The following is a 230,686-nucleotide window of genomic DNA, read 5'->3' as shown; positions in this document are numbered from 1 at the left end:
CAGCCGGGGCAGCATCATGTCAATTGCCAGTGGCCAGTTTATTGGCAACAATTATTTAATCGGCATGGATTTGCATGCTCGGATGATGTGCGGTGGCTGATCTGGACCCATGGAGATATTGAGCCTTGGTATCGGCAAAATATTTTTGTGGCTATTCGTGATGCTAATCTCGCCGGACACGAAAAAAGGATACCATCGGTCATTCATCCGGCTATGCTTCCCATGATCAAGTCGAACCAAAAACTAAAGGAGCACACCTTTGCTATCGAACATGGACGGATGCCGGTTGGGTGGTATGTAACGACGCCGTTGCAGGCGGCAGTTGCAAAACTTAAAAGGAAACTGATGTATGATCGTGTCCCCATATCTCATCAATAGTAAAAGGCTTGGGAGTGCCTAATAGTTTCCGATTTCCGAAATTCTCTGTATTTTCATTTTAGCTACCAGCTTCCGATCCATGGACCTCTCCGTTATTATCTGCACGCACAATCCCCACGAGGACTATCTTCGCCGTGTTCTGTCAGCGCTCGACAAACAGACCCTATCCAAAGACCGATGGGAATTGCTCCTTATCGACAACGTTTCCAAAGAAGCACTTGCAGGGAAATGGGATCTTTCCTGGCATCCCCACTCCCGTCATATCCGTGAAGACGAACTCGGCCTCACTCCCGCCCGCATACGCGGCATCAGTGAGTCAAAAGGAAACCTTCTTGTGTTTGTGGATGATGACAACGCGCTGAGGTTTGATTACCTTGATAAGGCGCTAAGCTTAACCAAGAGTCATCCTAATCTTGGCATATTCGGAGGAAGCTGCAAAGGCATTTATGAATCACCTCCCCCAAGCTGGTTTGAACGCCACAAAGGCTGGGTTGGCGTGCGTGACATAATGGAACTCAGGTGGTCTAATGATCCATTGCATGCTGCAAGTACACCCATTGGCGCCGGAATGGCCATTCTAAGATCCGTCGCCGTCTTGTGGGTTGAGGAAGTGACAAAAAACCAAGAAAGATCGGGGCTTGGTCGGAAGGGAAATAGCTTAATGAGTGGCGAGGATATCGATATGGCATATTCAGCTTGCCGGAACGGCTATGGGAAAGGTGTTTTCCCGGAGCTGGAGCTTGATCATATGATTCCTCAACAGCGCTATACAATTCCCTACATGGAGAAACTTATTGAAATGGCAGCATATTCGAAAGCGATCCACCATAAAGTGATCGGATTACCCTCCCCAGAGCCGCAAAAAGGGAAATTCCGGGTAGCTTTGCGTAAAACAAGAGCGTTCCTTACTGGAGATGTGGATCGTCGCCTTTGGGAGGCGTGGCAACTTGGATTGTGCAAAGCCCACAAAAAGTTTAAGTCTTCCCGGCCTTATGCATAACCCGCATGAATCATGTCTCCATGTCAGGGTAAACGGCGCCGATTCCCGGAACAATCAATTGGTTGTTTTCTCACTTCTCCAAGCCGGATAACTTCCGATATAGATGGAAATAATGATGTGGTTCGTGTGCGTATGACGACATTGGATGATTTCTGTGCATCAAAATTCAGTTTGAAAATTGTTGATCTGGTTAAGATTGATACTGAGGGATATGAGGTTGATGTTCTGAATAGCGGGAAAATGTTTTGAGTGAATTTAAACCTACGATTTGGGTGGAAATATCGGATGATAATTATCGGCAATGTAATGATATACTTAAGGGCTTGGGATATGGGCAAATTGGTGATCCGAAAGGAGGAAGCGATAATTACATGTTTCTGTTAAGCCTCCGAGGCTCTTTTCTGATTTGAGGTCAAGGATTTACCGTAGTCTTGATTGAAGACGTTTTTCTGAAATGTGGAATTTCGTATCAAAATAATTTCCATGCACATTTGCTTAGTCCCGGGAAACTTTCCCACCCGTTCCGCAACCTTCATCCGCGAACACGCGCTGGGGTTAATCCGGCGCGGGCACCGAGTTACAGTGCTGAGTTCCGGACCAGGAGAGGGGATTTCGGCGGCGGAACTGGAAGAGCTGAGCATCCAAGGGATTGCGATGCCGGTATGTAAAGGGCTTTCCGGCAACAAACTTCGCAAACTCGGCCAGTTGGTCGGATTACTGTGCCGAAAACCGTCGACAATCCGTTGGCTGAGGCTATCCCCACCTTGGCACGATCCAGGGGCTGTTTCCGCAATTTTCCAGAGCGAAGCATTAGCGAAGCTAGCACCAGATATCATCCATATTCATTTTGGAACTTTAGCCCGACAACTACACCGGATCGGTTTCCAGAGACCGGTGGTCGTAACTTGGCACGGCTACGATGCGAACATGGCGCCCCGTTTTTGCGGAGAGGGCATGTTTCGTGATCTGTTCCAGGCGGGGTGGCGGCATACAGTGGGGTCTGATTTCATGCGGCGGCGCTTGATCAATCTGGGGGCGGAAGAGGCGTACCTCTCACAGATTCCCATGGGAATCGATCTGGCCGCTTTTCCATATTGGGAAAAAAATAGGGAAGCAGGGACGCCCCTGCGAATGCTTTCGGTGGGAAGGCTGGATGAAATGAAGGGGCATTGCCATCTTATCCAAGCGGTGACAGAATTACGTGAGGAGGGGTTGGATATTATTCTCAGGATCGTGGGTGAAGGATATTTACGTGGAGATTTGATGGCCCAAATCATACAGAGTGAATCGAATGACCATATTCAACTGCTTGGTGCGCTGACCTCCGTTGAAGTTTCAAAGGAAATGGAGAGCGCACATCTGTTCGCTTTGACCGGAGTGGTCGCTTCCACTGGCAGGGTGGAAACGCAAGGGGTGGTTTTTGCAGAAGCCCAAGCAAGTGGCTTGCCGGTGATAGGATCCTCTATTGGAGGAGTGTCCGAGAGCTTGATTGACGGAGAAACAGGCCGCTTGTGTCCACCTGGTGATGTAGCGGCGATCAAGGAAGCGATCCGATTTTTCGAGAGAAATCGTGAACTGATTCCCGAATTCGGCCGGCGTGGAAGATCATTTGTAGAAAAATATTTTTCGATTGATGGAATGCTGGATGCTTTCGAATATTTATATCAAAAGCAGATAACGTCATGCTGACTTGGCCACTCTCACCGTGGCGGCCGACCTTCGTTTTCAACTGGCGGCTTTTCCGCATGCTTTGTCGCTTCGGCGGATTTCTCTTCTCTAAATTGGCGAAGATCGTACACCTGCCCGATCTGGAAGAAACAGGGAAATTTGCGACCATTTTTAGGAATGCCGGAGCATGAAGATTATAGCTCGCATCACTGCCGCCTCCAAAGACCTCAAAAGAAAAACTACGGCAATGTGGCAGGAAGTGAAGGAGTTCAGGCAGGCAATATAGAATACCAAGCTCATACTGCTATTTCGTCTCACAGGGTAGAATTAGGGAACCAGAATGAACAAAGAATACTCCAATTCAAAACTCTCAGCACACAACTTCCTGCCTCTTGGCTTATAATTTATCACTCATGCCTCAGTCTCTTTTCCGTATTATAATCCTTTGCTATAATACGGAAAAGTATGTGATCGAGACGATCTAGAGTGTCTTGGATCAGGCCTATTCGAACAGTGAAGTCATCATGATTAATAATGGCGCCTAATTTCCAACCAATCGAAACTTTCATGAATATTACCATCATAGGGCTCGGCTATGTGGGTTTACCGCTTTCACTGACTTTTGCTGAAGCAGGCGTTGCCGTCACCGGACTCGATATCGATCCGGAAAAGACAGATAAGCTGAATCAGGGGGAAACCTACTTCAAGCACATTCCGTCTCCCCGTATCCGTGCGGCGGTGGATTCCGGACATTTCCGCGCATCTACGGATTTTTCCGAAGTGGCCAAGGCGGACGCGGCCATCATCTGTGTACCGACTCCTCTCAACAAATACCGCGAACCAGATATCTCCTATGTATTGAATACCGGACGCGCGATTGCGCCGCATCTGCAGCGGGGAAGCCTTGTTGTGCTCGAATCAACGACCTATCCGGGCACCACGGAAGATGAACTGCGCCGCGTTCTCGAAGAGGGGAGCGGGTTGAAAGCTGGAACAGATTTCCACCTAGCCTACAGTCCCGAGAGGGAGGACCCTGGCAACCCCGACAGCCAAGTCAAAATCATCCCCAAGGTGGTCGGCGGCTACACATCTGCCTGCCTTGAAAAGGCGAAGGCACTCTACTCCCGTGCCGTGGATCAGGTGGTTCCGGTGTCATCCTGCCGGACGGCCGAGGCCACCAAGCTGACTGAAAACATCTTCCGCTCCGTCAACATCGCCTTGGTGAATGAATTGAAGGTGGTCTATGCCAAGATGGGAATCGATATCTGGGAGGTCATCCATGCCGCCAAGACCAAGCCCTTCGGGTTCATGCCCTTTTATCCCGGACCAGGCCTTGGCGGACACTGCATCCCGATCGACCCATTTTACCTGACCTGGAAGGCGAGGGAATATGGTCAGAATACGAAATTCATTGAATTGGCGGGGGAAATCAACACCGCCATGCCTGGCTATGTTGTGCAGCGTGTTACGGAAGCACTCAACCACGAAGGCAAGGCCCTGAAGGGTACCCGTATTCTGCTGCTAGGGTTGGCCTACAAGCCGGATGTCGAGGATGACCGTGAGTCACCCAGCTATAAACTGATCCAATTGCTGGAGGAGCAGGGGGGGGTCGTCAGTTATCACGATCCCTACATTCCGGTGATTCCGTTGACACGTGAACACCCGGAATACGCTGGTCGCCGTACAGTCGTTTTTGAGCCAGGTTATGATCTTTATTTGATCGCTACCGCCCACCATGAATTCAGGGATTACGATTTTCGTGGCCTCAACGCACCGGTTGTCGATACCCGCGGATTTCTGCAAAATTCTCCTGAACGCTACTACCGGGCATGAACAGTGCTAACATGGACCGTTAGTGATTTCCATTTTTCCATTTAATGAAAATGCTCATCGATATCATTGCTGGTGCCCGCCCAAATTTTATGAAAATAGCGCCTATTATCTCAGCGCTTGATGTCCACATAGCCAACGGGAACAAGCTCAACTATGGGCTCATCCACACCGGTCAGTATTATGAATAAATCCACAAACATGAAAATCGGCTATACTAATCGCGGTTATGCTCAAACTCGAAATATTGCGTACGCCGCCGCACATGATGTGAGACATGTCCGTGACTTGTTTTCGATCTTACGGAAACTTAGGCGCCATTACTCGATGGCACTGCAAAGCTTCGCACTGCCAGTGGGGGGGGGAGTGCAAGTTGTTCATACCTTCAACTCAGTGGTGCTTGGCGGAAGAAGCTGGGCTGTGACATATGAGACAACATTGCCTCGTTCCAATCGCCTGCCAAAATTTCTCATAAAATTGGCTTGGGGACGTTTATCAAAACCCCAATGTCTCGGTATTTTAGCCTTATCGGAGTGCGCCCGCCAAAGACTCATCACTGATTTGGACACGAATATCGCCAAAATGGACGCATGCACGCGGGCGGCGATACGCGCCAAGATAAGAGTGCTCCACCCACCACAGGATATTTTGATAACGGCTGATAAAAAAGAGTTCGCAGGGCCACTGCGGCTGGCGTTGGTGGGACATGATTTTTACAGAAAGGGTGGACTAGAGGTGCTTCTGGCGTTGGACAGGCTGGCGACTGAAGGCGCGGATATTCATCTTTCGATCGCCGGAAAAATGACAGCTGGAGATTACGCTAGCCGGGCCGGGACCGCTGAAGAGGCACATGCCCGTGAATTAATTCACAAAAATCAAGATCGAGTGAATGTGATGGGACCACTGCCGTGGGGAGCCGTGATGAATCTGCTGCAGCGCAGTCACTTGCTCTGTCTACCTACATGGGGCGACACCTACGGCTATTCCGTACTGGAGGGCCAAGCCGCGGGATGCCCTGCCATCACTATTAATCTGCGGGCACTGCCCGAAATCAATAATGAAGAGTGTGGCTGGGTAATCCCAGTACCGAAGCTTCCCAATGGCGATGGCGATCACGATACAAAAGAAAAGCGAAATCAGTTTCGCGCACTTTTAGTTGAAGGACTGATTCGGGCTTTGCGGCAAGCGTACACGGAGCGTCCCCTGCTCCGGCAAAAAAGTATTCGTTCTCTGGAACGAATCCAAAGAGAACATAATCCAGCACGCCATGCCGAAATTCTACAGTCCATGTATCGTTTGGCCATCATTGGGATGAATTCATCGCGACCTGCATGATAAGAATTTGCCTCTCCTAAGCCTGCTCAAGAAACCCTGTGAAGACCTCACATGCAGCCAATTAACCACTTGGCTTCCATGGCCAAGAGCTTGTGATTACAGTATGCTGCCCCGGCGCTTCATTGCATGAGTTGCTCAGAGTATTACCGTCCCATGATTTCAATAGTAATACCAAATTATAACAAGGGGAAGTTCATATCCGAAACCTTGGACTCCCTGATATGTCAAGATTATAATGACTGGGAGGCGATCGTGGTGGATGACTGCTCTACGGATAACTCTCACTCTTTGATCGCCCACTATTGCTTAACTGACTGCAGAATCAGGAACTTTTCGACAATTAATGGTCCCCGAGGTGGCTGCGCGGCTCGCAACATAGGGATAGAGAATGCCAAAGGCACCTATATCATGTTTCTGGATTCCGATGACTTATTGACGTCCATCTGCCTGGAAAGACGAGTTGGGAATATCGAGAAAAGCCAGGATGACTTTCAGGTTTATCCCGCCGGAACTTTTTATAAAACAATTGGAGACAGCGAGTCGGTATGGGCCCCCAAGAAGGGAGATGATCACCTCCGAATGTTTCTCAGACATAATTTACCTTGGACCATCACATCCGGCATATTCCGATCTGATCTCATCAAAAGAACCGGGAGATATGACGAAGAGCTCAAGCGCCTTCAAGATGTAGAATTTCACTCAAGGATATTATTCGGAAGTCCTTGTTACACTGTTCATGAACACTGCGAGTTGGATTTTTATTATCGAATATCCTCCGATAAAGCCACTTTCACAAGTTACGAAATGAGCAAAATGTATGTGGATTCATGTGTACTTTATCTGGATAAAATGTATAAAAAGATAGTGGAACTCAATGCCGATGACAAGCGAGGAAAGCAATTGGCGAAAGCCCTGTCCGGGACTTTGATATCAATTGTCTCCAGATTGAATATCGATCGCCAAAGGGGAGGAATCACGAAGGATGAGCTGAAGTATCTGAGAGATCTATTATTATCCAGCAATGCCGTCCTCCGGCTAAAGAGACCTATATTGGTCTATATCGAAAAAATTCTGTCTAATTACGGAATGGCACATGCCAGAGGCATCCCCAGGGTATTGAAATATTTATTCTCATGAATGTCTGCATGCTGTGGTTGCCCCGGCTATATCAATGAAAATTGCTCTGATAACTGACGGGGTTATGCCCTATGTTTTAGGGGGAATGCAACGTTACTCCACAATGCTTGCGCAGGAGTTTGTGAAGCAAGGCGTGGAACTCCACTTGTTTCATACGGTACGGAACCGAAATCTTGAAGCTGATGCTGGGAAATTGAAGGGGATGGAAGAGTGGTTAAAAAACTCTGTCCATGCTCATTTTATTCCATTTCCTGAAGAGAGTAAATTGCCTGGGCATTATATACGGGAACTGCATGTCTATTCCCAAAAGGCATTAGCCCGCTTCCGGGAAGTTTGCGCAGATTGCGATTTTATTTATGCCCAAGGATTGACCGGCCTCGCATTTGCCGAAGCCCGAAAGAATGGGAGTCTACGGATTCCGGTCGGTGTCAATGTACATGGTTACGAAATGTTTCAATATGCAGCAAATACAAGGGAACGAATTGCGCATTACATGCTCCGCCCCTCCTTCTCACGGTTGAATAGGAACGCGGATTATGTTTTTTCTTTTCCAGGGAAGATTCGGGCTATTGTTGAAAACAAGCTGAACGTCCCTCCCTCTCGTATATTGGAAATTCCCAATGCGGTAGGTGATGATTGGCTGCTCACAGATGCCAGAGTGGCATCTGGAAAATGCCGGTTTCTTTTTGTTGGTCGCTATGAACGTCGCAAAGGAATCGAAGAACTGGCAGGAGCGATTCGTTCGTTTCGTGATCCTCATGTCGAATTTCATTTTGTCGGGCCGATTGAGAAAGAAAAGCAATTGCCGGATGTACGCTGTATTTATCATGGAAAGGTGACGGAGACTCATGCCCTGAAAGCTTTGTATGATCGCTGCGATGTTTTGCTTTGTCCCAGTTATGCTGAGGGAATGCCTACTGTTATCCTTGAAGCAATGTCTCGCGGTCTTGCCATCATCGCAACGGACGTTGGCGCGACTGCTGAGGTGGTGAGTGAAAAAAATGGTATCTTATTGGATTCTCCTTCGATTGATAGAATTGCAGATGCCATTCAAGAGATAAGCCGGGTTACACCGGAGGCCATGCTAGCGATGAAACGTTGTTCATTGAACAAAATACGTGCTTATACATGGGATATGATTTCCAGGAGAATTATTGACAGTATTAAGTTGATAATTGATAGTCAATAAGATAATAGCAAGCAGAGTGGTGGTAATGCGATTACATCATGGGTTTTAGGTGTTTTATTGATTCTAGGATTTAATTGTTTTAATTTATGTATTTAAGGAATACCCTGTTTAGATTGCATCCGTGTGCGCCCTGTTATATGTGTAGTGGCGATGGCCTTGAGATGTTCGAATCGGCACCTAGGCGCGCACCTTGCGTTGTTTATTTTCATCCTCCGTGGTATGTCGGATGGAGATATGCCCTGAGGATCATGCGGAAGGTTAGGAATTTGAAGAGAAAGGGGGTTCGTGTTGTTATCTGCTGTAATGAGAGAGGTGAATGTTTTCATCTGAGTATGCTTAATGTGGAGAATGAATTTCTTAATCAGAACATGCATCTGCCGGAGTCAGTTTTTCGCCCGATTGAGGTAGATTTAAGATATGAAGCTGTTTATGCAGCACGCGCAAGTAAGTTTAAAAGGGTTCATCTTGCATCTATGGTTTCCAAGTTGTTTATTATTACTTATGCTTGCCCTAACAAGGATACAAATGGGCGCAATGATTTACATGGTTATGAGCCCAGGGTTAGTCATTGCGAATTTAATCGAAACTTCATAGATAGTCACGATGATCTGTGCAGGATATACAGCAGTTCGTCATGTGGGTTGGCATTGTCTGCTAAAGAAGGAGCCATGTGGGCATCAATGGAATATCTGATGTGTGGGCTTCCTGTGGTAACGACAAGAAACATTGGAGGCAGGGATTTCTATCTTCACGAGGACTATGCAAAGTGGGTTGATCCAGATCCTAATTCGATTTATCAGGCGGTCTGTGAGTTTGTAAACTGTCCTATAGACAGGAGGAAAATAAGAAATTCTGTATTGAAATTAGTTAAGGGAGAGAGGGTGCGATTTCTTCAGAGGTGCAATAATGATTTGATACAAGGTGGACACTCGTTGACGAGTTATGACTACATATGGGGAGGGATTTCAGGGATATATGACAATAGAGAGGAGATAAAGGCGGGCTCTATCTCGTAATTTTGTTAAGTGGCAGGATTTATTGCTGTTTTGGTCTGAATGGTAAATGTGTGTTTGCGTAAATATTGAAATTTAGTTTATAGTGACTTGTAAGTGAGATTGATTCTGAATGATAATGTACGAATTAAAGGTTGGAGGAAATAGTGAAAGTTGATTTTCTGTATCGTGTTAACGATTGGGCGAACCACCTTTCTCGTGCCGCTGCTGTCCGTGTTGTTGTCAAGTGGGCAAAGCGTGCCCTGTATTCACGAATGGAATCCAAATTATGGAATTATTTTCCGGATGATCGAGTGATCAATGGACCCTTCGAAGGGATGCGATTTCCTCATAGATCAGGAAATTGCAGTGTTTTTTTCCCGAAGCTAGTTGGTTGTTATGAGGCGGAGCTTCACGGGATATTCGACAAATTAAAAGTAAATCATTATGAGGAGATATGGGATATTGGAGCTGCTGATGGTTATTATGCCGCCGGTCTTGCCCTTTTGTTTCCCGACGCGAGGGTGACTGCTTGGGAAAGAAATCCCTCCGCAGTGAATAATTGTCGGATTACATGTGAGAGGAATGAGGTGGCCGAGCGCGTGAATATCAAAGGTCTATGTAACCGAGAAAATCTGATGAACTTGGAATGTTCATGCAGAGCATTGATTGTATGTGATATCGAGGGAGGGGAAGGCGATCTTTTCGACGATGATATCGTATCTCGGCTGCGTCGGACGGATTTCATCGTTGAGTTGCATGAGGCATTTCGTCCTGGCGTCACCAACGATTTATTGAATATTTTCAAGAAAACACATACGATCATATTGATTGATGCCATCTCCGATGAGGAAAAGGTCAGTGCATATCGATATCCTCCGCTCCATCGGATGAGTGAGGTTCTCTGCCGCTATGCGACGGCCGAGAGGCGTTATTCAAAGATGCAGTGGTTAGTGGCTTTGGCCGGCTGATGCCGGGTATGTTTTATGAAACTGGTCTTGCTCCACAGTCGTTTATCCGGTTACCTGGCAGCTTGCCTACGTGCCTTTAAGCGCCTGGTTGATGCCGAATTGCTGGTCTATGCCTGGCCGAATCAGCCGAATGCACCCTTCGATGCCTCGGTTTTTCAGGATTTGGGGTCTGTGTTGAACCGTCATGAGCATGCAGATGCTGCAATCCTCAGGGCAGTCCGTGCATTTTCCCCGGATGCGGTTCTGGTCAGTGGTTGGGCGGACAAAGGATACGCGAGAATATGCCGGCGACTAAAGGCGAATGATATCCCCGTAATCGCCGGTTGCGATACGCAGTGGACGGGCTCCTTGCGCCAGTATGGCGCATCCTGGGTGTCCCCTTGGCATCTCCATCGCTTCATTGACGTGTTATGGGTTACCGGGGAGCGTCAGCGCTACTTGGCCAATAAGCTGGGCTACAGTGGTGCTCGTTGCTGGGAGGGCTACTATGCCTGTGATTGGGAGGTTTTTGCCGATAGGGCGCACCGGTCCAGCGGAATAGTGACTGACGAGAGGGCACAGAAGCCCTTTTTTCTTTATGTCGGGCGCTACGCACCGGAAAAAGGGCTGGATACCTTGGCGGATGCGTATCGGCAATATCGGGCGGAAGTGCCCAATCCCTGGCCGCTGATCTGTGCGGGCAGGGGAGAGTGCCGGGAACTGCTGCTTCAGGCAGGAGCGGAAGACCGGGGCTTTGTCCAACCGGGGGAACTGCCGGCTTTGATGCGGGAAGCCTCGGCCTTTATCCTGCCTAGTCGCTTTGAACCCTGGGGGGTGGTGCTGCAGGAGGCCGCCGCTGCCGGCTTGCCTCTGATAGCCTCAGAAGCCTGCGGGGCGGCGGTGCATCTGCTGCGGCACTTGTACAATGGATACTGCTTTCCCACGGGAGATGCCGGGGCCTTGACGGAGGCCTTGCTGGCCATGCACCGCTTGTCCAAAGCGGACCGGGAAGTTTTTTCGCAAGCCAGCCTTGAGCTTTCGAAGCAATACAGGCCGGAGCGCTGGGCAGCGACGTTGGCGGAGGGATTGGCGACGATCCGCAAAAGGAAGGATGATAGGTGAATTGGCTCTGGAAGCATTTCCCGTTTCTGTATGTGACACCCTTCTTGCTGGCGACATCGCGTTTCGAGCAGGTAGCAGGACTGAGCGAGATTCTCCGCTGGCTAGCATTGGCGATGGGATGCGCTTTCGCTTTCAATATGGGGTTCTATCGGGCGGGTCGGCGACCGGGGCATCTGGTGGCCGCGGATAGGTGGATGCTGGCTTTTCTAGGCCTGTTTCTAGTGTCGGGCATGTGGTCGATCGCGCCGGTCTACACGGTGCTGCGAGCGGTAAGTTTAGTGCTATTGTATGGGTGCTCGATGTGGACATTGTGGAGCTACGCGGATTTTTTTTCTGAAGAACGTCTGGTTTCACAGGTGCTGAAAGTGCTGGCTATCGTCTTGGCGATCAATCTGGTGGTTGGAGGGCTCATGTTTTCGGAGGAACTGGCGGGCCAACGCTTTCAAGGATTTTTTCATAATCCGAACAATATTGGAATCCTCGTGGGCGTTGCACTGCCGGTTGCAGTTGGGCGGTGGCTGCGTTCGCGAGCCAGGTGGGATATGGTGGTGGCCGCGGTGCTGGGGGCGAATCTGGTGGCCTGTGGCACGCGATCAGCCTTGCTGGGGGTAGTGGTTGCGTGTGTGGTGTTTTTCGTACCTTTGGCGGCCCGTCGAACTACATGGGCCTGGATACTCGCGGTGGCGGCAGTGACGGGGGGAGGTGCGGCGAGTCAGACGGATTTTTTCAAGGAGCGGGTTCTCCGGGTGGAGAGTTTGGGGAGCGGCTCAACGCGGACAGAATTCTGGGAAATGGGCCGAAACTATACCGACAAACGACCTTGGCTGGGGCATGGGTTTGCCACGGATAGGGTGATCCATGAACACTATGGAGTTTCACTTTTTGATCTGAGATTGCGCGGTTACGGAGTGATGAGCGCTTACTATGGGCTGACCGTCCAACTGGGCCGGCCACTGGCGTATCTGTTTTTTGGGCTGTTGTGGGGATTTACCGGATGGTGTCTGATCGTGTGGTGGTACAGGGATTTCAATCTGGTCATCTATGCCGGCACTCTGATCAGTGGCTTGGTCGTGTGCATATTTGAATCGTCTATCTATTCGGCGGGGAACTGTTTCGCGTTTCTTTTCTGGATGATCTTCATGCTGGCGGTACGAAGAGTCCACTACCGCAGGGAGCGGATACCGATGAATTCCGGGGGTGGGTTGGCATCATGGGGTGGTAGTCGCGTGAAGGAGTGATGAAAAGGGTTTGAGAACGGTCCACGCGGTCCGAGGCGAGCCACTCTGTCCATTTTTGGCAAAATGTTTTGAATCGATGCGCGTTCTCCATGTCAGCGCTCCTTTGTCCCCGGTTTCCGGAGGGCCGTTTGAGTCGATTCGCCATCTTACAAAGAGTTTGGCGGAGTATGGGCTTGGCGTCTCGGTAGCAATGCCGTTTCAGGGCGAGGCCAAGGCGCATCTCGACAAGTGGAGTGCCCCGGTGAGATGTACAGGGCGGGTATTGGTTTCGTCGTTGGGTTGGTCGCCAAGCTTTGGTCAATCGATACTGCAAGACGGAGCGGAACTGCTGCATACTCATGGGTTGTGGTTGCATCCATCCTGGGTGGCTTTGGCTTGGAAGCGTCGTTGGCGCAGGCCGCATGTCGTTTCCGTCCGGGGTATGTTGGAGCCTTGGGCCTGGCGGCACCACGCATGGAAAAAGCGTCCGGTGTGGTGGCTGTTGGAACGGCGCAATCTCGAGTCCGCTGCGCTGTTGCATGCCACGTCCGCCCAGGAAGCGCGAAGTTTGCGTGAGCGCGGGCTGGGCGCTCCCATTGCCATCATTCCCAATGGAGTGGAATTGCCTCGACTGGCGATAACCCAGGCGAATGGACGACTGAAAGGAGAACGGAAAAACGCCCTGTTTTTGAGCCGGATACATCCCAAAAAAGGATTGCCGCTCTTGCTGGAAGCATGGGCTCGGGTGAGGCCGGCGGGGTGGGACTTGCTCATTGCCGGACCGGATGAGGGTGGCCATCGGGCCGACCTGGAGCGGCAGGCCGGCCTTTTGGGGCTGGCGGATGTCGTGCGTTTTTCCGGGCCGTTGACGGGAAGGGCAAAAGCACAGGCGTTTCAGGATTCGGATTTGTTTGTTCTGCCAACCCACAGCGAAAATTTCGGCATCGCAGTGGCAGAGGCGATGGCGCACGGGTTGCCGGTGATCACAACGCATGGCGCTCCTTGGCAAGTGCTGGAACAGGAGCAGTGCGGCTGGTGGGTGCCAGTGAGTGTAGAGAACATCGCTGCGGCACTGGACAATGCGACACGACAGTCTCCTGAAAAACTGGCGGATATGGGAAGGCGCGGGCGAAGGATCGCGGAAGAACGGTTTTCGTGGGACCGGATCGCCCTGGATTTTATTGCTTGTTATAAATGGGTGCTTGGGGATGAGCCCAAACCGGGATGTGTGGTGTAACCCTCCGGTTGGAGCATCGTTTGTCCGAAGATCCGGATTTTTTCCGGATCGTGAAGTTTTGACCATGATCGATTTTACCCGTTTTCGGAACCCGGAATTCCACCGGGGAGCGCCTCGCTGGAAAGAGGTTCTGTGGTGGATCGTGCGCAGCCTCCTGTTCGCTCCGTGGTTCCCGTTGCCCTCCTCCCTGAAGGTGGCGGCGCTGCGCGCCTTCGGCGCGAAAGTGGGACGGAAGGTGGTGATTCGCAGCCGGGTGAATATCACTTTCCCCTGGCGGCTGGAAATCGGCGACCATGTCTGGATCGGCGACGACGTTTTCATTCTCAGTCTCGACCGGGTGAAAATCGGTTCGCATGTGTGCATTTCCCAGGGAGTTTTTTTCTGCACAGGATCGCATGACCATCGGAAAGACACCTTCGATCTCATCACCGCTCCCATAATCGTGCTCGACCGGAGCTGGATCGCTGCGAGGGCGTTCATCGGCCCCGGAGTAACGGCGGGACCGGATGCGGTGATCGGAGCGGGCGCGCTGGTGGTCAAGGATGTCCCCGAAGGCATGGCCGCCTACGGAAACCCGGCGCGGATCCGCCCGGCCCGACCGATCGAGGAAATATTCGCGCCTCAACCGGCGCCACACCCTGCATTCACGAACTCCGCCGCCCGCGGAAAAAACTGACCACCGGGACCAATCCGGGAGAAATGCATAATACCCGCGTCCGCCAGGCTCTGGACGTGGTGTCATGAATCTCACGGAGAGGCTCATAAAATTGTCATGATCGTTTTCCTCAACCGGTTCTACCACCCGTCCACGACGGCCACCGGACAGCTTCTCACCGACCTCGCCGAAGGGCTGGCCGCGCGCGGACACGCCGTCCGCGTCGTCACCTCGCGTCACGATGCCTCGCTGCCGGAGGACGAAACGCACAACGGTGTCCGTATCCACCGCATCGGTACACCCGCCCGCTGGCGCGGCTTCGCCCGGATCACGGAGTTTCGCGCCTTTCACGTCGCCGCGCGCCGCCGGCTTCCCTCCCTGCTGGCGCCCGCCGACACCGTCGTCGCGCTCACCGATCCGCCGCTGGTGGGAGTGACCGCCGCACAGGCCTGCCGCGCGAGCGGAGCCCGGCTCGTCCACTGGGTGCAGGACATCTATCCCGAACTCCTCGCCGCCGCCGGCGCCGGCTGGCCCGCATTGCCGCTCGTCGCCCTGCTTCGCCTGCGCCGCGACCGCGCATGGCGCGAGGCCACCCGCTGCGTGACACTGGGAGGGGACATGGCGGCGTTGCTCCGCGCCCGCGGCGTGCCGTCCGACCGTCTCGCCATCATCCCCAACTGGGCTCCCGCCGGGCTCGCGCCACCGCCTCCGGAGACCGTCGCCGCCATGCGCGCCCGATGGGGGCTCGGCGACCGTTTTATCGTCGCCTACTCCGGCAATCTCGGCCGCGTGCACGATCTCGATGTCTGCCTGCGCGTGGCGGAGGCGCTGCGCAGCGATTCGCGTTTCGCGTTCGTCTTCATCGGCGAAGGCGCGCGCAAATCCCGGCTGCAGCGCGCGGTCGCGGCCCGTGGTCTGGAGAACGTCGTCTTTCGTCCGCACGAATCGCGCCGGCACCTCGCCGCTTCCCTGGCTGCCGCTGATGCGCATTGGGTGACGCTGCGTGACAGCTGCGGGAGCCTCGTCTTTCCCAGCAAACTCTACGGCATCGCCGCCGTTGGCCGTCCGGTGCTTTTTGCCGGTCCTCCCGGCGGCGAACTCGCCCGCCAGGTCACCGCCCACCGGCTCGGCATCGCGGCCGCGCCAGACGACACCGCCCGCTTTGTCCGGACCCTGCATCACTGGATCGAAACTCCCGCCGCCTGCGAGGACGCTGCCCGCGCCTCCCTCGCCTTTGCCCGCACCCGCGACCTTCCGTCCGCGCTCGACGCCTGGGAGGAGGTGCTGCGTCTGCCCGACGAAATGCAGACCCGGGCCACGCCTCCCGGTTGTCGGCAACCGAACACCCACACCGATCTTTTGCTGCCAGCTATAACATCATCCGACCAGCCATGAACCACGACCATAAAGATAATCACCCGAACATCATCGAGGTGACAATCGCTCTTTCGCTGATTGTCATCTGTGTAATCCTTGTCCTGGCTGCGTGACGGGCATCGTCCGGGCCACATACTGAAAATATCCAGTGCTCATGAGTATCGATCCGGATGCAAAAGAGACGTGGTTGCTTGTCGCCGGCCTGGCGATCATCGGGGCGTCATGCCTCATCGTTTTTATCATGTATATAGCAGGCTGAACTGCAGGCGCCTCCAGTGATCATATGGAAATGAAATTCTCACTCATAATAACAATCTACCTTTCCATGTGCGCCATCCAGTCGGCCATGGCGGGTTATCTCGGCCTGCATCCCGCTATTGACGAGCAGTGGCGTCCGGTTCTGGTGATCGCCTGTCTGCTGGGGGCATTCTGCAGTGGCGTAGCTCTGCTCGCGGCGGTCTCCGGCCGGAAGGACGAACAGGGGAAGTGAACCGGTGATACCAAAGCCCCAAAGCCTTCAGATTTTTACACCAAGGCCGCAAAGAGCGCAAAGGATTGCCAGTTACCTTCTTCGCGTCCTTTGCGGCCTTTGTGTAAAATCAAAAACATTCGGGACGCTGGTATGAGGAATACACGGTATCCGCGACTGGTATTTGTAGAGCCAGTGTGCCTTTTCCCTTTGCCGGCCTTTTTACCAATCCGACAAACCAACCGCGAATAGACGCGAATAGACGCGAATTCAGAAAAAAGACGAAACACACCATAATTTGATAATGAGTTTATCGTATTTTTATTCGCGTCTATTCGCGTTCATTCGCGGTTGAAACCTGTATATTGGGACGTTCCCATCATCGACATTATTTGGGTTTTTTCAGGCCGGGGTCCTTCCGGCGCGGAACGTTCTGTCATCCCCGACCCCCTCTCCGTCTGTTTTTATGAGATATACAAGACCCCTCACGCCTGCGCTGGTCCTCGGCGACTGCATTGCGGTGTTCTTTTGCATCAATCTCGCAGCCATCCTGCGTGGCATCGTCCAGTGGCATTCGCCCTTGTTCTGGCCCCTGCTGATTCCGCTCCTGCTGCTGTTCGTCGCGCTGCATCTCATCGACGGATACAATCCTCGCACGGATTTTCTCTCTGCCGACTACTTCAGCCTGCACTTCCTCGCCTGTTTCGTCGCGGCTATTGCACTGCTTTTCGTCACCTTTGTCTTCCCGCCTTACAGCTATCCGTTGCAGCAAAGCCGCGCCGTCGCCGGGCTTTCCTTTCTCGCCATCGCCCCGGCCACACTGCTTCTCCGCCGGTTCCTCCATTCCAGGCTTCGGCACCATCGCACCAGCCGTCTCGTCATCTATGCCGGCGGCGACGCCGCGGCGTTTTCCGAGGAAGCTGCCCGCCTGCAACTCGGCCGGGAAATCCGCTACGCCCGCCTCCGTCCCGACGATGGTTCCGACGACGGACGTCCGCTCCTCGACGATCTTATCACCGAGATCTCCTCCGGACACCTCGATGTCGAGGCCGTTGTCCTGCACGAAAACGGATGCTCGCTCCCGCCCGACGTGTTGCGGCGCCTGAAGGAACTTTATTTCGAAGGCGTGCCGATCTACTCACTGGAGCTGTTTCACCAGCTTTACTGGCGCAAGATTCCCCTCTACCGGCTCAACGCCATCTGGCTTTTTCAGGAAGGGTTCAAAATGGCGCGCGTTCCGATAACCAACCACTTCAAGCGCCTCACCGACATCACCCTCTCGCTGTCCATTCTTGTCCTCAGCGCACCCCTCATCGCCATCGCCGCCATCGCGATCAAGCGGGAGGACGGCGGACCTGTATTTTTCAGGCAACAGCGCATCGGTCGCAACCGCGTGCCCTTCACGCTCTACAAACTGCGCACCATGCGCCCCGGCCCGAAGGGCGGAAGCTCGCCGGGAGGCGGCGGCAACTACACGGCAAAAAACGACAGTCGCGTCACCCGCATCGGCCGCTTCCTGCGTTGCAGCCGTCTCGACGAACTGCCCCAGTTGTGGAACGTGCTGAAGGGCGATATGAGCATGATCGGTCCCCGTGCCGAATGGGATGTGCTCGTGGCCGACTACGAGCACAGTATCAGGTGCTACCACTTCCGTCATCTCGTCCGGCCCGGCATCACCGGCTGGGCGCAAATCAATTATCCCTACGGCGGCAACTTCGACGACACGCTGCGCAAGCTCGAATACGACCTCTACTATATCCGCCATTTTTCGTTCCTGCTCGACGCCACCATCGTAATCCGGACGGTGCATGTCATGCTCACCGGCAAGGGCGGACAGTGACGCGCGCATCCACGCTCTCCGGCGTGGCACGGGCATCCTTGCCCGTGGAGGGCGCTCCGCGCTGCAAACGCCTCCCCCGGCAATCATGGGCATGGATGCCCATGCCACACCAAACCCACGGGCCGGAAGCCCGTGCCACGCCGCCCTTCGCGTAACATCAGTCAGTAAATATGAACCAGAACCGGAAAGGCCGGAATGGACGGCCCGCCGCCATTGTGGTGGCCGTTGCTATCGTGTTGATCGTGATTTCGTTGATCATCGCTTTCAGCGAATGACTGGCTGCTCATGAAAACCGGATTCTCTGCAACCGGCATGTCGCGCAGCCGAGGGGAAAGAATATTATATGCCGAGGATAACGATGTGTTCATCGAAATGCTCAGGATATTTCTTGCCGGCTCGGTCGATTATCTGGATTTCGCATCAGATGGCCGGGAGGCATTGGCCAGAATCAGGGAGGCTCCGCATCTTTACCGACTCCTGATCACCGATCACGCCATGCCGGAAATGGACGGACTTGCCTTGGTAAGAGCGGTCCGGGGGTGTCATTTCAAAGGGCGGGTCATCGTGTTTTCCGGGGAGATAAGCGACAGCGTGGTTGAAGAATATCGAACCATGTCCGTACACACGATTTTGCGGAAAAGTCAGGATCTCGATCTCCTGCTATCCATCATAAGGTCAGCAGACACAAATGGGTAGTTTTCAGGGGTGCGCGGTTTGGCTCGCCACGCATCATGCGCCTGACTGCAAACCCGCTCTTTTCCCTCGGAGGCGCAGCGGCAGGAATGCCGCCGCTCCGGTTCAGTTTTCCACCTTGAGCACGTAGATAATGCCTTTTGCGGTGCCGATGGCCAGGTGGCTGTCGTCGGGGGACCACACGAGGCACGTGGCGGCGGCGGGCAGCCGGATGTTGGCGCGCAGCGGTTGCGGACGTTCCGGACTCCAGAGCGAAACGCCGCCATCCTGCGCGGCGGTGGCGAGGAGGTTGTGGGCATTCTGGAAGGCGACGGCGCAGACGCGGGCGTCGTGCGGGAACATCAGCGGTTCGCGTCCCTCGGGGCCGGCGCCGGAGCAATCCCAGAGGCAGGCATCCTGGCCGCCGCCGGTGGCGAGCCAGCGTCCGGTGCGGTCGAAGGAGAGCTCCTTCACCTTGCTCTCGTAGCCGCTCATGTGGAATTCCTGGTTCTCGTCGGGGAGCCAGAGGTGGACGCTGCGGTCCTGGTTGCCCGAGACGAGCCAGCGTCCGTCGGGCGGCGACCAGACAAGGGCGTGGACGCCGTTGGCGTAGGGCAATTCCTGGCGGAGCGTGAAATCCCCGTCGGGCGCAAGCAGCCGTACGCCGCCGAAGTGGGCGGCGGCGAGCGTGTGTCCGCGCGGATGCCAGCCGAGCGCGCAGAGCGTGCGCGGGGCGGGCTCGAAGGTGTGGCGGGCGGAGCCGTCGGCGTTGAGGAGAGCGAGCGTGCGCCCGGAAGCGGCGGCGAGCGCGGGGGCGACGGGCGCCGCCTCCGCGCCCGGTTTGAAGTTCGGAGTGTCGGGTTTGGAGTTATCGACCGGGGGGGCGTTGTTGGCAGGCGCAGCGTTGCCGGAACCCGGAACCCTGAACTCTGAACCCTGAACTGCCGCCGGCGCCACGGCGGCGGCAGCGACCGGTTGCCAGGCGAGATGCTCCACCCAGCCGGAGCCGAGGCGGGCGGTGGTGATGTGCTGGTCGGTGGACGCATCCCAGAATTTTACGGATCCGTCCTGCCCGCCGGAGGCGAGAATCGGAAAGACGGGATGCCACGCGAGGCAGTTGGCCCCGTCGTCATGGCCGGGAAGATCGGAGCGCGCGCCATCGCCGGTGTCGAACAGCGCGAGAGGACCGGCGGCGGACGCGGCGGCGAGTTGTTCGCCGTCGGGCGACCAGGCGAGGTCGATCACATAATCGTCGAGTTGGGCGGCCCAGTGTTTGGTGAGATTCATCGGAGAAAGAAATGACAGGGTGGTTCTGAAAATACGTTTTTTGAACAGAAGAAAACGAAGGGAACGAAGATGAAACAAAGAAAATTTTGAATTAAAACTTATTTCCCATAAACATCTTGTGTGGAAAACAATGATAAACCCCCTTGGTTGTTCTTCGTTCTCTTTGTTGCCTTCTGTTCAATTTTCAGAGGTTCCCGACAGTGTGAAAACACCGGCCGTCACCGGTCACTTCCAAAACCACAGGCGACCCCATGAAAATTGGGCGTCAGCGGAGGGCCTGGCTGCGGATATCCGGCCATCTCCACGACCGGGCGCCGATCACTTGCGCCTTGCCGGGGACGGGGCGGGGCTGCGAGCGTTGCGGGGATGAAGATCGTCCACGTTGCCAGCGAGCTGTTTCCCTACGTCAAAACCGGAGGACTGGCGGATGCTGTCGGGGCGCTGACCTCGGCTCTGGCCGACCGCGGGCATGAGGTGGCCGTCTTCCTGCCCGGCTACCGCGCCATCATCGAGCACCCGGATGCCGCCGGGGCCGAACATCTCACCAAGCTCCGTATCGAGATGGGCGACGAGTTCATGTCCGGCGACCTGTGGTGCATCCGCCCCCGGCACAACCTCACCGTCTACCTGGTGTGCCGCGAGGAATTTTTCGACCGCCGTGGGCCCTACGGCAACGGCACGCGCGACTACGAGGACAACGACCAGCGGTTTTTCTTTTTCTGCAAGGGCGTCGTCGAGACGCTCCGCCTGCTCGAATACCAGGCCGACATCGTGCATTGCCACGACTGGCAGACGGGCATCCTGCCGCTCCTGCTCCGCCATGCCGAGGAGCGTTACCATGTGACGCTCGCGCTGCGCACCGTGTTCACCATCCACAACATCGCCTTCCAGGGCGTGTTTCCGATGAAGAGCTTCAGCCGCACCAACCTGCCGCCGGAGTTGCAGGGGATCGACGGCATCGAGTTCTACGGGCAGATCAGCCTGATGAAGGCGGGCATCCTGTTTTCCGACCGCGTGACAACGGTGAGTCCGCGTTACGCGCAGGAAATCCAGACGCCGGAATTCGGCGCGGGGCTCGACGGTGTCATCAAGACGCGGGCCGACGATCTCGTCGGCATCGTCAACGGCATCGACACCTCGATCTGGAACCCGGCGGCCGATTCGTCATTGCCGGCCAACTACACGGCCGCCGACCTGTCGGGCAAGGCGCTCTGCCGCCGCGAACTGCTCGTGCGCCACGGCATGGACCCCGATTATGCCGGGCCGGTCATCGGCATGGTGTGCCGGCTGACGCCGCAAAAGGGCGTCGACCTGGTGCTCGACAATCACCTGTTTTTCCAGCGCGCCGACTGCCGGCTGATCGTGCTCGGCACGGGTGACAAACAACTCGAAAAAGGCCTGCGCGAACTCGTCACGCTGGCCCCGCGCAAGGTGGCGCTCAGCACCGTGCACGACGAAGGGATGAGCCACCTGATCGAGGCGGGCGCGGATTTTTTCCTGATGCCGTCGCGCTTCGAACCGTGCGGGCTCAACCAGATGTACTCGCAGGCCTACGGCACCCTGCCGATCGTCTCCGGCGTGGGCGGACTGGTGAACACCGTGAGCGACGTGGACGGCCATCCGCGCGAAGGCACGGGCATCGTGGTCCCGCCGACCGCCAACGGCCTGCACCACGGCCTCGAACGCGCGCTCAGGCTGTTTGCCGACGGGCCGCGCTACCGGAAAGCGCAGCAACGCGCGATGGCCCGCGATTTTTCCTGGGAAAAACCGGTGGCCGAGTACGAGCGCATCTACGAGGAGATGTGCTGAGGAGGGTGGCCCACGAAACACACGTCAGGAAAACCGGAAATCAAAACCGGTCTTTTCCGGATTTTTTTCGTGTCTTTTCGTGTGTTTCGTGGGCTCCCTTCTCCCGGTAAGCCATGCCAGTCATCAAGCCCACCTGTCTTCGCGACCTGAAGCTCCGGATCAACATCGTCGATGTGGTCGGGCGCGTCGTCACGCTGCGCAAGGCCGGTTCGCAGTTCAAGGGGCTCAGCCCGTTCACCCAGGAAAAGACGCCCTCGTTCTACGTCTCGCCGGACAAGGGGTTTTACAAGTGTTTCTCCACGGGCAAGGCGGGCGACATCATCACCTTCGTCCGCGAGACGGAGCAGCTCACCTTCACCGAAGCCGTCGAGACGCTCGGCAAGCGTTTCGGCGTGCCCATCGAATACGAGGAAGGCAGCGGCGGCCCGTCGCGCGAGGAACGTTCGCTGCGCCAGGAATTGTTCGATCTGCACGATCTCGCCGCCGAGCACCTCCACCAGGTCTTTCGGGAAAAAGGCCCCGCCGGCGACTACATGCGCGAGTACTGGACGGAGCGCCGCCGCTTCTCGATGGAGCTGGCCGACGAATTTCGCATCGGCGCGACCGACGCCCAGGGCAGCGGCCTCGCGGCGGCGGTGCTCAAAAAAGGGTTTTCGGAAGACGCCATCCGCCAGAGCAGCCTGTTCTACGTGCGCGACGGCGCGCTGCCCACGCTCGGCACGATGCGTCCGCGTTTTCGCGGACGGCTCATGATTCCGATCCGCGATCACCAGGGGCGCGTGGTCGCGTTCACCGCCCGCCAGACCGACCTCACGCCGAAGGACGATCCGTCACACGAAGCCAAATACGTCAACTCCAGCGAGACGCCGATCTTCACCAAGGGCCACCTGCTCTTCAACCTCGACCGCGCCCGCCAGCACGCGAAGGACGGACATCCGTTTGTCATGGTCGAGGGCCAGCTCGACGCGCTCCGCTCGTGGTCCGTCGGCATCAAGACCGCCATCGCGCCGCAAGGCACGGCCATCACCGAACAGCAACTGCATCTCCTGCGCCGCTACCATTCGCAGGTGGAGTGTTTTTTCGATGGCGACAAGGCCGGTCGCGCCGCCGCGCTGCGTTTTTTGCCGATGGCGCTCAAGGCCGGACTCGAAGTCCGTTTCCTCGCCGCTGCCGGCGATGCGAAGATCGACCCCGACGTGCTGTTTCTCGAACGCGGCCTCGCCGCTTACGAGGACCTGCGCGGCAGCGCGCTCGGCCCGATGGCGTTCGCCTGCCGGGCGATCTTGCCGGATGCGGTCCATGCCTCCGCCGAACAAAAAGCCCGCGCCGCCCAGGAGGTCCGCGGCATCGTCAATCACGCCGAGTCGCACGTGGTGCGCGCCGCTTTCCTCAAGGAGGCCGCCGTGTTCCTGCGGGTGGACGAGGCGGCGCTCCTGCACGATGCGGCGGCGCACACCGGCGAACGTTTCCGCCCCGTCGCGGCCGCGACTGCCGCCAGCCGGGCAGGGGAGGGCGGCGTCTCCGGTTCTTCCGGCGGCGGGTCCGGCGCGGCGATCGCGGCGGCTCCGTCGTTCGGCGGCATGCAGGCTTTCGGCCACAATCCCGAGCATCATCTGCTCTGGCTTTGCCTGCATTTCGAACAATTCGGGCCCTCGATCAGCATCAGTCTGCCGCACGAATGGATCGATTCCACTCACACGGCGGGCATTCTGCTCAACCGGTTCCTGGCCGAATTCGAGCACGGCGAATGGCCCGGACGCGACCACCTCGAAGGTCTCCTCGAAACCGACGAGGAACGCGCGATGGTGGCCTCGCTTCTTTTTGATAGCATGGAAGTCGATGATCCATCGAAAGTTGCTATTGAGGCGATCCAGAAATTGCGCGCCCGCTCCATCGAGCCGCGTCTGCGCCAGATCGACGTTGCGCTGGCTGCCGGGGGGGGCGGGGAGGGGGCCGCCGACCCCATCGCGCTCATCCGGGAACGGACCGACCTCCAGCGCCAGTTGCGGGCCCCGATCATACTTGTCGGACATCAGTGATTCTTTTTTTGCCTTTTTCGCAGGATTCACTGTCCTTGTCCGTTTCTCCATTTCCGAACGTCTCCCTGCTCCCTGTCCTATTCTCACATAATCCATGTCGCGCAAAGCCAAGTCCGCCGCCACAGACACACACTCCGATGCCGTAGAGGCTGCCATCGAGCAGACGCAGGATGGTTCCGACCTGCCTGTCGGCGGCATTAACGAAAAGATCCGCAATCTCATCCGTCTTTCCAAGGAGCAGGGTTACCTGACCTTCGACGACATCAACGAGGCCCTGCCCGAATCCGTAGAAAACCAGGAGGAAATCGACAACGTCCTCTCCATCCTGCAAAACCTCGAAATCGAGATCCTCGAACCCGACCAGGTCGAGGACTACAAGCAGCGCCAGGAAGAGCAGGAGGAGGAGGAGTCGCGCACCACCAACAACGACATCCTCGACGACCCCGTCCGGATGTACCTCAAGCAGATGGGCCAGGTGCCGCTGCTCACGCGCGAGCAGGAAGTGGAAATTTCCAAGCGCATCGAGACGGCCGAGCTCAAGGCGCAGACGGAACTCTTCGAAGCCTCGATCATCGGCCGCTACATCGGCACGCTCGGCCAGAAACTGCTCGACCGCGAGGAACGTTTCGACCGCGTCGTCATCGACAAGAAAATCGAAAGCCGCGACGCCTATTTCAAGGCGCTGCCCAAGCTCGTCGAGACCACGCAGAAAAACGAAAAATCCGTCACCGACTCGTGGGAGGAATTCCAGAAGACCCGCAACGACGCCGACCGGAAAAAAGTCCTCTCCAAGCACAAGAAGCGCGAGACGGTCCTGCGTTCCAATTTTTCGAAATTCTTTTTCAAGCTGAAGGTTTACGAGGAGTGGCTGGAAACGGTCCGCCCCGTCCTCAGCGAGATCGAGCAGCTCCAGGCCCAGCTCGCCCGCGCCAAAACGCCGAAGACGAAGAAGGACGCGGCGATCGACACCAAGGCGATCAACGTCCGTCTCCAGCAGATCGAGGCCGAGCACCGGATCGAGCCTGGCGAATTTCTCGAAGTCGTCCGCAAGACCAACGTCCACATCCGCGAGGCCCACCAGGCCAAGACCGAGATGGTCGAGGCCAACCTGCGCCTCGTGATCTCCATCGCGAAAAAATACACCAATCGCGGCCTCTCGTTCCTCGACCTCATCCAGGAAGGCAACATGGGCCTGATGAAGGCGGTGGAAAAATTCGAATACCGCCGCGGCTACAAGTTCTCGACCTACGCCACGTGGTGGATTCGCCAGGCCATCACCCGTTCCATCGCCGACCAGGCCCGCACCATCCGCATCCCGGTCCACATGATCGAGACGCTCAACAAGGTGATGCAGGTCCAGAAACAGCTCCTCCAGGAATTCGGCCACGAGCCCACGCCCGAGGAAGTCGCCGACGAGATGAACCTGCCTGTCGAGCGCGTGCAGCAGATCATGAAGATGGCGCAGCAGCCCATCTCGCTGCAAAGCCCCGTCGGCGACGGCGACGACACCAGCTTCGGCGATTTCATCGAGGACAAGTCCGCGGAAAACCCGTACGACATGACGGCCTACTCGCTGCTCCGCGAAAAGATCATCGACGTGCTCGACTCGCTCACCGAGCGCGAGCGCAAGGTGCTCTCGCTGCGTTTCGGCCTGGTGGACGGCTACAGCCGCACGCTCGAGGAAGTCGGCAAGCAGTTCAAGGTGACGCGCGAGCGCATCCGCCAGATCGAGGCGAAGGCGTTGAGAAAGATGCGCCACCCGACGCGCATCCGCCAGCTCCACGGCTTCTTCGACGCCGAGCAGGTGGACAACGCGCAAAACTTCATCAAGCAGATCCAGTCCAACAAGCCCATCATCCCGCCACCCCCGCCCGGCAAGTGAGGGCGGGAAAGGCCGTGGCATGGGCATCCTGCCCATGATTCCGACGTGGCACGGGCTTCCAGCCCGTGTGTTCCCGGGAGCGGGACCGGAGGAGGGGGGCGGGGGCGGCGCTACGCGCCGTCCACGGGCAGGGATGCCCGTGCCACTTTTTCTGCCAATCCGGCATTCCCCCCTTCCGATTGCACCTCGTCACGCACGGCGACGGATTTTTTTCTTTTCCCCGTCGGGCGGATCGCGCTTTCTGCGCCAAATGACTCTGCTTGCGGATTTCACCGAACGTCTCGCCGCACAACACTCCCTCACCGACAAGGAAGTGGACGCCGCTGCCACCGCCCTCACCGGCTCCGGGACCGCTGACGAGGAAAAGGCCGCGTTTCTCTCGGCGCTCGCCGAAAAAGGGGAAACCGCCGGCGAGGTCGCCGCCTTCGCCCGCGCCTTTCGCGAGCGCGCCATCAATCCCGGCGTCGAAAAATGGGCGGATCGGGCCATCGACGTGGTCGGCACCGGCGGTGATCACGCCGGAGCGTTCAATATTTCCAGCATGGTCGTCTTCACGCTCGCCTGCGCGGGCGTGCCGGTGATGAAGCACGGCAACCGCGGCATCACCTCCAAATGCGGGAGCGCCGATCTGCTCACCGGCCTCGGCGTCGACATCGAGGCTCCGCCCGAAAAGCTCCGCGATTCGCTCGAGCAGCTCGGCTTCGCGTTTTTCTACGCTCCCGCCTATCACCCGGCCTTCCGCCACATCGCCCCGGCGCGCAAGCTCCTCGCGGCCCGGGGCCGGCGCTCGATCTTCAACATCCTCGGTCCGCTGATCAATCCGGGCCGCCCCGCGCACATCCTGCTCGGCGTATTTTCCCAAAAATGGGTGCCGCTCCTGGCGGAAGTCCACACGCTGCTCGGCACGCGCGCCGGCCTCTCCGCCCACTCGATTCTCGAGCCCGCCGCCGACGGCGCCGCGCGCGGTATCGACGAACTCACGACCACCGGCCCCAACCGCGTGCGCGGCATCGGCCGGCTCGCCGACGTGGACGGCATCTGGCGCGCCACCGACCACGGCCTGCGCGAATCGCCGCTCGCCGATCTGCTCGGCGGCGATCTCGAGCACAACCTCGCGATCGTCGAGGCGCTCCTCGCCGGCCGGGCTCCGGCCGGCCTGGCCGAGACGATCGTGTTCAACGCGGCAACGGCGCTCTGGATCACCGGCAAGGTGGATGCGGTGGCCGATGGCGCGGGACTCGCCCGGGAGCTTCTCCTCGGCGGCGCGGTGAAGGCCCGCATTGCGGCGACGCGCGAATTTTACCATACATGAAGCGCCAGTATTTTGGCACCGACGGAGTCCGCGGGCCCTACGGCGGCTCCGTCATCAACGAAACATTCGCCGCCCGCCTGGGCTTCGCCGCCGCCACGCGGGCACGGAAAGCGGGGCAGGGGGACGGCCGCGTTCTCATCGGCCGCGACACCCGCGGCTCCGGCCAGCGTCTGCTCCATGCGCTGGCGGCGGGGATCGCCGCCGCCGGGCTGCGACCCGTGTCGCTCGGCATCCTGCCCACGCCGGCCGTGGCCCGCGCCGTCCTGACCGGCGGCGCCTCGCTCGGCGTCGTCATCACCGCCTCGCACAACCCGGCGGCCGACAACGGCATCAAGTTTTTTTCCGCCGGCGGCTCCAAGCTCGTTGACGAGGACGAGTGCGAGATCGAGGCGCTGCTGCCCGACGATACCTCCGCATTCCTCGCGGGCATGCCCGCCTCCGGCCCCGCCACGCTCGTCGCCGGGGAGGACGGGATCATGGACTATTGCGCCGCGCTCTCGCGCCTGCTGCCCGCCCGCTCGCTTGCCGGCTGGAAAATCGTGCTCGATACGGCCAACGGCGCCACTTGCCTGACCAGCGCCGCCGTCCTGCGCGGGCTCGGCGCGGAAGTGGTCCCGCTCGGCGACCGGCCCGACGGCGCCAACATCAATGCCGGCGTCGGCAGCGAACATCCCGAAGCGATGGCCGCCGCCGTGCGCGCCACCGGCGCCCGGCTCGGCGTGGCCCACGATGGCGACGGCGACCGCTGTGTGCTGTGCGACGAAACCGGCGCGGTGCTCGATGGCGACGAACTGCTCACCATCCTCGCCACCCACGCGCTCGCCCGGGGCCGGCTCGCGCAAAACACCCTCGTCATCACGGTCCAGAGCAATCTCGGCGTGGACCGGGCCGTGCAGGCTGCCGGCGGCCGCATCCTGCGCACACCGGTCGGCGATCGTTACGTGCTCGAGCAGATGCGCCGCACCGGCGCCAACCTCGGCGGTGAATCCAGCGGCCACATCGTCTGCTCCGATGTCTCTCCCACCGGCGACGGCCTGGTCGCCGCCCTCAGCATCCTCGGCGTGATGCGCGAGACGGGCCGCCCGCTTTCCGGACTGCGCCGGATCCTGCAAAAATTCCCCCAAGGCACCCGCAATCTTCGCGTTCGCGAGCGTCGCCCGCTGGAAGAGTTGCCCGGCCTCGCCGCTGCGATCGGCTCCATCGAAAAACGCCTCGCCGGCCGCGGCCGCGTGCTGGTGCGTTTTTCCGGCACCGAAGCCAGATTGCGCCTGCTCGTCGAAGCTCCCGACGAAGCGGAAACCCTGCGTGGCCTCGAGGAACTCGAAGCCGCCGCCCGCCAGGAGCTGGCGGTGCTGTGACGGCAAAGGTACATTCCGGGGTCTGCCGGCCCGTCGGTAAACTCCGGTTGGCCGGACATGAAATCGCCTGTTAGCGGGTCAACATTTCACGAACGGGATTGACCCCGTGCAGTGATGCGGATTTCTTACCCCATTCCCCCTATGCAAGAGATCCCGGTTTCCTCACTTGACCAACGCCTGCAGAAGCAGGTTGAAAATGCGCAGATCGCTCTCCAGCGCGGCAACTTCGACTACGTCGTCGAGCTCGCTTCCCAGGTTCTGAAAGCCGAGCCGGGATGCCTGCAGGTCCGGCGTCTCCAGCGCGTTGCGCTGATGAAGCGGCTCGAATCCAAAAACAAGGTTCTCGCCAAGGCGCTCGGCTCGGTGACCTCGGTCGGCTTCCTCTTCGGCAGCAAGAAAGACCCCGCCAAGGTGCTTGAAAACACCGAGCGGATGCTGATCGCCGACCCGACCAATATTTCTGCCCTCAAGCAGATGTCCGACGCGGCTGCCTCCCTCGGCCTCATCGAAACGGCCGCTTTTGCCTGGGAATGCATTCGCGATCTGCAACCTGCCGATCACAAGACGCTTGTTACCTACGCAGAAAAACTGCTGGATGCCAAAAAACCGCGCGAGGCGCTTCAGGTTGCCGACGAGCTTCTCCGGCACAAGCCGCAGGATGGCGAGGCGCTCGCGCTCATGCGCCGGGCATCTGTCGCCCAGACGATGAACAAGGGCAACTGGGAGTCCAAGGCCTCCTTCCGCGAGAAACTGCGCGACGAGAAACAGGCCGTGTCGCTCGAGCAGGCGGCCAAGGTCGTCACCTCGGCCGAGATGACCGAACGCCTCATCGAGGAGGCCAAGCAGCGCCACGCCGAGCAGCCGGAAAATCTCAATCATCTGCGCAGCATCATCGAGGGTTACCGCCGCCTCGAAGACGCGACCTCCGCGCTCGAATGGGTGCGCAAGGCCCGCCAGTTGCCGAGCGCCGCTTCGGATTCCGCCTTCGAGAAGCTCGAAGCCGAGCTTCGGATCGAGCTCCTTGAGGAAGAAGTTGCTGCTGCGGAAAAAACGGTCGCCGCCAATCCCGACGACGCTTCCGCCGCCGAAGCCCTTGAAAAGGTGAAAGCCGAGCTTTCCCGCTTCCGCCTCGCCGACGCCAAGGATTATTGCGAGCGCTACCCGAACGACTACGGAGCCCGTTTCACCCTCGCCAATCTTTACTACGACGCCGGCGAGTACGAAAACGCCATCGCCAACTACCAGCAGGCGCAGAAGAACCCGAAAGTGCGCATCCACGCGCTGGCGGGCATGGGCAAGAGCTTCAAGGCCCGTCGCATGTACGATCTTGCCATCGCCCAGTTCCAGACTGCCAAGAGCGAGCTCGGCGTCATGGACGATCTCAAGAAGGACGTGATCTATCAGCTTGCCGAATGTTACGAGTCGATGGGTCGCACCGATGACGCGATCAACGAGTTCAAGCTGATCTACAGCGAAGACATCGGCTTCCGCGACGTGGCCGACAAGATCAACGCCTACTACGCCAGCCGCTGAAAAGCGCGGCGATCCGGCTGGAGAACGGGCCAGAGGAAAGTGGCACGGGCATCTTGCCCGTGGACGGCGCGAAGCGCCGCCCTCCGGCCACACGGGCAAGATGCCCGTGCCACTTTGCACCTTGGTGATCCTGTTCGCGGCCACCGCTTCCCCTGCACAGGAAAACCGGCAACGGGGCCGGGTTGTTTATACCGAAGCCTCAAATCCTTTCGGATTTTTACACCAAGGCCGCAAAGAGCGCGAAGAATTGCCAGTTACCTTCTTCGCGTCCTTTGCGGCCTTTGTGTAAAATCAGAAACATCCGGGACACCGGTATCAATTCCGGAGAAGCCGGCGGTGCTTGCCGGGCGAGTGCCCGAAGCGCGCGCGAAACGCCTGGCTGAATTGGCCCAGGCTCGAATAGCCGACGGACATCGCGGCTTCGGTGACGTTGCAATCGCCGCTCTGGATCAATTGCGCCGCGTGCTCGATGCGGGTGCGGCGCAGGTAGCTGGTGAGCGTTTCCCCGAGTTCGGTGGAAAACAGGTGGCTGAGGTGGGTGGGGCTGACGCCGGCCGCCCTAGCGATCTCGGCGAGCGTGAGCGGACTTGCGAACGCATCCTGGATGAATCCGACCGCCTTCTGCACTGCGGGATGCAGGCGGGGATGAGCTGAGGAAGTGCCGTCGTTGCGCGGGTCCGGCAGTCGGCTGGCGGAAGGGGGCGCCAGCAGGGCGATGAGCTCCAGCAGCTTGGCGCCATACCAGAGCGTCTGCATCGGACCGGCGGGCGGCGTGCGCAGGGACAAGGCGAGCGAGCGCAGCGCGGCCGACATCGGCAGCGGACCGACAATCGGCCATGATTGCCCTGCAAGCCCCGGCGTGCCCGGATGGGCCGGCGGTTGCGGAGGACCGCTGCCCAGCACCGAACGGATGGCGCGCATGGCATCCATGCGAAAACGCCAGACGAGAAAATGCCCGGTCGGTCCGCCGGCCCGGCTGACCTGCAAGTCAGGCCCGGCAGGAAAGGCCGCGAACTGGTGACGATCCAGAATGCACCCGGCCGCGGATTCGCCGCTGGCGGCGGAGGGGGAGGGCGGTTCATTCCCGGGCCGAGGATGGCGGTACCAGCGGCTTGCCCCGCCGATGCCCAGGGCAATCAGAAATACATTGGTCCAGCCGGCCGGTTGCGACTCGGCGGCCGCGACCGGCGCGAGCACGGGATGAAAACGGTCAAGCCGGCATTCTTCAAGCAGATGGGCGCCATCATCCGCTTTGGCGAGTATATGGCGGTTGTTCTCGGTGGTAGACACAGAATCGGATGGAATTTTATGATACTGAGTCTCATTATTGAAAAATGCAAGATCCCGGGATTAATTTTTGGGCTTCGGAGTTCTTTGGCATCGAAAAGGAGATGCCTCGTTCCTGATCAGCCACGTGGGGCAGGCGGAAGCCGCGCCGCGCCCGGCCGGAGCCGCGGCAGGAAAGGCGCGCGGGAATCAGGATTGCCGGGCGGGGCCTGCCGGTTGCCCGTAATAGGCGCTCGGCCCGTGTTTGCGGTGGAAGTGTTTTTCGAGAAGCGCCGGCTCGATGGTGGCGAGCGCGGGTTCGAGTTGCAGGCTCATGCGGGCCATCTGCGCGATGCACTCGACGGCCACGGCGACCTCGACGGCCTTCGCCACTGTCGGGCTCCAGGTAAACGGCGCGTGGCGGTTGACGAGCACGGCGGGAAAATCGAGCGGCGACAGCGGACCGGGCACGGCGGGCGGCGGGTTGCCGACGGCGAAACGCTCGACGATGACGTTACCCGTTTCCCATTCGTAGGCGCCGCCGCCGATTTCGGCCGCGGTCATCTTGCGCGTCACCGGGATATTGCCGAAAAAATAGTCGGCGTGCGTGGTGCCGAAAATCGGGATCTCGCGGCCGGCCTGGGCGAAGGCGGTGGCGTGCGTGGAGTGCGTGTGGACGACCCCGCCGATTTCCGGGAAGGCCAGAAACAGCCGCCGGTGCGTCGGCGTATCGGAGGAGGGACGGAGCCGGTTGTCGGGTTCGACCGCATGGCCGTCGAGGTCGATCAGCACCATGTCTTCGGGCCTGAGCTCCGCGTAATCCACGCCGCTCGGCTTGATCGCAAAGACGCCGCGGGCGCGGTCGATGGCGCTGGCATTGCCGAAGGTGAGGTTGATGAGGCCGTGTTTCGGCAACGCGAGATTGGCCTCGTAAGCCTCGCGTTTGAGTTCGGTGTACATGGGCGGGAGTGGAAGGTTGTCGCCCTTCCGTCAGTTTCGCAGACCTTGGGCGATCGTATACCAGAGGTCGTTCTGTCGTAGTTGATTTCTGAATTCGCGCAGGCGGGTGTCGCGGTCGATGACCACCAGCTCGATGCCGGCGATCGCGGCGAGGTCTTCGAGGTGTTCGGTTTTGACGGCGTAGCTGAAACCGGTGTGGTGCGCGCCGCCGGCATGAATCCACGCGGCGCAGGCGGTCCGGAAATCGGGCAGGCATTTCCAGACGGCGCGGGCGACCGGGAGCTTCGGCAGCGGTTTCGGCGGGCGGATCGCGGTGACTTCGTTGACGATGAGCCGGAAGTGGTTGCCGAGGTCGATCAGCGAGGCGTTGAGCGCATCGCCGGCGGGGGCGGTGAACACGAGCCGCACCGGGTCCTCCTTGCCGCCGATGCCGAGCGGGTGGACTTCGACGGAGGGTTTTACTGACGATCCTGACGAACCGGCGATGCTCGGGCAGACTTCGAGCATGTGCGAGCCGAGCACGAGCGGGTTTCCCGGGTCGAGGTGGTAAGTGTAGTCCTCCATGAAGGACGTGCCGCCCTTGAGGCCGTGGCCGATGACCTTCATGGCGCGGACGAGCGCGGCGGTCTTCCAGTCGCCTTCGCCGGCGAAACCGTAGCCGTCGGCCATCAGGCGTTGCACGGCGAGGCCGGGAAGCTGTTTGAGGCCGTGGAGAACTTCGAAGGTGGTCGTAAAACCTTTGGACCCGGTCTCGTCGAGGAAGGCGCGCAGGCCGAGTTCGATGCGGGCGCCGTCCCGGAGCGAGGCATGGCGGGCGCCGCCCTTGCGCAGGGCAGGGGCCAGAGTGAAGGTGGCCGCGTACTCGGCGACGAGCGTGTCGACAGCTTTTTCGGACACGGCATCGACGTGCGCGACGAGGTCGCCGATGCCGTAGCTGTTGACCGAAAATCCGAAGCGGATTTCGGCGCCGACCTTGTCGCCGTCGGTGACGGCCACCTGGCGCATGTTGTCGTCGAGGCGGACGAAGCGGGCGCCCTGCCAGTCGTGCCAGGCGCGGGCAGCGCGAGCCCAGGCGTCGATGCGATCCTGCACCTCGGGCTCGCTCCAGTGGCCGACGACGACCTTCCGTTCGAGGCGGAGGCGTGTGTGGATGAACCCGGCTTCGCGGTCGCCGTGGGCGGCCTGGTTGAGGTTCATGAAATCCATGTCGATTGTGGACCACGGCAGGTCGCGGTTGAACTGCGTGTGCAGGTGGAGAAAGGGTTTTTTCAGCGCGGTGAGCCCGCGTATCCACATTTTGGAGGGGGAAAACGTGTGCATCCAGAAGATGAGGCCGGCGCAGGCTTGCACTGCGTTGGCCTCGAGCATGAGGGCGGTGATTTCGTCCGGCGTGGTGACCAGCGCCTTGTAGACGATGCGGGCGCCGCCGATCCGCTTCGAGGCGCCGAGCGCGGTGGCGATTTCACGCGCGTTGGCCGCGACCTGCCGGAGCGGACCGGGGCCGTAAAGGTGCTGCGAACCGCAGACAAACCAGATTTCGGGAGAGGCGAGGTGTTTCATGGGAGAGTGTCAGGCGTTTCGGATCAGGTCGCTTCCTTGATCGCGAGGAGGTCTTTCATGACGGCGAAGAGGTCGGAGGATTTTTCGATACCGCCGAAGCTGTCGTGGAGCTGGCGATACAGGGAGTAGAGCCGGTTGTAGGTCTTGTGCGCGGCGGGGCGGGGGCGGCAGACGGTTTTTTTCAGGCGCGTCATTTTTTTCTGGGCCGTGGCGAAATCCTTGTGCGCGCCGGCGAGGACGGCGGCGCTGACGGCTCCGCCGAGCGCGCACGCCTGGGCGGAACCGGCGATGTACATGGGCAGGCCGGTGACGTCGGCGTAGATCTGCGTGAGCAGCGGATTTTTCTCGGCGATGCCGCCGGCGCAGATGCAGCGGGTGATCGGCACGCCGTACTCGCGGATGCGTTCGATGATGGCGCGGGCGCCGAAGGCGGTGGCCTCGATGAGCGCCCGGTAGATTTCGGCGGGGGTCGTGTAGAGCGTCTGGCCGAGGAGCAGGCCGGTGAGGCGCTGGTCGACGAGGATGGTGCGGTTGCCGTTGTTCCAGTCGAGGGCGAGCAGGCCGCTTTTGCCGGGCTTCAGTTTCGCCGCCTCGGCGGTGAGCAGGGTGTGGAGGGAAGCGCCGCCGAGCACGCGTTCGACGAACCATTTGAAAATGTCGCCGACAGCGGACTGGCCGGCCTCGATGCCGTAGTAGCCGGGGAGGATGGCGCCCTTGACGATGCCGCAGATGCCGGGAATGTCGGCGACTTTTTTGGCCGCGGAGACGACGGCGCAATCGCAGGTGGAGGTGCCGATGACCTTGACGAGCGCGCCTTCGGTGATGCCGCTGCCGATGGAGCCGTAGTGGACATCCATTTCGCCGATGGCGACGGGAATGCCGGCGGGCAGGCCGAGCTTGCGCGCCCACTCGGGGCAGAGGACGCCGGCGGCGGTGGTGGCGTCGTGGGCGGTGGTGTAGAGGCGGTCGCGGAGGTCGGCGAGCTTCGGATCGAGCATCGCGAGAAACTCCTTGTCGGGGAGGCCGCCCCAGTCTTCGGCGTAGAGGGATTTGTGTCCGGCGCAGCAGATGCCGCGTTTGATTTCGCGCGGGTCGCGCACGCCGGCGAGGACGGAGGGAATCCAGTCGGTGAGTTCCACCCACGAATACGCATCGGCAAAGACCTTCGGTGCGGTGTTGAGGCAGCGCCAGATCTTTGACCAGAACCATTCGGAGGAATAGGTGTTGCCGCATTTGGCGATAAAATGCGGGCGGTGCTGCGCGGCGGTGGCGGTGATGCGGGCGGCTTCGCGGTGACTGGTGTGGTCCTTCCAGAGCCAGCATTGCGCGTGCGGGTTGTCGCGCCATTTGGAGAGCGTGCCGAGGGCGGCGTTGTGGCGATCCACCGGCAGCGGACTGGAGCCGGTGGCGTCCACACCGATGCCGATGACCTTGCGGGCATCGAAATCCGCGTGCGCCTTGCGGGCGGCGGCGAGGGCGGCGCGGACGGATTTTTCGAGCCCGAGCAGGTAATCGCCCGGATGCTGGCGAGCGAGGAGATGATCGCGGGGATCGAGAATCACGCCCTGTTCGCCGGAGGGGTAGTTGTAGACGGCGGTGCCGAGTTCCGCGCCGTCGGCGCAGCGCACGACGAGAGCGCGGACGGAGTTGGTGCCGTAATCGATGCCGATGGTAAACATGACACTTCGCTTCAGTTTCGGGTTCAGGGTCTGACGTTCGGAGTTTTCAGCGAAGAAGGTGCCGGCAAGCCGGGGCGGGGTAAATGGAGAGGTTACTTGACAGTCAAGTCATGATAGCAAAAATCAAACCCATCTCTTGAAAAACACCAAAACCGGCCAATCTATTGAACAGAAGGTAAGAAGATAACGAAGATGTTTCCGGTTTCTGTCACTCCTCTTGTATCCGGAGTTTTATAACAGAACCGTAACCCGCACCTGATCTTCCACCAGCCACCAGCGGGCCTTCGTTCTCTTCTGTTCAAATTATTCAGGGGCTCTCTTGGTTGACAGATACCCGGCCTGGTCCCCATGCGGGAACATGTGCACTCGATGGCGGCGGAGTCGTCAATCAGGGGTTGCCCGATTCCATCGTCACATGTTCGCTGCTCACGATCAGGTCGCGGTCGTCGATCAGATTGAAGAAATAAACCGCCGCGTCGGCCGGGAGCGTGGCGGAGACGCGTGAGGCCGTGATATCAATCATTGCGGGCAGGGTTTCCCACACGCGGTCCTGCCAGCGGCCGGTGGCGGTGCGGGTGAAGTTGAGTCGGGCTTGCCGCAGCGGCGTGGCGGATTGCCACGTGACCCATGCGTCCGGACCTTCGCGGCCTTGGCCGGTGATGCGGACGAGCGGACGGCCGCCGTTGACGATGCTGTCGGCAAAGGCGCGGATTTCTTCCGGGTTCTCGCCGGGTGCGCCGTGGGCATGCGTCATGCGCACACGCAGGCATATCGCCTGCGTGCCGGGCGCGGCGCGATACGAGCGCTGCCAGGCACTCAGGGCGAAGGCAAAGTCGTTGGTGCCGTTGAGCCAGAGCATCGGGACGCGTGCCTGGGGCAGACGGTTTTTCGGATCCCAGAGTGCGCGCCAGATGGTGACGCGATTGCCGGATTTTTCCCACGGCGCTTTCGAGTCGATGAAGCGAGAGCCGTCATCCTCGTTTTCGGAGATATAGCCGCAGCCGTAAACCGGCACGGCAAACTTCAGGCGTGTGTCGATGCCGGCAACATTGGACAAGATCACTGCGCCGTAAGAGATGCCCGTGCTGCCGATCCGCTCCGCGTCCACTTCGGGAAAAGACGCGAGCAGCGAATGGGCAAGGATCGTGTCTGCGACGGCGTGATACATCCACTGGTCGACGGGAGGCTGGCCGATGTCGCCGATGCCGACGCGCCGGGGGCCGGGATATTCGGGATTGCGCTGCCAGTGGCTGTATTTGCCGACGGGAATGCCGCCGTCGTGATCAAAGGCGATGGCGGCGTAGCCACGATCGTTCCATAACTTTACCCACTTGGCGAAAGCGGTGCCACCCGCGCCGTGAACGAGCACGATGCCGGGCACCGGTTGGGCAGGCGTGGCTCCGGCAGGCGCGCCGTAAAATGCAAACACGCGCGTCGGGTTGCCCTTCCATGAAAGTCCTTCGAAGGCGAAGGCGCGGACACCTTCCGGCAGCGGGGCGGTGGCAGGTTGGGATTCGGAAGCGGCGGCAGTCGCCGCGTTGGCGGCTTCGAGAGCCTGCCGGTAAGCGGCGGGCGCGTCATGAACGCGAGGCGGTGTCTGCAGCGAGGCGAAATCCCAGGTGGTGGCGGCGGCCAGGACGGAGAGCGTGGGAAACAGAAGTGCCAGGACGAGAACAAGGAGGGCGCGGGTCGGAGAGACGATCATGAGAGCGGGAGGGTGTTCGCAGCAAACATTAACGGGATGTCACCGCCAGGCGAGGTTCGATTCCGGCCAGGCCGGCGGCGACGAGACGGGCGACTTCGCGGGCACCGGTTTCGGTAAAGTGTGTGCGGTCACCTTTGCCGGGGCGGTCGGCGTTGTCGGGTTTGTTGACGGTGAAGGCCTCGCTCCCGTCTTCGCCAAGACGATCGAACAGCTCGCCGCTGGTGGCGTGCAGGTCGATGAGAGGTACACCCAGCTCGGTGGTGACGGCTTTCATGGCGTCGGCATAGCGGGCGAGTTCGGTGGTTGGGTGGCCGTTTTTGTAGAGTCGTCGGCGGACGGGAGTGACGAGAATTGGCCTGATGCCGACATCGCGAGCCTCGCGTACGTAGCGCCGGAGGTTGTCGCGGTAGTCGGTGGCGGCGTCGGTGGATTCCGGTTTGTCCTTGGCGTGAGAATCGTTGTGACCGAACTGGATCAGCACGTAGTCGGGTCTGGAGGCGAGGACGCGTTGCCAGCGGTCGGGCGGAAACGTCTTCGTGCTCGCCCCGCCGCGGGCGAGGTTGGTGATTTGCGTACCCTTCGGCAAAAATTCGGGCAGAAGCTGTCCCCAGCCACGTTTGGCAGAGGTGGAATTGTAGTCGCAAACTGTGGAGTCACCGATGAGGGCAAGCCTGACTGGAGCGGATGACCGGACTCCGGCAGGATCTGCCGCGCCTGCGATCGGCAGGAAACAGTTTGGGATCGTGACGACCCATGCTGTCAGTATCCCGAACGGTATCTGTTTCATAGTATGTTTTTTTGGATACAGGTTGTCCACCTGTTGATCGGGGAGAACGGGCGAGCCAGGGCGCTGGTCTTCAAGCCAGCGCCTCGGGGATGCCGGCCTCGCTTGCCCCGGCGGTCCGGAGCGTCCCTGTATCACCGAAAGCAGCGTCGGGCCAGCCGTTGTCGTCGAGATGGCGAAGCATCCGCACCAGCAAGTCTTCCTTGCGCGTGCCATGACAAACGAGGGTGATTTCGGGGATGTCCCCCGGATCGGCTCCAAGCGCGGCAAGGTTCTGAAAAAAAGTCTCCACGGATTTCAGGGAACGCGCCACGCTGTGCTGCGCGTCGGCGCGGAGGTGCGAAGGATCGGCGGGCCAGATGCGGCGCACGCTGAAAAGCTGGATCGCCTCGAAGGCCGGATGATCGAAGGGCAGATCATCATACCAGAAGACCGGTAGCCCCTGCCGGATGAGTTCCCGCTGATAGTCAAACAGCGCCCGTCCGGTCAGGGGAAACCCGGAGGCACCTGACCGGGAAAGGCAAAACGCGGCCAGTTCGCCCGCGGCCTCGCCGATGGCCCATTCGATGTTGTGGAGCCGATAAGCGCCATTGGTGATTTGCGTCGTGCCGATGCATTTCCCGGCCACGGCAAAATTTTCCAGTCCGGGACTCACCAACGCAGAGAGCGGTATCTGGTAAGGATTGGTCGTCACGCCCCCGGAAAAGACGGACCGGGCGAGGCAACGTTTGTGCACATCGATGATGAATCCCCCAAGCCCGACCGAGTCGTCGTAGTGGCGCGCGCGGGCGCCGGTTTGATTGGCCCGGGCGATGTCCTGTTCGAGAATGGTGGTGCAGGCGCAGAGGCGGCGCCCTTCACGGATATAGGGAGCCATCGCCATGCCATCGGGCGTGCCGGTGATTTCCGGGCAGAGGTGCAATTCCGGGTAGCCAGCGCCTTTGCCGTCATCGCGCGGAGCATGGTTTTGCAGCCAGTAAAAGTAGGCGGTCGAAAGCGCCTTGGCCCGTTCGTAAACAAGATGGGTGGGGCGTCCGCCAACCATGGGTTCCAGGGCGAAATCATTGCAAGCGCAGTTGATGATGGCGCGGCTGAAAGGACGCTTCGGATCGTCGAAATTGCGCCGGTCGATGACGCAGCGGTAGTAGAACGCAGGGGGCACCATCCGGCCATTGCGACCGAGTTTTCGGCGAAACATCAATGACGGCTCTTCGCGGGAGGCTCCGGGGGCGTCGAGACGGAAGGGACCGCAGGCGTGTTCCCACTCGTCATAATCAGCCGGCCTGGGAATGCGGAAATCGCCGCCGGGCACGTATTCGACGGCGAAGCACACGGTGCTGCTCTGGATACCCTGTGGATTGGCTTCCGGTTCCGCGTGAGGTTCGTCGAATGCCTCGCGGCCATCCGCGCCGAGGCGGAACGGAACGGGGATGAGCGGGTAAAGGTCGCCTGCCTCCGTGCCATCGAGAAAGAAACGCGCGCGTGCCTCCACGGTTTCCGACGGTTTTTGAAGATTGCGGCAGGTGACTGAAAGCAGGCGATGTCCGTCGCGCCGGACCGACGCGGCAACCCACCCGCAGAAAAGTCGTAATTGCCCGCTTTCCTCGTAAGGGGCGAATTTTTCACGCAGCACCTGGTGGGCGACATGCGGTTCGGCTACCATGAAGGAATTCATGGCGTTGCCGGGATTGAAGTAAAGCTGGGCTGCCCCGCCTTTCGAGAGCCGGAAATTTTTCCGGTAGAAATCGCGCAGGGATTCGCGGAAGGCGTGATAACGCCGGCTGTATCCGATTTTTTCGGATACGGGATCATGGAACTCGTCCAGGACGCACAGCGCCTGGCTGCTCACCTGTCCGCCGATCCAGGCGTATTCCTCGAAGGCGGCCACGCGAAGTCCCTTTTCGAGCAGGGCCTGCAAGGCGGCCACCCCACCGATGCCGACGCCGATCAGGGCGACGTCCACGTCAATGAACCGGTCGTTCCGGACAGCGGTATTGTTGGATGTGATCATGGGATTTGTTGCCCGAACCGCCAGACACGGGTCCAGGTGACTTGTTCGCCGGGAGCAAGATTCCGGGTGGCGAAAACGTTTCGAATGCTTCTGGCTGAACGAATCACCAGGCGACTCACTTGGCCGGTGCAGTCAGCCTGGCGTCGATTTCGACCAGACCGGCAGCGACGAGACGGGCGATTTCGCGGGCGCCGGTTTCCGTGAAGTGCGTGCGGTCACCTTTGCCGGGGCGGTCGGCGTTGTCGGGTTTGTTGACGGTGAAGGCCTCGCTCCCGTCTTCGCCAAGACGATCGAACAGCTCGCCGCTGGTGGCGTGCAGGTCGATGAGAGGTACACCCAGCCCGGTGGTGACGGCTTTCATGGCGTCGGCATAGCGGGCGAGTTCGGTGGTTGGGTGGCCGTTTTTGTAGAGTCGTCGGCGGACGGGAGTGACGAGAATTGGCCTGATGCCGACATCGCGAGCCTCGCGCACGTAGCGCCGGAGGTTGTCGCGGTAGTCGGTGGCGGCGTCGGTGGATTCCGGTTTGTCCTTGGCGTGAGAATCGTTGTGACCGAACTGGATCAGAACGTAGTCGGGTTTCGATGACAACACGCGTTGCCAGCGGTCAGCAGGGAACGTTTTGGTGCTCGCTCCGCCTCGCGCGACATTGATGACCTGCGTCCCCCTGGGCAGAAACTCCGGCAGGAGTTGCCCCCAGCCGCGTTTGGCCTGCGAAAGCGGATAATCGCAAACCGTGGAATCGCCAATAATGGCAAGCTTGAGCGGCGCGGCCGCAGCGGGCACAGCATGGACCGACGCCAACAAAAAAGCGACGGACAGAAACAGACAAACATGCGCCAGACAGGAATTATATTTTGCAGTATTCATTCTTTGAGCTCTATTTAACTCTTCATCTGGCAAAATTTGCCGGAGCGTAGAGGAAATCCTCCGGCTCTTTGCCCAACGCAACAGCATCCATTTCGAACGGTTGTTTTTCGGCAGGCGCGAGGACAAATTCGTTGCGTCCGGCAAGCAACACGAAGGGCGCGTTGGTTGCGCCTTGCGGAAGGCCGATGTTGCCCCAACAGGGCACGTTCGGAATCTCGCGACCCAATTGCTGCTCTCCGCTTCGAATCCACATCATTTTATCATTCAATAAAATACGACTGACGCGATTCTTGAAACGTCCGAAAAGGTAATACTTGCCCGCCTGGTCGGGGGTGAGATCGAAAACGAGTTTGCAGGAGGCGGACTTGCCGGGGGTTTTATTGTTTGGGCCTTGGCGTTCATCTTCGCCTGGCGGTTCGATTTTGCCGTAAATAACGTTGGCGCGGCGGGTTTTGACTTTGGCATCGTCGGCGCGATTATCGAAATAAACGGTGACCGGACGCGAGAAGCCGTTGGTCATCCGAATCAGAAACGCCCCGCTGTGCAATCGCGCGTCCTTGACGTCTTTGTAAGTACTTTTTGTGTCAATTGTAAGGGTGACCGGTTTTCCTGCTTCCAGGACGCCGTGCGAGGGTGTGACGGCAAAATAATTCGTCGCAACGGGTTGAACGATTGAAAATTCGATGCGCGTGTTTTCGCGCCTGGCGGGCGGCTCGATTTTCGGAGTGAGCGTGAGTTGCGCGTTTGTTGTTTGCAGGTCGAGGCGAACTTCGGCGGCGGAGATCTCGAAATCGAGCGGACGCTCCGGCATGGCCAAAGCGGTGCCAAGTTTTCCGTCAGGCGAAAAGTTGGGGATTTTTTCACCGCGCAATTTTTCACGCACTTCGGGCTGCAAGCGGAAATCACCGTTTGGGGCGTCGCGAAACGGGGCGGTCTGTCGGTAACCGTGCGTTTCCTGCTTTTCCTGGTCCAGGCGGGCAAAAACATCCACGTCTGTGCGCGGGCGAACCAGGCTGAGAAGGTCGTAATCCACCGAGGTTTTTTCGCGGAACACGCCGCCTGCAAAGATGTTGGCAGCCTGAATAATGTTGTTGCGGCTGACGAATTTGAGGTTGCCGGAAACGCGGTCGGGGTCGCCTTTTCCAAAGCCCGAAACCGCATCGACATCGGTCACAATGGTGTTGTTGAAGAGGAGAATTTTGCCATCGCCGCGCTTGCTGTAATTGTTCTTGAGCGCGGTGTTAGCCGTGCCGAGTTCGTCGCGCAGATTGACGATCAGATTTTCAAAGATGAACGACGGGCCGCGCAGGCAGGGAGCGGTGCTGATGCCGCAAAGTGTTCCCTCAAATTTATTTCGGAAAACGCGGCAATTGATTTGACCGCCGTCGAGTTCGATACCGTCGTCGTTGCCAAAGCCGAAATAGTTGCCGTAGATTTCGGCGTCTTTCCAGGGGCCGCCGCGAATGTCACCGTTGATGTTGCTTTCGACGGCATCATTCCAGCGGTGCAAATCACTGCCGACAAAATCATTGTAGCGCAAGACGACGCCGCGCGCGCCGCCGAGAAACACGGCGTTGGGTCCGGCGGGATGGGAGTAAAACCAGGAATTGGCGCGACTTTTCGGATCGTGGATGTAGTTGCGTTCGAGGACGATGTCGCTTCCGCCGCGAATCATGATTCCGGCCTGGTTGTTGATGTTGCGTCCGTTGTCGCGATAAACGCTGTGCCTGCCGCTGGTGTCGAAGGGCAACACGCGTTCGGTGCCGTAGTTGGAAATGTCGCAGTTGCGGATGCGGATGTGTTCGCAATCAATGATGCTGATGGCGTTGTAGTTGCCTCCTTCGAGCGTCAGGTTTTCCAGAATGATGTAATTGGCTTTGATCAAGAGGATTGCCTGAGTTTTCTGAATGGAGCCAATCAGGGTGACGCCGGGTGGGGCGGTGTAACGGAGATAGCCGTCGGCGGTGCCGGATTCGCTTATGGTAAAACCGTTTGCGAGGTCGGCGGGGGTGAGGGTAATGGTTTTGGCAACGGGAACGTCGTCCGAAAGTGTTCTGAATGTCGCGATGGCGGTGCCGGCGCGTCCGGAGTCCGTGTAGGTTACGGATACCTCGTAGGTTGTGGCAGAAGCGAGGTTGGCGAGGATGCCGCGGGCTTGATGGTCGGCGGGATGGTAAGTGAGCTCGTAAGCGTCTTGCCACGCGGCGGCAGCAAGTTCCTCCCTCCCCCCCCTGGTCCGGTCGCTGTTGCCGATTTTGCGGAAGCGGACATTGGCGGAGAAATGCTCGGGCGTCCCGGCGGTGAGGTCGTTGAGGTAAATGCCTGCGCTGACGAAAGTGGGGTATATTTCGAGGCGGGGTTGCCCGGTTGCGGCGAGCGCGGAGCCGGGCAGAGGCAGGAACGCAAGGAGGATGAAGAAAAGACGGTATTGGCAGCATAAGTGCCGCCCGCTGAAGTTGTTCATTATGCCGAAGGCTTGTTTTTTCTGGCGGACAGGGTGGCGGCGGCAATCGCGGCGGTGATGACACCGAGAACGACGGCGCTTGTGGCGGGTTCGGGAACGGACGCGGGGATTTCGTGTGTGACGAGAATGTTGTCCACAAAATAGCCGACACTGGTGTTGCCGCCACCGGAGGCGGTCGTGAAACGGACGGCGGCGGCGCCAGCCTGATCGGTGGTCGAGACGAAGGAACTGACGAGCGAGCCACTGACGTTGCGCTCAACAATCGTGCCGTCGAGTTTCATTGAAAAGGTGTCGTTGGCGGCGTCCCATGTGATGGCAAAGGTGTGTTTGGTGTCGAAGGAGACGGTGGCGGTGGTGGCGCGAGCCTGAGTGCCGCTGGTCTCGCCGTTTGTGTAAATGTAAACGGTGCCGTAGCCGTCGGTGGTGCTGCCCTGGACCTGGAAGGAGACGAGCGAGGTGGCGCGGGTGGCGTCGGAGCTGCTGGTGTCGGGCATGATGTTGACTTCCATGATGCCGGTGCCGTCCACCGGCGTCGGCATGTAAAAGTCGAAGCTCAGGGTGCCCGTGGTGAGCGGCGCGACGGCGGTGTAATCGGGTAGGGTGAACTGCAAGGTCGGCATCTTGGAGTTGGAGGTTTGTTTGTGATACCAGAGGTAGCCGGAGCGGTTGCCGGAGCCGCCGAAGGGGTCGGCGGGCGTTACGGGTGTCGTGGCGGACGAGGCGGTGTCTCCGGCAGTCGAGACGAGCGTGGTATTGTCGTTACCCACAACGCCGCCGTCGGGGCGCGTGGCGTATTTGACGAGGACGCCGGTCGTGCCGCCGTTGGGCGGCGGGGTTCCGACGGTGGCGTTCTGGAAATCGTAGGAGAAAACGGTTTCGGTGATGGTCGCGGCGGCGTGGGCGGTTTTCGGCGCGGCGGCGGTGATGACGAGAGCGAGCGTCGCGACGGCAAACACGGTGGCGAGGCGGCTGGCGGGTTTAGCGAAGGTTTCGGGTTTGGTCTTCATGTGTGGTTTGGGTTGTTTCTGGTGAAAAACAGGGGGGGGAGGCGGGCAGTCTATTGGCCTGTCCAGATGGTGGCGGTGTAGTCATTCAGTTTTTCGAGCGGGAGTTGCTCGACGTGTCCGTCAACGAAAGCGACGTTTTCATGGTTTTTGTGAGGGTATTTGAGGTTGTCGAAATACTGGTGGAACGCGTTGCTGCCCTGAAAGGGCGAGATGGCGTTGTCGAAGTATTGCCCCGATGCGTTCCACGAGCCGTCGAGGATGAAGAGGGTGCGCGAGGGCTGCGTAACAGCGTCAATTTTACAGAGGATTTGCGCACGGCTTTGCGGTGATTTGACGAGGTTGTTCTCGTATTCGGGGACGACCCCCGCGTTGACGCCGTAGGTGTGCTCGCCCTCGCTCGTGACGACATTTTCCTTGATCGGGAATTGCCGCGCGAGGGTCGGGCAGGTGAAGACTTTCGACTGCTTTGCGCCGATGTAATCGCGCACGCCCGGCTCGCTGTGGGCGGAGGTGTTGTAAAGGCGTTTACTGGGGAAATACCCACGGTTGTCCTGCGCGTAGAGGAGCGCGGCGGAGGTGAGTTGGCGGAGGTTGGATTTGCACGTCGCCGCGTTTGCCGATTCGCGGACTTTGCCGACAACGGGAATCATGATGCCCGCCAGAATCCCGATGATGGCGATGACCGTGAGCAATTCGATCAGCGTGAAGGCCGAAGAAGGGGAACTAACAGGACGGAGTCCTGTGAGAACCTGAGCCTGCTCAGGCTCGCGTCGCGACAGCGGTTTGATGAGGGTAAGGGCATGTTCGGGGTTCATTGGATTGACTGGTGTGCCGGTATTGATCGGTCATTACCGGCAACTTGTCAATCCATATTTCCGGGAAATATAAAAGTTTATAATATATTGATGGTAATTATGTTAATATAGAAAATTGAAGTAACTCCCTGTCTGGAAGCGATAATATCAGCAATCTTCTAGAATTTGATTGAAGCTTACATTTTTTCGATTACCGGTAATCGACATGCAAGTCAGTCAACGACAGATCGCCGATGCCCTGAATATCTCCGTCATCACGGTTTCCCGGGCATTGCGCGACCACCCGGACCTCGCCGAAAACACCAAAAAACGCATTCTCCAGAAAGCTCAGGAACTCGGCTATGTGAAACCCCCGCCCCGCCTCAGCGCCGCTCATCTGGCCATCGCGGACAACAACCCTTCCATGCACTCCAGTGGCATGCCACGCCGCGTGGGCATCCTGCTTTACGGAAGCCCGCACACCGACCTGCTCAGGTCGGACGTGATGCGGAGCATTTTTCTCGGCCTGCAACGCGAATGCCAGCTCCACGAAGTCGAAACCGTAGTTGAGACTCCACTACCCGGCGATGCTCCCCTGATCGTTAAAAATCAAACCGTGGGCGGCGTGTTTTTGTTCGGACGCTACACGCCGGAGGCCATCCGCACGCTCGGCGACATGCCAGCGCTGGCGGTCAGCAGTTTTATCGAGTGCGACGGTTTGCCACGCATCGTCGCCGACAACGCACGCGGCATGAGGGAGGCCACCGAACACCTCATCCAGCTCGGCCACAAAAAAATCCTCTTCGTGAGCAAACGCGAGATGCACACACAGATCTTCCGTGAGCGTGCCGACGGCTACGTGGTCGCCATGCACCGTGCCGGACTCGCACCAGCGGTGCGTTTTCTGGTCGCCAACGAAAAATTGTCCGACGAAGAAATCCGCCGCCACACCGCGCTCGTCTGTGCAAGCGACGCACAGGCCTACGACATCCAGGAGCCCCTGCGTGCGCGCGGCTGGAATCTGCCCTCCGAGTGCAGCATGGTCGCCTTCGACAACATTGATGCCGCGGACCACACGCTCAAAGTCACCAGCTACGCGCCCGACTGGAACATGATGGGCAAGCTGGCGGCGGAACTGCTGCTTTCACGTCCGCTCGACATCAAGGGCAAAAACCTCGTTATCACCGTCCCCGGAAAACTCGTCGTGCGCCACTCCACCTCGCCGATCACCACGCCGTAGTTCAGGCGTGGAGACATGGTAGCATTATTGATTCCACGGTACCTCATACCAATTGGTTGGGAGGGCCAGATTCTTTGTATCCCCCAATCCATGCGGATAGGAACCCCCACGATAAGCCAGGGGTAACTCGCCGCGCACCGTGCGGGCGGCATCAATGTATTGCAGCAGCATGAGCGCACGGGCGTGCCCCGGAATGAAAGCCGCGCCAATGGAATCGATGGAACCGGCGATTTTCGGGAACACCCACATGCCCGCCTCGTTTTGCGTGTCCGCCGCCAACTTCCCACGCGCCTGCGTCAGTTGCAACATCGCCGCCGCGCCCGCTTCGTCGAGTGGTTTTTCGACGACCGGGTAAACCGCCGTCCTCAAAATACCACCGATGTCGGGGACCTGCCAATCGGAGCGGGCGGGCACACCGCGGAAAAACGCAGCATACGCCTTCGCCTCTGCCTCGTCGTCCAGATGGTAAATCCTGTCCTGATGCGCGATGATGGGGCGCCCCGTCTCCACCTCGTAGTAATCAAACATTTTGCTGCCTTTGATGTTTTTGGCGAACCAGTCGCGGCACAGGGTGATGGCGTCGCGGTAGCGTTTATCGTCAGATATTCGATACAGCCCGGCGAGCGCCTCGCAAGCGTCGGCGGTGGCGGTGCGCGACATCGCGGGCGGCTCGAATTCACGCGCCCAGACAGGCCGGATTTGGTTGTCGTATTGCTGCGCCCAGCAGCCGTTGACCGCACCGTGCAGTTGCGCCTTCAACAGCCAGTCGCCGGCACGTTTCATCGCGTCGATATAACGCCGGTCTTTCGTGAGATGCCACATCAGCGTCATCACGTCGATGGCGTCGTTCATCGCGAGGTCGTTGATCTCGCCGCCGTTGGGCAGGCCACGCGCGGTGCGTCCGCACTTCGCCTTGATGTCGTAGTGGTGCGACCAACTGCCGTCCGGATTTTGCGCGCTCAAATAAAATTCCCCCGCGCGCATCGCCGCCTCGAGATACTTTTTCTCGCCGGTCAGCCGGTAAATGTAGCATAGTAGATAAAGCGGGTGGCTCTGCACGCTGTCCTGAAATTTGTATTCCGCCTTTTCGCGCGGTTCGACTCGATTGACGCCGACGTTGTAGATGTAGAGCCACGCGCCTTCGGGGATTTGGACGGCGACGTAAAAATCGGCGGTCTTGCGGGCAAGGTCGAGGTAGTGGTGATCGTTGAAAATTTCGTAACCGTAGAGCAAGTGGGCGGCGATGAGCGCGGTGCCGCGCGATTTGTCATTGCTGATGACGTTGTCATACGAAATCAGTTCGCGGCCCTGCGCGTCACTGCCGAGCAACGTGGGCCATGAATACATGTTCTGCCAGCCGCCAAAACGCTGTATTTTTTCCAGCGTCGCAAAATAAGTGCGCGCGCCCTGCTCGGCTTTCACCAGCAAGGGGGGGGGAGGGGGGAGTTTTTCAAAGGCCAGCAAGCGGTCGAGCGGCTGGTTGCAGATCTGCAATTCATCAAACGCCGTTCCTTGGAGGCTGTTCGCATCCATGGCATACGCATGCGCGCCCACCTTGGCAGCGGAGCCAAGGAATATCACGAGCGTGCCGCGTTTGTCGTTAGGAAATGTCAACGCCCCGCGTTCGCCCGCGCCGTCGAGCGCGATCAGGCCGGTGCCCGCCTTCGCGTCCCACGAGGCGACAACAGAATGCCATGCCTGCGTATCCAGATTTTCAGGCAAGGGGAGAGTGACTTCCGAAATCGTGCTCCAATACGTGCCAAGCTTTTTCTCCCGCGAATTGGGGGTTTGGAATTTGCGGACAATCAGCGCAAGCGCGTCCGCTTTCTTGACGATCTCGATGCTGAACGTTTCGCGGCGCGCGGAAAACAGCGTCATCAACTGTCCGCGTTCCCAAAATTGTCCTTTCGCCGCGAACCGCACCGTCGCCGCGTCCGGATTCAGGTTGCTGCCACCGGTGAAATGCAGATGCCCGCCGGGCTCGGTCACAATGATTCCCTGCTGGTTCACACCGTCTTTTAACGGCGCGATTCCGTATCCGCCGGCCAGCGAATTGCCCGATGCAAAATCCGCGCTGAAACGGGCATTGTTGAGCAAATCGTTAATGCCATTGCTGTTGCGACTTCGCTCTTCACTGGTGAAATCGCGCACGGCATCCCAGCTTGCCGCGAGCGTGACGAAGCGGCCCGTTTGCGCAGGCACCCGCCAAAAATTTTCGGGGACAGAAACCGGCTCGGCCATGACCGGCATCGCGGCCGCAATGAATATGACAATAGGAGATATTTTCATGATAGAATAATGGAAATGGAAAAATGGGAAACCTACCTTCAACCGCATTCGATTCCGGTCAGATCCACTCGGGAGAAAGCGAACCTCACTCCGGCCACACTTTGAACGCCTTGTTCACGACGCTGGAATGCGCGTTTTTCTGGCGAGAGTGGACATTTTCAAAATACTCGCGGTCTTTGGCGGCGACATGTCCGTCGGCAAAAACCGCATGAGCACGGTTGCCGTGGCGCAGCCCGACGCGCCACTGGTCGTCACCCTGGCCGATGCAATAGCCCTGCACCGGCTCCAAGCCTGCATGGTTGCGATACGAATCGGCCACGAGAAAAAAATCTGCCGGTGACTCAATCGCCGACAAGGGCAACAGCCCATCGCCGTCCTTGGCTTTGTTGTAGGTATCGTTGTCACCCTCCGGACCCCACATCCGCATCCCGTAGCGACCATTCAATACATCGGTATCCGACACCGCCAGATCACTCAAGGACCTTGGCGCGATGGATGGACAAAGAAAAATATCCGAGTCGCCATGTTGATTGCCCTTGCTAACGTAGCCCTCTCGACCAAGCCGTCGATACCAGTGCGTATAGGTCGCACTGACGCCGTCGCTTTTGAACTCGGCTTTGTATTGGCGTCCCATGATTTGATTTTTGTGGTCGCTGGCGAACGCTTGCAGCGCAACGCCGATTTGACGCAGGTTGGAAATGCATTTCGCCTTTTTCGCCGTTTCGCGCACATGGCTGATTGTCGGCAAAGCGATTGCCGCCAAAATGCCAATAATAGCGATGACCGTCAGTAACTCGATGAGGGTAAATGCGCGGTGCTTGTGATTGTTCATACTGGGGAATCGGGGGAATACAGGGGATAAAATCGACGAGAGGGCCATCACGGACATCTCGTCAACCAAACATCAGGAAGAGCGACGGCGGAAGCGGCAGGCCACGATTCCGACCAGCGCGGCAACTCCCAAAAGTGCCGCGTTGGTCGCAGGCTCGGGTATATTGGAAGTGGCACTTTGAAGGATGAAAAGACTTTCTCTGGTGGTCGCTGCCTCCACCGTGGTATCATATTGGGTCACTACGCCACTGCTTCTCGCCCAAGTCGTTCGGAAATTTCGGGCCGAGCTGGCCGTGCCTGCAGAACGAATGTTAATGCTATTTCCTGCGGTGCTGTCGAGCCAGTGGAACACAATCCCATACGTCGTCCCCGCCGCCAGTGAAACTGAATTTGAGAAAGTGAACGTGAGGAACTGCTCCGCCACCAGGCTGGAAGGCATGGTCACTGTTTCCGAATACACGGTCGAATAAAGCGTGGGAGCCGCCGGAGGGGTGGTCCAGGATGCTCCGGGCTCCCCAATCGTGTGCGATCCTTCATCTGAAATCTCGCTGTTGAAGGCCACAATGGAAACCGAGAACGCCGCCGTCGTCTCAGGATTGGGATTCTTTGCGGTATCATAACCGTACGAATGCACATAAACCGTCACCGCCCCCAGATCGGCCGCACCCGCCAGACTGAAGAGGAACCCGCCAAACCGGTCACTATTGGCGCTGCGGTTGTACTGCACATTAGCCGACGCATGCGGGGTCGTGGAGCCGCTGCTTGCGATCACATTTGTATCGGGAGCCGTCGCTGACTGACTGATGGAGAGGGCATTGATGGCGGGAAGGGCCACCGCCACCAAAAAGGCGGTCAAGGCGGTCGCGGCGAGCCGTGAAGGGACTGGATGGGAATTTTGGAGATATGGTTTCATGAGATTTTGATGCTTTCTCTGTAGGGTTGGGTTTGCCTTGTTGGATTGTCGGTAAAAAATGACGCAAAATGCCGGTAATTAGTCAAGTTTTTCTGCCGGTATTTTTTATAAATTTTACTGGATTTTTTCTTATTCATTTACAATAAGTTACGATGTGACGATGGCTTGTGGATCCGATTTTTATGATCTGGTTTCAATTTCCATGTTGCTTTGGATGCGAAAATTTTTACCGGTAATTTTCATGAAAGTGAACCAACAGCAGATCGCCAAGGCGCTAAATCTTTCCGTCATCACGGTTTCGCGAGCGTTGCGCGATCACCCGGACTTGGCTGCCGACACCAAGAGCCGCATCCTCCAGAAAGCCCGCGAACTCGGTTACACCAAATTTCAGGCGCGCACCCAAATGATGGGAGGCACCGGAATTTTTCGTGAGACGTCCGGCGGCAATGGCAACGGGCACCCGACACGGGTCGGCATCCTGCTCTACGAAAGCGATGAGGCGCATCAGGCCGACCTGCTCAGGTCCGATGTGCGACGGAGTATTTTTCTTGCCCTGCAAAAGGAGTGCCAGCGTCGCGAGGTGGAAACCATGATCGAAACACCTGCGGCAGGCGACATCCCCCTGCTCGTCAAAAACCGGACGGTGAACGGCGTGTTTTTATTTGGCCGCTACACGGAGGCGGCGGCGCGGTTGCTGGGTGACACGCCGGCGCTGGCGGTGAGCAGTTTCATCAGTTGCGGCGGCCTGCCGCGCATCGTGGCCGACAACGCCGGCGGAATGCGCGAAGCAACGGAATATCTGATCGGGATGGGCCACAAAAAAATCCTGTTCGTGGGCAGCGCGGATTCACGCACGCAGATTTTCCGCGAGCGTGCCGATGGCTATGTCGTGGCCATGCATCGGGCAGGACTGGCATCCGAGGTGTATTTCACGCCGGAGACCAAGGAGGTGCCGAATGATCTGCTACGCCGCTTCACCGCCATCGCCTGCTCCAGTGACAGCATGGCTTACACGCTCCAGAACCAGATGTTCGCGCGCGGGTGGAAGCTGCCAGAGGAGTGCAGCATGGTGGCGTTCGACAATCTGGTGGCTCAGGATCGTTCGCTCAAGGTGACGAGCTACGGGCCCGACTGGGACTTGATGGGACGCCTCGCCGCCGGGTTGCTGCTCGCGCGTCCGCTCGACTTGCAGGGCAACAACGTCGTCGTAACGGTGCCGGGAAAACTCGTCGTGCGCAGCTCGGCGGTGGCCGTGGCGTGAGGATCTGTCAGGCCCGCAACGGGGGTGGCAGGTAATGCGCAGAGGTTACATTTTCTGAACTTCGCGAATCAAAAGCCGCGCCTGCAACATGTCGGGATCGCGCAACGTGGAAAGGATGCCTCCCAACAACCACATGGTCTCAAGCTCCCGATAAAAAACGGAGTAGCTCGTGTGCTGGCGGATAATCATCTGCCGCCAGCCATGTTTGCGGGGACGACAAATGTAAGGACTCCTTGTGACCATTGCGATGGCTTCCTCGTAACAGGACAGGAAGCGTTCGGCGGCGAGTCTGCTGTAGCTCCGATACTAGTCGTAAGCCTCCTGCAAATCCGTCGCGTAGCCTTCCGCTTTCCTGAATTTTTTCATCGCTTGAGGCTGCGAACGGCATCACCAAGCGGACGTGTTGATCCGGGATTTTTGAGAGCCTGTTTCGCTCGCGCACCAAGACGGACGAGTTGGGCAGGCGTGGCATCCACCCTCGCCGCCTCGGCTTGTCGCCACAAATGGTCGGCCAGAGCGGCCTTCTCGCGTGCGGTCAAACGATCGAGCTCCCGGGAAAGTGTCGTGGAAACAGGCATTGAGCCACATTATGCGTCCAGCGTCCTCCGTCAATTTTTTGGTGGAACGATCAAGGCGTCAGACGTAGCGCATCGGCTCGGCGGGGGAATACGCGTCTCGACCAAGGAGCGGGGAGAGAAGGGAGACAGGAGTCTGGCGTTCCCGGGAATTTCCGGATAACGACACCGCAACATGGCAACGAAGCGTGTGACGATGGCGGCGGTGGCGGCGGCGGCGGGGGTTTCCAAGAACGCCGTGTCGCTGGCGTTGCGCGGCGACCGGCAGATCCCGGCCGCCACGCGCGGGCAGATCGAGGCCGTGGCGGCGCGGCTCGGGTATGTGCGCAATCCCGTCGTGGCGGAGCTGATGGGAGAACTGCGCAAGGAGCACGCACCGGCCTTTCGCCGGACGCTGGCGCTGGTCAATGCCAACGAGGACCCGCATGCCTTCGAGCGTCATCCGACGATCCCGGTGTATGTGGCCGGGTGTCACGAACGCGCGGCATTTCACGGTTACAAGTTCGACGAATTCTGGCTGCACAATCCCGAAGCGAACGGCGACCGGCTGCACCGGATTTTCCGGGCGCGCGGGATTCGCGGGATCGTCGTGACCGGGCTCATGCACGGCAATGTGTTGCCGGCGCGATTTGCGAGCCTGTGGCCGCATTATCCGTGCGTGGTCACGGGTGTGCGCACGCAAGGGCCGACGTTGTCGTTTTGCTGTGTGGACCACCATGCGCTGGTCATGGAGGCGATGGCGCGGACGCTGCGTCTCGGCTACCGCAGGCCGGCGCTGGTCGTGGATGAGCACATCGATCTGCTGGTGGACCGGCGGTTCAGCGCGGGCATGTGGGTGGGGCAGCAGGCGTTGCCGGCGGCGCGGCGGTTGCCGGGGTTTTTTCAGGTGCGGGAGGCGCGCGAGAACCCGGCGGTGTTTGCGAAGTGGTTCAGGCGTGTGCGGCCGGATGCGATCCTGACGCTCTACCGGCGCGTGCGCGACTGGCTCGCCGACCTCGGGGTGGAGGCGCCGCGCGACATCGGCCTGGTGCAACTGGAACGCCGCCGCGGCACGATGGACTGGGCGGGCATGGACCAGCACAACGACCTGACCGGCGCGGCCGCCGTGGACATGCTGGTGAGCATGATGCACGGCCGCGAGGAGGGTGTACCGGAGTTTCCGCGCGCGACACTGATCGGCGCGTCTTGGCGCGATGGCGCGACGGCGCAGGGGAGGGCGAACGGGTGAGGGAGGCGAGGCGATGGCGACCGACGATCCGGCCTTGTTCCAATGCTGCCTGATCAGTGGTTATTTAGCCGCGAATGAACACGGAGCGGCAGAGCGGCAACCGAAGAGAGGGAGGCCGCTAAAGGTCGCTAACGGTCGCTAAAAACCGGACAATCGGGAAAACCGGTTTAGCGTCCGTTAGCGTCCTTTAGCGGTTTAATTCAAAATGATCCTGTCCCATAGGGAAATCATACACTTCCGCGCACGGTTTTCCTCGGTGTGGATGCAGTCCGGATTCAAACCGGGATGGCCACAAAAAACAAAATTTCCGTCTGCCCGACGTGAATCTCCCGCGCGCTTATAAGCGCGATGGAGGATTTCATGCGCGGTGTGTTTTTTCGTGTTTTTCGTGGCCATTCTTTCTGCCCCTTCGGTTGCGGCACAGCCGCCCCCGGTTCATTCGCGGTTGGTCTTGATCAAGCAATCCGCGTCAGGAACGGGAGAGGATCTTTTCGGTGAGACCGCGGGCGAGCGCCACGAAGCCTTCCGGTGTCCAGGCGGCGCGGCCGACAAAGAGGCCGTCCACGTCGGCGAGCCGGGCGTAGTCGAGGTAATTGTCCGTGTTGACACTGCCTCCGTAAAGAAGCGGCACGCGCGCGGCCGCAGCGTCGCCGAAACGCGCGGCGAGCAGGGCGCGCAAAAGGGCGTGGCGGCTGGCAGCATAGTCGGGCGTGGCGGGTTCGCCCTGTTCCCCGATCGCCCACACCGGTTCGTAGGCGACGAGAAGGCGGGAGAGGTGCTCCGGGGTCACACCGCGGAGGGCGGCGTCGAGCTGGCGGGCAAGCAGGGCGCGTCCGGAATCACGCCGTTTTTCGGCACCCGTTTCGCCGATGCAGACGAGCGCGGTGAGACCGGCGGCGAGGGTGGCGAGCGTCTTGCGATTCACGTCCTCGTCCGTCTCGCCGAACTTGTGGCGACGTTCGGAATGACCGATCTCCACGAGATCGACCGGAATATCCTGCAACATCGGGATCGAGACCTCGCCGGTGAATTCTCCCTCGGGCGCCCAGTGGACGTTTTGCGCGCCGATCTGCAATGGCAGGCGGTGATGCGAGACGAGCGCGCGCACCGGCACGAGCGAGGGGAACGACGGAATGGCAAACAACAACAACCCGGGCGGCGGAGAGAAGCCGGTGAACAGCCGCGCCACTCCGGTCACCCAGGCGGCGGCCTGCGTATTGGTTTTGAACATCTTCCAGTTGGTGCCGAGGAGGAATCGGGTTTTCATGAGGGGAAAGGAGTCGGTGGACGTGACCGGTGAGTGGCGTGGCAGGGCGGCAGGCGCGACGGGCGGTATCTGTTGATCAATTACGCCGGAAGACCGGTTGCACGACGCAGGGCACAGCGCGACGCGGTGACGGGTTGCACACCGCATTCGGGGCGAGGCGCATCCGCGCCTCGTCGCAGCGGCAGGAATGCCGCCGCTCCGCCGCAAGCGTTTTCAGCCGGTTTCAGCCGCCTTCCTTTTTGAGAAAATTGCGGGAGATCGAGTCGAAGGAGATGGCGAGCACGACAATCGCGCCGCTGACGATGGTCTGCCAGTAGGGCGACACGCCGAAGAGGACGATGATGTTTTCGATCACGCCGATGATGGCCGCGCCGATGAGCGCGCCGATCGGGTTGCCGATGCCGCCGGTCGTGGCGATGCCGCCGATGACGGGCGCGGCGATGGAGGCCATCACCCAGACGTTGCCGATGGAGGGTTGCGCGGAGCCGAGGCGGGCCACCATCAGCATGCCGGCCAGCGCGGCGAGACCGCCGGCGATCATGAAACACGACACCCGCACGAAATTGACCCGGATGCCGAGCATGCGGGCGGCCTCGCGGTTGTTGCCGATGGCGTAGATGTAGCGGCCGAACGGCGTGCAGAGCGCGAGCACGGTGACGATGACCCCCACGACGAGCAGGATGATGAAGGGCATCGGGATGCCGCCGATGTCGCCCTGACCGAGGAAGTGGATGACCTTGGGAATGCCGACGATGGCCTTGCCCTCGGTGATGACGAGGTTGGTGCCGGAGTAGATGCCGGTCATGCCGATCGTCACGACGAGGGCGTTGAGCCGGAGCGTGGTGACGATGATGCCGTTGATCATGCCGCAGAGCATGCCGAGCATGATACACAGGCCGAAGGCGAGGTAGGGGTTGATCTGCGCGTCGACCATGAGCTTGCCGCCGATGACGGCGCACAGGCCGGCGATGGCGCCGATGGAGAGATCGAGCTCGCCGAGCAGGAGCAGCAGGCACTGGCCGAGAGCGACGAGTCCGGCGAAGGCGAACGTGCGCATCATGATGCCGGCGTTGTAGCTCGTGGAAAAATGCGGCGAGAGAAAATGCGAGACCACGACGATGACGACGAGGACGCCGAAAACGCCGATGATCTGGCTGCCGAACAACGCGCGCCAGAAGGAGCCGTTGCCGTTGAGAGTTCTGCCGATGGAGGGATGGTTGCTCATGATGTGTGCGCGGGTTCCTTGACTCCGATGATGGCGCCGAGGATCTGCTCGCCGGTGGCGGTGGCAGTGTCGAATTCGCCGGTTTTGGAGCCGTGGTAAATGGTGACGATGCGGCTGGAGCACTTGAGCAGCTCCTTCATCTCGGAAGACACGAGGATGATGCCGACGCGCTGCTCTTCGGCGAGGCGGCGCATGATGCGGTAGATGTCGGCCTTGGCCTTCACGTCGATGCCCTTGGTGGGCTCGTCGAAGATGAGGACTTTCGGCACGGTGCGCATGGCGCGGCCGATGATGACTTTTTGCTGGTTGCCGCCGCTGAGGAAGACGATCTTCTTGTCGTCACCGGCGGTCTTCACCTCGTAGGTGCCGATGACTTCGCGGGAGACCTCGGCTTCCTTGCGAAGCGAGATGAAGCCGCGGGGCGCGGTTTCGCGGAGGACGGAGATGCCGATGTTCTGGCGCACGCTGAGGTGCGGGAGGATGCCGTGGAGTTTGCGTTCCTCGGGCAGGTAGAGCAGGCCGCGGCGCAGGGCCTGCGTGGGATTGCGGAATTTCCAGGGGCGGTCGTCGCCGTTGATGTGGACCTCGCCGCCGGATTGCGGGAGGTAGCCGTAGAGCGTCTGCATGATCTCGGAGCGGCCGGCGCCGACGAGGCCGGCGAACCCGAGAATCTCGCCTTCGCGGAGCGTGAACGAGATGTCGCGGAAACGGGGGCCGCCGAGTCCCTTGACCTCGAGCACGACGTCGCCGGGCGGGCGGGCGGGGCGGAAGATTTCGTCGAGGTCGATGTCCTTGCCCGACATGAGGCTGATGAGCTGGCGCTGGCTCATTGCGGAGGCGGGCGCGTGGCCGACCTGCTCGCCGTTGCGCAGCACGGTGATGTCGTCGCCGATGGCATAGATTTCGTCGAGCTTGTGGGAGATGAAGATGATGGAGCGGCCCTCGCTCTTGAGCTGGCGGACGATCCGGAAAAGCCGCTCGGCCTCGCGGTCGGTGAGCGAGGTGGTGGGCTCGTCGAGGATGAGCGCCTCGGCGTGGCGGTTGGTGAGGGCGCGGGCGATCTGGAGTAGTTGCTGTTCCGATACGGTGAGGTTTCGCACGAACGCGGAAGGGCGCACGTCGAGGTGAAATTTTTCGAGCCAGGGGAGGGCGGCCTTGTTGAGGCGGGAGCCGGTGATCAGGCAGCCGTCGATGCCGGAGCGGGAGAATGGCATGAAGAGGTTTTCCGCCACGGTCATGTGCGGGAAGAGGCTCAGCTCCTGGGGCACGTAGGCGATTTTTTCGAACAGGTGCGGGTGATGGAGAGCGTCGTTGCCGTCGATGATGACCTCGCCTTCGTCGGGCGTGTAGACGCCGGTGAGGATTTTGACGAAGGTGCTCTTGCCCGCGCCGTTTTCACCGATGATGCAGTGGACGGTGGCGGGCTGGATGGCGAGGTTGAGGCCGCGCAGGGCGACGACACCGGGGAACCGCTTGAGGATGCCGCGTGCTTCGATGATGGCCATGGGGGGGGGGCGCGCGTCCCTGCGGGCGCTAATGAAGAATCAAGAATGAATAATCAAGAATCAAGGATGAGGGGCCGGGTCAGGCGTAGCGCTGCGAACGTGCGGACAGGCGTCCGGCGTTCGCAGCTACGGTCGCGTGGTTGCCGGTCAGAGGTCCTTGTAGTTTTCTGTCATGTCGCGGGTGATGAAGCTCACGCCGGTGTCGAGTTTTTCGGGCGTGGTGATGCCCTGCGTCTGCAGCCAGAGGCAGATCACCGACCAGTAGCCCTGCATGTGGGGCTTGCTGGAGGAGGAGGATTCGACGACGCCCTCCTTGATGAGCTGGATGAGCTGGGCGAGGTCGTCGAGGCCGACGGAGAGGATCCTGCCCGTCTTGCCGGCTTCCTTGACGGCGAGGCCGACGCCGATGGGGCCGGCAGCGTCGCACGACACCCAGCCGCGAAGGTTGGGATGGGCGGAGATGATGCGGGCGGCTTCCTTCTGGGCGGTCTCGATGTCATCGTTGTCGATGCCTTCGGCGACGACTTTCATCTTCGGATATTTGGCAAAAACCTCCCGGTGAACTTCGGCCCGGCGGCGGTGGTTGGGCGCGGTCGGCACGCCCTGCATGATGGCGACCTCGCCTTCGTAGTTGAGGAGCTTGGCGAGGCGCTCGGCCGCGAGTTCGGCTTGCACGGCGTAGTCGCTGCCGACGTTGGAGAGCTGCATGCCCGGAGGCGCCTCGGAGTCGAAGAGGATGACGGGAATCTTGCGGTTGAGCGCCTCCTGGAGAACGGCGCGGTTGCCTTCGCCGTCGAGCAGGTCGAAGGCGATGCCGTCGGGTCTGGTGGCGATGGAGCGTTCGAGGATTTCGTTTTGCACGACCACGTCGGCCGTCTGCGGGGCGCGATAGTCGATCTCGAATTTGTGGCCGGTCTGTTCGGAGAGCATGGCGGCGGCGGCCCGGGCTCCGGTGTTGACCTTGTCGAACCACGGGTGGACGACCTTCGGGATGACAACGAAGCGATAGGTGCGTTTTTCTCCGGACGACGCTCCGGGCGCGGTCGCGGAGCCGGACTGTTTCGAGCAGCCGGCGGCGAGGAGGGCGGAAAGAACGGAGAGGGCGGAGGCGAGGAGAAATAATCTCCGGATGGATTTCCCGGGGGGAGCTATTTTGGCGTTCATAATTTTCGGTGTGGTGTGGCCAGGGTAAAATGAGAGGAACGGCAGTCGTCGGGCCGCCGGGCGAGGAACGGATTCTGAAAACGGGTGAGACCGCGCGCGCGCATTGCCGGCCGTGGCGAGGCGTGCGGCTTCGGGGGGGGGCGGTTACGTCAGGGAGGCGGCTTTCTGCGCGAGGGTTTCGAAAAGGATGGCGATGGAGGTGGAGCCGGGGTCGCGCGGAGCGCGGGCGCGTTCGCCGAGCGTGGCGGCGCGACCGAGGCGCGGGAGCATGCCGGAGGTGGAGTCGGAGCCGGCCCGGGCGGCGGTGGCGGCGGCCTGGAGCGCGTCGGCGAGCGGCTGCCCGGCGGCGCCGCGGAGAGCGGCGGCCGCGGGGATGAGCGCGTCCATCATGGTCTTGTCACCGACACGGGCGGGCGTCTTGCGTTCCAGTTCGCCGACGCCTTTTTCGATGAAGCCGGCCAGCGTGGCGGCATCGAGCGTCTGCGCAGGCGCGCAGAGGCCGGCGGCGCGAAGGAAGACGCCGAAGAGGACGCCGGAGGCGCCGCCCATGCTGGTCATCATGGCGGTGCCGGCGGCGGTGAACGCCTCGTTGACCGAGGCCGGCGCGGACTTGGCGGTGAGGGCGGCGATGGCGGCTTCGCCGCCGCGGGCGATGGTGCTGCCGTGATCACCGTCGCCGAGCTGTGAGTCGAGTTCGTTGAGGTAGTCCTTTTTCGATACAAGCTCCGTGAAGGCGGCGATCAGCAGGTCGCGTGTCCCGGTGGCGGTGGCGGGTCGGGTCGTGGCGGAGGTCATGGCGGGAGTGGAGGGGATCGGTTATCAGGCGGGATTGCTGTAACAGAAGGAGGAGCACGGCGCGTCGAGGAGCGGTTCGAGTTCGCTGTCGAGCGCCATGAGCGTGATGGAGAAGCCGGCCATATCGAGCGAGGTGGCAAACTGGCCGGTGCGCAGGAAGGAGACGGCCACGCCCTGCGTGTCGAGCGCCTCGCGCAGGCGGGCGGAGACGGCGAGAAGCTCCAGAATGGTGGTGCTGCCGAGGCCGTTGACCATCGCGGCGACGCGGGCGGGGCGGCTGCCGGTGGCGGCATAGTCGGCGAGGATCATTTCGAGCATGTGCGGCACGAGCGTGGCGGCGGGCTCGAAGGCGGAGCGTTTCACACCCATCTCGCCGTGAAGCCCCATGCCGATCTCGATCTGGCCGGCGGGGAGGTCGAACATGGGTTTGCCGGTGTCGATCGAGGAGGCCGCGCCGAGAGCGACGCCGAGCGAGCGCGTGGCCAGACACGCCTTGCGGGCGATCCGCAGCACGTCGTCGAAAGGCAGTCCGCGATCGGCGGCGGCGCAGGTGGTCTTGATCACAAAAATGTCGCCGGCGATGCCGCGCCGTTTTTCCAGCTCGGCGGGCGGCCGGGAGGCGATGTCGTCGTGGACCCGCACTTCATCGATCCGTCCGCCGGCCTGCCGGATTTCGTCGGCGGCAAAACCGAAATTGAGCACGTCGCCCGAGTAGTTGCCGTAGATGAGGAGCGAGCCCTCGGGCGCGACGGAACTGCGGGGCGAGGGCGCGGTGCACGCTTCGATGGCGGCCTGCACGGACATCGGGTTGGGCGCGGCAAAGACCTGGCCGGCGATGGCGGCATCGGCCATGCCGGGCCCGACCGCGCCGAGAAAGAGCGGCTCGTGTCCGCTGCCGCCGCCGACGAGGATGCGGACGCGGCGCGACGGGTTGCCGCGATGGAGCAGCGCGAGGTGGCCGGGCACCTGCTCGAGGGGGTGGCGACTGGAGGCGATGATGCCGCCAAGGACGGCTTCCACCGCGTCGGGGGATTTTGTCAGGAACGGTCTCATAGGAAAAGGGCAGGCGGGAAGCGGAGGGCGGGAAGGACGAAGGATCGTACCGGGGAGCTATTTTGGCTAACAGAAAAAGCGCTGCGGAGGGCAGGGCAGGGAGAACGGGTCAGGGAGGGTGTGACCGGATGGATGTTGAAAACAACGCCAAAAACTACAACGTTCTAGGAGCAGTCAAGCTAGAACGTTCTAAATTTTGTGGATTTTTTTCCGGCAGCCGCCACATTGGCTGCCCGTCAGCCGTCTCCTCCTCTCCGGTTTCCAACGCTTTTCCCAAAAACTTCGTCTCCCTGAAAATGGCCGCCATCCGTCTGAAAGACATCGCCACCCGGCTCGGTTTGTCTGTCTCCACCGTGAGCGCCGCGCTCCAGAACCGCGAGGACATCAGCCAGGCCACGCGCGACCGCGTGGGGGCGGCGGTGCGCGAACTGGGTTACCATCCCAATTCGCTGGCGCGCAGCCTCGTCACGCGCCGGTCCCAGGTGCTCGGGGTGATCGTGCCCGATCTTTCGCGTTCGTTTTTTTCCGGTGTGCTCAAGGGCATGGACGAGGTGACAAACCCGGCCGGCTACAACCTGCTCGTGTGCAACACGGAGGAGGACGCGGTGCGGGAGGAACAGGCGCTGAGGATGCTGCTGGCCCGTCAGGTGGACGGCATCCTGCTGGCGACGGCGCACGACCGCAACGACACGGCCTGGCGGCAGACTTTGCGGCAGGTGCGGGTGCCGGTGGTGCTGGTGGACCGGCGGATGCCGGGGCACCATTTCGTGGGCGGCAACGACGAGACGATCGGCGCCGAGGCGACGGAGCATCTGGCGCAGCAGGGTTACCGGCGGATCGCGCACATCTGCGGGCCACAGTCGGTGGTGACTGCGGCGGGACGCCTGAAGGGGTACCGCCGGGCATTGGAAAAACTGTCGTTGCCCCTGGCTCCCGAGCGGGTGATCGAGAGCAATTACCACGCGGAGTCGGGCGGCTATGAGGCGATGCAGAAATTGCTCGCGCTCGGAGCGGACCAGCGGCCGGACGCGGTGTTTGCGGCCAGCGATCCGATCGCGATCGGAGCGTTGCAGGCCGCGCTCGATGCGGGGCTGGATATCCCGCGCGATCTCGGGCTGATCGGCGTGGGCAATCACCAGTACAGCCAGTACTTGCGCGTGCCGTTGAGCACGGTGGACCAGCAGCGTGCGCGGATCGGCCGCGAGGCGGCGCAGTTGTTGCTGAAGCTGATCGCGGAAGAGGCAGGCAAGACGAAGCGCGCGGCCGGCGGCGAAAAGAACAGGGCGACGAGCATCCTGATCAAACCGCAACTGGTGGCGAGGGCGTGGTCGCTGGGCCCGGGCAGAGGCGCGGTGTCCGGATGCACCACCAATCCAGCCCTTCTCCGTATTAGTGTCCATTAGTGGTTAAAAAAGACCTGCCTCCCGGTTTTCGTGTCATTTCGTGTGTTTCGTGGGCAATCCTTTCGGTTTTGGCGCAGCCAACCTGTGCGCTGTCGCGCTCCGTGGCACGCATCCGGCGGCGAGGACGCCACCGCTCCGGTTGCCCCCCGGGGGGGTTACTTTTCGCTGGCGGCGAGGGCGGGGCGCTCGATCACGAAGCGAAAACCGATGTGGCGGGCCCGGTCGTTGCGCGACTGTTTGGCGATGGGCAGCTCGGTCAGCCGGTCGGCCTGGTCGAGGTAGCTGCCGCCGATGACACGGGTGTCGCGGGTGTCGTCCACGTCCTGGAGCCACTCGGCGACGTTGCCGAGGAGATCATGGATGCCGAATTGATTGGGATCGAGAACACCGGCTTCGCGGGTGTGCGCGGAACCGTTGTCCGCCGACTGGACGCCGCCGGCGCCGCCCTTGAAGGCCGCGCGGTACTCGGCCTCGGTGGGCAGGCGGACGGGAGCGCCGAGCAGCCAGCCGAGACGGTTGCAGAATTCGCCGGCCTCGTTCCAGGTGACGGAGTCGACCGGAAGCGTGCGGCCGGGATTGCGGCTCGGGTTGGTGTTCATGATGCGCTGGTAAAGGGCCTGGGTCACTTCGATGGCGCTCATCTGGATTTCGGGGAGATCGGGAATGAGGGCGATGCGCGAATAAATCTCGTCCTGCAGCGGCCCGATGTCGGCCTTTTTGAGATTGAGGTAGGAGAGGCGGATCTTGCGGACGCCGCTGTTGAGCCGGCTGCGGGGAAAGTCGGTTTCGATTTTCTCGACCAGGGCGATGGCGGCGGGGAGATCGAGCTCGGCGGCCACGACATGACGGCGGGAGAGGGAGAGGCTGATCTGCTTGTCCAGCGCTTCGAGCTTGTGCCCGAGCATGCGGGAGAGGGTGGTCTGGCGCCGGATTTCGAGTTCGTCCACCTGGGCGGAGGAGACGAAGCGGCTGCGGGGAAAGGTGGCGTTGATCTCGCGCTGGATGCCGGCGGCCAGGGTGTAGAGGCGGGCGGCTTCGTCGTAATCGGCGGTGAGGTCGGCGCGCTCGGCGGCAGCGATGTGTTTTTCGATCTCGTCGGCCGCGTCGGAGGCATTGAGGGTCTCGATTTCGGCGTCGATCTTGTCCACTCCCTGCACGTCGACGAAGCGGGTGCGCGGGTATTCGCTGTTGATCCTGATCTGGAGATCGCGGGCGGTGGTGAAGGCGGCAATGGCGTCGCGCCAGCGTTTTTCGGAGAGAGCCTTGCGGGCGGCGGAGAGGGCGGCCTCTTTCTGGTGGTTGAGCGGAGCGGCATCGACCGAGGCAAGCGACTGCGACAGAGTCGCTTCGCGCATGTAGTTCTTGAATTCGGCGCTGGCGCTGGTGACGTTGATTTCGCGCTGGAGGCGAAGGGCTTCCTCGTAGTCGGCCTTGGCCTGGGCAATGTCGCCGCGAGCGGCGGCGTCGCCACCTTCTTTCTCGAGCTGGTCAATACGGCCAACGACATCGCGGGCACGGGCCGAATCGAGCCGGCTTTCGAGGTCGCGCAGGCGGTTGGCCTGTTCGTAGCTGGAGAGCGGGAGGCGGCGGACGATGTCGCGCTGGATGGCGACGGCCTTTTCCAGGGCTTGGAGGGCATCGGAGGTGAACACACCGGCATCGGCAACCTGGCGGTACTGCTTTTCAAGGTCATCCACCTGCCTGATCAGGGCGACCACCGCGGGGTCGTCGATCAGTTGCGAAGCGGCCGGATCGTCCAGCTTGCCGGGACCAAGGTTGGCGAGAACATAATAGAGAACGGCCAGCACGGCGAGGCCCAAGGCAACGAGGAGCACCTTGTATAATTTTTGCCAGATGGTGGCGAGGCGGCGGCGGAGACGGAACCTTGGCATAGAGGGGAAGCTTGCCAGCCAAGGGGAAGTCGCGGGCAAATGCAACGGATTCCCTCACGGGTTTTTTCGGAGCGGACGGGACGGTGTGTTTTGCGCGGAAGGGGCGGTTGCGGTCTCGACATCGGGGGCGGGTTGGCCGTTTCTCGGCGGTGTGAGCATCGAACACCTCGTTATCCTCGCCCCCGGGTTGCTGGGGGGTTCCGTGGCCAGGGCGGCGCGCGCCCGCGGGCTGGCCGGGCGAATCACGATCTGGGCGCGGCGGGCGGAGACGCGGGAGGCGCTGCGCGGGCAGCCGTGGTGCGATGCGGTGGCGGAGTCGCCGGAGGCTGCGGTGCGCGACGCGTCGCTGGTGGTGCTGGCGGCGCCGGTGACGTCGATCATCGAACTGGCCCGGCAGGTCGGTCCGCAGGTGGCGGCAGGCGCGGTGGTGACGGATGTGGGCAGCGTGAAGACGCGGCTGTGCCACGAGGCGCGCACGGCGATGCGGGCGGGGGTGGTTTTTGTCGGTTCGCACCCGATGGCGGGGAGCGAGAAGACGGGCTGGGAAAACGGTTCGGAGACGCTGTTCGAGAAACGGACGTGTTTCGTGACGCCGCATCCGGACACGCCCGGGGCGGCGGTGCGGAGGGTGGCGGATTTCTGGCGGGATCTGGGCTCGATGGTGGCCACGCTCACGCCGGAGCAGCACGACGAGGTCGTGGCGCATATCAGCCACCTGCCGCAGGCGGTGGCCACGGTGCTGGCGGATACGCTGGCGGGGCGACCGGGCGAGTGGCGGCACCTGGCGGGCGGGGGGCTGCGCGACACCACGCGGATCGCGGCGAGCGACGCCACGATGTGGGTGGAGATTTTCCAGCAAAACCGCGACCACGTGCTGCGCGCGCTGGAGCGGTTTTCGGGGCAATTGCAGGATTTCCAGGCGGCGCTGGCGAACCATGACTGGCCGGCGGTCCGGCGGCAGCTCGAACAGGGCAAGGTCTGGCGCGACGGGTTCCGGCCGTAGTAGAGTTCAGGGTTCAGAGTTTGGAGTTCAGGGTTCTGGCAACGTCACGCCAGCGGAAACTCCAAACTCTGAACCCTAAACCCTAAACGCTAAACCGCGTAGGCGGTGCGCAGGCCTTCGGCGACATCGGGCGGCACGAAGTGGCTGACGTCGCCGCCGTAGCGAGCCACCTGCTTGACGAGCGACGAACTGGTAAAGCTGTACGCGCCGCGCGGCATCACGAAAAAGGTTTCCACACCCGGTTCGAGGTGACGGTTCATCAGCGCCATGTTGAACTCGAACTCGAAATCCGAAAGCGCCCGCAGTCCGCGGATGATCGCGCAGGCTTTCTGCTCGCGGGCGAAATCCACCAGCAGGCCGTGAAAGATCGCCGTGGTGACGCTGGGGAACTGCGTGGTGTTGGCCTTCAGGAAGTTCAGCCGCTGCTCCGCGGTGAACAGCGGGGCCTTGGCCGAGTTGTCCGCAATGGCGATCGTGACCCGGTCAAAAATCCGCGTGGCGCGGGAGAGGACGTCGAGATGACCGTAGGTGACCGGATCGAATGTTCCGGGGTAAATGCAGTGTCGCATGATGGTGGAAGGCGGGAATTGAGCCGGGAGCATGCCCACGAAACCCGTGAAAAGGCACGACGAAACTAATGACGAATGACGAACGACGGATGGACTGCCGCTGCCGGAGGGATCGGGTAATTCGTCATTCGTCATGTGTAATTCGTCATTGGATTACGGGCGATTCGTCCTTCAGCTTCTTTGCTGTGAAACACGCATCCGTCCTTGCTCCGTCGATTCTCGCAGGCGACCACGCCCGGCTCGCCGACAGCGCGCAACTCGTGAAAGGCCTCGGCATCCCGTGGCTGCACCTCGATATCATGGACGGGCATTTCGTGCCCAATCTGACGTTCGGCCCGCAAACGGTCGCCGCCCTGCGCGCCGCTGTGCCGGACGGGCTGTTTTTCGACACGCACCTGATGCTCGACGAGCCGCACCGCTACATCGAGCCCTTCATCAAGGCCGGCGCCGATCTCGTCAGCATCCACATCGAGCCGGCGTACGATCACGCCGGCACCCTCCGCCGCATCCGCGAACTGGGTTGCCTCAACGGCATCGTCCTCAATCCCGGCACGCCCGCCGAAGCCATCGAACCGTTGCTCGGCGAGGTGGATCTCGTGCTGGCGATGACCGTGCAACCGGGTTTCGGCGGGCAGGCCTTCCGCCGCGACGTGCTGCCGAAACTCGCGCAGATCGACCGCTGGCGCACCGAACGCGGGCTGACGTTCCGGCTGGAGGTCGATGGCGGCATCGATCTCGCCACCGGTCCCGAATGCCGTGCTGCCGGCGCGGATACGTTTGTGGCCGGCACCGCGTTTTTCAAGGCGGCGGACCGGGCCGGATTTGCCGCGAGCGTCGCCGGGTGGCAGAGTCCGGCCCTGGCCTGATCCTGTCCCGCCCCTTGTCCTGCCACTCCGTCCTTCCTTTCGACCTGCCTGTGTTTCCATGAGCGCGTCTCCTTCCCACATTTTTTCTGCCAATCCTGTCAATCCTGCCGATTCCGCCGGCGTCCCTGCCGGCGTCGGTGCCCGGCACCGCAAGCCGTCGGTGGCGGGCCATCGCCGCACGGTGGACATGCAGATCATCGCCGGCTGGGTGGAGCCGCGTTCGCGCGTGCTCGACCTCGGTTGCGGGCGCGGCGTGCTGCTCGATTACCTGCAACATACGAAGGATGTCTTCGCGGTGGGCGTGGACATGGATTTCGACAAGATTTCGGCCTGCGTGCGGCGCGGCGTCACCGCGCACCAGGCGGACATGCTCGGATTCATGCAGCGGTTCCCCGACGGGCATTTCGACCGGGTGATCTTTTCCCGCACGCTGGAGGAACTGCCTGCGCCGGGCGCGGCGATTGTCGAGGGGTTGCGCGTGGCGCGCAACGTCACCGTCGGTTTCGTCAATCACGCCTACTGGAAAAACCGGTTCGACGGCGCGCTGCGCGGACGCAAGCCGCGCAACGCCGTTTACACGACGGCGTGGTTCGAGAGCCGCCCGACGAATCCGGTAACAATCCACGATTTCGAGCAGTTTTGCGCGGAAAAGCGCATCCGCATCGTCCGTCGCGCCCATTTGCGCGGCGACTGGAAAACGGCCTGCTCCTTCGCACCCAACCTGCTGGCCGGCTACGCGCTCTACGACCTGGCGCGGGCGTGAGAGGGGGGGCGGAGCCGGAGCGGCGGCGTCCCTGTGGCACGGCCATCCTGGCCGTGGACGGCGCGCAGCGCCGCCTCTGTCCGGTGCGAAATACGGGCTGGCCGTGTCACGCGGAGAGGCAACGCTCATGGGCAGGATGCCCCATGCCACTTCCGCGCCGTCCCTCTTCATCTTCGCGCATCCTCACCCCGGGCTTGCACCGGAGGCGACGACCGGACTTGTTTTCACCCTTTAACACCCATGTCTCAAACCATCGCCGTCCTCGACTTCGGTTCCCAGTACACGCAGGTTATCGCCCGCCGCATCCGCGAGTGTCAGGTTTACTCCAAAATCTACCATTACGCCACTCCTGCGGAAACGCTTCGGGCGGATGGGGTTATCGGCGTGGTTCTCTCCGGCGGACCCAGTTCCGTATTTGCCAAGGATGCGCCTATGCCCGACCGGGGAGTCTTCGAACTCGGTGTGCCGGTCCTCGGCATCTGTTACGGCGTGCAGCTCATGGGCAAGCTCCTCGGCGGCTCCGTCGCCCGGAGCAAGGAGCGCGAATTCGGCCTCGGCACCCTCACGATCAGGAAAGCCGGCAGCCTTTTCAGCGGCCTGACGCAGAAAAAATTCACGGTCTGGAACTCGCACGGTGATCGCCTTATCGATCTGCCGCCCGGTTTCAGGACCGTCGCCACGACCGACAACGCCCCGCACGCCGCCATCGAGGACAGCAAGCGCCGTTTCTACGGCATCCAGTTTCATCCCGAAGTCTCGCACACCGAAAACGGCCTCCACATCCTCAAAAACTTCCTCGTCGCCGTCTGCGGCGCGAAGCAGGACTGGACGACAGCCGATTTTATCAAACACGCTGTCGCCGACATCCGGGCCCAGGTCGGCAAGGGCCGCGTGCTGCTCGCCCTTTCCGGCGGCGTCGATTCTTCCGTCTGCGCGGCGCTCATCCACAAGGCCATCGGCAAGCAGCTCACCTGCGTGTACGTGGACACCGGCCTCATGCGCAAGGACGAGACGAAACACATCGAGGAACTCTACGCGAAGCACTTCAGGATCGACCTCCGCATCGTTGATGCCTCGAAGACCTTCCTCAAGCGCCTGAAGGGCGTCACCGATCCCGAGCGCAAGCGCAAGATCATCGGCCACACCTTCATCGAGGTGTTCGACAAGGCCGTGAAGACCATCGGCAAGCTCGAGTACCTCGGTCAGGGCACCATCTATCCCGACGTGATCGAGAGCATGGCGATCGGCAACAATCCGGCCGCCATGATCAAGAGCCATCACAACGTCGGCGGCCTGCCGGCGCGTATGAAACTCCGGCTCGTCGAGCCGCTCCGCCAGCTTTTCAAGGACGAGGTCCGCGCCGTCGGCACGAAGCTCGGCCTGCCGCGCGAGGTCGTCTGGCGCCAGCCGTTTCCCGGCCCCGGCCTGGCGGTGCGCGTGATCGGCGACATCACGAAGGAACGACTCGACGTCCTGCGCGAGGCCGACGCCATCCTGCACGAGGAAATGATGAAAGCCGGTCTCTACTACAAGATCTGGCAGAGCTTCTGCGTGTACCTCCCGGTCAAGTCCGTGGGCGTGATCGGCGACGAGCGCAACTACGCCGACGTCATCGCCCTGCGTCTCGTGGAGAGCATCGACGCCATGACCGCCGACTGGGCCAAGCTCCCCACCCCCCTCCTGCAACGCATCTCCAACCGCATCACCAACGAAGTCCGCGGCGTGTCCCGCGTGGTTCTCGACATCAGTTCCAAACCACCCGCGACCATTGAATGGGAGTGAACGGGATAAAAGGCTGAAAGTCCGAAGGCTGAAGGCTGAAAACAGATCACGAATACCGCATCACGATGACCAGACCGCACCCGACCCGCCGAAGTTTCCGGTTGCAGCCTTCGGCTTTCAGGCTTTCGGCCTTTTGAACAAACCGGCGAACAAGGTGCTGCTATTACTGTCTCTCCCGGTTATCCACGTATCCACTTTATGAAAAAATCCACCTCCCTGCTGGCCTCGTTTGCCTGTGTGTTCCTGTTTGCCGCCGCTTCCGGTTCGCAGCCGCTCCTGGCGAACGAGGACGTCATTGCGAAGGCCCGGTCGTTTGTCGGCCCCGAAAACGAGCTGGCGGCACTCAGGTCGGTGCATTTCAAGGGCACGCTCACGGTGATGGACAAGGATGCCGAGGGCAAGGACGTGCCGGTCAACGTGGGGCTGGAGATCATTTTCCAGAAACCCTACCAGCAGCGCATCGTGGCGACATCGCCGGAGAAGGTGGAGGTGACGGCGCTCAACGGTTACGATGCCTGGCAGCGCATCGTCGACCCGAAGGACACCACGGCATGGCAACTCACGATCCTCGGCGCCGACCAGATCAAGCGGCTCCGCGCCAACACGTGGGAAAACCTTTCGTTCTATCGCGGCATCGGGGATGTGGGTGGCGCGATCGAGGATCTCGGCGCGGCACAGGTGGACGGCAAGAACTGCCGCAAGCTGGCCTTCCGGCATGCGGACAACATTGTTTTTAACCGGTACTTTGACGAGGCGACCGGGCGGCTGGTCCTGACCGAGACGGAATCCGGCAGCACGATCCGGGAGGAGGGCGACCTGCGCGCCGGCAAGCTGCGTTTCCCGAAAAAGATCGTCACCGCCAACAAGCTGGCCGACGGCACCATGCGCGAGCTGACCGTGGTGTTCGACTCGGTGAAGGTGAACGAGACGTTTGCCGGCGATCTTTTCGAGGTGCCGTCGTTCGCGCCGTCGGCCGCGCAGTGAGGCCATTGCTCACTCAAAAATACAAAAACCTGATGAGTCAGGGTGTCGGGTACCTGTTTGGCGGAGCGGCGGGGACGTCGCCTCTCCTGCATCAGCGTTTTTTCCAGGAGGGCTGCGGGAGTTCGAGGGGTTTTGTCTCGATCTGCACGCCGGCGACGGCGGGGTGGCTGCGGAGTTCGTGGAACCGGGTGATGTCGAGCCGCCAGCCGAGAGCGGCGCTGGTTTCGGTGACGGCGGCGATGCGGTTTTCGAAAAGGAACCCGAAACCCATGCGGAGCCCGCCGGGGCGGGATTCCATCTCGGCGCGCGCCTGTTGCAGGAACTCCGGGACGCCGGCATGCTCGGGGCGCAGAAGCCAGAGGATGGACTTGACGTTGGCGGCGACGTAGGCCTCCAGCGGGTGGCAGGATTTCACGTTCAGGCGCGGACCTTCCTCGTTCACCATCACGGAGCCGCAGATCATGACCTGCGCGCCGTCGGCGAGGTTGTGTCCGGTCTCGGCCCAGGCGCCGGCGAACATGTTGAGTTGCAGCGTGGCTTCCTTGGTGGCGAGCGAGAAGGCGGCCCAGGGACGGTTGTCCTTTTTGGACAGTTTCTTGGCGATGGTGCCGGCGATGCCGCCGAGGCGGAAGGGCGTGCGGTCGGGCTGTTCGAGCAGTTCGCGGACGAAGTGCGAGTCGATGGCGTCGAGGAGACCGTCGTAGGCGTTGAGCGGGTGGCCGGAAACGTAGAAGCCGAGAAGTTCTTTTTCGAACTGGAGCCGTTCGGCCTGGGTGAAGTCGTTGTCCGCGGGCGCGGATTTGCGTTTCCCGGCTGACGGACGGGAACCGGAGGCGGGGGCAGGGCCGGCGTCGGCGAGGAGGTCGAAGAAGCCCACCTGGCCGGCGGCACGGTCGCGGGCGAGCGAGGCGGCGGCGGAGATGGCGGCGTCGACACGGTCGAAAATGACCTTGCGGGGCTCGCCGGAGAAATCGAAGGCGCCGGTCTTGGCGAGGTGTTCGAGCACGCGCTTGTTGGTGGCCTTGGTGTCGACGCGGTTGACGAGGTCGTCGAAGTCCTTGAAGGGCCCATTGGCCTCGCGTTCCTCGATGATTGTCCGGGCGGCGATTTCACCGACGCCCTTGATGCCGGCGAGGCCGAAGCGGACCTTGTCGCCGACGGGGGTGAAGGCGCCGCGGGATTCGTTGACGTCGGGGCCGAGCACGGTGATGCCCATGGCTTCGGTCTCGGCGATGAAGTGCGCGACTTTTTCCGAATTGCCGAGTTCGGCGGTGAGCACGGCCGCCATGAACTGCACCGGGTAGTTGGCTTTCAGATACGCAGTCTGGTAGGCGACGACGGCGTAGGCGGCGGAGTGGGATTTGTTGAAGCCGTACTGGGCGAACTTGTTGAGGAGGTCGAAGATCTCGTCGGCTTTTTTGGCGTCGATGTTGTTGTGCTCCTTGGCGCCGGAGACGAACTTGGTGCGTTCCTGCGCCATGGCTTCGGCGTCTTTTTTGCCCATGGCGCGGCGGAGCATGTCGGCGCCGCCGAGGGTGTAGCCGGCGATGACGCGGGCGCACTCCATGACCTGTTCCTGGTAGACGATGATGCCGAAGGTTTCCTTGAGGACGGGTTCGAGGAGCTTGTGCGGGTAGGTGATGGAGGCGGGGTCTTTCTTGCCGCGGGCGTAGTCGGGGATGAACTGCATGGGGCCGGGGCGGTAGAGGGCGGAGATGGCGTTGATGTCATCGACGGTGGAGATGCCGACCTGGCGGGCGGCGTTCTGCATGCCGGCAGATTCGAGCTGGAAGACACCGACGGTTTTGCCGGCGTTGAGCAGTTCGTAGGTTTTGGGGTCTTCGAGGGAGATGGCGTCGATGTCGAATTTCTCCTGGCCGGGGACGGTGCGGCGGACGTTCTCGACGGCGTCGGCGATGACGGTGAGGGTCTTGAGGCCGAGGAAGTCCATCTTGAGCAGGCCGAGCTTGGTGACGGCGCCCATGTCGAACTGGACGGTGACGTCGCCTTCCTGCGAGGTGAGGGGGACAAAGTCGTCGAGGGGCTGGTCGGTGATGATGATGCCGGCGGCGTGCTTGCCGGTGTTGCGTACCAGACCTTCAACGACGAGGGCGGTGTCGATGATGCGTTTGGAAACGGGATTGCGGGAGATTTCGCCGCGGAGTTCGTCGGATTTTTTTATGGAGTCTTCGAGGGAGATGCCGAGTTCGTCGGGGATGAGCTTGGCGAGGCGGTCGGCGTCGGCGTAGGGGAGGTCGTGGACGCGGGCGATGTCGCGGATGGCCATCTTGGCGCCGAGGGTGCCGTAGGTGATGATGTTGGCCACGCAGTCGTTGCCGTATTTCTGGCGCACGTAGTTGATGACCTCTTCGCGGCGGCGCATGCAGAAATCGATGTCGAAGTCGGGGGGCGAGACGCGTTCCGGGTTGAGGAAACGTTCGAAGAGGAGGCCGAAGCGGATGGGGTCGATGTTGGTGATACCGAGGAGATAGGCGACGAGGCAGCCGGCGCCGGAGCCGCGGCCGGGGCCGACGGGGATTTCGTGTTGTTTGGCCCAGTTGATAAAGTCCCAGACGACGAGGAAGTAGTCGACGAAGCCGGTGACGTTGATGATGGCCTGTTCGTAGCCCATGCGCAGGACGAGGACCTCGTCGGGCGCGAGGCCGGAGTAGTCGGGGGGGGCGGGTTTCTGGCCGGGGGGGAGATTTTTGAGCTTGGCGAGGCGCTCGGCGACGACGGGGCGGGCGGCGACGGGGTCGTGGTCGTGGCCGTAGCGGCGCTTGAGGCCTTCGGCGCAGAGCTGGTGGAGGTAGTCGGAGGGGGTCTGGCGGGCTTTCACTTCGGGCGGAAGCGGGTAGCGCGGGTAGCGTTCGGAGCCTTTGGGGAAGGGGATGGAGAGGTCGCACATCTCGGCGACGGCGAGGGTGTTGGTGAGGGATTCGGGGAGTTCGCGGAAGACCTTGGCCATCTCGTCGCGCGACTTGAGGAAAAATTCCTGGGTGTCGAACTTCATGCGGTTTTCCTCGGCGAGCTTGGCGCCGGTCTGGATGCAGAGGAGAGCGTCGTGGGGGTTGGCGTCTTCGGCGCGGATGTAGTGGACGTCGTTGGTGGCGACGACCTTGAGATGGAATTCTTCGGCGAGGCGGAGGAGGTCGGGGATGATCTTGCGTTGTTCGGGGATGCCGTGGTCCTGGAGCTCCACGAAGTAGTTTTCGCGGCCGAAGATATCGACGTAGCGGGCGCAGGCGGCGCGGGCTTCCTCGAAGCGGTCGTGCATGAGGTGCTGGCAGACCTCGGAGGCGAGGCAGCCGGTGAAGCCGATGAGGCCGTCGGCGTGACGGGCGATGGTTTCAAGATCGGCGCGGGGCTTGTAGTAAAAACCCTTCAGGTGGGCGTCGGAGACGAGCTTGAGGAGATTCTGGTAGCCGGTGATGTTCCGGGCGAGGAGACCGAGGTGGTAGTAGTTCTTGCCGTCTTCGGATTTGCCGGCTTTTTCGAGTCGGGAGCCGGGGGCGACGTAGAGTTCGCAGCCGACGAGAGGTTTGATGCCGGCTTTCTTCGCTTCGTTGTAGAACGAGATGGTGGCAAACATGTTGCCATGGTCGGTGAGGGCAATGGCGGACTGGCCGAGTTCTTTGGCGCGCGCCATCAGACGGTCCACGCGGCAGGAACCGTCGAGCAGGCTGTAGTCGGTGTGAACGTGGAGATGGACGAAGTCGGAAGACGAAGACACGCCAGGAGCGAAAGACGGGGAAAGGTCCGGGTGAAGCGAAAAGCGTATGCACTCAAATTTAGGGACAGGTTAAAATAAGCTTGCGATTGCGATATTAGAGAAGGAGGAAGGGAAGAATGAGGACAGCACGAGTGAAGGAGGCATCGGAGAAGAGGGAGGCGGTGTATCACTGCATGAGCCGGACGGTGAACGGGGAGCGGCTGTTCGGGGAGGCGGCGCGGGAGGTATTCCGCAAGCAGATGTGGCAGGTGGCCGACTTCTGTGGAGTGGAGATCATCACCTGGACAATCTTGTCCAACCACTTCCATGTACTGGTCCGGGTGCCGCGAAAAACGGCAGTCGACGACAACGAACTGCTCCGGCGCTACCGGGTGCTTTATCCGAAACCGACGCCGTATCAGACCGCTCGCCTGGAGGTGGTCCGGCAATGGCTGACGGAGAGGGAAAATCTCGCAATCATGCAGGAGGCCGAGGCATGGCGGGCCCGGCAGGTCGCACTGATGGGCGACGTGTCGCAGTTCATGAAACTGCTCAAGCAGCGCTTTTCGATCTGGTTCAATCGTACACACAACCGTTTCGGCACGCTCTGGTGCGAACGCTTCAAAAGCGTGCTGGTCGAGCCCAAGGGACGCGTTCTGGAAACGATGGCGGCCTACATCGACCTGAACTGCATCCGGGCCGGACTGGCTACCGACCCGGCGGAGTACCGGTTCTGCGGATACGCCGAGGCCGTCGCCGGCCACGAGCGGGCGCGCGCCGGACTGGTGTCGGTGGTGGAGGGCAACGGCTGGCGGGCCGTCCAGGCGGGTTACCGGCAGATGCTCTTCGGCAAGGGGGCCGGCCCGCAGGAAGGCAAGGGGGAGATATCCGAAGCGGACTTGGAGAGGGTCATGGAAGAAAAGGGCCAACTCCCGCTGACCGTCGTCCTGCGCCACCGGATACGCTATTTCAGTGAGGGAGTGGTGCTCGGCTCGAAAGTGTTCGTGGCCGGCTACGTCGCCCGTCACGAACGCCGCCGCAAGGCCCGGGGTCTCCTGCGCCGCCGGAAACACCGGCACGACCCGGTCCCCCTCCCGCCGCTCACCGACTGGGGCGCACAGGATCTGGCGACATTGCGGAAACTCCGGCGTACAACAATCTGACCAGGCTCCGGCGGTCTTCTTCCTTGCGTCCGGTGCTCGAGCCCGTCTGCCTGATTTCTGTTCCCGGACCGCAGACGGCTGCCCGGGGCGTTCCGCTTCAGCAGGGCTCAACCGTTCTCCATGAAACGATCCGCATCACTCCTGGCGCCATTCCTGTTCCTGTCCGGCTTCATCACCATGACTGGTGCGACGCTCGCTTTACCGCCCGCGGCTCGCGCCGCGCTTCTGTTCGAGCGCACAACGACAAAGCTGGAGGCGGCCGAGACGGATACGGAAGCGGTGGCGGTTTTCCCGTTCAAAAATGCAGGCAAGGCAACCGTCACCATCACCGCCATCGAGAGCGGATGCGGCTGCACGGTCGGAGAGGTCTCCCGGCGCACCTGGAAACCCGGTGAAAGCGGCGACGTCCGCGTGACATTCACCTTTGGAGTGCGCGTGGGCAAACAAAGCAGCCTCCTCACCGTCAAAACCGATGACGGAGCCCCGGCGACCGAGCTTTCCGTTGAAGTGGACATTCCCGAGCTTCTCGTCGCCGAACCGGCCTCCCTGGCCTTCGTGCGCACCGCCAAATCAGGGCAACCGCTCACGGCAACCGTGATGCCCGTCGGCAGCCTCGCACTCGAGTCGCTCACGGCCAGCTCCGGCGAGGGGAGTATCCGCCCCTCCGTTACCCGCGCGGCAAATGTGAAAGACGCCGCCGCCCCGTGGACGCTCACCGTTACGCGTCCGGAAAAAACCGGCACCTGGCCTGTCGCTCTCTCCGCGACATTTGCCGGCGGCACCACCCGACGGATCACCGTCTGGGTAACCCTGCCGGAATGACCAGCGAGCGGCACTCACCCCGTGCCGCATCTTTCTTGTCCCCGCCGCGTTCTCGCCGCAGTCCCCTCCCCGAAACCCTCCCGCCTCGACCTCGCTTCCCCCCCCCGACATGCTTGTGGCGGTCGTTCCCGCCTGACGAAAACTTTACATCAAAAACCTCCCAGGAAACCCCGGTTTCGGGTGTCTTCATGGACGTGATCACCTCTTCCCGTTCCACCCACACCATTGCCTGATCGTCCCGGTCCCGCGCCCTCTCTTCCTCACGCATGGCCGACGACGCTCTCCAGCCTCAGCCCGACGATCCTGCCGCCGTCTCATCGCCGCCGCCGGACGCCTCTTCCCTGAAAGACCTCTTTCTCGCCGAAGAGTCGCGCCTGCTGCATTTCGCCACCGGTCTCACCGGCGGTGATTTCGCCCTCGCGCAGGACCTCGTCCAGGACGCGTTTCTTCGCCTGCACCGGGCAACCCTCTCCACCGCCGATATTCCTGCCGCTCCCGCCATCACGCAGCCCCGTGCCTGGCTCTTCCGCACCATCCGCAACCTCGCCCACAATCACCGCCGCAAGCACGCTCGCGTTTCCCTCATCGACACCACCGCTCACGAAAACATCGCCGATCCCGCGACCGCCGCTCCGCCCGCCGCCGGTCTGGAACGCGCCGAATCGCTCCTCCTCATGCGCCTCTGCCTCGACGGCCTTCCTCCCGCCGACCGCGAACTCATCCGGCAAAAATTCGAAAACGAACTGTCCTACGACGAAATCGCCCGTCGCACCGGCTTCACCGTCAGCAACGTCGGTTACCGGCTCCACCACGCGATCCGCCGCCTCGCGGCCACCTTTCGCCACGCCGGCGACAATCCTGCGCCGGCCGTTCCCCGATCCACTCTTCCCGCAGCCGCCGCCCCTGCCGGCGCGCCCGCCACCGAAACGCCATGAACAACGACAACCACACTGCCGACGACGCCACCCGCGACACCGCCGGGGCCGACGAACGCGAAGCCCGCGTGCTGGCCGTCGTTCTGGGCGAGGCTCCGCCCGCCGAGATCGAAGCCGTCGAGCAACTCCTCGCCTCCGATCCTGCTTTGCGCGCCTGGCGCGACGAACTCGTTTCAGCCACTCTTCCGCTCCTCCGCGACGCCGTGCGACCGGACGCCATTCTCGCCGGCCCGGGCACCGCCGCTCTGCACCTCGACGCCGCCCGCCGCACGAAGCTGCTGGAAACCCTGGCGGCTGCCGGAAGTGGCGCCACCGCCCAGCCTGCATCCGCCAACAGCATTCCATGGCCAGCCCTGATTCGTAAAAACATTCCCGCTTTCGCCGCCTGCGCAGCATTGCTGCTGGGGCTGCTTGCGACCGGAGTTTTTTCCGCGCTGAACCGCTCCCGTGTCACGGCCTCCGCAGTCTCCACGGTCAGGTATGCCGCGCCCGAAGCTCCCGAGGTGATCGTTGCTGATCCCGCGAGCATTCTCCCTGACACGTCGGCCGCCGCCAACGCGCCGGCGGTTTCCGGGCGACTTGCTCTCCCGGAGATCGCTTTTCCGGCGGCAGGCACCTTGGAACTCCGCGGCCCGGACGCATCTGGCCCGGCATCCATCCGTAATGCCATCCGGGAAAACAACTCTGCCGGAGCCACCGTCGCGGTCGGCAGCATGGTCGCGAATAGCGCGGTCGGGTCATCACCCGGGGTCGGATTCGACACGTTCAACGCCTTGCGGGTTGCCGATGAGCGGCGAGCCCCGGCGTCACCAGCCAAAGTTTTCCTCCACCCAGCTCCGGTGTCCGCACCCCTTCCGATTCCTGCGCAGGCTCCGACCACCCCCGTGCCTGTATCAGAAGCTCGTTCTGTCTTCGGGGTACGTACCCGAATGTCTGGCGACAGCCTGGCTCGCGTTGCGATCCCGATGAACGACGGGTCCAGTCTGCAACCCGCGGATGCTTACCGTGGCGGAACAACGGAGAGGATAGCTGCTGCCGCCACCCCTGCCGCCCCGCGCGTACAGATGGACTACTACGACTACAAGGGCGCAGAACAGAAAACCCCGCCCCTGTCGGAAAACGTTCTTTCCGGACTTATGTCCACGTCTTCAACCGGTTTCGCGGCATCCGCCGAAGCCTCGCTCAAATCGAAACCGGATGCATTCGCGCCGAGTGCCGGGTCTTCACTCGCGAAAAACGAGTCGGTTGCGGGTATCAGGACGGATGCAGACGCATTCGGCGTCCCGGTGTATTCGGACAAACCGGCGAAGATGCGAATGCGGGAGGAAACCCTTGCCGCTGAAACCCCCTTCAGCACTTTCTCGCTCAATGTCAGCGACGCCTCCTTCCGGCTCGCGGCGGAGGCGTTGCGGCGCGGACAGTGGCCCGACTCCACGCGCATCCGCCCCGAGGAGTTCGTCAACGCGCTCGCCTTCAACGACCCGCCGCCCGCCGACGGCCAGGCCGTCGCGCTCACGCAGGAACAGGCGCGCCACCCTTTCGCGCACAACCGCAATCTCCTCCGTCTCAGCGTGCAGACGGCCAGCGCCGGACGTTCCTCGCGCCAGCCGCTCAACCTCACGCTGCTTCTCGATACCTCGGGCTCGATGGAGCGCGTCGATCGTCAGGAAACCGTGGCCGTCGCCCTCAACGCCCTCGCCGACGCCCTCCGCCCCGGCGACACCGTGAGCCTCCTCGGTTTCGCGCTCCGCCCCACTCTCTACATCGACGCCGCCAGCGGCCCTGCCGCCGCCGAAATGTTGCGCCGCATCGCCCGCGACGGCATCCCGCCCGAAGGCGGCACCAACCTCGAACGCGCGCTTGCCGAGGCTTGCTCGAAAAACGCAGCCACGCGCGCCGCCGGCTCGCTCAACCGTGTCGTCCTCCTCACCGACGGCGCCGCCAATCTCGGCGACGCCAATCCGGAGACCCTTGCCGCTATCGTCGAAAAATACAAAAAGACCGGCATCGGCATCGATTGCTACGGCATCGGTTTCGATGGCTACAACGACGCCATGCTCGAAACCCTCGCCCGCGCCGGATACGGACGCTACGCATGGCTCAACAATCCTGCCGACGCCCGGGACGATTTTGCCGGAAAACTCGCCGGCGCGCTCCAGGTGGCCGCGCAAAACGTGAAAGTGCAGATCGAATTCAACCCCGCCCGCGTCGGTGTGTATCGATTGCTCGGTTACGAAAAACATCTGCTTCGGAAAGAGGAATTTCGTGACAACACCGTGGCCGCCGCCGAACTCGGCGCGGCGGAGAGCGGCACCGCCGTCTACACGGTTGAAGCCAGATCCGATGCCGACGGCGGCATGGGCGAACTCGGCGTGGCGCGGGTGCGTTATCAGGATCCGGCCACCGGAGAATACCACGAGAGCGAGTGGAGCATCCCGTACGATCCCGCTGCGCCCGCTTTCGATCAGGCGGCTCCGGGCGTGCGTCTGGCCGCGACGGCGGCGCTTTTTGCCGAAACGCTCGCGGGCGACCCCAACGCGCAGGCGGTATCGCTGCCCGCGCTTGCGACCGGCCTGCGCCAGGTGCTGGCGGCGCACGGTGCGTTTCCGGCGAACAGGCAGTTGCTCACCCTGCTGGAGGAGGCGGCGAGACTGGAGCGATGAAGATCCTCGACGAAAACGCCCGTGGCGCAGGAAGGAGCGGCGGCATTTTTCTGCCAATCCCGCTGCGACGACGCGTAGCGTCGCCCATCCGGGGAACGCCCTCAAAGGGGGAGCCCCCCTTCCCGCCATCCACGGGAGAGGAAACCCGCACTGTTTTCCTGGACGTTGCGGCCCCGTCGCCCCTCGACACGCCCGGAGCCCTGAGTCGGCCGACCGGGCAGCGGCCGGAATGCCGCCGCTCCTCTATTTTTACCATGAAACACCTCACCCTCCTCCTCGCATTGTCCGTGATGCCGCCGGCTGTCGCGGCGTCCGTCAATTCCCGATCCGCAGCGTCCACCGACGCGGCGCAGATCTCGCTGCACGCCACGATTCCGGGCGATGCCGCAAAAGCGCCGGCGATCGTTTCCATCCGGGTCGAACAAAAGGCGGAAATCGAACCCTCGCGCCTCTCCTCGTACGCTTCGATCAAGGCGACGGTCCTGAGTGGCGAAGCGGATACGCTGTCATTGCGTATTTCGCAAAAACTTGCGGATACGTTTGAGCACGTCCGGGTCGAAGGCGGAAACGTCCGCGACTGGGCGCTGCGGCAGGCAAACAAGGGGGCGGTGACATTTCTCGACGTGCGCCTGAACACGCCTCTGAAAAAAGGTGAGAAAACGGAGATGGGGGTCTTCTTTTCCCGATGGATGCGCACGCCGCAGAATTCCGGAATTTGGGGGACTTCGGTGCCCGTGCTTTCGGCGTCCGGCGAATCCGGTGCATTCGAAGGCACGTTGCGGATTTCCTGGGACGGACTTCTGTCGGTGAAGCCATCATCCGTTCACGGACTCGCGCGCGTCGATACGAAGAATGTGGCAGGCGGGGCGGCGCCGGAGAACGAGATGCGTTTCCTGATCGAGCGGGACGCCTCGTGTTTGCTGTCCATTACACGTTCCGGGGACACCGCCATATGGGAAAAATTGTCCGTAACCGGCGATTTCACGGAAAAAGAGAGACGTTTCGGTTTCGTGCTCGAAGGCGAGGTGCACGCCCGGTTCGACGGAGCAACATTGCCGTTGCTCGGCGGCGGCGCGGCGCTGCGCACGGCGGTCGAATCGGCAAACTTTTTCGTTCGTGTCCACGGTAACACCCGCACCGGAAAAAATGTCGGCTACGAACTCGTTTTCCCGAAAGCCGGCACGTTTCCGGTGCGGCTGGAATTCGACGCCCGCGTGGATGATTCGGGCGACTGGCGGAGTGTCCGGTTCGCGCTGCCGGCGGCGCGCATCGCGAGATTGTCGGTCGGGGGATTCCCCGGCGGAACAAAATTCGCAACCGGCGAAATGCCGCCCTTCGAACCCGAGGCCGGCGGACGGTTTACGGGGCGTCTCGCCGCCGATGGCGGCGTGGCGTTCTCGTGGCTGACGACGCGCGAGGAGGCCGACGGACGCCTGTTTTATTCGACGTCGGAAGTGTCGGAAATCGTCGTGGGGCCGGGGCTGTTGCGACAATCGGGCGTCTACACCTGGAAGGTGTTGCAGGGAAAACTGGATACGTTGCGGCTGGCGTTGGCGGGCGAAGGGGAAATCCTGCGGGTGACGGGGTCCAATGTGCTTTCATGGGAGGTGACGGACGCGGAGATGGCGGCGGATTTTCAGAGGCCGGGACCGGAAGCCCCTGCCACACCGCGCGTGCTCGTCGTCCGCCTCGCGCAGGCGCAGGGCGGGGGAGACTACACGGTGACGATCGACTCGCAGACTCCGCTCGGGGATTTCCCGGCCAACGTGTCACCGCTGGCGCTGGCGCCGCTTGGCGGTGTGCGGCACAGCGGGTACGTCCGCGTGACGAATGCAGGCGCAGTTCGGCTGGAGACGTCGCCGCGGGCGGGGCTGACGCAGGTGGCTCCGGCGGTGTTTCCGAAAAAGGCGGCCGGCGACGACGCGGGCGCGCAGCAATTCGTTTACCGGATTTCCGATGCGGGGACGTCGATGGACATCCGGGCCGACAACATCCTGCCGGAGACGGGCGTGTCGGCGGTGGTGATTTACGACGTGGGCGACAGCGACCTGACGATCGGGGCCGACATCGAGCTGGATGTGCGCGAGGCGCCGCTGCGCGAATTTTTGATCGGTATCCCCGCGGGTTATACGGTGAGCAGCCTTCGCGGCGATGGCGGCGAGGGCGCCGGCGGGAGCGGTATCGAATGGAGTGTCGGCGAACCGCATGACGGGCGGCGCGAGTTGAAGGTGGTGTTTGCCCAACCGGTGTCCGGACGCAGTCTCTTGCGCTGCCGGCTGGAGCGCGACCGGGCGGCGGATTTTTCGGCGTGGTCGCTGGAGCCGCTGACGTTTCCGGACGCGAAATCGATGCGAGGTTTCGTCGGTGTGACGGCGGCGGCGGGGCTGCGCGTGACACCTTCGGGCGAGACGACGGGCATCGTCGAGATCGCCACCGCCTTTTTCCCGAAAAAGACGGCCGGGCTTCAGCAGGCCTTCCGGCTGCGGGAGGCGGCATGGAGCGCGTCGATGACAATCGAGCGGCTCGACATGGCGGTGAACTGCGAGGCGCTGCATCTGTTCGCCGTGCGCGAGGGCATGGTGAGCGCGAGCACGATGATCAACTACGCGATTGTCGGAGCGCCGCTGGGGGCGTTCCGGTTCGAGGTGCCGGCGGAGTGGCGCAACCTGGAGTTTTCCGGGCGCGACATCCGCTCCTGGAAACGCGAGGGCGACATTGTGGAAGTGAGCCTGCACAAGCCGGTGAGCGGCGCGTTCACGCTGCTGGGCACCGGTGACTTTTTGTACGATCCGCGCGGCGGCGTGCTCGGGTTCGCGGGGTTGCATCCGCCCGGGGTGCAGTCGGAACAGGGATATGTCCTCGTGACGAGCGATCTGCCATTCAGCGTGACGCGTGAAACCGTGCCGGCCGGCCTTGTGGCGGTGGAGCCGCGCGAGATCCCGGCGGAGTACCGGATGATGTATGACGCCTCGCTGCTGGCGGCGTTCCAGTATGCGGAGCGTCCCCGGGAATTGCGCCTGGGGCTGACGCCGCGGCCGCGCGGCGCGACGGTCAGTCAGGTGGTGGATTTCGCGTCGCTCGACACGCGCGTGGCCCGCGACGGCCAGCTTGTGACCGAGGCGCGTTATGTGGTGAAGAGCCACGGGCATCCGCACCTGCGGGTGAGCGTGCCGGAAGGGTTGCGCCTGTGGACCGCGCGGGTGGACGACGCCGAGGTGCTGCCGGTGGTGGACGGCTCGGCAACGCTCGTGCCGTTGCCATCGCGTCCGGACGCCAATGCCATCGTGACGGTGGACCTGCGGTTTGCGGGGTCGGCGGAGGATGCCGTGCGCGTGCGGCTGGACGCGCCGCGAATCGGCGCGCCGGTCATCCGTACGCGCTGGCAGGTGACGCCCGACGACGGCCGCCGGCTCGTGTTTGCCGGCGGAAATCTGGCTCCGGAAACCGTTGCGGCTCCCGCTTCCCGCCCCATCGGGCTGCGCACGATCCTGCGCGGCGCGCTGACGGGGAGCACGGTGATCGTGGCGCTGGGCGGCGCGCTCGGGCTGGCGGCGGCAGGGGCGTGTGTATTCGCCCTTTCGTTACGAATCCGGGCGGGCGGGCGCCGGCTGGCCGCGGGCATCGGCGGCGGACTGGCGTTGCTGGTTTCGGCCGCGGCCCTGGCCGGGCTGGGGGCGGTGTTTCTCAAGGCGCTCGGCATGGGCGTCCGCGGCGGAAGTCACGAAGGAAGCCGGGTGCTGGAGTTCACCGCGCCGATTCATGCGGGCGGCGGTGCGGGGCTTTTTCTCGAATTGCGCAATCTGGCGGCGCCGGCGGGCGGGGCCGCTGCGTCCGCGGGCGGTCCGGGCTGGGCAGTCTGGCTGCTGGCGGCGGCGGGCTTGGCGTGTTTTGTGCGGGCGCTGGCGCGGCGGCGTCACGCGGGTGTGGCGCGAGCGGCGGGCTGGGCATCGTTCGGCCTGGCAGCGTTGCTGGCGACCCACGGGCTGACGTGGTTCCCGGTCGTGGCGGCGGCGTTTGTCGCGGTGGAAATCGTGAGGCCGGGTGTGCGATGCTTTCGCGCGCCGGCGGCTGCGGCGCTGGCGGTGTTGCTGGCCGCCGGGCTGGCGGGGCCGGCGGCATCTCCGGCGCATGCGGAAAGCCCGGCTCCTGCCACGGGCGAAAAGCGGACGTCGCCGGAGGGCGAAGCCGCCGCGGGGGCGGGTATGGCGGCGGATTCGGTGGAGCAAACGATCCGGATCGGCGAAAACCGGGTGACGGGCGAAGGGGTGATGCGCGTGCGTGGCGAGGCCGGAGACCGGTTCGACCTGCTGGCCGCGCCCGCGGTGCTCACACGCTGCGACATCGCGGGCGGGGCGCGCGTGGTGCGCGATCCGGAACGACGCGGCGGTCCGGTGACGCAGATCGAGCTGACCGCGGCGGGCGCGGCTGCGGTGACGTTTGTCTGGGAATTGCCGGCGATGGCGGAGGGAACGGCATCGTTTGTATTGCCGACCGGCAAGGCGGCGGCGGATACGGCGGAAATCCTGGGGGTGCGGACGGAGGCGGAGATGCAGTTCGCCTCGAAGGCAGCGGTATCCGTCGGGACGGTGAAGGCGGGGGAGGGGACGACGGCGGCCTCGGGGGCGCGGCTGGTGTTTGCGCCGGTGGCGGCGCGCGAGGTCGCCTGGTCGCCAAAGGCGCGGGACCGGCGTTCGGAAAAAACGGTTTTTTACGCGGAGACGGCGGATCTGTTCGTGCCTGCTCCGGGTGTGCTGGAGGGGAGGCATCGGGTGCTGGCGCGTGCGGCGCAGGGGCTTCTGGATGAACTGGTGTTCGGAATCCCGGCAGGATTTACGGTGACGGGTGTGCAGGGGAAAAATGCCGGACTCTGGCGTTTCGATCCCGAGGCGCGTCGGCTGACGGTGCGGATCGCTCCGGCGAGCGCGCCGGAGGCGGAGTTGCTCATCGAAACGCAGGTGAGCGTGAGTTCGCTGCCCCGGGAGCTTTTGTTGCATCCGGTGACGGTCGAGGCGGCGGCGGGCCAGATCGGTCTGATCGCGGTGGCGGCGGGCGACGAAATCCAGGTGACGGAGGCGAAGCCGGTGTTCGCCGAAAAACTCCCGGCGGTGAGCGTGGACGATTTTCCGGCGGCTCTGCTCGACAGCGCGGCGGCGGCGGGTGACGCGGGGGAGGGCGGAGGGCGTCCGGTGGTGCGGCGCAGTTACCGTTATGGCCGGGCGGCGGATGGCGGATTGACGCTGCGGATCGCGGCGGTGGAGCCCGAGGTGCGCGTGACGGGCTCGCAGACGGTGTCGCTCGGCGAAGACCGCGTGGTGCTGGCGGCGGCGCTGTCCGTGGATATTACGCGGGCGGGGATTTTCCGGCTGACGTTTGCGTTGCCGGCCGGGCTGGAGGTCGAGTCGATCGGCGGACCGTCGCTCAGCCACTGGACGGAGACGGCGGCCGCCGCGGACGGCGGCGCGGGCTCAGGGCGGGTTGTTGTCCTGCACCTGCGCGGACGCACGCTCGGGCGGCAGTCGTTCAACCTGAGTTTTGCGGGTCCGGGCATCGCGGGGGTGACGAGGTGGGAGGCGCCGCGCGTGACGATCCGCGAGGCGTCGCGCCAGGCGGGAGAATTGCTGCTCACGCCGGAGGAAGGTGTGAGGCTGCATGTGACGCGGCGCGAGAACGCCACGCAGTTCGATCCGGGACGCGCGGCGGGGGTGCCGCGCGGGGCGCTGGCCTTCCGGTTGCTGCAACGCGAGTGGCGGCTGGCGTTCGATATCGAGAGCCTCGCGCCGTGGATCCAGTGTTCGTATTTGCAGGACATGACGGTGCGCGACGGGCAGGTGCGCGGTGCCGTGCAGTTCGACTACCTCATCGAAAACGCGGCGACGAAGGCGCTGCGTGTGCAGTTGCCGGCGGACGCGGGCAGCGTGCGGTTCAGCGGTGCGCTGGTGGCGGATGCCGTGCCGGTGGCGGGATCACCGGGCCTGTGGGAAGTGCGTTTGCAGCGGCGCGCGCTCGGCAAGGTCGTCTTTATGGCGACGTTCCGGCGGGCGGTCGCCGGAGCGGGTGGCGGCGGGACGGCGACGGAAGAGAGGATCGCCTCCGTGCGGGCAGCGGATGCGGGACTGCAACACGGCTGGCTGGCGTTGCGCACTTCGGGCCGCCTGGAACTGAAGCCGGGCGTGCTGCCGGCGGCGTTGCAGGTCACGGACTGGCAGGCGGTGCCGGCGGCATTGCGACAGGGAGCGCCGGAGCCGGCGGTGGTGCTGCGCATGGTGGAAAGCACGTTCACGTTGCCGGTCACGGTGGCGGTGCACGATCCGGCAAAACTGTTGCCGGTGCGGGTGGAAAAGGCCGATCTGCAAACGATGCTCTCCGACGAAGGCGTGATGCTCACGCGGGTGAGCCTCGCCGTGCGCCTGGCGGAAAAGCGTGTGTTGCGGCTGACGCTGCCGGCGGGCGCGGAGTGGTGGCACGGGTTCGTCAACGACGAGCCGGTGCGCGTGGCGGCGGACGGCGACGCGTTGTTGTTGCCGGTGACTCCGAATCCGGTCGAGGGTCAGCCGTCGGCTGTGGAGTTTTATTACTCGGCGCGGACCATGGATACGCCGGCCCGAGGGAGCTCCGGTCATCGTCTGGCCGGGCCGCGGTTTGACGTGCCGCTGGAGAACATCACCTGGCGCGTGCATTTGCCGGACGGACGCGAACTGGCCCGGCAGAGCAGCGACCTGCAGTTTGCGGGCAAAAGCGGAGGAACGGCGGCGGGCGAGGCATCGTTCCTGAGCGTTTCCGACTACAAGAGTTTCAACACGGCGGTGCTGCGGAAGAAAGGCGAGGAGGCGGACAAGCTGATCCGGCTCGGCAACCGGCTGCGCGGCGAGGGTGACCAGGAAAAGGCGCGCCAGGCGCTGGCGCTCGCCAACACGCTCTCGAAAGGCAACCGCGCGCTCAACGAGGATGCGCGCGTGCAACTCGACGCGCTGCGCATGGAGCAGATCGAAGTGGGCCTCAACCGGCGCCGCAATTTTGTCGTGTCGAACTCGGGCGTCGTCGCAGTCGCCGGCGGACCGGGCGGCGACGGATCGCTGATGCCGCAACAGGGGTTGTTGGTGTCGCCACAGGCGGCCGCGGCCGGCGGAGACGGGCTTTCGACCAACTACGCCGCCGCCGAGGTGGCGCAGTTGCGCGATGCGAATACGGCGGAGGACAACGCCGTGATGCGCAAGGTGGCCGGGCGGTTCCTCTCGCAGCAGCAGACGCAGGCCGGCGTGCCGGACTCGATCCGCACCACGATCCCCGACGGCGGCTCGGGCGAGACGCTGACCTTCACGCGCCGCCTGCAGGTCGGCGCAGACAGCGATCTTTCCGTGCAACTGTCGCTGGCCGACGCGGAGCCGGGCGACGGCGGATTGCCGTTGTGGCTCCGGGCGGCGGCGGGGGCGGCGCTGTTCGCGATGGCGCTGCTGACGTCGCGGATGATGCGGACGCGGTGACGGCCCGGTGCGGCGGCTTCCTCGCCGCCGCGCCATCCCGTCGATCTTCGCCAGCTGCACTCGTTTGCAGACCGCTGACGGCCCGTTTTGGGGGCAACACGCGCAAAATCCGACCGGCGTTATCCAAACCGTGCGCAGCAGGGCTTCGCCGTTTCTGGCAGGTTTCTGGTAATGTCCGGCAGAAGTGCCGGGCAACACCACCAAATCCTATGAAGCCCTACCTGTACCTCTCGTTGATGCCCGAGTCGCTGGTAGCGTCACACCTGGCCCCGGCCGAGTTTGGCGCCTATCTGGCAACCGGTAATCAAAAGCGCGCCCGCGGCCAGGCGCTCTTTTTCAAACTGACGGATGCTTACGCGGAACAGTTCCTCAAGGCAAAGTCACTGGCCCCGACGCTCGAGCGTCCCGAAGGTACCTCCCGCCGGTCGGATTACCTCGCCGTCTATCGTGTGCTGGAGCAGACGCCGCTCGAGGCGCTCGAATCGCTTCACCTCACCACCCATGACGGCCGCGTGCTCGACCTGAAACCCGGTGCGTTCAAGGTCGACCCCGGACCGCGTTTTCATCTCTACCAGGAATTTTGCCCCGTCACTCCGCGCGTGGTCAGCGAGCTGAATCCGCAGGAATTCGCCGCCACCATCACGGACACGACGAAGGACGTGTCGATGCCCGCCATCGTCTTCGCCGAGCTCAAGCTCAACCGCCTCGGCGACGATCCCGAGGCCGCCGGCGTGGACAACCTGCCGTATCCGAACATCGAGCACCTGCGCGACTGCCTCCGCGAACTGCGCAGCAAGCCCGGCAAGCAGACCAAGACCGTCATCCGTTACCTCCACCAGGATGTCCTCTTCCGCACCCTCCTCGGCGGATTCTTCGTCGGCAAGACCGGCGGCGGTTTCCTGCACTTCCCGATGCCTTCGCGCGAAGACCTCGAGAGCATTTACTACCCGTGGTGGCGCTCCGCCCAATCCTCCTTCGTCGACTAAGCCCATCACCTCAACCACCTACTGTCTCTCCCCATGCGTTCCATAATGTTCCGTCTCCTTCGCAACCGCAAGTTTGCGAAGATTTACCTGAGTTGTCTCGCGGCCTTTTTCGTGGTCGCGTTTTTTGTGCGCCCGTCGATGGCCCAGGAGATCGGCGACGCTTCCACCGCGGCGGGTCATGCGGCCAAGGAGGCTTTCAAATATTTCGGTCTCTTTTCGGACCCGAAGTACACGACGCTCGAAATCTGGTCGCTTCTCGCCGTGCTCGGCATCGCCGTCCTCGGCCTCCTCTACGCGCTCATGCTCGTGAAGCAGGTCAAGGAAGCCGACCAGGGCACGCCCAAGATGCAGGCCATCGCCGCCGCCGTGCGCGAGGGCGCCAACGCCTATCTTTCGGCCCAGTTCCGCAAGATCGGGCCGCTCATCATCATCATCACGATCATCCTGTTCTTCACCACGCAGAGCCATGAGATGGCGTTCAAGATCGGCCGCGCCGGCGCCTTCCTCGTCGGCTCGCTCTTCAGCTGGGCCGTCGGCTTCGTCGGTATGCGTCTGGCCACTACCGGCAACCTCCGCGTGGCCGCCGCCGCCCGCCGCTCCTACGGCGAGGCGATGCAACTCGGCTATCGCACCGGCACCGTCACCGGCATGCTCACCGACGGCCTCGGCCTGCTCGGCGGCACGCTGATCTTCCTCGCCTACGGCGAACAGGCTTACGAGGCCCTCCTCGGCTTCGGTTTCGGCGGCACCCTGCTCGCGCTCTTCATGCGCGTGGGCGGCGGCATCTACACCAAGGCCGCCGACGTGGGCGCCGACCTCGTGGGCAAGATCGAGAAAAACATCCCCGAAGACGATCCGCGCAACGCCGCCACCATCGCCGACAACGTCGGTGACAACGTCGGCGACTGCGCCGGCATGGCCGCCGATATCTTCGAGAGTTACGAAGTCACGATCGTGGCCGCCATGATCCTCGGTCTCGCCAGCTTCGGCCACAAGGGCGTCATCTTCCCGCTCCTCGTGCGCGGCATCGGCGTGCTCGGCTCGATCATCTCGACCTACACCGTGAAAGCCGGCCCGAACGACACCTCCGACACCGCGCTGAAAAGCGTTCACCGGGGCTTCTGGATCGGGTCGTTCATCTCGGTCCTGGGCTTTGTGATCCTCGGCGCCTTCTACCTGAAATTCGACGCCGCCTACCTCGCGCAGAACCCGACCGCCATCCCCGGTTTCCCCGGCGGCGATCCGACCGCTCTGCCCGGCTGGGCCACCTTCGGCCTGGAAAACACCGACATGCGTCCGGTGCTCACCTGCTTCATCGGCGTCATTCTCGCCATCGCGCTCAACAAGGTCACCAGCTACTTCACGCACACCACGCACTCGCCCGTGCAGGGTCTCGCCAAGAGCTGCCAGACCGGCCACGCGACGAACATCATCCAGGGCTTCGCCGTCGGTTACGAGAGCACCGTCGCCACCGTCGGCGTCATCGCCAGCTCGATCCTCCTCTCGTATCTGTGTTACGTCGGCACGCCGCCGCTCTTCGTCGCGTACGGTATCGCCATGACCGGCATCGGCATGCTCACGCTCACGGGCAACACCATCTCGATGGATGTCTTCGGCCCCGTCGCCGACAACGCCAACGGCATCGGTGAAATGGGTTACGACCCGGAGGAAATGGAGAAGCAGGAAAAAGGCTCCTACCGGAAGGCCCGCCAGATCCTCGCCGATCTCGACGCCGTGGGCAACACCACCAAGGCCGAGACCAAGGGCATCGCGATCGGCTCCGCCGTCATCGCGGCCGTGTCGCTCTTCGCCTCGTTCATCGCCGTCATCGCGGTGGGCAGCGAAGACAGGATCAGCGAGATGACCACCGAGCAGTATCTGATCGAGGCGGGCAAGCTCACCGTCGCGCATCCGATGGTCTTCATCGGCTTCCTCCTCGGCGGCGCCGTGCCGTTCCTCTTCAGCTCGATGCTCATCCGCGCCGTGGGCCGCGCCGCCTTCCTGATCGTCAAGGAGTGCCGCGTGCAGTTCCGCGACAAGGAAATCTGGGCCGGCACCAAGAAGCCCGACTACGGACGCGTCGTGGATATCTGCACCTCGACGGCGCAGAAGGAACTGGTCGGGCCCGGCTTCCTCGCGATCCTCACGCCCATCGCGGTCGGCTTCCTGCTCGGCACGCAGGCCCTCGGCGGCTTTCTCGCCGGCATGATCATCGTGGGGCAGCTCCTCGCCGTGTTCATGGCCAACGCCGGCGGCGCCTGGGACAACGCCAAGAAACTCATCGAGGACGGCCATTATGGTGGCAAGGGTTCCGAAGCGCACAAGGCCGCCGTCACCGGCGACACCGTGGGCGACCCGCTCAAGGACACCGCCGGCCCGGCGATCAACCCGCTCATCAAGGTGATGAACATGGTCAGCCTCCTCGCGCTCGGCCTGGTCATCAAGTACAACGTCCTCACGGCCAGCGAAGGCAACAGCGGACGCGTCATCGGCCTCATCGTCGCGCTCGTGTGCGCCATCGCCATCGGCTGGGCGATCTGGCAGAGCAAGCGCGAGCTCAAGGAAGCCGTCGAACTCCAGAAGGAGTTCAACTAGCAACCGCGGAGACGGCAGCGTCCGGAAACTCCGGATACGATTTCCGTCTTCTCACCCGGGCGGGCCTGCAAATGCGGGCCCGCCTTTTTGGAGCCGAAACCCCGGTTCGCAACCGGCCTCGCCATACCCGGCCTTGCCGACGGCGAAAACCGGAACTCCACCAGCCCGGCTTTTTCTTTTGCTGCCACCCTGCCACATCGTTTTTGTCCTCCCGACTCCCGCTTCGTGAATTTCGACCTGATCCTCGTTCTCGTCCTGCTGCTGACCTGCATGGTTCTGTTCATCGTCAACAAGCCGCGCATGGATGTCGTCGCGCTGCTGGTGATCCTTGCCCTTCCGCTGGGCGGGATCCTCACCGTGCCGGAGGCGCTCGCCGGCTTCAGCGATCCGGGCGTGGTGCTCATCGCCTCGCTGTTCGTCATCGGCGAAGGGCTCGTCCGCACCGGCGTCGCCTACCGGCTCGGCGACTGGCTGGTGCGCAAGGCCGGCAACAGCGAGACCCGCCTGCTCGTGCTGCTGATGCTCGCCGTCGCCGGGCTCGGCTCGGTGATGAGCTCCACCGGCATCGTGGCGATCTTTATCCCGGTCGTGCTCAGCGTGGCGGCGCGGTTGCGCATCCCGGCGGGGCGGCTGATGATGCCGCTGAGTTTTGCCGGACTGATCAGCGGCATGATGACGCTGGTGGCCACGCCACCCAACATGGTCGTGGACAGCACGCTGAAGCGCGAGGGGTTTGCCGGTTTCAGCTTTTTCAGCTTCACGCCGATCGGCGCGGTGATCCTGATCATGGGCATCGGCTACATGCTGGTGGCCCGCCGCTGGCTGACCGTGCGCAACGATCCCGCGCACGCCGGCGGGGCGCGGCGCAACCTGCACGACCTGATCCATGACTACAAACTGGCCGGGCGCGAGCACCGCCTGCGCATCCTCCCCGATTCGCCTCTGGTCGGCCAGACGTTGCAGGACCTCAACCTGCGCAGCCAGTACAAGGCCAACATCGTGGGCATCGAGCGGCAGGGGCGTTTCCAGAACGAGCTGCTCACGCCGCACGCCCACACGGAACTGCGCGCCGGCGACATATTGCTGGTGGATGTGTATGCGCCCGGCGTCGACCTGTCGGAACTGCGCGCCGGCATGCGGCTCGAATCGCTGCAACTGCGCGGCAGCTATTTCACCGACCAGTCGCGCGAGGTCGGCATGGCCGAAGTGGCCTTGCCGCCCGGTTCGGGCCTGATCGGCAAGACGGTGCTCGATCTCGGTTTCCGGACCCGGCACAGCCTCAACGTCGTCGGGCTGCGCCGCGAGCGCGAGGCGATGGAAGGCGCGCTGCTGGAGGAAAAACTCCGGATGGGCGACACCCTGCTCGTGATCGGCCCGTGGAAATCCATCCGCCAGTTGCAGCCGCTGACGCACGACTTCATCGTGCTGAGCCTGCCGGCCGAGGTGGACGAGGTGGCGCCCGCGCTCAGCCAGGCGCCCTGGGCCCTGCTCAGCCTGTTTGTCATGGTGGCGCTGATGGTCACCGGCATCGTGCCCAACGTCGTGGCCGCGCTCGGGGCGTGCCTGCTGATGGGTGTTTTCCGCTGCGTGGATATGGACAGCGCCTACAAATCGATCAACTGGCAGAGCCTGGTCCTGATCGCCGGCATGATTCCCTTTGCCCTCGCCCTGGAAAGGACCGGCGGGGTCAGCCTCGCGGTCGACGGCCTGATCAACCTGCTCGGCGATGCCGGGCCGCGCATGCTTCTGGCCAGCCTGTTCGTGCTGACGGCGCTGATCGGCCTGTTCGTTTCCAACACGGCGACGGCGGTGCTGATGGCGCCGATCGCGCTGAGCCTGGCCGGGCGGGTCGAAGCCTCGCCGCTGCCCTTCGCCATGATCGTGGCGCTGGCGGCGTCGGCGGCGTTCATGACGCCGGTCTCGTCGCCGGTGAATACGCTCGTGCTCGGGCCGGGCCAGTACCGTTTTGGCGATTTTGTGAAAATCGGCGTGCCTTTCACGCTGCTGGTGCTGGTGGTAAGCGTCCTGCTGGTACCCCTGATGTTTCCGCTGCACCCGGGCGGTTCACATTGAGCCGCGGCCGTTTTTTGCCGCGAAAGGGCGCAAAGCTCCCCATGCTCTGTGGTGCAGATTTTTACACCACAGAGGAGGGGAGTGGGCGCAGAGAGAAAGAGAGAGAGGTTACGCCCTCCCCGTATCTTGTTTCCTTGCCCGCAGCCCCTCCCTCCCCCCGCCTTCGGTTGCGCCGCGCCGCGCTCTTTTGCGGCTAAAAATGCGGTTCATTGGCGGTCGATTTCGGCCTTTTTCAAACCGGGATGGCCACAAAAAATACAAAATTCCTGTCTGCCCGACGGGGATCTTCCGCGCGCTTGGAGCGGTTCAAATAAAACTGTAGTCGTTTTTTAACCACGGATTTCGCGGATTATCACGGATTCAAATCATGCCTTGCCGCTTCCTTCTTATCCGTGTGCATCCGTGATATCCGTGGTTCTGTTTTCAGGATCCTGTAGAGCGGTTCAAATAAAACTGTAGTCGTTTTTTAACCACGGATTTCGCGGATTATCACGGATTCAAACCATGCCTTGCCGCTTCCTTCTTATCCGTGTGCATCCGTGATATCCGTGGTTCTGTTTTCAGGATCCTGTACGGCTACAATTTTTTAAAAAATGCTTTATAAGCGCGATGGAGGATTTCATGCGCGGGGTGTCTTTTCGTGTTTTTCGTGGCCATTCTTCTCCCTTCGGTTGCGGCCGGAGGAAGGAGGGGAAACAGACACGGGCAACCCGGGATTCGGAAAATTTACCACGTATGCCACCTTTCCCAAGTGACTTGCGCAAGTTACAGGGTCTGACCGGCGATGCGGGTTTCGCCGGTGACTTCCATGGCGGTGAGCCGGCGGATGGCGTCGAGGCCGCCGAGCCGGTCGACGTGGAGGCGCGAGAGATCGCGGGCGAAATCTTCCGCCGTCATCGTCGCCGCCGCGCAGAGGGTAATGCCGAGGTAGACGCAAACGCGCCGCAGCCAGATCATGGTTGGCCGATATCGCCAGCCAGGGCGGGATTGCACAAGCCGAAAGGATTCGGAGGGGGAGGGGGTGCGATTCAAACCCGTGTCAACGGAGAGCGGTTCCCCGGAGCGGCGGCGTCCGTCCGCCTGGCCCCGCAATGCCTGTGCATTGATTTGCGCCGGTCATGCGAGGGAAAACGGGCGGCGGCGGGCGCAAAACGGGCAATTGATGGACGCCGTTCCCCGCCGTCCCCGATACTCCCGCCTCATGCGCCAACTTCGCCCATCCCGCCGCCGCTCCAGCCGCCGCGCCTCCGGATTTAGCCGGAACGGTCTCCCGCCTTGGCGGATTTCTTTCCCGGCCGGCCGGATTTCTTTCCCGGCCGGCCGGGAAAGCAGTCCGGCCCCCCGTCAACCCCGTGCGCCAGGGCGCCGATCCATTGGGCAACAAGCCCTTGGCCCGGCATTCCGCCGGGAGCCGGCAAACCACCACCCCGACCGCCACGACAACCACCACCCGACAACCACCTGCCTGACGCACTCCTGATATGTCGAACACCTATTATATACCTGAACCCGACGCCAGCTTCCACGGCTGGCAGACCAATTTTGTTGTCGAGCTTGGCACCGGCACGCGGATCGCGCGCCTGGGCATCCCCCCGTCCAAGGTGACCGCGCTCGAAGGCCTGCAAGGCCAGTGGGACGAAGCCTGGCACCTCGCCAGCCAGCCCGCCACCCGCACTCCCCTGGCTGTCGAGGAAAAGACGCGCATCCGCGGCCTTTACGAGGAGTTCATCCGCGCCCTCGTCCGCCAGTACATCACCCCCAACGACGCGGCGACCGATGCCGACCGCGTGGCCCTGGGCCTGCCCATCCACAAAAAGACGCGCACGCCCATCCCGCCGCCCGCGACGCACCCCGTGGCCGAGCAACGCGGCAACCAGCCCGGGCTGGTGGAGCTGCATTTCCGCGACGAGGAAGGCGAACACCGGGGCAAGCCCGGCCTGGCGCACGGCGCGGAGATCGCTTACGACGTGCGCGAGACGCCCCCCGGCGACCCCGGCGAACTGGCCCACTCGGAGATCGACACCCGTTCGCCCTTCAAAAAGCAGTTCCGCGCCGACCAGCGCGGCCTGAAGATGTGGTACGCCCTGCGCTGGGAAAGCCCCACCGGCGGGAAAGGCCCCTGGAGCCCCCTCGCCTTCGTCGTCATCCCGTAACCAGTAACCAATGACGAATGACAAATTGTCCGGAACGTGGCGCGGGCGTCCCGCCCGCAGACGGCGAAGCCGCCGGAGCCCGCTCCTCATTCTCCAATCTGAAATCTGTAATCTCCAATCTGTAATCAATTTTCAAATACGCCATGAACACCATGAACATCATGACAAAACCAATACAGACACGCGCCGCCGCCCTCCTGGCGGCTGCAATGATCACGCTGGGGGCCGCGACGGCCACCGGGGCTACCGTGGGGACCGATTACCTGAGCGATGCGTCGCTGATGGTGCCGGTGACGGGCGGCCCTGAGTCGAACAGCGGCTACGGAGCGGTGAGTTACGACTACTCCATCGGCAAATACGAGGTGACGAACGCGCAGTATGCGTATTTTCTGAACACGATCGGGGTGACGACGGGCAACAACAGTCTGAACCTGTACAATTCAAGCCAGGCGTCGTACGGGCTGACCTGGAGCGGCGGCCAATTTGTGGGGGACAACCGCCCGGTGGTGTATGTGTCGTTTTATGACGCGGCGCGCTTCGTGAACTGGCTGACGAACGGAGGGACGGCGAACTCCTCTACGGAGAGCGGGCTGTATGTGTTTGACGGAGTCGCCAGCCTGGTGAGCACGCCGGATCATGCAGCGGCAGCAGCAGCCGGCACCGGATGGGTGATAGCGAACGAGAACGAGTGGTATCGGGCGGCCTATTACGATGGAGCGGGAGGCTGGTGGAATTACGCGACGCAGAGCAACGATTACAGCGGCACGCTGACAGCGAGCAACGGGCAGAACTACAATAATAGCGGGAATGGAAACAAGGCGCTGGAAGCGGGAAGTTTCATCAATGCGAGTTCGTATTTTGGAACGTACGATCAAGGAGGCAACGTATGGGAGTGGACCGATAGTATCGGTTCTGGTAATAGCCGTGTGTTGCGGGGCGGCTCGTTCAACAGCGCCGGCTACGACCTCTCCGCCGCGTCTGGTCGCACCAGCTACGGCCCGGCGGTTGAGAGCGCCGTCATCGGTTTCCGTGTTGCCAGCCTGACGGCCGTGCCTGAGCCGAGCACATGGGCCAGTGCGATGGGACTGACAATGCTTGTATTTGGAGTGATGGTACGTCGAGGCCGCCGCACCCTTTAACGTCAAGGGGACTCCTGAACATTAACCACGGAGACACAAAGACACAGAGAAAACCGGAAGAGGAGGTTTTGTGACTCTGTGGTTAATTTACAGATACATTTCCTGAAAGCCGGATACGTGAAAATGAGGACGATAAAACAGCGAGGAGAGGGGCCGGCGGCGGACTGGCGGGCGGCGGTGTCGCTGGCGCGGGGCATGGTGTTGGGGCAAGGCCCGGTCTCGACCGGCCCCGAGGTGGTGGCGACGGTTGTGGCGATCATGCGGGGAAATCCGGATACGACGTTTCGGGAGATCCAGGCGCAGGTGAAAGGCAGGCACGGCGTGCGGCTGACCCATGCCACGGTGGGCAACATCATGAGGCGGCACGGGCTGCAATGCGGGCGGGGAGCGCTGCGGCTGCGGGAGATGGAGGAGCGGCTGCTGGACGGGTGGCAGCGGGGCAGGGAAAGCCGCCCCCTGCCGGAGCCGGCGCTGACGGGGCTGCGGGAGGAACTGGCGAAGTGGCTTTTACACTACAACGGGGAGGCACCGCTGGAAGGGTACCGGAATGCGGGGAAGACGCCGCGGGCGTTCTGGCAGGGAGCGGGGCGGAAAACGCCGAACATCGAACACTGAACATTTAACATTTAACGCTCAATATTTAACATTTAGTGGGAAAACGGATACCGGGTTGCTGAATGTTGAGTGTAATACCAGGGTCCCGAATGTTTTTGATTTTACACAAAGGCCGCAAAGGACGCGAAGAAGGTAATTGGCAATCCTTTGCGCTCTTTGCGGCCTTTGTGTAAAAATCCGAAGGCTTTGGGGCTTTGGTATGAAATGTTGCATGTTAAATGTTCTGCCGGAGCACGCCGGACCTGCGAGCTTCTGCGTAGCGGGCATCCTGCCCGCGGGCGCGAGGACGCTACCCCCGCAGGAGTTTTTCCATGACGGTGTTCTCGGTGACTTCGTACTCGCTGTAGAGCGGTTCGTCGGACAGGCGCACGTAGCGGAAACCGAGTTTTGTCCAGAAAACGCCGGGGCAGGAGTCGGCCCTGGTCGGTGCGCGCAGCCGGATGGTGCGGATATGCGAGGGAAGGGTGCGCTCCCATTTGCGGATGATCGTCCGGCCGAGATTGTGGCCGCGCAGCTCCGGCGGCACAAAAAAGTACATGATCCACACGGTGTCTCCGGCCGTGCAGCTATGCAGATAGGGAATGGCGGTGTCTGTATCCCCGGTCACGGTGCGTTTATCGTAACCGGGTTGCGGAGAAATTCAACCGGGCAGCGCTTTGAAAACGCTGAAAAGCTGAAACCTGAAAGCCGCAGCAGAGGGAACCGCTAAAGGACGCTAATACCAGCGTTCCGAATGTTTTTGATTTTACACAAAGGCCGCAAAGGACGCGAAGAAGGTAACTGGCAATCCTTTGCGCTCTTTGCGGCCTTTGTGTAAAAATCCGAAGGCTTTGGGGCTTTGGTATAAACAAAGACATGGCCTGGCAGGATGTCCCAACGATGTCTTCACCCGGCAGGTGAATGCCCCGCTCTCCTGATTCCATCGTCAACCTGTTCTCATTTAGCGACCTTTAGCGTCCTTTAGCGGTTTCAACTTCTGCATCCGCTTTCAGTGTTCGGTTTTTCCCCTCAGTGGCACTCCACCTGCGCCGGCACCGGGTGGCCTTCGTGGCCGCCGGGGTGTCCATGTCCTTCGTGGCCGCCATGCGTCAGCACGCCGGAGGCGCGCAGCACGAGGAGCGCGCCGAGGACAACGAGCGTGAGGCCGGCGATCCGGGTGAGCCAGCGGCGCCGGCTGGCGGTGATCTGCCGGCCGGCGAGCGTGATCAGGAGCAGGCCGGGCATCGTGCCGAGGCCGAAGACGTACGCGCCGGTGACGACGCCGGTCGCCGATCCTTGCGCGACGAGAAAGCCGAGCGCCGAGAGCGAGAGGCCGCAGGGGATGAAGCCGTTGAGCCAGCCGATGAACACGCTTTTCCAGGGCGAGGTGGATTGCCAGAGCGAGCGGGCGAGCCCGCAGGCGCGGCCGCCGAGTCGCTCGGCCGTGGCGGCGAGCATGACGGGCCGCCATTCGAGCGCGTAGCCAAGGCCGATCAGGATCATCAGGCCGCCGGCGAGCCCGGCGATAAACCGGCGGGCGTCTGCCATGGGCATGCCGCTGTTGCCGGCCAGCGACGCCGCCGCCAGCAGGAGCAGGCCGATAAACGCATAGGTGGTGGCCTTGCCGGCCTGGTAGGCGAAGTGGCGCGTGATCGCGCCGAGCCGGCGTCCGCTGCCGCCCGCACCTGCGCCGACGGCGAGGGCGAAGGGCGCGCACATGCCGATGCAATGGCCGCTGCCGAGCAGGCCCATGACCAGAACCGTGGTGTAGTCCGCAAGCGTCATCGCGTCAGGGCAGCGTGCATCGCACGAAAAACCGGCGGGGACAAGGCCGGGGAAACTGGAGAGGGAAGGAATGTCGCGCCGTCCGGCGAAGTCCCGAGGCTCTCTTCAGAGAGGCTCTGAAAATTCATTTTTGAACAGAAGGAAACAAAGGGAACGAAGGAAGAACAAAGAAGGCTATGAATTATAATTCATTTATTCTAATTGAATTAAACAAGAATGAGGCGTCTGCTTCCCTGGTTGTTCTTCGTTCTCTTCGTCGCCTTTTGTTCAATTTTCAGAACCTCCCATAATATGATATCTACCGGATTACAGATTCTTCTTCGTTGGTTTGATCTTTGTTTCCTTCGTTACCTTCTGTTCAAAAAATCTTTTTTCTGGAAGTCCCCTTATTTCAGGATCGGATGATCGACGAGGATGAGGAAATCGCGGATGCGGCTTTGCTGCGCGGGCTGGACGGTGCGGACGGTGTGCAATTCGTTGAATGTCCTGAGCATTTCGTCGAGCTTGCCGGAAAGGTTTTGCAGGGTGGGATCGTTGGCGAGGAGGCGGGCGGGCGGAAGCGAGGCGCGCACGCGCTGCACATGATGCGCGGGCTGGTCGAGGAGCTGCGGATTGACCTTCACCAGCTCGAACACGGCGCGGCGCACGGAATCGGCCACGCCGTCCACCTGCGAGAGCATTTCCAGAACCCGGCGCGGGCTGGTGGTGATTTCCTCCGGGGTGACCTGGCGGGTCTCGGTCTCCGTGACGATCTTGCCGGAGATGATGCCGCCCCCGCCGGGAGCAGGCGGGACATAAATGCCGTTGTACACGGGGGGCGGGACGATGACGCCGGACGAGATTTTCGTCTCGGTCGTGGTGCGGTAGACGACAGGCACTTTTACGGTGATCGGGGTGTCGAGAACCTTGCGCAGTTCGGAGCCGACCTGGGCAGGCGTGAGGACGCCGGAGAACAGGCCGAGGTTGACGGACTGGGCCGTGCGCAGGAAAACCGCGCGGCGGCGGGCGGCGTCGATGGCCGGCTGGGTGGCCTTGAGTTGCGAGAGGTCGAAGCGATCCCACGGCACGAGCTGGAGGTTGCCGGCCGGATCGGTGAGGACGACGAGTCCTTCGGGGCGGGCTTCCCAGATGCCCGCAAAATCGACCTCGCGGCCGTTGGCGCCGGTGAGCCTGACGATGTCATCGGCCGCCGCCGCCGGCTCCTGCGGGGCGGGATCGTCCTGGGCAGGGAGGAGCGGGGAGGCAAGGACCAGGGCTGCGAGGGCAAGGCCCGGGAGCAGGCCGGGAGGCAGGGCGCTGTGGAGAAACATGCCGCGGAGTATCGTGCCGGGAACGGGCAACGTCAAATCGTGACGCGGGTCCGCGAGGCGCCCCGGCCGGCGGGCGGAATCAGTCGCGGGGCGGCGGGCCCGGAGTGAAGGGTTTGATGACGCGTTCGCGTTCCTCGGCCTGGCGACTCATGAAGGCGATGAGGCGATCGTTGAATTCCTTGGCGGGGTCGTGCCCGATCTTTTTCAGGGCCTGCACCATCGCGGCCACCTCGACCAGGCGGGCGATGTCGCGGCCGGGGCGCACGTAGAGCTCCACGTGCGGGACGCTGATTTCGAGAATCCGGTAGGTCGATTCCTCCAGGCCGGTGCGCTCCTCGATGGCGTCGGGCGTCCAGTCGCGCAGCGTGATGACGAGGTCGATGTGCTTGTCGATGCGCACGGCCCGGATGCCGAACATCTCGGCGATGTTGATGATGCCGATGCCGCGACATTCCATGTAGCCGCGGTTGAGTTCGCGGCTGGAGGCGAGGAGCCGCGAATCCTCGACGACGCGCACCACCGTGAGGTCGTCGGCGACGAGCAGGGCGCCGCGTTCGATGAGGGCGAGGGCGCACTCGCTCTTGCCGGTGCCGGACTCGCCGCGAAGCATCACGCCCATGCCCTTGATATCCACCATGGTGGCGTGTTCGGTGGAGACCGCGGCAAATTCCTGGTCAACGCAGAGGGTGGCGAGGTTGACCCAGTGCATGGTGATCATCGGCGTGCGGAAGATCGGCAGCCGGCGCTCCTCGGCCACGGCCAGCATGGCGTGGGTGGGATGGAAGTTGCGCGTGACCACGATGCAGGGGACGCCGCGATCGGCCATCTGGTTGAGGATCTCGATCTGTTTGCGGGGATCGACGGTTTTGAAAAACGTCATCTCGGCGGCGCCGAGCACCTGGATGCGTTTGTTGGCGAAATATTTGAAAAAACCGGTGAGCGCGAGCGACGGACGGTTGATCGAGCCTTCGCGGATGAGCCGGTGCAACCCCGCGCCGCTGGTCACGAGGTCGAGTTTCAGTCGGTCGCGGTAGGTTTCGTAGAAGTGGGAGACCGTGATTCCGTGGATGGCCTTGTTGGGCATGGGAGAGCGGGTGGATTGAGAATCGGGGGATCTGAAAATTGTTTTTTTGAACAGAAGGAAACGAAGATAACGAAGTCCTGAAACAAAGAATGCCTCTGAAATATATAGTATTATATTTACCGGGTTATGGATTCCTCTTCGTTGGTTTGATCTTTGTTTCCTTCGTTATCTTCTGTTCAGAAAATCTTTTTTTGGAAGTCCCCTTGATTTTTACATGTTGAAATCCTGGCCGAGGTAGAACTGGCGGGCTTCGGGATCGTTGATGAGGAATTCGCTGTTGCCCTCCTTGAAGACGCGGCCTTCGCGGATAAGGTAGGCGCGGTCGACGATGCGGAGGGTTTCGCGGACGTTGTGGTCGGTGACGATGACGCCGATGCCGCGCTCCTTGAGCCGGAGGATGATCCGTTGCACGTCGGCGACGGAGATGGGATCGATGGCGGCGAAGGGTTCGTCCATGAGAATGAACGACGGGCGGGTGACGAGGGCGCGGGCGATCTCGAGCCGGCGGCGTTCGCCTCCGGAAAGCGTGTAGGCGCGCTGGCGGGCAACGTGGGTGAGGTGGAGTTCCTCGAGCTGTTCGTTGACGCGGGCGGCGCGTTCGCGGCGGGGCACGCCGACGGCCTCGACGATGGCGAGGATGTTTTGTTCGACGGTGAGCTTGCGGAAGGTGGACGGCTCCTGCGGCAGGTAGCCGAGCCCGAGACGGGCGCGCTGGTGCATGCGCAGGCGGGTGATGTCGCGGCCGTTGAAGAGGACCTGGCCGCGCGTGGCGGCGACGAGACCGACAACCATGTAGAACGTCGTGGTCTTGCCGGCGCCGTTGGGGCCGAGAAAACCGACGATTTCGCCGGCCTTGATGTGGAGGTCCACTTCGTTGACGACGGTGCGGTGTCCGTAGGTTTTGACGAGGCCGCGCGTCTCGATCTCGTGGAGCGGGCCGGTCCCGGCGATGGCGGCGGGCGAGGTGGCGTCGGTGGAAGGGGCCGTGGCGTCGGTGGTCATGGGTGGATGGAGGAATGCCGGGTGACGGGGGGCATGGGTAATGTGTAGCTGGTGTTACGCATCCGCGTAGGGGCGCACTTCACGTGCGCCCGCGAAGGTGATTGAAGCTTCGTCCTGCAAACGGGCGCACGTGAAGTGCGCCCCTACGAAAACGTGTCCGCGTGACATCAGTTTGTAAGTGGCCATTCGTCATTTTTTTTCCGGTTTGGCGTTGGCGCCGAGGTCCTGGATCGGAGGGGCCATCAGGCGGACGTCTTCGGCGATGGCTTCGCGCTGGCCGCGCAGGAGCGTGATACGGGTGGCGGCGAGAAGGGTGTTGTTGCTGTGATCGAGAAGGACGGGGGCTTCGGTGAGCACCACTTTTTCATCGCGCGGAAACACTTCGGCGCGGCCGCAGGTGGCCTCGCGGTCGTCCTGGACGATGCGGACGTGGCCGGTGGCGAGGATGTACTTGAAGTGCTCGAAGGTGCCGATGGTCTCGTCCTTGTCGCCGATGCGGGTGGCGATGATTTCCAGGCGGTCGCAGGTGATCTTGAGGTTGGTGCCGGTGAGGACGACGTTGCCGGTGCAGATGGCGCGGGTTTCCTCGTCGGTGGACTTCATCTCGAGCTTGTTGCTGCGGAGTTCGGTCGGGACCGGATCGGGAGACGTCTCGGGGGTGGGATCGGTTTTGTCCTTGCGGGGGGCGGGCAGGGCAATGGCCGGCGGCGGCGTGGCCGGGGTGGCGGCGGGCGCGGGTGTGGCCGCGGGCGGGGGCGTGCTGTTGCCGCCGGTGGTGTCGCGGTTGAGCGGTTTGGGCGCGGGAAAGGCGATCTGCGCGAGCGCCGCGCCGCCGCCGGCGAGGAGAAACGCGAGCGGGAGAGCGAGGAGGTGTTTCCGGAAACGGGAAGAGGTCGGCTTCATTTGAGAATGTTGGTGATTTCGGCCTGGAAAACGAGGTGGGCGTCGCGGTTGATGAAGATGTGCTGCTCTTTGTGGTTGTAGCTCCAGTCGCTGCCGGAGGCCTGAAAATCGGTGCGCACGATGTTCACGTCGCGTTCGCCCTGTACGGTCTGGTCCTTGACGAAGGCTTCGGCGAGGGAGCTGGTGACGATGGTTTCGGGTTTGTTGGCGGCATCCTCGGTGAAGAGGGTAAGCTGCATGTCGAAAACGATGATGTGATCGGGCGAGAGGACGCGGCCTTCACGGGCGATCATGAGGGATTGGCGAAGGCCTGCGTCGGTGAAGAGAGGGAGCTTGAAATCCCGGATCGGGGCGCTGGCGCGGATATCCTGGGTGGTGGTGGCGGCCGCGGTGGTGGCGGCGGGTTTTCCGGATTCCGGTTTTTTGTCGGGAGCGGTTTCGGCATGCGCGGGCAGGAGGGCGCATGCGAGGACGAGGGTCGCGGGATGGAGGCGGCGGATGAAGGCGGGGAAACGCATCAGAGGGCGGTGTGACCGCGGGCGGCGAGGATATGTTCGCAGATTTCACGGACGGCCCCGAAACCGGCGCGGCGGGTGGTGATGTACGTGGCGGCGTCGTGGGCGGCGGGCATGGCGTCGGGGACGCTGACGCCGATGCCGGCCCAGCGGATGGCGGCGGCGTCGATGTCGTCGTCACCCATGTAGACGATCTCGTCGGCGGCGAGGCCGAGCGAGGCGGCGAGGTCCTGGAGGGCGGTGATCTTGTCGGTGCGACCCTGCACGATGTGGGGGATGCGGAGTTCGTTGGCGCGGACGGTGGTGGCGCCGGAGTGGCGTCCGCTGATCCAGGCGGTGGCGACGCCGGCCCTGGCGAGGCGGGTGAGGCCCATGCCGTCGAGAACGGAAAAGATCTTGCTCTCGGTGCCGTCGGAATGGGTGTGGATGGTGCCGTCGGTGAGGATGCCGTCGACGTCCATGGCAAAGAGTTTCACGCGGGCCCAGCGGTCGGGAGTGATGAGAGACTTCATGATGAAAAAAGCTGAAATCAGGAAAAACTGAAAAGCTGAAATTTTAAAAGTGCGGCTGCTGCGCGACGGTGAATTGAGTGGCGGGTTTCAGGTGTGTGGCAGGCTTCTGTTTCAGCTTTTCAGCGTTTCAGTTTTCAGCTTTCCCCGGGCTCATCCGAGCCAGGCGACGATTTTTCCGATGATGCTGTCGCGGGCGGGGCGGTAGACGGCTTCGAGTTCGGGGGCGAAAGGCACCGGGATGTCGAGCGAGGCGATGCGCAGCGGCGGGGCTTCGAGATCGAAAAAGTGCTTTTCGGTGAGGCGGGCGACGAGTTCGGCGCCGAAGCCATGGGTGCGGTGGCCTTCGTGGATGACGATGAGGCGATGGGTGCGGGCGAGCGAGGCCTCGATCTGCTCCAGGCGGAGAGGCGAGAGCGCGCGCAGGTCGAAGAGGTCGATGGTGCGTTCGTATTCGTTCTCCAGATACGAGGCGGCCTCGGTGGCATGGTGGACCATCTCGCCATAGGTGACGAGGGTGGCGAAGTCGCCCGCGCGGACGTGGCGCGGCTGCCAGACGTCGCGCCAGGCGGGGTCCCAGGAGACGGGGTGCTTGCCGCGGCGGTACAGGCCCTTGTGTTCGAAAAGGCAGACGGGGTTGTCGTCTTCGTAGGCGGCGAGGAGCGCGTTGAAGGCATCCTGCGGCGTGCTCGGGTAGAGGGCCTTGATGCCGGGGAAGGCGAGGAAGAGGGTTTCCAGTTCCTGGGAGTGGAAGGAGCCCACGGTGATGCCGCCGCCGCAGGGGAAGCGGAAGACCATCGGGACTTTGGCGCCGGAGCGGTAGTGGTAGGTGGCGGCGTTTTGCGTGATCTGGGTGACGGCCTCGGTCGAGAAGTCGGCGAACTGGAATTCCTCGATGGTGCGGATGCCGCCGAGCGCAAGGCCGGTGGCGTAGCCGGTGCAGGCGGATTCGGCGAGCGGGGTGTTGAAGACGCGGGCGCGGCCGAAATCGCGCAGGAGGTGTTCGGTGACCTTGAAGGCGCCGCCGTAAACACCGATGTCCTGGCCGAGGAGGAGCGACTCGGGGCGTTCGGCGAGGATCTTGCGCAGGCCGCGGTTGATGGCCTGGGCGAGGGTGAGCGGCTCGGGCGCGCCGGCGGAGCCGGGGCCGAGATCGGGTTTCCAGGCGATTTCGGTGGTGGAGGGCGCGAAGGCGTCGGGCGGAAGCGAGGAGGGAGAGGGGGGGGGGACGGCGAGGGAGACCTTGATGCAGTCCTCGATGAAGACGCGGATGTCCTGTTCGTGTTTTTCGATGAGGGCGGCGTGACCTTCGGCGACGAGCCGGGTGCGGAAACGGGGCAGGGGGTCGGCGGCGTCGATGGCCTGGATCTGGCCGGCGGAGAGGTAGTCGCGCGTGTCGTAGGCAGCGTGGCCGCGCAGGCGAAGGGTCCGGGCTTCGATGAGGAGAGGGCGGGAGGTGGAGCGGACGGTGTCGATGGCGTCGGCAAGCTGGCGGGCGATTTTTTCGGGATCGTCGGTGGCGTCGAGAAAGCGGCCTTCCATGTTGTAGGCGGCGGCGCGGGTCCACAGTTCGACACCGGCGGGGTATTGTTCGCTGACGGGGGTGGAGTAGGCGATGTCGTTGTTTTCGACGATGAAGACAACGGGGAGCGAGAGGAGCGAGGCGAGGTTGAGGGTTTCGTGGATATCGCCGGTGCTGGAGCCGCCGTCGCCGAAGAGGGCGAAGCCGACGGCGGGTTTGCCGGCGCGGCGCTGGGCGTCGGCGAGGCCGGCGACATTGGAGATCATGGAGCCGAGGTGGCTGATCATCGGCAGCGAACGGTTGGCCGGGTCGCCGTGGTGGACGTTGCCCTCGCGAGCCCGGGTGGGGCTTTGCGAGTTGGCGAAATACTGGTCGAGGTGCTCGCAGAGGTGGCCGCTCCAGATGAGGTGGCCGCCGAGGTCGCGATGCGTGAAGGAGATGACGTCGATGGCCTTGTCGGCGAGGAGGGCGAGCGGGATGATGAGGCCTTCGTTGCCCTGGCCGCCGGCGGCGGTGCCCTTGATGAGGCCCTGGCGGAAGAGATCGACGATGCGGTCATCCGTGACGCGGGCGTAGAACATCCAGGCGTACAGGCGCACAAGAGCCGGGGGAGTGTTGAGGTCGCTGGTAGAGATGTCTCGCTCGGCGAGGATCGCCGGAATCTGTGGGAAGGCCATGAAGGCGCCCAAATTGGCAAGGCGAGGGAAGGGGGGCGAGTATTTGTTTTTCGGGAGGACGAGGCCGGGGGGGGGGACTCGAAGTGGAGTCGGAAAGTGGCACGGGCTTCCAGCCCGTGATTCCGGGAGGGGGGGAGGGGACGCTTGCGGCGCGGCGCCGTCCACGGCCAGGATGGCCGTGCCACGCGGAGAGGCAACGCTCACGGGCTGGAAGCCCGTGCCACGCCGGAATCGTTCTCGTACTCTTTCTCCGGTCCGGGTTCGTTCTCCTGCTCCGGCCACTCGCACGGCACTCGCACGGCGCGCCGCAGCACGAGTACGAGAAAGAGAAGGAGTACGAGAAAGAATACGATCCGGAGAAAGAGTGAGAGAACGAGAAAGAGTAAGAGTGGAGGCGGGCGGGACGCCCGCGCCACCTGTTTACCAGGCGTGGATCTCGTAGACGCGGGCGGCGGGGGCGCCGTGCGTGGCGAGAACCTCGAGTTCGAGTTTCTGGCCGGTCGCGGGTCCGGCGAGGCGGTGGACGCGCTTGCGCTGCCAGTTGGACGTCTCTTCGGCGATGACCTTGCCGTCGAGCTTGAGGCGGTAGTGTTTGACCGTCTCGGGCTGCGGGCCGCGGACGCTGCGCTTCGTGTGGCTGTCGCTCATCGAGAGGATCAGTTCGCGTTCGAAGCCGCTGTCGAAGGTAATGTGCACTTCGCGGATCGCGGCGGGCGCCGGGAGTTCGAGCGCGAGCGTGGCAGGAAGCGCGGCGGATTCCCAGCGATGGAGCGTGTCGCTCGCGCCGGCCCAGGCGCCGAAGCTGGCTTTCAGGTCGCGCGGGGTGCCATCGAGGACATTGGCCGCGGGGGCGGCGGGCGTCTCGCTGGTGGCGGTGACTTTGGCCGAACGGAGGAGGTCGGCGGAATCGGTGTGGGTCGGCAGGTCGGGCAACCAGGCGTCGTCGCGCTGGAGGCGGTGCTGGAGGGTTTTGATGTTTTCCTTTTTCGCGGCGAGCGTGCGCAGGTCGTTTTCTTTCTCGCCGAGCCAGACCGCGGCGGCCGTGCCGATGGCCTGGCCGCCGATGGCGCAGGTGGCCATGACGCGGGTGCTCGCGAAGGCGACATGGGTGGCGCTGATGTTGCGGCCGGCGAAGAAGAGATTCGCCACGTTGCGCGAGTGGTAGCAGCCGAAGGGGATCGTGTAGATGTGGTTGAAGTGCGTGGGCGTGAAGGGGCGCTCGTCCGGCACGTCCACACCGGAGGGCGGATGGATGTCGATGGCCCAGCCGCCGTAGGCGACCCGGTCTTCAAAAATGCGGCCGCCGAGGACATCCTGTTCCTTGAGGACGTGGGTGCCGAGAAAGCGGCGGCTTTCGCGCTTGCCGGGGATGGGGGCGACCCAGTCGAGCGCCCAGTTGGCGGCGTCGGGATGGTCGCCGGAGTTCTTGATGTAGTTCCACACGCCGAGCGTGATGCGGAGCAGCTCGTGACGGATCTTTTCGTTGTCCTTGATGGTGTCGAACTGCCCTCCCCATTCGAACCACCAGTAGCCGTATTCGTAGCTGTTGATCGGGCGGTACTTGAAATCGCTCTTTTGGAACTTGCGCACCCAGGAGGGGGCGATGAAGGGCTGCGGTTTGTCGTATTTGCGGCCGGTGAGGAGGATCGAGCTGCCGAGCGTCTGGCGGTCGGCGACGTCGCGGGCGAGGGTCTCGCCGTATTCGGACTTGGCTTCGCGGCCGTGCTGGTAGTCGGCGCCGGCTTCGGTGCCGAGGCGGCCGTCGCCGGTGCAGTCGGCGAAAAATTTCGCGCGGATGGTGAAGGCGTCTTCGGTCGGGTGGCGGACGGCGTGGGCGGCCTGGATGACGCCGTCCTTCATCTCTACGCCGGTGACGATGGTGTCGAGGAGGAGGGTGATGTTGGGTTCGAGTTTGACCTTCTCGTAAAGAAGGAGGTCCCACTGCGCATAGCAGCGATGGGGATTGCGGACGGCGTCGTCGAGGCGGAGTTCCTCGATGATGCCGGATTCGCGCAGGCCGGGTTTGCCGCCGTGGCAGTCGGCGCCGACGATGTGCATCTTCACCTCGCTGGAGGCGTTGCCGCCGAGGATGGAGCGGTCCTGCACGAGGACGACGCGGGCGCCGTTGCGGGCCGCGGCGAGGGCGGCGTTGACGCCGGCCATGCCGCCGCCGGCGACAAGGAGATCGGTTTCAAGGGTGTGGGTCTGGAGTGGCATGGATGAGTGAATGCGGATTTCGGAATGCGGAGTGAAAATGCAGTGTGCAGGGAAAGGGTTGGCGGCGGGCTTGCGTGAGGGCGAGGCATGGCTTAGTGAAATCGTTCACTGAAATGCGATGAACAGCAGCGACGAAAGCCGGACAGACGAGCGGAAGGGGTACGCGACCCTGAAAGATGTGGCGCGGGCAACGGGGCTGGCGGTGTCGTCGGTGTCGTATGCGTTGCGGGGGATGAAAAACATCCCGGCGGAGACCGCGGAGCGGGTGCGGGAGGCGGCGAGGCGTCTGGGCTACCGGCCGAACCCGCGGGTGGCGGAAGTGATGGCGAATGTGCGGCGGGGGCACCCGATGCCGACGGGCGAGCGGATCGCGCTGGTCTGCGTGGAGGGGACGCGGGCGGACATGGCGAAGGGGGGATTTCTGGACAGCGTGGTCGCGGGAGCGCGGGAGCGGGCGGGCGAGGCGGGCTACGCGCTGGAGGTGTTCTGGCTGACGGAGGTGGGCGGACGGGCGGAACGGCTGGCGTCGATCCTGCGGGCGCGCGGGATTACGGGCGTGGTGTTTGCGCCGGTCACGCAGCACGAGGACGTGGAGATTGCGTGGCCGTGGGACGCGTTTGCCATGGCGGTGCTCGGCACGGCGGAGTGGCCGGCGCCGCTTTCGCGGGCGGCTCATTTTCACTACGAGGCGATGGAGGAAGCGTTGCGGCGGCTGCGGGAGGCGGGCGCGCGACGGCCGGCGGCGATTGTTTCCGCAGCGATCGACGAGCGGGCGCACCGGAGCTGGCAGGCGGCGTGGCTGGCGCACGGGCCGCGCGGGGCGGCGCGGCGGCTGTTGCTGTTGCCCGGAGCGAAGGCGAGGACGGGAGCCGGAGGGAAGACGGCAGGCGGCGGAGGCGGATTGCCGGAGAAGGCGGTGCTCGAGACGTGGCTGCGGGAGCGGGAGCCGGATGCGCTGGTGCTGGACAACGGCGGCACGCTGGAGGCGGCGCGGCGGGCGGGCTGGAGCGGGGCGGCGGACCGTTCGGTGCTGCTGTCGTGGCATCCGGGGCACGGCGCGCACGGGGTGGACCAGCGTTACGACATCATCGCGGCCAATGCGGTGGATCTGGTGGTGGCGCAGTTGTTGCGCGGGCAGCGCGGGCTGCCGGATTTCCCGAGAAAGTTGATGTTTCCGGGGGTGTGGCGCGCGGGGGAATAATACCCGGTATGCGGAAGCTTTTTGCCGTGCAGGGGCGTCGCTCGCCGACGCCCGTCGCCTGCGATTGTCGCTTCATCCTGCCTGGCGCGGGCGTCGCAAGCGACGCCCCTACGGGGCAAGTTCACGGCGTTTTTGCCAGGTGAGCGGCGGGCGTATCGCTTCCAACGATACGGAGCTGGGTGCAGAGGCGGAGGGGCAGTTCGTCGACCTGGTAATCGAGGTCGGCATAGAAGGCGAGGTGACCGGACTGCGGCGCGGCGAGGGTGATGACGACGGGTTGCGGGTTTCCCTCGCCGCCGCCGGAATGGGTGGCGGCGGCGAGGTCGATCGGACGCGATTCCCAGCGGGCATTGCGAAAATCCGTCGTGGGCGAGGTGGCCGTCCAGAGATTCGCCCGGGCCGGCGCGGGACGGGTGATGACGGTGAGGCGAAGACGGGGACCGTCGGGCGTATCCGTGTCGTCGTGTTTCCAGGTGACGGCCGGGAGTTCGCGGCCGGTGAGCTGGCAGCGGACGAAGGCGGCGATGTTGTTGAGCGCGCGCATGGGGAGTTCGCGTTTGCCGGCGGCATTGCGCGGCGAGAGATCGTGACCGGCGTTGGGCGTGTAGGAGATGTATTTGGGGCCGGGCAGGCCGTCCCAGTAGACATTGAGCGCATCGGTGGACCAGTAGCGGTCGTTGTTTCCGAGGACGATCATCTTGGGCAGGGTGTACTTGGCGCGGTAGGACCACGGATCGACCATGGCCCAGAGATGGCGGGCCTGCGGCGTGTCGGGGGAGGGGACAAGCTGGCGCTCGGTGTAGGGCTGGATTTGTTCGCTGTAACCGCCGAGGCGGTCGTGTTGCAGGGTGATCTGTTCGGGGATGTTGAGGAGATCGATGACCATGGGGGCGATGGCGCTGACGCGCGGATCGGCGGCGGCGGTGAGCCAGGTCGTCCAGCCGCGTTTGGAGGCGCCGGTGACGATGAATTTTTCCGGCGCGGCATCGGCGCCCCATTCCTGTTTCGTGAACGCCTGGATGGCGTCCATGCCCTTGACGACGCTCTTGACCATCGGGAAGAGGAGCGGCCACGAACTGTCTTCGGTTTCGAGGTAGCGGACAAACGTTTCGGCGACGAGGCGATCCTCGGTTTTCCCGTCGAAAAGCGGCTGGCGCGGCACGCCGAGGACGATGGCGACGGGGGCCTTGACGAGGTTGGCGAGCATGATCCCGTGCGCGGTGTATTTGGGGCTGAACTTTCCGCCGTTGTTGATGAGCAGCATGGTGTCGGAAGGCGCGACGCCTTTCGGGCGGATGATGACGACATCGTGCTCCCACGGAATGCCGTGCCACACTTGGGACTTGAGTTTGAGCAGCCAGTAATCGCAGGTGCCGAGGTCGCCGGTGGTCCGGAGCGTCCAGCCGTAGTCGGGTTCGGGGCGGGCGATGTAGGCGGCGAGATCGGGCGGGGGGGAGGAAGTGTCCGGGGACGCGGCGCAAGCCAGGGAGGCGGACAGAGGCAGGAAGAAAAGCGACAGCAGGAACCGCATGGAGCACATGCGAGGAAGATTGCCTCTTTGTTGCGGGCAGGGTCAACCGCAGGGAAGCATCCCGGGAGGATTTTCAGTGAGCGATCGTTTTTGCCCGGAAGGTTTGCCGACGATGGCAGACAAGGGTTCCTGTGACCAGAATCCCGATCAATAATGAGCAGGTCACCGGCTCAGGGATGAACGGACCGACATTGAGTGTGACGGTGGCGTGGCCGGTGAAATCGTGGCTGTTAAAGTCGGTGTCGCCCCAGCCGGAATCCGGATGGCTGACTGTTCCCAAAACAAAGGTTCCCGTCACGGATGTGCTCACGGAAAACGTGTAGGTCGCCAGAAAATGAGTGCCGGTGTCTGCATACGTTTCCCAGTCTTCCGGAACGGCGCCGAGAACGTGTCCGTTTTGAGGGGCAAGCTCGTTGGCCGGGCTTTGGGTGATGGCAGCGTTCGAAAACATCGGATCATCGAAGACACTGCCGGCGAAGTCGCGCCCGATGATGGCAAACATGCCGGACGTGGCGCCGTCGATTCTCCAGAAATAATCGACGCCGGAGACTCGTTCGTCGCCGGTGATCAGGAGGTTGAGCGTTACGGAAAAGGTTTCGCCCGGAAGCACGTTGATGGCGGTTGTCGGGCAGACGAGCGACACGTCGGCCCGGGCACAACAAGCCGTCAGGGCGAAAGCACTGAACACCGGAAACAGCACGGTTTTCATGGGAGGGGGCGGGTTCAGTCAACGAAGGCGCCGGCCTGGCTTTTGATGAAGTTCACGTCGGACGTGTTCACATTTCCGTCTGCCGTGACATCGCTGCGGAAGTTGAGGGCGTCCGGTAGTGCGGCGGCACGCGATTTGGTGAGGTCGACGTCGGCGGTGTTTACGTTGCCGTCGTCGTTCGTATCGCCGTGCAGGATACGGAGGCTGACTGTGGCCGTGGCGGCGGCATTGCCATCCGGCCCCCTGATGTCTTGCAGGGCGACTTGCAGGCGTTGCGTGTTGGCCACACCGGAAAGGCGGATCGTAACACCGCCACCCGGGAGGTCATAATCGACTCCGGCCACCGTGGCCGTGCCGGCGGTCACGATGGCTTCGAGAGCGGAGACGGGCTGGTCGAATGCGAGAACGAGGGTGAGTGTGTCGCCCCGGCGGCATTCGACGGGGGCAAGGGTGGCGTCCGGAGGATCAGTGTCGCCGTTTGTCACCGCAAGCGGGATGTCGAAGACGCCCGCCGGGCCATGCGTCTTGCGGGAGACGGCATCGAGCAACACGGGCGCGGACGCGCCGGCGGTCCGGTCGATCGCCATGAGATGGGAACCGGCCGGCAACGCGAAGGTGACGAAGCCGCCGCTTGTGCCGGATGGCGCGACCTCGGTCGCCAGGCCCGTAGTGCGGTCGATACTCCAGAATTCGCTGGCGGCGGCGATCCAGGATTCCGGGAGCGATGTCACCGATCGGGTCGCCTCCTGCGGCTGGGCCAGCACGTTTTTCCCGAGGCGGTAATAATTGACGCTTTCGCCGGATTGCACCTGGTCGGAAAAAATCCCCGCATCGATGACCGCGTAAAATGAATGCGGCAACGATGCCAAGGCGGCGGTGCCCACGGCGATGACCTTGCCGTTTCCGTAGTCCTTCCGGATTACAGCGGGTGTTTTTGCGGTGTCACTCCACTCGGCCCACACTTCGGTGACGGAGGCGCGGGCGAAGCCTTGCCGGCCCGATGTGGCGGGGATTGCTGCCATCGGATCGAGCGGCCCCGCTGTAACAGCCACCATGTCACCGGTTGCCGCCGTTGCCATCTGGATTCCGCTCCAGACCGGAGGGCGGGAGGCGCTGTCGAGCTCCATGACGAGTGTGCCGCCGGCGGCAACCCAGTTTTCCAGGGCAGGATGATCGAGGATGTCCTGGTCGTTGCCGAAGTGGCGTGTGACATACAGCAGGCGGACGGAGTGCAGCAAATCGGCGTCGAGTTCGATCTGACCGGGAAAAATCATCACCGGAGTGCGGCCCAGGCGGCGTGGTGGCGTCATGATGGTGCCGAACAGGTGTTGCAGGTGCTGATACTGGTCTGAGCGAAGCGCGGCAAAGGCGCGCGGCCAGAGATAACCGACTTGGTCCGGGATTTCCGGCAATGCTCCGCTGATCCGGTCGATCAGGTGGGTGACCGTTGAAAAATGGGAGAAGGCAGCATGAGCTCCGCCGGCAGGGTCGAGCATCGGGTAAAAATTCCCCGACGACCATTGGTAGACGGTCTGGATGTCGGCTCCGTAGAAAAATTGCCGGAGAAACGCACTGTTGAGCGAACCGGGGGTCAGGGTGCTGGTGGCGGCGTTGGCCAGAGCAGTCAGGCTGGTTTCGGTGAGGTTGACCGGGCGCTGCCACGAGAGCCACATCGCCGCCATTGTGTTGCTCACGCCGTAAACGTTGCCGCCGGTGCAGTCGCCGAGGTTTTTTGTCGGGTCGAAGTTCAACCCGTGCCGTCTGGCGTAAGCGTCGCTGGCGGCATACCAGTTGTGGCGATGGAAAACCGGGATAAACTCGTCCAGGGCGGCGGCGGCTTGCCCATACACGGTGTTGAAGTAGTTCGTAAGCATGTCCTGGCGAAAGAGCAGAAAGCGGCCCCAGTCCGCCGCGCGGGTGGAGGCTTCGGAGGACTTCGGCAGGGAAACGACGGGCAACCCTCGCGCAGCCAGCCAGTCCTCCCAGGCCGCCTGGGCCCACGAAGAATAATCGTTCCACGCACCGGATACTCCGTAGGTGAGTTCGTTGGTGAGGTGAAATCCGGATACGCTCGAAAACCGCTGGTAGTATCCGATCGCGCGGCTCTGGAACTCGCCCTGCCACTGCAAGGCTGCCGGTGACGCGGGCGAATAATTCAGCCAGATGCCTGTGGAGTCCGCGCCGTTTTCGTCCTTCATCCGCACATCGAGCCCCTGATTGTAAACCCAGTCAGGCGTGTAATGCGGGGTGAGAAAAATTTGCACGTGGAGTTTTTCTTCCTCCGCGACTTCCAGAAACCGGTCGACCGCCTCGGGAAAAACAAACTGGCCGCGGCTCGGTTCGGTGCCCCTCCAGCCAAGCTCGAATGCGAAACCCTTCAGGCCGAAGAGCGATTTCATCCTTCGCATTTCGGCCCGGATGGAGGGTTCGTCCTTCATCTGCGTGGCGTTGACGGGCCACAGGACAAAGGCGCCCCGGACGGGTTCGCCATCGCGCAACAGCGTTCTTCCTTCGATCGCATAGCTTGCCGGAGGCGGCGCCGGTTCGAGGTCGACGTTGATCGAGAAAGCCGTCTGGTCGGGACCGGAGCGGCCCCATTGCGTGGCCTGCCCGCTGTTTCCGAATGTGCCGGTCGAGGTAAACGTCACCCGATAATAAAGGCGACTCGCCCGGGGCGAGGGCAGTGCGACCGGGCCGGAAGTGACGGCGCTGGTCAGGGCAACGCCGGTGGAGGCCATCGTCCGGATTTCCTGCCAGTCGATCAGGTCGGTGGACCATTCCGTCTTGACGGTTACGCCCGACGCGGCGGGGGCGAAAAATACCTTGTCGTAAACGGCAAAGGAAACCGGACGGAGACCGGAGCGGGAAAAATCCCACGCGAGGATGATGCCGGGGGTCTCTGTATTGCCGCTCCAGGGATTGGCGTAAAAAGTAGTGCTGCTTTCGTTACGCCAGTCGATACGACTGTCCGAATACCAGGCACCGTTGACTTGCGGGCGTGTTCCCGAAGCCTGCAACTGGTTGCCGGTCGCGGTGAAGGTATAGGCGCTGCCGGTGATATCGGCGCTCTCCACATAAACGGTGGCGCGCGAGGCCGGGGCGGCGAGAAAGGCAATGGCCGCCATCGCGGCGACTTTCATGGAATATTCGGGGGGCATTTCGGGTAGTGTTGTTTGATGAAAGAACGGGGCGGCGGAGACGGCCGCCCCTCCGGAAATCAACGGGATTGGCGGCGGTGCCGGCGGACGAAACCGGCAAGACCGAGAACCACCAGTCCCGTGATCGCCACCCAGGTGGCGGGCTCGGGAACGGCTGCCACGTTGAAGGTGATGCTGAACGCGGTCTGGTCGGGGCCGGAGCGTCCCCATTGCGTGCCTTGGCCGCTGTTGGCGTAGGTGCCGTCTGAAGCGACCTCAAAGGTGACCCGATAATAGAGGGTGCTGGAAACGAACGAGGAGAGTGAGATGTCCGGAGTGGTGGTATAGCTGCTGGCATTGGTCCCCGTGGAGGTGACTGCCCGGATATCATGCCATGTTGCGAGATCGTCGGACCATGCCGTGGTCACTGTTACTCCGGTGGCGGCGGCCACCATAAAAACCCGGTCATAAACATCCATTGATTCCGGACGAAAAGAAGTACTCGAGAAATCCCAGGCCAGAATGATGGTGGACGTTCCGCCGGACCACGGATTGGCAAAATAGGTGGCGGTGCCTTCGGCGCGCCAGTCGATACGGCTGGCCGAGTAAAAGGCATTGTTGACCTGGGTGATGCTGTCGGCGGGTTTGGCCAGGAGTTGGTTGCCGGTGGCCTGGAAGGAGTAGGTCGAGACTCCGCCGGATGTGGTGATGTCGCCACTATCAACGAGGATGGTGGCGTTTGCGGCCGGGATGAGGAACAGGCTCGCGGCGGCAAGAAACGCCGCGCCCTGGAGTGCTTTGAGGCATGACGGTGTGAGTGGTGTTTTCATGGTGTGACGGGTTGGTTTGTTTGGACGTTCTGGAGGAAAGATCGGGATTTCGGGCAAAGCAGTCGCTGGACACTTGCAGAAGTGGTCATCGGCGAGAGCGGACAGCGGCTGGATTAACCGCGTTTTTTCAAGGTGAAGAGATAGACTTCGCGCGGGGCGAGGGTGAGCGAGTCGGCATTCAGGGTGGCATGGGTGGGGGTGGTTTTGTGGTTTTCGTTGTGAAGCGCCTCCCCTTGCAGGCTCCAGCCTTCGGGAAGTTCGAGGCGGGTTTTTTGCGGGCGCCAGGCGGTGTTGATAGCGATGAGGTAACGGAGGGACGGGTCCTGGTAATCTTCGCGCAGGCCGGTGATGACCGCGCTGGCGGTCATGTCGGTGGCGTTGCCGACGAGGCGGGCTTCCTGCCGGAGGCCGATGATCTCGCGGGTGATGCCTTCGACAAGGCCGCGCAGGGCGGCGGAGTAGTCGGAACTGAAAGCGCTGTAGATGACGCGGCCGCCGGTGGAGGTTTGCAGGAGGGTCGGGTAGCTGTCGCTGTTCCAGGCGAGCACGCGGCCGTGGGTGGCGGTCCTGATTTCGGCTCCGGGCAGGATCGCGTCGGCGTCGCCGACGACGGCGGAAACCATCTCGACGCCGCCGATCTGGCAGTCGCCTTCAAAATAGCTTTCGAGTGCGGAGTCGACTTTGCCGATCTGCTGGTGGCGGCGGTCCCCGATGGGAGGCTTGCGATCCTTGAGGCCGAGGAAGGCGGGGGGCGGTTGCGCGGCCCAGAGTTCGTCACGCGCGAGGCTGTCGCCAAAGGCCCAGAGGCGGCCGCCGTCGGCGAGATACGTCTGCACGGCGGCGGTTTCGCGGGGCTTGAGGACGGTGGCGGTGGGCAGGACGACGAGGGTGTAGCGTTTCAGGTAGTCGGGCGTGCAGCGTTCCTCGGGGATGTAGTCGACCTGATAGTGGCTGTTGCGAAAGAGGCTGAACGCGCCGGAGGCATGGCGGGGCACGAGATCGCCGGTAGACTGGAGCGCGGCGGTAGTAGAATAGACGATACCGATGCGGCCGGCGACGCGGGGCGAGGCGAGTTCGCGCTGGTGGGCGGAAATCTGCATGAGGAGGCGGGTGTATTCGGCGCGGCCTTCGGCGTTGGCGCCCCCGGGGCCGAGGATGCCGTGCTCGGTATCCCGGATGAAAGCGAAGATGAACATGCCGCGCGCACCGCCGGCGAGCGGCGCCCAGAGGAGGGTGCGAATGGTGTCGGGCGTGCGGGCCTCGGCGCCGGGGGGCATGGAGTTGATTTCGAAAATCATGACCGGCCTGCCGTCGGCGTAGCTGGAGGCGGCGTCGAGGATGTTGCGCGTGCCGAAGGGGGAGCCGGAGTAGAGGTTGATGCCAAAGATGTCTTCGGAGCGGCCCATGAGTTCCCAGTTGGTGCCGGAAGAGGCGGTGGAGCGATCCCACGGGTTGGTCTGTTTCTTGTTGGTGAGCAGGAGGGCGGGGGCCGCCTCCTTGATGATCGTGCGCTCCCAGGCGAAGAAGCCGGCGAAGGCGCGCTGGCCAAACTCCATCCAGTCGAGCCAGGCACGGCGGTTGAATGCTTCCGGCTGGCGAGGCGGTTGCACGTCATCCCAGGTGGCGAAGCCGGTGCCGTGGGCGCGGTTGAGGGCGTCGAGAGTCGTGAAGGTGGTGCGGAGGTGATCGCGCCAGGCGGCGACGGCCCATTGCGAATATTCGGCGAACTGGTCGCCACGGTTCCAGGTGCCGCCGTAGCCGGGTTCGTTCCACGCACCGATGCCGATGACGTTGGGCTCGGCGGCGACCATGGCGGCGGTGGCGCGCCAGAAGGCGGGGATGTGCTCGCGGAGTGCGGGGGAGTGGAGGCTGTAGGGGGTCCAGCTTCCGGTGCGTTTGCCGTCGCTGCCGACGGGGGCGTGTTCGGAAGCCGGATACGCGCGCTGGAACCAGCCGGGGACGTAGTGGCCGGTGAGAAGCGGGATGACGGCCATGTTCCAGTCGGCCGCGCGGCGGATCATGCCGCGAACCTTGTCAAAGGAGGCGTCGGGAATGTCGCCGGGGCGGGGCGCAGTGTTCCAGCCGATGTCGAAGTGGACGGCGTTGGCACCCATGGCGCGGGCCTGGGCGAGGTCGGCGTCACTCGTGCCGAAGACGAAGCCGATCGGATAAAAGGGGGCGTCGTCCTTGAAGAGGACACCGTTGGTGAGGGTGAAACGGGATTTCCACGGCGCCTTGGCGGAGGGCGGCAAGGGGGCGGGCAGGCCGTCGGCGATGGGCGCGGGGGTGGCGGGCGCTCCCGAGGCGGCGACAGCATCGGCCGGCGAGGATGGCGGAAGCATGAGCAACGGCGTGCAGAGGAAGGTGAAAAAATGCGTTTTCAAATGAAGCGAAAAACAGGAGCCGATACGCTGATCACGGGTTGCCCGACATAACATGACATGAACGGGTGAGACGGGAGAGAAACGGATCAGGGAGTCTTCGTGTAATCCTTGTCGAGGACATCCCATTTCCACCAGTTGGGCGCCCATCCTTCGCCTGTCGCCACCTTTTCCGGAGGCATGATTTCCACGTGCCCGTCGAGGAAAAGGATGTTGGGGCGACCCTTGTGCGCATCGGGATGGCTGCATGCGACCTGAGCCCGCATGGAGGGCGTCACGTCGGTGATGAGGATGGGCTTTGCACTCTCGTTATAGGGGACGAGATTGGCGCCGTCCTTCTTCATGCGGTTGCTCCGGTCGTCGGTCATGTAGGTGGACTGGTCGCCGCCGCCGATGTATTTCCGGAGCGGAAGAAGCCCCGGGCACGCGTAGGCGCCACGTTCCGCGATGTTCACGTCCCCGGGATAGCCCGAGAGCACCAGCCTGGGCGGAGGCGGCAGGTGGCCGCTGTCGATAATGACCCCGATAATATTCATGGGGGTGGTGCCCTGAAAGAGGCTGCGCGAGTCGTCGCCGACCATTCCGGGAAGCACGCCTGTTCTCGAGGCAGAAATATAGCTGACCAGGCCGATACCGATCTGGCGCAGGTTGCTTTTGCACTGGGCCGCCCGGGCACTTTCCCGGACCTTGCTGACCGTCGGGATAATGATGGCGGCGAGGATGCCGATGATGGCGATGACCGTCAGCAGTTCGATCAGGGTAAAACCTGCCCGGCCAGTCGCAGATTTCGTATGCAGGGAGGGGATGAAAAATTTCATAACGGGATAGAGGAATGAGGTTGGATTGATTTTGGTGGAGAGGGGGGGGATTGGTCGTGGCCGGCTATCGCGAATGACCTGTCAGGAACACGGGCTCCCCGAAAACGTCGGCAACTTTTCGTATCCTTGACTCGAAGTAAAACAATCTGATGGTTTACAGTATATCGTCCGGTTTTTGATCAACCCATGACTGCGACCCGCATCACTCTCCGCTCCCTCGCCACCGAAGCCGGTGTCTCGCCGATGACGGTGAGCCATGCGTTGCGCGGGTCGGGGCGAGTGAGCGCGGAGGTGCGCGAGGCGGTGCGCGCGCTGGCCAAGGCTCGCGGGTATCAGGTCGATCCGGTGCTCGCCGCCGGGATGGCGCAGATGCGGCGGCGGCCGGGTCGCCGCATCGAATCGGTGCTGGCGTGGCTCAACGTGACGCCGGATCGCGATCCGTTTGCGGGCAATCCCGTGTTCCAGTTGATGTGGAAGGGGGCGAAGGCGCAGGCGGAGGAAGCGGGGTATCGGCTGGAGCGGTTCTGGCTCAACGAACCAGGCGTGTCGCCGGAGCGGCTGGCCGGCATCTTCCGGGCGCGAGGCATCGAGGGTGTAGTGGTTAATCAATACTACCGGCAGGCGGCGGAGGGGGGACGGGCGCCGGGGCTGGCGTTTGACCTGTCGCGGTTCGCCTGTGCGAGCGTGGGGACGCGACTCAGGGCGCCGGACATCCATTTTGCCCAGGCGGATCACTTCGCGTGCGCGTTGCTGGCATTGCGGCGATTGCATGCGAACGGGTTCCGGCGGGTGGGGCTGGTGTGTCCGCCATCGGTCGATGCGATCACGGGACATCGAGTGTGTTATGCGTACGAAGGCTTCGTGAAGCACACGCGGGAGATGAAGGCCGTTCCGGTTTTCCGGACCGAGGGGACGCTGGCGCGTGGCGACGGCGGCGAGGCGCTGGAGCGGTGGATCGCACGATGTCGGCCGGAGGTGATTCTGGGGTGGCTGTTGCCGTGGAATCTGACGCGTCTGGGATTTTCCGTGCCGCAAGAGGTGGGCGTGGTGACGATCGACCGCGTGCCGGCGCCGGGTTACGAGAACTGCGCAGGCGTGGACCAGAACCATGTCGAGATCGGCGCGGCGGGCGTGCGTGTCGTGATCGAGCAACTACGGCAGGGGAAGCGCGGGATTCCGGAAACGGCCGCGGCAACCATGATCGAGGGGCGGTGGGTGGAGGGGGAAAGTTTGCCCGCGAGATGAGCGGTGGCATGGCGATGCGCCGGAGTGGCTGGAGGGGGAAAAAAGTGGCGCGGGCGTCCCGCCCGCTCCCACTCGTTCTCATTCTCTTTCTCTTACTCTTTCTTGTGCTGCGGCGCGTCGTGCGAGCGCCGTGCGAGTGCCGGAGCAGGAGAACGATCGATCAGGAGAACGATCAGGAGAAAGAGAAGGAGAACGAACCCGGACCGGAGAAAGAGAACGAGAAAGAGAACGAGAACGATTCCGGAGTGGCGCGGGCGTCCCGCCCGCAAAACACGGGCTGGAAGCCCGTGTCACTTCATGGGCAGGATGCCCATGCCACTCCGGAAGCGGGCGGGACGCCCGCGCCACTTCTGTCATCAGAACAGCTCGCCCTGGACGCCGCCGGCGGGAGGGACGCCGAGGAAGGGGCCGTAGCGTTCGAGCCAGTCGTCGATCTTTTCGAGATAATAGCTCGCGTCGTAGGGGGCGGTTTCGGCGTCGTAGAGTGCGACAGGACGGGCGCGTTGCCAGTCGGCCGTCTGGCCGGGTGTGCGGGGTACGATGTAGTAGGCGATGCGTTCGCCCATGCGCGGGCGCGGGGTGAGTTGCAGCGCGGCCTCGGCGGCGGGACGGCGGGGTTTGCCGCCGTTGTTGATCCACAGTTCGTAGGCATCGGGGTTCTGGCCGAGCACCTCCGATTTGGCGAGGTCGGCGACGGGGTGTTCGCGGCGGCCGATGGTTTCGCGCAGCCGGGCAATCTCGTCGAGCGGGGAGTCGGCGGAGGCGCCGAGCAGGAAGTGGATCAGCATGGTGCCGAGGCGGCGCAGGCAGGGTTCGGTGCCGCGCGAACGGAGCGCGCTGCCGCGCAGGATGATCTTTTTGGTTTCGCCGTCATAGAGCGCGTAGTTTTTGGACTTGTAGCAAAACATCGCCTCGTAACGGCCGTCGTACTCGAGCTCGATGCCGGGCGGGAGGACGGGGGTGATCTTTTCGAGGAGCGCTTCGGGGCGGTCATGGTAATCGGGCGCGGAGAGGTAGATGCCGTCGGTGTCGGCTTCGAGGATGGTGCAGCCTTCGGCGGCGAAGGCGTCGATGAGCGTCTGGAGGAGTTCACGGCCGCGTCGCGTGACTTCCGCGGCCAGCTCGCCGTCGCCGAAGCGCGCGCCGGAAAAACCGAGGTAGCCGTAGAAGGAATTGATGAGGATCTTGAAGCTCGTCTGCCGAGCCTGCGCCTCGGCGCGCTCGTCGGCGGTGGGGGCGGAGCGGGCGAGCTGTTTGTAGCGCAGCCGGTATTCGCGGAGGCTGCGTAACAGGGGAATGAATACGCCGAGCGTGTCGTTGCGCGGGTTGCGTCCGATGGAGAGCAGGAGGCTCGGGTAAAGCGAGGCCACGTCGAAGTGGAGGACGTGCCGGAAGACGCCTTCCTGGAAGCTGCGCGTGTAGCCGCCTTCGAAGGCGCGGATTTCGGGCGGAGCGGGGACGGACTGGCGGGCGTGGTAGTAGTCTTCGAGAAAGAGCAGGTCGATCTTGTTGGTGATGCCGCGCAGGATCGCTTCCTGCGGGAGGATGGGAAATGTCCTGATCTGCTCGAAATACGTGGGGAGGAGCAGGTCGGCGATGCCCTGCGTCTCGCGGAGGTCGTCGGCGAGGTAGGCGAGGAAGCGTTCGCGGTCCTGGTGAAACGCATCCTGGATGTGCGCGCCTTCGATGTAGGTGCGGTCGGAGTTTTCGTCGGTGATGCCGAAATAGACGGCGACGTCTTTCAGGCCGTACGAGGTGAGTTCGCGCGTGGTGATGTCGTAGAGCTGGATGAGGAGGTAGGTGTCGACGACGGTGCGGCCGGGCAGGTCGCAGCGGGGAAAATCGATCCAGCGTTCGGCGACCTTGAGGCGGCTGTTGCGAAAGGTGGCGGGCTGGCCGAAACGTCCCCAGGCGCACGGCACCTTGTGGCGGCGCGCGCGGCGGCGCAGGTAGTCGAGGTCGAACTTGAAGAGGTTGTGCCCCTCGATGAAGTCGGGGTCCTCGGCGGCGAGGACGGTGTTGAGCTCCTCGAGGAGTTTTTTTTCCGCGGCATCGGTCATCGCTTCGAGGACGAGAAGGCGGGTGCGGGAGTGGGGGGAAGCGGGGGAGTGGGCGAGAGGGGGGAAGGGGGGGACCGCGGCGGACGGGAAGTTGAAGCGCAGGCCGATGGCGAGGACGCGGTCGCCGGGTTTGGAGGCGTCGGAAAAATCGCCGTCATGCGAGGCGGTTTCGATGTCGAGCTGACAACGGCGGACCTGACTGAAACTGATATCGCGAAAAAGGCGCTGGCGGTGCTGGAGCAGGTACTGGCTCTCGGCCGGCCGGATGACATCGACGCCAATGCCGACGCCGGACGCGGCGCGGGCGGTTTTGACGAAGGCGTCGAACGCGGGGAGGGTGTCGGCGTGGACGAGGCGGTTGAAAACGGCGTCGCCGGCGAGGGGTTCGATGTGGAGAGCGTTGGTGACGCGCCCGGTGGCGAGATCGGGCGATTCGGTGGTGGAGGCGGTGAGCCAGGCAAAGGGGCGGAGGGTATCGGTGCGTTCTTCGCGCTTACCGTCGGGAAGAGCGACCGCAAGGTGTGCGACGCCGTCTTCGGCAATCCACAGACCGCAGAGCGACGGGGAAGCGGAGGGCGCGGCAGAGGGGGGGAGGTGAGTGGTCGGGCGGTCGGGCATGGCGGAAGGGAAAACGGAAAGCGGAAACGCGGAAAGAACTAACCACCGGGACCTGGATTGGCTGCACCAAAACCGATCCGGTCCATTTTACCGCGAAGGACGCGAAGGATGCGAAGAACAACAAAAAGCCGATGTTACGCGGAGGGCGGCGTGGCACGGGCTTCCAGCCCGCGGGTTTGGTGTGGCATGGGCATCCGTGCCCATGATTGCCGGGGGGAGGGGGGGACGTTTGCGGCGCGGAGCGCCGTCCACGGGCAGGGATGCCCGTGCCACGTCGGGCCGGGTTTCGGCTTTTCCGCTTTCAGCTTTCCCGGTTTCGGCTTTGGCTCCGAGGTTTGGTTTTCGGATTTCATTAAAACTGTTTGTCATGAGTCATCTTCCTTCCTCCCTCGTCGCTCTCCTGCATGGTCCTGACCAGCCCGGCCTCGTCGCCCGCGTCTCCGGCTGGATTTTCGAAAAAGGCGGCAACATCCTGCACGCCGACCAGCACCAGGATCGCGAGGCAGGCGTGTTTTTCCAGCGCGTGGAATGGGTGCCGACGACGGCGGCCGACGTGGAGGGCGAGCGGGAGGCGTTTGCCGGGTTTGCCCGCAACCTCGGGATGAATGTGCGGGTGACGCGGCGTGACCAGCGTCCGCGCGTGGTGATGTTCGTCTCGAAATTTGACCACTGTTTCCATGATATCGCGTTGCGCTGGAAGGCGGGCGAATATCACTGCGATCTGGTGGCGATCGTTTCGAATCATCCCGACCTGGCCGGAGCGGCCGCCGGCTACGGGCTCCCGTATCACCACATCCCGGTGACGGCGGTGACGAAGGCCGCGGCCGAGGCGCAACAGGTGGCGCTGCTGCATGAAGTGCGGGCGGATTTCGTCATCATGGCGCGGTACATGCAGGTGCTGTCGGCGGCCTTCCTGCAGAATTTCGGCAAGCCGGTGATCAACATCCATCACTCGTTCCTGCCGGCGTTTGCGGGAGGGAAACCTTATCATCAGGCGCATGCGCGCGGGGTGAAGCTCATCGGCGCCACCGCGCATTATGCCACCGCCGTGCTCGATGACGGGCCGATCATCCACCAGGACGTCATGCGCGTCACCCATCGCCATGGCGTCGAGGATCTGGTCCGCATGGGACGCGATCTCGAGCGGATGGTCCTGGCGCGCGCCGTGCGGCTCCAGCTCGAACACCGCGTGCTCGCTTACGGGAACAAGACGGTGGTGTTTGATTGAGGGACGCCGGCGATCGCGGCGACCGCCTCCTGGGCGGCGACGAGGCCGAAGGCGGCCGTCACCCAGACCGCTGTGCCGAAGCCGCTGGCGCAGTCGAGGCGCAGGCGGCTGCCGGGTTCCATGTCGGTGTGGCAGGTGCCGTCGGCCCAGGGGAAAACCGGTTTTTCATCCGACCACACGCAGCGCACGCCGAAGCGCTCGCGTTCGCCGGCCGGGAAACCGTGCTCGCGGCGCAGTTTCTTGCGCACTTGTTTGAGCAGGTCGTCGCCGCCGGTGTGGCCGAGGTCGCCGGTGCGCAGGCGGGTGGCATCGCGTTTGCCGCCGGCGCCGCCGGTTGTCACGCAGGGGAGGCCGCGGCGCACGCATTCGGCGACGAGCAGGGCCTTGTTGCCGACGTTGTCGATGGCGTCCACGACGACGGAAAATCCCGGCGCCGGCGGGGGAGGAGGGGAGAGCAACGCATCGGCGTTGGCGGCAGTGAAAAATTCCGTCACGGCGGTGACGCGGCAGCCGGGATGGATGAGCCGGATGCGGTCGGCGAGGGCGGCCACCTTGGGCCGGCCGATCTGGCCGTCGAGCGCGGGAAGCTGGCGGTTGACGTTGGTGATGCACACGTCGTCGAGGTCGATGAGGGTGATCGCGCCGACGCCGCTGCGGGCGAGCGCCTCGGCGGTCCACGAACCGACACCGCCGGTGCCGACGACGCAGGCGTGCGCGGCCCGCAGCCGGACAAGCGCCTCGCGGCCGAAGAGCCGGCCGAGCGCGCCGAAACGGTCAAGATAATCGTCGGACGGATGCATGGAGGGAAAAAGCCGGAAGGCTGAAAGCCTGGAAAGCTGAAAAAACGGATGTTACGCGGGCCGGCGTGGCACGGGCTTTTCCCACCAATCGCCCGTGGACGGCGCTCCGCGCCGCAAACGTCCCCCCTCCTTTCCTTCCCCCGGCAATCATGGGCAGGATGCCCATGCCACATCAAACCCACGGGCTGGAAGCCCGTGCCACGCCATCTGCGTAATATCATTTATTCCGACTTCCGGTTTTTCAGCCTTTCCGCTTTTTCAACAAGTTGTCAGGGATCTTGTTCTCCGCTCATGATCCATCCGACTGCCATAATAGAGGACGGCGTCGTCCTCGGTGAAAACTGCCACATCCGCGAGGGTGTCATCCTGCGCCGGGGCACGGTGCTGGGAGACCGCGTCACGGTGCATTCCTATGCGGTCATCGGCGGGGAGCCGCAGGACATCAAGTTCGACCCGGCGACGGAATCCGGCGTGCGTATCGGGTCGGGCACTACGATCCGCGAGCATGTCACCGTCAACCGCGCCACGCATGCCGGCGGGGCGACCGTGATCGGTTCGCAGTGTTACCTGATGGCGGATGCGCATGTGGCCCACGATTGCGTGCTCGGCGACCATGTGATCCTCGCCAACGGCGCCTTGCTCGCGGGCCATCTGCATGTGGAGGGGCACGTGTTCATCGGCGGCGGCGCGGGGCTGCACCAGTTTGGCCGGGTGGGGGAGGGCGCGATGGTCGCCGGCGGCGCGCGCATCGCGCTCGACATCCCGCCCAACGTCATGGTGGCGGAGCGCAACGAGATCATCGGCCTGAACCTCGTGGGTCTGCGGCGTCGCGGCGTCGATGCCGCCGCCGTGCGTGAACTGAAGGATGCTTTCCGCGCCATCTACTATACGCCCGGCAACATCCGCGATGTGGCGGCGAAGCTGCTCGAGGACGCCCGCACGCCGGAAGCGCGGCACTTCATCCGGTTTTTCACCCTCGGCAAGCGCGGCATCGCCCGCCCCTCGCGCGAGATGATCGAGGCCACGGCGGCGCTGTAGGGACCGGCTTCGTCTCTCCTCGCATGCCCGGAGCCGGAATTTGACCACGGATTGCACGGATGGAAAACCGGATAAAGGCAGGGATTTTCAAGAACAACAGGTAGCTTCCCATCCGTGTAATCCGTGGTCAGATACCTGTCCGGCTTTCCGAATCTGTAACTTTTACGAATACCACAACGCACCCGCATCAACCGATGGCCACCACCACCTCGTCTTCCGCTCCCTCTCCTGCTTCCGCTTCTGTCGCTGCCGGTCTCCCGCTCGCTCTGACCTGCGGCGACCCGGCCGGCGTCGGTCCCGAGATCATTGCACGGTGGCTGGAGACCTATCCGGCCGAACGTGCCCGCGTGGCCGTGATCGGCCCGGCCTCCTGGCTGGAAACGTTGCCCGGCGATGTGGCGGCGAAGGTCGCCGTCGGCGAAGCCGGTTTCGCGGCGACGCCCGGCCAGCCTGCCGAGGCCGGCGCGCGGGTGGCCCGGGATGCCATGGAGCGCGCCGCGGCGGGTTGTCTGGCGGGCGCGTTTTCGGGAGTCGTCACCGGCCCGGTCAGCAAGGCGTGGCTGGCGCGCGTCGGCTACCCGTATCCCGGGCAGACGGAGTTTTTCGCGGCCCGCTGGGGCGGCGAGCCGGTGATGGCGTTTGCCGGCGGCCGGTTGCGGGTGGTGCTGCACACCTGGCACATCCCGCTGCGCGCGGTGGCCGCGGAGCTTTCCCCGGAAAAGCTCGCCCGCACCGTCCGCGCCGCGGCCCGGCTGGCCGGCGTCTTCGTGCCGGATCACGCGTCGTCCGGCATGCCGCCGCCGCGCATCGGCGTGTGCGGCCTCAACCCGCACGCCGGCGAGGGCGGGTTGCTCGGCACGGAGGAGCGCGACGTGATCGACCCGATCCTCGACACGCTGCGCCCGGAGTTTCCCGGCCTCTCGCGCTGCGAACCGGGCGACACGCTTTTCGGGCGGCAACTGCGCGGCGAATTCGATGTGATTGTCGCCCTTTACCACGACCAGGGCCTGGCGCCCCTCAAGGTCATCGATTTCGACGAATCGGTGAACATCACGCTCGGCCTCCCGCACGTGCGCACCAGCCCGGACCACGGCACGGCGTTCGGCATCGCGGGGCAGGGGAAGGCATCGATCACCAGTTTTGCCAATGCCGTCACTGTGGCCCGCCGGTTGTTGCGAAAAAGCTGAAAGGGGGAAAACTGTGTCCTGCGTTGCGCGGGAGGTCCCGGTTGTGACAACCTGTCCCGGTCCTCCCGAAGCGCCGCCGATCCGACCTGCCTGCCGACCGACCATGTCACCGACCACCGAAACACCACCGACCGCCAGCACCGCCACCGCCGCCGCCGCTCTCACCGACGCGCCGCTTCCCGAGGGCGTGCGCGAGGGCAACGAAAACCTCGTCTCCCTCACCGGGCCCGCCGGCGCGAAGGTGCGCGCGCTCGTCGCCCGCGAGCAGCAGGGGGAATACCTGCGGGTGGCGATCAGCGGGGGCGGTTGCAACGGCCTCAGCTACAAGCTCCGCTTCGCCGCCGCCCCCCGCAAGGGCGACATCCTCGTGCGCACGGCGGGCATTCCGGTGATTGTGGACCCCAAAACCGCCCTCTACCTGAAAGGCACCGTGATCGATTATTCGAGCAAACTGATCGCCGGCGGCTTCAAGTTCGCCAATCCCAACGCCAAGGCCAGTTGCTCCTGTGGCGAGAGTTTCAGCGTGTAACCGCCCTCGCGTCCCTTCACGGCTGTTTTTTCCCTGATTCAGAAGTTGAAACCGCTAAAGGACGCTAAAGGTCGCTAAAGGGGAACAGATGGATGAAGAAATCAGGAGACCGGAACATTCTCCTGCGGGTGAAGACATCGTCGGGTCATCCTGCCTGACCATGTCTTTGTTTAGCGTCCGTTAGCGTCCTTTAGCGGTTCCCTCTGCTGCGGTCTTCAGGTTTATTCGGATGATCCCGGACAAATCGCATCGGGGTTTTCCCCCGGTTTGTCACCTTTTGCCACTTCGTTGTTGATCCCGCCACTTATCTGCGTGAAAAACCTCCGGAATATTTCTCGCAGAACATAAAATACTGAATGGCTATATCGTTCCCCCAAGGAGGCGGCCGGCGTCCCGGTCAATACCAGCGTCGTAACAACGACCCTTTCGCGCACATCCGGCGCAACCAGCGTATCCGGGTTCCTGAAATCCGGGTCATATCCCCCGAAGGCAAGCAGCTCGGCATCATGGCGACCGAGCGGGCGCTGGCCCTCGCGCAGCAATTCAACCTCGACCTCGTGGAGATGGCCGCCAACGCCACTCCGCCCGTCTGCCGGATCATGGATTTTGGCAAGTACGTTTACGAGGAGTCGAAGAAGACCAGCCACGTCAAATCCACGGCTTCGCGCATCAAGGAAATCGAGTTCACCGCCCGCATCGAAAAGGGCGATTTCCTCACCAAAGTGCGCCACGCCGAGGAATTTCTCGACCACGGCAACAAGGTGAAACTCCGCCTCAAGTTCCGCGGCCGCGAGATGGCCCGGCAGGAGATCGGTTTCGAGGTGATGAAACGCGCCATCGAGGAGCTCACCGGCATGGGCCATCCCGATTCCCAGCCCCGCCTCATGGGCAAGCAGATCAACGTCATGCTCACGCCCAATCCTCCCGGCAAACGGAAGCGCAAGTACGCGCTCGCCGAAAACGAGGAGGCAATCGACGACACCGGCCGGGAGACTCCCGACAAGGACGACGCCGACGAGCAGGACGAAGCCGCTCCCTCGCCGCAAACCCAGGGCTGACCACGGTGGCCGATCCTGGCGTGTCTGCCGGGCGGCGCTGCCGCCGCCCGTCCCGCATCTTCCGCATCGCGGCCGGTGCGGCCTTCGTGTTCGCGACTCTCGCCGGCATGGCGCCGCTTGCCGCGCCCGCGCTCCGGGCGCAGCCGCCCCGGCCCGGCTCCCCCGCGGCCACGACGCCGGATGCGTTCCTCGTGAACGGCATCCGGTATATCGACGCCCGGCCGTTTTTTTCCCGTTACGGGCTGGCCGGCGAGTGGTCGGCGCCCGGCACCCGCCTCGTGTTTTCCAGCCGGTGGTCGCGGATCGAGATCGAGCACGACAAGCGCGACGTGCTCATCAACGGCGTCAAGGCCTACCTCGGCGACGCCGCTCTCGTGCGCCAGGGCACGCTCTACGTCTCGGAGCCCGACACCGAAAAACTCTTCGCCCCGATCCTGCGTCCGGCCGGCCTGAAAGTGACCCGCCCGCTGCGGACCATCGTGATCGACGCCGGCCACGGCGGCAAGGACACGGGCACGCAGAACAAGGCGCTCGGGTACGACGAAAAGAACTTCACGCTCGTCGTCGCCCGCCTGCTCCAGGCCAAACTCTCCGGCGGACCCTGGCGCGTGCTCATGACGCGCAACGACGACCGCTTCATCGATCTCGGAGCCCGCAGCGAGATGGCGGCGAAGGCCGGAGCGGATCTTTTTATCAGCATCCACTTCAATGCCGTGGCCGGCCCCTCGGCCGTCAAGGGCACGGAGACCTTTATCCTGACGCCCGGCAACCAGCGCTCCACCGGCGCCGACCAGCGCACCCCCGCCGATGCGAAAATCCATCCTGGCAATGCGCATGACGAGTGGAATGCCCTGCTCGGTTACCAGATCCAGCGCCATCTGATGGCGAGGCTGGGCAGTGTGGACCGCGGACTGAAGCGCGCCCGGTTTGCCGTGCTCCGCGAGGCGCCCTGCCCGGCGGTGCTGATCGAGGCGGGTTATCTGTCGAACGCGGCGGAGGCCCGCAAAATCGCCACCGACGCCTACCGGCAGGACATCGCCGATTCCATCGCCGCCGCGGTCCGCGTGTACGCTGCGGCGCTCGACACCGCGGGAAAGTGATTCTCCTGAATGTAGCACGGCCATCTTGGCCGTGGACGGCGCGCAGCGCCGCCTCTGTCCGGAGCGGAACACGGGCTGGAAGCCCGTGCCACTTCCGCGCCGCCCTGACCCCTGCTTTGAGTTGAGCCCGAAGGTTTTCGTTAGCCGGGCTGCACAATGGCACCGAGATTGCTGTTGTCCGCGTCACCATTGGTGGCATTCTTCATCTCCGTCGTCGGAGATCCGATACAGAATCAACCCTCAACTGCCTACGTCATGAAAAAGACAACAAAATCGACCAAGTCCGCTTCGACTGCTGAAAAAAAGGTAACTGCAACTGCCGCCAAACCGGTGAAGACGCCAGCGGCCGCCCCGAAGCCGGCGGCAAAAAAGCCCGCGACTCCGGCCAAAAAAAGCGTGCCGGTCCGCAAGCCGGTCGTGCCGACGCTGGTGCCGGCGGTCAAGAGCACCGCGCCGCGTCCCGTGCTCACCGAAATCACGGCGGCGGTGGATGTGGGTTTTGGCAACACCCTCTATCTGCGCGGAGAAGGTCCGGGCCTGAGCTGGGAGAAAGGCATCCCGCTCGCGTGCGTGTCCTCCGAGCGCTGGCTGGTGACCGTTGGCGAAACGAACAAGCCCGTCGTCTGCAAGTTCCTCATCAATGACCTGACATGGTCCACGGGCGAGGATTACGTCGTGGCTCCCGGTTCCAGCGTGGTGCTCTCCCCGACGTTCTGAGCGTCTCCCGGCCCGCCGCGCCCGATCTCCCCTCCCGACCCCGCAGCTTCGTCGCGGGGTTTTTTGCGGGGAAGGTGCGTGGCGCGGGCGTCCCGCCCGCCGAGGGAGCGGCGGCATTTTTCTGCCAATCCCGCCGTGACGAGGCGCGTCAGCGCCTCGCCCGGTGCCTCACCGTCCGGACCGGCGACGCGTTGCGTCGTCTGCAGCGGCAAGAATGCCGCCGCTCCGTTGCTCAACGGATACGATGCCCGTGCCACTTTTTCTGCCAATCCGGCATTCTTCACGACGAGTCGGCATCGTGCCCGCTCCGGGAAACACCGGTATCCGCTTGCAGACCGGAGAGCGCGGTGAATGGTTGTGGCCGCATGTCACGCTCGGATCAGGCGGCCGGCCGCTTCGATGATACCGGGCTGGTAAGCTCTCCTGACCGGTCGCAACCGGAAGGCGCCGACGCTGTGCCAGTCGACTCCTCGAACCGCTCCGGCCCCGCCATTGCCACTTCTTTTCATCAGGATGCCGCCGCCCGGCCGGAAACGCCGTCGGCCGGGCCCGTGCCGTCCGACACCCTGAAACGCATCCTGCCCTGGCTGGTGGCGGTGTCGTTTTTCATGGAATCGCTCGATATGACGATTCTCAACACGGCGGCGCCCACCGTGGCGGCGGCGCTCGGGGTCGCGCCGCTCAGCCTGAAATCCGCGCTCACCAGCTACACGCTCAGCCTGGCGCTGTTCATCCCGCTCAGCGGCTGGATGGCCGACCGGTTCGGCACGCGGCGGGTCTTCGGCTCCGCGATCGGCATCTTCACGCTCGGCTCGCTGCTGTGCGGACTGTCCACGAACCTGCACATGCTGGTGGCGGCGCGCATCCTGCAAGGAATTGGCGGAGCCATGATGATGCCGGTGGGCCGCATCGCCATCGTGCGCACCTTTCCGAAGACGGAGATCATGCGGGCGATGAGTTTTGTGGTGATCCCGGGGCTGATCGGCCCGCTGATCGGTCCGCTGGCGGGCGGTGCGATCGTGGACTACCTGCACTGGCGGGTGATTTTTTTCGTGAATGTGCCGGTCGGCGTGATCGGCCTGTATTGCGTCAGTCGCTACATGCCGGATTACCGCGGCGTCTCGCGGGTGCCGCTCGATTTTGCCGGCTTTTTGCTTTTCGGCGGCGGCGTGGCGCTGCTCTCGCACGCGCTCGAGGTTTTTGGCGAGCACAGCATGGCGCTGCCGGGGGTGCTGGCGATGGTGACCGTCGCGGCGGGGTTGCTGCTCGCCTACGCGCGGCACGCCTTGGGGCGGCCGCATCCGCTGCTGCGGGTGTCGCTGTTTCGCAAACGGACGTTTTCGACGGCGGTGCTGGGCGGATTCGTCTCGCGGCTGGGCATCGGCGGCATGCCGTTTCTGCTGCCGCTGTTTTACCAGGTGGGTTTCGGGCGGTCGCCGGTGCAGGCGGCCCTGCTCATCATGCCGCAACCGCTGGCGGCGATGACGATGAAGTTCGTCGCGCCACGCCTGCTCGACCGCATCGGCTACCGGCGGGCGTTGCTCGTCAACACCTGCCTGATCGGCGTGACGATGGCGCTCTTCGCGACCATCGGCGCGGACACTCCGATGTGGCTGATTCTGGTGCACGCCTACATTTTCGGTTTCCTGATGTCGGCGCAGTACACGAGCCTGAACACGCTGACGTTTGCCGATCTCGATGCTGCGGAGACGAGCATGGGCAGCAGCATGGCCAGCGTGGGCCAGCAACTGGCGATGAGCTTTGGCGTGGCGACGGGCTCGCTGGCCGTGGCGATGTTCCTCTCGGCGGGAGCGCACGCCGGCTCCGGACCGGCGGAGATGGTTTCGGCGATCCGGCACGCGTTTGTCGTGCTCGGCGCGCTGACGATTCTCTCGTCGCTGACCTACCGGCGGCTGCGTCCGGAGGATGGCGACAACGTGATCAGCGCTCCGCGTGCCGGCTGATTCATTCTCTTGGGTCTGATATCCCGAAGCTTGCTTCGGCTTGTCGGAGCGGCGGCGAGGACGCCCGCCGCTCCAATGCCTCGGGGCTTGCCCCGAGGTTCTTTATGGCGGGGAGAACGCCGATCAGGCGCCGGTGAGCGCGGCGAGCAGATAACGGAGTTCGTCGTCGGCATCTTCCGGACGGGCGACGGTCTGGGCGATTTCATCGCGCAGGAGCTGGCGGTAACGCTGGCGCAGGCGGTGCGCGGCGACGCGGGCGGCGGCTTCGCTGGTGCCGAGACGGGCGGCGATTTCAGCGAACGGAGCCGCTTCGCCCCGGGCGGTGAGGAAGGGGGCGAGTGTTTCGAAGAGCGCGAGGCGGCCGGCGGCGGCGTGTTCGTCACGCAGGCGGGTGACGACGGTATCGAGCAAGGCGAGCGCCCAGGCGCGGTCGAAGGCCCGGTCGGGAGACAGGTCGGAGGAGGACGCGGCGGCGAAAGCGTTTTCGGCGGAGGCGGTGTCGAGCGAGACGAGCAGGCGGGCGTCGCGCCTTTGGGCGTGCGCGCGATCGCGCGCGTCGGCGAGGTAGTGGTTGAAGGAGCCGAGCAGGAAAGAGCGGAAGCGTCCGCGTTCGCGGCGCACGGCGGCGATTGAGTCGAGCCGGAGGAGCCGGGCGAAAAACCCCTGCACGGCGTCTTCGGCGTCGACGGGTGACAGCCCGCGCCGGCGCGCATGCGCGTAGAGCGGCGACCAGTACGCGCGGCAGAGTTCGGAGAGCGCACGGCGGGCGGTCGTATCCGCCTCGTCGTTACCGGAGGACGAGGCGGCGGCGCCTCCGGCTCCGGCGGCGAGAACGAGTGTCCAGCGGGTGGTGGCGAAGGAGGCGCTCACTTGATGTCACTTGATGAAATAGCCGGAGGCCCGCCACGCACCGTCGGACTCGCGGCTGAAGGTGACGGTTTCGACGGCGGATTTTTTGCGGGAGAATTCGGTGGCAAATTGCATGACGACGTAGTCACCCTTGGGAGCGCCGGGCAGCGTGGAAGTTTGCTGGCAGTGCTGCAACTGGCGTTTGGCGAGCGTGCCGAGCGGGGCGCGGACAGATTTGAGGGCCTTTTCCCAGTCGGTCTCAGTCACGGCATTTTGAAAACCTGCGGAGGTGTTGCGCCAGCTTTGCGCGTAGCGGCCGCTGTCGATGTCGCCCAGCCAGGCAAGGGCCTTTTCGACGACCGGATCGCTGGCGTCATCGCGCACGGGAGCGGGGGATGGCTGTTGCTCTTGGGCAAAAGCTTTCCCGGAGGGGAGGGCGGCGAGAAGGATCAGAGTGGCGATCAGTGTTTTGGTGATGTGCATTTTCATTTTGGCTTGGGATTGGCGTGAGTCGGGTGGTTCAGTGGATGTAGTATCCGGTGGCCCGCCAGACGCCGTCGGATTCTTCCGTGAAGGTGACGGTTTCAATCGCGGCTTTTTGACGGGAAAAATCGGTGGAGAACCGCATGACGACGTAATGCCCGTCGGGCGCGCCGGGCAGGGTATGGGTTTCCTGCGAGGAAATGAGCCGGCGCGAGACGACGCTGCCAAGCGAAGGGCGCCCGGCCTTGAGGGTGAACACCCACTCGGTCTCACCCACGGCGGTGCGGAAACCGGAGGAGGCGTCGCGCCAGCTCTGTGCGTAGTGTTCCGGTCCGGCGTCGATCAGTTGTAACCAGACGCGAGCACGTTCAACAGCAGTGGAGACGGGCTGATGCTCCGGCGGGTTCTGTCGCCCGGAAGAGGATGTTGCCCGAGGCAGCCCGGCGAGCAGGGCGGCCTCTTCATCGGAGAGGTCGGCGATGAGTGACACGGCCGAGGGGGCGCTGTCGGCCATCACCGTCGGAGAGCCGAGCACCCGTTGATCGAGTACGATGGCGATGCGGCGTTTTCTGGCGGACTGGAATAACTGGTCGAGCCGGAACACGCCCTCCGTGGTGAGCCGGAACAGGATCTGGTGTTTGCCCTGTTCGGGGTAGGGCGAAGGCTGGATTTCCACGGAATCGAGCGCGCTGCCATCAAGGAAAACCTCGGTGTTCACACGCAAGGATTCGCCCCTGCGGTCGACAAGGGTTTCTTGGCCGACGTGGAGCCACGCGAGCGATGTCTGCATAAGCGTTTCCAGCAACGGATCGGAGGCGGGCGGGGAGGCGGTGCAGACAAGCTCGACGCGGACGCCTTCTCCGGCGACGGAATCGAAACCGGCATTGATGAAGGTGAAGGAGTGCTCGCCACGTGTGACCTGCGGAAGGGCAGACGTTTCATCGGCCGGCCGGGTAGTGCGAACAAGGGTGAGCCGTACCGTATCGGATGTTATCTGAAATTGTTCATCGGATACCTGGATAGCCGAATCGGGAACGAGTCCGGAGGCAGCCTGACGAAGTTCGGAGGAAATACCGGCGAAGGTTGCCGGACTGGCTTCGCGGAGAAAACGCAAGCGGCCGGGATCGGTAGCGGCAACGTTTGTCGGCGTGGAGGGCGTGGCCGGATGGTCAGCCCCGGGAATGGTAATCGGTGGTTTTTCCCGGGCGAGTTGCAGCCCGGTAAATAGCGGCAGGAGCAGGCCGGTGAGAACAAGGAGGAGCGTCAATGTTTGCGGGAAAGGCCGGTGAGGCATGGATACGGAGTCGGGAAGGGGGCGCGGGTTTTTCCCGACGAAGGGCGTGACAAATGCAAAGAGCGCCGTTCCGAGGAGAAGCAGGTCGCCGATAATGAGGCCGACGATCCATGACGCAGGCAGGCGTGGCGGCGAAAGGCGGTTTGCGAACACGGTGAGGACCGTCAGCGCGGTGAAAAAAACGAGCATGCAGGGAACGAGCCACAGACCGCGACGGAGGATCAACGTCATGGTCGCGACGCGGCGCTCCGGTGCCAGCCAGTAGCCGCGATTGGGCAGATTGATGAAGCGGGCAGGGAAATGGTTGAGCGCAAAAAAGAGCGCGCCGATTCCGAACGAGACACCCAGGCCGGCGAGTTCGAGCGTGAGCAGGAACGTATCGCGTCGCATCCAGCCGTCGGCGCGCCCGGCACCATTGAAATGGGAGGCGACCCGATCCGGCAGCCAGTGGTTCGCCAGGAGGAGAGCGACAAGGAAAACGAGCGTGGCAGCAAGGATCGTGGCCATGGGGCCGACGAGCGGATGGCGAGGCAGGCGCGGGGAAGGGGTCGTCTGGCGGAGGCCGGAACCGGAGTCGCCGGAGGGAGGCGTGACGGAGGTCCGTGTGACGGTTTCCACCTGCGTTTTCAGTTCAGTGGCCTGTGCGTAGCGGCGGGCAGGGTTTTGTTGGAGGGCGCGGAGGACAATCTCGTCGAGGCGGACATCGATGTGGACTTTTTTCGAGGGCGGCGTGAGCGGTTGCGCGGACGGCGGAAGCTCGCCGGTGAGCATCTGGTAGAAGACGACGCCGAGCGCATAGATGTCGGCGCGGTGGTCGACCTCGCCGGAGGCGGCGGTTTGCTCGGGAGCCATGTAGGCGGGGGTGCCCATGATCTTGCCGGGACGGGTGGGCAGACCGGAGTCCGGTGAGGGTGAAGCGGGCGGGACGCCCGCAGAACACGGGCTGGAAGCCCGTGCCACTTTTTCTGCCAATCGGGCAGGATGCCCATGCCACATTGCGGGCGGGACGCCCGCGCCACGGGGGCCGGCGATGCGGGCGAGGCCGAAGTCGGCGACTTTCACGCGGCCTTGCCGGTCGAGGAGAATGTTTTCCGGCTTGATATCGCGGTGAACGACGCCGCGGTCGTGCGCGTACTGGAGAGCGTCGCAGATTTGCGGGACGATTTCCAGCGCCTCGCGGGCGGGCAGGGGACCGGCGCGGGTGTCGAGAAGCTGGCGGAGCGTGAGCCCGTCCACGAACTCCATGAGGATGAAATACAGGCCGCCGGACGTGCGGCCGGTTTCGTAAAGCGTGACGATGCCGGGGTGGTTGAGCTGGGCGAGTGCGCGGGCCTCGTGGCGGAAGCGGTCGGCGAAAGTCGGATCGGCATCGAGTCCGGGGCGAAGAATCTTCAGCGCCACGATGCGGTCGAGGTCGCGCTGGCGGGCCTTGTAGACCGCGCCCATGCCGCCGCGGCCGAGCAGGGCGAGGATGTCGAGTTGCGGAAACTCCGCGGCGATGTCGGCCGGCGCGAGCGGAGGCGGGGCGGGGTCGTGAGGTTGCGTCGGCAGGCCGGCGGCCAGAAGGCAGGCGGGGCAAAGGCCGAGCGCGGCACCGGGCGGAACAGGGCGGCCGCACTGGGGGCAGCTTCGGGCGGAACCGGAGTTGGAGAGGGATGAGGCGGAAGGTGTGGCCATGGATGGAAAGCGCCGCAGGTGAGAGATGTCACCCGGGCGTCATCCATGTAAGAGGAAAAAACGGGGAATTGTTACAGAAGTCGGCGAACCTGGGCGATTTTTTCACTACGCCGCCGGGCCGCGCAGGCGGATGACCTTGGCCGGGACGCCGCCGACGATGGCGCGGGCCGGGACGTCCTTCGTGACGACCGCACCGGCGGCGACGACGGCACCGGTGTGGACGGTGACGCCGGCCGTGAGCACGGTGCGTCCGGCGATCCAGCAATCGTCCTCGACGGTGATCGGGGCGGGCGTCAGGCCCTGGTCATGGATGGGGCGGGTGATGTCGTCGAAATTGTGGTTGCCGGCGATCATCTGCACGAAAGGCGCGATGCGGACCTTGTTGCCGATGGTGATCTGGCCGGCGCGGTCTTCGCGGTTGCCGTAACCGATGATGATGCTGCCGGCCTGGATCGAGGAGTCGTCGCCAAGGGTGACGTTGCCTTGCAGGATGACGCCAGGACCGACAGTGCAGCGCGCGCCGATGCGGAGTTCGCCGGCGCGCGGATGGATGCGCGCATCGGGGCTGATCCGGGCCGTCGGGTCGATGTGGACGTGGGCGTGGCGCGTGGCCAGAAAACGGCCGAAGCGGAGGGCGAGGCGCTGACGCCAGGTACGGTTGGCCGGCATGCTTTCACCGCCGTCGATAAGGGTCCAGAAACTCATGGGAAATGCGGAGTGGGGATTGATGGGGAACGGAGGGAACGATGCAGGCAGAAAATCCGGATCGGCACAGTATCAGATTCCATGCACCATGGGTGTCAGGGATTGGCTGCGCCCAAACCGAAGAAGGTTAACCACAGAGGCACGAAGACACAGAGAGCAAATCCACAAAGATTCCATCAGCAGAGGCATGTTTCTCTGTGGCTCGGTTCTTTGTGCCTCTGCGTCTCTGTGGTTCAATTTTCGGAAAACAGACAGCACGTAGCCGGAGGAAATCATAAGCAAAACTCGGCCAGGACGGCGTTCTTGCCCGGCAGGGTGTTGACGAGCACCTTGTCACCCCGGTGATTGAAGACGGGGTGGTGGCAGATGCGCAGCGGATTGCGGCCGGGCGGCTCGCGGTCGCCGATGAATTTGGGCAGGTCGACGCGGCGGATCGTCCGGCCGGTGCGTTTCGAGATGAAGAGAACGGCGCCGCCGGTCGCGGTGCCTTCGTCGGTGACGATGAGGTCGGGATCGAGCGGGCTGACGCTCGGGTGCCCGCCGCTGGCATGGTTGCTGAGCTTGCGGTAGCCGGTGCCGTCGTAACGGACTTCGGCGAGGCACTGGCGACCGGGATTTTGTGGATCGGGGCCGTAACCGATAAGGTGGTCGCCATCGGGCTGCCAGCTCCAGTGGACGCCGCGGCGTTCGTAGCTGAAATCGAGCGCGACGTGGATTTCGTCGAGCGAACGGTCGGCGGTGAGAATGTACGTGAGCTTGGGTTCGCCGCGCTCCTTCACGACGCAGTGGTTGCCGAAAAAGAAGAGGAAACGGCGGGCGTCGCGCGTCCAGCGGACGCAGTAGAGCATGAGCGTGGCGGCGTCGCCGGCGCCGAGCGTGGCGGCCAGTTCGCGGTCGGTGGCGCGGATGCGGTCGCGGGTGGCGGCGGGGAGCTTTTGGAGGACGTCGTTGATGCTGAGGCGAAGGCGGGCTTCGCCCGGTCTGGAGTTCAGGGTTTGGAGTTCAGAGTCGGGAAAACGGTATTCAAAAAGCCCGTGCCGGTCGCGGGCCTGGAAGGGAACGGGAGCGGCGTCGGGTTTGTAACGACCATCGCCATAGCCGGCAGCGTAGAGCATGCCGAGGAGGCCGGAGAGGATGGGCTCGCCGTCGGGGGGAGCGCCTTCCATGTCGCCCGCGATTTCGGCGGTGACGCCGGTGGCGAGGTCGTGGCGGCGGATGCGCGGAGCGGCAAGGTTGCCGCCCTGGAAATAAACGGCGCGGGCATCGGGCGACCACGTCTGCCAGTAACCGGTATGCCAGTACGCATCGCTGACGGGGCCGGCGGGGAAACGGGTTTCGATGGCGCGACGGCCGTCGGCCCCGGCAGGGCCGAAGACGATGATCTCGCCGGTGCGGGTGGCAAGGTCGGCTCCGGAAACGAGCAGGCGGTCGGAGCCGTCGGGCGCGTACGGGCAGAGGGTATAATAGCTGTGCAGGCTCCAGCGATCCGGGACGGGATGGGGGAGAGGAGCAGGAGGGGCGGCGATGGCGGAGGTGACGGACATGATGAAGGGCGAGTATGGCGCTGGTCCTGATTAAAACAAATCCCGTCGCGCCTGTCTTTGGCGCGGATTGATGCAATTGGCACTTTTTTGATGCACCGGGCCTGTGTTTACAATGCTCCCCGCCTGGCTTCCAGCCGGGCGCGGATTTCGTGCATGCGGCTCTTGGTGAGTTCGTAGCGGTTGACGGCAAAAAGGCTCAACGCGATGAAAACCACGGGGATCCAGATGTAGAAGGTGCGGAGATTTTCGGCGACGTGGGCGGGCTGGTTGGCTCCGTGGGAGGCATGGTATCCGGTCCAGACGAGGACGACGCCGCTGAGTCCGGTGGTAAGGGCGCCGGATGCCTTCAGGCACCAGGAAAACACCGAGGCGAAGCTGCCTTCGCGGCGTTGACCGGTGGCGAGTTCGTCGTAGTCGACAATATCGGCCTGCATGGAAGGCGCGACAAGCCAGAGTCCGGTGGCAAGCGGCCCGATGAGCAGCGAGGAGACAATCTGCAACCAGGGATGCTCGGGCGTGTAGAAAAGATAGACCGAGAGGTAACCGGCGATGCCGACGGCACCGATGATATAGAGGAGCATGCGTTTGCCGAAGCGCGCGGAAAGCCAGGTGCAGAAAGGCACGGCCAGAATGGCGGGCAGGAACACGGCGGTGGAGCTGGCTCCTTGTATTTTTGCCGCCAATACCAGGTCGCCGCGGCACACGTAGTAGGCGTTGACGTAAAAACCGAGCGAACTGACGAGGATGACACCGAGGTTTTTGGTGATGACGATGACAAGAAGCCAGAGGAAGGGGCGGGTGGAGAGCGTCTGCTTCATTCCGGCGAGGAGGGGCTGCCGGGGCTGTTTGCTGGTTTCCTTCGCGTAATAGCGCTCCTTGACGAAGATGCCGGGGAGCACGCCGAGGACGATCGTGGCGATGCCAAGTCCGATGCTGATCCAGCGCATGCCGTTGACGAGGTCGGGGGAGCCGTCGGCGCGGACGCCGAAAACGGGCAGGGTGGCGAGGGCGAGGATCCACCCGCTGGCCAGGGCGATGAATTTCTGCGAGACGGAACGCCATGCGGTGATGTTGGTGCGTTCGTCGTAGTCGGGGCTCATCTCCAGTTGCAGGCTGTAATAGGGCATGGACCAGAGCGTGAAGCAGGAATAGAAGAGGAGGCCGGAGACGAGGAGCCAGGCCGCCATCTGCCACTGGCTTATGTCACGAGGCATCCACCACATGATGGGCAGCGTGAGCCCGGCAAGGATGGCGCCGGCGACGATGAAGGGGCGGCGGCGGCCCCAGCGGGTGCGGGCGTTGTCGGAGATGTTGCCCATGACCGGATCGGTGAAGGCATCCCATACGCGCCAGATCATGAGTATCGAGCTGATGATCAGGGGATCGAGGCCGAGCCCGATGTTGAAGACGGGCGTGAGGTTGTTCTTGGGCACCCAGACGGCGGTGCCTTCGAGCTGCCCGCCGAGTCCGTAGGCGAGTTTTTGCCCGACCGGGACGCGGTCCTTTTCGGGGACTTTTGATCTGAACATCCCGAAACGGGATGGCCTGGAGGGTTGTTCTGGTTTCATCCGGTCAGGCGGAGAGGGAGGAAGTAGCTGACGATTCGATACGATTGAGAAGGTGGGCGAGGGCCATTTTGGTGTCGCCGCGATACCAGCCGCGCCAGCGGCCGGTTTCGCCGACGGGGAAGGCGTCGAGTGCGAAGCGGAGTCCGGCGGCGGCCGCCGCGAAGTCGGGCTCGGCCGGCCGGAGAAGCGCGGCGAGGGTGCGGTAGAGGCCGAGGAGAAGGGTGGCTTGGGCGACGAGGTTGGTCTGGAAGAAGGAGGCGTGGCGCGGATCGATCTGCGGCGCGCGGGCGCGGAGTTCGCCGAGGAGCGCGGCGAGGTTTTGCGCGGCTGTATCCAGAATCGCGAGGAGGCCGGGAGGGAGGAGGTCGCGACGCGGCGGGGTTGCCGTCGCGAGGGCATGGACTTCGTTGTAAATGAAGCGGCGGGCGGCGCCGTCGTAGAGGCGGAAACCGGGCGAGATTTCCGGAATGGCGGCCAGGAGTTTTGCGTGAAGGGGCGCGAACCCGGGCGGAGACCAGCGGGCGAGGAAGGAGGCCTCGGTGAGAGGGATTTTCGATTTTGGATTCCCGATTGTCGATTTTTGGTTTGGCAGACTGTTGTTTTCGTCCGGTACGATTGAAGAACCTGCTGGCGCGGTAGCGCCCCAATCGAAAATCGAAAATCCTCCCACCTGTTCCATGAAACACTGCGCGGCCATGACGTGCTCGCGGATATTGGAGACGTTGAGGATGGCGTAGCGGGTATCGCCACGCTCGATAAGCTGGCGGACGATGCGGGCGATTTTGGCGGGGGGCGGGCCTTGCACGAGGTGCGGGCCGAAGGGCCAGACGGCGGCGTGGTAATAAACGCCGCAGGGGCTTTGCGGGTCGCGGGGCAGCCCGGTGAAATCGTCCTGAAGCTCCTGCGTGAGGTGGTGGTCGGCAAAGACGCAGGTGACGCCCGGCGGTATCTGTAGTTGTCCGTTAGATACAAGTTCGGCGCCTTCGAGCCAGAGGGTGAGGGTGACGGGGGGCGCGGGGCGGGAGTCGGTCTCGCGGATGATGGCGAGTTGGTCGGCGAGGGCGGCGGCAATGAACTCTCCGGCGTGGGTGCGGGCGGCGGGATCGTGGCTCCAGAGGGGGCGGTCGCCGCGTCCGCGCAGGCCGATCTGCCAGATGACACGGTCTCCGGCGATGTCGCGCCAGCGGCGGGCATGATCGCGCCAGCAGGCGCGCATCACGTCGGGAGCCTCGCGGTAGGAGAAGGGGGCGCCGCGGTGGTTGTTTTTGGCGCACCAGGTCTCGTAGGCGAAATGGGAGACGCCGAGGGGTTCGACGTGGTGTTGCGAGACGTGGAGTCCGCGGCGGATGGCGGCACGGACGAGGGCGGCTTCGGGCGGGTTGGTGATGTCGTTGAAAGAGGAGGGGATGACGAGATTGCCGCGCAGGCGGAGGAGCGCTTCGAAGACCCTCTCCATGACTTCGGGCGCGGCGACGGGGGTGTAGTATTGGAGGAGGCGGGTTTCGTAGTTGGCCTCTTCGTCGTCGAGGGAACGTCCTTCAAATTCGGTGCGCCGGGGCCAGTCGCGGAAGCGTTGGCGCGAGCGCTTCGCCAATGACGAATGACGCATGACGCATGACGCATGGTCGGAGGTGGTGCCGGATGCGACGAGGTTGTCATTCGGCATTCGTAATTCGTCATTCGTCATTTCTTCCCACGTGGAGAGCAGGTCCTCGTCGTTGATGAACCAGCCCCGGTAGCGGAAGGCGGGCGGAGCGGAGAGGATCGTCGGCGGCGAGGCGGCGAGACGAGCGCGGAGGTCGGCAGGGGTGAGCGGGGCGGGTTCGATGTCCTTCCAGAACCAGAGGGGATCGACGCCGAGGAAGCGGTGCGAAAATTCGTAGATGCCGTAGATCGCGCCGAGTTCGTCCGCGCCGGAGATGGCGACGGGAACCGGCGCGGGGGAGGCGGCGGGAGTATCGGTTATCCGGATGCGAAAGGTTTCGGACGGGAGCGCGGGGTCGAGAGTGACGCGAAGGGTGAAGGGGGGAGGGGGGGCGTCACAGGTAGGGGCTTCGCTTGCGAAGCCCGCCGCATGTCGTTTGATACTTCGTCCTGCATTCGCGGGCGTCGCAAGCGACGCCCCTACGGTTTCGGTTGCGGGCGAGACGCCCGCGCCACGCGGAGAGGCAACGCTCACGGGCAAGGATGCCCGTGCCACGTCGGCGGGCGAGACGCCCGCGCCACTGCCACTTCCGCCTGAAAGGACTTTGGCGAGATCGCGGTGGAGGTCGTCGAGAGCGGCGGTGACGCCGGGGAAATCGGTCGCGTTCAATGTGGCGTGGGTTGTTGGCGTGATTACTTCAGCGAGCCTCCCCAAAGCGGCGCTCCACTCTTGGCGTAATCGGAGGAGGTCAGGACGGCACGGGTAAAGTGGCGGATGTGACCGTCAACAAAGACGATGTTGATGCCGTCCTTGTGAGGGTAGTTGGACTTCGGGTCGGAGGAACTGTCTCGGAAACTGTTGTCGCGGATGTAAGGCAAGTAATCGAAATCGTCGGTCCCGCTTCCCGGGTTGCCGTCCATAAAAAAGGCCATTTGCGATGGGCTGGCGATGTCGTCGATGGTTTGGGCAGTTCCTGAGAGCGGCGTGTCCTTGCTGTCTTTTTGGTAAGTGGCACAGGCGTAGTTGCTGATGCTGTAAGTGCGGGTGTAGCCGCTTCTGGATTTGTTGAGGCGGTAGGCGGAATCGCAACGGAGGGGGGAGGGGGCGTTCGCGGGCCAATTGTTCTCGTCCAGCTTGGGCAGGGAGAGGTAGGCGATGATGCTTACATTTTGCCCGGAGACTTTCCATTTTTCGCGGTCGAACATTTTACCTTTGCGGTCGGTGATGGACATGCTTGCGGCTTGTTGGAGCGAGCGGAGGTTGCTCATGCATTGCGCGGAGCGGGCACTCTCGCGGACTTTGCCAACGGTGGGAATGATGATCGCGGCAAGGATGCCGATGATGGCGATCACGGTGAGCAGTTCGATGAGCGTGAAAGCGCGGTGGGGGGCAGAGATATGCGTGTTCATAGTGAGCGGGTTCGGTGTGGTGGTTTGTTTTTGGGAGATTCCGGAAAATCCGGATAATTTATTGACTAAAAAGGCTTCGTGAAATTCGCGTCTATGTCAGAATGTCGCTTCGCTCGGTACGCGTCCATTCGCGGTCAGATTTTCAGGAGTTTCCTGTCGCCAGTCGTCGCTGCGGAAGGGGCAGGCGGGGAGACCGTCGGGATTGAAGAGTCCGGCGGAGGGCGCGTTGCGCCAGGCATAGCGAACGGCCAGGGGAACGGGGACGCGGTCGGAGGTCACGACAACGGTCCGGCCGTCGATCCGGGCCTCGGCGGGATAAAATACCTTGTCGGCTCCGGCGAGTTCGAAGCCGGAAGGCGCCGGGGCGCGCGGGCTGTCCAGAGTGCTTTGCTGATCCATGTCGGCGGGTTGGAAGTGGACGCGCATCGCGGCGCCTTCACGCACGGCGGAGGCGAAGGCGGGGCCGTGGTCAACGAGGCCGGTTTGGCCGTAGGTGTGCCTGAGGGCGACGAGGGCGAGGCGGCGGGCGGCTTCGCGCTTGTTGCGGGGATGGATGTTGTTGGCGTTGCCGATGTCGATGGTGACGGCTTGGCCGGTATCGGGCAACGCAAGACACTGCGTCTGGGCCTCGCGGAGGAAGGCATAGTCGGTCCCTTGCGCGTCCTCGCTTTTGTAGCTGGAGAGCTGCACCCAGTAGAAAGGGAGGTCGCCTTGGGCGAACTGCTTGCGCCAGCCGGTGATGAGGGCCGTCTGGAATTCGCGGTATTCGAAGTGGCGCCGGACGTTTCCTTCGCCCTGATACCAGATGAAGCCGCGCAGGGCATAGGGGATGTGCGGGGCGATCATGCCGTTGAAGAGGCCGCAGGGTTGTTTGCGGTGACCGGCGCGTGGAGGTGAATCGGGGCGTCGAAGCGTGAAGGTTTTTCCGGCGGCCTTGGCGGCGTCGCGTTTGGCTTCCCATGTTTTCAGGTCGGCGTCGTAACGCTCCCTGGCGGCCGGGTAATCGGCGAGGGTTTGTTTCCAGCGGGCATGGATTTCGGCAAAGGCGGGGCCGTTGCCGGCGTCGGCGCTTTCGGCGTCCATCCATGCCTCGACGGGCGTGGCGCCCCAACTGCTGTTGATGATCCCGACGGGCACGCCGAGGGCGCGGTTGAGTTCGGCGGCGAAGTGGTAGCCGATGGCGGTGAAGCCGCCCACGGTTTCGGACGTGGTGCGTTCCCACGCGCCTTTGGCGGTGCGAAGCGGGACGGCGGAGACTTTTTTGGTGGTCTTGTAATGGCGGACGAGCGGATTGTCGGCAAAAGTGGTCTCGAATTTTCCGGTATCCGTGTTCCGGACGATCCATTCCATGTTGGACTGGCCGGAGGCGAGCCAGACCTCGCCGACCACGACGTCATTGAGCGTGATGCTGTTTTTGCCCTGAACGACGAGCTGGCGCGATTCGGAGGAAGCGGGCAGGGCGGGCAGGTGGACGAGCCACTTGCCGTCGGCGCCGGCGGTAGTGGTCGCGGAATGACCGGCGAACGTCACCGTGACTTTCTCCCCGGCATCGGCAGTGCCCCAGACGGCAACCGGCTGGGCGCGCTGGAGCACGGCGGAGTCGGTGAAGATGGGCGCGAGCGTGACATCCGCGCGGGCAGCGACCGCGAGAATGGCAAGGAGGGCGAGAAGGATGCGGGCGGGTTTCACCAGGGGGATGACGAATGGGAACTACTGGAAACAGATTTTTAACCACAGAGACACAAAGACACAGAGAAAACACCGAGTGCAGTCATGAGATACAAACGCTACTTTCCGTCATTTCCCCTCTGTGGTTTGGGCTCTGTGTCTTTGTGTCTCTGTGGTTAATGATTCGTAATTGAAATCAGCTCCGTCTGCGGCGGAACGCGGCGGCGCGGACGAGAACGGCAATGCCAGCCAAGGCGGCTACGGTGGCAGGTTCGGGGATGGCGGTGGTGGTGATCGTGAGGGTCGGGCCGGCGTAGGTGGTATTTTCTTTTGAAGCGAAGAATATTTCTCCGTTAGTGGTTTGACCGGTGCTTTCCGTGAGGACGAGTGTCACGATGCTGAGATCGGGATTGAGGCGGGCGGCTTCAAGGAAGGAAATCAGGGCGGAACTGCTGCCAAAGGTGAAGGTTGTGCCTGCGGATGATCCTGTTCCCCCCGCCACAGGAAGCGCAACAGTGCTGAGCAGATCGGTGGCGCTGGCGGAAGAGGAGCCAGAGCCCCAGGGAGCGGGAGCATTGTTGTAGTTAAGGGAGGTTTCCAGCCCGAGGGCCAAGGCTTCGGTATCGTTCGCAAAGGTGAGGCCATAGAGCTGGAGGGTGGAAGCCGTGCGAGCAGATGCGATGTCTTCGGAAAGCGTCAGGGTGAGCGTGACGTCGGTGATCGGGTCGGTGATGGAGGATACGTCGAATTGCAGATATGCGTAGCGCTTGTTACTGCTAGTGGTTGCCCGGACGGAAATATAGTTGGCGCTTCCGTAATTTGAGCTAACGGAATTTGTCCCACGCACGTGGGTGTCGGCAGAGGGGAGCAGTGGATCATGGACGACAGTCTGGGCGCTGGCGCCGAGGGGGACCGCGAGAAGCGCGGCGAGGGTTAACAGGATGGTGCGTTTCATGGTGTTTGTTGGATGACGGTTGGTGTGTAGTTTATTTTTGGTTACGGGAATGTGATTTCAAACCAGAGGGTTTTGCTGGCGGGTGTGGCTTCGAAGCGGCCCGGGGTGGAGGCGGGCGGGAGTTCCGGGCGGCGTGTTCCGTCGGGATTCAGCGGATACACACGGACGCCGGAGGCGGAGGCGAAGTCGAGCGTGACCGGAGCGGATTCGGCCTGGGCGGGGCCGGATCCCCATTTTTTGTCGAAGCCGGTGCGGTCGGCGTTCCAGCCCATGCCGCGGTTGGCGGCGCGCACCGCCGTGGTGAGCAGATAGCGGCCGGATGCGCCGAGGGGCTGACCGTCCACGGAGTTGAGCATGACGACGGAAAAACCGCCGAGCGATGTATCTCCGGGGGTGATACGGAGCCAGCCGAGATCGAGGGTCTGGCCGGAAACGAAGCCGACGAGGCCGGCGACGCCCTCGCCTGTGTAGCGGACGTGGGCGGTGGCGGGATCGGTGGCGGTCCAGGCGAGTTGCTGGCTGGCCGGCGGCGGCGGGAGCGTTTCCGGCTGTTCATCGGCGCGGCGAACGAGGCCGACACGATTGGCGAGCCAGGCGTCGGGCGGGAGTCCGCCGAAAACGGCGTCGGCCTCGATGAGGCGAGGGAAGGTGTCGTTGTTTTGCCGTTCGAGCTGGCGATCGAGGGGCACGTATCCGGATTTCGCGGGAGCGAGGGGGGCGAGGCGGCGGTTGCGGAAGAGGTCGGAGGCGGCGAGAGCGGCGACGGTGTGAACAGGGTTGGGAGCGGTGTCGAAGAAGCCGGTCATGGTGTCGCTTTCCCAGGCGTCGCTGTGGGAGTAGGCGAATTCGAAGAGGCCGTTCCAATCCTGCGCAGCGCCCCAGAGGGCGAGGAGGGGGAAGCCTTCGGCGTGGTGATCGCTGGAGGGCGGGTGGTTGTATTCGGTGACGGTGAAAGGGAGGCCGAAGACGCGGCGGGCGGCCATGCGTTCGATGGCGGATTCGCCGGGACGGGCGACCATGGCTTTTTGTTCGACGGTCCAGGGTTTGCTGCGGTTGAAACCGGGAAAGCGAGGCGCGCCCCAGTAGCGATGGGTGTCGATGAAGTCAGCGGTTTCGGCGGCGATCTGCGACGTGGTGTAACCGACGGCCGTGGTCGTGATGGGAGCGGCGACGCGGAGTTCATCACGAAGGAACGCGTGCATTTCACGCCAGTAGGCGATCTCGGTGTCGCGCAGGAAGTGCATGACATCGCGGACGACGGCATCGGTTCGCCCGGAGAGGTCGCGGCGCGGAATCCAGGTGACGGGGCGCTCGTCGGAGGCAAGTCCCTCGCCGCGCGGGAGCCCCGAACGGGTGTGGGAGCGGAGGCTGGCGGAGGCGATGTCGAGAACGAGGCCGGGGAGGCCGGCTTCGAGCGTCAGTTGCGCGGCGAGGGGAGCGGCATGCTCGGGGATGGCAAAAGTGACGGTGTGGGTCTTCCAGGTGGTGGCGAGATTGAGCGTGCGGGGCGGGGCGATATCCTTGTTTTGCTCGGGGGAACGGAGGCGCAGACGGATTTTTTCGGGTTTGTTGGCGCGAAGGCGAAGGGTGACGGTCCAGGGCGCACCGGAGGAAAGCGCGGGAAGCGTGAGGGAGTAACTGCAACGGACGTTCCAGGTTGCGTCGCCGGGGACGTTGTTGACGGCCAGGCGCAGGCCGGCGGATTCGGCGGCGTCGGCATCGCCGGTGTCGGGCGCGGGCAGGGGCGCAAGCGTGGCCCGGGCTTTCTTCGCGGTGAAAAGAGCCGGGCTGATCCCGGCGAGGAGGTCGGCGTCCGCGGCGGCGGCGTTTGCGTTACCGGCGGCGGAGGTGGGCCGGGAGGCAACGCTCACGGGCAGGGATGCCCGTGCCACGTCGGATGCGGGCGAGACGCCCGCGCCACTCGCCGGATCCCAGGCTGTCCGGAGAGCCGCGGTGTCCGTGTAACGGGCGCGCAGCCAGGTGTTCCAGCGCGCGGCGAGCTCGGCGAGGTAGGGGGCGGGCAGGCGATCGAGCAGGTTGTAGTTCCAGGCCCAGAGGATGCCGTTTTCGTTGTTGATCTCGACCTGGGCGACGGCGGGGTCTTCGGCCCAGGTCAGGCCGGTCCAGGCATTGCGACGGGTGAGGAGGAGGCGGGCGTAGGCTTTCTGCGCTTCGATGGCGGGCGTGTAAAACTGGTCGAAGCCTTTGCCTTTCTTCGGAAGGATTTCGCCAGGCGCGGGGGCCGGGAACGCGGGATCGTCGAAGGTGCTGAAGATCCGGGAGACCTTCAGGTTGAGGTTGGTGTAGATGCCGTGTTCCTTGAGTCGGGCGACGAGGTAGTCGAGGCGGTCGAGCGCTTCGGGGTCGAGCGTGCGGTGCGCGATGTTGTCCTCGCGGGGGTTGTTGGTGGCGCCGGGGGAATCGCGATGCCACAGGCCGCCGGGAAAGCGGCGCTGGTCGATGTGGTGGAAGCGGACGATGTTGACGCCGAGACTGGCGAGACGGGCGGCGATGCGGTCGGCGGTGGCGTGGTCGGGGAAAGCGCCGGAGAAGCAGAGGTTGACGCCCCAGAAACGGATGGGGGTCCCGGTATCGGCAAGGAGGAACTGGTCGCCGCGGACGATGACCCGACCGTCGGCTCCGGCGGGACGAGCGGGGATGGCGAGGGCGGCGGGCGCCGTGCCGGCGACGGTGCCGGTGGGAGGGATGTGAAAGGGGAAACCGTTGGCAAAAGGGAGATCATCCGCAGGCGTCGCGGCAGGCGCGGTGGTGACGGAGGCCGGGATCAGCGCGGCGGCAAGGAGGAGGTAAAAGCTGCTTCGGACGATCGGGGGGAACATGGTCCGACTCTATCGGGTGTTGGCGCGAATGTCATTAGCCAGGAGTTAGAAGGATTGATTGTGGTTGATATGATGGTTGCCCCCCGGTTCGGGGTTCAGGGTTGGGGAGACGGCGTTTTTGGGGGAACGAGGCGGAATTTGACCTTGCGGGCGAGGGCAGTGACCCGGGGGTCCTCGTTACTGGTATCTTCTTCTTCCGGGGTGGCTTCGGTGATGATGGCAGGTTGGTAGCGGAGGGCGGGTTCGAAGCCGGAGTTTTTGAGAATGCGGCGGCGCCAGGCCATGGGGGTGAGGCCGGTGTGTTTTTTGAAGGTGCGGCAAAAAAGGGCGTCGGAGGTGAATCCGGAGAGGGTGGCGATCTGGTTGACGAGAAGGACGCTGTCGCAGAGGTGACTCTTGGCGGCTTCGATGCGGATCCGGGTGAGGTAGTCGAACACGGTCTGTCCGGTGGTTTCGTTGAAGAGGCGGGCGAGGTGTTCGCGGCTGAGGCGGGCGCTCCAGGCGATGTCGGCCAGGGTCAGCGGTTTTTCGTAGTTTTCGAGAATGAACTCCTTGGCGCGGCGGATGTGGGTGTCGGTTGCGGCGGCGGCATCGGAGGGGGGAGAGCCGGAGGGAGCGGAGGCCGTTTCCTTGGTCGTAAAAGAATGGATACGGCGGAGCGTCTCGGCCAGAAGTTCCAGGGCGAGGCCGCCAACCATGAGGCGGTGCCCGGGACGGCGGTTTTCGATTTCGGTGCGAAGCTGGTTGATGAGTTCGTGGAAACGGGGCGTCATGCCGCGCGGCAAGTGACGGATGTCGCGGAGGGCGTCGGCGAGGGCGGGATCGATGTCCGCCGCGGAGGCGGGGGAGACAAGGAGGCGGAGCGTGTGGCTGAGGCTTTCGGCGTTCCGGACGGCGCGGTAAGTCTGCATGACGCGCAGGGGCACGAAAAGGATGTCGCCGGCGCGGATACGCAGCGCGGGGCGACCGACAATGGCCATTTCGAAATCGGCCTGAAGGAAGTAGAGAATCTTGGCGCAGCGATCGGGGATAATGTGGCGGTTGGGCACGACAAGACGTTCGCCGCGAGGGATGACGGTGAGGCGTTCTTCGGCGAGGAGCAGGGGAGGAGGAAGGCGGTCGATGGAGTGGAGGATGCGGCCCATGGCGGGATGAAGGGGGGAATGTAAGAAGGAAAAGATGAAAGAGGGAAAGGCGTAAAGAAGGGATAGACTTAAAGGTATCAGTGAATAAACTACAAAAGGATGCTCGGACGGAAGCGCACCTGGGAGAGCACTTCCTGCCGGTAGGCTTGCGGGGTCTGGCCGATCAGCCGTTTGAAAACCCGCCCAAACAGTGTCGGAGATGAAAAACCGGTGCGATGCGCAATCTCCGTGACCGGCAGGGCCGAGTCGGTCAGGAGTTGCTGCGCCGCCTCGATGCGCACTCGTGCGAGGTAATCGAAAACGGTCTGCCCGGTTTGCTGGCGAAAGGTGCGCGCCACGTGTTCGCGGCTGAGTTTTGCCTGCCAGGCGATTTCATCGAGGGTCAGGGGACTGGCGTGGTTTTCGACCAGGAATTGTTTGGTTCGCTGCACGAGGACATCAGCGCGGTTGGTGTGTTTTTCGCCCGCAGGCGTTTGGGGCGTCATCGTCCGGGACTTCCCGGCGGAGGCCATGGCGCGGGCGCACTCGACGACAAATTCGAGCCAGAGGGCGCTCATCCGCAAATGGTATCCGGGCGCGCCCGTTTCCACCTCCTGGCGAAAGATCGTGATGCGTTCGTGCACCGCAGGCGTGATGCCTCCGGGCAGGTGGCGAAATTCGCTCACAAAGTCGCGCACGAACTGCATCGCTTTGGTCGTGTCGGACAACGGCGTTGCGTTGCCAGCAGGGGGGGCGGAGGCGTCGGCGGCGTAGTTTGGGAATCGGAACAACACGCGCAAAACATGGATGCGGCTCCCACTGTCGCCTGTGTTTTTCGCTGTGCGCAGCGAAGTGTTTTCTGGAGGCGAATGCCGACGGTAAACGCGTGGCAAGTTGGCCGGGAACACGCAAATGTCGCCGGTTGCCACATGCAACGGAGCGCGCGTGATCCGCTCGGGAAATTCGGCTGGGCCAGGCAGCACGACGTCATGATTCGCGTCGAGAAACAAGAGCACCATCGGATCCCCCGGCACGGTGTAGAGCGACCTTCCCGAGCGCAGGTGAAACATGCGCTCATCCAGAAAACACAGCGGAGGCAGCAAATGTTCGGCGACGTGAATATACCGGCCCATGTTCCGATCCCTATTCGTTTTTCTCGGCAGGCACAGGAAAATATCAACCAGAGTCGAGGCATGCAACTTTTGGCTGATGACGCCGGGCACTCATTCCACTAGACTCATTCTCGCAATTCAGATGGCGACTCATTCGCCAGACCACATCACTCCTCCATGAAAACACCCAACACACATCGTTCGCCACGTCACACATTCCTTGCCACCAGCCTTGCCGCACTCCTGCCCCTTTTGGTTACGCATGCCGGTGCCACGATTGTCGCCACCGACAGCTTTTCCTACACTGCCAATTCCGCCCTCAACGGCGCATCCGGCGGCACCGGCTGGACTGCGGCATGGACAGCCAGCTCAGCCGCTTCGGTCGCCGACGGCTCCGCCCGGTTTGGCGTCGGCAGCACCGCACCCAACGGCAACGAAATCGCCTATCGCACATTCGATGCGCAAAGTGGAGACGAACTCTACGTCAGCTTCACGATCACGGCGACCGGACACGAGGGTAACGATTTCTTTGCCCTTTGGCTCGATCAGGCGTCGAGCACCGGTGGCGGCACAGATACCCACAGTGGTTCGCGTCTCAACGTCGGTATGTCAAGCGGTGCCCTTTTCGCCCGCCCGACTACCGGTGGCACTAACACCATCGCTGGCTCCAGTGTAATCGATGGGACAAGCTACCATATTGTTGTTCGCTATTCCAAAGGCGTGGGTTTGAGTGTTTTTAATACTGCCACCCTTTGGATAAATCCGACCTCATCGAGCGACACTCCCATTGGCGCCATCTCTTCAGCCAGCGGTCTTGCTTCAATCAGCGCGGTCGGCTTCCGTGGTGTCAGCAACGAAGCGACCGATCGGTATTTTGTGGATGACCTTGTGATCGGCACCACGTGGGCAGATGTCGCCCCGATTCCCGAGCCCCGCTCCGTTGCCCTGGGTGCGGGATTTGTGGCCCTCGCGGTGTTGATGCTCAATAGGACATTACGCCGTCGTTGAAAAACAACTACAAAAGATCGCTTGCTCTGACATTGCCTCAACCTTTCTTTCTCACACCATCTTCGTCTTCCCCTCCCCATGAACTCAAAAAACACACACATCCGTGTCTCCGGCTTCACTCTCATTGAACTGCTGACCGTCATTGTAATTATCGGCATCCTCGCCGCCATCATCATACCCACAGTCAGCAAAGTCCGCGAAACCGCGGCCGCTGCCAAGTGCACCAGCAACCTCAAACAACTCGCGACGGCCGCGCTCCTCTACGCCGAGGATCACAAACGGATGCCCTACGCCAAACGCTGGCATTACCTGTCCACGACGCCCGGCTCCATCCTGCCGTATCTTTCCATGCACTACACAGCTGCCAACTGGACCCCCGGCGGTCCTTCCGTCCTGCGATGCGATTCGTCCTTCAAGCTTCGTCCTCCACAAGACCCCACTGCGGCGGAAGGACGATTTGACCGCACCTACTCCATGAACCGGCACACCTCCAGCGGCACCGGCAACAGTGCCGATGGCGATGATGCACAAGGTTTCAAGGTCGCCGAACACACGCCGCCCGGCGCCACCTTTACCACCCCGTCACGCACCGCGTTCTTTATGGACGGAGCCATCAACACGACGACGAGCAGCAATTACTGGCTCGGCCTCAGCAATTCCGAGATCAAGGAAAGCTCCGCCGCACAGCCTCTCTATCCGCATGGCAATTCCATCAATGTCGCCTTTGTTGACGGCCACGTGCGGCGCATTCCCAAGACAGAAATGGTGAACGAGTACAGCGCCTCCAACCAAACATCGTTCTGGCGTTACAATTACTAACTGGCGTTACAGGCCCCGACAAGTATCGCAGGTTTCCAGCCTGCCCCATGAAGGAACGGGGCTTCGCCCTGCCAGCAGGTTTGGAAACCTGCGAACAAGCGCTGGCGCGTAACACTAATTGCTTAAAATCCAATGAACAACATTCTCCGACATCTCCTTGCACCTCTGGCACTGACCGCATCGACAGCGTCTGCCGCTCCCGCCGTCACGCTCGAACGCGCTGACGGTGCGCGACAGACCCACGCCACCATTCAGGCCGCGCTTGATGCCGCCGCCCCCGGAGACACCATCCGTCTCGCTTCCGGCGTGTATCATGAAAACATTACATTTAGAAAATCAGGGAGTATCGACGCTTCAATTACACTCGAAGGATCCGGTCCCGCCACCATCATTGATGGAGCAGACCCCGCATTTCAGCAAATCTCCCCTTCGAATCCACGGTGGACACCCTTCACTGACAATACCCTCAACCTGACCTGCCATCGCGCCGTGCTTCCCATCACCGGCATTACCCTGCCCGGTGTGAACACCTGGGTTTCCCTTACCGGCGTCCCCGGCAACCACGGCTGCGACCGTCTCATTGCCACCTATGCCAGCCTCCAGGGACTCAAAGCCGCTCCACGCGGCGAAGGTATTTTTCGCGACAACCAGCACATCTACCTGAAACTCGACGGTGACAAGGATCCCAACCGCACGCCCCTCAGTATCGGACGCGCCCCCGCTGTCATCGACCTCGCCAATCACAGTCATCTCCGCATCCGCGCGCTCGAACTCCGCAACGGCGCCGCCTATGGCATCCTTCTCAACACCGGCAAACCCGCTTCGCACATCGAAGTCCGGGACATTACCATCCGCAACTGCTGGCGCGGCATGGAATCCTTCAGCGCCGCCAAATCCAACGCCACCCTCACCCACGTCCTCATTGCCCGCGTGCGCATCCTCAACGGCATTCCCGACAACTGGGAATGGCATGGCGGATACACGGACGAAATCGGTACCTACACCCGAGCCCATTTCGAAGGCCCCTGGCAAGGCGTCGGCCTCCGGCTCGAGAATCTTGAGGACAGCGAAATCCGCGAATGCCTCATCCTCGGCCAATGGGACGGCATGGGCATCCGCAAAAACCGAGTCCGCATCCACCATAACACCCTGGCCCACATTCTCGACGACGGCATCGAACTCGAATCCCCCTGGTCCGCCAACATCGAGTTTTACAACAACCACATCCGCGGAGCCTGGACCGGCATCAGCGTCACCACCGACACCCCCGGCCCCATTTACATTTACCGCAACGTCGTCGAAACCACGCGCCTTCAGACCGGGATGAACCCGGCAACCAGGAACAACGGCTTCAGCATCAAGAGCGGTCACGACTGGGCCGGCAAGGCCGAGAATATCAAATTCTATAACAACACGTTTTACGCCAACTCCTACAACCTCTGGGAAAAAACCACCGATCCCCATCCCGACCGCTGGCACGGTTACGACTTCGTCAACAACATCTTTTTCTCGCATTCGCCCAAGGCCAATATCGTCTTTCGCGGAGCCTCGCGCACCGATGACGGCGGCGACAACCATTGGGAGGCCAACCTTTACAACATCGACACTCACGCCGCCGAAAAAGACGCCCTCACCGACACGCAACTCGAACGCCACTTTGTGCATCCGGGCACCGGTGCGGCCAACATCAATACTCCGGACGAAAAACGCGACTTGCGCCTGCACCCTGGCGCTCCCGGCAAAAATACCGGCAGCGATTATCCCATCCGCCAAGGCTGGCCCGACAGCGTCAAGAATTTCCCCGGTGGCCGCAACCGCGGCGCGTGGGAAGACGGCATGGCCACCGACGCCATTGGCGCCCCGTCTGACTTCCTTGAGATGCCGCGCTGACGAATCACAGCGGAGGAAAATGAGCGGAAAACAACATGAGCACTGAAAGCGCGTTCCATCAGCAACGCATGGGGCGCGCTTTCTCTCCGGGTGACGTTGTAGTCAGATCGTGGAGACCCGGAACTGACGGCGTTCTTACGTCGCTGAAAGGTGTCAGCGACTGCGCGGAGTCGGCTTCCCGAGGTGTTTTTCGAGAAAAGCGAGAACCACGGGGCGCAGGTCCATCTGCGCGGGCTGGAGGTCGAAGGTATGAGGCGCCCCGGCAATTTCCACATACCAGTAGTCGAGTCCCTTTTCTTCGAGAATGCGGGCGAGCAGGCGGGAACGTTCGACCGGGATGATGGTGTCCGCCGTGCCGTGGGCGATGAGCATGGGCGGGGTGTTTTTATCGAAATACGTGACGGGCGAGGCGGCCTCCTCGTTGGCGGCGGTTTCCTCCGGCGTGGCTCCGGCGAAGGGCGAGACGCGACGGCCGCGAATGTCGGCGTCGCCGTAAAGGTTGATGATGCAGGAAACGTGCGCCGGCTGGTCGGCGTAGTCGCCGCGGCTGGCGAGGGCTGCGGCGGCCGGGTGTCCGCTGCGGGCCATCGCACCGACGAGCATGGCGAGGTGCGCGCCGGCCGAGCCGCCCATCGCGGCGATGCGGGCGGGGTCGATGTTGAAGCGGGCGGCTTTGGCGCGGAGGAAACGAAGGGCGCTCTTGCAGTCGATGAGGTTTTGCGGCCAGGCGAGGCGGGTGAGCTTCAACTGGCCGGTGGCAGGATCGTGCTCGCCGACGTTGAGGAGGTAATTGATCGAAAAGACGGCGTAGCCGCAGGCCGCGAGGCTTTGCGCGATGTTGCGTTCGCGGCCATCGGCCTTGTCGCAGATGCGCCAGCCGCCGCCGTGGATGAGAAGCACCGCCGGATGGGGGCCGGGGAAGGTCGCGGCGGGAGGGAGGTACGCGTCGAGTTTCTCGGCGCGGTCGGGCGGGAGGTACGCGATGTCCGGAAGGAGGGTGACGGCGGAAGAGGAGAGCGGGCCGGAAACGGCTGTGACGGATGCAGGCATGGCGGAAGGCAGCGGGAAAGAGGGAACATCGAATGCTGAATGCTGAACATTCAACCCCGAATCGTCCGGATCAAGGAAGGTGGCGTGACGCGGGTGTTGTTATGGTTTGCCCACGGGAACGAGCACCGGCTCGGGCGGGTGGCGGGTGCCGACGCCGAGCGTTTCGGCAAATTCCAGCGTGCGTACGTCGTCGGGCACGGGCTTGAAGCCGTGCGCCTCGCGGGCGCGGTTGATTTTTTGCAGCATGAGGCTGTCCATCGCCACCGGATCGGCGCTCAGCCAGAGGCGCGGTTCGGAGACCGTGTAGAGCGAGTTGAACGACGGGCCGCCGATATATTGCCAGCGACCGAGGCTGGCGAGGGTGAAGGCCCAGGTGATGCGCAGTTCGGGGATCGCGGCCATCTCGGCGACGGCGGCGGGCGCCGTCGAGGACGACCGGAAAAAACGCGTGGTGTTGGAGGCATTCCAGATCGTGGCGTTGGCGAGCGCGCCGTTGACGCCGACGATGTTGTGGTCGCTGTAAACGGGCAGGTTGATCCAGAAATCGGTGTCGAGAAAGAGCGGTGTGGCGAGGAAGCTCTTGCGGTCGTCGTCGAAGGCGGAGTCGCGTTTGCCCGGCCCGAAAATATCCTCGCCGGGAAAGGGATTGTACGAGGCGTAGTTGCGGCCGGAGAGGATGGGATCGAAACGGTACGGGATGGGGCTGTCGTAAAACCATACCGGGTCGTAAAACCGCTTCGATTCGAGGACGTAAACCGGGTGCCCCTCGAACGGGGCGGTGTCGGTGGCCGAAAGCGGCAGGTAGCCGGTGGTGCGCAGGCGGATCGGGTTGAGCCCGACCAGAAAGATGTCGCCGGAGGCGAAGCCGCGGCGTTCCAGGGCGCGGATGACGGCGCGGGTCAGGGGCAACGGCGTGGAGAGGCCGGGGCCGGATTCGGTGTAGATCTTGAGGCCAGCCTTGCGTTTCTCGCCGGGGACGAGCTTGCGGCCGGTGGCCTGTTCGAAGGTGGAAACGAGCGCTTCCACGGCGGCGTCCCATTCCGCCTGGGTGGCGGAAGCGGGGGCGTTGTTGGTGTCGTCGGCCGGGAGCGGCGTTTCCCAGATGGTGGGTAACGGCGGCGGCAGGACGACCGGCGCCTCGGCTACCGCCGGAGTCGCAGCCGGGGTGGCCGCAGCCGTGGCAGGGGTGGCCGCGGTGATGACGGGAGGGAAGAACGCGAGCGCGGCGCTGGCCACGACTGCCGGCAGGATCACACCCGGATGACGGGCGGAAGCGTGAGGCGGGATGCCGGGCGAGGCCGAAGAGCCGGAGCGTTCTTTCATTTGGTGGATGGGAGATTCTGAAAATTCGTTTTTGAACAGAAGGAAACAAAGAGAACGAAGATGAAACGAAGAAGATTTTGGGTTCTTCGACGTTTTCAGTGGCAACCCCCTTTCCCCCTTTTCTCTCTCTGGATTGCGGATTTTTACACAAAGCTCGCAAAGGGCGCGAAGATGGAGCGGGAAAAGGTTTTCCGGTTTTTTGGTTCTTCGCGCTCTTTGTGTCCTTCGTGTAAAAAAGGTTTGAAAGCTCCGCTGCTCTGCGCCGCCGCGTAATCTTTTCTGTCTCGTCAGGGGGGGCACGAGTGCGGGAAGCGGAATGCTCGCCCCTGAAAACATCGAAGAACCAGGTTTTGAGTTAAAAATCATTTATTATAAACACCTTGAGAAGAAAAGACTGATGAGCGCCCTTGGTTGTTCTTCGTTCTCTTTGTTGTCTTCTGTTCAATTTCTGGAGGTTCCCGGATGAGTCTTGCCGTCCCGCAGACGCGGGCGAAGTCGAAATTTTTGTCCGAAGCGGGGCCATTCGCAAGCGGCGACGGTTTCATCGCACGTTTCCGGACGCTTCCGGGCGCACTTCTCCTTGCCGGGCCCACCCGGACCGGACAGAAACCGGGCGGTTTCGACAACTCAGCCCTCGCGCCATGTTTACTCCGAAAAACCACGATCTTTCCCTCCCCGACTGGGGGCCGTATTCCAAGCGTTATGCCGGCGCGTCCCATATCGCCGACCGGCGGCTCGGGCTGCGGTTTGACCTGAGCGTGTTTCCCGCTCTCTACCGGCGGCGGATCGACGTGCCCAACGTGACCTGGGAATCGGGCTGGCATCCGTGGGAATGCGGGCCGGCATTCGAGTATTTCAGCACGCGTCACGAACTGGTCTGGAAAGACAAGGTGTATGCCGACATCGCCTGGTTTCCGCTGGCCGGCGAGGCCGGCGGCAGCGAGGGGCTGCGGGTGCGGTGCGAGTTCGTCAATGCGACAGCGCGCGGCGTGCCGGTCGCGCTGCATGCGATGGCGTCGATGAATTTTCCGACGGCCTCCAATTATTCCGCCGAAGCCCTGCGCCGGATCGAGGTGACGGCGGCCGGTGGCGGCGGTGGCGGCGGGAGCAACGGCGGCGGACTCCTCGTAAAACATCCGCTGGATTACGACACGCTCGATTTTGCGGCGTCCGCGCCCGGCGACCGGCTCGTGGCCGACGGGTTGTTGCGCGGCGAAGTGCGCGGCCACGGTTTTCTCGACGGCAGCGGACTCGGCGGACGCTTCGGCCGCGATGCCGGCGACACGGTCCGTTACACGTTTGCGCTGACGGAGCCGATGGACGAGGCGCGGCTCGTCGTTCGCGGGCGAGGGCAGGGGAGTTTTCGCGTCACCGGGTTCGCCGGGCCGGATGCGCAGGAGAGAGCGGGGACGCTGGCATTCGCTGATGACGACTTCCGGAACATCGAAATGACGCTCGGAAAACTCGCTCCCGGGGAGCACGCGCTGCGATTCGAAGCCATGGAAGGTGGCGGGGCGGCGGAGATCGCGTTTCTGGCGCTGGCGCCGGCCGCATCGGGACCGGTTGTCGTGGCCGAAAAGGAATGGTCGCCGCGGCCGGAGATTTTGCGGAGCGGCGGCATTCCTGCCGCTGCCTTTCCGGACAACGTATCCGGATTTCCGGACGCCTTGCGCACCACGAAACAGCCCCGTGGCGTTCACGGCAGCGGCAGGAATGCCGCCGTTCCGGACGATCCCGGCGCCCGGCTGATCCTGAAATATCCCGATGCGCCCGCCCATTACGGCATCGCGTGGGACACGGAGGATTTCGAGGTGCGGCAGATCCTCAGCAGCGAGCTCGACAGTTTTGTCCGTTACAAGGCGCACGATCACGTCAACGAAACCCTGCGCGGCGATGGCGAGGGGCATTTCACCAATGTGTTCATCCGCCCCGTCACGCTCGCTCCGAAATCCCGCACGGTGATCTGGGGGCTCGTGTGCCAGGGATCGCCGGAGACCCTCGCGGAAACGTTCGCATTATTTTTCGAGGGCGATGCCGCCGCGCGCGCGGCGCGGCATGAGTCGGCGCATCGTGCGGCGCGGAGGCGGGCGTTTGCGTTTGCGGCCAATCCGGCGGGGCGGGCGTTTGCTTTCAGCCAGAACCGGATGGCCGCCACCACGTTGAGCAACGCCGTGTTTCCGGTTTATACGCAGCGCCAGCAGGTGCGGCACCGTCCGCCGGGCCGCTGGTGGAACAGTCTCTACACCTGGGACTCGGGCTTTATCGGGCTCGGGTTGCTCGAGATCGACGTCGCGCAGGCGGAGGACAACCTCGCACAATACCTGACCGCGCCCGGCAATCCGCACGCGGCGTTCATCCAGCACGGGAGCATGGTGCCGATGCAAATCCACCTGGCGCACGAAGTGTGGAACCGGCTCGGCGCGGGCGGAGCCGCGGGCAAGGCGTCGCTGAAAAAACACTACGCGTCGCTGCGCCAGTATTACCGCTTTCTGGCGGGCCACGCGGAGGGATCGACATTGGGGAACCTGCGTTCGGGTCTGTTGCGGAGCTGGGACTATTTTTACAACTCGGGCGGCTGGGACGATTACCCGCCGCAGAAACACGTTCACGAGGCGAAGCTGGCGGATCGCGTGACGCCGGTCATTACCACGGCGCTGGCGATCCGCTGCGCGAAGACGCTGGCGCTGGCCGCCCGCGAACTCGGCGGCGCCGGCCGCGGTGGCGACGACGACGCGGCGCTGGCGGCGGACGTCGCCGGTTACGAGGCCGACATCGCGGCGCTGGGCGAGGCGCTGGAGCGACATGCCTGGGATGCGGAGGCGGGTTATTATTCGTATGTCGTCCATGATGCCGACGGGAATCCCGCCGGGCCGCTCCGGCATCCGGCGAGCGGGGCAAACTACAACCGGGGACTCGACGGGCTGTTTCCGCTCGTGGCGGGCACGGCCGGAGCGGTCGGCGATGCGGGGCGGCGCGGGTGGTTGCTGGAGCGGTTGTTCGACCCGGCGCGGGTGTGGACGGAGATCGGGCTGTCGGCGGTGGATCGCTCCGCGCCGTATTACCGGCGCGACGGCTACTGGTCGGGCACGGTGTGGTTTCCGCACCAGTGGTTTTTCTGGAAAACGATGCTCGATCTCGCCCGCCCCGACCTGGCGCTGGCCATTGCGCAGCGCGCGCTCGAAACGTGGCGCGCGGAGGTGGACGAGTCGTATCACTGTTTCGAGCACTTCCTGATCGAGACCGGACGCGGCTGCGGCTGGCACCAGTTTTCCGGACTTTCGACGCCGGTGATGATTTTTTACGCGGCCTGTTATTGTCCGGGGCGATTGAGCGTCGGTTTCGACGCCTGGGTGAGGGCGTCGCGGTTTTCGGCGCGGGCCACGCGTTTCGAGGGCGAGATTCTGTTCCCCGGAGAGGGGGGACGGATGGCACGTTCGGTGCTCGTGTGCATGAAGGCCGGGCCGCGCTACCGCGTGACGTGGAACGGCCGCGAACTGGCATCGCCGGCGGTGTCGGAGCCGGTGCCCGGCTTGCTGGCGGTGACGCTGGCGGCGGAAGCGTGCGCGGCGACGCCGGGGCGGCTGGAGGTGTGCGCCGCGCAGGAGTGAGCCGGAGCGGGCGGGACGCCTGCCGACGTGGCACGTGCATCCTTGCCCGTGAGCGTTGCCTCTCCGCTTGGCGCGGGCGTCCCGCCCGCGTCACATGGGCTGGAAGCCCATGCCACTTCACGGGCAGGATGCCCGTACCACATTTTTACAGTTCGAGGCCGTGCGCCCGCAGTCCGTCGAGGACGCCGGCAGCGGCGGGATACGGCGAGCGATGGATGCGCGCGGCGTGCTCTGCGGTCGCTTCGGCCAGTTCGGGAAGCGCGTTGCCGACGATGATGCCGCGGACGCCGGGAACCTGGAACATCGAACTGTCGTTGCCGGTGTCGCCGGCAACCACGATGGAGTCCGTATCCATATTAATATGACGGGCCAGCCAGGCGAGCGCGCCGCCCTTGGTCGCGCGCGCGGGAAGGATGTCGAGATCGCGGCGGCTGGAATAGACCAGCCCGGTTTCGAGCCCGGCGGCGGCGAGCGCGTCGCGCAGGGCGGCGAGTTGCGCGGGCGGGGCATCGCGGAGATACCAGCTCGACTTGAACTCGTGCTGGAACTTGTCGGGCTGGCGTTCGATGCCCGGAGTGGCGGCAATGATGGCGTCGGCCCGAGGGCGATCCCAGCCGTCGCGCAAATGCTCGGCGAAGGCGCCCAGCGGTGTGCCGGTGCGCGCATCGGCGATCTGCGTGCCGACGCCGCCGATGTAATAATCGGGGGCCGGAAGATAGCCGGCCGCGACGAGCTCCCGCATGTCATCGACGAGCCGGCCGCTGTTGAAAACGAGCAGCGGCTTTTCCGGCGATGAAGGCAACGCCGCCCAGGCTGCGGCGAAGCGCTGCGTGGAGACGGCGTCGCCGAGCAGGGTGCCGTCGAGATCGGTGCTGAAGAGGCGGATGGGCATCAGGAGGGAAAAGCTGAAATGCTGAAAAGCTGAAAGCTGAAATGCCGGAAAAACCGGATGATGGCTCTCTGGTGATGTTTTGTTGATTCCTGTTTCTGCATTTCAGTTTTCAGCGTTTCAGCTTTTCGGGCACGTGCGCAGCGCGTGCCTCAGTCTCCATCGTTCCAGGGTTCGTCCCATTCGGTGTCGTCGAGCGCGCTTTGCGAGGGGCGGCCTTCGACCAGGCTGACGAGTTGCTGGGCGATGCCGGTCCAGGTGAAGAGGCTGCGGGCCTTGTGCGCGCCCATGCGCGAGAGGCGGCGGCGGAGTTTCGGATGACGGAACGGTTTTGTCATCATGATGCCAAGATCTTCCTTGTCGAAAGTGTCGGCGAAAAGCGCGTGGCGCCCGAACGTCACGGCGCGGAAAAGGCCGCCGTGGATCGTGATCACGGTGGGGGTGCCGCAGGCCATCGCCTCGATGGCGGTCATGCCGAAGGGTTCGTACCGGCTGCTGAGGACGAACAGGTCGGCGGCGCGGTAGTAGTCGGGCAGGTCGTCGTTGGCGATGAAGTCGCCGAAGCGCACGCGCCTGCCGAGGCCGAGCTCCTTCACGCGGGCCTTGAGGCTGGCGAGGATGCGTTTTTCGGAGGCATCCATTTTCTCGCCCCCGGCGGCGAGGTAGAGAGTCGCATCGGGCACGCGCGTGGCGAGGACAGAGAAGGCGTCGATGAGCAGGTCGTAGCCCTTGTTGGTGGCCATGCGGCCGAGCGCGAGGACGGTGGGTCTGGTGAAGCCGATGCGTTTGCGGATCATCTGGCGCGTGGCCTCGCTGACGGGGAAAAACCGGTTGTCGTCGTAGCCGGGCGGGATCATGTGCGCGTGCTGCGGCACGACGCCGTAGTCGTCGATGAGCATGTCGAGTTGCGGCGGGGTGGTGGCGACGACGAGGTCGCAGTTGCAGTAGAGGATCGTCTCCTCGCGGATACGCTCGGTGAAGTTGAATTCCTTTTCGAACGATTCGGCGCGTTCCGGATAATCGGTTTCCATTTGCTGCTTTTTCCAGATGCCGAGCGAGTGGGGCGTGTGGATGTGCGGCACATGGAGGGCCTCGGCGAGGCGCTGGCCGGCGATGCCGGCATCCCAGTAGTGGGAGTTGATGAACTGGTATTTCAGCTCGTGGCGCTTGATGAAGCGCAGGGCGTTTTCGCCCCACTCCATGAGCTCGCGGTGCAGATATTCCTTCGGGATGAATTCATTGCCGCCGCAGCGGGCGCGGACGACGCGGACGCGAGAGTTGACGATATCGATTTCGGGCTGCTTTTCGAAGCGCCGGGTCCAGATATCGACCTCGTAACCGAGCTGGGCGAGCTTCTTGGCGAGCTCGATCACAAACACGACCTGCCCGCCGGTATCGGCGGCGCCGAGCGGGGGCTCGGCGGCCACGTATCCATGGGTGGAGACCATGGCGATGCGCGGGCGTTTTTTGTCAATTAACAACGTAGCCATGCCCTTACCATCGGGCCATTCGCCGGGATGAACAAGGAGAGACGGGATTTTTATTCGGCAGACGAAGGACTCAACTGACTGGAAATTCGAGATACGCGGCAAGGGTTTCGCGCAACAGCTCGAGGAGGCCGGCGTCCATCGCCGTGTAGTCGTCGGGGATATCGAGCACGATGACGGGATGCTCCTTCCTGGCGAGTGCGCCGGCAAAACGCTCGCGGAGAATCTGCGCGTGTTTGCGCTCCATGCAGAAAATGCGGTCGGCCCACTTGATGTGGCAGGCGGTGATGCGGATGCGCGCGGACGACGCGGTGCCGGCGGAGCGGGCGTCGTAGTGGGGGTGGTTGCGAAAGAGGGCTTCGGCGGCAGGGCTGCGCCACCGGTTGCGGCTGCAAACGAAGAGGAGACGGGTTTTCAACGTGGCTTCGACGGCGGCGGCAGGACGATCGGTTCGGGCGGGCCGAGGTGGCGGGGCTGGCGGTTGAGGACGTAGAGGTCGGCGACGGCGAGGGCGCGGGCGAAAATCTCGCGGATCTCGGTGCGCAGGGAATAGCGGGCGGCGACATCGGCGGCGGCGTAGCCTTGGGCGTCGATGTCGTTGCGGCGGGCGATGAGCAGGGCGCGGTCGAGGTGGTAGCGCTGGCTCACGATGATGAAGTGGTCGAGGCCGAAGATTTTTTTCGCGCGCACGACGGAGTCGAGCGTGCGCAGGCCGGCGTAGTCGCGGGTGATGGCGGAGTCGGGCACGTTGCGCGCGAGGAGCGCGTCGCGCATGGCGAGGGGCTCGTTGTAGTACGGAGACGGATTGGCGCCGCTGACGAGGATGTGGCGGACTTTTCCCTCATGGAAAAGCTGCGCGGCGGCGTCGATGCGGTGGATGAAATGGGGATTGGGGGCGCCGCCGGAAAGTTGCGGGCTCGTGCCGAGGACCAGCGCCACATCGGCGGGGGTGACGCCGGCGAGCGTGGCGGCACGCCGCTGGCGGCTGGTGACGATGATAAAGAGATTGGCGAAAGCCACATACAGGACGAGCAGCAGCGCGAGGATGAGGAGGAGGGTGAACATGCGGCGGGAGGCCGGCTTGCGCGGGGCGGAGGCAGGTTTGCCGGACGAAGGTTTGCGGGAAGAAGTGGCGGCGGCGGATTTGGCCATCGGAAGGAGGAAAACTGCTTCGAACCGGATTGCCAGCCTCGCGTTGGCGAAAAAGGCTGGCAGGCATGGGCATGAACAGAGCATCGCGCTGGCAACGCCTTTCGGGGCAGATTGTCGACCTCCACCGCCGGGAGATCTTTCCCGGCACCGTCGAGTGGGCGGACGGGCGGATCACGGCGATCCGGCGCGATTCGCGGGTGCGCGAGGCGGGGTTGATCATGCCGGGGTTCGTCGATGCGCACATCCATATCGAAAGCTCGCTGCTGCCGCCCTCGGAGTTTGCGCGGCTGGCGGTGATCCACGGCACGGTGGCCACGGTTTCGGACCCGCACGAGATCGCCAACGTGCTCGGCGAGCGCGGGGTGGACTTCATGCTGGAGGATGCGCGCCGGTCGCCGCTCAAATTTGCCTTCGGCGCGCCGTCGTGCGTGCCGGCGACGCCGTTCGAGACGGCCGGGGCGAAGCTCGACGCCGCGGCGGTGGAGCGGTTGCTGGCGCGCAAGGGCATCCGGTTTCTCGCCGAGGTCATGAATTTCCCCGGCGTGCTCGCGGGCGATCCGGAGTTGCTGGCGATGATCGCCGCGGCCAGGCGCGAAGGGAAACCGGTGGACGGCCACGCGCCCGGGCTGCGGGGCGCGCAGGCGAAGGCGTACGCGAAGGCCGGCATCTCGACCGATCACGAATGTTTCACGCTGGAGGAGGCCCGGGGGAAAATCGCCGCGGGCATGCGCATCCTCATCCGCGAGGGCTCGGCGGCGCGCAATTTCGAGGCGCTCGCGCCGCTCCTGCTCAACGAGCCGGAGCGCTGCATGTTTTGTTGCGACGACCTGCATCCGGACCTGCTGGTGAAACGGCACATCGACGAGCACATCCGGCGCGCGCTGGCGGCGGGGGCGGACCGGTTCGACGCGCTGCGCTGCGCCAGTGTGTATCCGGCCGTTCATTACGGGCTGGACACGGGCCTGTTGCGTGAGGGCGATCCGGCGGATTTTGTGCTGGTGGACGGCTGGCGGCGGTTCCGGGTGCGGCGCACGTACATCGACGGGGAACTGGTGGCGGCGGGCGGGCGGACGAAGCTGCTGCGGCAGCCTGCGGGGACGGTGAACCGCTTTCGGGCGCGGCCGCGCGTGGCGGCCGATTTTGCGCTGCCGGTGAAGGACGGCGCGCAGGTGAGAACCATCGAGGCGATCAACGGACAACTGGTGACGGGCGAGGCGGTGCTGCCGGCACAGATCAAGGCGGGGCGTGCGGTGGCGGATGTGGGCCGGGATCTGCTCAAGATCGCGGTCGTCAACCGTTATGCGGCGCGCGCGCCGGTGGCGGTCGGTTTTGTGCGCGGATTCGGGCTGAAGGCCGGCGCGATCGCCTCCTCGGTGGCGCACGATTCGCACAACATCGTGGCGGTGGGCGCGGATGACGCGTCGCTGGCGGCGGCGGTCAATCTGGTGATCGAAAACCGCGGCGGTCTGTCGCTGGCGGTGGCGGGCGGCGAAGAGGGCAGGGGGCTGCGCCGCGTGCTGCCGCTGCCGATCGCCGGGCTGATGTCGGATGCCGACGGGCGGACGGTGGCGCGACGCTACACGGAGATCGACCGCGCGGCGAAGCAGCTCGGTTCGCGGCTGGATGCGCCGTTCATGACGCTGTCGTTCATGGCCCTGCCGGTGATCCCCGACCTGAAGTTGACCGACCGCGGGCTGTTCTCGGCGGCGAAGTGGGGTTTTGTGGAGGTTTCGGTTTAAGGGAGGATCTGGAAATTCATTTTTGAACAGAAGGAAACAAAGGTAACGAAGGTAAAACAAAGAAGATTCTGAATAATAAATTATTGATTTTAATAAACTTAAAAATGAAGGGTAAGCATCCTTGGTTATTCTTCGTTCTCTTCGTTGCCTTCTGTTCAATTTTTAGATTCCCTATTAAAAATTAACACATTCGAATTTGTTGATATGTTTCTTGACAGCGCGACCTGATATGGCTCTGGTGCGGGCTGTTATTTGAAACGAATCACCACGCGTGCAGCGGACGGGGAATGCCGTGAGAACCGGCAGCAGTCGCGCTGCGGTATCGGGTTACGAGCCCTCATCGTTGACGCGGTCGCCTCCGGGCGGCCGGCGCTGGCGAACAAAGCACAGCGGCACGACGCATTCCGTCGCGTTGCCAAGGCGAGGGGCGAGGCTGCGGGGAGGTCGCGCGAAGGCGGCACGCTGCGAAAACCCGGAGTCCGAATACCCGGCTGCGCGCAGAAAACAAAATCCGTTCACGGAACACCTCATCGCTCGAATCAGGAAATCACCATGTCCGCATCCTCCACCGCGCCGTCATCCGGCGCATCCCTGTCCGTCGCGTCGCCGTCCGGCGGCGGCCGGCTCCTCACTCACACGCTCGGCTTTCCGCGCATCGGCGCGAAGCGCGAGCTCAAGAAAGCCACCGAGGCTTACTGGAAAGGGGAGCTCTCCCGCGACGCACTCGAAGCAGTCGGCCGCGAACTGCGCCGCACCCACTGGCTCGCCCAGCGCGAGGCGGGCATCGATCTGATCCCGTCCAACGACTTCAGCTTTTATGATCAGGTGCTCGACCTGAGCTGTCTCGTCGGCAACGTGCCGGCGCGTTTCGGCAGGGTGGACGGTAATGCCGGTCTCGATACACGTTTCGTCATCGCGCGCGGCGTGCGCGGCGGCGCCGGAGCCGGGGCGGGGGAGGGGGAGAGCGGCGGGGAACCTGCGGAGTGCCCGACGTGCCAGGTCTCCACCTTTGCCAGCGAGATGACGAAGTGGTTCGATACGAATTACCACTACATCGTGCCGGAGTTCTGCGAGCACACGCGCTTCCGGCTGGCGTCGTCGAAACCGTTTGACGAGTTCGCCGAGGCGCTGGCGCTGGGGATCAGGACGAAGCCGGTGCTGGTCGGGCCGGTCACGTACCTGACGCTTGGCAAGGTGCATGCGCACGGGCGCGAGGAGGGGGGGAAGACCGGCGGGGAATTCGACCGGTTTTCGCTGCTCGACGGGCTGGTCGAGGTGTACGCGGAGGTTGTGAAAAAACTCGGCGAGCTCGGCGCGGAGTGGGTGCAGTTTGACGAGCCGGTGTGCGCGCTCGACCTGTCGCCGGTGCAGCGCGCGGCGCTGGCCCGGGCCTATGCGCGACTGGCCGCGGTCGCGGCAGGGGCGGGCGGCGGGCGAGGCCTGAAACTCGTCGTGGCGACATACTTTGGCGGACTCCGCGACAACCTGCGCGATTTCCTGCAACTGCCGGTCGAGGCGCTGCACATCGACCTGGTGCGGGCGCCGCGCGAGCTCGACACGGTGCTGCGCGAATTGCCGGCGGGGCGGCGGCTTTCGCTCGGCGTCATCGACGGGCGCAACATCTGGCGCACGGATTTTGACGCGGTGCTGCCGCTCGTGAAAAAGGCCGTCGATCTGCTCGGGCCGGAGCGCGTGCTGCTCGCGCCGTCGTGTTCGCTGCTGCACGTGCCTGTGTCGCTGAAGCCGGAAACAAAACTCGATGCGGAGTTGCGCGGCTGGCTCGCGTTCGCCGAGGAAAAGCTCGGCGAGGTGGTGGCGTTGCGCGACCTTGCGGGGGCAGGTCCGGAGGAGGACGCCGCTGCGGACGGCGGAGCGGCGGCGACGATTCTGGAGGACAACCGGCGGGCGGCGGCCTCGCGGCGCGCGAGCACGCGGATACATCGCCCGGAGGTGAAGGCGCGGCTGGCAGCGGTGAAACGGAGCGATTTCGAACGGGCGTCGCCGTTCGGCGCCCGCCAGGCCAGGCAGCGCGAACGGCTGAAGCTGCCGCTCTGGCCGACGACCACGATCGGTTCGTTTCCGCAGACGGCGGAGATCCGCGCCGCCCGCGCGAAGTGGCGCAAGGGCGAGCTGGACGAGGCGGAGTACCGGGCGTTTCTCGAAAAGGAAACGGCCGACTGCGTGCGCTGGCAGGAGGAGATCGGGATCGACGTGCTCGTCCACGGAGAATTCGAGCGCAACGACATGGTGGAGTATTTCGGCGAACAGCTCGACGGCTACGCCTTCACGGCCAACGGCTGGGTGCAGAGCTACGGCACGCGCTGCGTGAAACCGCCGGTGATTTTCGGCGACGTGGCGCGCCCGCATCCGATGACGGTCGGCTGGTCCGGCTACGCCCAATCCCTGACGCGGCGGCCGGTGAAGGGCATGCTCACAGGACCGGTGACGATGCTTCAGTGGAGTTTCGTGCGCGACGATCAGCCGCGGCGCGACACGGCGTTCCAGATCGCACTGGCGTTGCGCGACGAGGTGCTCGATCTGGAGCGCGCCGGCATCGCGGCGATCCAGATCGACGAGCCGGCCATCCGCGAAGGCCTGCCGCTGCGGCGCGATGACTGGAAAAACTACCTCGAATGGGCGGTGGAGGCATTTCGCCTCAGCGCCGCCGGCGTGCGCGACGACACGCAGATCCACACGCACATGTGCTACTCGGAGTTCAACGACATCATCGCCGACATCGCCGCGATGGACGCCGACGTGATCACGATCGAGACCTCGCGTTCCAACATGGAGTTGCTCGGCGCGTTTGTGGATTTCCGTTATCCGGCGGAGATCGGGCCGGGCGTGTACGACATCCATTCGCCGCGCGTGCCGACGGTCGACGAAATGACCCGGCTCCTGCGCAAGGCCGCCGGGGTGATCCCGGTCGGCAATCTCTGGGTGAATCCGGATTGCGGACTCAAGACCCGCGGCTGGGCCGAGGTCAGGCCGTCGCTCGAGCACATGGTCGCCTGCGCGCGGATACTGCGCGAAGCGTTCGCGGCGACGAGCACGGACCGGTGCCCGTAATACCAGCGTCCCGAATGTTTTTGATTTTACACAAAGGCCGCAAAGGACGCGAAGAAGGCAACTGGCAATCCTTTGCGCTCTTTGCGGCCTTGGTGTAAAAATCCGAAGGCTTTGGGGCTTTGGTATAAGACCTAGGGTTCCTGATCGGACTCCGGCCCGGCGGGCGGCGCGGGCTTCCGTGCGGCGGCCTGCGTGCGGATGTCGAGAAAGGTGCGCAGCGGTCCGATGAAGCGCGGAAAATCCTCGATTTGCGGAAGGTGCCCGAGGCCGTCGAGCTCCACGAGTTGCGCGTCGGGGATGGCGTCGCGGGCGGCGCGGCCGAGCGCGGGATAGTCGCCGAGGGTGGGCCGGATTTCCTCGGGCGCGCGGGCCTTGCCGAGCGCGGTGCGGTCGCGCTGGCCGATGATGAGCAGCGTCGGCACCCGGAGGCGGGGGAACTCGTAGAGGACCGGCTGCGTGAAAATCATGTCATAGGTCAGCGCCTGATTCCACGCCATGCGCGGATAATCGGAACTGCGCAGGAAGTGCGCGAGCATCTCCACCCCCGGATCGTAGGCGGGCTGCCATTGGCCGTCGTAATAAAATTCGAGTTGGTACGCGCGGATGGTTTCCGGGGTCTGTTTCAGTTCTCCCTCGTACCACTCGTCGACGGTGGCGTACGGCACGCCTTTGGCCTTCCAGTCTTCCAGGCCGATCGGGTTGACGAGCGTGAGCGAGAGCGTGTCGTGGGGAAACATCAGCGCGTAGCGCGTGGCGAGCATGCCGCCCATCGAATGGCCGAGAATGTGCGCCCTGGTTACGCCGATGCTTTCGAGCAGGGCGCGGGTGTTGGCGGCGAGTTGCTGGAACGTATACTGATAATGCGCGGGTTTGGAGGATTTGCCAAAGCCGATCTGGTCGGGCATGACGACGCGGTAACCGTCTTCGCGGAGGGCCTCGGCGGTGTCCTTCCAGTAGGCGCCGCTGAAATTCTTGCCGTGGAGAAGCACGACGACGGCCTTCTCCTGCCTGAGCGGGCGCACGTCCATGTAAACCATTTCGAGAGCCTGCTGCTGGTTTTCGAAGGCGTAGGTCCTGACCGGAAACGGATACGGAAACGCGTCGAGGCGGAGGGCGTCGGCGCGTGCGCCAGGCACGGCGGATGCAAGCAGGGCGGCCAGCGCGAACAGAACGACGGGAGGGAGAGAGGGGAGGTGATGCGTTTTCAACCCGACGATTTTAGGCAGGGTCGCGCGCAATGCAACCGGCTGGCGGGGTTGGAGCCCGGGGACGTTGATGCCCCGGGTTTATTTATCCCCTTTGGGTCCAGCACCTCCGAGGTTCTTTATTTCGTCAATTCGCCGCGAGCCTCGCTCCGGCGAACGCTGGCGGGGTCGGCCTGTTCGAAGGTGTTCCGGACGAGCCGGCGCAATCGCCGGACGGAAAGGCGGAGGCGAAACACACGGCGGGCCGGTCCCTTGTTGGACGGATGCCAGGTGAACTCGTTGGCTTCCCACTGGAACTCGTGCCAGTGCCGCAACTGGGCTATGCCCTGGATGAAGTCGCGGTCGGCATCGAAATGGCGCGGCCACATGTAGTCGATGACAGGACGCAACAGACGGGCCGGCAGGTAGAGGCCGCGGGCCATGACAACGCGCTGGAAATCATCCGGAGAAAGATTGTTCTTCTGGCAGTAGCGTTGGGCGAAAGTCGGGAGGTCGCGCATGGTGTGGCGGTGAGAGATCGGTCCGGGCGAGCGGGAACAGGTTGCATTCATGGAATCCGGGGAACGGAAAATGTGCAGATGGCAGTCATAGCCTGCTGACGCCCCCGGCGGACGGTGTAAAATCACGATCTGCGAAACTGACGGCAGGCTCGGTGAAAATGGCGTTTCGCCCGGTGAAAACCGGCCGGTCTCCATCGATCCCCCGGACGGCGCGCCGGCACGGTGCCCTGACCCCGGGGAATTTCACCGCCGGAAATGCCGGTTTCACCGGAAACACCGGCGGTTTTGCAGAAAGCGACTTTATCCGGAAGACAGAGCCGGTCTGGATGCGGTCGCTCCCGGCTTCGGTCATCGGCTCCTTCGTTGCCGCATCTATGCTTCCTGAAGGACGTCCGCTTTCAGGAAGCCGGCTGTCCAGCAACGATGCCCGCTCCGGTCCCGGTTAGCCGGAGCGGGCTTTTTTTCATGAACTTTTTCCCACAAATCCGGAACCGGTTTTTGCTGGCATGGCTTTTGATTGCACCGGCCTTGAGTCTGCCTGCGTCTGCCGTCCTGGCAGAACCGCCGACTGCCGCCGTGGCGGATACGCCGGTGCCGCTCGCTCCGGTGCTCTCTTTCCTGCGCGACCCCGGAGGGCGGGCCACCCTGGACGATATCCGTTCCGGATCACCGGCTTCCGGCTGGCAACCTGCCCGGGGCGGGATTCCGAATTTCGGTTACACGGCCGATGCCATCTGGCTGCGTTTCCGGGTGTCGTATCCGGAAAACGGCGACAGGGTTTCCCGTCGCTGGCTGGTGGAGCTGGAAAGCACCCGGTTCGACGAGATCGACTGGTTCCTGCTGGAAAACGGACACCTGGTCCGGAGCGAATCCGCCGGCCACCTCCGCCCGCCCGTCCGGGGCGGAGGGCATGCCGGGCGGCAACCGCGTTATCCGGTGCTCATGCTGGACGAACTGGAGCCGGGCCGGACGTTCGAGGTGTACCTGCGCTTGCGGACGGAGATGACGTTTTTCACTCCGCTGACGCTCTGGCCGCAGGCTGCCTGGACGCCCGTCGTCGAACGGCGCGCCTGGCGCGGGGCGCTTTTTTTCGGCTACGTCGCCGGGCTGTCCGTGCTCGGCATCATCATGGCCGGGCTGACGCGCAACCGGGGTTTTCTCCTGTGTTACTCGCTCCTGCTGGCGAGCATCGGCGCGCTCCTGTTTTGCGTGAACGGGTATTATTCGTGGCTCGGCTGGCCGGGGGCGGTATTCTGGTCGCGCCACGGCGTGCTCCTCTGGCACGGGCTGGCGCTGCTCGGCCTGGTGCTGTTTGTCCGGCTGATCTTCGAGGTGCCGCGCCATCTGCCGCGGCTGGACCGCTGGTGGCGGGGCATGGCGATGGCGACGGCGGCCTGGATGGTGCTGGCGCCTTTTGGTCCGTACCGGATGCAGATCGTCGCGGTGCAGGGAGTCGAGGCGATCGCGTGCCTGGCGGGCGTGATCACGGGAATCTGTTTCATCTGCCGCGGCGTGAAATCCGCGCTCTGGATTCTGGCCGGCTGCATCGGCCTGTGCATCTGGCACCCGCTCCTGTATCTGAAATTTCTCGGCGTGCTGCCGATGACGGTGTCGATGGAGCAGGTCATGCAGGTTTCGGCGGCGCTGGCCGGATTGTTTTTTTTCGGCGCGATGGCGGACCGGCTGCGACAGATCCGTTACGAAGGGCAGATCGCTGCGCGGAAGGAAAACGAACTGCGCGAGGAGATGACCCGGAAACTCGAGCAGGAGGTGCGCGAGCGGACCGAGGAGCTGCGCCAGGCCAAGGAACGCGCCGAGGAGGCCAACCGCTTCAAGACGCTCTTCCTGGCCAACGTCAGCCACGAGATCCGCGCACCGTTGAGCACGCTGGTCGGGCTTTCCCAGGCCATGTGGATGCAGTCCGGCCAGATGAACCTGCCGACGGAGTTTTCCCGGTTTCTCAACCAGATCCGCACCGGTGGCCAGTACCTGAATCTGATGCTGACCAACATGCTCGACATTTCCGCGGCCGAGGCCGGCCGCATCCCGCTGCACCGGACAAAACTCGTCCTCGATGAATGGCTCGATTCGATGCGCAATCTCCTCGAACCCATCGCCACCAACCACGACATCCGGGTCCGCTGGGACATCGGTTCGGACGAGGACGACATCCTCGGCATTATGGAAACCGATTCGGTGCGCCTCACGCAGATCCTTCTCAATATCGCGCACAATGCCATCAAGTTCACGCCGCGCGGCGGCGCCGTCGCCATCAGCGTGACGAGACTGGAAAACGTTTTGCGCTTGATGGTCAGCGACGAGGGGCCGGGGATTCCGGAAGTGGAGCGCGAGTCGGTCTTTTCGGCATTTCGCCAGTCGGAGGCGCAAGCGCTGGTGCGAAACGATGGCGTCGGGCTGGGCCTTTACGTGGTGCAGTTGAATGTCGGTTTGCTGGGCGGCCGGATCGGAATTTTCGACAATGTGCCCTGCGGCGCACGGATTGTCGTGACACTTCCCGGCGCGGCGTCGTGATGGGTTGCAATCCGGCGCGGGTGTCTCGTACGCTCCCGCCCTTTCTGCCACTCGCACCGACTCGTTACGCCAATGCGTCTTGCCATTATTGACGACAACCCGATCGATCGCATGAACCTGCGCAACCTGCTGCTGGCGCACAAACAGGAGATCGCAGGAGAGGCCGAAAACCTCACGGAAGCCCGCGCCCTGTTGCGCGAACATCCGCTCGACGCGATCTTCCTCGACGTGCAACTGGGCAGGGAAAACGGCTTCCGGCTGCTCGATACGATCGAGGCGGGGCCGGGCCGGCCGCAGATCGTGTTTTGCACGCTGCATTTGCACTACGCCGCGGACGCCTTTGATGTGGATGCGGCGGACTATCTGCTCAAGCCGATCATGCCGGAGCGGCTGGCGCGGACGTTGCAGCGCCTGGTGGTTGCCACCGGGAAAAAAGGCGACGACGACGCGGACGAGGCGCCCGTCCGCCGGCTCGAGCTCGACGACCTGCTGGCGTTCCGGCAGGGGGACGAACGGCGCATTCTGGAGGTCGGGAGGATCGCGGCGATCGCGGGCGAGGGCGACTACAGCCGGGTGATTGCGGCCGACGGGCGGGAGTATCTCGACAACCGGCGGCTGCGCGACTGGCAGCGCCTGCTGCCGGCGCGGCGTTTCCAGACGCTGGACCGCTCCACGATCATCAACCTGGCGGAGGTGGTGTCCTGGCGGCAGAATGACGACGGCGCGCGGGTGACGCTGCGCAACTCCGCGCATCCGTTCCCCATCGGCCACCTCGCGCTCCGGCGCCTGGAGAAGCACGCGGACCTGCGGTAGCGAAGAACGGAGGGAGACCGGCGGCATTCCGTGTCGTCCGGCGGTTCGGGGAGCGCCGTCCCGTCAGGCGGTTTCGGCGGCGTATTCGGACAGGACGAGCGGATCGGTTTCGGCGGCGCGGGCGGCGGCGAGGCGCGCCAGTTCGCCGAGTCGCGCCAGGGCCCAGACGGCGTGGGCGCGGACGACGGCGGGCGGACCGCTTTCGCCGCCGGGTGTGGCGAGCCGGAGCAGCGCATCGCCACATTCCCGGGCGCGTGTGTTGCCGGCGACGATACAGGCGTTGCGCAGGAGGCCGGCAAGCTTGATGCGCTTGATCGCCGTCTTGCGGAAGATGGCGGCGAATTTTTCCGGCGTCAGTTCGAGGATTTCGATCAGGGCGAGTTCGCGCAGTTCGGGGCGCGGCGTCAGGAGCAGGCTGCGGCTGGCCTGCGCGAAGCGGTTCCAGGGGCAGACTTCAGCGCAGATGTCGCAGCCGTAGATCCGGTCGCCGATGCCGGCGCGCAGGTCGCGCGGGATGATGCCGCGGTTTTCGATGGTCTGGTAGGAAATGCAGCGGCGGGCATCGACCACGCCCGGGGCGGTGAAGGCCTGCGTGGGGCAGGCGTCGAGGCACCGGGTGCATTTGCCGCAGAGCAGCCCGGGCTCTTCGCGGACGGCAGCGGCGCGGGTCAGCGGCGGGTCCGGCTCGATGTCGATGCGCGCGAGGATGCCGGCGAGAAAAAGCCAGTTGCCGAATTTCCGGGAGATGAGCATGGCGTTTTTCCCCTGAAAACCGAGCCCCGCCCGCGCCGCCCAGGCGCGTTCGAGGACGGGGCCGGCATCGACGTAATAACGGTAGTCGCGCGGGCCGACGCCAAACAGCTCCTCGATGACCTGGCCGGCGGCTTCGAGGCCGGGTTTTACGGTGTCGTGATAATCCGAATACAGGGAATAGCGCGCCCAGACCGGAGCGGCGGAAGGGGAGGCAGAGGGGGGGCGCTCATGGTTTCGGAGCGGCGGCGTCCCCGCCGCCGGACGGGACGACAGTTCCGCCAATCCTGGGCGCGCTGACGCGCGTCCGGCGGCGGGGACGCCGCCGCTCCGTGCGGGTGGGACGCCAGCGCCACTTTCTCCCGGCCAGTAGTTGATGCCGAGCATGATGACGGTGGCGACGTCGGGGAGAACCAGGCGGGGAGAGATGCGCTTGTCCGCGGTGCGTTCCATCCAGTGCATGTCCGCGTGGTGACCGGCGGCGATCCAGGCGCGCAGGCGTTCGCCGCGGATTTCGCTGGCGCGGGCGAAGCGCACGTCGTCGAAGCCGAGCGCAAGCAGGCGGGCGCGGAGGAGTTCACGCCGGGTTTCCATGCGGGGCGGACCGCTCGCTGGCCCGGGCGAAGTCCACGGCGTCGCGCTGGTAGACGCGGAGCACGTGCCGGGCGATGTCGTGCATGGGGCGGTTGTCGGTCAGGATCATCGTGCCGGCGCGGCGGTAAACGGGTTCGCGGGCGGCATAGAGCGCGCGGATGCGTTGTTCGGGGTCCTCGACGTTGAGGAGCGGGCGCGAATTGCCCCGGGTGCGATCGAGGATGGTCTGGATCGTGGCGTGCAGGCAGATGACGATGCCGCGGGTCTGGAGCAGGTCGAGCATGCCGGGCTGCACGACGAGTCCGCCGCCGCAGGCGACGACCTGGCGGGTGGCAGGGTGGCCGGTTTCGATAAAGTCGCGTTCCATCTTGCGGAAGGCGGCCTCGCCGTCGGTGGCGAAGATTTCCGGAATCGTGCGGCCTTGCAGGCGTTCGATCTCGTGGTCGCTGTCGATCCAGTGAAAGCCGAGGCGTTGCGCGACCACGCGGCTGACGGTGGTCTTGCCGGTTCCCATGAATCCGACGAAGTAGAGATTGACGTCCTGGGCGTGCATCTGTGTGCGGGAGACGAAAGCCCGTGCGGCAGGCTTGCCAAACACGAAAAACGGAAAAGGGCGGTCCGGAATGGACCGCCCTTTTCATCTCGGGTCTGAGGATGGACAGGATGCCTCAGTTGACGGCAGCGGGAGCTGCCGGCTCGGCCGGAGCCGCCGGGGCTGCCGTGATGTCGAGCAGTTCGACGTCGAACACCAGGGTGGCGAAAGGCGGGATCTTGCCGCCGGCGCCGTTGGCTCCGTAGCCGAGGTCGGAGGGGACGTAGAGCTTGATCTTGCCGCCCTTCTTTACCTGCTGGAGGCCTTCGGTCCAGCCGGGGATCACGCCGTTGAGCGGGAATTCGGCGGGTTCGCCGCGCTCTACGGAGCTGTCGAAGGTGGTGCCGTCGAGAAGCTTGCCGGTGTAGTGAACCTTGACGGTGTCGGTGGCCTTGGGCTTTTCGCCGCTGCCTTCGGCAATGGTCTCGTAGGCGAGGCCGCTCGGGAGGAAGGTGACGTTCTGGTTGTTCTTCAGATCGGCAAAGAACTTGTCGGCTTCGGCCTTGCCTGACTCGGCGGCCTTGGCCTGGGCGGCTTCCTGACGGGAGCGGACCACCTTGTCGATGGCGGGACCGACCTTTTCGAAGTCGGGACCCTTCTCGCCGTTGAGGGATGCGGTGATGCCCTTGATGATGGCGGACTTCTGCTCTTCGGAGAGATTGGTCAGTTGAAATTGTTGTCCGATCATGCGATCGCCGATGAACCAGCCAAGGGATTCCAGGGCTTCGGTTTCGGAAATATCGGCGACGGGAGCCTCGGCAGCCGGAGCGGCGGCGGGAGCATCCTGCGCCTGGAGCCCGGCGGCGAGGCCGAACAGGACGGTGGACAGTTTAAGGGTTCGGGTGAATTTCATGATGGTTGGTTTGCTCGCCGCGGCAGCCGGGCGAAGAGGGCTGCATGACGTTGGCACGACGTTGTGGCAAATCCATACTCGCGGGCCAACGAATTGCGAACGCAGGGGGAAATTTTGCCGGCAGGGGCGCACGTCACGTGCTCCCCCTGTTTCGCCAGGCGCTTCCTGCGCGGAAACATGCAGAATTACGGATGCTCGATCACGACATGGCCGTGGAAGCCGTCCTTCTCGCGCTGGCTGAAGGCGGAGACGATGCCCCAGAAGCGGGCAAGTTGTTCGAGGGTCGGAAGCGTGGCCGGGTCGATATGAACGCGTTTTTTGGCCGGTTTCGGCGCGGTGGCGTTCTCCGGGTCATCGGTCGCTCCGCCCGGGGCCGCGGCCGCCTCGTCGGCGGAAGTGGCGTTGGCAGAGGCTTTTTCGTTGAGGAACGACACGGCCGTATTGGCGATGGCGAGCAGGTAGGGAGGCAATTCGGTGACGCTGATGTCGAAGGAGGCCGGCGGAGCCTTGGCGACGGCGGCGGCGATGGCGGGGCGTTTCCAGAACGGGTCGGCGGCTCCGGCGGCGTCCTTGCCGGCGGCGATCGCGGTCAGGGAGGCTTCGAGGGGCGCGGCGTCGCCGACATTGATCAGCAACCAGTCGCCGGTGATGGCGTAATGCACGCCGCGGGGCGCAGTGACGCCGCCGGCGCCGGGCAGGGCGAGACTGGAGACGGTGACCCCGGCGAACTCGCGCCGGGTGAGTTGCGAGGAGAACGAGGCGAGCACGGTTTTTTTCAGGGCTTCGATGGCCCGGGTGAAGGCGGCCGGATCGGCGAGCGAGAGCGCGTAGAGCTGGTTGGCGTTTTCCAGCGAGGCCGTGGTGCCGGCGGCGGGCCGGGCGATGCCGCTGAGGTAACGGGTGCCGAGGCTGCCGATGAGGTCTTTCTTGAGGTCGATGCCGGCGGCCTGGTTGAGTTGTCCGATGTAGCCCTGGGCCATGCCGTGAACCATCGGGTGAAGGCTGGCGACGAGTTCCTCGAGCGCAGCCCAGGCGCGGGGAAAATTGAAGTTGCCGGTGCTGGCCTGGTAGAAGCTGGCGGGCGCCCAGTCGGGCAGGGTGACGGGACCGTCTTCCCAGGCGAGGAGGCTGAGGAGGCCGCGCTGTTCGCTGAAGGCGAGGACGCTGTCGATGCGGGTGGCTTCCTTGCCGATGGCGGCGGCGAGGCCGACGTGGCGGACGGCGTCGAGGCCGAGGGCGTTGAGGAGATGGGTGGCGGGCACGCCGAGCATGCCGGCGGCGGGGTCCTGGCCGGACGCACCGAGCGCGGCGACGGCGGCGTTGATCCGGGTGTAAACGGCCTGCCAGTTGAGAAAGGCCACAAAACCGGCCCCGGGCGTGCCGGCGGCGATGGCGGCATAATCGGGGCGCGTGGTGATGTTCTTGTCGAATCCGCCGGCGTCGAGCTGGCCGAGGACGGCTTGCAGCGAAGGGAGGTGACCCGAGGCGAGGAAGACGCCGTTGCTGATGGCGTAGCTGACCGACGGAATCTCCCGGGTGGTGTCGGCGTCGGCATCCTTGTCGACGAAAGTGACGGTGTGGAGAGTCACGCTGCCGGTCTGGCTGGTGGAGGTTTTGAGGTTGCCGGTCTTTTCGCCTTCCTTGCGGGCGGCATCGAGGATGGCAGCGAGCCGCCCGGCCTTGTCGCCGGTGCGGAAAGCGACGATGACGCGGGGGCTGTTGAACTCGTTGGAGAGGGCCTTGCCAACGGCCGCGTCAGAGGAGGAAGGGAGGGGGATTTCGGAGTCGGGGACGAAAAGAACGGCGTCGCCGGTGGCGCATTCGAGAAGTTCAGGAAGCGAGGCGCCGGTGATGGTTTTCACCTTGGCGTCGAGATCCTTGAGGAAGGTAAATTCCCTGCGGATTTCGCCGAAGCTCTTGTCCCACATCGGATCGGCGAGCCCGTGGTACCACGGGCTGTTGGCGAGGCTCTGCGAAAAGGCCGGCACATCGGCGATGCTCGCGACGAAAAAAGCATTGTCCGGCACCAGGCGGACGAGCGGAGCCGATCCGGTGGCGGAATCGGGAGCGGCAAGGAGAGCGGTGGCCCCCAGGACCAGAGCCGGAAGCAGACAATGTAAGGGTTTCATAAGTGGATGAACGGCCCACAAAAAAGATATCGGCACGCTTCGCCAAGCGAGGAACGGCGGTGGAGGGCCGCTTATTTGATCTCCTTATGCAATCGGATGGCAGAAAAAGGTGAGCGGGTGAATGTCGCGAGAAGGCGGCCGGACGAGCAGGAATGGCCGCGAAGGGGCGCAAAAATCCTGATGCGCATGGAGCCTTCCATTGCGCTTGTAAGCGCGCGGAAGATTCTCGCCGGGCAGAAATATTTTTGCGTCCCTTCGGCGGCTATTCCGGTTTGGGTCGCGGGCAGTGATTGGTCAGGGGTATCAGACGCGAGGAGGATTTTCGGACGTAACCGTTGGACTCTCCGGCCGGGACTGTTTTCCTGACGTGACCACGTCCGGCCCATATGCGTCACTTCATCTGTTCTTGCGGTAACACGCTGTTTTTCGAAAACACCACCTGTCTCCAGTGCGGGCTGGACGTCGGGTATGACCCGGTGGGTGCGCGGATGGTCGCGCTGGCCCCTCAAGACGGAGTGGTCCGGTGCCGGAACGGGCAGGACTACGGGGCGTGCAACTGGCTGGCGGTCGGCAACGGCGAGGTTTTTTGCAAATCCTGCCGGCTCAACCGGACCGTTCCCGACCTGGGGTTTCCGGGCAATCGCGACGCGTGGAAACGCGTGGAGTCGGCCAAGCGCCGGGTGCTCTACACGCTGTTTCAGCTAGGCATCGATCCGCCCCGGTGGATCGACGATGCGGGGCGCGGGCTGGCGTTCGACATTCTTGCGCCGGTGGACAGCACGCCGGTGCTCACGGGGTATGCGAACGGCGTCATCACGCTGAATCTCAACGAAGCGGACAGCGCGGAGCGGGAGCGCCGTCGCAACCAGCTGGCCGAGCCCTACCGCACGCTGGTGGGACATTTCCGTCACGAATCCGCCCACTATGTCTGGCAGCAGTTTTTTGGCTGGAAGGCGGAGGGCGACGTGGCGCTGCAGGCCTTTCGCGAGCTTTTTGGCGACGAGCGCGCCGACTACGCGGCGGCGTTGCAGCATTATTATTCGTACGGAGCGCCTCCGGGGTGGGAGACGGAGTTCATTTCCGGCTACGCCACCGCCCATCCGCACGAGGACTGGGCGGAGTGCTGGGCGCACTACCTGCACGTGACGGACGGCACGGAGACGGCGGCGGATTTCGGGCTCAACAGCAAGGCGGTGCCGATTCCCTTCACCCGTTTCCCGCCGGAGGCCGCGGACCTGCCGCTGGGACTGAGCCTGGAGGCGGGCGAGAAAAAACGCTTCATGGAGGTGCTGCACTCGTGGGCGAAGCTGTCGCCTGCGCTCAACGAAGTCGCCGCCAGCATCGGCCAGGACACGCTCTATCCGTTCATTTTTTCCCTCAAGGTCGTCAGGAAACTGTGCTTCATCCACTGGATGGTCCTGGGCTGGAAGCAGGTGAATGGAACGATGTGAACGGAAGGACCCGAGGGCAGCATGATCGCCCGGACGGTGTTTTCGGAACCGGAACGCGATGCGGAGCGCTCCCGGGTGGCTGCGCGGTTCAGCGGCCCTTGTGTTTTCGTGTCATGGCCGCCTTTTTGGCCGCGCGTGAACGGACGGGATCCGGTCTGGCCTTGCCCTGGCCCACGGCCTTGTCGCGCTGTGCTTTTTTGCGCGTGGCGCCGGAGGCCGTGCCTTTCTTCGGGCTCTTCAGCTTGACTCCGGCCCGGCGCGCTTCGGAAAGACCAATGGCAATGGCTTGCTTGCGTGATTTGATATCAGGATCGCCCCGTTCGTAGCGTTTCATTTCCTCGTGGACGAATTCTCCTGCCTGGGTGGAGGGTTTTTTCCCTTCCCGAGCTTTCCGGCTCGCTCTCTTGATGGTGGTTTGGGTCGGCATGGTGGTGGCGGGTTGGACAGACAGCAGCCAGCCTTCGGATTCCGGGTCGGGTCGGTTCTGACCTCGGAGCGGGCTCCGGTCCGGCGCTGTCGGATGGTTTCCGGCCTTCACCTTATACCATGACTCCTTCAGCCGCCATCCGTGCAAACCCGTGTTCGCCTATGGGAGGAAATACGGCAGGCGGAACTCGGGCAAAAAGGATCGGGCGAAGAGGCAAGGGCCGTTTTTCAACCAGTCGATATTCGGGAAAGTTGTCGGCGGGGCAGCCGCAGAATCAGGGTGCAAGCCATGCAATTCGAATCCGGGCTCGCTACATTGTCCGTCAGGAAAGTCAGGGAAACCCTTGCGCATCCACCGGCGGTCATTGCGCTGACCGAGGCGGATTACGCCTTGTTTTTTCCCGGAGCGGCGCGCGCTCGTCTGGAGGCATTGCTGCCCGGGCGGCAACGTTGGGAGGCCGGCCTGACGGGCGAGGCCTGGCCAGAGTGGCTGCGGTCGGAGCAGATCGGGATTGTCGTCAGCGGGTGGTCCACACCGCGACTGCCGGAAAGGACGGATGCGTTGCGTTCGGTTTGTCATGTGGGTGGCTCGGTGCGGGATGTGGTTCCCCGTTCGTTGCTGGAACAGGGGGTCGTGGTGACGAACTGGGGTTCGCTCGCCAGTCGCAGCGTAGCGGAGGCAGCCCTGCACCTGACGCTGTGCGCCTTGCGTCGCACGCCGCATTACCTGGACCTGATGGCCGGGAATGGCGGCGGGTGGTCGGCCAGGCCGCACGGCACCCGCAGCCTCTATGGCCGGCGGGTGGGGATCCATGGACTGGGTGCGGTCGCGAGATCGCTCATACCGCTGTTGCAGCCCTTCGGCTGCCGGATTTCGGCTTGCAGCGAGGGGGCGCCGGCACGGATTTGCGACGAATTGGGAGTGCGGCGGGCGGCGTCGCTGGACGAGCTTTTTTCGGGAAGCGAAATCCTGATCGAGGCGGAAGGCCTGACTCCGGCATCGCGCGGCAGCGTGGACGAGCGCAGGTTGCGGTTGTTGCCGGCAGGGGCTGTCTTCGTGAACGTGGCACGGGGAGGGCTGGTGGCGGACGAGGCGGCGCTGGCCCGCGTCGCGGCAGAACGCGGGCTGCGCCTGGCGCTCGACGTCTATGCGCAGGAGCCGCTGCCGGCGGAATCGCCGCTGCGCCGGCTGCCGGAGGCATTTTTACAGCCGCACATTGCCGGACCGACCGACGACGAGGCCGCGCGATGCGGCAAGAGGTTGTGCGATAATCTGGTCCGCGTGCTCGCTGGCGAGACGCCGCCCGACATCGTGTCGCTCGCCGCTTACGACCGGTCCACGTGAGAAGCGAGACGGATGTATCCGGAGGTGACGGCTTCCGCCGGCCGGATGCAGGTCGCCACCGGAGCGCGGCGGGATCCCTGACGTCACGGGCTGACCAGCGAAGTGCAGGAGCGTCCGTCACGCCAGACACCGCGTATCAGGTGAAGCTCGGGCTGGCGTCCGGCGTGGGCGTCAGCGAACGTTTCGGCGCGGGAGACGAGGAGTTCGGCCGCGCGGCGGCCCACTTCGGCAGGACACTCGTCGATGCCGGCGTAGAAGCCATCGGGTTCGGGCAGGGACGCGAGCGCGAGAGAAACTTTTGCGGGCACGGGTACGTCGAGCTTGTGTATCAGCTGCGGGATGATGCCGGGAGCGGTGAGGAGAGCCGTGGGCTGTTCGCGTTCGAGCCAGGCATGCAGGGAGTGCTCGTCGGGTTCGTCTTCGAGATAGGGCGAGAGGCGATCGGCGGCGGGCAGGGTCGTCTGATAGAGAAGAAAGGCGGCCAGGTAGATGCCGTTCAGGCGGTCGTTGAGGGATCGGGGAACGGCGAAGCCGATATGGCGGTGTCCGCGGGCGGAGAGTTGTTCGATGACATCGAGAATGGTGCCGTAACGGTTGACCGCTACGGCGTGGAGCGAGGTGTGCCGGAGCGCGAAGCCGAGAGTCACGCCGGGAATGCTGCCGAGGTCGCAGTTGAGCATGGGATCCTCGGGCGTGGCGGGGCAGAGGAAGGCGCCGCGGATGCCGCGGTTGCGAAGAATGGCGGGCAACCGTTCCACACCGCGGGGATAGTCTTTCAGGTCGAAAGGACAGACGCGGTAACCGAAGTTGCGGGCGACGGTGCCGGCTCCGTCAAGGTAGGCGAGGTTTTCGGGACACTGGCGCCAGCTGGAGTCGGGCGGCGACTGGACGATCCAGGCGAATTCTCCCTGATAGGCGGGTGTTTCGCGTCCCTTGCGATAGGAGGCGAGCGCGGCCAGCATGGGGTCGCGTTCGTAACCGAGTTCACGGGCCACCTGCATGACCTGTTCGCGCGTCCTGGTGTTGACCTTGGAGCTTTTGCTCAAGGCAAGGCTGACGGTGGAAAAGTGCAGGCGGGCGGCCCTGGCGACATCTCTTTGTGTAATGCGTTGAGGCATCGGATCGGAAATCGGGCGTGGTGGTTGGTGCGAACTGGAAACAGGATTGTCCAAAAAACTCGTAACGCCACGACTTCATCGCTTACACGGGTGAGTAAATGCTCTCTCCTCGCATAACCCAGAAAGACATTGCCCTCAAGACGGGCGTCAACCGCGCTACGGTTTCTCTCGCATTCAGGAGCCACCCGAGCATTCCGGCCGCCACCCGCGAGCGCATCCTGCGGATCGCCGACGAACTCGGCTACATGCCCGACCCCATGCTGACGGCTCTCGCGCAGTATCGTCATCACCGTCGTCCCGCCGCCTTTCACGGAACACTTGCCTGGCTGGTTTGCCTGCACCCGGAGTATGACTGGAAACGCTCTCCGCATTATCTCGACTACTACACCGGAGCGTCACAACGGGCCGTGCGCCACGGCTTCAAGCTGGAGGTGGTGGAGTTCGACCCCGCCGGGATGAATGTCGGCCGCATGGCGTCCATTCTGCGCGCCCGCAATATTGGCGGCATCCTTCTTTGTCCGCAGCCCACCGCCCATGCGGTGATGGATTTTCCCTGGGAACACTTTGCCGCCGTGACTTTCGGCTACACGCTTTCCCGGCCGGCGATGCACACCGTGACCGCCGCCCACTACCGTTCGGTCCGCCAGACCATCGCCGAGCTCTGTCATCGCGGTTACACGCGTATCGGCGTGGCGATCAACGATAACGTGGACAGACGCTGTGACGACACTTACCGGGCTGGCTTCCTGATCTCCCGGTCGCTCGGCTCACCGGATCTCTTTTGCGAGCCTTTCCATCAAACACTCGATATCATCGAAACGCCGGCTCCGTTTCTGGCATGGATCCGGAAAGCAAAACCCGATGCAATTCTGACCACCGAGTTTCGCACCTTTCCTCTTGTGCGCTCGGCCGGCTTTCGTGTCCCGGCAGATATCGGCATGGCCTGCGCCAGTTTGCCGACTTCCGAAAGCGGGATGAGCGGCATCGTGGAAAACTCGATACATATCGGCGAAATAGCCGTCGACCAGCTCGTGGCGATGATCAATCGCGGGGAACGCGGCATCCCCGAATATCCGCAGCGGTTGCACGTCGAAGGCAAGTGGCACGAGGGACAAAGTTTGCGGGCGCGACCGGCCTGAGGTTGATCCCGCGGCGGGATGGCGGCGGTTTCCATCGCCGGTGCGGTGAACCAGACGTCCCTCGTATCCGGAATCCCATGGCGCTGGCGGGCGCGACGGTCATTCTGTTTTGAATCTACAACCTATTGGCTGTTAATGAGGTTATGGGTATCGGTTTTTTGTCAATTTGTTGATTTTCAATGAACTGGTCACTCCCGGCACGAGTCCCTGTGATTTCCGTGCAATGGATTCTTTCCCTGGCACTTTTCCCGTGAAGATAGCATCCCCTCGTTCGTGATCCGTTTGGGTGACAGCCGCGTTTCTTGCCGGCGTCATGCAGCCGGGCCTGTATGCGGCCGGGGCGGACGCCCCGGCCGCTCCGAAGGCCAGTACGCGTCGTGATGGCGGGTCGCGCTGATTTTCCGGGAAACACAGAACCGGTCGCCGGCTCCCGGAGAACGGACCCGGAGGAATCGGGTCAGGGGACGACGATCGTGAAGACCTGGGTGCGGCGGTTGGTCGGGTTGCCCTGCTCGCTGGCGGCGGCGGTGACCGTCCAGGTGCCGGAGGCGAGAGGAGTCTGGACGATGACATTGCGGCGATTGCCGGCGTCCATGCCGAAGTGACCGGATGGGTCTTCGAGAGAGAGGTCGATGACGTGGCCAGCGCCGGTGAAGGAGACGTCGAGCCGCGTGACGAGCGTGCCGACAGGAGAAGAGGCGGCAACGGTGAGAGCGGAAAGAGCCGGAGAACCGGTGACGGAATCGAGCACCAGCGGTTGCAGGGCGTCGGAGGAGTAGCCGGGGGAGACGTAGTTGAGGCCGGGAGCATCGGAGCCGGTCAGGCTGGCGTAATCGCGGGTGGTGTAGCTGGGCTCGAGCGGATAACCGTCGGGGCTGGTGGATCGGGTGACGATGCCGGTGACGCCGAGCGCGGCGGGCCACCGGACGGTGGCGTCACCGTCGGTCGAATACGCTCCGACGTCCACGCCGCTGCGGGTATTGCCGGCGCCCGGATGCACGGCGGCCGTCAGTTCGCGGTCAGGACGGGTCTTGAGATAGACGCGATCGAAAAGGACCGGAAAACCGTTGCTGCCCCAGCCGCCGCCGGACTGGTCAGTGGTACCGATATGTAGCGACTGCGAATCATAGTCTTGGGGCCAGACGTTGTTGACGGACATGTTGACGCGGGTCATGACCAGGCCACGCCCTCCCTGTGTATCGAGCTGGTTGCGACTGAGGAGGCAGGAGGCGTTGCTGTCGAGGGTGACACGATAGAAGTACGCGATGTTATGCATGCCTTCGGCCATGGATTCGAAGCCGTCGGCGTGGAGAGGAGAGATCGTCGGGTCGTTGGGCCAGGCATAACCGCCGGTGCCGGTGGCGTCGACGGTGAGGCCGGACGGAAGAGGATTCCAGTTGTCCCAGCGGGTGGCGGTGAAGGAGGAGGCGGTGGTGGGGGAGGCAAGGATGATCCGGTAGGTGCCGGCCAGTGCGGGCCGGGTGGTGGCTCCGACAATCACCCAGTTGGTGCCGGCGGGGAGAGTCAGGGGAGCGGAGGTGTTGAGCGTGACCGTGAAGCCGAGGCCGGAAATGGCGGTGCAGGTGATGGAAGCGATCGGGACGGCAGCACCATGAGCGGTACGGGTGCCGTGAACGCCGGTGATGGAGCAGTTCTGCACAAAGACGTCGGCTCCGGAACCGCTGGTGGTGCCGCAGACATCGATGGCATCCTTTTCCTTGCTGCTGGTCGAGCGGGTCGCGAAGAGATCGACAGGCACGCCATTGACGACGGGGAGGCCGGCAGAGTGATCGGCCTTGAGACCTTCGAGAAAAAGGCTCGCGGTCTGGGCGGTGGGGGCGATGTAGGTGGTGCCAAGATCGCCGCCGATGATGCGGACATGGCGGCCGGAGACGACGCCAAGGTTGCCGGTGCGGGTGACTGTGGGGGAGAGTTGCACGATGACATCCTCGTCCGCGGCGAAGGTGCGGGTATTGAAGCCGGCAGAGGGAGTCCACGTTGTGGGAGCAACCAGCGTGGGCGGGGCATAGCGGAGTTTGTCGGTATACTCCCACTCCGGAAGGGACTCGTCGAAATAGACCGCCATGCCGGTGAAGGTGCTGTTGCCCGGGCAGAGGGTGTAGCGTCCGGCGGCCCAGGTCGTGCTGGCATCGGTGGCGGTCAGAACGGGCGAGGTTGCGCCATTGAGGTAGACAGAGACGGTATCGGACGAAGCGTCGAAGATGACGGTGAACGTATTCCAGGCGGCGGGATTGTAGCTGGTCGAGGCGGGGCTGACGGCGGCCAGGAGGGTGGCGGCGCCGGTGCCGCCGTAGAGGGCGAGCGTGGCGGTGTCGGTGAGGGCCAGCTTGAAGTTGGCAACGGAGGAACCGGTGTGGCTGAAGAGTACGCTCCAGTAATCGCGTCCTGGGGTGTCGGGGCTTTCGAGCGCGGCGAAATCGAAACGGCCGCTGGTGACATTGATGCCGGTGGGTTCGCGCCAGGCCTTGGGATTATTGACCGTGTCATTGTCGGCGAGGTACATGGACTTGAGCCCGCTCAGGGCATAGTCGATGCTGACCAGGGCCTGGGACGTGCCGCCGAGGTTGGTGACTGTCCAGCCGCCCTGTCCGTTGAGATTGCCGACGGCAAGGGATTCGAAGCTGTCGAAGGGAATCGGTGTCTGGGAACGGAGGGAAGCAGGCGACGCCAGCCAGAGTCCGAACGCGCCGAGGAGGCAGATGCAGGTTTTCATGCGAGTCCAACGATTGCGGATGATTGACCGTCGGACGCACCGGCGCCCGGCAGGCAGGGGAAAGGGACATCGCAGAGTCCGGTCAGGCGAGGCAAGGAACCTTCATCCAGTTGAAATTCCGGATCCTCGCGACGGGACACCGCTGGCGACGGCGCCGGCACACCGGAGGAAATCCCGGAGTGAAGGGAAATCCGGATACAGGGTGCCCGGTTGCAGCTCAGATACCGGGGACGCGGGCCAGTTCGGACGGGGTGACGAAACGGGCCTCGTGGGCGACGAGAAAGTCGATGATGCGAACGAAATTTTCGAAACGGGCATCGTCCCACTGCGCAGGATGCCCCTGGATCACATAGTAGCGGCGCGAGGCCGAGGTGGCGGCGTAGCCGGCCGCGAATTTTTCGGGGTTGGGAACGAAGAGCGGATTTTCGATCCCCACGCCCCAGTCGCGGTCGAGGATGACCTTGCCGGCCGGCGCCGTCTTGTCGCCATAAAGCCATACGGTGATGTCGGAATCTTCGGCGAGGACGCGGCTCGTCGCCTCGTCGGTGACATTGAAGGGAGCGCCGAAAGTGGAGAACGCAAAGCCGAGGCGCTCGCGGGCGAGGCGCTGGCTGAGGGCGAGATGATCACGCTGGTGCTCATAACCGGAGCCCTTGAACTCGTAGACGTCGGCGCCGTTATCTTTCCATTGCCGGTGATCGTGACCGTGATACCAGAATTCGACGAGACCGCTGGCCTGGCATTCCTTGATCCAGGAGAAGTAGGCCGGGTTGTCGGCTTCGAACGATTGGGCAATGATACCGATGCCCGACTTGATGCCGCGTTCGCGCAGGAAGGAGACAAATTTGGCCCAGCGCGGATGGACGCCGCGGGGAATGGCGCGCAAGTCATCGGCCTTGATAACGACATACAGGCCGCGGGCGCCATCGCTCCCGGCCGCAACCGGCGCGGGGGCGGGGAGGGGCGGCGCTGTATCTCCGTCGGCTCCGCCGAGGTCGACAAGCTCGATGTCATCGAAGTCGATCACGCCTTCCTGTCTCGCATAGGTGTGCAGCCAGAGTGCAATGGTGGCAACTCCGGCCGGAGCGGCGACCGTGAGTTCGAAAGGCTGCCACTGGTCTCCGGTATTGGAAACCTGGGCGTGGGCAACCCCGGGATCGCCGACCATTTTGCCGGCGGAGTCCAGAAAACGAACGGTAATGCCTCCGTAAGTACCGGGAGAATGTGTGCGGGCCCAGAAGGCAACTTTGTAGCGGTGACCGGGAGCGGTGGGAAAGTCGCGGCTCATGGCCCGGGGAAAGGCGGTAGCCGAGTTGTCCGTAATGCTGAAACCGGACTTGCCGGTACGGGCGGCGGATTCGTTCACCGTGGCAGTGGTGTCGGGCGGGCTGACGAAGCGCCAGCCGAGGTCACCTTCTTCAAAGCCCCCGTTTTCGAGGATGTTTGCCGGCGCCGGTCCGGCGGCGTGGAGCGTGACAGGCAGAATGCCGGGCGCGGCAAGGAGCGTGGAGAGAAGCAGCAGGGACAATGTGGTTTTCATGTGTAAGACGGCGGAGGCCGGGATGCGTCAGGGACGGGGTTGCACGATGAGGCGGGCAGGGGGGGCCTCGACCCGGCCCAGCGGATTTTCCAGGGAGACGGTGTAGTTGCCGGCATCGGCAGGCGTGACCGCGGGCAGCACGAGTTCGAGGCCGTGCGAACCCGGCACGTCCGCACCGTCCTTGCGCCAGCGGACGACGGGGGCGGGCTCGCCGCCGCCGAGAACGCGCAGAACAACTTTTTCGCCGGCGACGGCCGTGCGATCAGCCGGCGGAGTGTCGATTGCGGGAGCGGAATCATAACACTGAAGACGTTCGAAAATGTCGCGGGTGAAATTGAAACCCATCTTGCCCCCGGGCGCGGCGCCCTGGAAAGAAGGTTTGCCGTTTTTCTTCCCGTGCCAGCCGACCTTCATCTTGTAGAGAAGATCGGAACCGCCGACGAACATGGCGGCATGCAGCCGGTTGGCCTCGTCGGTAGGCTGTACGGGCCAGGTGCCGAGCGCCTGCATGGTGGCGCGGGTGAGCACTTCGTTGAAAAAGCCCTCGTAAACATAACCGGCATCGCTGCGCACACCGCCGGCATCCCAGGATATGAATTCATAACCCATGCCCCAGCGACCTTCGAACGGGCTGCGGGAGCCATCGGCGAGGCGGGCGGTAAGGGTATCATCGATACGGAATTCACTGATAACGATGTAGGGCCACATCCGGTACACAAGGGCCGAGAGGAGGGCCATCGGGTCGTAGGGCACACGGGTTTTTCCAAGGATATCACCGCGGAACCAGGGATCGAGGTCGGCGGGACGTTCGAGCAACTGGTAGACGAAGGGCGGACGCATGCCGGCGGCGTAGCCTCCGCCGGTGTCATGGCCGCCGGTTTCGAGGAGCTTGCGTCCGGCCATTTCCCAGCAACCGACGATATGACGGAAGCCAAGACGACGCAGTTCGGCGAGCCAGTGTTCGTAATCGAAGGCAGCGAGCTCGGCGTTGACCGCATCGGCGCCCCCGAAGTAGTGCCAGGCGGCGATCATCACACCGACGTAACCTTCGACGTGGTTCGGGTTCCATGACTTGCCCCAGGATTCGGCCTGGGGGATGTCGCGCTTGATCCAGGCGCCGGCGTTGTGGCAATAGTTGCCGGCGGCGGCGAGGGCGCGCATCAACCAGTCGCAGCGTTCATGTTCATCAGCCGAGAGACGGTCCCAAAGCGCGGGTGTGCGGCGCACGAGGGCGAGGGTCTGGGCGAGGGGATTGTCCGCCCAGCCGGCGATGACGCCGCGCGCCATGGGTTCATTGCCGCCGGCGATGACATGGCGGACATGCTCGAGGGCACGGTCGGCCGGCACGGTGCCGTCGGTGGCGCGGGCGGCGGGATCGAGGCGGGCGACGAGGGCGAGATAATACATCGCGCGGCTGGTGTGCAGGGTATTCCATGTGCCGAACTCGGTATCCACTTTCGGGCCATAGCCCCAGCGGGCGAGGTCGCAGGCGACGGCCTCGTCGATCACCGCCGGGCTGAACGCCGGGGCAGCGGGGAGAGCGGAGGAGGCGAGAAGAATGGAGAGGAGCACGGGAAGCAGACGAGACAGGCGAAGAAACGGCATCGGGTCACAACGTGTCGCGAGCGGACAAAGAGACAAGAGGGCGGATTTTCAACCAGTCGATATCCGGGCAGGACCGGTTCCGGCGCATGATTCGCGACCGCATTTCTCGCCCGGTATGCAGGTGACGGCGCGATCCCGCCGATTTCAACTTGTCGATGAAAGGGCGGGTGGCGCGCCTGTATTTCCCGGCCATTTTACCCCTGTCAGATGAATTGCCCCATCTGCAATCAACCAAACGTAACGTCAAACATCCCAGTGTCATGATCAAGATCGCACGCCTTCTCGCGGCCGTTTTCGGCCTCGCTTCCGTCACCTTTGTTCACGCTCAGGTTACCGTCATCGCCTACGGTGGCAACAGTCCGACAACGGGCAACAGTGACTATGTCACCGCCAGCCAGAGTTTCCAGCGCACGACCACCAATCTTGCGCCAGGTGATTTCCGCACATCGTTCACCGATACCGCGCCCCTGAACCCGTCCTCCGGGTATCTGGGACCGCGGTTTTATGGCGGTTTCGAGATCCTTACCTCCAACACGACAGGTACGGGCAATGTTGGCATCATTGGCGGGCAGCGTGTCGTCCAGAGCACGCCCGACAGTATCCAGGTCGTCAGCGCATTCACAACGGTATGGCCCACCTCGACCACAGCCAGTCTCGCCGGTTACCTGCTCTTCCGGCAGGAAGACTGGCGCGACACGGCCGGAGGCGCCTCGCCCCTGAGCAGCGGAGGCGTCACTATCAGTTCGCTGACAGCCACCTACTCGATCGTGACCGGCAACAGCAGCTATACCAATGGCACGACCACCCGCTGGATCGTGCAGGATGCCAGCGGTCAATACTACATCTCCCAGGCATCCACCACGCCCGACCTGGAGCTGGTTACAACCGCTACGCAGAATGTGGCCGATACCAGCTGGGCGGCCATCACTCCGGCCACCAGCGGAAGCCTCAATCTCGATCTCGGTTCGCTCAATTATTCCGTAACGGGCACGGCCATGATGGCAGCCTCCGTGACTGCCGCGGGCTTGTACTTCGAAAACGACGCCTTCAGTGGCAGCGGAACTGCTTCCTCGCAATGGTTGTTCCAGCTCAACTCGCTGGGTCTGACGGCCACCGCAGCCATTCCCGAGTCCGCGACCGTCAGCCTGCTCTGCGCCGTCGGAGGGCTGATTTTTGCTGCGGTGCGTCGCTACTGCCGGCCCGTGATCTGCTAACCCGCCGTCCTGTGGTTTCACTTATGCCAATCTTCATACATCCGTCCCTGCGGCGCCCGCGGTGCCGGGCCTTCACCCTGATCGAGCTGCTTGTCGTCATCGTGATTATCGGCGTGCTGGCTGCCATTATTCTTCCGGTTCTCGGCTCGGTCCGTCAGCAGGCCCGCATCATAAAATCTCTCTCGAACCTTCGGCAGATTGCTCTCGGGCAGCAACTTTTCGCCAACGCCAACAACGATTACTTTGCTCCCGGCCAATATGATAACTACAACGGGGCGTCGGTGACGTACTGGATGGATTATCTGGACGCCTACATCGATACAGATCGTCCTCAGGGAGAACGTGCGGAAGTTTATCAGGATCCTGCTGCGCTCAAAGGCTCGGCAGCCAATCCGCCCACCTATGCGTTGATCCACTATTCCATGAACCAGGCGGTCGTAGGAAGTCGTCAGGATGCTGACACCGGCGTACGGACCTCGGCCTTTTCCGGACGACCGGTCGTCCCGGCGAGCCAGATTGAGCGTCCCAGCCAGACCATTCTTGTGGTCACCGGTGTTCAGGATCCCGTCAATGGCAACGCCGCTGCCTCGATATACGGAAATGGTATCAATTTTAATACGACAGATCTCGAAACCCTCATTCCCTCGGCCACGGTGGACATGGGGACGGATTCGTTCGGTGGCATTGCCTATCGGTTGAAAGATTCAGCCGGAGCAGGAATGGTTGACTGTAGCGTCCGGAAATTCAAGCGCGGCACGATCACCTACGGCAATCTTCTCCCCTGGTGACAGCCAAAATCCCGAGGAAAGCGTTCTCCGATCCCGTTCCTCCGGCTCAGGGACTCCATGACAGGCTTCCGTTTCCCGGTATTCCTTTGCTGGCTACGGTTGACATTCTGGTGGCTGGCGGCGGCTCCGCAGGTTGTTGCGCCGCCATTGCCGCCGGGAGGCTGGCGCCGGGTCCGTCATGCTGATCGAACGCTACGGTTTTGCCGGAGGCACGAGCACCCGGATGCCCGATACTTTCTACGGTTTTTTCACGCCCGGAGAAACCGCGCGCAAGGTTGTCGGAGGCATCACCGGTGCCGTTGTTTTCCCCGGACACCCCGGTACCTGAACCAGAACAGGGCAGACAGGACGGTGAGGCCGCAAACGGTTCCGGCATGGGCGGCTTCCGGAATGGGGGTGGCAATCGTCACGTTGTCCACGTAGAAGCTTCCCTGCGACGCGCCGACCAGTCCGGTCTGCACCTGAAAGCGGTCGATGCCGTTGACGCTGGCGAGCGCGCTCAATCCGCTCATGACGATGCTGCCGTTGATATAGATATCGTATTTGTCGGTTTCGAAATCGAGGACCAGCTTGAGGTCGTAGGTGGTGCCCGAGGTGTAGGACGCCAGCGTGGTCCAGGCATTGGTAGCCGATTCGTACTGGATCTGGCCGGTTGTCTGATAGAAGCGGATACGGGCTACGTTGGTGAATCCTTCCCGCACGGCGATGAAGCCGCTGAAAGAAGAGTCGTTGACCGGGCGTATCAGCGCAGAGACTTCGATTCTGGAACCGGTGCCTGCTGTATTGGCAAAGGAGGCCACCAGGCTGCCGCTCGCCGAGGCGTCGCTGTCGGAAAGCGCCGCGGTATAGCTGCCATCGAGGAGGGTGCCGGTCTGAACCGTCGTCTGGGTGGTGCCACCGTTTTGGGTAACGGTCCAGACCGGTGTCTGGCCCGCGGGGCTGCTGAAATTGCCGGACTCGAAATCGTCGGAAAAAACGACCGTCTGGGCGAACGCCCCCTGGGAGGCGGCGAAGAGGGTCGTGAAGAGGAAGGCAATGCTGTATGATTTTATGTTTTTCATGGGAGATGCGGATTGCTGGCTGGTGTGAGGGAAAGAAGGCAGAAGTGATTTTCCGGAGGTGATGTTATCTGTCCTGCGTCTGTCCGGCCAGGACGCTCTTGCCTCGCCTGACGGACGATTTTACCGCACGGGCGAGAGGAGGGATGCCCGGCGACGGAAACGCCCTCCGTGCATCAGTCGCCGGGCGGTGTTTCCGGAGTGACGGCGACTTCGACGGAGCAGGCGCTTTCGCCGGCGGCATTTGTCGCCGAGACCACGTAATGGCGCGCTTCTCCGTTGGTCAGCCCGGTATGCGTATAGCCGGTTCCGGGAATGTCCGCCGCGACCAGGGTGTAGGGACCGCCGGAGGAGGGGGAGGTCCTCAACGTGTAGCTGGTGGCGCCGGGTGCGGCGGTCCATGTCAGCAGGGCTTCGTGATCCCCGGCCTGGGCGGCGAGGTGTTGCGGGACAGACGGGCGAGGGCTGATCGTCGCGTCGGTAAAACGGAGCTGCTCCAGGCGGACGTTGTCGATCGTCCAGTCCACCTGCGAGGAAGCGATCACGCCGGTGCGGAATTCGATCCGGTCGATTCCCCGGGCGGTGTTTCCCTCGAGCGGAAGGTTGGTGGCGGAGCTTCCGTTGGACGCGAAGACACTGAAGGTGCCTTCCGCTTCGTTAAGCAGGATGTCGTAACGGATGATCGTCCCCGGCCCGTAGGTGCCGAACGTGGTCCATGACGGACCGGTCTGGAGATTGCCCGACTGAAAGCGCAGGCGCAGGCGAACGTCGCCCAGGCCGTTGCGCAGGATCACCAGATTGTTGTTCGGCTGTGCGCCGACATGGGTCGTCCTCGCCTCGAAGGTGAGCCGGTAAAGTCCGTCGCCGGACGTCCGCGGGGGCAGGGCGAGCAGGTATTCGCTGCCGGAGGACGAGTGATCCTGCAGGTGCGCGGAGCATGCGCCGGAAAGAGGATCGGTCGTCCCGATTGTCGTCCCGGTGCTCGCGATCCACGAAACGCCGGCTCCCTGCGGAGCGGAAGACGTTCCGGACTCGAAAGAATCGGCCAGCAAGGACCAGGCTGTATCCACAGATACATTATCCAGATACCAGTTTACCCGGGAAGCGGCCACCACTCCGCTGGAAAAGGCGAGCCGGTTGAAGCCGGCTGCCGGGTTGCCTTCGATGGGGATGTTCATGATGCCGGAGCCGTTGTTCACGAGGATGCCGCCGGTGCCGGCGCTTTCGTCGAGGATCAGGGTGTAGACGAGGGTTTCGCCGGGCAGGTAGGTGCCGAAGTCTGTCCAGGCGGGGCCATATTGCAGGCGACCCTGGCGCCAGCGCAGGCGGAGCCGGATGTCGCCCGTGCCGTTGCGGACGGCGAGCCAGTTGTTGTTGTCGGCATTTTCCACATGGTGGGTCGCCGCGATGAAGCGGATCACGGTGGTTTCGTCGGCGGGCGGCGGAGTGAAGGATGCCACAAGGGACTCGCTCGATGTTGTGTCGAGGTCAGAGATGAGCGCCGACGTCGTCCGGTCGAGCGCTTCAGGGCCACTCACACTCGTCACGCCGGTGGTGCTCGAGCGGGTCCACGAGACGCCCGCCCCTTGGGGAGAGGCAAAGGCGCCGGATTCGAAGGCGTCGTTGAAGACGGGCAGGGACGACACCTGTTTGTAGACATGGCCGGCCTGGGCCGCGAGCGCGGAGCCGGTTGTCAGGAACGAAAGGTCGTGCAGGTCGAGCACCGCATGGCCGGGATCGACAGCCACGTTTCCGTCGAGCAAGGCGAAAATGGCCCAGCTTCCGTCGGCCTTTTGCCAGCGTGCGCCGAGGCCGCCCGGCAGTACCTCCGGCATGCCCTGCATGCGGTCAGACGCGCTGTTGTACATGAAGTTGGTAAGCCTGATCTGCTCCAGTTCCGTGGCGGTGAAATTGGCCCAGAGAGGGTTGGCAACATCGATCCGGGTTTTGAGCGCGAGCGGGCAGCGCCAGGAGGAAAGGCCGTAATAAGGCACGCCGCTGATATCCGATCCGATGGAAACCGGCGTGCCCGTTCCGCCGGTGATGTACTTGTCCTTGTCGAGATAGAAGCCGGAGTTGAACGCACGCCATTCCCCGCCGTTGCTGTAGCCGGCCAGGCGGCCGGCATTGAGCGCCGAGGAGGTGAGGCCGAGAGGGGACATGCCCTCGATGTAGATGCCGAAGCCCATGTCCTCCAGTTGTTGTTGCAGCAGCAGAGAGCCCGGCATCTGGGAAATCGTCGCGGCTCCGTTGTCGTGCACGGACTCGATGCCGTAGTTGTGGTAGGAATCCAGCCAGAGCCCGTCCAGGCCGGCGTCGCGAACCGGTTGCAGGCGGGCGAGGATGTAATCGCGCAGCGTTTCGTTCGTGGTATCGAGGGGGACCAGCAGGTCGGTCACATCCCGGGCCGACCGCGAGGCCCATTCCGGATGGGTGGCGAGGAGCGTGGAAATGTCGGAAAGATGCACAAACGGAAACCAGGCGTACACCTCGATGCCGAGGCGGTGGGCCTCCGCGCACAGGTCGGCCAGCGCCTGCAATCCGCTGCCTGGCGAGCCGTCTCCCCACGCGTCGGAAACGATCCAGTCGTCGACCGACAGGGCGGAGCGGCCCGGCACGCTGTTCCACATCGAATAAAACCAGATGCGTTTGAAGCCGAGCCGGGCCACGGTCGGCAGCATCGAGCGGAAACGCGCGAAGCGGGGATTGCCCCACAGGAACGGCTTCGGCTCGGGCAACCGGTAGGCCAGCAGGCTCCGGTAGTGTTCGTCGACATGATTCCCCACCTCCAGGCAATCCTGCTGCAGGTTTGGCGGAGCGGTCGGGGTGAGGTCCATCAGCACGTTTTTCCACGGCGTCGAAAGCAGGGGTTGCGCCAGATAATAAAGATCCTGATCGCGAGGGATGCCGCCGTTGGTCAGCGACTTTTTCCCGTTCATGATCAGGCCGGACATGATGTCGTCGAAGTACACCAGCAGAAATCCGGCGCCGGGAATGTGCTGGTAATCGTGGCCCTGCATCTTGCCAAAACGGCTGTGCCGTTCCTCGCCTCCCGAAGCACGAGGTTTCCACGTGTTCAGGCCGGCCGGTCCACCTACCTGGTAATCGAGCGCCTCGTAGACATTGCGGATAAAAAAAGTGCCCGTCACGGGGTTTCCCGAAAGGCACCAGCGAGTCCGTTCGTCGATTTCGCAACCGGGTGCGGTTGGGGTCACCCGATACTGATAACGAAACCCCTCGAACGCATGGCCGGCGATGGACCGGGAGGCGACAGTTTCCATCACCAGGTCAACCGTCACATCGGGACGCCCCGAGGGAGTCAGCCGGATTTGCGTCTGCGTGCCGCCGGGATTCACGGTGGCGGACACCAGCTCGAACTGGGTGTGGTCGACGCCATCGAGGCGAAGCGAGAACGTGAGCAATTCGCCGGCCGGGCTTATCCGCGTCGAACGCCAGAAAAAATCCCGCAACCCGGTCACCTCGTTGCCGCTCCCGACCGTTTCGAGGTGAAAGGAAAGGTTGCCCATCACCCTGTCTCCGGCCCGCAAGGCGGCGGGACCGGGAGAGAAGGCCAGGGCGAGGGCCAGCAGACCGGCCGGGGAAACGACGACGTTGCGCGAAAACGAGGCAAGTCTCGTGAGTAGCGGTATTATAATAGTAACGTGTTTCATTTGCGGGAGACTGAAGCAGGACGAGCGGACGGGGAGACGGGGATGAAGCGGATAACGGGAAGACGGAGCCTCCGGCAAGGTGCGGCGGCATGAGCGGGAGTTTAGGACAAATCCCGGCCGGCTTCCCTGATGATTTTCCTCCGGAACGAGCACGATTTTACCGGACCGGCCAAACAGGCTCGATTTTCCGGATGCTCCTGACATGTATTCGTCGGGTTGTGACAAGACGAAATCATCCCGCTGACATCTGGTTTGAAACGCCCCGGGTTTCCGTCGAGGCGGCGTTTCGGGGAACGGATTTTCCTCTCCTGCAGTGGCAACTCGAAATGATCGAGCGCACCACCGGCCTCCATGCGTCCTTTCACGATCTGATCGGCATCACGTACATCATCCGGGAATTCAGCCTGACCCAGGAGTACCGCAGCCACCATAACCCCTTCTGCGAAGCCCGGAAACGCGGCGATATGTTTCAGAAATGCATTCGCTGCAAATATGTAACGAATTTCATGGCTCGAAAAAAACGGCATGATTTCTGCGGTGTCTGTTATGCCGGGGTGTGGGATTTTGTCTCTCCGGTGTTTTTCGGGGATGTATTCCTGGGAACATTGTTTGTGGGAGGAGCACGCGGGACAACCGACAGCCGACCGGACCATGACAACGCCCTGTTCGGAGAGTTGCCGCCGATGCCGACGCTGAAACCGGAAGAGCTTGGACGCCTGGCGCGGGCGGTGTCCGAGTTCATCGGTTGCTGCCTTCGTTCCCATGGCGTGTCGCCCCAGTTTCTCGATTTGCTGAACCGGAAAAAGGAACGGCTCGATGCGAGGCCCGTGCACTGGCTGGTGCGCATGGCCATCCGTTTCATCGAGGAGCACTACAACGAGCAGCTTTCGCTGTCCCTGATCGGCCGCCACCTGAAAGTGCGTCCGCAGTACCTGTGCCGGATTTTCAGTGAAAACCAGGGCGTCTCGCTGACGCAGTTTATCCACCGGGTGCGGATCTGCCGGGCCAAGGAACTGTTGCTGACCGGCCGGTTCAACGTGACGGAGGTCGCAATGCGCGTCGGGTTCGACGACTCCAGCTACTTCACCCGCATTTTTCACAAGGTGGAGGGCAAGTCTCCATCGGATTTCCTGACGGGCAACGTGTAGGCGCCACTGTGGCATGCGGGACGCTGTATCCCCATGGCAAAATCCTGCTGGAAACGGGGGCAAAACGTCCTTGTGGGCGGCAAGAATTGATGATTTAATAGCCTCATGCAAAAGACGTTGCAATCTGCCAGGTCGACCGGATACGAACATGGCGTCCCCGCCCGTTTTCAGGCTCGCTCCGCATTTACCCTGGTCGAGCTTCTGGTGGTCATCGCCGTGATCGGCATCCTCGCGGCTATCCTCGTACCCACAGCCGCGAAAGTCAGAAAAACCGCCCGCTCCACGCAGTGCCTTTCCAATCTGCGGCAGATCAGCATGGCCGCCATCCTGTTTGCCAACGACCGGAAGGGAAAACTGCCCGACGGGATCGAGCCGGGCGAGACCGGAGTCAAATGGGCGGTCATCATGCGTTATCAGTTGATCGACACCCTGCCACGCAACGCCGGGAAAGACGTATGGTTTTGTCCGGGACAGCCGGTCGTCATCTCCGCTTATTTCTATCCGAATGTAAAATCGTATGGGGCCACCCTTGCGGAGATTCCCCACCCGGCCCGCTTTATCCTCTGGAGAGATCGCGCGGAAAATCCGGCCGTGAATGCCGACACCGAAGGCACGCCGGGATCGTATGGTCCGCACGACATGGCTTTCAACGCCTGTTTTGCCGATGGGCATTCCTCGCGTATCCGGGATCGAAGCACGCTGGTGGAGCTTCTCCAGTCGCCCGAGAAATAGGCCCCCGTCTTTCTTCGCCGATACGCCCGGCGTCGGCCGGCGATTCGCCTCGCCTTGGCCCGTCTCTCTCTTCGAGTACGCATCCTTCGGTTATGGAAGGAAATGCGCTTCGCTATCCGTTTTCATGTCCCGATCCAAACACAACGACCATTCAACCGCTCCCGCCGAATCCGACATCGCGATATTCGGCAGTTCTCCTGGCGCCGTTACGACGGCCGTGCATCTCGCCCGGCGCGGCCTGCGCGTATTCCTCTGCCACAGCGGCGGTTTTCTCGGCGGAAGCGTGACCGCAGGGCTTGCTTCGCTCCCTCCGGAAATGACGGCCGGCCCTGTCGCCGAAATCCCCGACATCGGAGAGCTGCTGGCCAGAGCGCGTCGCCGTGTCGCCGTGTGTGAAGAAAGGGACACGCCGCATCCCGAAGCGTTCAAGATTGTTCTCGATGAATACGCCACCACCGAAGCCAACTTGCGCCTGCGCTTCCATACGCAACCCGTGGCCGTCGCTCTGGACAGCCGGGGAACCTCCATCCGGGCCGTGCAACTGCATTCCAAAAACGGTTTTGAAACCGTCATCGCCAGGGAATTCATCGATGCGAGTACGACCGGCCAAATGGAGCAACTCGTGCGCGACAAATGCCGCTCCCGCCATCGCGGAGTCGGGAAAAACGGATACGACCGGCCGCCCTTGCGCTACTGTGTCGGGAGGGCTACGCTGGGCAACGTGTACCATGTGGCGGCGACGGCGACCCTTGTGCCGTCCTTCAACAGCTTTTCGGTGCATTTTAACGGGAAGGAAGCCCGGCCGGGCACGGCTTTGTCCGTCCGCCAGAAATTTCGGGAAAGCTACCGCCGCACGTCGACCCGGCTTTGGGTTCCTTCCGGATCGGCGGACCTGACCGGAGGCTGCGTCGAACTGGAAGACGGCGGATTGTGGACCGAGCGACGACTGACAATCCGGTTTCTCGCGGAGCGCGGGTCCGCCGCTGCCTGGGAATTCCGGCGTCATCTGGAAACCGCGCTTGGTTTTCTCCGGCGCGAGGTGGCCGGTTTCGAGGATGTTTTTGTTGTCCAGACGGCTTCCGCTCTCTCACATTCCCCCATAAAACCCTGGCGGGTTTCGGGAACAATGAACGCCAGACCGGTGGCGACCGGATTTTCTCCGGAAGCAGATGGCTGCTACCGCTGCAAACGGCTTGTTCCGGCAACAGGTAGCCGGAGTGAAACTGCAGAGGCGTTACCGGCGAAGACACTGCAAGATTTCCGGATACACGAAACACCGGCGATCGCCACAAAACCTGACCGCGCATCCCTGCAATCTCCCGAGGTCAGAAATCTTCACCGTCTGCCGGACGATCTCTGGTGGGACGAATCGACGTCTGTCCTCGTGGAGGGGACCGGCCTTTCACTTCTGTTTGCGCCCCATGTCGAAAAGGCCGTCGGCTCGTTGAAGCCGGAAACCGGTTCGCGGCCGGCAGCCTCCGGGAAGGCAGACAGTCGGGAGAAAATCACCTTTTCGTCCAGCCGTGAAAGCGCAGATTCCGAAGCGACCGGCACGGACGATTTCGATGTGGCGGTGATCGGCGGCGGGCCTTCCGGAGTGGCGGCGGCGGTGGCGGCGGCGCGGCACGGTGCCCGGGTCGTTCTCGTGGAGCAATCGGGCGAACTCGGGGGAAGCGGCAGCACGGGAGGCGTGACCTCGTTTGCCGGGGGGTCGCGGGGCGGCATTTACGAGGAGGTGCTCGATGCGCTGCACCGGCAAGGCTACAAGTTTCCTCCCAACCAGGCCTTCGATCCGGAAGGATTTCGTCTGGTTCTCGATCACCTCGTCCGCGCAGCCGGCGTGGCGGTCCGGTTCGGTTGCGTGCTGTGCTCGGTGGAAACACGGGAACGCATCATTCGCGCCCTCACCGTGTTTCGCGACGGGAAAATGGAGCGGATTCACGCCGCTGTCGTCATCGACTGCTCGGGCGATGGTGATGTCGCCAAGGCCGCCGGCGTGCCGGTATTTCTCGGACGCGAGCAGGACCGGCTTACGCAGCCCTGTTCGCTGATGTATCAGGTCGCGATGGACACCGGTCGTCGGCACCTGAACCTTTTCTGGAAAATCCCACACGGACGTTTTCTCATTAACGCCACCCGGGTGGCGGCCGACGGCACCAACGCCGAACACCTGACCCGCGCCGAGATCGAGGGGCGACGCCAGATGTGGGACCAGATGGATACCCTGAGAAAACATTTCGACTATCGTCTGGTTCAGTCGGGACCGCGTATCGGAATCCGGGAGACACGCCGCATCGAGGGGGAATACACGCTCACGATGGAGGACGTCGTCGCCGGCCGTTATTTTCACGATCACATCGGCAAGTGCGATTATTTCCTCGATATTCACAATCCGACCGGCGCCCGCGGCACAAAGGCCCGTCGCGTGCCCAGCTACGACATCCCGTACCGCAGCCTCGTGCCACGGTGCGTGGACAACCTGCTGGCGGCGGGCCGGTGCATTTCGATGACACACGAGGCGATGTCCTCGCTCCGGGTGATGCCTCCCTGCTTCATTATCGGCCAGGCTGCCGGCACCGCCGCGGCGCTGGCCTTTCGGGCGGGTGTGCCGGTGCGCGAGCTCGATGTGAGATTTCTCCAGTCCGCGCTGATCTCCGACGGGATGGACCTTTCGCATTGAGGGGATGAAAGGCGGGAGGACAGGTTTTCACCTCTCTTTCGCCTTCAGCCCGCTTGTCATGTTTGACGAGGCCTGAGCCGGTAGCTCCGGATACCGAAGGGACCCAGTTCGATCGGGCTTCCGTCGCTTGTGCCCGCAGGGTCGTCGGCAGGCTGTTCCAGCAGATCGCAGGCGCAGAGCGCGAAGCCGGGAACGGCGACCGTCATGCATATCGTATCGCCGCACGTATTGAGCACCCGCAGCATCCAGCCGTCGTCATCGAAAGCACGTTTGATCGCGAGCAGTTGCACGTGCGGGTTGTCGATCAACGGCACCGGCCAGTCCGGCGCTCCGGCACCGGATGTTTTGAGCAACACCGGGACGGCATTGAACGCCGCGGCCTGTCGCAACAACCGGGGAAACGCTTCACGCGACCGGAATCCGCCGGCCAGGGAGTATTCAAAAACATGGTACCCGGGATCGAGGGCGCCCTGCCACGGCATCGGGTAATCCTGTGCATAACGTTCGAGGCAGTGGCCAAAAGCCGGTGAACGCACGAGACTCATGAGAAGCATGCCATTCTCGATCCGTGAAGAAACCGTGCCGCGATTGAAGAGCGCCACGCCCGGCGTATGGGTTGACGCATCACCGCCAGGAAGCGTGGCGAAGAAATCCAGCGCAGGCCAGTCGCCGTTGGGGGACCAGAGGAAATTGTCGGTCATCTCGTAGCGCTCGCGTTCCAGATAGCCGCCGGGGATTCCGTAAACACCACGGTCGGTTTTCGCCTGCGTGGGGAAAGCCACGCGAATCCGGCGGTTGGCGCTTTTCCAGTAAATCTCCGTGATAAAATCGACGCGGGCCACGTGGTCATGCAGGCGTACGGTCTGGGTCCATTCCAGACCGAAGACGGCCGGGTCCGCTTCGCGACCGAAGCGGGCATTGGGCTCAAAGGTTCCGGTAAAAACCGCCTCTTGCACCGACCCTGTCCTGCGCGCGGCGACAAACCGTGTGAATCCGCCCAGCATGGTCCGGGGGCGCTCACGTCCTCTCGTTCCCCACGGGTCGCCCTCGTCCCGCTCCAGAAGCAATTCGTTCGGGCGTATGCCGTTGTGTTTCCCGACGCCGGAGAGCAGGCAGCCTCCCTCCGCCAGGTCGCAGATCGAGGTGAGGCCGTTTTTGTCCCAGGCAATCCCGATGAGCCCGTTATCCATGCGCATTCCCGAAATGGGGACCGGGGAGGAAATCCCGCCTGCCGTCCGAAACAGTCGCGGCCGGTTATCGGGCAAGGAAACGGCGAGGCAGACTTCGCCGGCCGCTGGCGGGCGCAAGGGACTGTCCGCCCGGAGAGCGACCAGGCGCGCGTCGGTCATGAGGGTTGCCGGCACGCGGGCGAAGGCGGTAGCGATCTCGACGCCATGCTCGCCCCTCCAGTTGACGCCGGCTGGATTGCCTTCCGGCAGCATCAGCAGTTGCTCGGATTCGCGTTCGATCGACCATGCGACGAATGCTTCGCCGGACTCCGGACGCGGACCGGCCGCTTCGAGGCAGGCCTGGAAACCGGAGCGGGCAGCGTCCATGAGTTCATCGAAGGCGGGGTCGTTGTGCGTACCGGTGATCGCGTCGTGAAAAAACTGCAACGGCAGCTCCAGCCAGATTCGGGTCAGGTCTCCGGAGGGAAACTCGCGGCGGGCGGCACCGCCTGTCATCGCCTGCAAGGCGGCGCAGGCTTCGGCGGCGAAGAACGCCCGCTCCAGGCGGCGCGCGGCGAGTTTGTGCCGGATGCGCGAAACCCATGTGCCCGCCTGCACGGGATTCCATTCGACATGCGGGCTTACGCTTTCCTCCGGCGGGTTGTCCGTTCGCGCGATTTCGTCGGCGAAAAAGGGAAGAAGGGCTTCGAGGTTGCCCCAGCGGTATTCGTGATCGGGATCGCGGCGGTTGAACTCCTCGACCAGACCGGGAAGCGCGGGATCGGGAAACATCTCCTCCGACTGGCGCCAGATGATCCCGAAGGGCGCGTCCGGTGGCACTTGCACGGGTTTCAGCGGCGGATACGTGTTGAGGGCGAGATTGAAGCCGGTGGCCCGGCATTCGGGGCAGGGTTTCCCGTCGCCGGCGACTTTCCCGGTGCCGAGGCAGTGCGGGCAGGGTTCCTGGTAGCAGTGATCGAAAAATTCGTGAACCCCCGGAAACTCGTCGGCCCGCACGTACACCGTCGATCCGTCCAGCCCGCGCCAATACAGGCGGTCCGGTTTCGAGTAGGAAAAACCGGTCACCCAGAGGATGCCGCACTGCCGGTACAGTTGCGGGAGCTGCGCGGAAGAGCCGAAACCGTCAAAGCGTCCGCCCACCCGGGGCCAGCGACCCTGGACCGTGCGGGCGAAATGCAGCCCCGAGGCAAGGTTGCGCGCGAGTGTCTCGATGCAGCACTGGTTGGTGTCGATGATGGCCTCGCCGCAGCCGATGATCGAAAACCGGTTTTCATCGGCCAGCTTGCGGAGCGCGACGGCCGCGCCGGGCCGGGCTTCGAGATAGGCGCGGACCGACAGGCTCTGTTCGATTTCGAAGCCGGCGCCCTCCTCTGTCGCCTGGCGCAGGCAATGGTCGGCGAGCAATCGTTGCAAGTGTGCGTAAGGCTGGTAACAGCGGCCGGCATGCCGGTAGGCACGCTTCCAGCCACGTCGCCAGACGAGGTCGAAGTGGTTGCGAAGAAAAACAAAGACGGGTTTTCGTTTCATGGTTCGGGAGTGGATCGGAAAAGACTGGAAGACCGGGGCAGGGGAGGGAGCGGCGGGAATGCGGGGCCGCCTAGTGATAGTGCTCGGACTTTTCGCTCAGCGGCTGCAGGATTTTTTTCGAGACAGGCACCATGACGATCGCGAGGCAGGCGAGGGCGGCGAAGGAGAATTTGTATCCGATTTTGTCGCACATAATACCGATCGCAAGCTGTCCGCAGCCCAGCGCGGCGTAGTTGCAGAGAATCTGGATCGTGTAGTGCCCGGCCCGATTCTCGGGCCGGGGGAGGCCGAAAAGCAACGCGTTGAACGCCGCGGAAAAGCAGATGGTAAACGATGCTCCCAATGCGGCGGACACATAAACCGCCAGAGGACTTTTCCAGACGAGGATCGGCAGCATCGTGAGGGCAAAACTCACCGGCAGAAAGAGCAGCGCCCGCTTCGGGCTGTACCTGTCGATCATCCTCCCGATTTTCGCGCCGAGCAGGATCTGCGATCCCTTCTGGCAAATCCCGATCACCGCGGCGGTGGCCGGGATCATGTGCAGCTCGCGGAAACCGTAGATGCTGATAAACGTGGTGATCGTCGGGTAAAACAGGACGGCGTACACCGAGTTGAGAGCGATCACGCGCAGGTAGCGCGAATCGGCGATAACAGCCCGCAGCATGGAGGCGGACCAGGGGGGCGGGGCGTTTTCGACCGGCGTGCGCTGCTCGCGCCCGAAGAGCGCGAGAATGTAGCCCGACTGGCAGATCACCCAAGTCATGATAAACAGCCAGCCAAACGCCCCCGGCTTGCTCAGGTGGTAGAGGATCCAGCCCGCAAGCGCGTTGGAGATGAGCGCGAGCGCGCCGCCCGCGGTGTTGGCGTATCCGGAAAGCCGTCCGCGATGACTCATCGGCACGCATGCAGCCACATATTCGTTGTGGGGCAGGGTGACGAATCCGGCGAAAAACCAGCTCACTCCGAACATGCACGCGATGAACGTCATCAGCCATTCGTTGCCCAGGCCGAAGTGGTTGGCCGACACCAGCGCGATGCCGATGGCTCCCCAGGGGGCGAGATAAGGCAGGTGAACCAGAAACAGGTAGTATTTCTTGATCGGAAAATGGCGCGTGATAAACGGCGAGAGCAGGATGCCGAAAAGCCCCAGCATCTGCAACGAGCCGATCAGGCCGATCATGGTGTTGGAGGCGTTCAGATGGACGTATAGAGGTCCGGATGCGAGTTGCATCTCGGCGGCGCCGAAGACCCAGATCGAGTCGATCAGAACCAGCATCAGCACATTGTGACGGATGTCTGCCGGAGAGAGTGAAGTGCGTCCCTTGTCGGACGGAGGGGAGCCGGATTGCATATGATGCGGCAAGATTATCGGCCCGCACACGGGGCCGACAGGACGCGATTGGTTTCACGTCAGGACATTTTTGCTACGCACGACGCGACACGGAAAGCGGGACTTGCGGGACAAAACCTGCTATGCCGGCGGCAAAATCGTGAATGTCAGAAACAGACCGTTTCCGTAAGGTTGCAGCCATGATCCGTTGCTTCCCCTCTCTCGCCTCGTTGTTACGCACCCTGTGCCTGTTTGCGCTGCCGGTCGGCCTGTCGTACAGCGCCGCTGCGTCCACGACACCGCCGGCCTCGGGCTCCAAGCGTACGCTGCTGGTCCTCGTGACCATCGAGGGCAATGAAAACCTGCAAGGGTTCTTTGTGGATCCGTGGCTCCAGCAGGAGCTGGAGGCGCGGGGCTGGGTGATCGAAGGCCGCGGAATCGAGGAGGCCTGCCGGGAACATTTCGAGGCGGCCGATGCCGTTGTGCTTTTGCAGGAGCCATACGGAGTGAATATCAAGGGAGTGGAGGCGCTGCGTCGTCTTGCCCCGGAACTCGACCGTTACCTGCGCGGCGGAGGCGGTCTGCTCGTGATTTTCGATGATCGCTATTTTCAGGTTTTTTCTCCCGTCAACGAATTGCTGGCCCCGTACGGGGCCCGCTTCGTGCGCGAGGCCGTCATCGACAGCAACCCGGAAAACGTCTCCGCACTGAAAAACGACGACGGCGTCACCCTGTTCCGGACGCGCAACCTCGCGGCGAACCACCCCGTGACGGCCGGAATCGCTGCCATGGAGTTTCCGCAAACCGAAAACGGAAAGGACAGTTACCCGGTGATGCTCTCGCCGGAATGGACACCGCTCGTCCGCGCCGAAAAAACGGCGAGGTCGGAAGACATCTGGGCCGTCGATCGTCGCGGCAACTACGAGACTGAACCTGTCCTCGCCGCCGCCCGCATCGTGGACCAGGGGCGTCTGGTCGTGTTTGGCGCGCATTCCAGCCTGACGTTCCTGCACGGCTCTCACGATCGCTGGGATCACGGTCATTTTCTCAAGGCGGGCATGGCCGATTTTTTTGTCCGGACTCTCGACTGGCTGGATGAATCGCCCTCCTCCGCACACGGAAAAATGCCTGCCCTGACCGGCAATCCGACGCCTGCCACGGACCTCAGGCCGGTGCCGGCGGAACAGCAGGCGCCCGCGACCGACTGGAAAAAAGGCGTCATCGTTATCCTCGACGAAGAACCCGCTTCCCTGGAGCAGTGGGTTGGGGCATTGCGCGGAAAGCTGGACTGGGTGGCGCTTGTCTTGCCCGATACCGCCATCCCGGAGGAAGCGGACTTTGCGCGCTGGAAGTCGCTCTGTGCCCAGGCGTCCCGCCCGGATTTTCTGGTGATTCCCGGTGGCAAGGTGCTCGACAGTTTCCGCAATCCGATGGCCGCGCTCAACCCCGACAAGTGGCCGGTGCGTCGTACCCAGAGAGCGATCAACCACATCGCCCGCGAAATCGGCGGCCATCCGGTGCTGCTCACTCCCGACGAAAATCCCTGGCCGGTGGAAAATATCGGCGGTTTCCAGGGATTCGCGCTCGCCGAATACCGGGGTGGCGCGCTGCACCGCCTCAACCTCGAGACGTTCCGCAAGCTCCAGGCCGGCGACTGGTTTCTCGCCCCGCAGGTCGTGTTCTACGAAACCGGCCCCGAAGCGGTGGCCGCGGCTCTGGAGCAGGGCGCTTACCGGACGCAGGTTCCTGCCCGGGAGGTGAAGGATGTGCCGCTGAAAATGCCCTTCCTGTTTCACAACAAGCGCAACGTCGTCGTCTCGCGTGGTCCCGAAATCCGCCAGGCCGCGCTGACCGGGGACAGTCTGGTGGACGATCCGTGGGAGGGGCTCTATTATCTCTGGCGCGGTCCGCAGGATCACGCCGTGTATTCGATGGATGTACACAGTCTTCCGGAAAACGCCGAAGTGCGCATTTACCGGGACGAGCTTCTCTGGCGGCGTTATGTCCCCGGCGAGAGGAACTGGCAGCACAAGATCGAATTTGCCTCCACCGAATCGCTGCATTCCTGGTGGATGGAGATCTGGGACGGAGACCGGCTGGATGCGATCTCACCGGTGTCACGAAGCCGAAACTACGTCAACTGGGCGCACGGAGGCGGCGACCGCATGAACCTTTACCACAGCGTGGCGATATCCGACCCGAAGGGGCTGATCGTTGCTCACGGGCAGCGGGTGTCGGGTATCGGCGGACTCTTCTTTTTCCTCGGTTGGGGCGACACGCTGGCGCCGCGTCCGGCAATTACGGAAGCTTATCCGGCTGGTCACGAATGGGGGATTCCGTCCGGAGGAATCGAATACATCCGATTCGCGCCGCAGATCCACACCGGTGGAATTCGTGAATACACGGTCTCCAAACCTCGCCGCATCGGTTATGCGATGGTTTCGGAAAATGCCTCGGTCCTGCACGAAACCGTGGACCGGAAAGAAGCCCTGGTCGACGGCGTGCGCACCGTTGCTCCGGCCGAACTCGTCACCGCGCAAACGACCTTCACGGTTCCGGTCTGGGAGCCGGAGGGGCTGGTTTCGATCATTGTGGACATGACCCTCACCCCGCTGCGCGATCTTGATCCGGACGCCGCGTCGTCCATCCAGTTGGCCGAATTTGTCGGCCGCCTGAAAGGGTCTTTCGGGCAGGTCGCTGTCGGCCGTTCCACCTCCGCGCAGCCGATGGCTGAAAAACTTTTCAACATGGGGCCGGCTGCCGGACGGCACACCGGCCAGTGGTTCATGCTGCATCCCGATCCGCTGGGCTCACTGCTGATCGGAGGGCTGGATGACCGCAGCTACTCGTTGCAAGTAACCGCGTCGAGCAAGGGACCGAGAGGACGTTTTTATCTGCATCCCGAAAAGCGCGTGTGGAAGCGGGGCGACGCCATAAGCGTACGTTTTGTCGTCGCGATCACATCCGGGCAGGAAAGTGATCCGCCGGCTCTGGCCGCGGATGCGATGCGTGCCTGGCTGGGCGAGGGGACCGGGCTCCGGCTGGATTCAGGCAAGGTGAAGGCACATTCCGGCTATCTGGAAATGGTTGCGGAAAACGGCTTCGTCTCCGGCACGCTCGCCCCGTCCGGGTATCGCGTGGTTCCGTTGACCTGCAAAATCGGTGGCGGCTCGGATCGCCTGCCTGCCTACGGCATGTCGTTGGCCGGAACCACCGAAGGCACGTGGATTCCGCTCGGGCAGGAGGGCGGCTACATTTACCATACGATTCCGACCCGCACCGGGCGCCCTCTCAAGGCAGGCCTGCCGGTGAATTGCACCAACCCTGAATTGCAGGTGGATGTGAAGCGCATCACTGATGCTGCGGTGGAATTCTGGATACATAACCCGACGGCTATCGAGCAACGCGGCCGGCTGTCTCCCTCCGGGCTCATGGTGGAGGGCGCCGCCGCGTCCGCGAGCGAAGACCTCACGCTGGCGCCCGGCGAAGAGCGCCTGGTGGTTTTCAGGCGCTTCTGAAAATCCTGGCATGCCCTTCATTTGCCATGCTTCCCCATCCGTTTGTCCGCTTTTTGTCTGCATTCCTCTCATGAAAAACACATTTCACCTCCTTCAGTTCTGTCCCACCTGTCTCCCGGGTAGCGTTCGCATCCGGGCATTCGTCAGGCATGCGATGATCGTCCTGTCGACGATGCCGGTCATGATGTCTCCTGCGAAAGCAGCCGACATGCCGATATTGAAACCCCAAGCCGTTGCGAGAGCGGCGAGCCCGCAGGCGATCAACGGGTTTTCAAGTGTGGCCTGGGGACAGCAGATCGTGGCGGCTGAGACGCCGGGCGGCGAGGCTGCATGGCAGATTGCGCTCGTCCGCGGCGACAAAACCGTCCGGCAATTTCGTCTGGAGGAACACCTCCACCCGGCCGGTCCCGGCTGGCGGGCGGTCTTGCGCGCTCCGGACAGCGAACCGGCCGGGCGACTCGTGCTGGAGATGGAGCCCGTGCGGGAGACGATCGACGGTGTCGCCTGGGAGGGATTCCGTTATCGCTACGTCATCCCGGGCGATGCCGTGGCCGGCGCGGAGATCGAGGAGACCGTTCGCTGGCGGCTGGCGGCGACGGGGCGCGATCCGTCGTGGTGGATTCGAAGCGTGTACCTGGCGACCGAATATACGCCGGGTACGTCGCCCGCGTTTTCGACGGGCGCGGGGAATCTGTTGCATGGCCGGTTTGGCAAGATAATCCCGTTCGATTTTCATGAGGGAGAGGGAAGCGCCCTGCTGGTTTACCCGGAAAAGGCGGCGTTGATCCTGAACCGGACCGAGGCGCGTGCCGGGGAAACGCCGGCGGTGACCGACCGTTTTTTGCTGACGCCGGATAACCGCGCTACGGTCTGGAAACGGGTGCTGGTTGCCCGGAAATGGCCGACGTCGCGGCTGGAGCGGATCAACCGGTTCAACCGGCTCTGGCTGGCGTTGACCGACCGTTATCGCGAGGAAGCCGGCCTGCCTCCGCTGGCGCCACCCGTTCCCTGTCTCGTGGTGGGGCCGCGGTTCGAACTGGCCGAAGCCCTGCTGCCTCGCATCCGGGAGCTCGGTTTCGGCGCGATTTCCGTGGGGCCGATCTGGAAAAGCAGCGCCACCGAAGGCGGTAAACGGGCAAGCATGTCGGTTTACGACTTTTCCGTCGCGGAACGCTGGGGCGGCATCGAGGGGCTGCGCGCGCTGTGCCGGAAGGCAGCGGAATACGACATCAAGGTCGTGAGCTGGTTTCCGTCGTTTCATCTCTCGGACGAATCACCCCTGCTCGCGGCGCATCCGGAGTGGAAGGCGATGTCCGCGCGCTCCGATCTGTATGACGACAAGCTGGTGCCGCTCGATCTTTCCAGTCCGGAATTGCGGGCTTATCTCCGGCAACAACTGAAACCCGTGCGCGAGGCAGGCGTGTCGGGATTCTGGCTCGATTCGTTTCACAATTTCGGGGTCGAGGTGGTTCGTCGGCGCGATGCAAACGGGGGCGGCAACGGGCGCCAGCCGGTTTTCCCGTGGTTTCTGGAAACCGTGCGCGAATTGCAGGACACGGGATTCGATCTCTATGCGGAGGCGCTCACGCCCTTCGGTATTTCATCGTTCGGAATGATCGGCGGCCGGCTTCCGTTTTTTCGGAAGTCGGAGTACCGCGCCCTTGTGATGAGCCCCTACGTCGATGAAGTGCAGGGCGGATCGAAAATGGAAGGGGTCGATTATTTTTCGCTACTGGCGTTCGGAACTCCTGTCCTGCTGTCCAACCACCTGTGGCCGCAGCGGGCCGGGATCTGGGCGTTTACTCTGGAGCAGCAGACAAACCTGAAAAGATGGCATGCCCAGTATGGCAAGGCGCTTCCCGGGATGAAGAGACTCCACGGCCTTGTGGAGGGCGGGAAAGCGGTTTTGTGGAAAAGTGATGATGATGCCGGCATACTTTTTGCGCTTGAAGATATTCCCCTGTCCACCGGATCGGGCACGGGTATTATAAATCTCGATACAGGAGCGGAGTTGTCTTCCGCCGATCCGGTCCTGCTTTCGGCCGGCACCATTTATCGGCTTGAAAAAAACGCCATGGCGCGCCTGGCGGGAGCCAGATAATCAGGGCCGATGCCCATGACTTGCTTGCCGAAACGTTCACAGCTCATGCCAAGCGTGGAATGGAGCACGGGCCGATGACGATTACGGTGTGCCGTTGCTGGTGGAGAGGATAGTCACAACGATGACAACCCTGTGAGCCATCACTGGACGGCGGGCTTCGGCCGGACTTCGTTCGCCTTGCGTGGATGGCCGGGCAGGTCGGGCCGGCATTGCATTTTGCCTGCGCCCGCAACATCCCCTTCAGTCGCCCGGTCCCGCAGGCGCAGGGGCGGGGAGGATGCGGAAGGGGAGGGCGGGGGCGGTAGCGGTAATTTTTTGGCCTTTGGCGCGCTGCGTGCCTTCAATGATAAAAACACCTTCGCCGCCGACGCGTTTGGGGTCGGTGCAGCGGATTTTTATGACACCGCCGGTTTCTTGCGCAGTGACGGGAGCGGCGGTCACGACAATGCCTTTGCCGGCACGCGTGGCGGTGACGCGCACGGGGGTCTGGAATTTCTGTTTTCCTTCGCGGAGCACGCGTATCGGTATTTCAACTTCAGTGTCGAGAGGCAGTTCGAGCGGACCGGCGTCGGCGGGGCGGGCGAGTTCCACGCGGAAGGGGGCAGGCGGACCCACAACGAGGTAACTTTGTGCAACGGGAACGGTGTGCGTGTAGAAAAACGCCTGCATGAGCTCCTCGGCGGCACTGACGTCGTGGCGCACACGCCTGGGCTCGCCGCCATGGGCGGGGTCGGGGATGTCGGCTTCGGCAAAGAAGCGGGGTTTGTAAACGCCTGGTTCGGCGTCGGCAGGGACGGCGAGGGTGAGGATGGCGGTGTTTTTGCCGGCGGGAACGGTCGCGGAGCCGAGTTCGAAACCGGAGGGGAGCCCTTCAAGGTGGAGAGTGATGGGACCGTCGAACCCGTCGATGCGAAAGGCACGGAGTTGCACGACGACGTTGCCACCGGCGGGGACGCTGAGGTTATCGGGCAGGACACGGAGCTCGTAGTCGGGTTGCGGGGGAGCGACGCGGAGGCGGTAGGCGTATTCGGGTCCGCCCTGGCCTTGGGTGTCTTCGATGAAGATATGGAAGGTGCCATCGGCGGGCGCGGTGAAGTCGATACGGGGGTCGGCGTGGTGGGTGACGAGACCGTAGCGTTCGTCCTTCACATCGTCGCTGGAGGGCGGGCCGGAGCGGCGGGGCTTGGGTTTGCCGGCGGCGAGGGCGGCGGCTTCGGCGGCGTTGGCAGCCTGGGTGAAGGGTTTTTGCGGGCCGATGCGGAGTTTGGCGTCGAGGGGGGAGCCGAGGCGGCGGGCCATGACATCGAGGACGAGGCGGTCGCCTTTCCTGGCGGTGAAGGTGTAGCAGTCGGTATCGCCGGGGACATCCATACGGCCATTGATGACCACGGGGGGAGTAATGCGCTGGGCATTACGGGGGTTATTGTTTGGCTCTTTCTTTTCAAGGATTTCGGGGAGGATGCCGATTTCGAAGGGGAGTTTGTTGGTGGGGCCGAGCGGGGTGGTGTCGTCTCCGATCGCCCAGGTGCCGGGGGGCTGGCCGGTAAAGTCGCGATGCCAGGTGAGAGTGGTGCCGGCTCCGGAGTCCGGGATGCGGGTTTCGGAAGTCGGGTTTTCCGCCAGGTTGATGCCGCGGGCGGTAATGACGGCGGGGGCGGGCGGCGAGCCGAGCGGAAAAATATCGGTGACGAAGGGGAGGCGGCCGATGGTGAGGCGGTAAACGAGATCTTCGCGGCCGCGGGAGAGGGCGTCCCATATTTCGACGATGTAGTCGCCGGTGGCCGGGACGGTCCAGAGGAGGACAGGGTCGGGATCGAAGCGGAAGTCGTCCACCTCGGCGATCTTTTTGCCGGTGGCGGCGTCGTGGAGCGCCATACGAGCCTGGAACCAGCCGGGAACGGCATCGGCGAGGTAGGGTTTGATCGCACGGGCGCGAGCCTGGAGGAGGAGTTGCTGGCCGGCTTCGGCGTGGAAGCGGAAGTGATCGCGGTCGGCGTTGGTGATCTGGCCGTTGACTGTGACGGGGAGAGAGGGAAGGGGAAAGGCCTGGGCAAGGGTGTCGTTGGGTTCTTTTTCCAAAACTTCGGGGAGACGTCCGATTTCGAAGCGGAAGCGGTTGGAGAGGCCGGCGTCGGCCATGATGCGGAGGTCGCGGGTGCCGGGGGCGGCGTCGGGGGAGAGGGTGAGACGGAGGCGTGCGGTCTGCGAGGCGACTTCGTCGCGTTTTTTGGCTTCGTTGATCTGGGCGGTCGTGGGCTGCGCGATGGTGATGACTTCGCCGGTGACGCCTTCGCCGCTGATCCAGACTTCACGGGCGCCTTCGAGGGTTTTGCCTCCAAGGGTGATTTCGATCGTCTGCCCGGCGGGAGAACCGGCGGGATAAAGGTATTCGATGTAGGGGGCGGCGAGTGACGCTGGCACGAAGAAAAAAGCCGAAAGGCTGAAAACTGAAATGCTGAAATGGATGCGGGCGGGGGGCATGGGTGTGAGCGAGGAGTCTTTGTGCGGGTTGATTTCAGTTTTTCGGCTTTTCACGAAAGGATTTCGGTAAGGGGGTTGGCGGGTGTGGTGGTTGGCGGGACGAGGGGGGCGGTGGTGCCACGGGGATGCGGCAGGGTATCGGCGGGGTTGATACCGAGCTGGCGGTAGATGCTGGCGGAGAGGTCGCCAGGGCTGATGATACGCTTGATGACTTTTTCGCCGCGGGGATCGGTTTCCCCGACAACCTGGCCGCCCGCGAAGCCGCCGCCGGCGATGGCCCAGGAGAAGGCGGCTCCGTAGTGGTTGCGGCCTCCGTTCCAGGGCGGGTCCATGAGAAACCTGGGGGTGCGGCCAAATTCGCCGCCGCAGGTGACGATGGTGGTGTCGAGCATGCCGCGCCGGGCGAGGTCGGTGAGGAGGGCGGAAAATCCGCGGTCGAGGTCGGGCATGAGTTTTTTGTAGCGGTCGGCCTGGTCGCGGTGGGTGTCCCAGCCGCGCATGTTGACGGTGACATAGGCGACGCCGTTTTCGACGAGTCGGCGGGCCTGGAGGCAGGCGCGGCCAAATTCGCTTTTGCCGTAGAGTTCCCGGATGGATTCGGGTTCCTGCGAGATGTCGAAGGCGGCGCGGGATTTGCCCAAAACCATTTCGCGGGCCTGGTCGCGGTAGTAGTCGTCTTCTTCGAAGAGGTCTTTTTCGGTGTGGCCGAAGGCGTCGAGGTCGGAGAGGAGAGCGGCGCGGGTCTCGAGGCGGCTGCGTTCGGCGTCGGTCGCGGGGTCGCTGAGGTTGCCGGGAACAAAGGTGCGGTATCGGGGGCCGAGGAAACCGGCCTCGGAGAAGCGTCCGATGGCGACGGGAACGGTCATGTAGGGCGGGAGGGAGCGGCCTTTGAGGAGGCCGGTTTCTTCCATTTTGCGGGCAACGACGGCGCCCATGGAGGGATACACGAGGTCGGCTCCGGGGCGGGTGCCGGTTTGCATCATGTAGGTGGCGGTTTCGTGGCCGTTGGTATTGTGGGAGAGTCCGCGGAGGAGGCTGTATTTGTCGGCGTGGCGGGCGGTGAGGGGGAGGAGTTCGTTGATCCGGATGCCATCGATGTTGGTGTCGATGGCCTTGCGCCAGGGGCCGGTATAGTCGGCGGGGGCGCCGGGTTTGGGATCGAAGGTATCGAGGTGCGAGGGACCGCCGAAGAGGAACAACTGGATGACGGCTTTGGCGCGGGCGCCGGGAGCGGGGGTGGCCCGGAGCCAGGGGGCGAGGGCGAGTCCGCCGATGGTGAGGGCGCCGATGCGCAAAAAGTCGCGGCGGGTGACGAGATCGAAGGCGCGGCGCCAGGCGGCATCTTCGTCGTGGTCGTGATGCTGGCAGAGTGGGTCGTGGGTGTGCATGGAGGGGGGGAATTTTTCGATTTCGGATGACGGGCTGTCGCTATCGCCCGGTACTCGATTTTCGGTTGGGTGCTGTCGCGTCGTTGGTGATGTGTGGTTGGCGGAGGGTAATCAAAAATCGGGGATCGAAATTCGAAGATCCGGTCAGTGGTTGTAGAGGAATTCCCTGGTGTTGATGAGGGCCCAGACGACGTCCCGGGCAGGGGCAAGCATGGGGGGCGTCTTCGATTTGGCGGTGGCGGCGGCGGAGGGTGGCGCAGGGGTGAGGTGCCGGACGACACGGGCGCGTTCGGCGGCAGTGGGGTAACGGGAGAGGAGGGAGAGATAAAACTCGTCGGCGAGAGCGGCGGGATCGGCGGCGTGTTTTTTCACGAGCGCGGCGACGCCTCCGTTGCGTTTCTCGATCTTGGAGTTGAGGGCTTTGGAATCGAGAAGGTAGAGGGCCTGCGCCATCGAGGGCGAGCGGTCGCGTTCGTAGGCGTAGGAGGTGTCGCGGGCGGGACGGCCAAAGGTTTCGAGGAAGCCGGTGGTGACGCTGGCGTCGGGATTCTGGACGGCGCGGAAATCGTCGGGCCAAAAGGCGTAGGGTTCGGGGATGCGGCTGGAAAAACTTTCGTAGGCTCCGGTGAGGGAACCGATGGCGTCGGCCAGGAGTTCGGCGTCGAGGCGGCGGGGGTGATAGTGGGACCAGGCATCGCCGTCGGCACGATTGGTCTCGTTGCGGCGACTGGAGCGCTGCCAGGTGTCGGAGGTGGCGATGAAGCGGAGCAGGGAGCGGAGGCTGTAGTTGTTTTCTGTTACATGACGGGAGAGGAGCGCGAGGAGGTCGGGATCGACGGGAGGATTGTCGGGGCGGACATCATCGACGGGTTGCGTGATGCCGCGTCCGAAGAGCGCGGCCCAGGTGCGGTTGGCGAGGTTGGCGGCGTACCAGGGGTTGTCGGGTGCGGTCAACCAGTCGGCGACGATTTTGCGGGGGTTCTGCGAACGGGCGAAAGTGGCGGGGAGTGGGGTGGCGGATGATGCGTCGGTGGCGGCGGGCAGGGCGGGTTCGATGACGTCCCCGGTGACGGGGTCGCGATAGGCGGGCCAGTTGCCGGCGAAGTAAACGACTTCTTCTTTCCATTCGTCGGTGCGTTTGTAGCGGATGTCGGTGAAGAAGGCGGCGAAGGCCCGGGCTTCGGGGCTGGCGGGATCGAGGCGCACGCCCATGAAAACGAGGGCAACGCTTTCGGCGATGGCGGCGGGGGTGCGTTTCTGGAGGGCGCGGTAGAAATTTACGGGAGGGGCGCGGAAGTTGCTGCCGGAGGTGAGGAGAAGGTCGCGGGTGATCTGGTCGAAGGGAGTGTCGGCGGCGAGGGCGGCGCGGAGCCAGGCATGGTAGGCCTGGACGGCGTTGGGCCAGAGGTTGCTGGGAAATTCGCTTTTGATGCGGAGGGTGTCGGACCAGCGCATGGCCCAGTAGTCGGCGAACTGGGGTTGTTGGAAGATCCAGTCGATGAGCCGGGTGCGTTTGAGAGGGGAGGGCGCGGGGTTTTGGAGGAAGCGCCGGGCCTGGTCGGCGGTGGGGAGCGTGCCCATGAGGTCGAGGCAGGCGCGGCGAAGAAATTCTTCGTCCGTGCACAGGGGGGAGGGAGTGATGGAAAGGGCGGCGAGGCGGCGATTGACGAGGGTGTCGATGGGGTGTGCCGCGAAAAGGCTGAAGGCGTGCAGGGCGGAAAGGCTGAAGAAAATGAGGCGGAGGAAACGGTGGTGTTTCATGGCGGGGACGGGAGGGAAGAGGAGCGGGGGGGCGGTTACCGGTTGTTAAGCCTTTCGGGTTTCCGTCGTTCCATCCTTTGCCTTCCAGGCATCGAGTTCGATTTCGAAAAGGAGGTCGTCGCGGCAGATGTCGCAGTGGGCATGGATTGCAGGGAGAGGCGGGAGGCCGAGGGCGGTGCGGCGGGTTTCGAAACGGGGCATCCAGGAAATGTCGGGGAAGTAGAGGATGGCGCGGGCGACGTCGGTCCAGGCCATGTCGCGCGATTCAAGGATGGCGGCCACGACGCGGAGGGAGAGGTCGATCTGGGAGTCGAGGTCGCCAGGGTGGGCGGTGCGGCCACCGGGTTCGATGCTGGCGGTTCCGGAGACAAGGAGGTGGCGCCCGTCGGGGGTCGTGATTTCAACGGCACGGCTGAAGGCGCTTTTGTAGTCGTAGGCGGCACACTGGAGAGGCGAAGCGACAGCGCGGGTTTCGAGAGGGGTGGGGGTCGGCGTGGTGGCGGCGGAGGGAAAGGGGGCGACGGCAAGGGCGTCGAGCGTGAGGGCGGCGCCGGCGGAGTTGGAGGCTCCGATGCCGGTGCTGGCCGGGACGAGGGTGCCGAAGACGTTGTTGGCGGTGAAAAAGGCGTTCCGGACACGGTTGAAGTCGGCGTACCAGTCGAGGATATGATCGTTGAAAAACCAGGTGCGGACGAGGTTGCGGAGGGAGAAGCCGTTGGTTTCGAGACGTGTCTTGAGGGTCTCCCAGAGCGCGGCCGATTGTACGTCGCGGGGGGCGGAAATGTCGGGAGGGACGAGCGCCCCGAGGAGAAGGTACCGGGCGCTGCCGGTTTCCCAGGTGACACCGCAGGGAGCGCCGCCGATGTCGGTTTGCAGGCGGGTGAAGGAGCGGGCGGGGAGGGCGCAGAGGCGGGCGCTCCGGACGTCGCCGGCCGGGGTGTCATGGCGACCCAGATACGTGACGGGGAAACCGGTGTGGAGGGAGGCGCCGGTTTTGGGGTGACAGAAGGCATTGGCCTGGACGGGTACGAGTCCGTAGCGGTCGGCGGCTTCCTGAAGACGGACAAGGAGGGCGCCAACTGTTTCGCCGGTGCGGGCGTTTGCGGAGAAGGCAACGAGGCCACCGGTGAGCGGGGCGATGTGGATGCCGTTTTCCGCGCGGGCGAGGGTCTTGATGGCGGCCGGAGTCGGGGACAGGAGGGTGGATGACATGTGGGCGACGGGGGGAAAGGGGAACAGGCGGGACGAGGGTGTGCGTGATGATCGGAGAGCTTCTGACCCGGGCAATTGACCTGCAACCGGTGCGAGGGTCAATGCAGACGAGGATGTATGACGGATGCAACATGCTATGGTTTCAGTCGTTACGAAACCTAATAGGGCTGATAATGATTCGTGTAAGGGCTTGCGTCAGACGGGACACGGGAGGAACAGACGGAGGGACGGCGGAAAGATCGGAAAAAGATTGGGTGGCGTTCGGGGACCGGAGAGGGCGCGGCCCGGCCGGATCCCTGGAACGCCAATGCAGATCTTTACCCGTAGATGATAAATACGCCTGACTGGCCAGATCATCGAATCACCGCTGCAGACTCCGGCAACATCCTCCGCGAAGGTCATCACAAGACTTCCCGGCGCCCGTCCCATGCCAGCTACCGTACCGCATTCAGGATACAGGTTCCGGATCTCGTCAGTTTCGTAACATACGAAAGTCGCGCTGGTTGGCGCGGCTTTTAAACTGGTGCTCAGGAAGGGACTCGAACCCTTACGCCTTTCGGCACACGCCCCTCAAACGTGTGTGTCTACCAATTCCACCACCTGAGCAATAAAATGACTGACTGAGAAAGAGGAAGGCGGACTAAGATAAATCCCCCGCAGCGTGTAAAGACACTTTTTGAAGGTTTTTTCATCTTCCTGCGTTCTTCGCGCTTTCATGCGATTTTCCCCTCGTCAACACGGCCCGCCTCCTGCGAATGTCGGCACCCTATGAACCCTGTTCTGAAGCTGTTACTCGAAGGCGGCAGTCTCTCCACCGCGCAAATGGCGCAGGTGGCCGGCCTGTCCGTCCCCGAAGTCGAACAGCACCTGGAACAGTTGAAGAAAGATAAAATCTTCCTCGGCTGGCGTCCGGTGCTCGATCTCTCCCAGGAGACCGCCGCCGCTGCCGCCGTCCGCGCCGTCATCGAGGTCAAGGTCACTCCGGAACGCGGGGGAGGATTCAACCGCTTTGCCGAGCGCATCGCGCGTTTCGACGAAGTCGAGTCCTGCTACCTCATGTCGGGCGCGTACGACCTGCTCGTCTTCGTACGGGGCCAGTCGTTGCAGAAGGTCGCCGCTTTCGTTTCGGAAAAACTCAGCACGGTCGAAGGCGTGCTCTCCACGGCCACGCACTTCATGCTGCGCTGCTACAAGGAGCAGGGCTTCCTGCTCAACGTCGAGGAGGGACCGTCGGTCCGTCTCAACGTCACTCCGTAAAACCGTCGCAACACACATTTTTCCGATATGAGCACCGACGACCCGAAACGTTGGGTAGCGGGCCACGTGGCCTCGTTGCCCAAAAGCGGCATCCGCGATTTCTTCGAACTGGTGGCCAAAATGAAAGGCCAGGACGTGATTTCCCTCGGCGTGGGCGAACCCGATTTCGTCACCCCGTGGCACGTCCGCGAGGCCGCCATCTACGCCCTCGAGCGCGGCAAGACCTACTACACCTCCAATCTCGGCCTGATCGAGCTGCGCCGGGCGATCTCGACCTACGTGGGCGAGCACTTCGGCATCGGTTACCGGCCCGAAGACCAGATCCTCGTCACCGTCGGCGTGAGCGAGGCGCTCGACCTCGCCTTCCGCGCCTTCTGCAACCCGGGCGACAAGGTGATGTATCACCAGCCCTGCTACGTCTCCTATCATCCGAGCGTCTCGCTCGTGCACGGGATCGGCATCGCCGTGCCGACGTATGCGAAGGACAACTTCGCCCTCACCGCCGAGGCCCTCCGCGCCGCCTGGCAACCGGGTGCGAAGATCCTCATGCTCAACCTCCCGTGCAACCCCACCGGCGGCACCTGCAGCGTGGAACAGCTCACGAAGATCGCCGAATTCGTCCGCGAGAAAGATCTCCTCGTCCTCAGCGACGAGATCTACTCCGAACTCACCTTCGACGGCGTGCACACCAGCATCGCCAGCCTGCCCGGCATGGCCGAGCGCACGATTTTCCTGCATGGTTTTTCCAAAGCCTTCGCGATGACCGGCTGGCGCATCGGCTACGCCTGCGGCCCCGCCGTGCTCATCGACGCCATGATGAAGGTCCACCAGTACGCCATGATGTGCGCCTCGATCATCGCCCAGGAGGGCGCGCTCGAGGCGTTGCAACGCGGTTGGGACAACGTCTGCAAGATGCGCGAGCAATACCACCGCCGCCGCGACCTCGTCGTGCGCCGCTTCAACGAAATCGGCCTCACCTGCCACTCGCCACGCGGTTCGTTCTACGCCTTCCCGCACGTGTCCGGCACCGGCCTCACGGAAAAGGAATTCGCCGTCGGCCTGCTCGAAAAGGAAAAGGTCGCCGTCGTCCCGGGCACGGCCTTCGGCGAGAATGGCACCGGCCACGTCCGCGCCTGCTTCGCCACCAGCTACGAACAACTCATCGACGCCTGCGACCGCATCGAGCGCTTCGTCAACGGCGTATAATAAAACACCGACGCCCTCAGCCGCCGGCAGCCCTTCACCCGGCTCCGGCAGCAACACCCGCCGGTCATCAATTATCCGATACAAAAACCCGACCGATCAATCATGAGCCAGACATCCGACAAACCGAACAACAAGACCATGGCCGAGTACTACATCCGCGGCCTCACCGGAGGCTTCGTGGCCGCTGCCGAGGTCATCGCCTGGGCCGACGAGGTCATCGTGGCCGCTCCCAAAACCGAAGACTGGATGCTCGACATCTCCACCTGCGGCCCCGACGACCGCATGGATGTCCTGCACCACCTGCATGCCGTCCAGGGCGAGGTTGACCAGGCCGCGCTCGACCAGCTTCTCGCCGGAAAATAATCCGCGGAAAACACATCACCCAAACCATGTCACGCACCGTTGCCATTGTCGGCCGTCCCAATGTTGGAAAAAGCCGCCTTTTCAACCGGCTGGCCCGTCGTCGCATTTCCATCGTGCACGACCAGCCGGGCGTCACGCGTGACGTCATTTCCACCGAGATCGCCGACGGCGCCTGGACGCTGCTCGATACGGGGGGACTCGGGCTCAAGGGCGGCGAGTCCACCGTCGAGCTCATCGCCGCGTCCGAAAAACAGGTCGCTTTCGCCATCGACACATCCGACCTGATCCTGTTTGTCGTCGATGGCCTCGAGGGACTCACCGCGCTCGATACCCGCATCGCGCAGATGCTGCGCAAGTCGAAGAAAGACGTGCTCCTCGTCGTCAACAAGGCTGACTTCAACGACGAGAAGATTGACCTCGCCGAGGTCTATCGCCTCGGGCTTGGCGAACCGGTGCGCATCTCCGCCGAGCATGGCAACGGCGAACCCGAACTCCGGGCCGCGATCCTCGACCGTCTCGGTCCGCCGCCCGCCGCCGAAGGCGAAACCGACCCTGGCGAAGCCGGCGTGTCCGCCCCCGAAGGTCTCCCCGGTTTCAGCCGCCGCTCTTCCGCCGATCCGCTTTGCGTCTGTTTCATCGGCCGTCCCAATGTCGGCAAGTCCTCGCTCGGCAACCGTCTCCTCAAGAGCGATCGTCTCATCGTCAGTAATGTTCCGGGCACTACGCGCGACGCCATCGAGCTGCCTTTCAGTTTCTGCGGACGCGACGGCCGCCAGTATCCGTTCCTGCTCATCGACACCGCCGGCATCAAGGCGCAGACCAAGCTCGCTTCGCCGGTCGAGTATTTCTCGCGCCTGCGCTCGCTCGACGCCATCCAGCGCGCCGACGTGGTATTTCTCGTGCTCGACGCCCTCGATGGCGTCACCCAGCAGGACAAGGCCATTGCCGGCGAGGCCATCAAGGAGCGCAAGCCGATCATCGTGATCGTCAACAAGTGGGACCTCGTGCAGGAAGCATTCCGGAAACCGGAGGGCATCCGCGGCTACAAGAACGAGCGCGACTACCGCGAGAAGTACGAAAAGGCGCTTTTCGACCGGCTCTTTTTCACGCCCGGATCGCCGGTCATTTTTGTGTCGGCGCTCGGCGACATGGAGATCGACCGGATGCTCAACGCCGCCGTGCGGCTCCATCGGCTTCTCGATAAAAAAATCCCCACTGCGAAGCTCAACCAGCTCATCGGCCACCTGACCGACCGCACCCCGCCGCCAGCCATCGGCGGCCGCCGCTTCCGCGCCTATTACTGCACCCAGACCGGCACCCGTCCGTTTCGCATCAAAATCTTTTGCAACCGCGAGGAACGGCTTCCCGAAAACTACCGTCGTTACCTGGAAGCGGGCATCGTGGAAGAGTTTGGTCTGTCCGGTTGTCCGGTGTACTTCGAACTCGTCGGCAAACCGAAGCACGAACCCGGCACCCCTTATCGCGGCAAGGCCGCCCGCGGCGAAGCCGTGGAGCCGAAGTGGAAGACCCGCGAAAAAACCGATGCCGACGAGGACGCCGATGCCTCCGGTCCGGAGGAGTCCGGACTCGAAGAGTGGTGACGACGGCACCCGCCAGGGGAACACCGGAGAGCCGGAGAGACGATCCATTGGCCGCGAAAGAGCGCAAAAATCCTTAGGCGCATGAAACCCTCCATCGCGCTTATAAGCGCGCGGGAGATTCACGACGGGCAGAGTGATTTTTACGCTCCTTCGCGGCCAGATTCTGAATGAGCGATGACTCTGTGGTCCTGCTCTCTCGCAGGCCGGGGATGGCAGATAACGCCATAATTATGCAATTGTGTTGCGTCGTGCGCATCGCCGTCTGAACGTTGCCGACCTTTACCATGGAAATGACCAGAAGTGATATCGAGAAACCCGCTCGTGTGCATGCGAATGGCCAGCGGACGAGATTGCGGATCCTCGAGGCCGCCGGGCAGGTGTTTGCGGCCAACGGATACGGCGAAACCGGCATGCGTGGCATCGCGAAAGAGGGCGGGATCATCCTGAGCTCTCTGGTCTACCATTTTGGCACCAAGGAAAAACTCTTTGAGGAAACGATCCGTTATCACGTGGTCGAAAAATCGGGGCTGGAAACGCTGTTTGATCCGCTCGTTTCCGGCTCCGCCCGGCTGACTCCGCAGGCGGCGTCCGATGCCTTGCGGAAGGTGGTGCGCGACTTTCTCGAAGTCTGCCATGGCCCGCGACGGGTTCCGCTTCTGAACGGCCTGCTCCTGCATGCCCTGACCGACGGCAACCGGCAGGCCTGCTCCCTGATCCGGGAACTCGTCGAACGACCCCGGCAACAGGTGTTCGAACGACTCCGGCAGGTTTCTCCTTCTCTCGACAGGCAGGACGTGGAGTCGTGGTTTCAGCTTTTCCAGGCAGAGGTGCTGTATCTTTCCGTGGCGCGCGCCCTCATCCTCAAGCAACACGGCTGGACGGAATATCCTCCCGGCTGGCTGGATTTCACGGCGCACCGGATCGCCTGGCATTGCTGCCTGCCGCTCGGCTTGCCCGAACCGTCCGGACGGGTGGAATGGGCTCCGGCGTCCGCTGCCGGGATGTTGCCGTCTGCGGAAACTCCGGCGGTCGAGAGCGTGACCTGCGTTTCCGGGTAAACACGAGCCACCCGCCCTGCTGCACATCGCGGGGGAGACTACCGTTTTTCCCTGGTTTATCCCCTGATTTTGGCAGCGTTGGAGCTTTCGTGGTGCGATTGTGCGGATACGGTCTCGGCTAAACACCACCCGCCCATGTTTACCCGCCCCCCCGCACATATCCGCTGCCACCATAATCCGGCCTTTACGCTGATCGAGTTGCTGACGGTGATCGCCATCATCGGCATCCTCGCCGCCATCATCGTGCCGACCGTCGGAAAAGTCCGGATAACAGCCAAACGCGCACAAACCATCAGCAAGCTCCGGCAAGCGATTATCGCCACGATAACCTACGGGCAGGACAACAAGGGCCGCCCCCCGTTTACCGCCGGCACCGCGGATGCGCCCCAATATACCGGATTTCCGCATTCGTATCCAGCTGCCGCATACAATGAAACCCTGCGCCCTTATCTTGGAGACCGCTTCGTTTCCCTCTTCGCCTCGGATGCGCTGAGCAAATATAGTGACGTTTATAACCCGGAACAACAACGCGAGGTCGAGGCCGGGGGCGGCATACCGAAGGCCAACGTCCATTTCGCATATTTCCACCGAACCCACGAAGGCACATCATCCGGCCGCCCCCCGGAAAAATACGGACTGCTCTTCAAAGACCTCAACAACCCTCCGCTCGACTATGCCATATGGGGCACGCTCGCCTTCAAATCCTCGGAAAAAACACTCGGCTACTCCGAGGCTGCCGATGGAAACAACATCCCCTTGTCCGGCATGTTCGCCGGTTACGTCGATTGCTCGGTGAAATGGTTCAAATTCGAGCAACTGACGGTTTTCGCCGACAATTCCTACCGCTGGCCCAAGCCGAGAAACGAATGATTCTTTCCCTCCACACACCGCTACCCTTTCCCCTGCCCATCACAACCCGCTCACACCGCCAGAAAACACAAACCACGCACACTATCCTCACATGAAACCACGCGCACTTATTCCTGCCCTTGCAGTCTGCCTGCTCTCGGCAGCCACCGCCACGCTCTCCGCCGAGGACGTCCTCGTGACTTACGGACTGAATTCGACCAATCTGGCTGGTGTGGCGAGCAATGTCGCCCCAAGCATCACCGCTGAAAGTATGACAGCGTTCGCTGACGGAGCCGCTGCTGGAAACTTCGGCTTCAGTGGCAGCAACGGACAGGCCTTTTCACGCCTGAGTTCAGTGACGTCGGGTGGTTCCGCCCTGTTGGCGACCAATCTTGCCGACGCGCTGACCGGTACCCGCTACTTCGCGTTCACACTGACACCCAAGGCAGAGCAGACCATTAGCATGGGCTCGGTCTCATTCGACATGATTATACAGAATATTTCTCCCACCCCTCCGGCCACTACCACGTATAATGCATTCGAAGCCAACTTTGCGCTGGTGGCATCGCTTGGAGGCCAAGATTACACCATCGGCACTTCCTCCATGTTAGGCCAAACAAGCAGTGGCATACGCCAAGGCGGGACAGCCACCTTCGATCTCACGAGCGTCAGCGGAGTCGATTTCAGCGCAGTGACATCCGCCGTGACCTTCAAAATCTATCTCTACACCACTGGAACCGAGACCAACTATTACGAGACAATCCGCTTCACCAACCTCACCGTGAACACCCCCGCACCCAATAACATTCCTGAACCCGCGCACACCGCCCTCATCCTCGCTGGAGCACTCGGACTACTCCTCTTCACATACCGCCGCTTCCGCCGTGTCGGATAAAGACGGCGTCCGATTTTGATTTTCCTCATGCGGCCACGTCGGAAAACGTGGCCGCGCGTTTTTCCCGATTCCACTCCCCGCCTTTTTACCGTGAAAAAATCCCTCCGCCTCACGCTCCCGACATCGCTCATCTTGCTCCTGCCCCGCGCCTTTTTGCTGCTGCTGCTCGCCGCGCCCTTTTGCCTCCCGGCTGCCGGCCTGCTGCCATTCCCGAATTCCGGTTTCGAGGAGGGCGCCGCCCGCTGGACCATCCCGGCGGCCGACAAGGGCATGAGCCGGGTCGCGCCCGAGGCTGCGCGGACGGGAAAGCTCGGCCTGCTGGTCGTCGATGCAGACACGCAGGCAGGCAGCAGCGCGCGCTCGGATTTTCTTCCGGCGAAAGCAGGCGAGACATACCGGCTCGATTTCCATGCACGGGTCGTCGAAGGCGGCGGCATCGCGGTGTATCTGCAGTTTTATGACGCCAGCCGGAAGCTCATTCGTCCCGATTCTTCATCCGGCGGCAAGGAGCTGCTTCGGGTCATCCCTCCCGGGGCGAAAGACTGGACCGCCCTGACCCTGGCAGGCACGGCCCCGGCGGAGACGGCGTTTGCCGCCGTGTGGGTGCATTCATTCAGCGGCAATCGCGTGACGGCCCATTTCGACGATTTTTCGGTTTCCGCCGCTCCGGTATCCGCCGCCAGCGAGTTTCCGACCGATGCCGGCGCGACTCGTCCGTCGGCAACGTCAGGCGCTGTCGCGCCCGTTCCGGTGTTTCCCAAGCCGGATCCGGAAAAGGTGTTCGCCGGTTTCAAGATCATCCAGCCCGATGGTTCGGCATACCGTACGCCTCGTGAAGACTGGGAGGGAGCCCGCCGGCGCGTCGCCACCGATCCGGCATGGAAAACATGGACCGATGAACAACGGGCGGCGGCCGACGCATGGATGGCCCGCAATCGCGACCGCGCCGGTTGGGAGGCAGGCTGGAACCACGATTTCATCAGCCCGGCCAGCGGTGCGTGGCTGGTCTGGACCGAGGATGTACCGGGGGAAGAGACCGGAGTGATTCTGAGTCATTCGGGCGAGAAAGTCGCTGTGTCCGGGAGTGAAAATCCCAAAATCTTTCGGGCCTGGGTCGGCGCTTTTCGCAAGCGGCATGCCCTCGAAATGGGAAAAATCGCATCGGTGTATCAGTTCACCGGTGACAAGCGCTATGCCGAATGGGTGTGCGCCCAGCTCGATTTCTACGCCGATCACTATAACTCGTGGGGCAAGGGTGTGGCGCAGCGCAAGAATTCGCATCTGGGTTACCAGAGCCTCGACGACGCCGTGATCGTGTCACGCCTTGTCGAGGCAGCGCGTCCGGTTTTCGACTACGCGGGGCCTGTCCGGAGGCAGGCGTGGTTGGACAAGCTGTTTCGCCCCGAAGCCGAACTGCTTGGCCGCACCTATGGTTTCATCCATAACATCGCCACCTGGCAGCGGGCCGCCCAGGCGCAGATCGCCCTGCTGTACGGGGATGAAGGTTTGCTGGACAAGGCAATGGGCGGGCCGTTCGGACTGCGCGCCCAGATCGACCGCGGGGTGACCGGTGACTATTTCTGGTTCGAGCAGTCGATGGGCTACAACGACTTCATCGTCATGGCCACCGCTCCGCTGTTTACCTTTGCGGGCCTCATCGGGCGGCAGGACCGGATCGCGAGGGAGGCGACGATTGTGCAGAACCTGATGATCGCTCCGCTTTACATCCGGTTTCCCGACGGCACGATTCCCAACCCGGCGGACAATGGCGGGCGGCCGCGGGTGCCTTCCGGATGGTTTGCCCGTGCTTACCGCATCTGGCCCACGCCTCTCGGCTTCCGGCACGCCGCAAAATCGGACGAACGCTCCTGGAGTGCGCTGGTCGACCCTCCCGAACAGATCGCCGGTTTCGAACGCGCCTCGGATGCCCTGCCGGAGGTGACTTCGCGCAACATGGAATCCACCCGTTTTGCCTTGCTCCGGAAAGGTCCGTGGCAGGTATTTTTCCACTACGGACAACTTCTCGAGTCGCACCGGCAGAGCGAGGCGCTCAACTGGTCAGCGTCGTGGAACGGCACCGATATCAGCCATGATCCGGGCAATGTGGGCTACGGTGCGCAGAGCACGCAGTGGTATTACCGGCGGGGCCTCAACCACAACGTGCCGCTGATCGACGGCGAGGGGCAGCGCACTTGGGATCCGGGAAAACTCGTTTGCTTCGATCCGGAGGCCGGCATTGTCGAGGCCGGGCAATCCCGCTACTGGCCGGCCGGCAACACGCGGATGCCTCCGTGGGGCTGGGAGAACGCGCCGGAGTCATTGCGCTCGGGCACAGGGGTAAAGGCCGATCGGCGTCTCCATATCGACGGGGATGCGCTGGTGGAGGAAACCGGCGTTGCGCTGACGGATCCGGCCGTGACCGCGCGCCTGGGACTATCGCTGCATTTGCAGGGGAAAATGCGTCCGTCGCAGGCGGGGAGCGAAACCGTCTTCCGGCCGGTGAGCGCGGCGGAGTTTGCGAAGGGTCGCACGAAGACGTTCACGTACTGGCAGGACGTGCAGGCCGCCTCGTGCCGGGACCGCGCTTCGGTCGATGTCGAATTTGCGGACGGGGTGGTGATGCGCGTGGAGTTCGCGGTTACCGGCGGCGGAGCGTTCACGCTTTACCAGGGATCTTCGCCCGATCTGCCGCCGCCGGCCCGCCGCGCCGGTTTTTATCTGGAGCTCGACGAACCGCGCGCGGCTGCCCGTTTCATGACCGTCATTCGTCCCGTCGGAAAAACGGGCTGACAACCCGAGCCACGCCTTCTCCTGCATGAAATTTCCCCCGTTCGTGTCGATTGCCGCCTTTTGCCTCTCCGGGCTTCTCCCGGTAGCGGCCGGCGGACTACACGATGATTTCGAGGCTGCCGCTCCCGGACCCTTGCCGGCATCCTGGCTGGCGGCCCGCTGGAAGGTGACGCGTCCCGAACAGGGCCTGGAGCAGCAACGCGTGACGGTGGTGAAGGAGCAGGAGGGCGATGGCGTGAACACCTTCATCCGTGTCCTGTATCCGGCCGGCCGGACCAATTCTCCCCACAGCGGCGCCTCTTGGCGGGCGCCGCTGCCGGCCTCCGACGAGGCCACGGCGGAATACCGGGTGCGCTTCGAGTCCGGTTTCGACTGGACCCGGGGCGGCAAGCTGCCCGGCCTTGCCGGCGGCTCGGGCGCCACCGGCGGGCGTCCGTCACCGGACGGTTTCAGTGCGCGCTACATGTGGCATCCCGAAGGCGGACTGATCCTGTACCTCTACCATTCCGGACAGAAAGACCGCTACGGCGACGGCCTCCGCCTCGGGCGTGCCGGCACGCTCCGTCCCGGCCAGTGGCACACGCTCAAACAACGCATCAGGCTGAACACTCCCGGCGAACCCGACGGAACCCTGCAAGTGTGGGTGGACGGCCGCCTCGCGCTCGAGCGCCACGACATGCGCTGGCGGCTCGCCGGCCACACCTGGCAGATCGATCATTTCTACTTCAGCACGTTCCACGGCGGATCGGGACCCGCGTATCAGCCACAGCGTGACAACCATGCGGACTTCGACGACTTCCGCGTGACGGTCCTGCCGTCCGCCGCCGCTTTGTCCGTTGCGCCTGCTTCACCATGAACCGCACCCGCATCACCAACCTTTTCGGCCTGCTGCTTCTCGCCGGGTGTTTTATGTTTGCTCTCGTGCGCGTGATGAGCCGCTCGCGGGATGAGCGAGCCGATGGTCGCGAGGTGATCCGTTTCGCCCACTGGCAGCTCGAAAGCGGCTTGCGCACGGCTTTCGACGCGCTCGCCCGCGAGTACGAAAAGCTCCACCCGGAGGTACGCGTCGAGCAGCTCGCCATTCCCGAGCGTACGTATACGCAGTGGCTGCAAACCCAGCTCATCGGCGGCACCGCCACCGATCTGATCGAACTCGGCAAGATGCCGCGCAACGCCGAGGACGAAATGTTGAGCCGCTTTTTCCTGCCGCTCACCGATTACGTCGAACAACCCAACCCCTGGAATGCCGGCACCGATCTGGAGGCCGTCCCCTGGCGCGAAACGTTTGTCGACGGCCTCGTCGGCGGCTTCAGTTACCGGCCCAATCTCCTCGAGTATTACGGCGTGCCCATGTCGATGCACACGGTGCGCGTCTATTACAACGCCTCGCTCTGGAAACGCATTCTCGGCGACACGCCCGCGCCCCGCACGTTTGAGGAATTCATCGCCGTCTGCGACCGCGTCGAGGAGTACGCCCGCCGGGAAAACATGCCCCTCATTCCCGTCGCCGGATCGAAGCTCAACGGCCCGCTCATCATCTACAAGTTCGCCACCAGCCAGACGCAGAAACTGGCGACCACCGCGCTGCGCAATTACGCGATGCAGCGCGATCCCGTGGAGCTCGGCGTCAGCTACCTCCGCGGTGACTGGTCGCTCGACACGCCGGCCGTGGTCGACGGCCTCGCCATCACGCGCGACATCGGCCTGCGCCTCCAGCCCGGTTACCTGCAAATCCCGCGAGAGGACGCCACGTTTTATTTCGTACAGGGCCGCGCGTTGCTCATCGCGACCGGGAGTTACGACGCGCCCAGCTTCCGGGAGCAGGCGCCGTTTCCGCTGGCTGTCTTCAATCTTCCGATCCCCGCGCGCGACAATCCCCGTTACGGGGGAAACGTTCTCGGTCCGGCATCGGAGGCTGCCACGACGACGAGCCTCAGCTTCGGCATCCCTCTCCAGACGGCCAACCGTGAGCGGGCGATCGACTTCCTGCGCTTTCTCACCTCGCGCCGGGAAAACGAACGCTTCACCGAACTGAGCTCATGGCTCCCGGCGGTTGTCGGCGCAAGGCTCACCCCCGAGGTGGAACCGTTTGTGCCCGTGGTCGAGGGCTACGTGGACGGATTCCAGATCAACAACCTCGGCACCAACACCGCCCGTATCGTGGAGAACGCCAACAACGCTCTCGTCCGTCCCGCCGGTTCGGTGGAGGCGTTCAAGGCGGTCATCGCTCCTGAATTCGGCAAGGCCGTGCGTCAGGACCTGGTCCGCCAGGCCAATGTAGCCCGACTCAACATCGCCCGCCAGGATCTGCCCGCCGCCGCCGCGATCGGGCTCCTCGGATACGCCACCGGCATCGACCGGCAGCGTCTGGGCGAACGCCTCAGCGCGATTCTGGAAACGCAGAACCAGCAGGAAAGCACCCGTGCCTGGATCGAATGCGAGCTGGCGCGTTGACCTTGGTATCCAATTATCCGACACACGACTCCATGAAATCCCCGGCTCTGATCGCTCTTCTCGTTTTCCCCCTGGCCGTACTCGCGCAAGACCGCGGTTTCCCGAAACCCGATCCTGAAAAGGCCTTCGCCAGCCTCGGCTTGAAAATCCTTCAACCTGACGGTTCCGTTTATCGCATGCCCCTCGAGGACTGGGC

The 230,686-nt window shown here is 63.1% G+C and carries 174 protein-coding genes, 1 tRNA gene and 1 pseudogene (1 of these 176 running past the window's edge); 87 read left to right on the top strand and 89 right to left on the bottom strand.

All coding sequences use genetic code 11. The features are described 5' to 3' along the window. The first annotated feature begins 2,332 nt into the window (after nt 1–2,332). The 18 genes from OPIT5_28455 to OPIT5_28365 all read left to right on the top strand — a co-directional run bounded on the left by OPIT5_28455 (nt 2,333) and on the right by OPIT5_28365 (nt 19,092). Nucleotides 2,333–3,067, top strand: coding sequence for a hypothetical protein (locus OPIT5_28455; protein AHF94849.1), 735 nt, complete (start codon nt 2,333–2,335; stop codon nt 3,065–3,067). 166 nt (nt 3,068–3,233) lie between these two features. Next, nucleotides 3,234–3,332: a hypothetical protein gene (locus OPIT5_28450; protein ID AHF94848.1), complete on the top strand. Its 99-nt coding sequence runs from the start codon at nt 3,234–3,236 to the stop codon at nt 3,330–3,332. 281 nt (nt 3,333–3,613) lie between these two features. After that, nucleotides 3,614–4,879, top strand: coding sequence for a UDP-N-acetyl-D-glucosamine dehydrogenase (locus tag OPIT5_28445; protein AHF93546.1), 1,266 nt, complete (start codon nt 3,614–3,616; stop codon nt 4,877–4,879). 44 nt (nt 4,880–4,923) lie between these two features. Beyond that, the gene (locus tag OPIT5_28440) at nt 4,924–5,067 is read left to right on the top strand and encodes a hypothetical protein (GenBank protein AHF94847.1); all 144 of its coding nucleotides are present in this window, start codon (nt 4,924–4,926) and stop codon (nt 5,065–5,067) included. A 1,297-nt stretch (nt 5,068–6,364) separates the two neighbouring features. After that, on the top strand, nt 6,365–7,348 hold the full coding sequence (locus OPIT5_28435; protein AHF93545.1) for a teichuronic acid biosynthesis glycosyl transferase: 984 nt from the start codon (nt 6,365–6,367) through the stop codon (nt 7,346–7,348). Nucleotides 7,349–7,980: 632 nt separating this feature from the next. Further along, nucleotides 7,981–8,187 carry a hypothetical protein gene (locus OPIT5_28430; protein AHF94846.1) on the top strand — a complete coding sequence of 69 codons (207 nt, stop codon included), beginning with the start codon at nt 7,981–7,983 and terminating at the stop codon, nt 8,185–8,187. A gap of 2,007 nt (nt 8,188–10,194) precedes the next feature. After that, the gene (locus tag OPIT5_28425) at nt 10,195–10,500 is read left to right on the top strand and encodes a hypothetical protein (protein ID AHF94845.1); all 306 of its coding nucleotides are present in this window, start codon (nt 10,195–10,197) and stop codon (nt 10,498–10,500) included. A 15-nt stretch (nt 10,501–10,515) separates the two neighbouring features. After that, nucleotides 10,516–11,601, top strand: a complete 1,086-nt coding sequence (locus OPIT5_28420; protein AHF93544.1) for a glycosyl transferase family 1 — start codon at nt 10,516–10,518, stop codon at nt 11,599–11,601. 44 nt (nt 11,602–11,645) lie between these two features. Next, entirely contained in the window at nt 11,646–12,839 is a 1,194-nt protein-coding gene (locus tag OPIT5_28415; GenBank protein ID AHF94844.1) for a hypothetical protein, read from the top strand. 76 nt (nt 12,840–12,915) lie between these two features. Next, a complete protein-coding gene (locus OPIT5_28410) occupies nt 12,916–14,055 on the top strand; it encodes a glycosyl transferase (protein AHF93543.1) in 1,140 nt (379 codons plus the stop codon). Then, a complete protein-coding gene (locus OPIT5_28405) occupies nt 14,027–14,731 on the top strand; it encodes an acyl transferase (protein AHF93542.1) in 705 nt (234 codons plus the stop codon). The genes OPIT5_28410 and OPIT5_28405 overlap by 29 nt, the downstream gene beginning before the upstream one ends. A 96-nt stretch (nt 14,732–14,827) precedes the next feature. Beyond that, nucleotides 14,828–16,105 (top strand): glycosyl transferase family 1, encoded by a 1,278-nt coding sequence (locus OPIT5_28400; GenBank protein ID AHF93541.1) that lies wholly within the window; start codon nt 14,828–14,830, stop codon nt 16,103–16,105. Beyond that, nucleotides 16,102–16,200, top strand: coding sequence for a hypothetical protein (locus OPIT5_28395; protein ID AHF93540.1), 99 nt, complete (start codon nt 16,102–16,104; stop codon nt 16,198–16,200). The genes OPIT5_28400 and OPIT5_28395 overlap by 4 nt, the downstream gene beginning before the upstream one ends. A gap of 41 nt (nt 16,201–16,241) precedes the next feature. Continuing rightward, the gene (locus OPIT5_28390) at nt 16,242–16,346 is read left to right on the top strand and encodes a hypothetical protein (protein ID AHF94843.1); all 105 of its coding nucleotides are present in this window, start codon (nt 16,242–16,244) and stop codon (nt 16,344–16,346) included. Nucleotides 16,347–16,376: 30 nt separating this feature from the next. Beyond that, nucleotides 16,377–16,577, top strand: a complete 201-nt coding sequence (locus tag OPIT5_28385; GenBank protein ID AHF93539.1) for a hypothetical protein — start codon at nt 16,377–16,379, stop codon at nt 16,575–16,577. 445 nt (nt 16,578–17,022) lie between these two features. Next, complete coding sequence (locus OPIT5_28375; protein ID AHF93538.1) at nt 17,023–18,396, top strand: sugar transferase; 1,374 nt, start codon at nt 17,023–17,025, stop codon at nt 18,394–18,396. 170 nt (nt 18,397–18,566) lie between these two features. Next, entirely contained in the window at nt 18,567–18,671 is a 105-nt protein-coding gene (locus OPIT5_28370; protein ID AHF94842.1) for a hypothetical protein, read from the top strand. 10 nt (nt 18,672–18,681) lie between these two features. Next, complete coding sequence (locus OPIT5_28365) at nt 18,682–19,092, top strand: hypothetical protein (protein ID AHF94841.1); 411 nt, start codon at nt 18,682–18,684, stop codon at nt 19,090–19,092. A 102-nt stretch (nt 19,093–19,194) separates the two neighbouring features. On the opposite strand, the gene OPIT5_28360 is transcribed toward OPIT5_28365, so the two are convergent. After that, the gene (locus tag OPIT5_28360; GenBank protein AHF93537.1) at nt 19,195–20,355 is read right to left on the bottom strand and encodes a hypothetical protein; all 1,161 of its coding nucleotides are present in this window, start codon (nt 20,353–20,355) and stop codon (nt 19,195–19,197) included. Nucleotides 20,356–20,721: 366 nt separating this feature from the next. Between OPIT5_28360 and OPIT5_28355 the strand changes: the two genes are divergently transcribed. From OPIT5_28355 to OPIT5_28330, 6 genes are all read left to right on the top strand, one after another. Further along, complete coding sequence (locus tag OPIT5_28355) at nt 20,722–22,164, top strand: glycogen synthase (protein AHF93536.1); 1,443 nt, start codon at nt 20,722–20,724, stop codon at nt 22,162–22,164. 113 nt (nt 22,165–22,277) lie between these two features. Continuing rightward, nucleotides 22,278–24,203, top strand: coding sequence for a DNA primase (locus OPIT5_28350; protein ID AHF93535.1), 1,926 nt, complete (start codon nt 22,278–22,280; stop codon nt 24,201–24,203). Between the two features lie 94 nt (nt 24,204–24,297). Further along, complete coding sequence (locus tag OPIT5_28345) at nt 24,298–26,085, top strand: RNA polymerase sigma factor RpoD (GenBank protein AHF93534.1); 1,788 nt, start codon at nt 24,298–24,300, stop codon at nt 26,083–26,085. A gap of 250 nt (nt 26,086–26,335) precedes the next feature. Continuing rightward, complete coding sequence (locus OPIT5_28340; GenBank protein ID AHF93533.1) at nt 26,336–27,397, top strand: anthranilate phosphoribosyltransferase; 1,062 nt, start codon at nt 26,336–26,338, stop codon at nt 27,395–27,397. Further along, nucleotides 27,394–28,755 (top strand): phosphoglucosamine mutase, encoded by a 1,362-nt coding sequence (locus tag OPIT5_28335; GenBank protein ID AHF93532.1) that lies wholly within the window; start codon nt 27,394–27,396, stop codon nt 28,753–28,755. Before OPIT5_28340 ends, OPIT5_28335 begins: the two co-directional genes overlap by 4 nt. A gap of 141 nt (nt 28,756–28,896) precedes the next feature. Further along, a complete protein-coding gene (locus OPIT5_28330; GenBank protein ID AHF93531.1) occupies nt 28,897–30,288 on the top strand; it encodes a hypothetical protein in 1,392 nt (463 codons plus the stop codon). A 315-nt stretch (nt 30,289–30,603) separates the two neighbouring features. Here OPIT5_28330 and OPIT5_28320 read toward each other — a convergent pair whose 3' ends face one another. The 11 genes from OPIT5_28320 to OPIT5_28270 form a co-directional block, all read right to left on the bottom strand. Continuing rightward, entirely contained in the window at nt 30,604–31,578 is a 975-nt protein-coding gene (locus OPIT5_28320) for an AraC family transcriptional regulator (GenBank protein AHF93530.1), read from the bottom strand. 186 nt (nt 31,579–31,764) lie between these two features. Continuing rightward, on the bottom strand, nt 31,765–32,514 hold the full coding sequence (gene araD, locus OPIT5_28315; GenBank protein AHF93529.1) for an L-ribulose-5-phosphate 4-epimerase: 750 nt from the start codon (nt 32,512–32,514) through the stop codon (nt 31,765–31,767). A 30-nt stretch (nt 32,515–32,544) separates the two neighbouring features. After that, the gene (locus OPIT5_28310; GenBank protein ID AHF93528.1) at nt 32,545–34,074 is read right to left on the bottom strand and encodes an arabinose isomerase; all 1,530 of its coding nucleotides are present in this window, start codon (nt 34,072–34,074) and stop codon (nt 32,545–32,547) included. A 23-nt stretch (nt 34,075–34,097) separates the two neighbouring features. Continuing rightward, complete coding sequence (locus tag OPIT5_28305) at nt 34,098–35,753, bottom strand: L-ribulokinase (protein AHF93527.1); 1,656 nt, start codon at nt 35,751–35,753, stop codon at nt 34,098–34,100. Between the two features lie 388 nt (nt 35,754–36,141). Next, nucleotides 36,142–37,458: an acetyl xylan esterase gene (locus OPIT5_28300; protein AHF93526.1), complete on the bottom strand. Its 1,317-nt coding sequence runs from the start codon at nt 37,456–37,458 to the stop codon at nt 36,142–36,144. Between the two features lie 28 nt (nt 37,459–37,486). Next, complete coding sequence (locus OPIT5_28295; protein ID AHF93525.1) at nt 37,487–38,245, bottom strand: pectinesterase; 759 nt, start codon at nt 38,243–38,245, stop codon at nt 37,487–37,489. A gap of 70 nt (nt 38,246–38,315) precedes the next feature. Beyond that, a complete protein-coding gene (locus OPIT5_28290; protein ID AHF93524.1) occupies nt 38,316–40,253 on the bottom strand; it encodes an FAD-dependent oxidoreductase in 1,938 nt (645 codons plus the stop codon). 115 nt (nt 40,254–40,368) lie between these two features. Further along, nucleotides 40,369–41,121: a pectate lyase gene (locus OPIT5_28285; protein ID AHF93523.1), complete on the bottom strand. Its 753-nt coding sequence runs from the start codon at nt 41,119–41,121 to the stop codon at nt 40,369–40,371. Between the two features lie 22 nt (nt 41,122–41,143). Next, the gene (locus tag OPIT5_28280) at nt 41,144–43,585 is read right to left on the bottom strand and encodes a hypothetical protein (protein ID AHF93522.1); all 2,442 of its coding nucleotides are present in this window, start codon (nt 43,583–43,585) and stop codon (nt 41,144–41,146) included. Beyond that, nucleotides 43,585–44,592 (bottom strand): hypothetical protein, encoded by a 1,008-nt coding sequence (locus OPIT5_28275; protein ID AHF93521.1) that lies wholly within the window; start codon nt 44,590–44,592, stop codon nt 43,585–43,587. The genes OPIT5_28280 and OPIT5_28275 overlap by 1 nt, the downstream gene beginning before the upstream one ends. 50 nt (nt 44,593–44,642) lie before the next feature. Further along, nucleotides 44,643–45,407 (bottom strand): N-terminal cleavage protein, encoded by a 765-nt coding sequence (locus OPIT5_28270; GenBank protein AHF93520.1) that lies wholly within the window; start codon nt 45,405–45,407, stop codon nt 44,643–44,645. A gap of 205 nt (nt 45,408–45,612) precedes the next feature. Between OPIT5_28270 and OPIT5_28265 the strand changes: the two genes are divergently transcribed. Next, entirely contained in the window at nt 45,613–46,626 is a 1,014-nt protein-coding gene (locus OPIT5_28265) for a transcriptional regulator (GenBank protein ID AHF93519.1), read from the top strand. A 24-nt stretch (nt 46,627–46,650) separates the two neighbouring features. Here OPIT5_28265 and OPIT5_28260 read toward each other — a convergent pair whose 3' ends face one another. The 3 genes from OPIT5_28260 to OPIT5_28250 form a co-directional block, all read right to left on the bottom strand. Beyond that, nucleotides 46,651–48,915 (bottom strand): pectic acid lyase, encoded by a 2,265-nt coding sequence (locus tag OPIT5_28260; GenBank protein AHF93518.1) that lies wholly within the window; start codon nt 48,913–48,915, stop codon nt 46,651–46,653. A gap of 85 nt (nt 48,916–49,000) precedes the next feature. Continuing rightward, nucleotides 49,001–49,747: an N-terminal cleavage protein gene (locus tag OPIT5_28255; GenBank protein ID AHF93517.1), complete on the bottom strand. Its 747-nt coding sequence runs from the start codon at nt 49,745–49,747 to the stop codon at nt 49,001–49,003. Between the two features lie 72 nt (nt 49,748–49,819). Beyond that, complete coding sequence (locus OPIT5_28250; protein ID AHF93516.1) at nt 49,820–50,659, bottom strand: PEP-CTERM motif protein; 840 nt, start codon at nt 50,657–50,659, stop codon at nt 49,820–49,822. 241 nt (nt 50,660–50,900) lie between these two features. Between OPIT5_28250 and OPIT5_28245 the strand changes: the two genes are divergently transcribed. Further along, nucleotides 50,901–51,920, top strand: coding sequence for a transcriptional regulator (locus OPIT5_28245; GenBank protein AHF93515.1), 1,020 nt, complete (start codon nt 50,901–50,903; stop codon nt 51,918–51,920). 45 nt (nt 51,921–51,965) lie between these two features. On the opposite strand, the gene OPIT5_28240 is transcribed toward OPIT5_28245, so the two are convergent. Beyond that, nucleotides 51,966–52,109: a hypothetical protein gene (locus OPIT5_28240; protein ID AHF93514.1), complete on the bottom strand. Its 144-nt coding sequence runs from the start codon at nt 52,107–52,109 to the stop codon at nt 51,966–51,968. A gap of 582 nt (nt 52,110–52,691) precedes the next feature. On the opposite strand from OPIT5_28240, the gene OPIT5_28235 reads away from it, so the two are divergent. Continuing rightward, nucleotides 52,692–53,723, top strand: coding sequence for a LacI family transcription regulator (locus OPIT5_28235; GenBank protein ID AHF93513.1), 1,032 nt, complete (start codon nt 52,692–52,694; stop codon nt 53,721–53,723). Between the two features lie 469 nt (nt 53,724–54,192). Here OPIT5_28235 and OPIT5_28230 read toward each other — a convergent pair whose 3' ends face one another. From OPIT5_28230 to OPIT5_28205, 6 genes and pseudogenes are all read right to left on the bottom strand, one after another. After that, nucleotides 54,193–54,990 carry a triosephosphate isomerase gene (locus tag OPIT5_28230; GenBank protein AHF93512.1) on the bottom strand — a complete coding sequence of 266 codons (798 nt, stop codon included), beginning with the start codon at nt 54,988–54,990 and terminating at the stop codon, nt 54,193–54,195. A 223-nt stretch (nt 54,991–55,213) separates the two neighbouring features. Beyond that, a pseudogene (locus OPIT5_28225) lies at nt 55,214–56,104 on the bottom strand (ABC transporter permease). 107 nt (nt 56,105–56,211) lie between these two features. Further along, nucleotides 56,212–57,720 carry a sugar ABC transporter ATP-binding protein gene (locus OPIT5_28220; GenBank protein ID AHF93511.1) on the bottom strand — a complete coding sequence of 503 codons (1,509 nt, stop codon included), beginning with the start codon at nt 57,718–57,720 and terminating at the stop codon, nt 56,212–56,214. A 147-nt stretch (nt 57,721–57,867) separates the two neighbouring features. Next, a complete protein-coding gene (locus OPIT5_28215; protein AHF93510.1) occupies nt 57,868–58,884 on the bottom strand; it encodes a sugar ABC transporter substrate-binding protein in 1,017 nt (338 codons plus the stop codon). A gap of 144 nt (nt 58,885–59,028) precedes the next feature. Next, on the bottom strand, nt 59,029–59,679 hold the full coding sequence (locus OPIT5_28210; protein ID AHF93509.1) for a Dak phosphatase: 651 nt from the start codon (nt 59,677–59,679) through the stop codon (nt 59,029–59,031). Nucleotides 59,680–59,703: 24 nt separating this feature from the next. Continuing rightward, nucleotides 59,704–60,732 carry a dihydroxyacetone kinase subunit K gene (locus OPIT5_28205; protein ID AHF93508.1) on the bottom strand — a complete coding sequence of 343 codons (1,029 nt, stop codon included), beginning with the start codon at nt 60,730–60,732 and terminating at the stop codon, nt 59,704–59,706. A gap of 296 nt (nt 60,733–61,028) precedes the next feature. Between OPIT5_28205 and OPIT5_28200 the strand changes: the two genes are divergently transcribed. Then, complete coding sequence (locus tag OPIT5_28200) at nt 61,029–62,135, top strand: LacI family transcription regulator (protein ID AHF93507.1); 1,107 nt, start codon at nt 61,029–61,031, stop codon at nt 62,133–62,135. A 155-nt stretch (nt 62,136–62,290) separates the two neighbouring features. Here the strand turns inward: OPIT5_28200 and OPIT5_28195 are convergent, their stop codons facing one another. Further along, nucleotides 62,291–64,027, bottom strand: a complete 1,737-nt coding sequence (locus OPIT5_28195) for a Sulphatase-modifying factor protein (protein AHF93506.1) — start codon at nt 64,025–64,027, stop codon at nt 62,291–62,293. Nucleotides 64,028–64,178: 151 nt separating this feature from the next. Here OPIT5_28195 and OPIT5_28190 point away from each other — a divergent pair, with 151 nt between their 5' ends. Continuing rightward, nucleotides 64,179–65,030, top strand: coding sequence for a prephenate dehydrogenase (locus OPIT5_28190; GenBank protein ID AHF93505.1), 852 nt, complete (start codon nt 64,179–64,181; stop codon nt 65,028–65,030). Nucleotides 65,031–65,119: 89 nt separating this feature from the next. Here OPIT5_28190 and OPIT5_28185 read toward each other — a convergent pair whose 3' ends face one another. Then, complete coding sequence (locus OPIT5_28185; protein AHF93504.1) at nt 65,120–65,599, bottom strand: phosphopantetheine adenylyltransferase; 480 nt, start codon at nt 65,597–65,599, stop codon at nt 65,120–65,122. A 185-nt stretch (nt 65,600–65,784) separates the two neighbouring features. Between OPIT5_28185 and OPIT5_28180 the strand changes: the two genes are divergently transcribed. The 4 genes from OPIT5_28180 (at nt 65,785) to OPIT5_28165 (ending at nt 69,994) form a co-directional block, all read left to right on the top strand. Beyond that, the gene (locus tag OPIT5_28180; GenBank protein AHF93503.1) at nt 65,785–66,465 is read left to right on the top strand and encodes a ribulose-phosphate 3-epimerase; all 681 of its coding nucleotides are present in this window, start codon (nt 65,785–65,787) and stop codon (nt 66,463–66,465) included. A 58-nt stretch (nt 66,466–66,523) separates the two neighbouring features. Beyond that, nucleotides 66,524–67,228: a methionine biosynthesis protein MetW gene (locus OPIT5_28175; GenBank protein AHF93502.1), complete on the top strand. Its 705-nt coding sequence runs from the start codon at nt 66,524–66,526 to the stop codon at nt 67,226–67,228. Nucleotides 67,229–67,468: 240 nt separating this feature from the next. After that, nucleotides 67,469–69,010, top strand: a complete 1,542-nt coding sequence (gene guaA / locus OPIT5_28170) for a GMP synthase (GenBank protein ID AHF93501.1) — start codon at nt 67,469–67,471, stop codon at nt 69,008–69,010. A gap of 198 nt (nt 69,011–69,208) precedes the next feature. Then, on the top strand, nt 69,209–69,994 hold the full coding sequence (locus OPIT5_28165) for a hypothetical protein (GenBank protein AHF93500.1): 786 nt from the start codon (nt 69,209–69,211) through the stop codon (nt 69,992–69,994). A 91-nt stretch (nt 69,995–70,085) separates the two neighbouring features. Here OPIT5_28165 and OPIT5_28160 read toward each other — a convergent pair whose 3' ends face one another. Beyond that, nucleotides 70,086–73,727, bottom strand: coding sequence for a DNA polymerase III subunit alpha (locus tag OPIT5_28160; protein AHF93499.1), 3,642 nt, complete (start codon nt 73,725–73,727; stop codon nt 70,086–70,088). A gap of 116 nt (nt 73,728–73,843) precedes the next feature. Between OPIT5_28160 and OPIT5_28155 the strand changes: the two genes are divergently transcribed. The 8 genes from OPIT5_28155 to OPIT5_28120 all read left to right on the top strand — a co-directional run bounded on the left by OPIT5_28155 (nt 73,844) and on the right by OPIT5_28120 (nt 92,424). After that, nucleotides 73,844–74,869 (top strand): transposase IS200, encoded by a 1,026-nt coding sequence (locus OPIT5_28155; GenBank protein AHF93498.1) that lies wholly within the window; start codon nt 73,844–73,846, stop codon nt 74,867–74,869. A 120-nt stretch (nt 74,870–74,989) separates the two neighbouring features. Then, on the top strand, nt 74,990–75,691 hold the full coding sequence (locus OPIT5_28150) for a hypothetical protein (protein AHF93497.1): 702 nt from the start codon (nt 74,990–74,992) through the stop codon (nt 75,689–75,691). Between the two features lie 266 nt (nt 75,692–75,957). After that, entirely contained in the window at nt 75,958–76,626 is a 669-nt protein-coding gene (locus OPIT5_28145; protein ID AHF93496.1) for an RNA polymerase subunit sigma-24, read from the top strand. Further along, nucleotides 76,623–79,289, top strand: a complete 2,667-nt coding sequence (locus OPIT5_28140) for a von Willebrand factor A (protein ID AHF93495.1) — start codon at nt 76,623–76,625, stop codon at nt 79,287–79,289. Before OPIT5_28145 ends, OPIT5_28140 begins: the two co-directional genes overlap by 4 nt. Then, entirely contained in the window at nt 79,286–86,770 is a 7,485-nt protein-coding gene (locus tag OPIT5_28135; protein ID AHF93494.1) for a hypothetical protein, read from the top strand. The genes OPIT5_28140 and OPIT5_28135 overlap by 4 nt, the downstream gene beginning before the upstream one ends. Before the next feature lie 209 nt (nt 86,771–86,979). Next, nucleotides 86,980–87,756 (top strand): hypothetical protein, encoded by a 777-nt coding sequence (locus OPIT5_28130; GenBank protein AHF93493.1) that lies wholly within the window; start codon nt 86,980–86,982, stop codon nt 87,754–87,756. 33 nt (nt 87,757–87,789) lie between these two features. After that, complete coding sequence (locus tag OPIT5_28125; protein ID AHF93492.1) at nt 87,790–90,351, top strand: V-type H(+)-translocating pyrophosphatase; 2,562 nt, start codon at nt 87,790–87,792, stop codon at nt 90,349–90,351. 225 nt (nt 90,352–90,576) lie between these two features. Continuing rightward, entirely contained in the window at nt 90,577–92,424 is a 1,848-nt protein-coding gene (locus OPIT5_28120; GenBank protein AHF93491.1) for a citrate transporter, read from the top strand. A gap of 765 nt (nt 92,425–93,189) precedes the next feature. Here the strand turns inward: OPIT5_28120 and OPIT5_28115 are convergent. Then, a complete protein-coding gene (locus tag OPIT5_28115; protein AHF94840.1) occupies nt 93,190–93,381 on the bottom strand; it encodes a hypothetical protein in 192 nt (63 codons plus the stop codon). Nucleotides 93,382–93,905: 524 nt separating this feature from the next. On the opposite strand from OPIT5_28115, the gene OPIT5_28110 reads away from it, so the two are divergent. From OPIT5_28110 to OPIT5_28100, 3 genes are all read left to right on the top strand, one after another. Beyond that, complete coding sequence (locus tag OPIT5_28110; protein AHF93490.1) at nt 93,906–94,577, top strand: hypothetical protein; 672 nt, start codon at nt 93,906–93,908, stop codon at nt 94,575–94,577. A 143-nt stretch (nt 94,578–94,720) separates the two neighbouring features. Further along, on the top strand, nt 94,721–95,716 hold the full coding sequence (locus tag OPIT5_28105) for an anchor protein (protein ID AHF93489.1): 996 nt from the start codon (nt 94,721–94,723) through the stop codon (nt 95,714–95,716). A 123-nt stretch (nt 95,717–95,839) separates the two neighbouring features. After that, entirely contained in the window at nt 95,840–96,331 is a 492-nt protein-coding gene (locus OPIT5_28100; protein AHF93488.1) for a transposase ISSod13, read from the top strand. A 289-nt stretch (nt 96,332–96,620) separates the two neighbouring features. On the opposite strand, the gene OPIT5_28095 is transcribed toward OPIT5_28100, so the two are convergent. The 9 genes from OPIT5_28095 to OPIT5_28055 form a co-directional block, all read right to left on the bottom strand. Next, the gene (locus tag OPIT5_28095; GenBank protein AHF93487.1) at nt 96,621–96,938 is read right to left on the bottom strand and encodes a hypothetical protein; all 318 of its coding nucleotides are present in this window, start codon (nt 96,936–96,938) and stop codon (nt 96,621–96,623) included. Nucleotides 96,939–97,339: 401 nt separating this feature from the next. Then, complete coding sequence (locus OPIT5_28090; protein ID AHF93486.1) at nt 97,340–98,095, bottom strand: C4-dicarboxylate ABC transporter permease; 756 nt, start codon at nt 98,093–98,095, stop codon at nt 97,340–97,342. A gap of 386 nt (nt 98,096–98,481) precedes the next feature. Then, on the bottom strand, nt 98,482–99,405 hold the full coding sequence (locus OPIT5_28085) for a hypothetical protein (GenBank protein AHF93485.1): 924 nt from the start codon (nt 99,403–99,405) through the stop codon (nt 98,482–98,484). A 79-nt stretch (nt 99,406–99,484) separates the two neighbouring features. Next, nucleotides 99,485–100,489, bottom strand: coding sequence for an aldolase (locus tag OPIT5_28080; GenBank protein AHF93484.1), 1,005 nt, complete (start codon nt 100,487–100,489; stop codon nt 99,485–99,487). A gap of 210 nt (nt 100,490–100,699) precedes the next feature. Next, nucleotides 100,700–101,491: a lipopolysaccharide ABC transporter ATP-binding protein gene (locus OPIT5_28075; protein ID AHF93483.1), complete on the bottom strand. Its 792-nt coding sequence runs from the start codon at nt 101,489–101,491 to the stop codon at nt 100,700–100,702. Nucleotides 101,492–101,680: 189 nt separating this feature from the next. Continuing rightward, the gene (locus tag OPIT5_28070) at nt 101,681–102,394 is read right to left on the bottom strand and encodes a hypothetical protein (GenBank protein AHF93482.1); all 714 of its coding nucleotides are present in this window, start codon (nt 102,392–102,394) and stop codon (nt 101,681–101,683) included. Beyond that, complete coding sequence (locus OPIT5_28065) at nt 102,391–102,912, bottom strand: hypothetical protein (GenBank protein AHF93481.1); 522 nt, start codon at nt 102,910–102,912, stop codon at nt 102,391–102,393. The genes OPIT5_28070 and OPIT5_28065 overlap by 4 nt, the downstream gene beginning before the upstream one ends. Further along, nucleotides 102,912–103,421 carry an HAD family hydrolase gene (locus tag OPIT5_28060; GenBank protein ID AHF93480.1) on the bottom strand — a complete coding sequence of 170 codons (510 nt, stop codon included), beginning with the start codon at nt 103,419–103,421 and terminating at the stop codon, nt 102,912–102,914. Before OPIT5_28060 ends, OPIT5_28065 begins: the two co-directional genes overlap by 1 nt. A 150-nt stretch (nt 103,422–103,571) precedes the next feature. After that, nucleotides 103,572–105,617 carry a transketolase gene (locus tag OPIT5_28055; protein AHF93479.1) on the bottom strand — a complete coding sequence of 682 codons (2,046 nt, stop codon included), beginning with the start codon at nt 105,615–105,617 and terminating at the stop codon, nt 103,572–103,574. An 83-nt stretch (nt 105,618–105,700) separates the two neighbouring features. Here OPIT5_28055 and OPIT5_28050 point away from each other — a divergent pair, with 83 nt between their 5' ends. After that, entirely contained in the window at nt 105,701–105,985 is a 285-nt protein-coding gene (locus OPIT5_28050) for a hypothetical protein (GenBank protein AHF94839.1), read from the top strand. A gap of 52 nt (nt 105,986–106,037) precedes the next feature. On the opposite strand, the gene OPIT5_28045 is transcribed toward OPIT5_28050, so the two are convergent. Further along, nucleotides 106,038–107,834, bottom strand: coding sequence for an FAD-dependent oxidoreductase (locus OPIT5_28045; protein ID AHF93478.1), 1,797 nt, complete (start codon nt 107,832–107,834; stop codon nt 106,038–106,040). Nucleotides 107,835–107,952: 118 nt separating this feature from the next. On the opposite strand from OPIT5_28045, the gene OPIT5_28040 reads away from it, so the two are divergent. Beyond that, the gene (locus tag OPIT5_28040) at nt 107,953–109,035 is read left to right on the top strand and encodes a LacI family transcriptional regulator (protein AHF93477.1); all 1,083 of its coding nucleotides are present in this window, start codon (nt 107,953–107,955) and stop codon (nt 109,033–109,035) included. A gap of 121 nt (nt 109,036–109,156) precedes the next feature. Here the strand turns inward: OPIT5_28040 and OPIT5_28035 are convergent, their stop codons facing one another. From OPIT5_28035 to OPIT5_28010, 6 genes are all read right to left on the bottom strand, one after another. Beyond that, on the bottom strand, nt 109,157–110,566 hold the full coding sequence (locus tag OPIT5_28035) for a PhoPQ-activated pathogenicity protein (GenBank protein AHF93476.1): 1,410 nt from the start codon (nt 110,564–110,566) through the stop codon (nt 109,157–109,159). A 73-nt stretch (nt 110,567–110,639) separates the two neighbouring features. Then, nucleotides 110,640–111,275, bottom strand: a complete 636-nt coding sequence (locus tag OPIT5_28030) for a hypothetical protein (GenBank protein AHF94838.1) — start codon at nt 111,273–111,275, stop codon at nt 110,640–110,642. A 14-nt stretch (nt 111,276–111,289) separates the two neighbouring features. Further along, a complete protein-coding gene (locus tag OPIT5_28025; protein AHF93475.1) occupies nt 111,290–114,433 on the bottom strand; it encodes a glycoside hydrolase family 42 in 3,144 nt (1,047 codons plus the stop codon). 59 nt (nt 114,434–114,492) lie between these two features. Continuing rightward, entirely contained in the window at nt 114,493–115,242 is a 750-nt protein-coding gene (locus tag OPIT5_28020) for a hypothetical protein (GenBank protein ID AHF94837.1), read from the bottom strand. Nucleotides 115,243–115,355: 113 nt separating this feature from the next. Beyond that, nucleotides 115,356–117,680, bottom strand: coding sequence for a beta-galactosidase (locus tag OPIT5_28015; GenBank protein ID AHF93474.1), 2,325 nt, complete (start codon nt 117,678–117,680; stop codon nt 115,356–115,358). Nucleotides 117,681–117,712: 32 nt separating this feature from the next. Beyond that, a complete protein-coding gene (locus OPIT5_28010; protein ID AHF93473.1) occupies nt 117,713–118,441 on the bottom strand; it encodes an N-terminal cleavage protein in 729 nt (242 codons plus the stop codon). A gap of 186 nt (nt 118,442–118,627) precedes the next feature. Between OPIT5_28010 and OPIT5_28005 the strand changes: the two genes are divergently transcribed. After that, nucleotides 118,628–119,686: a LacI family transcriptional regulator gene (locus OPIT5_28005; protein ID AHF93472.1), complete on the top strand. Its 1,059-nt coding sequence runs from the start codon at nt 118,628–118,630 to the stop codon at nt 119,684–119,686. A 92-nt stretch (nt 119,687–119,778) separates the two neighbouring features. On the opposite strand, the gene OPIT5_28000 is transcribed toward OPIT5_28005, so the two are convergent. Next, the gene (locus tag OPIT5_28000; GenBank protein AHF94836.1) at nt 119,779–119,955 is read right to left on the bottom strand and encodes a hypothetical protein; all 177 of its coding nucleotides are present in this window, start codon (nt 119,953–119,955) and stop codon (nt 119,779–119,781) included. 87 nt (nt 119,956–120,042) lie between these two features. Beyond that, a complete protein-coding gene (locus OPIT5_27995) occupies nt 120,043–122,364 on the bottom strand; it encodes a DNA polymerase (protein ID AHF93471.1) in 2,322 nt (773 codons plus the stop codon). 367 nt (nt 122,365–122,731) lie between these two features. Between OPIT5_27995 and OPIT5_27990 the strand changes: the two genes are divergently transcribed. Then, on the top strand, nt 122,732–123,592 hold the full coding sequence (locus OPIT5_27990; protein AHF93470.1) for a formyltetrahydrofolate deformylase: 861 nt from the start codon (nt 122,732–122,734) through the stop codon (nt 123,590–123,592). Here the strand turns inward: OPIT5_27990 and OPIT5_27985 are convergent. After that, complete coding sequence (locus OPIT5_27985; GenBank protein AHF93469.1) at nt 123,562–124,392, bottom strand: ThiF domain-containing protein; 831 nt, start codon at nt 124,390–124,392, stop codon at nt 123,562–123,564. The two genes, OPIT5_27990 and OPIT5_27985, sit on opposite strands and share 31 nt — an antisense overlap. Nucleotides 124,393–124,683: 291 nt before the next feature. Here OPIT5_27985 and OPIT5_27980 point away from each other — a divergent pair, with 291 nt between their 5' ends. The 5 genes from OPIT5_27980 to OPIT5_27960 all read left to right on the top strand — a co-directional run bounded on the left by OPIT5_27980 (nt 124,684) and on the right by OPIT5_27960 (nt 129,304). Further along, a complete protein-coding gene (locus tag OPIT5_27980; GenBank protein ID AHF93468.1) occupies nt 124,684–125,430 on the top strand; it encodes an acyl-ACP--UDP-N-acetylglucosamine O-acyltransferase in 747 nt (248 codons plus the stop codon). 194 nt (nt 125,431–125,624) lie between these two features. Then, nucleotides 125,625–126,617 carry a 4-hydroxythreonine-4-phosphate dehydrogenase gene (locus OPIT5_27975; GenBank protein AHF93467.1) on the top strand — a complete coding sequence of 331 codons (993 nt, stop codon included), beginning with the start codon at nt 125,625–125,627 and terminating at the stop codon, nt 126,615–126,617. A gap of 103 nt (nt 126,618–126,720) precedes the next feature. Then, a complete protein-coding gene (locus OPIT5_27970) occupies nt 126,721–127,146 on the top strand; it encodes an iron-sulfur binding protein (protein ID AHF93466.1) in 426 nt (141 codons plus the stop codon). 356 nt (nt 127,147–127,502) lie between these two features. Continuing rightward, complete coding sequence (locus OPIT5_27965; protein ID AHF93465.1) at nt 127,503–128,204, top strand: translation initiation factor IF-3; 702 nt, start codon at nt 127,503–127,505, stop codon at nt 128,202–128,204. A 5-nt stretch (nt 128,205–128,209) separates the two neighbouring features. Further along, nucleotides 128,210–129,304 carry a cell wall hydrolase gene (locus OPIT5_27960; GenBank protein AHF93464.1) on the top strand — a complete coding sequence of 365 codons (1,095 nt, stop codon included), beginning with the start codon at nt 128,210–128,212 and terminating at the stop codon, nt 129,302–129,304. 248 nt (nt 129,305–129,552) lie between these two features. Here the strand turns inward: OPIT5_27960 and OPIT5_27955 are convergent, their stop codons facing one another. Beyond that, entirely contained in the window at nt 129,553–129,747 is a 195-nt protein-coding gene (locus OPIT5_27955) for a hypothetical protein (GenBank protein AHF94835.1), read from the bottom strand. Here OPIT5_27955 and OPIT5_27950 point away from each other — a divergent pair. Next, nucleotides 129,734–130,021: a hypothetical protein gene (locus OPIT5_27950; GenBank protein ID AHF93463.1), complete on the top strand. Its 288-nt coding sequence runs from the start codon at nt 129,734–129,736 to the stop codon at nt 130,019–130,021. The two genes, OPIT5_27955 and OPIT5_27950, sit on opposite strands and share 14 nt — an antisense overlap. Before the next feature lie 587 nt (nt 130,022–130,608). Next, nucleotides 130,609–131,985, top strand: coding sequence for an EmrB/QacA subfamily drug resistance transporter (locus OPIT5_27945; GenBank protein ID AHF93462.1), 1,377 nt, complete (start codon nt 130,609–130,611; stop codon nt 131,983–131,985). A 123-nt stretch (nt 131,986–132,108) separates the two neighbouring features. On the opposite strand, the gene OPIT5_27940 is transcribed toward OPIT5_27945, so the two are convergent. The 13 genes from OPIT5_27940 to OPIT5_27880 form a co-directional block, all read right to left on the bottom strand. Next, a complete protein-coding gene (locus OPIT5_27940) occupies nt 132,109–132,855 on the bottom strand; it encodes an RNA polymerase sigma-70 factor (protein ID AHF93461.1) in 747 nt (248 codons plus the stop codon). 6 nt (nt 132,856–132,861) lie between these two features. Beyond that, a complete protein-coding gene (locus tag OPIT5_27935; GenBank protein ID AHF93460.1) occupies nt 132,862–133,323 on the bottom strand; it encodes a hypothetical protein in 462 nt (153 codons plus the stop codon). A 31-nt stretch (nt 133,324–133,354) separates the two neighbouring features. After that, nucleotides 133,355–136,288, bottom strand: a complete 2,934-nt coding sequence (locus OPIT5_27930; GenBank protein AHF93459.1) for a serine/threonine protein kinase — start codon at nt 136,286–136,288, stop codon at nt 133,355–133,357. Nucleotides 136,289–136,393: 105 nt separating this feature from the next. Continuing rightward, nucleotides 136,394–136,993, bottom strand: a complete 600-nt coding sequence (locus OPIT5_27925; protein AHF93458.1) for an acetyltransferase — start codon at nt 136,991–136,993, stop codon at nt 136,394–136,396. Between the two features lie 272 nt (nt 136,994–137,265). Then, the gene (locus OPIT5_27920) at nt 137,266–138,537 is read right to left on the bottom strand and encodes a hypothetical protein (protein AHF93457.1); all 1,272 of its coding nucleotides are present in this window, start codon (nt 138,535–138,537) and stop codon (nt 137,266–137,268) included. A 107-nt stretch (nt 138,538–138,644) separates the two neighbouring features. Then, nucleotides 138,645–140,066: a sodium:melibiose symporter gene (locus OPIT5_27915; protein ID AHF93456.1), complete on the bottom strand. Its 1,422-nt coding sequence runs from the start codon at nt 140,064–140,066 to the stop codon at nt 138,645–138,647. 43 nt (nt 140,067–140,109) lie between these two features. Beyond that, the gene (locus OPIT5_27910; protein AHF93455.1) at nt 140,110–142,419 is read right to left on the bottom strand and encodes a hypothetical protein; all 2,310 of its coding nucleotides are present in this window, start codon (nt 142,417–142,419) and stop codon (nt 140,110–140,112) included. A gap of 23 nt (nt 142,420–142,442) precedes the next feature. Continuing rightward, nucleotides 142,443–143,159 carry an N-terminal cleavage protein gene (locus OPIT5_27905; protein ID AHF93454.1) on the bottom strand — a complete coding sequence of 239 codons (717 nt, stop codon included), beginning with the start codon at nt 143,157–143,159 and terminating at the stop codon, nt 142,443–142,445. 96 nt (nt 143,160–143,255) lie between these two features. Beyond that, nucleotides 143,256–144,848 (bottom strand): 9-O-acetylesterase, encoded by a 1,593-nt coding sequence (locus tag OPIT5_27900; GenBank protein ID AHF93453.1) that lies wholly within the window; start codon nt 144,846–144,848, stop codon nt 143,256–143,258. A gap of 175 nt (nt 144,849–145,023) precedes the next feature. Then, complete coding sequence (locus tag OPIT5_27895) at nt 145,024–145,782, bottom strand: hypothetical protein (protein ID AHF94834.1); 759 nt, start codon at nt 145,780–145,782, stop codon at nt 145,024–145,026. A gap of 41 nt (nt 145,783–145,823) precedes the next feature. After that, nucleotides 145,824–148,622 carry a beta-galactosidase gene (locus tag OPIT5_27890; protein AHF93452.1) on the bottom strand — a complete coding sequence of 933 codons (2,799 nt, stop codon included), beginning with the start codon at nt 148,620–148,622 and terminating at the stop codon, nt 145,824–145,826. A gap of 95 nt (nt 148,623–148,717) precedes the next feature. Then, nucleotides 148,718–149,767 carry an AraC family transcriptional regulator gene (locus tag OPIT5_27885; protein AHF93451.1) on the bottom strand — a complete coding sequence of 350 codons (1,050 nt, stop codon included), beginning with the start codon at nt 149,765–149,767 and terminating at the stop codon, nt 148,718–148,720. Between the two features lie 89 nt (nt 149,768–149,856). Beyond that, the gene (locus OPIT5_27880) at nt 149,857–150,879 is read right to left on the bottom strand and encodes an AraC family transcriptional regulator (protein ID AHF93450.1); all 1,023 of its coding nucleotides are present in this window, start codon (nt 150,877–150,879) and stop codon (nt 149,857–149,859) included. A gap of 156 nt (nt 150,880–151,035) precedes the next feature. Between OPIT5_27880 and OPIT5_27875 the strand changes: the two genes are divergently transcribed. The 3 genes from OPIT5_27875 (at nt 151,036) to OPIT5_27865 (ending at nt 154,575) form a co-directional block, all read left to right on the top strand. Then, nucleotides 151,036–151,866: a hypothetical protein gene (locus tag OPIT5_27875; protein AHF93449.1), complete on the top strand. Its 831-nt coding sequence runs from the start codon at nt 151,036–151,038 to the stop codon at nt 151,864–151,866. A 78-nt stretch (nt 151,867–151,944) separates the two neighbouring features. Then, nucleotides 151,945–152,685, top strand: coding sequence for a hypothetical protein (locus OPIT5_27870; GenBank protein AHF93448.1), 741 nt, complete (start codon nt 151,945–151,947; stop codon nt 152,683–152,685). 132 nt (nt 152,686–152,817) lie between these two features. Further along, the gene (locus tag OPIT5_27865) at nt 152,818–154,575 is read left to right on the top strand and encodes a hypothetical protein (protein ID AHF93447.1); all 1,758 of its coding nucleotides are present in this window, start codon (nt 152,818–152,820) and stop codon (nt 154,573–154,575) included. Between the two features lie 153 nt (nt 154,576–154,728). Here OPIT5_27865 and OPIT5_27860 read toward each other — a convergent pair whose 3' ends face one another. Both OPIT5_27860 and OPIT5_27855 read right to left on the bottom strand, forming a co-directional pair. Further along, the gene (locus tag OPIT5_27860; protein AHF93446.1) at nt 154,729–155,625 is read right to left on the bottom strand and encodes a lipase; all 897 of its coding nucleotides are present in this window, start codon (nt 155,623–155,625) and stop codon (nt 154,729–154,731) included. A gap of 99 nt (nt 155,626–155,724) precedes the next feature. After that, a complete protein-coding gene (locus tag OPIT5_27855) occupies nt 155,725–156,948 on the bottom strand; it encodes a hypothetical protein (protein AHF93445.1) in 1,224 nt (407 codons plus the stop codon). Nucleotides 156,949–157,589: 641 nt separating this feature from the next. On the opposite strand from OPIT5_27855, the gene OPIT5_27850 reads away from it, so the two are divergent. After that, nucleotides 157,590–160,556, top strand: coding sequence for a hypothetical protein (locus OPIT5_27850; protein ID AHF93444.1), 2,967 nt, complete (start codon nt 157,590–157,592; stop codon nt 160,554–160,556). A 145-nt stretch (nt 160,557–160,701) separates the two neighbouring features. Here the strand turns inward: OPIT5_27850 and OPIT5_27845 are convergent, their stop codons facing one another. The 5 genes from OPIT5_27845 to OPIT5_27825 all read right to left on the bottom strand — a co-directional run bounded on the left by OPIT5_27845 (nt 160,702) and on the right by OPIT5_27825 (nt 164,084). Next, nucleotides 160,702–161,451 (bottom strand): mannosylfructose-phosphate phosphatase, encoded by a 750-nt coding sequence (locus OPIT5_27845; protein ID AHF93443.1) that lies wholly within the window; start codon nt 161,449–161,451, stop codon nt 160,702–160,704. Next, nucleotides 161,448–161,549 carry a hypothetical protein gene (locus tag OPIT5_27840; GenBank protein ID AHF94833.1) on the bottom strand — a complete coding sequence of 34 codons (102 nt, stop codon included), beginning with the start codon at nt 161,547–161,549 and terminating at the stop codon, nt 161,448–161,450. Before OPIT5_27840 ends, OPIT5_27845 begins: the two co-directional genes overlap by 4 nt. Nucleotides 161,550–161,597: 48 nt before the next feature. After that, the gene (locus OPIT5_27835; protein ID AHF93442.1) at nt 161,598–162,935 is read right to left on the bottom strand and encodes a mannosylfructose-phosphate synthase; all 1,338 of its coding nucleotides are present in this window, start codon (nt 162,933–162,935) and stop codon (nt 161,598–161,600) included. Nucleotides 162,936–163,005: 70 nt separating this feature from the next. After that, a complete protein-coding gene (locus OPIT5_27830) occupies nt 163,006–163,350 on the bottom strand; it encodes a protein-tyrosine phosphatase (protein ID AHF93441.1) in 345 nt (114 codons plus the stop codon). After that, nucleotides 163,347–164,084 carry a membrane protein gene (locus OPIT5_27825; GenBank protein ID AHF93440.1) on the bottom strand — a complete coding sequence of 246 codons (738 nt, stop codon included), beginning with the start codon at nt 164,082–164,084 and terminating at the stop codon, nt 163,347–163,349. Before OPIT5_27825 ends, OPIT5_27830 begins: the two co-directional genes overlap by 4 nt. A gap of 29 nt (nt 164,085–164,113) precedes the next feature. Here OPIT5_27825 and OPIT5_27820 point away from each other — a divergent pair, with 29 nt between their 5' ends. Then, entirely contained in the window at nt 164,114–165,823 is a 1,710-nt protein-coding gene (locus OPIT5_27820) for an adenine deaminase (GenBank protein ID AHF93439.1), read from the top strand. A gap of 327 nt (nt 165,824–166,150) precedes the next feature. On the opposite strand, the gene OPIT5_27815 is transcribed toward OPIT5_27820, so the two are convergent. Continuing rightward, complete coding sequence (locus tag OPIT5_27815; protein ID AHF94832.1) at nt 166,151–166,354, bottom strand: hypothetical protein; 204 nt, start codon at nt 166,352–166,354, stop codon at nt 166,151–166,153. A 21-nt stretch (nt 166,355–166,375) separates the two neighbouring features. Between OPIT5_27815 and OPIT5_27810 the strand changes: the two genes are divergently transcribed. Then, a complete protein-coding gene (locus OPIT5_27810; protein ID AHF93438.1) occupies nt 166,376–168,892 on the top strand; it encodes a 5-methyltetrahydropteroyltriglutamate--homocysteine methyltransferase in 2,517 nt (838 codons plus the stop codon). 131 nt (nt 168,893–169,023) lie between these two features. Here the strand turns inward: OPIT5_27810 and OPIT5_27800 are convergent, their stop codons facing one another. Continuing rightward, nucleotides 169,024–170,100 (bottom strand): alpha/beta hydrolase, encoded by a 1,077-nt coding sequence (locus OPIT5_27800; GenBank protein ID AHF93437.1) that lies wholly within the window; start codon nt 170,098–170,100, stop codon nt 169,024–169,026. A 116-nt stretch (nt 170,101–170,216) separates the two neighbouring features. Next, nucleotides 170,217–170,648 (bottom strand): hypothetical protein, encoded by a 432-nt coding sequence (locus tag OPIT5_27795; protein AHF93436.1) that lies wholly within the window; start codon nt 170,646–170,648, stop codon nt 170,217–170,219. Between the two features lie 107 nt (nt 170,649–170,755). On the opposite strand from OPIT5_27795, the gene OPIT5_27790 reads away from it, so the two are divergent. The 3 genes from OPIT5_27790 (at nt 170,756) to OPIT5_27780 (ending at nt 173,942) form a co-directional block, all read left to right on the top strand. After that, the gene (locus tag OPIT5_27790) at nt 170,756–171,043 is read left to right on the top strand and encodes a hypothetical protein (protein ID AHF94831.1); all 288 of its coding nucleotides are present in this window, start codon (nt 170,756–170,758) and stop codon (nt 171,041–171,043) included. A gap of 19 nt (nt 171,044–171,062) precedes the next feature. After that, nucleotides 171,063–173,129 (top strand): histidine kinase, encoded by a 2,067-nt coding sequence (locus tag OPIT5_27785; GenBank protein ID AHF93435.1) that lies wholly within the window; start codon nt 171,063–171,065, stop codon nt 173,127–173,129. Nucleotides 173,130–173,201: 72 nt separating this feature from the next. Then, a complete protein-coding gene (locus OPIT5_27780) occupies nt 173,202–173,942 on the top strand; it encodes a LytTR family transcriptional regulator (protein ID AHF93434.1) in 741 nt (246 codons plus the stop codon). Nucleotides 173,943–174,005: 63 nt separating this feature from the next. Here OPIT5_27780 and OPIT5_27775 read toward each other — a convergent pair whose 3' ends face one another. The 5 genes from OPIT5_27775 to OPIT5_27755 form a co-directional block, all read right to left on the bottom strand. Next, nucleotides 174,006–175,286, bottom strand: coding sequence for a hypothetical protein (locus OPIT5_27775; GenBank protein AHF93433.1), 1,281 nt, complete (start codon nt 175,284–175,286; stop codon nt 174,006–174,008). Then, on the bottom strand, nt 175,270–175,839 hold the full coding sequence (aroK, locus tag OPIT5_27770) for a shikimate kinase (GenBank protein AHF93432.1): 570 nt from the start codon (nt 175,837–175,839) through the stop codon (nt 175,270–175,272). The genes OPIT5_27775 and aroK overlap by 17 nt, the downstream gene beginning before the upstream one ends. A 115-nt stretch (nt 175,840–175,954) precedes the next feature. Next, on the bottom strand, nt 175,955–176,863 hold the full coding sequence (locus OPIT5_27765; protein ID AHF93431.1) for a peptidylprolyl isomerase: 909 nt from the start codon (nt 176,861–176,863) through the stop codon (nt 175,955–175,957). A 53-nt stretch (nt 176,864–176,916) separates the two neighbouring features. Continuing rightward, nucleotides 176,917–178,860 carry a hypothetical protein gene (locus OPIT5_27760; GenBank protein ID AHF93430.1) on the bottom strand — a complete coding sequence of 648 codons (1,944 nt, stop codon included), beginning with the start codon at nt 178,858–178,860 and terminating at the stop codon, nt 176,917–176,919. 71 nt (nt 178,861–178,931) lie between these two features. Then, nucleotides 178,932–179,060: a hypothetical protein gene (locus OPIT5_27755; protein ID AHF94830.1), complete on the bottom strand. Its 129-nt coding sequence runs from the start codon at nt 179,058–179,060 to the stop codon at nt 178,932–178,934. 186 nt (nt 179,061–179,246) lie between these two features. Here OPIT5_27755 and OPIT5_27750 point away from each other — a divergent pair, with 186 nt between their 5' ends. Next, entirely contained in the window at nt 179,247–180,311 is a 1,065-nt protein-coding gene (locus tag OPIT5_27750) for a hypothetical protein (protein AHF93429.1), read from the top strand. 88 nt (nt 180,312–180,399) lie between these two features. On the opposite strand, the gene OPIT5_27745 is transcribed toward OPIT5_27750, so the two are convergent. Further along, the gene (locus tag OPIT5_27745; GenBank protein ID AHF93428.1) at nt 180,400–180,738 is read right to left on the bottom strand and encodes a ku family containing domain-containing protein; all 339 of its coding nucleotides are present in this window, start codon (nt 180,736–180,738) and stop codon (nt 180,400–180,402) included. 288 nt (nt 180,739–181,026) lie between these two features. On the opposite strand from OPIT5_27745, the gene OPIT5_27740 reads away from it, so the two are divergent. Further along, the gene (locus OPIT5_27740) at nt 181,027–182,082 is read left to right on the top strand and encodes a phosphoglycerate dehydrogenase (GenBank protein AHF93427.1); all 1,056 of its coding nucleotides are present in this window, start codon (nt 181,027–181,029) and stop codon (nt 182,080–182,082) included. An 83-nt stretch (nt 182,083–182,165) separates the two neighbouring features. Here the strand turns inward: OPIT5_27740 and OPIT5_27735 are convergent, their stop codons facing one another. Then, nucleotides 182,166–183,200 (bottom strand): hypothetical protein, encoded by a 1,035-nt coding sequence (locus OPIT5_27735; protein AHF94829.1) that lies wholly within the window; start codon nt 183,198–183,200, stop codon nt 182,166–182,168. 98 nt (nt 183,201–183,298) lie between these two features. Between OPIT5_27735 and OPIT5_27730 the strand changes: the two genes are divergently transcribed. Next, nucleotides 183,299–184,339, top strand: coding sequence for a LacI family transcription regulator (locus tag OPIT5_27730; protein ID AHF93426.1), 1,041 nt, complete (start codon nt 183,299–183,301; stop codon nt 184,337–184,339). A gap of 457 nt (nt 184,340–184,796) precedes the next feature. On the opposite strand, the gene OPIT5_27725 is transcribed toward OPIT5_27730, so the two are convergent. The 3 genes from OPIT5_27725 to OPIT5_27715 all read right to left on the bottom strand — a co-directional run bounded on the left by OPIT5_27725 (nt 184,797) and on the right by OPIT5_27715 (nt 190,218). Then, nucleotides 184,797–187,073, bottom strand: a complete 2,277-nt coding sequence (locus OPIT5_27725) for a hypothetical protein (GenBank protein AHF94828.1) — start codon at nt 187,071–187,073, stop codon at nt 184,797–184,799. A 217-nt stretch (nt 187,074–187,290) separates the two neighbouring features. Continuing rightward, on the bottom strand, nt 187,291–188,613 hold the full coding sequence (locus OPIT5_27720; protein ID AHF93425.1) for a polysaccharide deacetylase: 1,323 nt from the start codon (nt 188,611–188,613) through the stop codon (nt 187,291–187,293). 27 nt (nt 188,614–188,640) lie between these two features. Next, nucleotides 188,641–190,218 (bottom strand): hypothetical protein, encoded by a 1,578-nt coding sequence (locus tag OPIT5_27715; protein ID AHF94827.1) that lies wholly within the window; start codon nt 190,216–190,218, stop codon nt 188,641–188,643. A 260-nt stretch (nt 190,219–190,478) separates the two neighbouring features. Between OPIT5_27715 and OPIT5_27710 the strand changes: the two genes are divergently transcribed. The 3 genes from OPIT5_27710 to OPIT5_27700 all read left to right on the top strand — a co-directional run bounded on the left by OPIT5_27710 (nt 190,479) and on the right by OPIT5_27700 (nt 192,548). Further along, nucleotides 190,479–191,432: a hypothetical protein gene (locus OPIT5_27710; GenBank protein AHF94826.1), complete on the top strand. Its 954-nt coding sequence runs from the start codon at nt 190,479–190,481 to the stop codon at nt 191,430–191,432. A 23-nt stretch (nt 191,433–191,455) separates the two neighbouring features. After that, nucleotides 191,456–192,220 carry a hypothetical protein gene (locus tag OPIT5_27705; protein AHF94825.1) on the top strand — a complete coding sequence of 255 codons (765 nt, stop codon included), beginning with the start codon at nt 191,456–191,458 and terminating at the stop codon, nt 192,218–192,220. A 178-nt stretch (nt 192,221–192,398) separates the two neighbouring features. After that, on the top strand, nt 192,399–192,548 hold the full coding sequence (locus OPIT5_27700; protein AHF94824.1) for a hypothetical protein: 150 nt from the start codon (nt 192,399–192,401) through the stop codon (nt 192,546–192,548). Here the strand turns inward: OPIT5_27700 and OPIT5_27695 are convergent. Together OPIT5_27695 and OPIT5_27690 are read right to left on the bottom strand one after the other, a co-directional pair. Then, entirely contained in the window at nt 192,508–193,281 is a 774-nt protein-coding gene (locus OPIT5_27695; protein AHF94823.1) for a hypothetical protein, read from the bottom strand. The genes OPIT5_27700 and OPIT5_27695 overlap by 41 nt on opposite strands. A 173-nt stretch (nt 193,282–193,454) precedes the next feature. Next, nucleotides 193,455–196,805 (bottom strand): hypothetical protein, encoded by a 3,351-nt coding sequence (locus OPIT5_27690; GenBank protein AHF94822.1) that lies wholly within the window; start codon nt 196,803–196,805, stop codon nt 193,455–193,457. A gap of 1,004 nt (nt 196,806–197,809) precedes the next feature. Here OPIT5_27690 and OPIT5_27685 point away from each other — a divergent pair. The 3 genes from OPIT5_27685 to OPIT5_27675 all read left to right on the top strand — a co-directional run bounded on the left by OPIT5_27685 (nt 197,810) and on the right by OPIT5_27675 (nt 201,509). Continuing rightward, nucleotides 197,810–198,097, top strand: coding sequence for a hypothetical protein (locus OPIT5_27685; protein AHF93424.1), 288 nt, complete (start codon nt 197,810–197,812; stop codon nt 198,095–198,097). 105 nt (nt 198,098–198,202) lie between these two features. Beyond that, nucleotides 198,203–198,829 (top strand): N-terminal cleavage protein, encoded by a 627-nt coding sequence (locus OPIT5_27680; protein ID AHF93423.1) that lies wholly within the window; start codon nt 198,203–198,205, stop codon nt 198,827–198,829. A gap of 124 nt (nt 198,830–198,953) precedes the next feature. After that, nucleotides 198,954–201,509: an invasion protein gene (locus OPIT5_27675; GenBank protein ID AHF93422.1), complete on the top strand. Its 2,556-nt coding sequence runs from the start codon at nt 198,954–198,956 to the stop codon at nt 201,507–201,509. Between the two features lie 56 nt (nt 201,510–201,565). Here the strand turns inward: OPIT5_27675 and OPIT5_27670 are convergent, their stop codons facing one another. Both OPIT5_27670 and OPIT5_27665 read right to left on the bottom strand, forming a co-directional pair. After that, nucleotides 201,566–204,226: a hypothetical protein gene (locus tag OPIT5_27670; GenBank protein AHF94821.1), complete on the bottom strand. Its 2,661-nt coding sequence runs from the start codon at nt 204,224–204,226 to the stop codon at nt 201,566–201,568. Nucleotides 204,227–204,296: 70 nt separating this feature from the next. Further along, nucleotides 204,297–205,577 (bottom strand): hypothetical protein, encoded by a 1,281-nt coding sequence (locus tag OPIT5_27665; protein AHF94820.1) that lies wholly within the window; start codon nt 205,575–205,577, stop codon nt 204,297–204,299. A 179-nt stretch (nt 205,578–205,756) separates the two neighbouring features. Here OPIT5_27665 and OPIT5_27660 point away from each other — a divergent pair, with 179 nt between their 5' ends. Beyond that, nucleotides 205,757–209,074, top strand: a complete 3,318-nt coding sequence (locus OPIT5_27660; GenBank protein AHF94819.1) for a hypothetical protein — start codon at nt 205,757–205,759, stop codon at nt 209,072–209,074. Nucleotides 209,075–209,167: 93 nt separating this feature from the next. Here the strand turns inward: OPIT5_27660 and OPIT5_27655 are convergent, their stop codons facing one another. Next, nucleotides 209,168–209,338 (bottom strand): hypothetical protein, encoded by a 171-nt coding sequence (locus OPIT5_27655; GenBank protein AHF94818.1) that lies wholly within the window; start codon nt 209,336–209,338, stop codon nt 209,168–209,170. Nucleotides 209,339–209,351: 13 nt separating this feature from the next. Between OPIT5_27655 and OPIT5_27650 the strand changes: the two genes are divergently transcribed. Further along, nucleotides 209,352–211,175: a hypothetical protein gene (locus OPIT5_27650; protein AHF94817.1), complete on the top strand. Its 1,824-nt coding sequence runs from the start codon at nt 209,352–209,354 to the stop codon at nt 211,173–211,175. 240 nt (nt 211,176–211,415) lie between these two features. Here OPIT5_27650 and OPIT5_27645 read toward each other — a convergent pair whose 3' ends face one another. From OPIT5_27645 to OPIT5_27625, 5 genes are all read right to left on the bottom strand, one after another. Continuing rightward, the gene (locus tag OPIT5_27645; protein AHF93421.1) at nt 211,416–213,710 is read right to left on the bottom strand and encodes a peptidase; all 2,295 of its coding nucleotides are present in this window, start codon (nt 213,708–213,710) and stop codon (nt 211,416–211,418) included. Then, nucleotides 213,707–215,044, bottom strand: a complete 1,338-nt coding sequence (locus tag OPIT5_27640; GenBank protein ID AHF93420.1) for a hypothetical protein — start codon at nt 215,042–215,044, stop codon at nt 213,707–213,709. The genes OPIT5_27645 and OPIT5_27640 overlap by 4 nt, the downstream gene beginning before the upstream one ends. Nucleotides 215,045–215,188: 144 nt before the next feature. Then, nucleotides 215,189–216,805 (bottom strand): hypothetical protein, encoded by a 1,617-nt coding sequence (locus tag OPIT5_27635; GenBank protein ID AHF93419.1) that lies wholly within the window; start codon nt 216,803–216,805, stop codon nt 215,189–215,191. A 45-nt stretch (nt 216,806–216,850) separates the two neighbouring features. Continuing rightward, nucleotides 216,851–218,017 carry a translation initiation inhibitor gene (locus tag OPIT5_27630; GenBank protein ID AHF93418.1) on the bottom strand — a complete coding sequence of 389 codons (1,167 nt, stop codon included), beginning with the start codon at nt 218,015–218,017 and terminating at the stop codon, nt 216,851–216,853. Between the two features lie 521 nt (nt 218,018–218,538). Beyond that, a tRNA-Leu gene (locus OPIT5_27625) sits at nt 218,539–218,623 on the bottom strand. Nucleotides 218,624–218,785: 162 nt separating this feature from the next. On the opposite strand from OPIT5_27625, the gene OPIT5_27620 reads away from it, so the two are divergent. From OPIT5_27620 to OPIT5_27565, 12 genes are all read left to right on the top strand, one after another. Next, nucleotides 218,786–219,274: an AsnC family transcriptional regulator gene (locus OPIT5_27620; GenBank protein AHF93417.1), complete on the top strand. Its 489-nt coding sequence runs from the start codon at nt 218,786–218,788 to the stop codon at nt 219,272–219,274. A gap of 27 nt (nt 219,275–219,301) precedes the next feature. Then, on the top strand, nt 219,302–220,480 hold the full coding sequence (locus tag OPIT5_27615; protein AHF93416.1) for an aminotransferase A: 1,179 nt from the start codon (nt 219,302–219,304) through the stop codon (nt 220,478–220,480). Nucleotides 220,481–220,618: 138 nt separating this feature from the next. Beyond that, a complete protein-coding gene (locus OPIT5_27610) occupies nt 220,619–220,843 on the top strand; it encodes a hypothetical protein (GenBank protein ID AHF93415.1) in 225 nt (74 codons plus the stop codon). Between the two features lie 26 nt (nt 220,844–220,869). Continuing rightward, a complete protein-coding gene (locus tag OPIT5_27605) occupies nt 220,870–222,444 on the top strand; it encodes a GTP-binding protein (GenBank protein ID AHF93414.1) in 1,575 nt (524 codons plus the stop codon). A 167-nt stretch (nt 222,445–222,611) separates the two neighbouring features. After that, nucleotides 222,612–222,710 (top strand): hypothetical protein, encoded by a 99-nt coding sequence (locus OPIT5_27600; protein AHF94816.1) that lies wholly within the window; start codon nt 222,612–222,614, stop codon nt 222,708–222,710. A gap of 24 nt (nt 222,711–222,734) precedes the next feature. After that, nucleotides 222,735–223,502 (top strand): TetR family transcriptional regulator, encoded by a 768-nt coding sequence (locus tag OPIT5_27595; GenBank protein ID AHF93413.1) that lies wholly within the window; start codon nt 222,735–222,737, stop codon nt 223,500–223,502. Nucleotides 223,503–223,637: 135 nt separating this feature from the next. Continuing rightward, complete coding sequence (locus tag OPIT5_27590) at nt 223,638–224,372, top strand: N-terminal cleavage protein (GenBank protein ID AHF93412.1); 735 nt, start codon at nt 223,638–223,640, stop codon at nt 224,370–224,372. 91 nt (nt 224,373–224,463) lie between these two features. Then, nucleotides 224,464–225,246, top strand: coding sequence for a hypothetical protein (locus OPIT5_27585; GenBank protein AHF94815.1), 783 nt, complete (start codon nt 224,464–224,466; stop codon nt 225,244–225,246). 27 nt (nt 225,247–225,273) lie between these two features. After that, on the top strand, nt 225,274–228,036 hold the full coding sequence (locus OPIT5_27580; protein ID AHF93411.1) for a heparinase: 2,763 nt from the start codon (nt 225,274–225,276) through the stop codon (nt 228,034–228,036). A gap of 25 nt (nt 228,037–228,061) precedes the next feature. Continuing rightward, a complete protein-coding gene (locus tag OPIT5_27575) occupies nt 228,062–228,892 on the top strand; it encodes a hypothetical protein (GenBank protein ID AHF93410.1) in 831 nt (276 codons plus the stop codon). Then, the gene (locus OPIT5_27570; protein ID AHF93409.1) at nt 228,889–230,490 is read left to right on the top strand and encodes an ABC transporter substrate-binding protein; all 1,602 of its coding nucleotides are present in this window, start codon (nt 228,889–228,891) and stop codon (nt 230,488–230,490) included. The genes OPIT5_27575 and OPIT5_27570 overlap by 4 nt, the downstream gene beginning before the upstream one ends. A gap of 32 nt (nt 230,491–230,522) precedes the next feature. Next, nucleotides 230,523–230,686, top strand: the beginning of a protein-coding gene (locus tag OPIT5_27565) for a heparinase (GenBank protein ID AHF93408.1). The gene runs 1,984 nt beyond the window's last position; the window shows 164 of its 2,148 coding nt (coding positions 1–164); the start codon lies at nt 230,523–230,525; its stop codon lies beyond the right edge, outside the window.

The organism is Opitutaceae bacterium TAV5 (genome assembly GCA_000242935.3).
In the GTDB taxonomy this organism is placed as follows: Bacteria; Verrucomicrobiota; Verrucomicrobiia; order Opitutales; family Opitutaceae; genus Geminisphaera.
Note: the sequence above shows the minus strand (reverse complement) of the source record. Positions and strands in the feature narration are given on the sequence as shown.

Coding starts and splice junctions, on each gene's coding strand:
- OPIT5_27795 (AHF93436.1), bottom strand. CDS start 170,648: ATGAATGCAACCTGTTCCCGCTCGCCCGGACCGATCTCTCACCGCCAC.
- OPIT5_28270 (AHF93520.1), bottom strand. CDS start 45,407: ATGAACCCCGAACATGCCCTTACCCTCATCAAACCGCTGTCGCGACGC.
- OPIT5_27980 (AHF93468.1), top strand. CDS start 124,684: ATGATCCATCCGACTGCCATAATAGAGGACGGCGTCGTCCTCGGTGAA.
- OPIT5_27890 (AHF93452.1), bottom strand. CDS start 148,622: ATGTTCCCCCCGATCGTCCGAAGCAGCTTTTACCTCCTCCTTGCCGCC.
- OPIT5_27720 (AHF93425.1), bottom strand. CDS start 188,613: ATGAAAACCACATTGTCCCTGCTGCTTCTCTCCACGCTCCTTGCCGCG.
- OPIT5_28385 (AHF93539.1), top strand. CDS start 16,377: ATGAAATTCTCACTCATAATAACAATCTACCTTTCCATGTGCGCCATC.
- OPIT5_27710 (AHF94826.1), top strand. CDS start 190,479: ATGATCAAGATCGCACGCCTTCTCGCGGCCGTTTTCGGCCTCGCTTCC.
- OPIT5_27585 (AHF94815.1), top strand. CDS start 224,464: ATGAAACCACGCGCACTTATTCCTGCCCTTGCAGTCTGCCTGCTCTCG.
- OPIT5_28445 (AHF93546.1), top strand. CDS start 3,614: ATGAATATTACCATCATAGGGCTCGGCTATGTGGGTTTACCGCTTTCA.
- OPIT5_28340 (AHF93533.1), top strand. CDS start 26,336: ATGACTCTGCTTGCGGATTTCACCGAACGTCTCGCCGCACAACACTCC.
- OPIT5_27965 (AHF93465.1), top strand. CDS start 127,503: ATGGCTATATCGTTCCCCCAAGGAGGCGGCCGGCGTCCCGGTCAATAC.
- OPIT5_28195 (AHF93506.1), bottom strand. CDS start 64,027: ATGCCAAGGTTCCGTCTCCGCCGCCGCCTCGCCACCATCTGGCAAAAA.
- OPIT5_28045 (AHF93478.1), bottom strand. CDS start 107,834: ATGCCACTCCAGACCCACACCCTTGAAACCGATCTCCTTGTCGCCGGC.
- OPIT5_28025 (AHF93475.1), bottom strand. CDS start 114,433: ATGCCCCCCGAATATTCCATGAAAGTCGCCGCGATGGCGGCCATTGCC.
- OPIT5_28375 (AHF93538.1), top strand. CDS start 17,023: ATGAGATATACAAGACCCCTCACGCCTGCGCTGGTCCTCGGCGACTGC.
- guaA (AHF93501.1), top strand. CDS start 67,469: ATGTCTCAAACCATCGCCGTCCTCGACTTCGGTTCCCAGTACACGCAG.
- OPIT5_27640 (AHF93420.1), bottom strand. CDS start 215,044: ATGCACACCCACGACCCACTCTGCCAGCATCACGACCACGACGAAGAT.
- OPIT5_27605 (AHF93414.1), top strand. CDS start 220,870: ATGTCACGCACCGTTGCCATTGTCGGCCGTCCCAATGTTGGAAAAAGC.
- OPIT5_28455 (AHF94849.1), top strand. CDS start 2,333: ATGTTTCGTGATCTGTTCCAGGCGGGGTGGCGGCATACAGTGGGGTCT.
- OPIT5_27680 (AHF93423.1), top strand. CDS start 198,203: ATGCAAAAGACGTTGCAATCTGCCAGGTCGACCGGATACGAACATGGC.
- OPIT5_27835 (AHF93442.1), bottom strand. CDS start 162,935: ATGGCTACGTTGTTAATTGACAAAAAACGCCCGCGCATCGCCATGGTC.
- OPIT5_28100 (AHF93488.1), top strand. CDS start 95,840: ATGAGGACGATAAAACAGCGAGGAGAGGGGCCGGCGGCGGACTGGCGG.
- OPIT5_28155 (AHF93498.1), top strand. CDS start 73,844: ATGAGGACAGCACGAGTGAAGGAGGCATCGGAGAAGAGGGAGGCGGTG.
- OPIT5_28080 (AHF93484.1), bottom strand. CDS start 100,489: ATGCCCAACAAGGCCATCCACGGAATCACGGTCTCCCACTTCTACGAA.
- OPIT5_28430 (AHF94846.1), top strand. CDS start 7,981: ATGATTGGCTGCTCACAGATGCCAGAGTGGCATCTGGAAAATGCCGGT.
- OPIT5_27595 (AHF93413.1), top strand. CDS start 222,735: ATGACCAGAAGTGATATCGAGAAACCCGCTCGTGTGCATGCGAATGGC.
- OPIT5_28200 (AHF93507.1), top strand. CDS start 61,029: ATGGCCGCCATCCGTCTGAAAGACATCGCCACCCGGCTCGGTTTGTCT.
- OPIT5_28040 (AHF93477.1), top strand. CDS start 107,953: ATGAACAGCAGCGACGAAAGCCGGACAGACGAGCGGAAGGGGTACGCG.
- aroK (AHF93432.1), bottom strand. CDS start 175,839: ATGCACGCCCAGGACGTCAATCTCTACTTCGTCGGATTCATGGGAACC.
- OPIT5_28250 (AHF93516.1), bottom strand. CDS start 50,659: ATGAAACCATATCTCCAAAATTCCCATCCAGTCCCTTCACGGCTCGCC.
- OPIT5_27695 (AHF94823.1), bottom strand. CDS start 193,281: ATGAAAAACATAAAATCATACAGCATTGCCTTCCTCTTCACGACCCTC.
- OPIT5_28395 (AHF93540.1), top strand. CDS start 16,102: ATGAACCACGACCATAAAGATAATCACCCGAACATCATCGAGGTGACA.
- OPIT5_28005 (AHF93472.1), top strand. CDS start 118,628: ATGACTGCGACCCGCATCACTCTCCGCTCCCTCGCCACCGAAGCCGGT.
- OPIT5_27775 (AHF93433.1), bottom strand. CDS start 175,286: ATGGAAACCCGGCGTGAACTCCTCCGCGCCCGCCTGCTTGCGCTCGGC.
- OPIT5_28075 (AHF93483.1), bottom strand. CDS start 101,491: ATGACCACCGACGCCACGGCCCCTTCCACCGACGCCACCTCGCCCGCC.
- OPIT5_27760 (AHF93430.1), bottom strand. CDS start 178,860: ATGAAACCCTTACATTGTCTGCTTCCGGCTCTGGTCCTGGGGGCCACC.
- OPIT5_28400 (AHF93541.1), top strand. CDS start 14,828: ATGATCGTTTTCCTCAACCGGTTCTACCACCCGTCCACGACGGCCACC.
- OPIT5_27790 (AHF94831.1), top strand. CDS start 170,756: ATGGCGTTTCGCCCGGTGAAAACCGGCCGGTCTCCATCGATCCCCCGG.
- OPIT5_28175 (AHF93502.1), top strand. CDS start 66,524: ATGAGCGCGTCTCCTTCCCACATTTTTTCTGCCAATCCTGTCAATCCT.
- OPIT5_28275 (AHF93521.1), bottom strand. CDS start 44,592: ATGAAGACCAAACCCGAAACCTTCGCTAAACCCGCCAGCCGCCTCGCC.
- OPIT5_27750 (AHF93429.1), top strand. CDS start 179,247: ATGCGTCACTTCATCTGTTCTTGCGGTAACACGCTGTTTTTCGAAAAC.
- OPIT5_27780 (AHF93434.1), top strand. CDS start 173,202: ATGCGTCTTGCCATTATTGACGACAACCCGATCGATCGCATGAACCTG.
- OPIT5_28085 (AHF93485.1), bottom strand. CDS start 99,405: ATGTTTCTCCACAGCGCCCTGCCTCCCGGCCTGCTCCCGGGCCTTGCC.
- OPIT5_27630 (AHF93418.1), bottom strand. CDS start 218,017: ATGTCATCCACCCTCCTGTCCCCGACTCCGGCCGCCATCAAGACCCTC.
- OPIT5_28055 (AHF93479.1), bottom strand. CDS start 105,617: ATGGCCTTCCCACAGATTCCGGCGATCCTCGCCGAGCGAGACATCTCT.
- OPIT5_28020 (AHF94837.1), bottom strand. CDS start 115,242: ATGAAAACACCACTCACACCGTCATGCCTCAAAGCACTCCAGGGCGCG.
- OPIT5_28090 (AHF93486.1), bottom strand. CDS start 98,095: ATGACGCTTGCGGACTACACCACGGTTCTGGTCATGGGCCTGCTCGGC.
- OPIT5_27985 (AHF93469.1), bottom strand. CDS start 124,392: ATGCATCCGTCCGACGATTATCTTGACCGTTTCGGCGCGCTCGGCCGG.
- araD (AHF93529.1), bottom strand. CDS start 32,514: ATGTACACCGAACTCAAACGCGAGGCTTACGAGGCCAATCTCGCGTTG.
- OPIT5_27670 (AHF94821.1), bottom strand. CDS start 204,226: ATGAAACGAAAACCCGTCTTTGTTTTTCTTCGCAACCACTTCGACCTC.
- OPIT5_27690 (AHF94822.1), bottom strand. CDS start 196,805: ATGGGCAACCTTTCCTTTCACCTCGAAACGGTCGGGAGCGGCAACGAG.
- OPIT5_27610 (AHF93415.1), top strand. CDS start 220,619: ATGGCCGAGTACTACATCCGCGGCCTCACCGGAGGCTTCGTGGCCGCT.
- OPIT5_27745 (AHF93428.1), bottom strand. CDS start 180,738: ATGCCGACCCAAACCACCATCAAGAGAGCGAGCCGGAAAGCTCGGGAA.
- OPIT5_27730 (AHF93426.1), top strand. CDS start 183,299: ATGCTCTCTCCTCGCATAACCCAGAAAGACATTGCCCTCAAGACGGGC.
- OPIT5_27905 (AHF93454.1), bottom strand. CDS start 143,159: ATGAACACGCATATCTCTGCCCCCCACCGCGCTTTCACGCTCATCGAA.
- OPIT5_27705 (AHF94825.1), top strand. CDS start 191,456: ATGCCAATCTTCATACATCCGTCCCTGCGGCGCCCGCGGTGCCGGGCC.
- OPIT5_27725 (AHF94828.1), bottom strand. CDS start 187,073: ATGAAAACCTGCATCTGCCTCCTCGGCGCGTTCGGACTCTGGCTGGCG.
- OPIT5_28215 (AHF93510.1), bottom strand. CDS start 58,884: ATGAACGCCAAAATAGCTCCCCCCGGGAAATCCATCCGGAGATTATTT.
- OPIT5_28140 (AHF93495.1), top strand. CDS start 76,623: ATGAACAACGACAACCACACTGCCGACGACGCCACCCGCGACACCGCC.
- OPIT5_28165 (AHF93500.1), top strand. CDS start 69,209: ATGAAAAAATCCACCTCCCTGCTGGCCTCGTTTGCCTGTGTGTTCCTG.
- OPIT5_28135 (AHF93494.1), top strand. CDS start 79,286: ATGAAGATCCTCGACGAAAACGCCCGTGGCGCAGGAAGGAGCGGCGGC.
- OPIT5_27615 (AHF93416.1), top strand. CDS start 219,302: ATGAGCACCGACGACCCGAAACGTTGGGTAGCGGGCCACGTGGCCTCG.
- OPIT5_27810 (AHF93438.1), top strand. CDS start 166,376: ATGTCCGCATCCTCCACCGCGCCGTCATCCGGCGCATCCCTGTCCGTC.
- OPIT5_27855 (AHF93445.1), bottom strand. CDS start 156,948: ATGAAAGAACGCTCCGGCTCTTCGGCCTCGCCCGGCATCCCGCCTCAC.
- OPIT5_27660 (AHF94819.1), top strand. CDS start 205,757: ATGATCCGTTGCTTCCCCTCTCTCGCCTCGTTGTTACGCACCCTGTGC.
- OPIT5_28035 (AHF93476.1), bottom strand. CDS start 110,566: ATGCGGTTCCTGCTGTCGCTTTTCTTCCTGCCTCTGTCCGCCTCCCTG.
- OPIT5_28255 (AHF93517.1), bottom strand. CDS start 49,747: ATGAACAATCACAAGCACCGCGCATTTACCCTCATCGAGTTACTGACG.
- OPIT5_27635 (AHF93419.1), bottom strand. CDS start 216,805: ATGAAACACCACCGTTTCCTCCGCCTCATTTTCTTCAGCCTTTCCGCC.
- OPIT5_28300 (AHF93526.1), bottom strand. CDS start 37,458: ATGATCGTCTCTCCGACCCGCGCCCTCCTTGTTCTCGTCCTGGCACTT.
- OPIT5_27590 (AHF93412.1), top strand. CDS start 223,638: ATGTTTACCCGCCCCCCCGCACATATCCGCTGCCACCATAATCCGGCC.
- OPIT5_28285 (AHF93523.1), bottom strand. CDS start 41,121: ATGAATACTGCAAAATATAATTCCTGTCTGGCGCATGTTTGTCTGTTT.
- OPIT5_27995 (AHF93471.1), bottom strand. CDS start 122,364: ATGCCCGACCGCCCGACCACTCACCTCCCCCCCTCTGCCGCGCCCTCC.
- OPIT5_27915 (AHF93456.1), bottom strand. CDS start 140,066: ATGTTCAGATCAAAAGTCCCCGAAAAGGACCGCGTCCCGGTCGGGCAA.
- OPIT5_28410 (AHF93543.1), top strand. CDS start 12,916: ATGCGCGTTCTCCATGTCAGCGCTCCTTTGTCCCCGGTTTCCGGAGGG.
- OPIT5_27785 (AHF93435.1), top strand. CDS start 171,063: ATGAACTTTTTCCCACAAATCCGGAACCGGTTTTTGCTGGCATGGCTT.
- OPIT5_28060 (AHF93480.1), bottom strand. CDS start 103,421: ATGAAGTCTCTCATCACTCCCGACCGCTGGGCCCGCGTGAAACTCTTT.
- OPIT5_28065 (AHF93481.1), bottom strand. CDS start 102,912: ATGCGTTTCCCCGCCTTCATCCGCCGCCTCCATCCCGCGACCCTCGTC.
- OPIT5_28420 (AHF93544.1), top strand. CDS start 10,516: ATGAAACTGGTCTTGCTCCACAGTCGTTTATCCGGTTACCTGGCAGCT.
- OPIT5_28310 (AHF93528.1), bottom strand. CDS start 34,074: ATGAAACACCTCGCCTCTCCCGAAATCTGGTTTGTCTGCGGTTCGCAG.
- OPIT5_27700 (AHF94824.1), top strand. CDS start 192,399: ATGCTGATCGAACGCTACGGTTTTGCCGGAGGCACGAGCACCCGGATG.
- OPIT5_28150 (AHF93497.1), top strand. CDS start 74,990: ATGAAACGATCCGCATCACTCCTGGCGCCATTCCTGTTCCTGTCCGGC.
- OPIT5_27925 (AHF93458.1), bottom strand. CDS start 136,993: ATGAGTTTCTGGACCCTTATCGACGGCGGTGAAAGCATGCCGGCCAAC.
- OPIT5_28305 (AHF93527.1), bottom strand. CDS start 35,753: ATGTTTACCATCGGCATCGATTACGGCACCAACTCCGTCCGCGCTCTC.
- OPIT5_27975 (AHF93467.1), top strand. CDS start 125,625: ATGGCCACCACCACCTCGTCTTCCGCTCCCTCTCCTGCTTCCGCTTCT.
- OPIT5_28110 (AHF93490.1), top strand. CDS start 93,906: ATGTCGAACACCTATTATATACCTGAACCCGACGCCAGCTTCCACGGC.
- OPIT5_27665 (AHF94820.1), bottom strand. CDS start 205,577: ATGCAATCCGGCTCCCCTCCGTCCGACAAGGGACGCACTTCACTCTCT.
- OPIT5_27930 (AHF93459.1), bottom strand. CDS start 136,288: ATGGCCACACCTTCCGCCTCATCCCTCTCCAACTCCGGTTCCGCCCGA.
- OPIT5_28365 (AHF94841.1), top strand. CDS start 18,682: ATGAAAACCGGATTCTCTGCAACCGGCATGTCGCGCAGCCGAGGGGAA.
- OPIT5_28210 (AHF93509.1), bottom strand. CDS start 59,679: ATGACCTCCGCCACGACCCGACCCGCCACCGCCACCGGGACACGCGAC.
- OPIT5_27755 (AHF94830.1), bottom strand. CDS start 179,060: ATGGAAGGCTCCATGCGCATCAGGATTTTTGCGCCCCTTCGCGGCCAT.
- OPIT5_27715 (AHF94827.1), bottom strand. CDS start 190,218: ATGCCGTTTCTTCGCCTGTCTCGTCTGCTTCCCGTGCTCCTCTCCATT.
- OPIT5_27875 (AHF93449.1), top strand. CDS start 151,036: ATGAAAACACCCAACACACATCGTTCGCCACGTCACACATTCCTTGCC.
- OPIT5_28230 (AHF93512.1), bottom strand. CDS start 54,990: ATGAAAACCCGATTCCTCCTCGGCACCAACTGGAAGATGTTCAAAACC.
- OPIT5_28295 (AHF93525.1), bottom strand. CDS start 38,245: ATGAAACAGATACCGTTCGGGATACTGACAGCATGGGTCGTCACGATC.
- OPIT5_28185 (AHF93504.1), bottom strand. CDS start 65,599: ATGCGACACTGCATTTACCCCGGAACATTCGATCCGGTCACCTACGGT.
- OPIT5_28350 (AHF93535.1), top strand. CDS start 22,278: ATGCCAGTCATCAAGCCCACCTGTCTTCGCGACCTGAAGCTCCGGATC.
- OPIT5_27825 (AHF93440.1), bottom strand. CDS start 164,084: ATGGCCAAATCCGCCGCCGCCACTTCTTCCCGCAAACCTTCGTCCGGC.
- OPIT5_28435 (AHF93545.1), top strand. CDS start 6,365: ATGATTTCAATAGTAATACCAAATTATAACAAGGGGAAGTTCATATCC.
- OPIT5_27990 (AHF93470.1), top strand. CDS start 122,732: ATGAGTCATCTTCCTTCCTCCCTCGTCGCTCTCCTGCATGGTCCTGAC.
- OPIT5_27860 (AHF93446.1), bottom strand. CDS start 155,625: ATGCCTGCATCCGTCACAGCCGTTTCCGGCCCGCTCTCCTCTTCCGCC.
- OPIT5_28355 (AHF93536.1), top strand. CDS start 20,722: ATGAAGATCGTCCACGTTGCCAGCGAGCTGTTTCCCTACGTCAAAACC.
- OPIT5_28245 (AHF93515.1), top strand. CDS start 50,901: ATGAAAGTGAACCAACAGCAGATCGCCAAGGCGCTAAATCTTTCCGTC.
- OPIT5_28390 (AHF94843.1), top strand. CDS start 16,242: ATGAGTATCGATCCGGATGCAAAAGAGACGTGGTTGCTTGTCGCCGGC.
- OPIT5_27880 (AHF93450.1), bottom strand. CDS start 150,879: ATGGGCCGGTATATTCACGTCGCCGAACATTTGCTGCCTCCGCTGTGT.
- OPIT5_27885 (AHF93451.1), bottom strand. CDS start 149,767: ATGGGCCGCATCCTCCACTCCATCGACCGCCTTCCTCCTCCCCTGCTC.
- OPIT5_28450 (AHF94848.1), top strand. CDS start 3,234: ATGAAGATTATAGCTCGCATCACTGCCGCCTCCAAAGACCTCAAAAGA.
- OPIT5_28235 (AHF93513.1), top strand. CDS start 52,692: ATGGCGGCGGTGGCGGCGGCGGCGGGGGTTTCCAAGAACGCCGTGTCG.
- OPIT5_28145 (AHF93496.1), top strand. CDS start 75,958: ATGGCCGACGACGCTCTCCAGCCTCAGCCCGACGATCCTGCCGCCGTC.
- OPIT5_27895 (AHF94834.1), bottom strand. CDS start 145,782: ATGAAACGCACCATCCTGTTAACCCTCGCCGCGCTTCTCGCGGTCCCC.
- OPIT5_28115 (AHF94840.1), bottom strand. CDS start 93,381: ATGATCTGGCTGCGGCGCGTTTGCGTCTACCTCGGCATTACCCTCTGC.
- OPIT5_27970 (AHF93466.1), top strand. CDS start 126,721: ATGTCACCGACCACCGAAACACCACCGACCGCCAGCACCGCCACCGCC.
- OPIT5_27620 (AHF93417.1), top strand. CDS start 218,786: ATGAACCCTGTTCTGAAGCTGTTACTCGAAGGCGGCAGTCTCTCCACC.
- OPIT5_27580 (AHF93411.1), top strand. CDS start 225,274: ATGCGGCCACGTCGGAAAACGTGGCCGCGCGTTTTTCCCGATTCCACT.
- OPIT5_27600 (AHF94816.1), top strand. CDS start 222,612: ATGAGCGATGACTCTGTGGTCCTGCTCTCTCGCAGGCCGGGGATGGCA.
- OPIT5_28030 (AHF94838.1), bottom strand. CDS start 111,275: ATGAAAACCGTGCTGTTTCCGGTGTTCAGTGCTTTCGCCCTGACGGCT.
- OPIT5_27570 (AHF93409.1), top strand. CDS start 228,889: ATGAACCGCACCCGCATCACCAACCTTTTCGGCCTGCTGCTTCTCGCC.
- OPIT5_27935 (AHF93460.1), bottom strand. CDS start 133,323: ATGAAAATGCACATCACCAAAACACTGATCGCCACTCTGATCCTTCTC.
- OPIT5_28015 (AHF93474.1), bottom strand. CDS start 117,680: ATGTTATGTCGGGCAACCCGTGATCAGCGTATCGGCTCCTGTTTTTCG.
- OPIT5_27815 (AHF94832.1), bottom strand. CDS start 166,354: ATGAGGTGTTCCGTGAACGGATTTTGTTTTCTGCGCGCAGCCGGGTAT.
- OPIT5_27675 (AHF93422.1), top strand. CDS start 198,954: ATGTCCCGATCCAAACACAACGACCATTCAACCGCTCCCGCCGAATCC.
- OPIT5_28125 (AHF93492.1), top strand. CDS start 87,790: ATGCGTTCCATAATGTTCCGTCTCCTTCGCAACCGCAAGTTTGCGAAG.
- OPIT5_28265 (AHF93519.1), top strand. CDS start 45,613: ATGCAAGTCAGTCAACGACAGATCGCCGATGCCCTGAATATCTCCGTC.
- OPIT5_28290 (AHF93524.1), bottom strand. CDS start 40,253: ATGATCACATCCAACAATACCGCTGTCCGGAACGACCGGTTCATTGAC.
- OPIT5_28370 (AHF94842.1), top strand. CDS start 18,567: ATGAACCAGAACCGGAAAGGCCGGAATGGACGGCCCGCCGCCATTGTG.
- OPIT5_28335 (AHF93532.1), top strand. CDS start 27,394: ATGAAGCGCCAGTATTTTGGCACCGACGGAGTCCGCGGGCCCTACGGC.
- OPIT5_27920 (AHF93457.1), bottom strand. CDS start 138,537: ATGTCCGTCACCTCCGCCATCGCCGCCCCTCCTGCTCCTCTCCCCCAT.
- OPIT5_28360 (AHF93537.1), bottom strand. CDS start 20,355: ATGAATCTCACCAAACACTGGGCCGCCCAACTCGACGATTATGTGATC.
- OPIT5_28260 (AHF93518.1), bottom strand. CDS start 48,915: ATGAAAATATCTCCTATTGTCATATTCATTGCGGCCGCGATGCCGGTC.
- OPIT5_28130 (AHF93493.1), top strand. CDS start 86,980: ATGAAGCCCTACCTGTACCTCTCGTTGATGCCCGAGTCGCTGGTAGCG.
- OPIT5_28405 (AHF93542.1), top strand. CDS start 14,027: ATGAGCCCAAACCGGGATGTGTGGTGTAACCCTCCGGTTGGAGCATCG.
- OPIT5_27840 (AHF94833.1), bottom strand. CDS start 161,549: ATGCAGAAACAGGAATCAACAAAACATCACCAGAGAGCCATCATCCGG.
- OPIT5_28440 (AHF94847.1), top strand. CDS start 4,924: ATGAAAATGCTCATCGATATCATTGCTGGTGCCCGCCCAAATTTTATG.
- OPIT5_27865 (AHF93447.1), top strand. CDS start 152,818: ATGAACAACATTCTCCGACATCTCCTTGCACCTCTGGCACTGACCGCA.
- OPIT5_28240 (AHF93514.1), bottom strand. CDS start 52,109: ATGATTATCCGCCAGCACACGAGCTACTCCGTTTTTTATCGGGAGCTT.
- OPIT5_27740 (AHF93427.1), top strand. CDS start 181,027: ATGCAATTCGAATCCGGGCTCGCTACATTGTCCGTCAGGAAAGTCAGG.
- OPIT5_28105 (AHF93489.1), top strand. CDS start 94,721: ATGAACACCATGAACATCATGACAAAACCAATACAGACACGCGCCGCC.
- OPIT5_28220 (AHF93511.1), bottom strand. CDS start 57,720: ATGGCCATCATCGAAGCACGCGGCATCCTCAAGCGGTTCCCCGGTGTC.
- OPIT5_27575 (AHF93410.1), top strand. CDS start 228,062: ATGAAATTTCCCCCGTTCGTGTCGATTGCCGCCTTTTGCCTCTCCGGG.
- OPIT5_28070 (AHF93482.1), bottom strand. CDS start 102,394: ATGAAGCCGACCTCTTCCCGTTTCCGGAAACACCTCCTCGCTCTCCCG.
- OPIT5_28205 (AHF93508.1), bottom strand. CDS start 60,732: ATGAGACCGTTCCTGACAAAATCCCCCGACGCGGTGGAAGCCGTCCTT.
- OPIT5_27735 (AHF94829.1), bottom strand. CDS start 183,200: ATGCCTCAACGCATTACACAAAGAGATGTCGCCAGGGCCGCCCGCCTG.
- OPIT5_28345 (AHF93534.1), top strand. CDS start 24,298: ATGTCGCGCAAAGCCAAGTCCGCCGCCACAGACACACACTCCGATGCC.
- OPIT5_27850 (AHF93444.1), top strand. CDS start 157,590: ATGTTTACTCCGAAAAACCACGATCTTTCCCTCCCCGACTGGGGGCCG.
- OPIT5_28280 (AHF93522.1), bottom strand. CDS start 43,585: ATGAACAACTTCAGCGGGCGGCACTTATGCTGCCAATACCGTCTTTTC.
- OPIT5_28330 (AHF93531.1), top strand. CDS start 28,897: ATGCAAGAGATCCCGGTTTCCTCACTTGACCAACGCCTGCAGAAGCAG.
- OPIT5_28010 (AHF93473.1), bottom strand. CDS start 118,441: ATGAAATTTTTCATCCCCTCCCTGCATACGAAATCTGCGACTGGCCGG.
- OPIT5_27870 (AHF93448.1), top strand. CDS start 151,945: ATGAACTCAAAAAACACACACATCCGTGTCTCCGGCTTCACTCTCATT.